General features: G+C 42.9%; 162 protein-coding genes and 4 pseudogenes (1 of these 166 cut by a window edge). 55 read left to right on the forward strand and 111 right to left on the reverse strand.

Going from position 1 to position 230,686, the window contains the following annotated elements:
• Positions 1-357: 357 nt before the first annotated feature.
• The 7 genes from hxsC to M1P97_RS11740 form a co-directional block, all read right to left on the reverse strand.
• Complete coding sequence (gene hxsC / locus M1P97_RS11710; protein ID WP_249389177.1) at positions 358-1,215, reverse strand: His-Xaa-Ser system radical SAM maturase HxsC; 858 nt, start codon at positions 1,213-1,215, stop codon at positions 358-360.
• Positions 1,205-1,720 (reverse strand): hypothetical protein, encoded by a 516-nt coding sequence (locus tag M1P97_RS11715; protein ID WP_249389178.1) that lies wholly within the window; start codon positions 1,718-1,720, stop codon positions 1,205-1,207. The genes hxsC and M1P97_RS11715 overlap by 11 nt, the downstream gene beginning before the upstream one ends.
• Positions 1,659-2,627 (reverse strand): radical SAM protein, encoded by a 969-nt coding sequence (locus tag M1P97_RS11720; protein ID WP_249389179.1) that lies wholly within the window; start codon positions 2,625-2,627, stop codon positions 1,659-1,661. The genes M1P97_RS11715 and M1P97_RS11720 overlap by 62 nt, the downstream gene beginning before the upstream one ends.
• Complete coding sequence (gene hxsD, locus M1P97_RS11725; protein WP_249389180.1) at positions 2,627-2,974, reverse strand: His-Xaa-Ser system protein HxsD; 348 nt, start codon at positions 2,972-2,974, stop codon at positions 2,627-2,629. The genes M1P97_RS11720 and hxsD overlap by 1 nt, the downstream gene beginning before the upstream one ends.
• 9 nt (positions 2,975-2,983) lie before the next feature.
• On the reverse strand, positions 2,984-3,844 hold the full coding sequence (locus tag M1P97_RS11730; RefSeq protein WP_249389181.1) for a peptidoglycan-binding domain-containing protein: 861 nt from the start codon (positions 3,842-3,844) through the stop codon (positions 2,984-2,986).
• 256 nt (positions 3,845-4,100) lie between these two features.
• Entirely contained in the window at positions 4,101-5,648 is a 1,548-nt protein-coding gene (locus M1P97_RS11735) for an ATP-binding protein (protein ID WP_249389182.1), read from the reverse strand.
• A 147-nt stretch (positions 5,649-5,795) separates the two neighbouring features.
• Positions 5,796-7,748 carry an alpha-L-arabinofuranosidase C-terminal domain-containing protein gene (locus tag M1P97_RS11740; RefSeq protein ID WP_249389183.1) on the reverse strand — a complete coding sequence of 651 codons (1,953 nt, stop codon included), beginning with the start codon at positions 7,746-7,748 and terminating at the stop codon, positions 5,796-5,798.
• Between the two features lie 190 nt (positions 7,749-7,938).
• On the opposite strand from M1P97_RS11740, the gene M1P97_RS11745 reads away from it, so the two are divergent.
• The 10 genes from M1P97_RS11745 to M1P97_RS11790 all read left to right on the forward strand — a co-directional run bounded on the left by M1P97_RS11745 (position 7,939) and on the right by M1P97_RS11790 (position 20,753).
• The gene (locus M1P97_RS11745; protein WP_249389184.1) at positions 7,939-9,015 is read left to right on the forward strand and encodes an aldose epimerase family protein; all 1,077 of its coding nucleotides are present in this window, start codon (positions 7,939-7,941) and stop codon (positions 9,013-9,015) included.
• A gap of 38 nt (positions 9,016-9,053) precedes the next feature.
• Positions 9,054-10,337 (forward strand): MFS transporter, encoded by a 1,284-nt coding sequence (locus M1P97_RS11750; protein ID WP_249389185.1) that lies wholly within the window; start codon positions 9,054-9,056, stop codon positions 10,335-10,337.
• A 99-nt stretch (positions 10,338-10,436) separates the two neighbouring features.
• Positions 10,437-11,582: a galactokinase gene (gene galK, locus M1P97_RS11755; protein ID WP_249389186.1), complete on the forward strand. Its 1,146-nt coding sequence runs from the start codon at positions 10,437-10,439 to the stop codon at positions 11,580-11,582.
• 26 nt (positions 11,583-11,608) lie between these two features.
• A complete protein-coding gene (locus M1P97_RS11760) occupies positions 11,609-12,301 on the forward strand; it encodes an NUDIX hydrolase (RefSeq protein ID WP_195372573.1) in 693 nt (230 codons plus the stop codon).
• 208 nt (positions 12,302-12,509) lie between these two features.
• Positions 12,510-13,196, forward strand: coding sequence for an L-ribulose-5-phosphate 4-epimerase (gene araD, locus M1P97_RS11765; protein WP_249389187.1), 687 nt, complete (start codon positions 12,510-12,512; stop codon positions 13,194-13,196).
• Positions 13,197-13,231: 35 nt separating this feature from the next.
• The gene (gene araA, locus M1P97_RS11770) at positions 13,232-14,740 is read left to right on the forward strand and encodes an L-arabinose isomerase (RefSeq protein WP_249389188.1); all 1,509 of its coding nucleotides are present in this window, start codon (positions 13,232-13,234) and stop codon (positions 14,738-14,740) included.
• A 3-nt stretch (positions 14,741-14,743) separates the two neighbouring features.
• Complete coding sequence (locus M1P97_RS11775) at positions 14,744-16,420, forward strand: ribulokinase (RefSeq protein WP_249389189.1); 1,677 nt, start codon at positions 14,744-14,746, stop codon at positions 16,418-16,420.
• Positions 16,421-16,481: 61 nt separating this feature from the next.
• Complete coding sequence (locus M1P97_RS11780) at positions 16,482-18,509, forward strand: transketolase family protein (protein WP_195372577.1); 2,028 nt, start codon at positions 16,482-16,484, stop codon at positions 18,507-18,509.
• A 101-nt stretch (positions 18,510-18,610) separates the two neighbouring features.
• Positions 18,611-19,042 carry a ribose 5-phosphate isomerase B gene (rpiB, locus tag M1P97_RS11785; protein WP_249389190.1) on the forward strand — a complete coding sequence of 144 codons (432 nt, stop codon included), beginning with the start codon at positions 18,611-18,613 and terminating at the stop codon, positions 19,040-19,042.
• Between the two features lie 31 nt (positions 19,043-19,073).
• Positions 19,074-20,753 carry a sodium:solute symporter gene (locus tag M1P97_RS11790; protein WP_249389191.1) on the forward strand — a complete coding sequence of 560 codons (1,680 nt, stop codon included), beginning with the start codon at positions 19,074-19,076 and terminating at the stop codon, positions 20,751-20,753.
• Positions 20,754-20,850: 97 nt separating this feature from the next.
• Here the strand turns inward: M1P97_RS11790 and M1P97_RS11795 are convergent, their stop codons facing one another.
• The 11 genes from M1P97_RS11795 to M1P97_RS11845 form a co-directional block, all read right to left on the reverse strand.
• On the reverse strand, positions 20,851-22,437 hold the full coding sequence (locus M1P97_RS11795; RefSeq protein ID WP_249389192.1) for a carboxylase: 1,587 nt from the start codon (positions 22,435-22,437) through the stop codon (positions 20,851-20,853).
• Between the two features lie 163 nt (positions 22,438-22,600).
• The gene (locus tag M1P97_RS11800; protein ID WP_195372581.1) at positions 22,601-24,520 is read right to left on the reverse strand and encodes a SusD/RagB family nutrient-binding outer membrane lipoprotein; all 1,920 of its coding nucleotides are present in this window, start codon (positions 24,518-24,520) and stop codon (positions 22,601-22,603) included.
• A gap of 152 nt (positions 24,521-24,672) precedes the next feature.
• Positions 24,673-27,840 (reverse strand): SusC/RagA family TonB-linked outer membrane protein, encoded by a 3,168-nt coding sequence (locus tag M1P97_RS11805; RefSeq protein ID WP_249389193.1) that lies wholly within the window; start codon positions 27,838-27,840, stop codon positions 24,673-24,675.
• A gap of 407 nt (positions 27,841-28,247) precedes the next feature.
• Positions 28,248-28,634, reverse strand: a complete 387-nt coding sequence (locus M1P97_RS11810) for a hypothetical protein (protein ID WP_249389194.1) — start codon at positions 28,632-28,634, stop codon at positions 28,248-28,250.
• A gap of 560 nt (positions 28,635-29,194) precedes the next feature.
• Complete coding sequence (locus tag M1P97_RS11815; protein ID WP_249389195.1) at positions 29,195-29,512, reverse strand: DUF3874 domain-containing protein; 318 nt, start codon at positions 29,510-29,512, stop codon at positions 29,195-29,197.
• Between the two features lie 12 nt (positions 29,513-29,524).
• Complete coding sequence (locus M1P97_RS11820) at positions 29,525-29,740, reverse strand: hypothetical protein (protein ID WP_249389196.1); 216 nt, start codon at positions 29,738-29,740, stop codon at positions 29,525-29,527.
• A gap of 199 nt (positions 29,741-29,939) precedes the next feature.
• Positions 29,940-30,146 carry a hypothetical protein gene (locus M1P97_RS11825; protein ID WP_249389197.1) on the reverse strand — a complete coding sequence of 69 codons (207 nt, stop codon included), beginning with the start codon at positions 30,144-30,146 and terminating at the stop codon, positions 29,940-29,942.
• A 117-nt stretch (positions 30,147-30,263) separates the two neighbouring features.
• On the reverse strand, positions 30,264-30,572 hold the full coding sequence (locus tag M1P97_RS11830) for a BT4734/BF3469 family protein (protein WP_249389198.1): 309 nt from the start codon (positions 30,570-30,572) through the stop codon (positions 30,264-30,266).
• A gap of 139 nt (positions 30,573-30,711) precedes the next feature.
• Positions 30,712-31,353 (reverse strand): hypothetical protein, encoded by a 642-nt coding sequence (locus M1P97_RS11835; protein WP_249389199.1) that lies wholly within the window; start codon positions 31,351-31,353, stop codon positions 30,712-30,714.
• Between the two features lie 67 nt (positions 31,354-31,420).
• Positions 31,421-33,322 (reverse strand): SusD/RagB family nutrient-binding outer membrane lipoprotein, encoded by a 1,902-nt coding sequence (locus M1P97_RS11840; protein WP_249389200.1) that lies wholly within the window; start codon positions 33,320-33,322, stop codon positions 31,421-31,423.
• 32 nt (positions 33,323-33,354) lie between these two features.
• Positions 33,355-36,780 (reverse strand): SusC/RagA family TonB-linked outer membrane protein, encoded by a 3,426-nt coding sequence (locus M1P97_RS11845; RefSeq protein ID WP_249389201.1) that lies wholly within the window; start codon positions 36,778-36,780, stop codon positions 33,355-33,357.
• 695 nt (positions 36,781-37,475) lie between these two features.
• Between M1P97_RS11845 and M1P97_RS11850 the strand changes: the two genes are divergently transcribed.
• The 3 genes from M1P97_RS11850 to M1P97_RS11860 all read left to right on the forward strand — a co-directional run bounded on the left by M1P97_RS11850 (position 37,476) and on the right by M1P97_RS11860 (position 43,277).
• Positions 37,476-40,838, forward strand: coding sequence for a SusC/RagA family TonB-linked outer membrane protein (locus M1P97_RS11850; protein ID WP_195372591.1), 3,363 nt, complete (start codon positions 37,476-37,478; stop codon positions 40,836-40,838).
• A gap of 15 nt (positions 40,839-40,853) precedes the next feature.
• Complete coding sequence (locus M1P97_RS11855) at positions 40,854-42,626, forward strand: SusD/RagB family nutrient-binding outer membrane lipoprotein (protein WP_195372592.1); 1,773 nt, start codon at positions 40,854-40,856, stop codon at positions 42,624-42,626.
• A 108-nt stretch (positions 42,627-42,734) separates the two neighbouring features.
• On the forward strand, positions 42,735-43,277 hold the full coding sequence (locus M1P97_RS11860; RefSeq protein WP_195372593.1) for an FKBP-type peptidyl-prolyl cis-trans isomerase: 543 nt from the start codon (positions 42,735-42,737) through the stop codon (positions 43,275-43,277).
• 63 nt (positions 43,278-43,340) lie between these two features.
• Here M1P97_RS11860 and M1P97_RS11865 read toward each other — a convergent pair whose 3' ends face one another.
• From M1P97_RS11865 to M1P97_RS11880, 4 genes are all read right to left on the reverse strand, one after another.
• Entirely contained in the window at positions 43,341-44,339 is a 999-nt protein-coding gene (locus tag M1P97_RS11865) for a M28 family metallopeptidase (protein ID WP_249389202.1), read from the reverse strand.
• Between the two features lie 215 nt (positions 44,340-44,554).
• The gene (locus M1P97_RS11870; protein WP_165359927.1) at positions 44,555-44,713 is read right to left on the reverse strand and encodes a hypothetical protein; all 159 of its coding nucleotides are present in this window, start codon (positions 44,711-44,713) and stop codon (positions 44,555-44,557) included.
• Positions 44,714-44,902: 189 nt separating this feature from the next.
• A complete protein-coding gene (locus M1P97_RS11875; protein WP_129734378.1) occupies positions 44,903-45,445 on the reverse strand; it encodes a beta-class carbonic anhydrase in 543 nt (180 codons plus the stop codon).
• 33 nt (positions 45,446-45,478) lie between these two features.
• Positions 45,479-46,255, reverse strand: coding sequence for a Cof-type HAD-IIB family hydrolase (locus M1P97_RS11880; protein WP_195372595.1), 777 nt, complete (start codon positions 46,253-46,255; stop codon positions 45,479-45,481).
• A gap of 107 nt (positions 46,256-46,362) precedes the next feature.
• On the opposite strand from M1P97_RS11880, the gene M1P97_RS11885 reads away from it, so the two are divergent.
• Complete coding sequence (locus M1P97_RS11885) at positions 46,363-47,397, forward strand: aldo/keto reductase (protein WP_249389203.1); 1,035 nt, start codon at positions 46,363-46,365, stop codon at positions 47,395-47,397.
• A gap of 88 nt (positions 47,398-47,485) precedes the next feature.
• On the opposite strand, the gene nifJ is transcribed toward M1P97_RS11885, so the two are convergent.
• From nifJ to M1P97_RS11900, 3 genes are all read right to left on the reverse strand, one after another.
• Positions 47,486-51,043, reverse strand: a complete 3,558-nt coding sequence (gene nifJ / locus M1P97_RS11890; RefSeq protein WP_195372597.1) for a pyruvate:ferredoxin (flavodoxin) oxidoreductase — start codon at positions 51,041-51,043, stop codon at positions 47,486-47,488.
• A gap of 33 nt (positions 51,044-51,076) precedes the next feature.
• The gene (locus tag M1P97_RS11895) at positions 51,077-52,255 is read right to left on the reverse strand and encodes an ATP-binding protein (protein ID WP_195372598.1); all 1,179 of its coding nucleotides are present in this window, start codon (positions 52,253-52,255) and stop codon (positions 51,077-51,079) included.
• A gap of 185 nt (positions 52,256-52,440) precedes the next feature.
• Positions 52,441-53,460, reverse strand: a complete 1,020-nt coding sequence (locus M1P97_RS11900; RefSeq protein WP_075557001.1) for a branched-chain amino acid aminotransferase — start codon at positions 53,458-53,460, stop codon at positions 52,441-52,443.
• Between the two features lie 83 nt (positions 53,461-53,543).
• On the opposite strand from M1P97_RS11900, the gene metF reads away from it, so the two are divergent.
• Complete coding sequence (gene metF, locus M1P97_RS11905; RefSeq protein WP_195372599.1) at positions 53,544-54,494, forward strand: methylenetetrahydrofolate reductase [NAD(P)H]; 951 nt, start codon at positions 53,544-53,546, stop codon at positions 54,492-54,494.
• A gap of 299 nt (positions 54,495-54,793) precedes the next feature.
• Here the strand turns inward: metF and M1P97_RS11910 are convergent, their stop codons facing one another.
• The 5 genes from M1P97_RS11910 to M1P97_RS11930 form a co-directional block, all read right to left on the reverse strand.
• Positions 54,794-56,809: a RagB/SusD family nutrient uptake outer membrane protein gene (locus M1P97_RS11910; RefSeq protein ID WP_249389204.1), complete on the reverse strand. Its 2,016-nt coding sequence runs from the start codon at positions 56,807-56,809 to the stop codon at positions 54,794-54,796.
• A gap of 14 nt (positions 56,810-56,823) precedes the next feature.
• Entirely contained in the window at positions 56,824-60,051 is a 3,228-nt protein-coding gene (locus M1P97_RS11915) for a SusC/RagA family TonB-linked outer membrane protein (protein WP_249389205.1), read from the reverse strand.
• Between the two features lie 100 nt (positions 60,052-60,151).
• On the reverse strand, positions 60,152-60,838 hold the full coding sequence (locus tag M1P97_RS11920; protein WP_249389206.1) for a carboxypeptidase-like regulatory domain-containing protein: 687 nt from the start codon (positions 60,836-60,838) through the stop codon (positions 60,152-60,154).
• Positions 60,839-61,208: 370 nt separating this feature from the next.
• A complete protein-coding gene (locus M1P97_RS11925) occupies positions 61,209-61,475 on the reverse strand; it encodes a hypothetical protein (RefSeq protein WP_249389207.1) in 267 nt (88 codons plus the stop codon).
• A gap of 1,091 nt (positions 61,476-62,566) precedes the next feature.
• Entirely contained in the window at positions 62,567-63,319 is a 753-nt protein-coding gene (locus tag M1P97_RS11930) for a glycosylhydrolase-like jelly roll fold domain-containing protein (protein WP_249389208.1), read from the reverse strand.
• Positions 63,320-63,387: 68 nt separating this feature from the next.
• On the opposite strand from M1P97_RS11930, the pseudogene M1P97_RS11935 reads away from it, so the two are divergent.
• Positions 63,388-63,483: pseudogene (locus tag M1P97_RS11935) on the forward strand (RNA polymerase sigma-70 factor); the annotation flags it as partial.
• Positions 63,484-63,559: 76 nt separating this feature from the next.
• Complete coding sequence (locus M1P97_RS11940; RefSeq protein WP_195372604.1) at positions 63,560-64,684, forward strand: DNA polymerase III subunit; 1,125 nt, start codon at positions 63,560-63,562, stop codon at positions 64,682-64,684.
• A gap of 11 nt (positions 64,685-64,695) precedes the next feature.
• Here M1P97_RS11940 and M1P97_RS11945 read toward each other — a convergent pair whose 3' ends face one another.
• The gene (locus M1P97_RS11945; protein WP_249389209.1) at positions 64,696-66,018 is read right to left on the reverse strand and encodes an MATE family efflux transporter; all 1,323 of its coding nucleotides are present in this window, start codon (positions 66,016-66,018) and stop codon (positions 64,696-64,698) included.
• A 209-nt stretch (positions 66,019-66,227) separates the two neighbouring features.
• Here M1P97_RS11945 and gldB point away from each other — a divergent pair, with 209 nt between their 5' ends.
• Entirely contained in the window at positions 66,228-67,223 is a 996-nt protein-coding gene (gene gldB / locus M1P97_RS11950; protein WP_249389210.1) for a gliding motility lipoprotein GldB, read from the forward strand.
• A gap of 77 nt (positions 67,224-67,300) precedes the next feature.
• On the opposite strand, the gene M1P97_RS11955 is transcribed toward gldB, so the two are convergent.
• Positions 67,301-68,917, reverse strand: coding sequence for an ABC-F family ATP-binding cassette domain-containing protein (locus tag M1P97_RS11955; RefSeq protein WP_249389211.1), 1,617 nt, complete (start codon positions 68,915-68,917; stop codon positions 67,301-67,303).
• A 285-nt stretch (positions 68,918-69,202) separates the two neighbouring features.
• Here M1P97_RS11955 and M1P97_RS11960 point away from each other — a divergent pair, with 285 nt between their 5' ends.
• Positions 69,203-70,966 carry a glycoside hydrolase family 13 protein gene (locus M1P97_RS11960; RefSeq protein ID WP_249389212.1) on the forward strand — a complete coding sequence of 588 codons (1,764 nt, stop codon included), beginning with the start codon at positions 69,203-69,205 and terminating at the stop codon, positions 70,964-70,966.
• Positions 70,967-70,986: 20 nt separating this feature from the next.
• Here the strand turns inward: M1P97_RS11960 and M1P97_RS11965 are convergent.
• From M1P97_RS11965 to M1P97_RS12025, 13 genes and pseudogenes are all read right to left on the reverse strand, one after another.
• A pseudogene (locus M1P97_RS11965) lies at positions 70,987-72,328 on the reverse strand (glycoside hydrolase family 15 protein).
• The gene (locus M1P97_RS11970; protein ID WP_249389213.1) at positions 72,325-74,589 is read right to left on the reverse strand and encodes a bifunctional alpha,alpha-trehalose-phosphate synthase (UDP-forming)/trehalose-phosphatase; all 2,265 of its coding nucleotides are present in this window, start codon (positions 74,587-74,589) and stop codon (positions 72,325-72,327) included. The pseudogene M1P97_RS11965 and the gene M1P97_RS11970 overlap by 4 nt, the downstream one beginning before the upstream one ends.
• Positions 74,590-75,015: 426 nt before the next feature.
• Complete coding sequence (locus M1P97_RS11975; protein WP_249389214.1) at positions 75,016-75,597, reverse strand: LutC/YkgG family protein; 582 nt, start codon at positions 75,595-75,597, stop codon at positions 75,016-75,018.
• 1 nt (position 75,598) lies between these two features.
• The gene (locus tag M1P97_RS11980) at positions 75,599-76,966 is read right to left on the reverse strand and encodes a lactate utilization protein B (RefSeq protein WP_195372612.1); all 1,368 of its coding nucleotides are present in this window, start codon (positions 76,964-76,966) and stop codon (positions 75,599-75,601) included.
• Complete coding sequence (locus M1P97_RS11985) at positions 76,963-77,703, reverse strand: (Fe-S)-binding protein (protein WP_195372613.1); 741 nt, start codon at positions 77,701-77,703, stop codon at positions 76,963-76,965. The genes M1P97_RS11980 and M1P97_RS11985 overlap by 4 nt, the downstream gene beginning before the upstream one ends.
• 115 nt (positions 77,704-77,818) lie before the next feature.
• Positions 77,819-79,354: a SusD/RagB family nutrient-binding outer membrane lipoprotein gene (locus M1P97_RS11990; RefSeq protein WP_195372614.1), complete on the reverse strand. Its 1,536-nt coding sequence runs from the start codon at positions 79,352-79,354 to the stop codon at positions 77,819-77,821.
• A gap of 20 nt (positions 79,355-79,374) precedes the next feature.
• Entirely contained in the window at positions 79,375-82,572 is a 3,198-nt protein-coding gene (locus M1P97_RS11995) for a SusC/RagA family TonB-linked outer membrane protein (protein ID WP_249389215.1), read from the reverse strand.
• Positions 82,573-82,764: 192 nt separating this feature from the next.
• On the reverse strand, positions 82,765-85,989 hold the full coding sequence (gene carB / locus M1P97_RS12000; RefSeq protein ID WP_249389216.1) for a carbamoyl-phosphate synthase (glutamine-hydrolyzing) large subunit: 3,225 nt from the start codon (positions 85,987-85,989) through the stop codon (positions 82,765-82,767).
• A 198-nt stretch (positions 85,990-86,187) separates the two neighbouring features.
• Positions 86,188-87,273, reverse strand: a complete 1,086-nt coding sequence (gene carA, locus M1P97_RS12005) for a glutamine-hydrolyzing carbamoyl-phosphate synthase small subunit (RefSeq protein ID WP_195372617.1) — start codon at positions 87,271-87,273, stop codon at positions 86,188-86,190.
• Positions 87,246-89,177: an amidophosphoribosyltransferase gene (locus M1P97_RS12010; protein WP_249389217.1), complete on the reverse strand. Its 1,932-nt coding sequence runs from the start codon at positions 89,175-89,177 to the stop codon at positions 87,246-87,248. Before M1P97_RS12010 ends, carA begins: the two co-directional genes overlap by 28 nt.
• Before the next feature lie 249 nt (positions 89,178-89,426).
• Positions 89,427-92,375 (reverse strand): DEAD/DEAH box helicase, encoded by a 2,949-nt coding sequence (locus M1P97_RS12015; RefSeq protein WP_249389218.1) that lies wholly within the window; start codon positions 92,373-92,375, stop codon positions 89,427-89,429.
• Positions 92,376-92,442: 67 nt separating this feature from the next.
• Positions 92,443-92,574: pseudogene (locus M1P97_RS12020) on the reverse strand (helix-turn-helix domain-containing protein); the annotation flags it as partial.
• Positions 92,575-92,803: 229 nt separating this feature from the next.
• The gene (locus tag M1P97_RS12025; protein WP_122362598.1) at positions 92,804-93,511 is read right to left on the reverse strand and encodes a DUF169 domain-containing protein; all 708 of its coding nucleotides are present in this window, start codon (positions 93,509-93,511) and stop codon (positions 92,804-92,806) included.
• A 196-nt stretch (positions 93,512-93,707) separates the two neighbouring features.
• Here M1P97_RS12025 and M1P97_RS26285 point away from each other — a divergent pair, with 196 nt between their 5' ends.
• From M1P97_RS26285 to asnB, 5 genes are all read left to right on the forward strand, one after another.
• Positions 93,708-93,830: a hypothetical protein gene (locus M1P97_RS26285; protein ID WP_262893291.1), complete on the forward strand. Its 123-nt coding sequence runs from the start codon at positions 93,708-93,710 to the stop codon at positions 93,828-93,830.
• Between the two features lie 236 nt (positions 93,831-94,066).
• Entirely contained in the window at positions 94,067-95,611 is a 1,545-nt protein-coding gene (locus M1P97_RS12030) for a sensor histidine kinase (protein ID WP_195372622.1), read from the forward strand.
• 306 nt (positions 95,612-95,917) lie between these two features.
• Positions 95,918-100,516: a glutamate synthase large subunit gene (gene gltB, locus M1P97_RS12035; RefSeq protein ID WP_249389219.1), complete on the forward strand. Its 4,599-nt coding sequence runs from the start codon at positions 95,918-95,920 to the stop codon at positions 100,514-100,516.
• 32 nt (positions 100,517-100,548) lie between these two features.
• Positions 100,549-101,970 carry a glutamate synthase subunit beta gene (locus M1P97_RS12040; protein ID WP_249389220.1) on the forward strand — a complete coding sequence of 474 codons (1,422 nt, stop codon included), beginning with the start codon at positions 100,549-100,551 and terminating at the stop codon, positions 101,968-101,970.
• 13 nt (positions 101,971-101,983) lie between these two features.
• Positions 101,984-103,648, forward strand: a complete 1,665-nt coding sequence (gene asnB, locus M1P97_RS12045; protein WP_195372625.1) for an asparagine synthase B — start codon at positions 101,984-101,986, stop codon at positions 103,646-103,648.
• 116 nt (positions 103,649-103,764) lie between these two features.
• Here asnB and M1P97_RS12050 read toward each other — a convergent pair whose 3' ends face one another.
• A complete protein-coding gene (locus tag M1P97_RS12050; protein WP_195372626.1) occupies positions 103,765-104,103 on the reverse strand; it encodes a cupin domain-containing protein in 339 nt (112 codons plus the stop codon).
• Positions 104,104-104,283: 180 nt separating this feature from the next.
• Between M1P97_RS12050 and M1P97_RS12055 the strand changes: the two genes are divergently transcribed.
• The 13 genes and pseudogenes from M1P97_RS12055 (at position 104,284) to M1P97_RS12115 (ending at position 122,932) form a co-directional block, all read left to right on the forward strand.
• Positions 104,284-106,503 carry an alpha-N-acetylglucosaminidase gene (locus tag M1P97_RS12055; RefSeq protein WP_249389221.1) on the forward strand — a complete coding sequence of 740 codons (2,220 nt, stop codon included), beginning with the start codon at positions 104,284-104,286 and terminating at the stop codon, positions 106,501-106,503.
• Between the two features lie 316 nt (positions 106,504-106,819).
• On the forward strand, positions 106,820-107,398 hold the full coding sequence (locus M1P97_RS12060) for an RNA polymerase sigma-70 factor (RefSeq protein WP_195372628.1): 579 nt from the start codon (positions 106,820-106,822) through the stop codon (positions 107,396-107,398).
• Positions 107,399-107,460: 62 nt separating this feature from the next.
• On the forward strand, positions 107,461-108,483 hold the full coding sequence (locus tag M1P97_RS12065; RefSeq protein ID WP_195372629.1) for a FecR domain-containing protein: 1,023 nt from the start codon (positions 107,461-107,463) through the stop codon (positions 108,481-108,483).
• A 425-nt stretch (positions 108,484-108,908) separates the two neighbouring features.
• Positions 108,909-112,178, forward strand: a complete 3,270-nt coding sequence (locus tag M1P97_RS12070; protein ID WP_249389222.1) for a TonB-dependent receptor — start codon at positions 108,909-108,911, stop codon at positions 112,176-112,178.
• 18 nt (positions 112,179-112,196) lie between these two features.
• Positions 112,197-113,867, forward strand: coding sequence for a RagB/SusD family nutrient uptake outer membrane protein (locus M1P97_RS12075; protein WP_195372631.1), 1,671 nt, complete (start codon positions 112,197-112,199; stop codon positions 113,865-113,867).
• Between the two features lie 407 nt (positions 113,868-114,274).
• The gene (gene dapF / locus M1P97_RS12080; protein ID WP_195372632.1) at positions 114,275-115,084 is read left to right on the forward strand and encodes a diaminopimelate epimerase; all 810 of its coding nucleotides are present in this window, start codon (positions 114,275-114,277) and stop codon (positions 115,082-115,084) included.
• Between the two features lie 66 nt (positions 115,085-115,150).
• Entirely contained in the window at positions 115,151-116,377 is a 1,227-nt protein-coding gene (locus tag M1P97_RS12085; protein ID WP_195372633.1) for an LL-diaminopimelate aminotransferase, read from the forward strand.
• A gap of 337 nt (positions 116,378-116,714) precedes the next feature.
• Positions 116,715-116,960: pseudogene (locus M1P97_RS12090) on the forward strand (ammonium transporter); the annotation flags it as partial.
• Positions 116,961-117,035: 75 nt separating this feature from the next.
• The gene (asnA, locus tag M1P97_RS12095) at positions 117,036-118,070 is read left to right on the forward strand and encodes an aspartate--ammonia ligase (protein WP_249389223.1); all 1,035 of its coding nucleotides are present in this window, start codon (positions 117,036-117,038) and stop codon (positions 118,068-118,070) included.
• A gap of 37 nt (positions 118,071-118,107) precedes the next feature.
• Positions 118,108-120,294: a glutamine synthetase III family protein gene (locus M1P97_RS12100; RefSeq protein ID WP_195372635.1), complete on the forward strand. Its 2,187-nt coding sequence runs from the start codon at positions 118,108-118,110 to the stop codon at positions 120,292-120,294.
• Between the two features lie 123 nt (positions 120,295-120,417).
• Complete coding sequence (locus M1P97_RS12105) at positions 120,418-120,687, forward strand: hypothetical protein (protein ID WP_195372636.1); 270 nt, start codon at positions 120,418-120,420, stop codon at positions 120,685-120,687.
• Positions 120,666-120,989: a type II toxin-antitoxin system RelE/ParE family toxin gene (locus M1P97_RS12110; RefSeq protein ID WP_195372637.1), complete on the forward strand. Its 324-nt coding sequence runs from the start codon at positions 120,666-120,668 to the stop codon at positions 120,987-120,989. The genes M1P97_RS12105 and M1P97_RS12110 overlap by 22 nt, the downstream gene beginning before the upstream one ends.
• Before the next feature lie 11 nt (positions 120,990-121,000).
• Positions 121,001-122,932: an NAD(+) synthase gene (locus M1P97_RS12115; protein ID WP_249389224.1), complete on the forward strand. Its 1,932-nt coding sequence runs from the start codon at positions 121,001-121,003 to the stop codon at positions 122,930-122,932.
• Positions 122,933-123,058: 126 nt separating this feature from the next.
• Here the strand turns inward: M1P97_RS12115 and M1P97_RS12120 are convergent, their stop codons facing one another.
• The 7 genes from M1P97_RS12120 to M1P97_RS12150 all read right to left on the reverse strand — a co-directional run bounded on the left by M1P97_RS12120 (position 123,059) and on the right by M1P97_RS12150 (position 134,298).
• The gene (locus M1P97_RS12120) at positions 123,059-124,462 is read right to left on the reverse strand and encodes a Gfo/Idh/MocA family protein (protein WP_249389225.1); all 1,404 of its coding nucleotides are present in this window, start codon (positions 124,460-124,462) and stop codon (positions 123,059-123,061) included.
• 98 nt (positions 124,463-124,560) lie between these two features.
• On the reverse strand, positions 124,561-126,081 hold the full coding sequence (locus M1P97_RS12125) for a sulfatase-like hydrolase/transferase (protein ID WP_249389226.1): 1,521 nt from the start codon (positions 126,079-126,081) through the stop codon (positions 124,561-124,563).
• A gap of 93 nt (positions 126,082-126,174) precedes the next feature.
• Positions 126,175-127,866, reverse strand: coding sequence for a RagB/SusD family nutrient uptake outer membrane protein (locus M1P97_RS12130; RefSeq protein WP_249389227.1), 1,692 nt, complete (start codon positions 127,864-127,866; stop codon positions 126,175-126,177).
• Between the two features lie 15 nt (positions 127,867-127,881).
• Positions 127,882-131,172, reverse strand: coding sequence for a SusC/RagA family TonB-linked outer membrane protein (locus tag M1P97_RS12135; RefSeq protein ID WP_249389228.1), 3,291 nt, complete (start codon positions 131,170-131,172; stop codon positions 127,882-127,884).
• A 73-nt stretch (positions 131,173-131,245) separates the two neighbouring features.
• Positions 131,246-132,274: a FecR family protein gene (locus M1P97_RS12140; protein WP_249389229.1), complete on the reverse strand. Its 1,029-nt coding sequence runs from the start codon at positions 132,272-132,274 to the stop codon at positions 131,246-131,248.
• 79 nt (positions 132,275-132,353) lie between these two features.
• Positions 132,354-132,947, reverse strand: coding sequence for an RNA polymerase sigma-70 factor (locus tag M1P97_RS12145; RefSeq protein ID WP_195372644.1), 594 nt, complete (start codon positions 132,945-132,947; stop codon positions 132,354-132,356).
• A 70-nt stretch (positions 132,948-133,017) separates the two neighbouring features.
• Entirely contained in the window at positions 133,018-134,298 is a 1,281-nt protein-coding gene (locus M1P97_RS12150; protein ID WP_195372645.1) for a DEAD/DEAH box helicase, read from the reverse strand.
• Positions 134,299-134,671: 373 nt separating this feature from the next.
• On the opposite strand from M1P97_RS12150, the gene recQ reads away from it, so the two are divergent.
• Entirely contained in the window at positions 134,672-136,504 is a 1,833-nt protein-coding gene (recQ, locus tag M1P97_RS12155) for a DNA helicase RecQ (RefSeq protein ID WP_195372689.1), read from the forward strand.
• A gap of 181 nt (positions 136,505-136,685) precedes the next feature.
• Entirely contained in the window at positions 136,686-136,892 is a 207-nt protein-coding gene (locus tag M1P97_RS12160; protein ID WP_229058473.1) for a winged helix-turn-helix domain-containing protein, read from the forward strand.
• On the opposite strand, the gene M1P97_RS12165 is transcribed toward M1P97_RS12160, so the two are convergent.
• Genes M1P97_RS12165 through M1P97_RS12180 form a run of 4 tightly spaced genes read right to left on the reverse strand, consistent with a single transcriptional unit; the run spans position 136,885 to position 140,357 of the window.
• Positions 136,885-137,472 carry an aminotransferase class IV family protein gene (locus tag M1P97_RS12165; RefSeq protein WP_249389230.1) on the reverse strand — a complete coding sequence of 196 codons (588 nt, stop codon included), beginning with the start codon at positions 137,470-137,472 and terminating at the stop codon, positions 136,885-136,887. The genes M1P97_RS12160 and M1P97_RS12165 overlap by 8 nt on opposite strands.
• Positions 137,456-138,442, reverse strand: a complete 987-nt coding sequence (locus M1P97_RS12170; RefSeq protein ID WP_249389231.1) for an aminodeoxychorismate synthase component I — start codon at positions 138,440-138,442, stop codon at positions 137,456-137,458. The genes M1P97_RS12165 and M1P97_RS12170 overlap by 17 nt, the downstream gene beginning before the upstream one ends.
• On the reverse strand, positions 138,439-139,314 hold the full coding sequence (locus M1P97_RS12175; protein WP_195372648.1) for a carbon-nitrogen hydrolase: 876 nt from the start codon (positions 139,312-139,314) through the stop codon (positions 138,439-138,441). Before M1P97_RS12175 ends, M1P97_RS12170 begins: the two co-directional genes overlap by 4 nt.
• Before the next feature lie 14 nt (positions 139,315-139,328).
• The gene (locus M1P97_RS12180; protein WP_249389232.1) at positions 139,329-140,357 is read right to left on the reverse strand and encodes an agmatine deiminase family protein; all 1,029 of its coding nucleotides are present in this window, start codon (positions 140,355-140,357) and stop codon (positions 139,329-139,331) included.
• A gap of 243 nt (positions 140,358-140,600) precedes the next feature.
• Between M1P97_RS12180 and M1P97_RS12185 the strand changes: the two genes are divergently transcribed.
• The 3 genes from M1P97_RS12185 (at position 140,601) to creD (ending at position 142,940) form a co-directional block, all read left to right on the forward strand.
• Entirely contained in the window at positions 140,601-141,224 is a 624-nt protein-coding gene (locus M1P97_RS12185) for a hypothetical protein (RefSeq protein WP_229058474.1), read from the forward strand.
• Positions 141,221-141,511 (forward strand): winged helix-turn-helix domain-containing protein, encoded by a 291-nt coding sequence (locus M1P97_RS12190; RefSeq protein ID WP_075556930.1) that lies wholly within the window; start codon positions 141,221-141,223, stop codon positions 141,509-141,511. Before M1P97_RS12185 ends, M1P97_RS12190 begins: the two co-directional genes overlap by 4 nt.
• A gap of 64 nt (positions 141,512-141,575) precedes the next feature.
• Positions 141,576-142,940 carry a cell envelope integrity protein CreD gene (creD, locus tag M1P97_RS12195; protein ID WP_249389233.1) on the forward strand — a complete coding sequence of 455 codons (1,365 nt, stop codon included), beginning with the start codon at positions 141,576-141,578 and terminating at the stop codon, positions 142,938-142,940.
• A 104-nt stretch (positions 142,941-143,044) separates the two neighbouring features.
• On the opposite strand, the gene M1P97_RS12200 is transcribed toward creD, so the two are convergent.
• From M1P97_RS12200 to M1P97_RS12370, 35 genes are all read right to left on the reverse strand, one after another.
• Complete coding sequence (locus M1P97_RS12200) at positions 143,045-144,301, reverse strand: carboxypeptidase-like regulatory domain-containing protein (protein WP_249389234.1); 1,257 nt, start codon at positions 144,299-144,301, stop codon at positions 143,045-143,047.
• A gap of 62 nt (positions 144,302-144,363) precedes the next feature.
• Entirely contained in the window at positions 144,364-145,353 is a 990-nt protein-coding gene (locus M1P97_RS12205) for a glycosyltransferase family 2 protein (protein ID WP_229058475.1), read from the reverse strand.
• Complete coding sequence (locus M1P97_RS12210) at positions 145,350-146,525, reverse strand: YjbH domain-containing protein (protein WP_195372652.1); 1,176 nt, start codon at positions 146,523-146,525, stop codon at positions 145,350-145,352. The genes M1P97_RS12205 and M1P97_RS12210 overlap by 4 nt, the downstream gene beginning before the upstream one ends.
• Before the next feature lie 58 nt (positions 146,526-146,583).
• Positions 146,584-147,603 (reverse strand): glycosyltransferase family 2 protein, encoded by a 1,020-nt coding sequence (locus tag M1P97_RS12215; protein WP_229058477.1) that lies wholly within the window; start codon positions 147,601-147,603, stop codon positions 146,584-146,586.
• Between the two features lie 12 nt (positions 147,604-147,615).
• On the reverse strand, positions 147,616-148,521 hold the full coding sequence (locus M1P97_RS12220) for a glycosyltransferase family 2 protein (RefSeq protein WP_195372653.1): 906 nt from the start codon (positions 148,519-148,521) through the stop codon (positions 147,616-147,618).
• 4 nt (positions 148,522-148,525) lie between these two features.
• Positions 148,526-149,095 carry a DapH/DapD/GlmU-related protein gene (locus tag M1P97_RS26375; protein WP_195372654.1) on the reverse strand — a complete coding sequence of 190 codons (570 nt, stop codon included), beginning with the start codon at positions 149,093-149,095 and terminating at the stop codon, positions 148,526-148,528.
• The gene (locus M1P97_RS12230) at positions 149,076-150,215 is read right to left on the reverse strand and encodes a glycosyltransferase family 4 protein (protein ID WP_195372655.1); all 1,140 of its coding nucleotides are present in this window, start codon (positions 150,213-150,215) and stop codon (positions 149,076-149,078) included. The genes M1P97_RS26375 and M1P97_RS12230 overlap by 20 nt, the downstream gene beginning before the upstream one ends.
• 52 nt (positions 150,216-150,267) lie before the next feature.
• Entirely contained in the window at positions 150,268-151,221 is a 954-nt protein-coding gene (locus tag M1P97_RS12235; RefSeq protein ID WP_195372656.1) for a hypothetical protein, read from the reverse strand.
• Entirely contained in the window at positions 151,218-152,390 is a 1,173-nt protein-coding gene (locus M1P97_RS12240) for a glycosyltransferase family protein (protein ID WP_249389235.1), read from the reverse strand. Before M1P97_RS12240 ends, M1P97_RS12235 begins: the two co-directional genes overlap by 4 nt.
• Complete coding sequence (locus M1P97_RS12245) at positions 152,369-153,418, reverse strand: NAD-dependent epimerase/dehydratase family protein (RefSeq protein ID WP_249389236.1); 1,050 nt, start codon at positions 153,416-153,418, stop codon at positions 152,369-152,371. Before M1P97_RS12245 ends, M1P97_RS12240 begins: the two co-directional genes overlap by 22 nt.
• Positions 153,419-153,435: 17 nt before the next feature.
• Positions 153,436-154,173, reverse strand: coding sequence for a YjbH domain-containing protein (locus M1P97_RS12250; protein WP_249389237.1), 738 nt, complete (start codon positions 154,171-154,173; stop codon positions 153,436-153,438).
• A complete protein-coding gene (locus M1P97_RS12255) occupies positions 154,170-154,961 on the reverse strand; it encodes a glycosyltransferase family 25 protein (protein WP_249389238.1) in 792 nt (263 codons plus the stop codon). Before M1P97_RS12255 ends, M1P97_RS12250 begins: the two co-directional genes overlap by 4 nt.
• 23 nt (positions 154,962-154,984) lie before the next feature.
• A complete protein-coding gene (locus M1P97_RS12260) occupies positions 154,985-155,656 on the reverse strand; it encodes a hypothetical protein (RefSeq protein ID WP_195372660.1) in 672 nt (223 codons plus the stop codon).
• Complete coding sequence (locus M1P97_RS12265; protein ID WP_249389239.1) at positions 155,634-157,970, reverse strand: GumC family protein; 2,337 nt, start codon at positions 157,968-157,970, stop codon at positions 155,634-155,636. Before M1P97_RS12265 ends, M1P97_RS12260 begins: the two co-directional genes overlap by 23 nt.
• A 7-nt stretch (positions 157,971-157,977) precedes the next feature.
• Positions 157,978-158,760, reverse strand: a complete 783-nt coding sequence (locus M1P97_RS12270) for a polysaccharide biosynthesis/export family protein (protein WP_195372662.1) — start codon at positions 158,758-158,760, stop codon at positions 157,978-157,980.
• Between the two features lie 28 nt (positions 158,761-158,788).
• Entirely contained in the window at positions 158,789-159,619 is an 831-nt protein-coding gene (locus tag M1P97_RS12275; protein WP_229058479.1) for a sulfotransferase domain-containing protein, read from the reverse strand.
• Between the two features lie 50 nt (positions 159,620-159,669).
• The gene (locus M1P97_RS12280) at positions 159,670-159,963 is read right to left on the reverse strand and encodes an HU family DNA-binding protein (protein ID WP_195372664.1); all 294 of its coding nucleotides are present in this window, start codon (positions 159,961-159,963) and stop codon (positions 159,670-159,672) included.
• 13 nt (positions 159,964-159,976) lie between these two features.
• Entirely contained in the window at positions 159,977-161,002 is a 1,026-nt protein-coding gene (locus tag M1P97_RS12285; RefSeq protein ID WP_195372665.1) for a glycosyltransferase family 2 protein, read from the reverse strand.
• A gap of 5 nt (positions 161,003-161,007) precedes the next feature.
• On the reverse strand, positions 161,008-162,141 hold the full coding sequence (locus tag M1P97_RS12290) for a glycosyltransferase (protein ID WP_249389240.1): 1,134 nt from the start codon (positions 162,139-162,141) through the stop codon (positions 161,008-161,010).
• A gap of 9 nt (positions 162,142-162,150) precedes the next feature.
• Entirely contained in the window at positions 162,151-162,870 is a 720-nt protein-coding gene (locus tag M1P97_RS12295) for a hypothetical protein (protein ID WP_249389241.1), read from the reverse strand.
• Positions 162,871-162,910: 40 nt separating this feature from the next.
• Entirely contained in the window at positions 162,911-164,131 is a 1,221-nt protein-coding gene (locus M1P97_RS12300; RefSeq protein WP_249389242.1) for a DNA primase, read from the reverse strand.
• The gene (locus M1P97_RS12305; protein ID WP_195372669.1) at positions 164,128-165,066 is read right to left on the reverse strand and encodes a glycosyltransferase family 32 protein; all 939 of its coding nucleotides are present in this window, start codon (positions 165,064-165,066) and stop codon (positions 164,128-164,130) included. Before M1P97_RS12305 ends, M1P97_RS12300 begins: the two co-directional genes overlap by 4 nt.
• Positions 165,067-165,139: 73 nt before the next feature.
• The gene (locus M1P97_RS12310; protein ID WP_249389243.1) at positions 165,140-166,027 is read right to left on the reverse strand and encodes an alpha-1,2-fucosyltransferase; all 888 of its coding nucleotides are present in this window, start codon (positions 166,025-166,027) and stop codon (positions 165,140-165,142) included.
• Between the two features lie 3 nt (positions 166,028-166,030).
• Positions 166,031-166,804 carry a sulfotransferase family 2 domain-containing protein gene (locus M1P97_RS12315; protein ID WP_195372671.1) on the reverse strand — a complete coding sequence of 258 codons (774 nt, stop codon included), beginning with the start codon at positions 166,802-166,804 and terminating at the stop codon, positions 166,031-166,033.
• Between the two features lie 22 nt (positions 166,805-166,826).
• On the reverse strand, positions 166,827-168,200 hold the full coding sequence (locus tag M1P97_RS12320; protein ID WP_195372672.1) for a replicative DNA helicase: 1,374 nt from the start codon (positions 168,198-168,200) through the stop codon (positions 166,827-166,829).
• A complete protein-coding gene (locus M1P97_RS12325; RefSeq protein WP_195372673.1) occupies positions 168,188-168,682 on the reverse strand; it encodes a hypothetical protein in 495 nt (164 codons plus the stop codon). The genes M1P97_RS12320 and M1P97_RS12325 overlap by 13 nt, the downstream gene beginning before the upstream one ends.
• Before the next feature lie 62 nt (positions 168,683-168,744).
• Entirely contained in the window at positions 168,745-168,987 is a 243-nt protein-coding gene (locus M1P97_RS12330) for a hypothetical protein (RefSeq protein ID WP_195372674.1), read from the reverse strand.
• Positions 168,988-169,000: 13 nt separating this feature from the next.
• A complete protein-coding gene (locus M1P97_RS12335; protein ID WP_249389244.1) occupies positions 169,001-169,396 on the reverse strand; it encodes a hypothetical protein in 396 nt (131 codons plus the stop codon).
• A 202-nt stretch (positions 169,397-169,598) separates the two neighbouring features.
• Complete coding sequence (locus M1P97_RS12340; protein ID WP_249389245.1) at positions 169,599-170,585, reverse strand: glycosyltransferase family 10 domain-containing protein; 987 nt, start codon at positions 170,583-170,585, stop codon at positions 169,599-169,601.
• Positions 170,586-170,588: 3 nt separating this feature from the next.
• Complete coding sequence (locus M1P97_RS12345) at positions 170,589-171,749, reverse strand: tetratricopeptide repeat protein (protein ID WP_249389246.1); 1,161 nt, start codon at positions 171,747-171,749, stop codon at positions 170,589-170,591.
• 41 nt (positions 171,750-171,790) lie between these two features.
• A complete protein-coding gene (locus M1P97_RS12350) occupies positions 171,791-172,021 on the reverse strand; it encodes a hypothetical protein (RefSeq protein WP_249389247.1) in 231 nt (76 codons plus the stop codon).
• Between the two features lie 82 nt (positions 172,022-172,103).
• Positions 172,104-172,952 (reverse strand): family 6 glucosyltransferase, encoded by an 849-nt coding sequence (locus M1P97_RS12355; protein ID WP_249389248.1) that lies wholly within the window; start codon positions 172,950-172,952, stop codon positions 172,104-172,106.
• Positions 172,940-174,055 carry a hypothetical protein gene (locus M1P97_RS12360; protein ID WP_195372679.1) on the reverse strand — a complete coding sequence of 372 codons (1,116 nt, stop codon included), beginning with the start codon at positions 174,053-174,055 and terminating at the stop codon, positions 172,940-172,942. The genes M1P97_RS12355 and M1P97_RS12360 overlap by 13 nt, the downstream gene beginning before the upstream one ends.
• Positions 174,056-174,533: 478 nt before the next feature.
• Positions 174,534-176,276, reverse strand: a complete 1,743-nt coding sequence (locus M1P97_RS12365) for an ATP-binding protein (RefSeq protein ID WP_249389249.1) — start codon at positions 176,274-176,276, stop codon at positions 174,534-174,536.
• Positions 176,277-176,383: 107 nt separating this feature from the next.
• A complete protein-coding gene (locus tag M1P97_RS12370; protein WP_249389250.1) occupies positions 176,384-176,626 on the reverse strand; it encodes a DUF4248 domain-containing protein in 243 nt (80 codons plus the stop codon).
• Between the two features lie 214 nt (positions 176,627-176,840).
• Here M1P97_RS12370 and M1P97_RS12375 point away from each other — a divergent pair, with 214 nt between their 5' ends.
• The 3 genes from M1P97_RS12375 to M1P97_RS12385 are packed head-to-tail and all read left to right on the forward strand — an operon-like array spanning position 176,841 to position 178,040.
• Positions 176,841-177,290, forward strand: coding sequence for an HU family DNA-binding protein (locus tag M1P97_RS12375; protein ID WP_195372682.1), 450 nt, complete (start codon positions 176,841-176,843; stop codon positions 177,288-177,290).
• 8 nt (positions 177,291-177,298) lie between these two features.
• Complete coding sequence (locus M1P97_RS12380) at positions 177,299-177,760, forward strand: glucosaminidase domain-containing protein (protein ID WP_195372683.1); 462 nt, start codon at positions 177,299-177,301, stop codon at positions 177,758-177,760.
• 52 nt (positions 177,761-177,812) lie between these two features.
• The gene (locus tag M1P97_RS12385) at positions 177,813-178,040 is read left to right on the forward strand and encodes a hypothetical protein (protein ID WP_249389251.1); all 228 of its coding nucleotides are present in this window, start codon (positions 177,813-177,815) and stop codon (positions 178,038-178,040) included.
• Here the strand turns inward: M1P97_RS12385 and M1P97_RS12390 are convergent.
• The 7 genes from M1P97_RS12390 to M1P97_RS12420 all read right to left on the reverse strand — a co-directional run bounded on the left by M1P97_RS12390 (position 178,006) and on the right by M1P97_RS12420 (position 186,462).
• Positions 178,006-179,790 (reverse strand): ATP-binding cassette domain-containing protein, encoded by a 1,785-nt coding sequence (locus M1P97_RS12390; protein ID WP_195372684.1) that lies wholly within the window; start codon positions 179,788-179,790, stop codon positions 178,006-178,008. The genes M1P97_RS12385 and M1P97_RS12390 overlap by 35 nt on opposite strands.
• The gene (locus tag M1P97_RS12395; protein ID WP_195372685.1) at positions 179,787-180,968 is read right to left on the reverse strand and encodes an O-antigen ligase family protein; all 1,182 of its coding nucleotides are present in this window, start codon (positions 180,966-180,968) and stop codon (positions 179,787-179,789) included. The genes M1P97_RS12390 and M1P97_RS12395 overlap by 4 nt, the downstream gene beginning before the upstream one ends.
• A 5-nt stretch (positions 180,969-180,973) precedes the next feature.
• Entirely contained in the window at positions 180,974-181,978 is a 1,005-nt protein-coding gene (locus M1P97_RS12400) for a glycosyltransferase family 4 protein (protein WP_229058482.1), read from the reverse strand.
• Between the two features lie 38 nt (positions 181,979-182,016).
• Entirely contained in the window at positions 182,017-183,084 is a 1,068-nt protein-coding gene (locus tag M1P97_RS12405) for a glycosyltransferase family 2 protein (protein WP_195372686.1), read from the reverse strand.
• Complete coding sequence (locus M1P97_RS12410) at positions 183,044-184,177, reverse strand: glycosyltransferase family 4 protein (RefSeq protein WP_249389252.1); 1,134 nt, start codon at positions 184,175-184,177, stop codon at positions 183,044-183,046. Before M1P97_RS12410 ends, M1P97_RS12405 begins: the two co-directional genes overlap by 41 nt.
• A 681-nt stretch (positions 184,178-184,858) precedes the next feature.
• On the reverse strand, positions 184,859-185,812 hold the full coding sequence (locus M1P97_RS12415; protein ID WP_195372688.1) for a tyrosine-type recombinase/integrase: 954 nt from the start codon (positions 185,810-185,812) through the stop codon (positions 184,859-184,861).
• A gap of 161 nt (positions 185,813-185,973) precedes the next feature.
• A complete protein-coding gene (locus tag M1P97_RS12420) occupies positions 185,974-186,462 on the reverse strand; it encodes a Dps family protein (RefSeq protein ID WP_048318171.1) in 489 nt (162 codons plus the stop codon).
• Between the two features lie 457 nt (positions 186,463-186,919).
• Here M1P97_RS12420 and M1P97_RS12425 point away from each other — a divergent pair, with 457 nt between their 5' ends.
• The 4 genes from M1P97_RS12425 (at position 186,920) to M1P97_RS12440 (ending at position 197,998) form a co-directional block, all read left to right on the forward strand.
• On the forward strand, positions 186,920-191,287 hold the full coding sequence (locus M1P97_RS12425; RefSeq protein ID WP_249389253.1) for a T9SS type A sorting domain-containing protein: 4,368 nt from the start codon (positions 186,920-186,922) through the stop codon (positions 191,285-191,287).
• Positions 191,288-191,299: 12 nt separating this feature from the next.
• Positions 191,300-192,388, forward strand: a complete 1,089-nt coding sequence (locus M1P97_RS12430; protein WP_249389254.1) for an outer membrane beta-barrel protein — start codon at positions 191,300-191,302, stop codon at positions 192,386-192,388.
• 153 nt (positions 192,389-192,541) lie between these two features.
• Positions 192,542-196,897 (forward strand): T9SS type A sorting domain-containing protein, encoded by a 4,356-nt coding sequence (locus M1P97_RS12435; RefSeq protein WP_249389255.1) that lies wholly within the window; start codon positions 192,542-192,544, stop codon positions 196,895-196,897.
• A gap of 12 nt (positions 196,898-196,909) precedes the next feature.
• Entirely contained in the window at positions 196,910-197,998 is a 1,089-nt protein-coding gene (locus M1P97_RS12440) for an outer membrane beta-barrel protein (protein WP_249389256.1), read from the forward strand.
• A gap of 89 nt (positions 197,999-198,087) precedes the next feature.
• Here M1P97_RS12440 and M1P97_RS12445 read toward each other — a convergent pair whose 3' ends face one another.
• The 8 genes from M1P97_RS12445 to M1P97_RS12480 form a co-directional block, all read right to left on the reverse strand.
• Positions 198,088-200,199, reverse strand: coding sequence for a S9 family peptidase (locus M1P97_RS12445; RefSeq protein ID WP_249389257.1), 2,112 nt, complete (start codon positions 200,197-200,199; stop codon positions 198,088-198,090).
• 26 nt (positions 200,200-200,225) lie between these two features.
• On the reverse strand, positions 200,226-202,622 hold the full coding sequence (locus tag M1P97_RS12450) for a glycoside hydrolase family 127 protein (RefSeq protein WP_249389258.1): 2,397 nt from the start codon (positions 202,620-202,622) through the stop codon (positions 200,226-200,228).
• A 13-nt stretch (positions 202,623-202,635) separates the two neighbouring features.
• Entirely contained in the window at positions 202,636-205,089 is a 2,454-nt protein-coding gene (locus tag M1P97_RS12455; RefSeq protein WP_394803910.1) for a glycoside hydrolase family 127 protein, read from the reverse strand.
• A 138-nt stretch (positions 205,090-205,227) separates the two neighbouring features.
• On the reverse strand, positions 205,228-207,225 hold the full coding sequence (locus tag M1P97_RS12460; protein WP_249389259.1) for a glycoside hydrolase family 97 protein: 1,998 nt from the start codon (positions 207,223-207,225) through the stop codon (positions 205,228-205,230).
• A gap of 12 nt (positions 207,226-207,237) precedes the next feature.
• Positions 207,238-208,620: a DUF6055 domain-containing protein gene (locus tag M1P97_RS12465; protein WP_249389260.1), complete on the reverse strand. Its 1,383-nt coding sequence runs from the start codon at positions 208,618-208,620 to the stop codon at positions 207,238-207,240.
• Positions 208,621-208,695: 75 nt separating this feature from the next.
• Positions 208,696-209,685, reverse strand: a complete 990-nt coding sequence (locus M1P97_RS12470) for a DUF4859 domain-containing protein (protein WP_195374581.1) — start codon at positions 209,683-209,685, stop codon at positions 208,696-208,698.
• Between the two features lie 40 nt (positions 209,686-209,725).
• Positions 209,726-211,393, reverse strand: coding sequence for a RagB/SusD family nutrient uptake outer membrane protein (locus tag M1P97_RS12475; protein WP_195374582.1), 1,668 nt, complete (start codon positions 211,391-211,393; stop codon positions 209,726-209,728).
• 21 nt (positions 211,394-211,414) lie between these two features.
• On the reverse strand, positions 211,415-214,309 hold the full coding sequence (locus tag M1P97_RS12480) for a SusC/RagA family TonB-linked outer membrane protein (RefSeq protein WP_249389288.1): 2,895 nt from the start codon (positions 214,307-214,309) through the stop codon (positions 211,415-211,417).
• Between the two features lie 1,167 nt (positions 214,310-215,476).
• On the opposite strand from M1P97_RS12480, the gene M1P97_RS12485 reads away from it, so the two are divergent.
• From M1P97_RS12485 to M1P97_RS12510, 6 genes are all read left to right on the forward strand, one after another.
• Positions 215,477-219,517, forward strand: coding sequence for a two-component regulator propeller domain-containing protein (locus M1P97_RS12485; RefSeq protein WP_249389261.1), 4,041 nt, complete (start codon positions 215,477-215,479; stop codon positions 219,515-219,517).
• Between the two features lie 6 nt (positions 219,518-219,523).
• Positions 219,524-220,450 (forward strand): hydrogen peroxide-inducible genes activator, encoded by a 927-nt coding sequence (locus tag M1P97_RS12490; protein WP_195374585.1) that lies wholly within the window; start codon positions 219,524-219,526, stop codon positions 220,448-220,450.
• 261 nt (positions 220,451-220,711) lie between these two features.
• Positions 220,712-221,557, forward strand: a complete 846-nt coding sequence (locus M1P97_RS12495; protein ID WP_195374586.1) for a prephenate dehydratase — start codon at positions 220,712-220,714, stop codon at positions 221,555-221,557.
• Positions 221,532-222,722: a pyridoxal phosphate-dependent aminotransferase gene (locus M1P97_RS12500; RefSeq protein WP_195374587.1), complete on the forward strand. Its 1,191-nt coding sequence runs from the start codon at positions 221,532-221,534 to the stop codon at positions 222,720-222,722. The genes M1P97_RS12495 and M1P97_RS12500 overlap by 26 nt, the downstream gene beginning before the upstream one ends.
• A gap of 12 nt (positions 222,723-222,734) precedes the next feature.
• Positions 222,735-223,802 (forward strand): bifunctional 3-deoxy-7-phosphoheptulonate synthase/chorismate mutase type II, encoded by a 1,068-nt coding sequence (locus M1P97_RS12505; protein WP_195374588.1) that lies wholly within the window; start codon positions 222,735-222,737, stop codon positions 223,800-223,802.
• Between the two features lie 130 nt (positions 223,803-223,932).
• The gene (locus M1P97_RS12510) at positions 223,933-224,706 is read left to right on the forward strand and encodes a prephenate dehydrogenase (protein WP_195374589.1); all 774 of its coding nucleotides are present in this window, start codon (positions 223,933-223,935) and stop codon (positions 224,704-224,706) included.
• A gap of 110 nt (positions 224,707-224,816) precedes the next feature.
• On the opposite strand, the gene M1P97_RS12515 is transcribed toward M1P97_RS12510, so the two are convergent.
• The 4 genes from M1P97_RS12515 to M1P97_RS12530 all read right to left on the reverse strand — a co-directional run.
• The gene (locus tag M1P97_RS12515) at positions 224,817-227,321 is read right to left on the reverse strand and encodes a carboxylesterase family protein (protein ID WP_249389262.1); all 2,505 of its coding nucleotides are present in this window, start codon (positions 227,319-227,321) and stop codon (positions 224,817-224,819) included.
• 24 nt (positions 227,322-227,345) lie between these two features.
• Positions 227,346-228,932, reverse strand: a complete 1,587-nt coding sequence (locus tag M1P97_RS12520; protein WP_195374590.1) for a sulfatase family protein — start codon at positions 228,930-228,932, stop codon at positions 227,346-227,348.
• A gap of 21 nt (positions 228,933-228,953) precedes the next feature.
• Positions 228,954-230,363, reverse strand: coding sequence for a sulfatase family protein (locus M1P97_RS12525; protein WP_195374591.1), 1,410 nt, complete (start codon positions 230,361-230,363; stop codon positions 228,954-228,956).
• Positions 230,364-230,469: 106 nt separating this feature from the next.
• Positions 230,470-230,686, reverse strand: the 3' end of a protein-coding gene (locus M1P97_RS12530; protein WP_394803911.1) for a metallophosphoesterase. Its footprint extends 842 nt past the window's final position; the window shows 217 of its 1,059 coding nt (coding positions 843-1,059); its start codon lies off the right edge, out of view — the gene reads right to left on this strand; it ends in the stop codon at positions 230,470-230,472.

Below are 230,686 nucleotides of genomic sequence, written 5' to 3' on the forward strand. Positions count from 1 at the left end.
ATCAACCCATATGGAACTGGGGACTGATTTTTAATCAGTTTTTGACTATATTTGAAAACCGAATCCGGGTTTAAACCCGGATTCGGTTCCTGTAGTTTTGAATTTACACAAAATTGTGGATAGTCCCAATAAAACTTAAACATAGCCTCTGTTTATCCATTATTTACTGAGACTAAGAATTTATATATTTTTCTTTCCATTCAGATATGATCTTTTATTAGTTTTGCAATATTACAAAATATACTCATTAACAGCTAATGAGTCTCCTGAAGAACTCTCATTTGCATTTCTTATCATACACATATTACTATTTTTTTAATCAGTTTGATTATAGAGATTAGGTAAGCTTACGATTTACTAAGTTATAGATTTGATATTGAGGCTTTGCATCTTTGATGTTGAAAATAAACCACAACATTCTTTTTTCTTAGAACAAGTTAAACATGCATCTATATAAGTTACTTTCCAATCAGAGATAGATTTCTTTGCGAATTTATATAGTGATGGCTTTAACAAACAGAGTGGTATGTTGAAAATAGAAACATCCAGTTTCCACTCTGCTAAATTCATGACTGCTTTTTCGATTTCTACTTGATAATCGACTGGATCAATCCAAATTTTATCATGATTTTTAATAGAGTATCCCGTATCTTCCAATCCCATAAATGATACAAATGCGACAAATGGCAAATTTTTCCAGATAAATTCAGATAGCTGTGGGAGTCTTCGATAATTCATTTTATTGACAACAACTCGTAGCTCTATATCTGCTCCAATACTTGCAAGATTGTACAAACCCTTCATTGTTTCTACATATGAACCTTCTACTTGAGTTATTGCATCATGTTCTGCCGGAAAATCAGAATGCAATGGAATGCCAAATAAAAGATTAGAAGACTCAACAAACTTTTTAGTGTATTGAATATCCGAAAATGCTCTTCCATTAGTCAATATATGTATTAAGCTATCTGGATAACGAAGTTCTATATATCGAATTAAATGTACTAACCGATCTTGCAGTAAAGTAGGCTCCCCACCTGTGATTCCAATATTTGTTAGACCATTAGGGGCATTATCTATAAGCTTGATATTCCTCTCAAAAAAGAAATCTATATCATCTCTATTCAATGGCGGCTGCGCACACATTAGACATCTGTTGTTACATTGAGAGGTAACAAATAGTGAATTGTCGTTGGAGTTTATATCAAAATCCATTTTCATTCTTATTAATCCATTGTTTGAATATCGGCATAACTCTATCATACTCATTCTGTATCAAGTAGAATAGATAGGTAATAATTGCTTTATGCTTTTTACAAAAAGAAGAAGTAGGACGAAAACCATACATATCATTTTGAGTAGAGTGATTTCGTACAGGATCAGCACCACAATAAGATTGAAAAGCGCAGTCAGCACATCCTGCAATAAACTCGGTTCCTCCTATTAAGGCTATTTGTTGAGCTTTCTTTCCATAAAATAGACTTTCATACTTATCTGTAACATGTCCTAGCCTAAATGTATAATCATGACACTCTGCTAACATTCTTGATTCGTCAGAAGCATATACATAACCATCATAATTATAAACAACAACATTATTTATTATCCCCGCAGGAGATTGTAAATCAACAAATCCAGTTGTAAAGGGAGTAAGTATCTTACGTAGTAGTATAGCCGTAAATTCTTCTACAAAAAAAATCTCCTCTGATATTGATATCAATAATATAGTTTAGTGCCGATTTATAGAAGATTATAAAATTGTCAAAATACAAATCCCAATCTGTATTATTAAGTGCTAATCCATAAGGGTTTAAAGGACGAATAAATATATTATTAAAACCATTCGCTAAATAACTATCAATAATTTCTTTAGGATAATTTAATGACAACTCCGAGGTAGTCATTAATGCAGATACTCTATCTATTCCTAAATAATTTCTAGCTTTACTTATACCTTCTATTACACGCTTATAGCTATCAATTTTTCCTCTATTGTAATTATGTATAAAAGCTGGCCCATCCAAAGATGTTGAAATAAGAATATTATACTCTTTACACAGGCATAATATTTCTTCCGTTAAATTTATAGAGTTTGTACATAGAACATAAGTTATCTGCTTTTTGTACTTTTCATTTAGTTCTGTTGCTCTTCCTACAGCCTTTTGTAGTAAAAGGAAGGGCAAAGAGGGTTCTCCTCCTTGAAATTCCATTGTAATAGAGTGTGATGGACTTTGGAACATTAAATCTATGGCTTTAAATAGACACTCTTCATTCATATCATATCTAGCCTCATTACTTTCTTTACTAGAGGCTTGACAATAAATACAATTTTGGTTACATCTTAAGGTTAAGACAAAAATATGTAATGATGTGAATGAATCGAGAAAAGCTTTTTTAGTCCTCAGCCTTGTCGCCATATTATCGATTAATTCAGGAATAGGGTGTTCTGAAATAAAAAAGTTAGCAATCAAGTCTTTATATATATCTTCTTGTTTATTAAGTTGACGATTGATTATTCTTTGGACAATACCTATTGGAGCAAATATAAAATCACCTAACTCATTAACAAGCAGTTCCTGTTTTCCAATTCTTTCAAATTGAAATGGTAATAAATAATAGCGATTCATTATTCTAATACGATATTAAAATCTTCAAAATCATCATTATTCGCGAAAGCTTTTACATATAATATATTACGAATATCTTTAGTTTCATGTATTATCAAATCTCTATTCTTGTAATCAATTAAGTCTTGATTGAATTTACTGGTTATCTGTTCAAATGTGTAAGGACTGTTTACTGATGGTTTGAGCTCTAAAGTTATTTCACATATACTATCACTTATCTTATTCCAATAAATAATAAAGGACTCGGTATACCAATACAATGCTTTTGTTATTATACATTCACCAAAGATATCTGTATCAATTGTAAAACAAAATCTATTTTCAGATTTCACTTCAGATTTAATCATGATCAATAATTACTTTTTCAAAAAATAAACAGTTTGAGTCTCTACAATACCATCTGCATCTATTCCTATTGCTTTTTGGAACCTAATTACAGCATTTTCAGTCTCTTCATCAAAAATAGAATCTCCTTTTATCAGATTTCCTGATAAATAACCTTTATCTATTAGAATATTTTTGAGTTGTGTCACATCGTATCCCCGCATCTGCTTTTTAAGTATCCGATCCCCCAAATTGTATTTATGAGAGTTAACATTTACAGTTTCATTATTTATTTGTTCTATATGTTTATTTATTGCTTCAATCGTTTTTTTACCAACAATACCGTCTACAATCTGATTATGTTCATTCTGAAATCTTTTAATTGCATTTTCCAAATTAGTAGAATATATGACATCTCCTGAATAATTCTTTTCTAGATCTGATTCTGTAATATATTTTATTTTAAGTAATTTATTCGCTAGCTCAGTAACATCTTTACCCGAAACACCACTAACAAGAGTTCTTTCTCCCAGTGAGTAAGTTGTTTTTGAATAAGTAGTTGTATTAGTTTTATATGTTGTAGTGCTAGAGCTTGAAGAAGAAGAACCTCTATAACTTCCATAACTACTTGATCTATGCGAAGAATGAGATCTATGTGAAGAATGCGAACGGTGACTTCTATGACCTGCAATTAGATATGAATTATCATTATGGATTCTAAGTACATATTTTTGAGAAAGATCATTCTTCTTTTCCTGCTCAATATTATCATTATTGTCATTACTTATTTTAGAAAGGTCATAAGGTATAGCATTAGTATCATTAGATGAAACCAAAGATGCGATAGATGTCAAAAAAATACCTTTCAAAAGCTTCTCAAATTTCGTTTTCATAGGAGTTATAGCAATTAAGACTTATCACGACAAATATACTATATAATAATTATAAATTAAAAATCATGAATGATATATTTTTAAATTTGTAAATTTTGTGATTGCATTTAGAGAAATAGCAACATTCGCTTCGATTTGTACCTACTCGTCTTACTCAAAAAAACAACTTTCTTTTCTAGAATATTGAGAAGCGTCAACCATTCTTACATACAAAAAGTAAAACAGTATCTACTAGAATCTAATTTCAACTATATTATTACTCTATTTTCCATTCTTCTATATTGCGCGTCTTTGCACTGAAATTCACTCCTATCTTAAATAATTGACGGGGATCGGCTGCAAAAGGAAGTGCATAGCCTTTTTCATTGATTTGGCGCAGAGCATCGTCAGCTGTTCCGTTCAGTTTAAATTCCATCAAGTAAATGAAACGATCCGTTTGTAATACCAAGTCAATACGGCCTTCCGAAGTATGGTATTCTGCTTTTACATAGAAGCCAATCAACTTGAACACAATAAACAGGACATTTTGGTAATGTAACTCCAAATCACGAACCAACTCGTAAGGAGTATCAGCAAAAAGACTTTGCAAACGACGGAAGAAGGAATCATAATCGCCGGAACGTATCTCACGAACAAACTTCTGAATCTGGAAAGAAGAATCGACTTTATCCGTATTGGCATAGAAAGAAAGCAGATATTTCATAAAGCCCTCCTCTACTTCACGATTAGGAAATCCCAGACGATAAATACCAAATTCACGATCATATCCTTTGATGGTAAGATATCCACTCTGATAAATCACAGGTATTGGATTAACAGATGTGGAGTCAATGCTATTCAAAACATCGGCATCCGTTTCCGTATGCGCCATGTTATACAGGTTATAATGAGAGTGCTTTAACAATTTCACCAAATAGGTTGGCGTACCTGTTTCAAACCAATAGCTACCGAATTTCATTCTGGAAAATGTATTCAACAGGCTAAAAGGATTATAAATTCCTTCCGAATTTTCCGTAAAATGATATCCGTCATAAGATTCTCTCAATGTTACACAAACCTGATCATAATCCATATGTTGTACACGAGCCAGTTCATGTAGTTCATCTTCAAAATAAGTATGTATCTCCGGTTCCGTTATACCACAAATGTTGGCATTACGGTCGTCCATCGATATATCCATCAGATTATTCAGATCACTGAACACACTTACTTTCCCGAACTTGGTTACACCAGTCAAAAAAGCAAACTTGATATCCCCGTCCATACTCTTCATCACACCATAAAAAGCCTTCAATGTATCACGGAATTTTTCTTGTAGTTCATCATTATCCAATGCCTGCAACATCGGCTTGTCGTATTCGTCAATCAGGATTACAACGCGTTGACCAGTCTGCTTGGCTGCTCTGCGAATTACTCCTTTAAAACGCAGTGAAAGTGTCGTTTCATCCGGTCCATGACCATAAAGTTCTTCCCACTGAGTCAACTGATTACTTAACAAAGCATCCAGACGCTCGGGACTGTCGAATTTTTCGGCGTTCAAATCCAAATGAAGTACAGGATATTCCAACCAATCCTTTTCCAACTTTTCGATAGCCAAGTCTTTAAACAACTCCTTTTTTCCCAGAAAATAAGCTTCCAGGGTAGAAATAAGCAAACTTTTACCAAAACGGCGTGGGCGACTCAGAAAATAATAGCGTCCAGTTTTCACTAATTGATAAATCAGCTCTGTTTTGTCAACATAGATATATCCGTCCTCACGAAGACTCTCAAAATTCTGTATACCGATAGGATAAAGCTTTGCCATAATTTATCTGATTGAAATAATACCTTTTAGGCAAAGTACGCAATAAAGATTGGCATTTACAAAAAAAGGACAGGTTAATTGGAGGTTTTTCAAATCAAATATGGTACAGGAATCCGAAGAGACCTGCACCATTTATAAATAGGAATATCAAAATGCAATGCGATAAACAGAGAAACTTAATGGGCGAAGCACTACTTCTGCTACCGGGGCTTCCAGTTCGATTTCTGAAACAACAGGCACTACCAGATCCGGTTTGCAGATCGTATTTTTAGCTTCCAGATCAGAGGCGTGAAGCACGGTTACTGTACCTTTATGTTTCCCACCGGAAAGGCCGTTTAAATCCAGTTTCACTTTTCTATTTTGAATGCCGATATTGGCGATCTTAATAATCAACTCATTTGTCTTCTTATCGACTGCAGCCGTTGCATACAGATCATTTTGTCCGGTAACCGGTTCATTCTGCATAGTCAAAGGCACGACATTCGTACCGACATTATGACCGTAAAGTTGCTGCACATAGTAATTCGATGTCTTCACCAAAGAAAGATTATCGAACCAGATCAAATCCGGACGCCACTGCCAGGCATCCACATGGGCAAACAGAGGCGCATAAGTACAGATATGTACAACATCCGCATTACGCTCAAAACCAGTCATAAAAGCAGCCTCAGCCAATGCTGTCAGAAAACTATTCTCACGATTGTTCGGATGGCAGGCATATTCACCGGCAAAAACTTTAGGACCGTTACGATCGTATGAGTCATAGCGTTTGGCACCATTCAGAAACCATTCGGGAGAACGGTAAAAATGTTCATCTACCAAATCGACTTTCATCCGCTTCATTTCAGGCCACAAGAATTCAAAATCTTCCCCTTCCGCCTGTGGACCGGAACTACCAATAACTTTGATATCCGGATATTTGGTACGAATAGCCTTTACAAAAGGTTCCAGGCGTTCAGTAAACAAAGTACCCCACTGCTCGTTACCAATAGCAATAAACTTCAGGTTGAAAGGGGCCGGATGTCCCATATCGGCACGCAGCTTTCCCCATTTAGAGGTCACAGGACCATTAGCAAACTCGATCAGGTCAAGTGCATCGTCAATATAAGGTTGCAATTTATCGACCGGACAGTTTTCTTTCGGATCATCATTTTCATACTGACAGGAAAGACCGCAGTTCAATACAGGAAGCGGCTCGGCACAGATATCCTCACTCAACTGGAAATATTCGAAGAAACCTAAACCGTAAGACTGATAATAATCGGAGAACTTCTTATGAGGAAATGTGTAATTCCAACGATTGATATTGATCGGACGGTTTTCAACCGGACCTACCGTATTTTTCCACTGATAACGGGTGGCCAGGTTCGTTCCTTCCACGATACAACCTCCGGGGAAGCGGAATACACCCGGTTTAAGATCTTTCAATGCCTGTGCAAGATCGGCACGCATACCGTTCGGACGGTTATTGAATGTTTTCTGAGGGAATAAAGATATATGTTCGAGATCCGCCGTTCCCTGTGTAAGCATCGTGATACGTAAACGGGAATGGGCTTCTGTTGCCGCAGGAGTTAGGACTACGGAATACTTTTTCCAATCTTTACCGTTTATCTCAACTTCCTTTGTTTCATAAATATCATGCCCACTATTTACCAGATTTATACGAAACTTAATCGGACCGTTAGTTACCGTACGGGCATAGAAAGAAAAGTCATACTTCTCCCCTGCCTTAATACCAATACCTTTAAAACCTTCGTTATCCAGTCCGGTACCGGTTAATTCTTTATTATAAGAAAGCCGTACATAATGCGGATTCTTGTCAAAACAGGGGGATTTGGTCTGTACCGTTACATTTCCAAAAGGAACCCAGCCCCCGAAAGGATTTTCAAACTCAAAAGAACGGTTTTTAATCAGTTCTGCATACAACCCACCATCTGCTCCGAAGTTGATGTCTTCAAAAAAGATACCGTACATGGTAGACTGGATAGGTGCACCTGTTTTCTGCACATCTATTTTAAATTCATTGGTCTGTGCCATCAGGCTGTTTACCCCCATACTTAAGAGGAACAGGGAGATAGCGTTTTTCATGCTTCTTCTCATATCAAGTGTTTTTCTGTGAAATAAAAGATTTATTTAGTCGCAAATATACACTAATTACCCATACATAAGGTGGACAAATACACCTATTTGGTGGATAAAAAGCCATTTTATGCTCTATAACATCTTTTCATGCGTCTACATTACGAAGAAGTAGGCTAATTTTACACGCAATTTTGATAACATTACATACATGAAGAACAAGAGTACGCTGTCTGGCTTGACTGTAGCAAACTTCAGCAAGCTTATAGACGGAAAGGAGACGATGCTATGTATCCTGACCAATAAAAAAGGTGCAGAACTTACCATTACCAACTACGGTGCAAAAATTGTATCGCTTATGGTACCGGATCGGTCCGGCAAGTTAACCGATGTAGTCACCGGACACAATTCCCTCGATGAATATCTGGTCTCTGAAGAACCCTATTTCGGAGCTATCTGTGGACGTTACGGAAATCGTATTGCCAAAGGAACATTCACTCTGGATGGCGTTGTGTACGATAAACTGGCGATAAATAATGGCCCGAACAGCCTTCATGGTGGAATTAAAGGATTCAATTCTGTTGTTTGGAACCTGAACCAGACCGATGATCAAACCGTTGAACTGAAATACACTTCGATCGACGGAGAAGAAGGTTTCCCCGGAACACTTCAGACCACTGTTACTTATCACCTGACAGATGACAATGAAGTCGTTATCATGTATCAGGCAGTAACAGACAAACCTACCGTTCTGAATCTGACCAACCACTCCTATTTTAACCTTTCGGGAGCAGGTGATCCTTCAGTGGCAGATCATACCCTGACAATCAACGCCGACTATTATCTCCCGACAGATGATACTGCAATTCCTTTCGGTGCCCCGGAAAAAGTGGAAGGTACACCGATGGATTTCCGTACCCCCTATCTGGTTGGTGCGCGTATCGACGAGCCGGTCGACCAGTTAACTTGGGCAAGAGGTTACGACCATACCTTTATATTAAATAAAGAACAGGGAGAACTAGGATTCTGTGCCCGCTGTTCATCTCCCAAAACCGGTATCATTATGGAAACCTATACTACTGAACCGGGTGTACAATTATATACAGGAAACTGGATGACGGGCAATTTTGAAGGTAAGAACGGACAACGCTATCCGGCAAGAGCTGCTCTCTGCCTGGAAACACAACATTATCCCGACAGTCCTAATCATTCGGAATACCCGTCGACTGTTCTCCGTCCGGGAGATGTATTCGAAAGCAAAACGATCTACAAGTTCTCTGCTGAATAACAAACTCGATTCATTAATAATCTAAATAATCAAAAGAAATGGAATCTACAAAAAAGAAGAATTATGCACTACCCATTGCGATGATGTTCGCATTATTCGCAATGATCTCTTTCGTTACCGGTCTGCCAGCACCTTTCGGTGCAATTGTGCAGAGCGAATTCGGAGCAACTAACTTGCAGGCTACGCTGGGTTTTGCTGCTAACTTTATCGCTTACGCCTTTATGGGTATCCCTTCCGGTCTGTTATTGCAGAAGATCGGTTATAAGAAAACAGCATTGATCGCGATCGTTGTTGGTTTCGTAGGTGTAGGTATTCAGGCTCTCTCCTCTACAATGGGATTTGCCGTTTATGTAACCGGTGCATTCGTTTCAGGTTTCTCTATGTGTATGTTGAATACAGTAGTTAACCCGATGTTGAACACATTAGGTGGTGGTGGTAAGAAAGGTAATCAGTTGATTCAGATGGGTGGTTCACTGAACTCTTTGTCAGCTACTATCGTCCCTGTATTGGTTGGTTACCTGATGGGTACAGTTGTAGAAGAACGTACGATTACAAAGGCATTACCGGCATTGTATATCGCTATGGCTATCTTCGCTATTGCATTCCTGGTATTGTTCATCATGAACATTCCGGAACCGAACTTGTCTGTTGCTAAAAAAGATGTAAAAGATACTCACAGTCCTTTATCGTTCCGTCACTTCAAACTGGGAGCTTTAGCTATTTTCGTATATGTTGGTATTGAAGTTGGTATCCCTCACTTCGCAGGGCTGTTTATGATGACTCCGGAAACTAGCGGTGGTCTGGCTATTGACTCTACTATCGCAGGATCTGTTGTAGGTACTTACTGGTTCCTTATGTTGATCGGCCGTTTAGTAGGTGCATCACTAGGTGCTAAGTTCTCAAGTAAACAAATGCTTACTTTTGCTTCTACCTTAGGACTAATTTTTATCGCTTTAGCATTCGTTTGCCCGATTACAACACACGTAAGTATGCCGGTATTTATGAGCGATATCTCATTCGGTATGGCACAGGTTCCTATCAGCATCATGTTCTTTGCGCTTTGCGGACTTTGTACTTCTATCATGTGGGGTGGTATTTTCAACCTGGCAGTTGAAGGTCTGGGTAAATATACAGAAGCTGCTTCCGGTCTTTTTATGGTATTGGTTTGCGGTGGTGGTTTGTTACCATTACTTCAGGGTGCAGTATCCGACTCTGTTGGATTCATGGCAAGTTTCGTAGTAATTATCATTGCTTTGGCTTACCTGTTGTTCTACGCTTTGATCGGATGTAAGAATGTAAATACAGATATTCCTGTTAAATAAAAAATAAGTGTAAAATTTATGATTGAAGAAATTATCTAACTATATTTGTGGTCGGATAATTTCTTCATCTTTTATATAACCTTTAAAAGTAATAATATCATGCAGAAAAAAATCAGAGATAAATTTCAAGAGTTATTTAATACAGAAGGTAGTGTATATGCTTCTCCTGGTCGTATTAACCTGATCGGTGAACACACAGACTATAATGGCGGTTTCGTATTTCCAGGTGCTATTGATAAAGGTATGATCGCAGAGATCAAACCGAATGGCACAGGTAAAGTTCGCGCATTCTCTATCGACCTGAACGACTATGCCGAATTCGGATTGAATGAAGAAGATGCACCAAAAGCAAGCTGGGCTAGATACATTTTCGGTGTATGCCGTGAGATTATCAAACGTGGCGGTCAGATCCAGGGATTCGATACTGTATTTGCCGGTGATGTACCTCTGGGTGCCGGAATGTCTTCATCTGCCGCTTTAGAAAGCACTTACGCATTCGCATTGAATGATCTTTTCTCTCTAGGCATTGACAAATTCGAATTAGCTAAGATCGGTCAGTCTACAGAACACAACTATTGCGGTGTTAACTGCGGTATCATGGACCAGTTCGCTTCCGTATTCGGTAAAGAAGGAAGCTTGATTCGTTTAGATTGCCGTTCTTTAGAATATAAATATTTTCCATTCAATCCAGTTGGTTATAAACTGGTTTTGCTGGACTCTGTTGTAAAACATGAACTGGCATCTTCTGCTTATAACAAACGTCGCCAGTCTTGTGAAAATGCAGCAGCAGCTATCCGTCGCAATCACCCGGAAGTAGAATTCCTGCGTGACGCAACAATGGACATACTGAACGAAGTAAAAGGCGATATCAGCGCAGAAGATTATATGCGTGCCGAATACGTGATCGAAGAAGTACAACGCGTACTCGACGTTTGCGAAGCTTTGGAAAAAGGTGACTACGAAACTGTAGGTCAGAAAATGTATGAAACTCACCATGGCATGAGCAAGCTATACGAAGTAAGCTGCGAAGAGCTGGACTTCCTGAACGATGTTGCCAAGAAATGTGGCGTAACAGGTTCACGTGTAATGGGTGGTGGCTTCGGAGGTTGTACTATCAACCTTGTAAAAGACGAATTGCATGATGCATTTATCAAAGAAGCTTTCGATTCTTATACAAAGAAATTCGGTCACGAACCTAAAGTATACGAAGTAGTAATCAGCGACGGTGCACGCAAACTCGCTTAATAAATTAATTCAATATCCATAAAATCATGACAGCCGCATTTTATCAGAACGAAGTCAAATTTTTTGTTTCAGTAGATTGTATCATCCTGGGGTTTAATAACAGTGAACTCAACGTTTTACTTTACAAACGGAATTTTGAGCCACTACAAGGACAGTGGTCTCTGATGGGCGGTTTTATCAAATCCGGCGAAAGTATCGGCGAAGCGGCTTCACGCGTACTTACCGAATGCTCTGGTATCGATAATCTTTTTATGGAACAGGTAGGTGCTTACGGAGATGTTACCCGCGACTTAGGAGAACGGGTTATCTCCGTAGCATACTATTCATTGGTCAATATGAATGACTTCAATCCGGAATTATTGAAAGAGCATAATGCCCAATGGACAAAACTCAGCGAAGTACCCAATCTGATCTTTGACCATAACCAAATGATCACCGACACGCTGGTTCGCCTGAAGAGAAAAGCAGCTACCCGTCCGGTCGGTTTTAATCTTCTTCCTGAGAAATTCACCCTACCCCAGCTTCAAAGTCTGTATGAAGCTATTTACCAGACTCCACTGGATAAACGTAATTTCCGCAAGAAACTCAACTCTATGGATATCCTTGAGAAACTTGACGAGAAAGACAAAAAAAGTTCCAAAAGAGGCGCTTTCTATTATATGTTCAACAAAGAAAAATATGACCGTTTACTTGATCAGGGATTCTATTTCTCCTTATAATAAAGGAGAATAGAAATATTTTTTCCTTTACTTGTTTATTATACTCTTAAAAAGTCACAAGCTATGTTTTAAAACATAGCTTTTTTTGTACCATTACGCGAACAAGGTGTTACTTTTACACCATCAATAATAAGTGTACATTTCTATACTTATTATCATATACAAACTATATATTAAGTAGATAATAAACCACAAAACAATAACGGTAATGGTTGAAGAATTAAAAGAAAAGGTTTTCAAAGCCAACTTAGATCTGGTAAAACATGGATTAGTCATTTTTACCTGGGGAAATGTAAGCGAAATTGACCGCGAAAAAGGTTTGGTTGTGATCAAGCCATCCGGGGTTTCTTATGAAACAATGAAAGCCAGTGATATGGTTGTTCTCGATTTACAGGGTAATATCCTGGAGGGAACTCTAAAACCGTCGTCTGACACTCCTACTCATTTAGTATTATATAATGCCTTTCCGGAAATCGGTGGCATCGTGCATACACATTCCACTTACGCAACATCCTGGGCACAGGCAGGACGGGACATTCCTAATATAGGTACAACACATGCAGACTATTTCAGTGATGCAATCCCTTGTACCCGCCAGATGACACAGCAAGAGATTGAAGGTGAATATGAAAAAGAAACCGGAAATGTGATCGTTGAACGCTTTAACGATTTAAATCCGATTCACATACCTGGGGTATTGGTTGAAAATCACGGACCATTTTCCTGGGGAAAGAATGCCGATGATGCCGTACATAATGCGGTTGTAATGGAACAGGTAGCCAAGATGGCTTATATCTCCTATGGCATCAATCCCGGACTTACAATGAACAAACATCTGATAACTAAGCATTTTTACCGTAAACACGGTCCTAATGCTTACTACGGACAAAAATAAACAATCAATCATTATAACTATTAAATCAACAAACCATGAATTTTAAAGATTTAGAAGTATGGTTCGTAACAGGGGCCCAGCTTCTGTACGGAGGTGACGCAGTCGTACAAGTGGATGCACATTCCAATGAAATGGTAAAGGGATTGAATGATTCCGGAAACCTTCCCATCAAAGTAGTCTACAAAGGCACTGTTAACTCAGCCAAAGAAGTTACTGCTGCTTTCAAAGCTGCCAACAATGATGATAAGTGTGTAGGTGTCATCACCTGGATGCACACCTTCTCTCCGGCTAAAATGTGGATACACGGATTGCAGGAGCTGAAAAAACCGTTGCTGCATTTCCACACACAGTTCAACAAAGAAATTCCTTGGGAAACCATGGATATGGATTTCATGAACCTGAACCAATCCGCCCACGGCGATCGTGAATTCGGCCATATGGTAAGCCGCATGCGTAAAAACCGCAAAGTGGTAGTCGGCCACTGGCAAGACGAAAAAGCACAGGCCCGTATCGCTGTATGGATGCGCGTTGCTGCTGCATGGGCAGATGCACAGGATATGCTGATCATCCGTTTTGGAGACCAGATGAACAATGTAGCCGTGACAGATGGTGACAAGGTTGAAGCCGAACTAAAGTTAGGCTATCACGTCGACTATTGCCCGATAAATGACGTTATGGAGTACTACAATGCAGTAGACGACAAAGACACACATGCACTCGTTCAGCAATATTTTGCAGAGTACGATCATGCTCCCGAATTGGAAGATGAAAAAACAGAAGCCTATACAAAAGTATGGAATTCAGCTAAAGCGGAAATCGCTATCCGTCGTATCCTGAAAGATAAAGGAGCCAAAGCATTTACCACCAATTTCGACGACTTGGGTAATTTTGATCAGATTCCCGGACTGGCCTCACAGCGTCTGATGGCAGAAGGATATGGTTTCGGTGCAGAAGGTGACTGGAAAACTGCAGCTTTGTTCCGTACCATGTGGTTCATGAGCCAGGGTATGCCGAAAGGTTGTTCTTTCCTTGAAGACTATACCCTGAATTTCAACGGCGAACAGAGTGCAATCCTGCAAGCTCACATGTTAGAAATCTGTCCGCTTATCGCTGAACAAAAGCCGAAGCTGGAAGTACACCGCCTGAGTATCGGTATCGATAGCGAAACAGCACGCCTTGTATTCACCAGCAAACCAGGTGAAGGAGTCGCGGCAACCATCGTAGACATGGGTAACCGTTTCCGCCTCATCGTAAATAAAGTTGATTGCATCAAGAGCAAGCCGCTTCCCAAACTTCCGGTAGCCAGTGCTTTGTGGATTCCACAGCCCAACCTCGAAATTGGAGCTGCTGCCTGGATTCTGGCCGGTGGAACACACCACACCAGTTTCTCATACGACCTGACTGTAGAATACTTGGAAGATTATGCCGACATAGCCGGTATCGAAATGGTAGTTATCGACAAGGATACAACTATTTCCTCTTTCAAAAAAGAATTGCAGTACAACGACCTGTATTATATGTTGAACCGCGCTTTACAGTCTTAAATCATGGCTAACGAAAGATATGTAATAGGTTTGGATTACGGTAGCGACTCTTGTCGCGCCGTAGTCGTAAACGCAGCCACAGGTGAAGAATTAGCTTTCGCCGTTAAATATTATCCGCGCTGGATGGAAGGCAAATACTGCGATCCACTCAAAAATCGTTACCGCCAGCATCCGTTGGACTATATTGAAGGACTGGAAACTACCATAAAAGAGTCATTGGCTAAATGCCCGGCAGGTACTGCTGAAAAAGTAGTGGGTATTGCCTTCGATACAACGGGTAGTACCCCTGCCCTGACAGACAAAGAAGGTACTCCCCTCGCCCTTCTGCCTGAGTTTGCAGAAAATCCGAATGCCATGTTCGTACTTTGGAAAGACCATACAGCGATTAAAGAAGCTGCAGAAATCAACGAATTGGCAAAGCGCTGGGGCATTGATTATACTGCCTATGAAGGAGGTATTTATTCCTCCGAATGGGTATGGGCCAAAATGGCACATGTACTTCGTGAAGATGAAAGCATCCGCAAAGCGGCTTATGCCTGGATCGAACATTGCGACTGGCTACCGGCCCTGATCACAGGAAAAAACAAACCGGAAGAAGTGTATCGCAGCCGTTGTGCAGCCGGACACAAAGCCATGTGGTTGGAAAAATGGGACGGTCTTCCTTCCGAAGAGTTCCTGACAACACTCGAACCGCTACTGGCCGGTTTCCGCAGTCATCTGTTTGAAAAGACATATACCAGTGACACTTCCATAGGTCACCTGACAGAAGAATGGGCTAAACGCCTGGGGCTTACGACCAATGTAGCCGTAGCCGTAGGAGCATTCGACTGCCATATGGGTGCAGTAGGCGCTGAAATTACTCCACGCACATTTGTCCGCGTGATCGGTACTTCTACCTGCGATATCATGGTATCCTCTTATGAAGAGATGGGCGATAAACTGGTTCCCGGTATCTGCGGACAGGTAGACGGTTCCGTTATCCCCGGTATGATCGGACTGGAAGCCGGACAATCCGGATTCGGCGATATCTATGCTTGGTTCAAAAATGTACTGGCATGGCCACTCGAAAACATTTTGTCTAAAAGCAGCCTGATCGACGAAGAGACAAAAGCCAAACTGATTGAAGAAACAGCCGGTAAGATTATCCCCGTTCTTTCCGAGGAAGCTGCCAAAGTTCCGGTAAGCGAAAGTACCATTCTGGCTGTAGACTGGATGAACGGACGCCGCACACCGGATGCCAGCCAACTGGTAAAAGGAACGATAACAGGCCTGAATCTGGCAAGCTCTGCTCCGCTTATCTTCCGTGCGCTGGTTGAAGCAACCGCATTCGGATCGAAAGCCATTGTAGACCGCTTCCTGGAAAACGGTATCAAGATCGAAAGTGTGATCGGTATCGGTGGTATCTCCCTGAAATCACCGTTCGTCATGCAAACGTTAGCAGACGTACTGAATATGCCGATCAAAGTAGCAAAAGCGGAACAAGCCTGTGCCTTCGGTGCCTCCATGTTCGCTGCTGTAGCTGCCGGTGTATACGCTAAAATAGAGGACGCCCAGCGAGCTATGGGACAAGGATTCGCGAAAGAATACTATCCGAATCACGAGAGTCACCAGGCCTATCTGGCTCTATATGAGAAATATCGCAAATTAGGAAACTTTACAGAAAATGAATTGTTTGTATGATATGGCGGTCTATATGAAGAGATTCCCTATCTTTGTACAAAAATTAAACTAATTCATCAAAATGAACGATATTAAAGTAATGAACAGAGCAGCGGACAATATCCGCGTCCTGGCAGCGTCAATGGTAGAAAAGGCTAATTCCGGTCATCCGGGTGGTGCAATGGGTGGTGCAGATTTTATCAATGTACTATTCTCAGAGTATTTGGTCTATGATCCTAAAAACCCGGAATGGGAAGGCAGGGATCGCTACTTCCAAGACCCGGGACACATGTCGCCCATGCTTTATTCAGTCCTCGCTCTTACCGGTAAATTCACCATGGAAGAACTGTCACAATTCCGCCAATGGGGAAGCCCTACTCCGGGTCATCCTGAAGTAGACATCAAGCGGGGTATCGAAAATACCTCAGGTCCGCTGGGACAAGGCCATACATACGCAGTGGGTGCTGCTATTGCCGCCAAGTTTCTGAAAGCCCGCCTGGGAGATGTAATGAACCAGACTATTTATGCATATATATCCGATGGTGGTATCCAGGAAGAGATTTCGCAAGGTGCCGGACGTGTTGCCGGAACACTCGGACTCGACAACCTGATCATGTTCTACGACTCCAACAACATCCAGCTTTCTACTACCGTAGAAGAAGTAACAGCAGAAAATGTTGCCATGAAGTATGAAGCATGGGGATGGAAAGTAATCAGCATCAACGGAAATGACGTAAATGAAATCCGTAAGGCGTTGGATGAAGCAAAAGCAGAAGCCAGCCGTCCTACTTTGATCATCGGTAATACCATTATGGGTAAAGGTGCCCGCGGAGCCGACGACAGCAGTTACGAAAATAAAGTATCCACTCATGGTCAACCTCTGTCTGCAGCCGGTGCATCTATCGAAGAGACAATCAAAAACCTGGGAGGTGATCCAAAGAATCCGTTCGCCATATTCACGGATGTTGCCGAACTATATGCAAAACGTGCAAAAGAACTGGAAGCTATCGTAGCCGAACGTTATGCCGCTAAAGAAGTATGGGCTAAAGCAAATCCTGAACTGGCAGAAAAGATGGCATTCTGGTTCTCCGGTAAAGCTCCGAAACTGGACTGGGCAGCTATCGAACAGAAAGCAAACCAGGCAACTCGTGCCGCTTCCGCCACTGTATTAGGCGTATTGGCAACAAAGGTTGAAAACATGGTATGTTCTTCTGCCGACCTTTCCAACTCGGACAAGACCGACGGTTTCCTGAAGAAAACACATTCATTCAGAAAAGGTGACTTCAGTGGTGCCTTTTTCCAGGCCGGTGTTTCGGAACTGACCATGGCTTGTGTATGTATCGGTATGTCACTACACGGTGGCGTGATCGTAGCTTGCGGTACCTTCTTCGTATTCTCCGATTATATGAAGCCTGCAATCCGTATGGCAGCATTGATGGAGCAACCGGTTAAGTTCATCTGGTCGCACGACGCTTTCCGCGTTGGTGAAGACGGACCTACTCACGAACCGGTTGAACAGGAAGCACAGATCCGCCTGATGGAAAAACTGAAGAACCATAAGGGACACAACTCTATGCTGGTTCTCCGTCCGGCCGATGTCATCGAAACGACCGTTGCATGGAAGATGGCTATGGAAAACACAGCCACTCCTACCGCTTTAATTCTTTCCCGTCAGAACATTACTGACCTGCCCGCCAAAGAAAATCGTTACGACGAAGCTTTGCAGGCTGAAAAGGGTGCCTATATTGTAGAAAGCGACGCAAACCCGGATGTTATTCTGGTAGCTTCCGGTTCGGAAGTCTCTACGTTGGAAGAGGGAGCAGCATTGCTTCGTGCCGATGGCGTAAAGGTTCGTGTCGTATCCGTTCCTTCCGAAGGGTTGTTCCGCAACCAGAGCAAGGAATACCAGGAATCTGTTATTCCTACAGGAAGTAAAGTATTTGGTCTGACAGCCGGTCTGCCTGTCAATCTGGAAGGATTGGTTGGAGCAAACGGTAAGGTATGGGGGCTCGAGTCATTCGGCTTCTCCGCTCCTTATAAGGTTCTGGACGAAAAACTGGGCTTCACCGGAAAGAATGTATACAATCAGGTAAAAGAATTATTAGCATAAGAAACATAAGACAAAGCAGGCCCTGTTGTGACGATGACCGTCGACGAAGGGTGACGGTCATCGTCACAACAGGGCTGTTTGTCTGCCTCTAACAGATAAAGATGAAAACACTAGGTTTATGTTGTGACCACGCAGGTTACGAATTAAAAGAGTTTCTAAAACAATTACTGGATTCTAAAGGGATAACCTATAAAGATTTCGGAACCTGTTCAACAGAAAGTTGTGATTATCCGGATTTCGCCCATCCATTGGCATATGCATTAGAAGCCGGGGAAGTATATCCCGGAATAGCCATTTGCGGATCAGGAAACGGTATTGCAATGACTTTAAACAAACACCAGGGAATACGGGCCGCACTATGCTGGCAGGAAGAGATCGCGAAACTAGCCCGCGAGCATAACGATGCCAATATACTTGTCATGCCCGGTAGATTTATCAGTCAAGAGGAAGCCACTCGCACTGTCGAAGCCTTTCTGAACACCCCGTTCGAAGGCGGTCGGCACATACGACGAATTGACAAAATCCCGTTGTAAAAACAACGGGTATATCATGTAAGACACTATTATGACAACATTAGATTATATTGTAATAGGGCTATTCGCTTTAGCTCTAATTGGGATTATTGTATGGGTATTTAAACAAAAACAAGACAGTTCCGGCGACTACTTCCTTGCAGGTCGTGATGCCACCTGGTTAGCGATCGGAGCTTCTATTTTCGCATCAAACATCGGTTCAGAACACCTTATCGGCCTTGCCGGAGCAGGAGCTTCCAGCGGTATGGCGATGGCGCACTGGGAAATCCAGGGGTGGATGATCCTTATCCTCGGTTGGGTATTCGTACCTTTCTACGAACGAAGCATGGTACTGACCATGCCCGAATTCCTTGAGAAACGTTATAACAAAGAATCACGCACCATCCTCTCGCTTATTTCACTGGTCAGCTATGTATTGACCAAAGTAGCCGTTACGGTGTATGCCGGAGGTCTGGTATTTAAGGAAGTGTTCGGCATCCAGGAACTCTGGGGCATCGACTTCTTCTGGATCGCTGCCATCGGACTGGTGGTACTGACTGCCCTTTATACGGTTGTAGGCGGTATGAAATCGGTTCTTTACACCTCTGTATTGCAAACACCTATCCTGCTTCTGGGTTCAATCGTTATCCTTGTATTGGGATTGAAAGCCGTTGGCGGATGGGATCAGGTCCTGGCAGCTTGTAGCCTGACCCCGGCTAACGAATATGGAGATACGATGGTGAACCTGATCCGCGACAACCGCGACCCGGATTTCCCCTGGCTGGGAGCTTTGATCGGCTCTTCCGTTATCGGTTTCTGGTACTGGTGTACCGACCAGTTCATCGTTCAGCGCGTATTATCAGGTAAAAATGAGCAACAAGCTCGTCGTGGTACTATCTTCGGTGCTTACCTGAAACTGACTCCGGTATTCCTATTTCTTATCCCGGGTATGATCGCTTTTGCCATGCAGAAAAACGGGGTAACGATCAATGGCATTCCTTTCACAATGAGTACAGCCGACGCTGCTTTCCCATCATTGGTTGCTCAATTGTTACCTGCCGGATTTAAAGGATTAGTAGTGTGTGGTATTCTGGCTGCTTTAATGAGTTCGTTAGCTTCTCTGTTCAACTCATCAGCTATGTTGTTCACGATCGACTTCTATAAGAAATACAAACCGGAAGCCAGTGAAAAAACATTGCTTTATGTAGGACGTATAGCAACAGTTGTTGTCGTTGTCCTGGGGATTCTCTGGATACCGGTGATGAAGAGTGTAGGATCGGTATTGTATAACTATTTGCAGGACGTACAGTCTGTACTGGCACCGGGCATCGCAGCGGCATTCCTATTAGGTATCCTGTCTAAACGGACTACTCCGCTGGGAGGTATGTGGGGATTAATTATCGGCTTTATTATCGGTATTACCCGCCTGGGTGCAAAGGTCTATTATACAACGGCTGGCGTCGATGCCGGCGACAGTTGGTTCAAAGCCTTGTTCTTCGATACGAACTGGTTGTTCTTCTGCGGTGGTATGCTGGTATTCTGTCTGGCTGCAATTGCTATCATCAGTAAGTTCACCCCGGCTGCACCGGAAGCTCAGATACAAGGGCTCACTTTCGGTTCTTCTACTCCGGAACAACGAGCAGCTACCCGTGCCAGCTGGAATAAATGGGATGTGATACATTCTTGCATTATTCTATTGATTACAGTGGCATTCTATATCTATTTTTGGTAATCGAGACCTATCATAGAATACTCTGTATTCTGTTAAGATAGCCGATACTGTTGTAAAAACAGACAGTATCGGCTATTTTATTGTTACTTATCTGTCATCAAGTTAAAGGCATATTATCCCGGAACTTGTCTTTCTTCCGTTTTGTCAGGAAGTTGCGGGCTACCATGGGGAAGAGCTCGAGTAATAAGACTTCTTTCTCATTTTCGGCTACCAATATACCCAGTTCTTCGATGAAGGGGTTTTCTTCCATTTCGTAATCGGAGGCGTCGTAGAAATGCTCTTCTCTGTCACCTGTTATCTGAAGACGAAATTCAGGATCGATAGGAAGCGGAGTTTTTCCATACTCACCGCGTACCAGGGAGACGAAAGGATAAACAAGTTTGCTGTATATTGGTTGTCCGTTCATTTCGCATAATGCGCTCGATACAGCCTGGGAAGCTATTACTCTGTTTACAGGAGTAACCAATGGAGGAAGACCGGCGTCCATCCGTATCCGCGGGATCAGCATCATAGTTTTCTCCAAGAGTTCGGGATGACCTTGCTGTTTTAACTGGGCAACGATCTGATTGAACATGCTGGCCGGTATCTGCGATTTCTGTACAATCTCATCGGGAGAAGGGAAGTTGAAATATTCCTCGATGGCATGGCAGAATATCAACAGGTCTTCTTCTTTATCTTTACGGGCGGCATCGATGGCATCGTTGAAGAAACGGTCGATCTCAGTGGGCAATTTATCTGTCAGCGGATCGAAGGGGTTGGGTAATTCTTTTGAGGTATCGTAGCCTTTTAACTCTTTACGTATCTTTAATAATTCGGAGTTGATGCAAGCGATAGCTTCCATATCGATATCCAGTTCTATCCCCATCTTCTTACAGAACACGTAGATCAATTCGATGGCGGGGGCGGAATAACCTCCGGCAAAATACCAGATATTGGTATCTACAATATCTACGCCGTTAACGATAGCAGAGAGCATTGAAGCCAAGCCGTAACCGGCTGTACAACGGGTATGGAAATCGATCGGGGCTTTCAGTTCCTTCTTAAAGAGGCGGACGAGTTCAGCAGTCTTTCGCGGAGTAATCAGTCCGTTAGCATCTTCAAGAGTAATGATATCGGCTGTGATATGCTCCATCTGTTGTGCTTTTGACAAGAAATAATCGTTGGTAAAGACCGGTTTGTGCAATGGATGACCGTGCAAGGCGGCTTCAATACGCTCTAATGCTGAATGATGGGGATCTATTGAATAGCAAACTGCACAATCCACCATTCCTCCATACCGGTCAGTATATTTAATTGCTGATTTCATATTGTCTATATCGTTCATGGCATCGAAAATGCGCATAATGTCAATACCCGACTCAATCGTATTACGGCAAAGACTTTTTACAACAACATCCGGATAGGGATTGTAGCCAAACAAATCACGTCCCCGGCAAAGGGCGGTAAGTTTGGTGGATTTACCCACGACTGCCTTGATCTTTTCCAACCGTTCCCATGGATTCTCGTTCAGATAACGCATAATGGTGTCCGGTACAGCTCCTCCCCACACTTCCATAGCATAGAAACCTACATTTTTATAGAAAGAGAGTACACGGTCGATTTGCTGTTGTGACATGCGTGTTGCAAAAGAGGATTGCTGACCGTCACGAAGCGTTACGTCACGGATAAATAGTTTATGTGCCATAATTCTTTTTGTTTAAGATGGTTGTCATACTTTATATATAAAACATTGGCGTTTAAGGTTTGGTTCCTGTTTTAAAGAATATGCTAAGGGAGGGAAATGTTAAATGATAGTCCCCGTAGGGAGTGGGGTTGAACACTCTCCCCCCCTACGAGGTAATATCTTTCTATTTTAGATTCCACCACAAAGGTGTTGTCGTCAGATCGGGTCCTCCCAACAACTCTAATGCTTTCTGGTAACCTTCCTGATTGTTGGTCTGGATATTGGCCGGATAACGGTAGCGTTTCGGGTAGAAATCCAGGCGACATTCTTTAGCGGTTGCCATCGTCAAAGGAACCTGATTCAACGGGTTATAATCCTTCTCAACTGCCTGATTCTCAAAGAAAGGCAAACCAAGACGACGATGATCGCTCCATGCTTCTTCGGGTAACCAGGGTACCTGTGCGATATATTTCTGGGTGATGATTTTTGTCAATGCATCGTTATTATAAGAACCGCCACGATAGATCGAATTCTTCGGATAAGTATAAGTCATCGTCTTATTTTCCTTTGTATACGGATCTACATAATTGACGGTGTAAGGCTGTGCTTCGGTTGTATGATCGAAACTGACGGAAGTACCTACACGGTTATAATCGGTAGAAGCCAGATATTTACCAACTTCGCTTATTATGCCATGGTACTGGAAGCTGGCGGTGATACCGTTTTCATAATTCGACTTCGCTGTTCCCGGAACAGTCCACCCCTTGACTGCAGCTTCTGCCATCAGGAAATAACTTTCCCATGGACCGAAGAATACACGTTTCATCGTACTCATACGGTACTGTTTTGCCATAGAAGGATAATTGTAATTCTTTCCCGTCAGTTCACTGACCAGACCGGCCAGGTCATTCCATTCTCCGGCAACCCAGGTTCCCCAGGTATATTTCGGATCGATGGTAAGCATTGGCTTGGAGTTATCACTTGGGTCCATCAGATTCACTGGTACTACGCTATTGGCGGCACCGATATAGTCGGAATAGACTACGCCATCATTCCATCCCACCACACTGAACAGCTTCGGGGCACGTGGATCGACATACTGAGGTATACCGTCAAAGTAAAATCCGGCACACGGATCGTTTGTGTTCAGCGGGAAATGTTTATTCAGGTATAATCCCATGTAGGTATGAGGATCTTTCAGATGACTTTTCAAAGAGTCGGGTACCGGAAACTCTGTATTACCCAGACCGACGACCAGGTTCTTGAATGTTACCGACATCGGTTGTGCATTCCATGTACGCGACATAACTCCGGTCAGATCGCTCCATCCGTCTTTTTCCTGCACAGCAGCCATATCATCGAGTGTAGAGATAAAAGTCTTACTTGCCGCATCTTCAAACTCAGTCTTCGCCAGAGCTGGTGAAATACCGGAGATACGCATAGCGAAACGCATACGCAAGGAGTTCGCATACTTCTTCCATTCATTGATATTCCCGGCATAGAAAGCATCTTCGTTTGCCATGTCCGACATATCGATAGATGGATCGAGAGCAGCCTCTGCCTCTCTCAATTCTTTCAGGATAAATCCATAGATCGTTTCTACGCTATCATACTCAGCCGGAACGCCTGTGAAGGCAGATAAGGCAGGGATCGGCCCGAAGCCGTCGGATACTTCCGAGTTCAGATAGGCACGCCAAATACGGGCCATCTGGATGACATTCTTATAATAAGGATACTGTTCGGCTTCACCTTCAGCCACTTTCTTTTCACCCAACTCAATCGCTTTAGTGGCTTTGTTCAGCCAACTTACAGCATAAGAGTTGCTCAAATAGAGCGTGATGTAGTCGTTATTATCAGTACCGATAGTGAAACCACTTCCGCGATTGAAGCGTGAAGCACGGTTCCATTCGGCAATAAAGATACGTTCGGCAATTTCCGGGTTCATCTGTGCACCGATAATGGAAGCATTGAGAAACCATTCGGGCTTCACCTTACTTTCTCCCACCTGGTTTGGGTCTTCGTTAATCTCCTCGAAATCGGAGCAGGAAGACAGCAAGGCAGCTATTGAGAATAGACCGGCTAATAATATATTTTTTGTATTCATCTTACTTTATTTCTTTATTGTTATTTCTACTTATCAGCTTTAGATTTGTTTACGATGTCACAACAGCAGTGTTTATGATCTCCAAACAGGAGTGTTTGCGATGTCCAAACAGAAGCGTTTAGGGTGTCTAAACAAATTCAAAAGGAAATGTATTAAAACCCTACCGTCACATTTAACGTAAACGACCGGCTGGTTGGAGCAGCTCCGTTTTCAAACCCGGTAGCATTTGTATTCGTTGCCGATACTGATTCAGGGTCGATACCCGGCAGGTTGTAATGGATCATCCATACATTATTACATGTTGCCGACAGACGCAAACGCTGGAATGGTGTACTCTTTAATATTGCCCGATTAAAATCGTATCCGAGCGTAATATTACGCAGACGGATATTTGTTGCATCATAGGTGTACATTTCCGGTAAGCCATAGTTACCGGTCGAACCGATACGTTCCCAGTAATTCTGTGGAGTCACGGCAACATTATTTTCTTTATATCCATCAGGAGTCTGAACGACTGAGTTCGGTACGACAAAGTTTTCACGACCACCGTTCACAACTGTTCCGGCTGCATTACCACGAACATACAGGTTGGAAGCTGTTGCCGAATAAAGATCGCCACCAATGCGGAAATCAATCAGGAAACTCAGGTTAAAACCTTTGTAGGCGAAATTGTTAGTAAGACCGAGCATCCAGTCGGGACTTTGGTTACCCACTTTCGACTTACCGGTCGTGATCAGTGGAAGTCCGTCCTCCCCTACAATCTGCCTGCCATAGTAAGGACTATTCTTATCTTCTACGCGCTGGAAAGTCTGACCGTAAATATCACCGTAGTAACTACCCTGTACGGCTACGATCTGGATCGCATCCAGTGTTTTGATATCATAGAGGGTGACACCCGGATAAAGGTCGATGATTTTATTACGGTTCAGGGAGAATTGTGCTGTTGCATTCCAGCTCAGTCCTTTCGGATTGTCTAGTATCGAACCATTCAGAGAAACTTCAACCCCTTCGTTCTGAATATTACCGGCATTCACTTTACGGGAACTATAACCGGAGAACGGGTCCATCGGCAGGTTCAATAACTGACGGGTGGCATTTGTCTTATACCAGGCTGCATCCAAACCTAAACGATTATTGAAGAAACGTACATCGAAACCGGCTTCCCAAGACTTGATCAACTCACTACGAACACTCGAGTCGAACAACACATTTCCCGGAGCGGCTGTCGTATTACCGTTTTCATCTTTTCCAACCGTAAAGTTATTATATAGCTGGTACGGATCAAGATCGTTACCAACCTCTGCATAAGAAGCTCTTACCTTGGCAAAGGTAAACCATTCGGGCATCGAGCTTCCTATTTTAGGAAGCATATCGGAGATCACTGCCGACAAACTTACCGAAGGATAGAAATAAGAGCGGTTGGCTTTCGACATGGTAGACGACCAGTCGTTACGGGCCGTTACATCCAGAAACAGATAACCGTCCCAGTTCAACTGCAATGACCCGTAAAGAGAATTCATCTTACGGCGGATCAGCTCGGAAGTAACGGTCGGTTTATTTATACCATTGTTCAGAGAGAAAAGGTTCGGAACAAGCAATTCGCCTGCCGAAGCATTCATCTTCGTACGTTTCTGCATCATCAGGTTACCACCGAAAGTAACGAAACCACCCAGACGATCCAGGAGGTTATCCTTACGAGCTGTAGCCAGGAAGCTGTAATTGTTTTCGTAGAACGTTTCAGAACCTTCGTTATACAAACCACGGGGAGAGGTGTTACCTCCAGCATACACTTTTTCGTTCTTGGTAGTAGTATAATAGTCGGTACCACCGCGGAGTTCGATATCGAACCAATTGGTCGGTGCATATTTCAAGGCAATGTTACCCAATAAACGATTACGGGTATCGTTGTTTTGTCTGTATTTAGTCACCCAGTACGGGTTTTCCTGTGGATTCTTGGAGGCATCCCACCAGATCATATTGCCTTCTTCGTCGACGCTGTTCTTAAACTCTTCCACATTCAATGAACGTGGCAGGTTATAGATCGTGTTAAAAGCATTCGAAGGATTGACCCCCTGGATCGGACGGTTGTGGGCATTCATATTAATGTAGTTCACCTTGGCATCGATCTTCCACTTTTCGGCTTCATCCAGGAAAGTGGTTGCACGCATAGTGATATTGGTCTTGTTCAGCTTCGACTCAGGAGTGATACCGGCATCATCCGAACGGTTGATAGAGGTAAAAACGGAAGTTCCCTTTATATTCTGCTGGAAGCTAACGCCTTCGTTGAAAGAAGTACCGGTACGGAAGAAAGCATCGATATTATCATAAGTCTGCAAAGGAACCTGGCGGCCCAACCAGTCCGAAACCATCTGTCCTTCTGCTTTCGGTCCCCAGCTCAAACGCGACTGGTTATCGTATGCTCCGACCGAACCTTGACCGAAGTCGTTCTGCAAATGAGGTTTCAGGAAAATCGACTCGGTAGTGATACCGGCATTTACCGTAATACCCAAGCCTTCATTCTTCTTTCCGGACTTGGTAGTGATCAGGATCACACCGTTACCGGCACGCGATCCATACAGAGCGGCAGCCGAAGCTCCCTTCAATACCGTCATCGACTCAATATCTTCGGGGTTGATATCCGAGAGTCCGTTACCCATATCGGCACCGGAGTTACCCCATACATCATCTACCCCACCGGTAAAGTTATCCATCGGTGTACCGTCTACTACGATAAGTGGTTGGTTACTACCCGTCAGGGAGCTGTTACCACGAAGCACGATCTTGGATGATCCTCCTACCCCGTTACTGGAACGGACAATCTGCAAACCGGAAACTTTACCTGATAATGAATTGGCAAGATTGGGTTCGCGGGAAGATAACAGTTCGTCACCTTTCAACTCCTGCATAGCATAACCTAATGCTTTCTTGTCGCGCTTCATACCTAATGCCGTAACAACGACCTCATCCAGTTTCTGCGCATCTTCCTGCATTTTTACATTCAGAGTGGTCTGCCCGGTGTAAGGAATATCTTGTGTGGCAAAACCAATAAAAGAGATTTGGATAATGTCTCCCTTCTTTACGCCTTCGAGAGTGAAATGACCGTCCATATCGGTCATCGTACCGTTAGTGGTTCCTTTTATTACAACAGAAGCCCCTGCTACGGGTCCGAACTCATCTTCAACTACTCCCGTAACTTTCGTATCCTGTTGGGAAATGTCAATAGCAGGATTCCCGGCCTCCGGATTTGCATAGGCGTTTCCGGTGAAACCCAACGCCCCCGCGAGCAGAATCATGCTGACAGATTTGAATCTTTTCAACATACTGATGTTTTTTTTGTTTAGTTTATTAGTTAAATGCGTTTGGCATAAACCAATGTCATTTGCTAATTGAAACAGAAAAAAACAGGCGTTGTTGCAAGATTAACATTAGATAAATAAGGAATAAATGAATACAAAATAACCATCGAAAATACGGCACTCCAAGTAAATCATTAACAGGAGATAATAATAAATCAAGACTCTCCACTACCAGACAATAACTTTTTTTTCTTTTTAGTTACATAAAATAAAAATGTATAAGTGGTTATTCCAATCTTTATTTAACATGTAGTATTTTTACCGACTTCACACTGAGCTAAGTAATTGCATAAACAACCTTGCCTTGTTCACCGATCCCCTATACCTGGATCTTGTATTCTCCAGCCAAGTCGGAAGTTGTAAAATAAAGACTAACGGATGACTCCTGTCTGTTTTTCACCTCCGGAACCCATGTGACGGAAATCCGGCAGGTAAGGTTCCCCGGGAAACTTTTGTCGCTTCCATTTCGATGTTCGATCGAAGCTGTTGCTCGGTAATGTTCCGCTTGCATACTTATAAGACAAAGAGGTGTAGAAGGATGTTTTTTCGCTGCTACCGCTAACGGAAACGTTGGTATTACTGTTGAAACCTAAATTATACGCATCTTTAAAGATATTCTTTACCGGGCTGTAGGCAATCGTTGAATAATCATAGTTTTCGATGTCACGTCCGTTGAATGCCAGTCCCCAATGACGACCTGTTCCGGTGATAAGGATCGGCTTGCCTGCAGAGTTCAGATAGGTACAATTACCGTTCATGTCGGTAATTGTACCATTAGTGGTTCCTTTCACTATGATAGAGGCGCCGGCAACGGGGCCGAAATCACCCTCTACTACCCCGGTGAGTCCCCCGTTTTGTTGGGAAATACCGGAACTTGGCTTACTGGGCGATAGTTTTTAGATTACCGAAGTGTTATTTTGGCAAATAAGCACTTCTTTGTTTAAAATGATATATAATGCATAAGTCTTGTATTTTAACGTCTGTGTAAAAATATGTTTTGTTGCTCCCATAGTTCTAAAAGAACCATAGTTATTCAAAAGACTACACTTATTGAATATCAAAACCTATAAATTCAACGGTTACAAATATTAACTATTGCAATAAGGAAAGGATGCTTACTTTATTGCAGTTTCTCTGATCCATTTGTGTGTAAATATTAATTAATAACTTTCTAGCTTCCGTAAAGACGGGCAATTTCATGTCTATTATATAAATTTAATTAAATCTGGTATCACCATTCTTGATTGTATTATTAACTGATTGTAAGCTAAAGGTATATCGGGTGATGCTGTGGTATCAAAATGGCGCGTCCCTTGTTTTACAAAAGTTGGATCACATGATAGTAGTTTCCAGTCTTGGCATGTTTCTTTGTTACATTATTCTTAAGCACTAACCGACCGAACAGAGACATGTTGCGGATTCCGGATTTTATTTTACTTCGTTGTTCGATATGCCTCAATATTTCCGCGGCAGGAAGCAATTCACCTTTCTCTCCGGCTTCGAGCAAACGGAAATACTGGAAGAAAAGTTGTTCCTCCACAGGTGTTTGCTGGAACTGGTTTCTCCATTCGCTGTTGTTGCATGGCAATGTATCGGCCAGTTGCCGGATATGATCTTTACCATTCCAGGCTGGCAAGTCGCTCAGAATTTAACAGATCGGTGAGTGTTCCGATACCCGGTCGGAATAGATATAACGTTTAACATCCCTGTCCCACAATAGGATTTCTTCCCCCTGCGCATGTAGACTGATGCTATTAAGAGCCTGCTCGCAAACCGTGAAAAAGTTGAAATAATAAGATTTCCTATCCCTGAATTCCACCTCTTCTTTCAACAGGTTATATCTGAATTCATACCTTCGTTTCATAAACTCGTCTACCTGTAAGGCTAACGATTGTTCCGGTCGTATGCAAGATTTTCACCAAATCCGTACCAGAGCCGGTAAACATTCCGTACCATAGTCCGTATTTCCGTCTCGAAAGGTAGAAATTGCGTATGTACGGGAAGCGATTTCATCACATCTTCTTCCGGTATGCCACTGCGGAAAGTATTTTCCGCCAAAAGTGTTAAAAACGGTTTCTTATCTTCTTCTCGGTAGGTGAACCTACTGTGTCTAAAGTCTTTTGCAAGGCATTTTCGAATAACAGGGAAATGATATGGCTGCGTTCGTGACCCGGGGCCAGCCGTTTTAACGGATCGGTTTCTGTCTTTTTGGCGGTAGAAACCGGTAGCTTTCCCGGGATCGACCAGGGCTGTCCCATAGGAATCGGCAAGGCATCGGGATTATAATATATATCAGGGTCGAACGAAAGCCGGCAGGCGGATTCCGGGTTTTAGTTCTTGTTAATGATGTCTCTTTGCAGTTGCTCCTGATAATAGGCGGTTGCCCGCTATTGTGCATGTGCATGGAAAAAACGGACCAGCGATTCATTTTGTGGAACCGTATTGTCCCGCAGCAGGAAAGGTACGACGATCTTTACGTTTTTTCCTCCTGAACCGATAAAAGCAAACAGGGTTTGGAGTGATTCGGTAGCCTTCCGGCATACCTGTATTGCTTCAGAGCAGTTAGCTAGGTTACCCACATTGAGTAACACCAATCCGTTGTATCGGCCGGCTACAAACTGATCGTCCTGTTTCTTAAAGGTAGATCCGAAACAAACGACCGGTAACTGAACAGCTCGTTTAACAGTAAATGACACGAATATCGATGAGTGACGCTGCTTGCATACTACAGCGTCACCATTTTTTCATCTGTTTATTAGCGGGTTATTACTTATCCGGTACATGGATGACACCGGATAAGCAAACAAATGTTGTTGGAATACTTAAGTCTATATTTTATAATCCAAGACAGAAGTTAACTAATGTGATTACATCTTTGGGAGCACTCATGTCTGTCTTTTGTTTCTTCATGAAATTTTCTATTTGTGTTTCTTTATTGGGGAAAAGTTTCAGAAGAGTTTTCTTATTTTTGAATTTGAAAGGTTGGCCCTTGCGAAATATACAGTATTCGTTCTGGTTTCCTAATTTAAAGACTTCCGTATATTGATCTTCATAAGCACCATATTGCCACTCTGCTGTGTTTATTGTCTCCACTTTAGCTTGCTGTGTTCCGTAAGCTCCTTTATAGCCTTGCGATTTGTTTTTTAACAACCAGTTTATACCAATAACTCCGTTGGGAATTTGAATTATTTCATAAAAACTTTCTTTGCTTCCAACAGGAATAAACTCTGAATCAGCAATGTAAACAGTATCTATCTGTGATATATTAGTCAGAATCATTTCTTCTTTACCGTTTTTAAACATCATCTTTTGGTTTCCAGCGTCGTAATTAAGTTCTGCCGGAGTCTTGGAACTGTTCTTCATCAACACAATACCTTTTGCATAATTTTCAAATAGCATCTGACGCTTTTTTTGTGCATTGACACTTACTAGAGTAACAAAGCAACAAAGAATGGTAATTAACGAATATGTTCTCATTGTAGTAGAATGTAAAAAAGAGTAGTTGCCATAGACAACTACTCTTTAAGGTTATTAATTATCTAAATCATTTCTTCGGTCCTTCACCCCATTGCGGAGCATTCTTATCCTGCCATGTACGTTCCGAGTTCAAAATGGTTTTATTGTTACTTCCTGCAGCACTGACAGTATAGCCTTGTGCTGCATAGGCATCCAATTCGATCTGATACAACTGACTTGTTTCGTTAGGAACACCGGTATGGAAACGGCGTGGTATATCAGTTACTGGTATTGAACTATAATTTTCACGATTGATAAACTTGGAGCCGAATTTAGGAATACCTGAGCGACGGGCTGTTACAAACTGATCGTAAGGATACATCGTAAAATGTAATAATTGCTGTAAATATACCTTTTCCAATTGTTCATCGATAGAACCGGTAAGTTTATAATCCTCAGCAGCAAGCATTGCTTCGATTTCCCCATCTTTCAACTCGATGGAAACTTCATTCGGATCATAATCATACGTAGTTCCATAATAAGCAATTTGGTTTAATCCGGCAGCTTTGTCATATTCCAAAACGGATTGTTTTAATCCTTGTGTATAATAATCTTCTGCAGTATTTGGTAAATTGGCACCTAACAATTTGAATTCAGCGAGGTATAAGTTGACTTCCCCACCACCCAAATACATACCGTACCAGGGACGGTTGTCGTTTTTCGTGATAACCGGACCTCCGGGAATTGTCGGCATGGTAAAGTTATAATAACGTCCGATAACCATCTGCCGTTGATACATAGAGTATGGGCGATACGATTTTGCACTTTGACCGTTTTCGTCAGTAATCTTATAGCGGTTGTCATAATCAAACCATTCCCCATAAACCGCACTATTGTTGTTTGCATTATATTCAACTGGCAATCCATAGTATCTAACCCAGGGTTCGCCCATTCCTTTCCATTTTACGAATGTTTTCTTTCCGTTGGTATTTATCGTATATTCGATATTTTCTTCAATATAAGACGGAATAGCCTTACCCTGATCGTAAAACTCCTGTACTATTTTAGAGTTCCAGTCATTCTTGTCGTAACAGAAACGTACACGCGGGTCTTTGTTCTCAATCATGAAGTTAATTACGCGTTGGTTAGCTGCTGTTCCTTCCATAAATCCGTTACTCCAATGATAGACAAAGTCATTGCTGCTTGAATTTATAGTACATTTATTGAACAGTATGGCATCTTCAATAGAGCTGATGTAACCACAAGGTGCACTTGCAACTTCCGAAGCAATAGCCAAAGCTTTTGCCTTATCTTGTGAAAGCAGACGAACTGCTATTTTCAGTTTAAGGGAATTTGCAGCTTTGGCCCATTTAGTAAGATCACCATGGAAAATAGGATCTTGCTTTGTGGGGAATATCTGTTCTGTGGCAGTCGTGAATGTAGTGATGGCAGCATTCAACTGTTCCAACCATAAATCATATAGATCTTCAATTCTGTCATAGGCAGGTGTCAATGTTCCGCCATGCAAAGCGTTGCCAGCTTCTGTAAACTGAATGTCACCATTAATGTCACTACTTGAAATTGCGAGAAATGTTGTAAGAAAGTCTACACAAGCAGCTGTAGCGGCGTGTTTGGCAGATTCTTCATCACTCATATTAGAGCGTAAAAATGTAATTTCATGTGCCAGTTTCAATACATTTACATAACCTACACCACCAACAGCAGTTGTCAGGAAGGAGCTTTCTTTAAAACTACCGGTAGGCACAGCCATCTGACTCCAGGATGTCAACATTGGAGAATCGTAGAACCAATAAGTGTAACTATAAGGTTCAAAATCCATAACAGCCTGTGCGAATATATAAGACGGTTCAGCTTTTGTTACTTGGGAGGGGCTGGAATTGATATCCGCGAAATCATCACGACATCCAGTTGTGCACACTATCGTCGCACTTAATCCTAGTCCCAATAATATATTACGATAATTGTTCATGATTAATCAATTTAATGTTTCTGATTTTAGTTTTAGAATCCGACATTAACTGTAAATGTATAGTTTGCTGTCAAACCGCTGAAAGAACGAACGCGGAATTCGGAAGCAACCGTACCACGGACAGATTCCGGGTTTACACCGTCGGGCATTGAATTTAGCAAATAACCTAAATTACGTCCGGATACAGATAAATTCAAATGTTGTGCACCAATTTTATTTGCGAACTTCTGAGGCATTCTGTATGATAATGTAATTTCTCGTACGGCAATGTAATTCAACTTTTTCAGCCAAGCATCGTTAACTGTACCTGTTCCCCATGCATTGTTCCAGTAATGCCATGAGGAAGCATGTTGTGGGTCTACAATTCCTTTGCCATGCAGAGACTCATAAGTTTCGCCTCCTTCAGCTACCGTATAAGAAGTGCCGTTTGGAAGAGGTATAGATGTTCCACCTTCGATCAGACCGACTGGAATAATACCGTCATGATAAGTCTCTCCATCCCAGATAGAGGTATAAGTCATACCGCCATTTTCCGAATCACGCCATTTTAAAGAAGTTTCCGTAAACCCGTAAGCTGTTCCGTAACGGTTTGCATAAGAGGCTACATATCCTCCGAAGCGCATATCGAATAATGCGCGCAGGCTCCAGTTCTTATAAGTAAGCGAAGTACTTACAGAACCTAAGAAATCCGGTACCAATGAGCCAATGATTTCAGCTTCACCACTACGCTGGTAGTACATAGCATGCATTCCTCTGTCGCCTCCGTAATAATCAACGGCGTTCAGGACAGGTAGGCCAGTTTTTTCATCAATCTTAGCTTTGGAGTCACTCATCAGGACACCATATGATTCACCGACTTTTGCAACCGAACCGACACGGTAGTTACCATAACTGACTTCTCCGGACAATGTAATATAATTTGCCACATTAGGATGCAATTCTATAATCTTGTTCTCATTTTTCGTATAGGTGAAATCCAAGTCCCATTGCCAGTCTTTTGTTTTAACAGGGGTCGTATTCAGTGCAATTTCAAGACCTTTATTCTGGATATTTCCGGCGTTGATATATTGACTACTGATACCGGAAATACTAGGGACACTGATCGACATGATCTGATCTTTGGTGTTTTCTTTATAATAAGTAAAATCGAGACCGATCCTGTTAGACAAGAAGCGCCAGTCCAAACCTATTTCCCATGCATTTTTACGTTCAGGTTTCAGATCGGTTGAATAGGCTGTAGACGGAATACTTAATGCATAAATATTATCACCGTTTTGCAATTGCCCCGTCATTAGTGAATAAGCGGAGTTGATGGTATATGCTTCTGTGTCATTACCAACCTGTGCCCATGAAGCACGAACTTTCGCAAAAGAGATCCATTCTGGAAGCTGGTCGCGAAGTGTTTCGTGTATCAGCCATGATCCGGATATAGATGGATAGAAGTATGAATAATTTCCATGATTATCGGAATAAACCAAAGAAGAAGACCAGTCGTTACGTCCGGTTACATCCAGAAAAAGTTGATCTTTCCAGCTTACACTGGCCTGGAATGACAAAGACAGCATCCGTTTTTCTCCTTCAATCTTGCCACTATACGATGGTGTGTTAATGGAGTTGGCAATAAAATACTGGTTCGGTACAACTAAACCACCTTCTGTATTTTCTGCCATTGTCTGTTGCATGTTGTTATAATATTCTCCACGGATAAAACCACCTAATGTAAAATCGCCTACACTTTTATTAAATGTAAATGATGCATTGAGGTTAGTTTGTTCCTTTGAATACAATCCCATTCCATAATATCCACTGTTAGTATTTGCATAACCATCACCTGGTTTTTTGCTTTCATAGCGAGTATAATAATAATTATAGTTTCCTTCAGCACGGAATTTCATCCAGTCGGTTAAATCGGCCGTTAAAATTAATGACGGACGGACAGATGTTTCCTTTTGTGAATAATCATTCTCATAGATGTTCCACCAAGTACTTCGGCCTGGGTTATTACCATATTCGTCTCCGTAATCGGCACTCGCTAATCCTCCATGAGAACCTTTATAACGTTTGCGGAAATACTGTGTATCATAAGTACGTCCCCATGTACCGTCTACAAATAACTCTCCTATATTCGGCTGAGCGTTTTTAGGATTTGAATTTGCAAAAGAGATAGACGCTTCAATCTCAACTTTATCAGTTAGTTTGTGTGATGCTTTGGCTAGGAAAGATATGCGGTCGAAACTATTGTTTGGTAATGTTCCGTTTGCATATTTATAAGACAGGGAGGTGTAGAATGAAGTCTTTTCAGAACTACCGCTGACAGAAACGTTTGTATTACTATTGAATCCCAGATTGTAAGCATCTTTAAAGTTATTTTCTACAGGACTATATGCAATTGTGCTATAATCGAAATTCTCAATATTTCTTCCGTCAAAAGCAGGTCCCCAGTGACGGCTTGTCCCTCCAACCAGAGTCGGATTACCTGCGGAGTTCAAATGAAACTGGCCAAGGTTGTCGTATAAATAGTAATTCCCATTTGCATCAGTCTCTCCATAGCCAACATTACCTGTATAGTTACCACGACCATATTTATTTTGCAGTCCCGGTTGCTTGAACATATGGTCAACTCCAAAGGTTTGCGTCACATTTACTCCAATACCTTTTTGGCCTTTACCGGATTTTGTTGTAATAACGACTGCCCCATTCAAGCCTCGTGAACCATATAATGCAGTTGCTGCCGCTCCTTTCAAGACGGAAACCGTTTCAAAGTCATCCGGATTCAAGTTCTTCAACTCGTTACCGTAGTCATAGTTATTAGAGTCCCAGTCTGCATCTCCGTTCCTGATGGAATTGTCTAAGATAATACCGTCCACTACATAAATAGGTTGGTTGTTTTTGCCCAATGTTGAAGCACCACGAATCTGAATTTTTGTGGAACCGAACATACCACCATCTGAACCTGCAATTTCAACACCTGCTACTTTTCCTTGCAAAGCGGAAACCGGATTAATGGAGTTATTAAGTAATTCTTCTCCTTTTAACTCCGTTACTGCATAACCTAATGCTTTGGTTTCTCGTTTCATACCTAGAGCAGTAACAACTACTTCATCCAATTTTTGTGCATCTTCAATCAATTTGACTTGTAAAGTAGGTTGTCCAACATATTTGATTTCCTGAGTGGCATACCCGATAAAAGAAATCTGAATAACGTCACCGCTCTTTACTCCTTCCAATGTAAAATTACCGTCCATATCAGTAATTGATCCATTGGTTGTTCCTTTCACTACTACAGAAGCTCCGGCTACAGGTCCGAAATCATCTTCAATTGTACCTGTGACTTTCCCATTCTGTTGGGGTACACTTGTACTTTGTTTAGCTGGTACTAGTTCTGCATACATGTCTTTTGGAAAACATAATGCACCAACAAGTAAAATTAAGCTAACTGGTTTAAAGTTTTTCAACATAATTGATGGTTTTTAAATTGAAGAAGTGTTATTTTGGCGTGATAAACACTTCTGAAATTATTTTAATACTCAATTCCAGAGTCCTTTAAGAGTAAAGCTTATGTGAGTTGGCGTTTTTAATTGCTTTTAGTCCTAAAAGAACTCACGCCGATTCTCTTAAGCAATAATTATGTATACAAACATTAAATACAAGTTGCTTTTTATTGGTATATCCCTATTTATTAGTAGTTTGTATCTATTTTTATTAGGTAATGATAAACTGTCGACATATATAACAGCCTAATCAGAGATAAAGGCCTTTTTATCCGATTTTTGAGCTAAACAATGCCAGTTTTAGATATGTTAATAAAAAAATATAAGGAAAATAAACCATGCAAAAGATGTAAGGCTATTTAACATATGCGATAGAAATCAAACCTTGATTTAACTTAATAACGATTGAATATTGTTAGACAATGTGTTAAAAACAGAATTACTTGATATTTTTTTGACGTAAAATAACACTGAGTAATAATTATTTCATATATTTGTCGCGGATATAAAATGTACAGAGTTCTTTTAGAACTAAGGCAAAACGCCAACTAAAAAAACGCCAAGTTCTGAATTAATTGCTGTAAAGTATATCCAGAGTGAGTAAAACAGACTCTTGTTTCGCCAAAGCAGTGTCTATTTATGTTCAAATAAAACCATCAATTATGTTGAAAAACTTTAAGCCTGTAGGTTTATTGCTGTTGGCCGGAACACTAAGTGTTCCGGGATTTGTGTCCGCGGATACGGTTACAGCAATGCCCAAAACTAGCATTTCCCAACAAAATGGAAAAGTGACGGGAACAGTAGAAGATGAATTCGGTCCCGTAGCCGGAGCATCTGTCGTAGTGAAAGGAACAACTAATGGATCAATTACCGACATGGACGGTAATTTTACATTGGAAGGAGTAAAGAGCGGTGACGTTATTCAGATTTCTTTTATCGGGTATTCTACTCAGGAAATCAAATATACCGGTCAACCGAATTTAAAAGTAAAAATGGCTGAAGACGCTCAAAAATTGGATGAGGTCGTTGTTACAGCTTTGGGTATTAAACGCGACAAGAAAGCGTTAGGTTACTCTGTAAGTAGTGTAAAAGGAGAAGAGTTAACAGAAGCTGGTACGCCAATGAATGCAATGCAGGCTCTGTATGGTAAAACATCCGGCTTACAGTTGCAATCTACAGCTTCAGGTCCTTCTGGTGGTATGAACATTAAGGTTCGTAATGCCATTTCTTTAACTGAAGATTCTTCTACCCGTCCGCTGATTGTTGTGGATGGTATTCCTATTCATGATGAAAATACCGGACAGTCAGGTAATAGCCGTACCGGTAGTGATCATGGTACAGGTTTGAATGACATCAACCCGGAAGATATTGCTTCCATCGAAATTCTGAAAGGTGCGAAAGCCGCCGTATTATATGGTTCAGAAGGTGCCAATGGTGTTATGTTGATTACAACTAAAACCGGCGGAAAAAAAGGCTTAGGTATTGATTTCGGTATCAACCATTCTTGGAATGTTGCTGCTTACCTTCCTGAATTGCAAAATGAATTCGGTACAGGTTCGAGTGCCGGTACTGCCGCTTTGAAAGAAATTTCTAAAGACGGCTTTTATACAATGACAGATCCGGTGACCGGACAAAATGTAGAATCCTTGTGGAGAGGTTCTAGTTATAACTTCGGTCCGCGTTTGGATGGTCGCCAGTTATTATGGTGGGATGGACAGTATCGTTCTTATTCTGCTCAGAAAAATAATCAAAGAGATTTGTACCGTACAGGTGGTCAAACCAATGTAAACTTCGCATTGAGTAATGGAGGTGATTTAGGTTCATTCCGTTTATCTTATAACTACCGCGATTACAATGCAATCTCTTATGGTGCCGATAACAAAGCTCACTCATTCAGTTTTGCAGCGGATCTGAAAGCAAACGACTGGATCAAGGTAAAGATGAACACTAACTACTCAAACACGAAAGATCATAATGCTCCGTATGCTATGCAAAATTTTGCAACGTATGGTTTCCCGCGTGAACAGGATGTCAACTTGATCAAAGATACGTATCTGACAGATGAAGGTTACAATTATTTCAGCATGAATCAGTCTGTTACGCAGTTTGCACCTTATACAAGCTATATCGCAGGTTATTATTGGTCACAGTTACGCAATTCAAACGACTATGACCGTAACCACTTGATTCAATCGTTGAACATTGACGTCAAATTCAATGATAAGTTCTCTTGGAATACATTAGGTGGTATTGACTGGACTGTAGCTGATCAGGAAATTAAACAACATGTCAGCAAACCGTTGTCTTACGAAAATAAGCAAGGCTGGTATCAGGTTGCAAGCAAACGTAACATGATTATGTATGGCCAATCTTCTTTCAACTATAATCAGACATTCAATGACGTCTGGGATTTATCAGCCATGGTTGGTGGTGCTGTAAAGTATAATAAAGAAGATTATCAGGAACAATACGTAGCGGAAACATTCGCTATTGAAAACTGGTTCTCTTTGAGCAATACCCGTGAGGATTTCGGACCTCGTTCCAGCCGTTCTCGTGGTAATGATTTATTATTGAGCGTGTTTGCTTCTGCTCAAATAGCTTATGCCAATCAGGTTTACTTGGAAATCCAGGCTCGTAACGACTGGTCTTCCATCCTTCCTCCGGAAAATAACCATTATTTCTATCCGGGTGCCAGTTTGTCATGGATTTTTACAGAAGCATTTGAGATTCCAAGTTTGAATTTTGGTAAGGTGCGTGCTTCTTGGGCCGATGTAGGTCGTCCCGGCCCCCGCTATTATGGAAACGTAGACTTTTCATTAGGAGCTTATGGAGGACAGCCTACCATGTCTTTACCGGATTATTTGCCACCGGCTGACTTTGCCTCTGCCAATGGAGGATTCCCGGTTCCTAACTTGAAACCCGAACGTAAACGTGAATATGAAGTCGGTTTGGAGGGTGCATTTTTACAGGGTAATCGTATCGGTGTAGATTTCTCTTTCTTCCATAATAATACCTACGACCAGATCACGAAGTTGACTGTACCTTCTTCTTCCGGTTTGACAGAGGTTCGTATGAACGCAGGTGATATCGCCCAGAATGGTATTGAATTTTCTTTGAATACAAAGCCTATCATGACTAAAGATTGGACTTGGGAAGTGGGATTCAATTTAGCTAATTATTCAACCAAAGTAAAGAAGTTGGGTAAAGGTATTAACCAGTTGGATATGTGGGGTGCTACAGGTGCTTCTATCCGGAGTATTCCTAATGGTGAATACGGTGAAATCTATATTTATCCATATCAGCGTGACGAAAATGGTAACCGCATTGTTAATCAAGGAACTGGTGTTTGGGACTTTGATAAAACACAGATGATCAAAGTTGGTAAGATTACGCCGGATGTTGTCGGTGGTCTTACAACTAGTCTTTCTTATAAAGACTTTTCTTTGAACGCTGTATTCGACTTCCAGTTCGGTGCAACCATGATTTCTCAGACAAATATGTATTTGTTAGGAAATGGCTCCGGTGTAGAATCATTGAAGTATCGTGATGAAGCTCGTGGCGGTCTGCCTTATTATGTTAACACGACCGGAGAGCGTATCTTGCTGGATAGCCATTCGGCTGCCGTTCCTGCTGATTCTTTCTACCCATTCATTTTGCATGATGGTGTGATTACTCCGGGTGTTACGAGTGATGGAAAGCAAAATGAGAAACTGATCACTGCAGAACAATACTATAGTCAGTTATACTGGCAGGGAGGTATGGATTTATGCGAAGACCAGATTTACAAAAGCGACTATATAGCTTTGCGTTCATTGTCGTTTAACTACAATTTACCGAAAAGCTTCCTGTCAAAGTTCAAAATCCAAAGTGCACGCATCAATGCCTTTGCAAATAACTTGTGCTACATCTATAAGGCAATTCCGAATGTAACACCGGAATCTACACAAGGTACTAACTCCTATACAGAGGCTACCAGCATCCCGGGTGTTCGCAGCTTTGGTTTGGGTCTTAATGTTTCATTCTAAATTAGATAACAGAATATGAATACAATTAAAAAATATATAACCAGCTTGGCTTTAGGTGTTGCCGTAACCGGAGCAATGGTGTCGTGCGACACACTGGATGAAAAATTTTATAATCCGGATAAACTAACAGAAGCAGACTTCAGTTTACTATTTGCTTCTGCCCAGACAAAAGGGCATCTGTTCCGGTATGACTATGGCGCTACTTACCACTATATGAGAGGTTTTGGTAAGATGCTGGGATTAGGTGTCAGTCCATTATATTTGGACAGAACCCAAAACAATACGATTGTTCGTCCGTGGGATGGTTGGTCAGGTACTCCGTTTAATGAATTTATATTCACACAAACTTGTACAAATTACAGCAAGGAACTCAGTGGTATGAAATTGTTGTATGCCGACATGACAGAAGAGGAACAAGAGCAAAACAAAGTATATATGCTTTGTAGTGATATCATCCGCTCTTATGCATTCCAACGTGCAACAGACTTGTACGACGATATGCCTTATTCGGAAGCTGGCGGTGCTTTTCAGGAAATGTTTTATCCCAAATATGATACACAGGAAGAAATTTACACGAGTATCATGGAAACTCTGAAAAATGCTGCAAAAGATCTGGAAGCATATCAATTCCAGACAGATGCAGAAAAGTCGAAGTTCGCATCAGTAGATATTTTATGTAACGGTGATTTGGACAAATGGATTCGTATGGCTAATTCTTTGCGCTTACGTATGGCAATGCGTTTATGTCATGTAAATCAGAGTGTAGCCATCTCCAACATTAAAGAACTGGTTGCAGAAAACCGTATGTTGACAGAATATTCACATGATATTGGCTTTGAAGAACAGGATAAGACGCACGCATTCGAATTGACTTTCTTCCGTGGTGTTGATGAACGCGGATACGAATCGGGTGCACCGGCCACGATCATTAAAAACATCATGAATTATGAATATCAACCAGGAGATGAAAATGGTATCACTCGTCACGATTTTGACCCACGTCTGTATGCCATGTTCCAGCCAGATATCCACAATCGTTATATAGGCTTGCCATTAACACAGGAGGAAGCCGAAGCTGAACTTCCTAAATATTATACAGAACAGGAGTTAACTGACATGTATAATTTTAATGATGTAGTTACTAATCCATGGAACCCGGAACGTATTCCTACAATGTATAACCGCCGTACTTATTTCAATTTTGATATGAAGTTCCCGGTTATGGGCTCGACTGAAACCAACTTAACATTGGCAGAAGCTGCTGTACGTTGGCCTGGTGAATTTGGCAATATTGATGTTAAACAATGTATTAAGAAGGCGATTGATGCTTCTACCCGTTTTTATTACAATGTTAATAAAACAATGAGCTATAACGAATCTTCTCTGCCGAGTATTCTATATGTTCAGGCAAAAGCTAAAGCACCAGAGTTGAACGAAGATCATTTGGCTGACTACGAAGAACTGGCTGCTAACAAATTTGTCAGTCTGGCATCAACAAAAGATAAATTAAAATTCATCTTCGATCAGAAGTTCTGTCATATGAACATCATGAATCCGTATGAGATTTATAATGAAGCTCGTCGTTTGGTGAAAGATTTTGATGGTGAACTGCCGTTCGTAGCTACTCCGAATGTGGTATTCCAGGAACGTATGTTCTATCCATCTAGTGAGTTGACAAACAATGCTGAAAACTTTGCAAAAATAGCTTATAAGAATACATATGATACCCCAGTATGGTGGACAACTCGTACCACTGCTGCTGAGAACCATAATGGTAATGCATTGTAATAAACATTAGCTTAATGCAATTATAACCATAAAGGCTGTCGAAAATTTTTTTCGACAGCCTTTATTCACTATATAAATGTAATATACAATTTAACAGAATGAGTAAATATGAAATCAATTAATGTAGTCCTGTATTGGGTAATGGTGATGACAGTCTGTTTACCGGCTTGTAGTGATGACGATGAAAAGACAATACCGGCTCATACGGAAGAAGAGAAAATATGGATTGCCGATAATCAGAAATATTTTCAGGAAAAAAAAGAATACATAGAAGATGATGGTCAATTGCTGTATCAGCAATTGGTTGTGGATGAAGATACGCTTTTGTATCGTGTACTGGAAACGAGCCAAATCGATTCTTTCCCTAAGATAGATTCCGATGTAAAAGTATCTATGCTGGGAGTACTTCCGGTTTCTAAAACGATTATTGTAGGTAATAAAGATGGTAATCCGATAGATCAAACTTTAGATTTGGATAGCCCGGATCTGATTAAAGGGCTGGCTGCTCTCTTACCAGAAATCCGTAAAGGAGAAAGGGTGGAAGCTATAATCCCTTATCAGTTAGGATATGGGGATCGTAATTACTCAAATCCTTATATTCCGTTATGCTCAACGTTACAGTTTACTTTGACTGTGAAAAGTTTTGATTAAACCTTTTACTAGTCCTAAATAACCTATAACAGTTATTTAGGACTAGTCATTTAGTATTAAACACTAATACTTTTTCTCATTCGCCAGATTCCACATATTCAGGAAAGAGGCTTTTGTTATATCCACGATCTTATCCCAATTGATCTTATCTACATGGTCGCTCGGCATGTGATAATCCGGATGACCATTAGTGTGATACCAGATAATAGGAATATCGCGTTTGGCAAACGTTCCGTTATCGCTCCCTCCTACCGGCTTATCCCAGGCATGATAAATTGGCTTCAAATTCAGATCATATTTCTTGATATCATTTTTCAGCCAGTCGCCGAAAACCTTGTTTGCTTCTGTATAAAAATAATCAACTTGTTCGGGAACCGCCTCATTCGAGTTGCGTCCTATCATATCGTAATTCAGATAGCCCTTTACGTCTTTAAGGAAAGAACAGTTCTGTACAAAATACTCAGAACCTAACAATCCTTTCTCCTCCCCATCCCAAAAAGCAAAGATCACAGTACGTTCCGGTTGTTGTCCGGAGGCCAGAAATGCTTTTGCCACCTGGAGTACGGCAGATACACCGGATGCATTATCATCCGCTCCATTATAAATCTGATCGCCTTCCAGCATCGGATCGAAGCCCAGGTGATCATAATGTGCACCGATAATTACAAATTCATTGGGATTCTTTCCTTCTATCTTTCCCAGGATATTACGCATCGATAGTTTCTGATGTACCCCTTGTTTCAACTGAGCGATCGAATCCGGATGAACCTGAAAGCGTCCTCTTTTCTGTCTTTCCTTATTATAGGCTTCAAAAGGTTGATAATAAGATTCATTCAAAGGAGCAATGCCCATTGTCTTCAGATTCGAAACAATATATTCTGCAGCAATACGCCCTCCCTGAAACCCGGCCTCACGCCCTTCCAGTTCATCACTGGCTAAAAAGCCAATATAAGCTTCTGCATTTTCTTTATTGATTACACCTAGTCCTTTTTCAACCGGTGACTGTGCCCAAAGGGTAGTAGATAGCATAAAGGATGCTACAAATAAGCCTGTTCTTCTCATCGTATGATTGTGTTTTACAAATTATCGGAATAATTAGTTTCAGCTTCCGGTTACAAAGATAAAAGATTAATCTAAGAATAGTAAGGGGTAGAAAATAAAAAAAGGCTAATCTTCGCTGTTCAGTCAGCGTCGAATGCCCATCCATTATCTCTCACCAGTCTTTATTAAAGACCCTGGTGAAGAGAATACATCAAAATAATATACTTTCTTTTTACTTAATTTTTTGCGTTAGCCCCCATTTCTTCCAACAGGCGGCGGATTTCAGCATTTACTCGCTGACTCATTGTACCATTTCTCATAGACTGATAACGATCAGCCTGATAACGCAACATCGCTAAAGCACGAAGATTTTCTTCATTTCTACTTGTCATCATAATTTTTACATTTTATGTCTTCCACGCTTGGAAGACTCATTAATAATTTAACCTAAACTCTTGTCTTTTCTTTTTGTTTACAATGCAAAGATAAGCATTTTCTTTAAAACCATGCTATAAAACATATAAAATATTTCTATCTTTACATTTATTTAATCTATGGAAATAGTTTTTCAGAAGCTAAACGCCCTACTCCACCTCCGTTAACTTACCTGTAACTGAATCAATTACAAAGCCACGAACCGTTATATCCGACGGAATTAACGGATGATGAATAACCTGATTCACTGTATTTCTTACAGAGCCTTCAGAAGAATCGAAACCATGTAACCAGTCTTTAAAATCGACTCCGCAATAACGTATCATATCAATACGGTCTGCCGGAATCCCCCGTTTCTTCATTGCTTCGATCATTGTTTCACTGTCCATATGTTGTGCACCACAATCCGAATGACCGATAATCATTATTTCAGTAACTCCCAAATCATAAATGGCAACCAACAGACTGCGTATCACACTACCAAAAGGATGTGATATGACTGCACCCGCATTTTTTATGACTTTCACATCACCGTTCTTGAGCCCCAGTGAAGCCGGAAGTAATTCTGTCAGACGAGTATCCATACAGGATACGATCGCAATTTTCTTATCGGGGTACTTATTCGTTATAAACTTCTCGTATCCTTTGTTCTTTACGAACTCTTTATTAAATACTAGTAATTCGTCAATCATATCGTTAGTTCTTATTATAAGAACAAATCAGAATCAAAGAATGTTCAAGTGTTTCAATGCTTTGAATATTCCATCCTCATCGACGGAGTCCGTTACATAATCGGCATACTGTTTCACTTCATCTTCCGCATTCCCCATAGCTACACCTATACCGGCATGTTTAAGCATAGCAACATCATTACCTCCATCACCGAAAGCCATACATTCGTTTAATGGTATCCTGAAGTATTCCAGCATTTTATCGATCCCTACCCGCTTACTGCTACCTGCTGGTACCACATCTGTAAATAAAGGATTCCAACGGGTAGACTCACAATTTGACAGGATAGACATGATCTTCTTCTCCTGCTCGGCTGTAAAGAAAGAAACCAGTTGATAAGCAGTCTTTCCACGTATCTCATCCAAAGGACGGATAGGTGGTTCCGGGAAATTAAGCATGTTAAATATCTCTTCCACCGTTTCATCTTTATAATTCATAAAGATTTCCTTTTCCTGCACGAAAGCGCATGGGAAAGACTCTTCGGTTTCCATATAATGGATCAAAGCCTCGATATCCCTGTCTGGAATACTATGTTTATAAATGACTTTATCCTCTCCGGCAAAACAGTATCCACCGTTCAAAGTAACATATCCGTCAAACTTCAAATCTCCCAGATTATTAATAGATGTGTAGTGGCGCCCTGTTGCTATAAAGACTTTAATACCTTTCTCCCGTAAGAGATCCAATGCTTCGATGGTAGACTGAGGAACTTCATGTGTTTTAAAACTAACCAGTGTTCCGTCGATATCAAAAAAAACTGCCTTAATCATACTTTTCTACTAACCTAAATTTGTTACAAAGATAAGAATAAATAAACACATCCGATTTTTATATACATTTGTAGATGCTATCTTAATAACAATTTAATAGGTAAGTTATGGAATACAGACAATTAGGAGGTTCGGGCTTATATGTACCCGTACTTTGTTTAGGCACAGCTACTTTTGGAGGAACCAACGGTTTCGAAGGTTGGGGACATACCCAGGTAGAAGAAGCCAGACGCATGATAAACAGGTGCCTGGATGCCGGTGTAAACTTCTTTGATACAGCAGACGTTTATTCCGGTGGCCTATCGGAAGAAATACTGGGCAAAGCAATGGAAGGCTTGCGGAATAAATTACTAATCTCCACAAAGGCGACATTCAATCTAAATCCGGAAAGCCGTAATGCGATGGGATCTTCCCGTTTCCACTTGATCAATGCTTGTGAAGCCAGCCTGAAACGGTTGAATACCGATCATATCGATATATATCACATGCATGGATTTGATGCAAACACGCCTGTAGAAGAGACACTCCGTGCTTTGGACGACTTAATCACAGCGGGTAAAGTACGATATATCGCCTGTTCTAACTTCTCCGGCTGGCATCTGATGAAAGCATTGTCCGTTTCCGAAAGGTATGGCTGGAGTCGTTATGTGGCACACCAAGTTCATTATTCTTTGCTTAACAGGGAATATGAATGGGAATTGATGCCGCTCGGTATCGACCAGAAAGTAGGTTCTATCATCTGGAGTCCGTTATCAGCAGGCCGTTTGGGAGGTAAATACAGACGCAACAATCCTATTCCTGCGGATGGACGTGTAGCACGTGGCGGAAGCCCGATCCCGGATGAAGCAACTTCATACGAACGTCTGTATAATATAATGGATGTATTGGATGAAATAGCGGAAGAAACAGGACATAGTGTTGCACAATGTGCTCTGAACTGGCTACTGCAACGTCCTACCGTCTCCAGCCTTATCATTGGAGCAAGTACGGAAAAGCAACTGGAACAAAATCTGGAAGCTGTCGGATGGAATCTGACACCCGAACAGGTAAAACGACTGGATACAGCCAGCCAGGTTACTCCCGTCTATCCCTATTGGCATCAGGCACAATTCCCATTCCTGAATGCACAGCTTCAGTTTTAAGAAAAGATCCTTTCGACTCCAACAACAAAAAAACGGAACCTTCTTTCGAAGATTCCGTTTTTACTATTTTAGATGATCAAATAATCAATTATTCCTCAACACCCCACTGTTGTTTAGCCAAACGCTTGTAGTTGTTAAGTCTCCACTTAGCGTTGTTTTCTGCAGCCTGGAACAATTCGCCTGCTTCAGCCGGGAACTGTTTTGTCAGAGATGCGAAACGTACTTCACCCTTCAGGAAGTCCTGGAACTTACTCCAATCCGGTTCTTTGCTATCCAAAGTGAACGGATTCTTGCCTTCTTCTTCCAATGCTGGGTTGTAACGCCACAAGTGCCAGTAACCACATGCTACTGCATCTGCTTCTTCCTGCTGGCTCTTACCCATACCCTTCTTCAAACCGTGGTTGATACAAGGAGAGTAAGCGATGATCAATGAAGGACCATCATAAGCTTCAGCTTCGCGAATAGCTTTCAATGTCTGTGCCTGATCAGCACCCATTGCGATCTGAGCAACATATACATAACCGTAAGTTGTAGCCATCAGACCCAGGTCTTTCTTACGTACTCTCTTACCTGCAGCTGCAAACTTAGCGATTGCACCGACCGGAGTAGCTTTAGAAGACTGACCGCCTGTGTTAGAGTAAACTTCAGTATCCAGAACCAGAATGTTAACGTTCTTGCCGGAAGCAATTACATGGTCGAGACCACCGTAACCGATATCGTAAGAAGCACCGTCACCACCGATGATCCACTGTGAACGTTTTACCAGGAAGTGAGAAAGTTCCTTGATCTGTGCGCTAAGCGGACAGCCGTGAGTGATACCTTCTTCTGCAATAGCGATTATCTGAGGAGCCAATTCTTTTGTCTTATCGGCATCATTCTGATTTTCAACCCATGTTTTAAGTACTTCTTTTACTTCGGCAGGAGCATTTTCACCAGCGATAATTGCGTTCATTGCATTCGTCAAACGAGCACGCATCTTTTCATTAGCCAGTTCCATACCCAGACCGAATTCACAGAAGTCTTCGAACAATGAGTTAGCCCAAGCCGGACCCTGTCCTTTTTCGTTTGTTGTATATGGAGTTGAAGGAACAGAACCTGAATAGATAGATGAACAACCCGTTGCGTTAGCTACCATTTCACGGTCACCGAACAATTGAGTTATCAACTTCACATACGGAGTTTCACCACAACCGGAGCAAGCACCTGAGAACTCAAACAACGGAGTTGCAAACTGAGAGTTCTTCACGTTAGCTTTGATGTCAACCAGATGTTGTTTGCTTGTAACCTTTTCTGCACAGAAATCCCAGTTCGGAGCTTCAGCCAACTGAGTTTCCAAAGCAGCCATCTTAAGCGCTTTACCACCCTTCTTCGGATTACCCGGACAAACATCGGCACAGTTACCACAACCCAGACAGTCAAGAACGTCAACCTGGATACGGAACTGCATTCCTTCAAATTGCTTACCTGTAGCTTTCAAAGAGTTAGAGAACGGAGCAGCAGCCTGTTCAGCAGCATCCAACACAAACGGACGGATAGAAGCGTGAGGACAAACATAAGCACACTTGTTACACTGGATACAGTTGTCAGCTTCCCAAACAGGAACAAAAGCAGCTACACCGCGTTTTTCATATTTAGCTGTTCCCTGATGCCATGTACCGTCTTCAATACCTTCGAATGCAGAAACCTTCAACAGGTCACCATCCTGAGCATTGATAGGACGAACTACTTCGTTGATGAAAGCAGGATCGTTGTTTGCTACAACTTCATCGTCCGGCAGGTTAGCCCATGACGGATCCACCGTCAGTTGAGTATATTCACCACCACGATCGACAGCAGCATAGTTCTTATTAACTACATCTTCACCTTTTTTACCGTAAGACTTCACGATGAATTTCTTCATCTGTTCGATAGCCAGGTCAACAGGAATTACACCTGTGATACGGAAGAATGCAGACTGAAGGATTGTATTGGTACGGTTACCCAAACCGATTTCCAATGCGATCTGAGTTGCATTGATATAGTAAACAGTAATGTTTTTCTGAGCGAAATAACGTTTTACCTTATTCGGCAGGTGTTTAGCCAACTCTTCGCCATTCCATACAGTGTTCAGCAGGAATGTACCGTTTTCACGCAAACCACGAGTTACATCGTACATACGCAGGTAAGCCTGAACGTGGCAAGCAACGAAGTTCGGAGTATTTACCAAATAAGTGGAACGGATCGGATGGTCACCGAAACGCAGGTGAGAACAAGTGAAACCACCAGACTTCTTAGAATCATAAGAGAAATATGCCTGGCAATATTTATCTGTATTGTCACCGATGATCTTTACAGAGTTCTTGTTAGCACCAACAGTACCGTCAGCACCCAAACCGTAGAACTTAGCTTCGAACATACCTTCGCCACCCAAAGCGATTTCTTCTTTCTGAGGAAGAGAAGTGAATGTAACGTCGTCTACGATACCCAGTGTAAACTGGTTCTTAGGCATCGGTAATGCCAGGTTTTCGTAAACGGCAAGGATCTGAGCTGGAGTAGTATCTTTAGAACCCAAACCATAACGGCCACCAACGATAACAGGAGCATTTTCTGTTCCGTAGTAACAGTCTTTTACATCCAAATACAAAGGTTCGCCTGTTGCACCCGGTTCTTTTGTTCTGTCAAGAACTGCGATACGTTTTGCAGTCTTAGGAACAGCAGCTAAGAAATGCTTAGCAGAGAACGGACGATACAAGTGAACCGAAACCAAACCAACTTTTTCACCCTGAGCTGTCAGGTGGTCGATAGCTTCACGGGCAGCCTCCGTTACAGAACCCATCGCAATAATCACGCGTTCTGCATCTTCTGCTCCGTAATAATCGAACAAACCGTATTTACGGCCTGTCAGCTTGGAGATTTCGTTCATATATTCTTCTACGATAGCAGGAACTGCTTCATAGTATTTATTTGATGATTCTCTGTGCTGGAAGAAGTGGTCCGGGTTTTCAGCCATACCACGAGCTTCCGGTTTTTCCGGATTCAATGCACGTGCACGGAATTCAGCCAACGCCTTCTGGTCAATCAACGGAGCCAGGTCATCATTCTCCAACGCTTCGATCTTCTGGATTTCGTGTGATGTACGGAAACCGTCGAAGAAGTTCACAAAAGGTACACGGGATTTGATAGTTGCCAGGTGAGCTACACCAGACAAGTCCATAACTTCCTGTACAGAACCTTCTGCCAACATTGCGAAACCAGTCTGACGAGCAGACATAACATCCTGATGGTCACCAAAGATACACAAAGCGTGTGAGGCCAGTGTACGGGCAGACACATGGAATACGCAAGGAAGCAACTCACCAGCGATCTTGTACATATTAGGGATCATCAGCAACAACCCCTGAGAAGCTGTATAAGTTGAAGTCAGGGCACCAGCCTGCAAAGAACCGTGAACTGCACCTGCAGCACCACCTTCTGATTGCATTTCCTGTACCAAAACCGTTTCGCCGAAAATGTTCTTACGTCCGGCGGCAGCCCATTCGTCTACATATTCTGCCATTGTAGACGACGGAGTGATGGGGTAAATAGCGGCTACTTCGCTGAACATATATGAAATATGAGCAGCAGCCTGGTTACCATCACAGGTCAAAAATTTCTTCTGTTTTGTCATAGACTCTTACTATTAGTATTTAAAAGAATTTTATTAGTATAAAAAGCCAAAAAGCCAAAGCGGGATCATATTACCATCTCCTACTTCAACCTTGTCTATTGCATAGTATAAATCGGGATTGTTTTTCACCTTCATACTCTCCTCTATCCTGAAATTATACTTCTCATTTACCAGAAAGTGTGCATTCTTTCCTCCCTCATTCAGCCTGTTGTCTTTCAAAAGCTGGTTATAGAAAAAAGATTCGCGCACAGCCTGTACGTTTACCTCCATCGGCCGGATGGGGTACATCAGATTCGAATTATACATATATACGGTAGATGGCTTTTTCGGAAACGATTCGCCTACCGGATACAACATATTCATCAAACGGGCATCGGTCAGATATTTAATGTAATTCATAACTGTCGCCCTTGACGTTTCAATATCTTTACTTAACTGACTTACATTCGGCGTACATGGCGCACTGATAGCCAGCAAATATAATAATTTTCGGAGCTTCGGCAGATAACTTTGCTCGATTTGTTTAATATAAAGGACATCTACCTCCAGCATCATGTTCATCGTCTTCAGCAGATTCTCCGAGAAATTACGTTTCTCAAGGAAAAAAGGATAAAAACCATGATGCAAATAGTCCTGAAAATAAGCCATTGGTTTTGCCACCGAGCAAATGTTACGGGCAATCTCCTGGTGGCTTCCGATCACTTCTTCAAATGTATAAGCCGGAAAATTGTTCCCCGACATCAGATTCAGAAACTCACGGAAAGAAAAACCACGTAAATTATAAGAAACAACTTTACCTGAGAGATCCGGATTTTCCTCTTTCAGCCGCATAACGGACGAACCGGAAAAGATGATCTTCAGATCTTCAAAATTATCATAACAGTAACGTAACTCTTTCGACCATCCGGAATATTTAAAAACCTGGTCGATCAACAGCACCTTTCCTCCTTTCGCCCTGAACTCAGAAGCAAAATCGACTAAAGTACGTTCCGTAAAATAAAAATGATTCAGATTTATGTACAGGCACTCTTTATTATCAGCACCAAAATGTTCGCGGGCATAATCCAGTAAAAAAGTAGTCTTTCCTACCCCACGAGAGCCTTTGATACCGATCAACCGGTCATTCCAGTTAATCTCATCCATCAGCCCCCGGCGTACCGGTGCATGCAAATGTTCTACAAGGTATTTATGTGTTTTAAAGAATGCTTCCACCTTACTGTCTTACTATATAGGCCACAAAGATAGAAAATATCCGCTACTTTGCAATACCGAGATAGCAATTTTATTTTCAGTTGGCAATCCAAAGTTAACAATGCGTATTGACGTTTGAGAATTCAGAGTTGGCAGTTAATGGTATTTTTTAGAAATAACCACTAACTGTCAAACCTTTATCTTATTTATTCAATTATCGTTACCCATCCGTATGTATCAGGTTCATCACCATACTGGATGCCACGCAGTTTATGATATAATTTTTCACAAACAGGTCCCGGCTTACCATCTTTAGCAATTACATAAGACTTGTCGATATCCAGATCGTCAATTTGTGAGATCGGAGCGATAACGGCTGCTGTTCCGCATTCTGCCGCTTCATCAAATGTTGCGAGCTCTTCCACCGGAACCGGACGACGTTCAACGGTCAGTCCCATATCTGCGGCCAATTGCTGCAAACTCTTGTTGGTGATTGAAGGCAGGATAGAATGAGACTGCGGAGTGATATAGCTATTGCCACGGATACCGAAGAAGTTTGCCGGACCACACTCGTCCAGGTATTTCTTTTCTTTCGGATCCAGATAAAGAACAGCTGCATATCCTTTTTCCTTTGCTTTTTCACCGGCAACAAGGCTGGCGGCATAGTTACCACCGACTTTTATCGTACCTGTTCCCTGAGGAGCTGCACGGTCATATTCACGCATGATACAAACCTTTGAAGGTTGGAAACCACCTTTGAAATACGGACCTACCGGAGTTACAAAAATCATAAACATATATTCAGGAGCCGGTTTTACACCAACCTGTGCACCCAAGCCGATCATCAACGGACGGATATATAATGCTGCTCCACTCTCGTAAGGAGGAACAAAACGTTCGTTCAATTTCACTACTTTGCGAACAGCTTCTTCAAACATTTCTACAGGAAGTTCAGCCATCTTGATACCCCGGCTGGAAGCCTGCATACGTTTGCCGTTTTCATCCATACGGAACACACGGATCTTACCGTCTTTACCTCTGAAAGCTTTCAGACCTTCAAACGATTCTTGTCCGTAATGCAGACAAGTCGCTGCCATATGAATATTGATGATCTCAGAAGAACTAACTTCTAATTCCCCCCATTTACCATCACGATAATAACACCGTACATTGTAGTCTGTCTTCATATAACCAAATGCAAGATCAGACCAATTAATATTTTCCATATAATGTCGTAATTAGATTATGATCGCAAAAGTAAGCTATTTCAGATGATAATTGTTACTTTTGCAGCAAAAATAATTAAAATATGAAAGTCATTGATTTGATCAACGGCAGTAAAACGACTGCTTTCTCATTCGAAATACTTCCTCCTATAAAAGGAAACAGCATACAAAAAGTGTACAATGTGATTGATAAACTAAAAGAATTCGATCCTAAGTACATTAATATAACATCCCATCACAGCGAATACATTTATAAAACACTCCCCGACGGAAGTTTTCAGAAAGTGAATATCCGCAAGCGACCGGGATCGGTGGCTATTGCTTCCGCCATCCAGAATAAATATGGCATTCCGGCCGTCCCGCATATCATCTGTAAAGGTTTTACGAAAGACGAAACCGAATATGCGCTGATCGACCTAAACTTTTTAGGTGTTTACGACCTGCTTCTACTCCGCGGGGATGTAAAAACGTTAGAGGCCGGACAGAACACCGACCAGTATCATGAACATGCAACCGATTTACAGGAACAGGTAAACAACTTCAACAAAGGTATCGCAGTAGACGGTTCTACATTTGAAGCCAATGAAACCCCATTTTCCTACGGTATGGCCTGTTATCCGGAAAAGCATGAAGAGGCTCCCAATATGGATTCCGATATTTTCTACCTGAAAGAGAAAGTAAAAAACGGAGCCGATTACCTGGTAACTCAAATGTTCTTCGACAACGAAAAATATTATTCATTTGTGGATCGTTGCCGTGCGGAAGGGATCACTGTTCCGATCATTCCGGGAATCAAGCCCGTCGTATTCAAGAATCAATTAACGGTATTACCTAAAATATTCCGTTCCGATATACCGGAACCGTTTGCCACCGAACTTCGTAAATGTAATAACGACGACGAAGTAAAAGCCGTTGGTGTAGAATGGTGTATTCAACAATGTAAAGACCTGATCGCTCACGGAGTTCCCAGCCTGCATTTTTATACAATGATGGCAACGGATAGTGTTTATAAGGTGGCTAAAGAAGTATATTAAAAAAGAGATTATCTTCCAAGACGGAGTATTTTTATACGGGAAAGAAACAATTGTTGATAAACACGGAAACGGTCTATCAGTTTTTCTTCATATGTCATTCTTATCAAGGGTATTTGCTCGACTAGATTGTAAAAGTCCTCTTTTAGTAAAAGATCAATCTGCTATATTGTTTGGCAAACAACAGAGAGTTTAGGTGTATACCCACTAAAATATTCGTAATCATTTAGTAAGAAGAGCCCATCTAATAGCAAATAGATGGGCTCTTGAATATTAATAATTAGACCTGAATATGTTGTACATTACTTGATAGCTGGCATGTTGGCTTCTGTTGGCCAATAAGGATTTTGGTAGATTGGTGAATCTTCTATACTACCAGTATTGGATGTAATATCAAAATGCTGGATATTATATGGAGTCAGGTAATGCGCCATTGACCATGTATAGCCATCTTTTGCGATGGAGTTATTCACCTTTTCATATGGACGCAGGTATTTGCTGCGTGATGGTTCGGATACATTGGATGTGGCATTGTCCATACCATAGATCAATTGTGATGTTCCATCAGCATTTTTATACCAGTTTTGCATTTCACCCCAGATTTTGAAACCTTCAATGTGATAAGGAGTCTTTATCATCTGATCCATCGCTCTCCATCGACGCAGGTCCATATAACGCAATGCTTCTGCCATTAATTCGCTACGACGTTCCCGGCGGATATTATAAAGAGTAGGATTTATCAGCTGACCGGCTGAATAAGCACCCCAGTCGTTTAACCCTTCTTTACTCATATCAGTTGCAGCAATGGTTTTGTTATAATCAAGATCGATATGAGAACGTTGGCGGATTTGTCTCCAATAGTCTTGAGCCGTTCCATCCAAAACTCCATCTCTTTCGTAACAAGCTTCCATATAGTTTAGTAAAGCCTCTGTTCCTCGAAATACCATAGCCCCTGTATAGTTTACAGTATTTCCGCATTGCTTCTGATCATAGCTGCCGCCTTTACGAATAGCATAACCGGTTGAGTATCCTTTCTCCGGATTACTGTTCAGGATAACGGGATATGGTTCGACAGGAACTGCCATATCGCCTTCAGCTGCTTCAAACAGGATATTTTTTTGTCCCGGTTCTTTCAAGAAGATTGATAAGCGAGAATCACGGTCTTTGCGGATATCGGCAATTGTTTCATCACCATGATAACCGCTGCCGGCAGTATAAATCGGTAAGCCGTTGGCCATTAAGAAGCTTTCTACCATACCACGTGTGAGGCCGATTCCGTAATTACCGTGTTGTCCGGCAGTTACAACATTGTGTGTCACACCCAGTGCTTTACTATACGGACGCCATAGTAATACTTCGCTGTAGCCCGACATATCTTCTGCCGAAAACATATCCATATAAGGGTTAGGAGCTTCTGAGATCGATTGTTGTACCAGACCTGTATTTTCAACCAAGGTTATTCCGTCTCCCAGTTCTTTAGCGGCTTCCATCGACTCGGTCAGGAAATAATTGATTTCTTTGTCGATATCTTCGGCCGGGAATTGATAATTCGCATTGTATTCTTTGCTCTTACCCGGCCATTCCGGTCCGTTGGGCACGAATGCCGTGTTTTTGAAGTATTTCAGCCAGGTTCCTTCAAACAAAGCTACCCGCGATTTGAGTAACAGGGCTGTTTCTTTATTCAGGCGTGTTTTGTCGGTCCCCATGCCTGACCCCATCAACATAATAGCCGAATCAAGATCGGAAATGATAAAACGAGCTACCTCGTTGCGCGGCGAGCGTTTGCTGGCCTCTACCAGTGACTCCATTTGATCGGGCACTGTGTTACGCACAATCGGAAAATCACCGAACATCTGATAGCGTTTGAAGTATTCGTGTGCACGTAAAAAATAGATTTCGCCGATATATTGACGGATCTTAGTGTCATCACCTGAAAGTGTTTTTTCATTATAGCGTGGCAGTACATTTTCCAGAAAGTAGTTACAACTGTAAATGAACTTGAAGCGATAAGGATCATCATCCATTTTCTGTGACTGTTTCGTTTTCCATTGTCCGGTAATATATCGATCATTAAAACTGAAACTAGCTTGATTGTCGGTGTCTTTATCCTCACCAAAAAGACCGTAGCCGTAAGCATGATTAGGAAGTACATCTTTATACAACCCATTTGCATAAGAAGCCAGTTGTGCTTCTTCTACCAGATATTTTTCCGGTGAAATTGTTGACTTGGGCTCCTGATCCAGATAATCGTTACATGAGCTGAAAATTCCAAGTAATGCGGCTCCTGCTACATATTTGAATATATTGATTTGTGTCATGATTTTTTTCTTTATTAGAGAGTTATACTTATACCGAAAGATATTGTTTTTGACAAGGGATAGGCATTACCGTTTTTGTCGTCATCATCGCCTCCTCCAATGGTTTCAGGATCAAACATATTGGCAAGTGAAGTTCCAGTCCACAGGTTTTCACCGGAAATGAATACGCGCAGTTTTGATACATAGAATTTATGTGTCATAGCCGTCGGTAACGTATAACCCAGTTGAATGTTTTTCAAACGGATATAAGCCGCATTCTGAATGTAAGAAGTTTGCTTCTGCTTATTTTTGTCGGAATCAAATACCGGACGAGGATAGTAGGCATCTAAATTTGCTGCCAGGTCGTTTGATTGTGCCGCACGGAAGTAATCGGTATGTTCTACAAAACCGGTAGAGTGCCAGAGACTGGAAGCGCCCCAGAAATAAGGACTACCTTGCCAGTAATCACGTTTCATTACTCCCTGGAAGAAAGCCCGGAAGTCGAATCCTTTGTAATCGGCACTCAGATCTACTCCGAATAAATAGCGGGGGGTATTGTTTCCTATTTTCTTCATGTCACCCATATCGTTATATTTATTTCCGCCATTATCGATTTTGCCGTCTCCGTTCAAATCTTTATACATGATATCACCTGCATCCCAGTTCGTTCCCAGTGCATTTTGTCCACCGTTCGGAAGAGTTGCAAGATGTTGATCCATTTCTTCTTTTGATTTAGCAATTCCAATCGTTTCATATCCGTAGATATTGCCCATCACTTCTCCTGATTTATACTTATCTAACGTATTGGTAGGGTTTGGATAACGGGTGATTTTTGTACGCGAGTCCGAAAGGATGAACTTGGCACCATAGCCCAAACCGTTTCTCAAGCGGTCATTCCAACTGATGTCCAGGTCGAAGCCGTAAGTTTTCAAGTCTGTATTATTCGTTTTGGGGACTTCCAATCCGAGGATATAGGGTAATTCGGGAGCAGGTCCTACCATATCGAGCGTCATACGGTTATAGTAATCGAAAGATCCTGTCAGGCGGTTGTTGAATGCCCCAAAGTCGAAACCGAGATTCCAGTTACGTACACGTTCCCAGCCTAAGGTTGAACTTATCAGCCCCGGCACTTCTGCCGTGTTAGGCTTCATTCCGTTTTGCAGCCATTCACCGTTGCTGGCTTTTACGATCAGTGTCTGATAGGTAGGGTACCATTCTTTTGTATTCTGGTTTCCTAATTCACCATATGATCCGCGAATTTTAAATGTGCCAACATAATCGACAACCGGTTCCCAGAATTCTTCGCGTGCAATGTTCCATCCCAAAGAGAATGAAGGAAACCAGTTCCAGCGTTGTTCTCTGCGGAAACGGGAAGTTCCATCGTAGCGCAGGTTGACCTCTGCCAGATATCTTCCTTTATAATCGTAATTGATACGTCCGAAGAAGCCAGCGGTAGACCAAGCCTTGCGTGCACCGTTGACGGCTGGGGTTATCACATTACCGTAATAATCCAATCCGGTAGTGATATCGACTTCCGGCAGTCCCGCTATGATAATGCCATCGCGTTGCAAGCCGAACTCCGTATATCTCAGTTGCTCGGTCTGGAAACCAACCATTCCTTTGAAATTATGTCCCGATTCCAAACTATGCGAATACTCCGTATAGGCATTAATATTCATATAATTTTCTTTCTTCTGATCTTCATGAACGTTTGAGTTCGAATCGTATACATACGGGTTACCGTTTATATCATGGTTATAAAGATACTGTTTGTCCCAGTGGCGGTTAGCCGAGAGAATGCGATAATTGACGTCTATATGTGTTATCCAGTTTTTTACCGGCTCCAGGATCAGTGAAGCTTGTTGATAGATATTATCTGTTTGTGTTTTGTCCCGTCCGCCGTCTCTCAATCCTAATGCAGGAGAGGGAGAAGAGAACATAAAACCATTATCATCGTACAAAGGCAGTGTGGGCCATCCCTGGCGAGCCAGGTCGCGGAATAATTCACTTTTTAAAGCTGAAGGACGTCCGAAATCTTCACGGGTCAAACGGGAACTGTAATTGATTTTTGCCCAGTCGGTCAGTATCACGTTGATCTTGGCTGTTGCCGTGTAGCGGTTGTAAGTATCCTGATTGAATTCCATCAGGCCATTTTGATCCAGATAATTCATCGACAAGTAATAGTTTACCTTCTCCGATCCTCCATTCAAACTTAGGTTATGTTCCTGCGAGAAAGTCTGATCGCGGTAGAGAACATCATACCAGTCGGTATTGGCATTTCCCTGTGCATAACCGTCGTACCAATAGTTTCCGTTGGCAAGATTGACTGTTGATATTTTGCCTGTTTGATAGTCTTTAATACGCTGTAAATGATCCGGTTGAAAATAAGGTCCATCTCCTTTATTAATACAGGCGTCGTTATAGAAAGTTGCGAATGTGTAAGAGTCCATTTGTTTCGGCATTTTTACTGGACTTCCCCAGCGGAAATTGTTGTTGTAATTAACTGTGGTTTTACCGCTTTTACCACTTTTAGTTGTTACCAAAATCACTCCGAACGGTGCACGTGAACCGTAGATAGATGAGGCAGCAGCATCTTTCAGTACTGAAATGTTTTCGATATCCTGAGGATTGATAGAATTGATATCGCCTTCCATTCCATCGATTAATACGAGCGGGCCGCTTTCTGATCCTTCGCCGATAGTTCCTGTACCACGAATATTCATATCCATCTTTTTGTCCAGTGTACCACTGGTTGTCGAGATTTGAAGACCCGGCACCATTCCTTGCATGGCCTGTACGGCATTTTGTACCGGTCTTGATTCTAATGCTTCTGCATTAACCGTACCAACCGAACCTGTCAAATTTACTTTCTTTTGAGTACCGAAACCGACCACAACGACTTCATCCAGCTTTTGTGTATCTTCTTGAAGTGTTATAGAGATGGAAACTTGTCCGGTGTACTTAATTTCCTGAGTGGCATAACCAATAAAAGATATCTGAATAATATCTCCATTTTTCACTCCTTCCAATATGAATTGCCCATTCATATCGGTGATATTTCCGCTTGTTGTGCCTTTCACAACAACAGTAGCTCCGGCTACAGGGCCGAAGCTATCTGATACTATACCAGAAATTTTTCCTGTTTGCTGGAAAGCGCCTGTAATCGGTAAGACAGGTGTGACGTCTGAAGCGTAGCCAAACTCTCCGGAGCTTAGTGCGGTTGCCAATAAAATCAGACTGATAGGTTTGAATTTTTTCAACATAAATTATTACTATTTTATATGATAAAAAAGAGAATAGAAAACTTATTTATAAAAATGGATTATATTATGATTATTCTTGCATGCTGATAAGAAGAACAGCTCATACTGATATTGGAAGGATTTTCAAATGTAGCATTTCTTCTGGGGTTCTGAATGAGTAGACACCATTACCCAGTAACTGATACAAATTATTGACTGCTGTAGCATATTTGTAGGCATCCATGCGCTCTGACGGATAAGACAATGTATTGAAAGCGAAATTAGCCTGAAAATTCACACTTAGCTTTCTGGTTTTTCCTTGTTTTGTTGTGACTACAACGACACCGTTACCGGCATTCATATAAACAGTCGTAGAGGTTGCATCCGTAGAACCGTAACCGAAAACAATCACCTCATCCAGCTTTTGAGTATCTTCCCTAAGGGTGATCCGTAAAGAATATTTGCTCCCAGCTGGTCTAGATTGAGTCAAATAACCGATATAAGAGATTTTCAAAACGGCATCCTCAGGAAACTCTGAAGAGAATCTCCCGTTTATATCTGTTATACCTTCATTTATAGTACCTTTTTGTACTACATTGGCTCCAATAGCAGGAAGACCTGTTTCATCAATAATGGTTCTGGATATTTTTTTCTGATTTAGACCATTGTTCAACTCGGTAGTCGCCGAGTTGAACTGATCATGATCAGTTCCGGCATTTACATGACTGGAAAAAGGACCGGTGCTTAACAAAGTCGCTATAAACAAGTATCCTCCTCGTTTCCAAACACACCTTTTTGTATTTTCCATAAAAACTAAGTTTAGTAAAAATTGTTTTACGCAATGTTTTCATTTGTAAAATTTCACAACAACAAAGTAAACTATGATCTCATTATCAGCAGGTATAATGTTTGCGTCAATAGTTTTTAAATTCGGAACGGATTCTCCAAATGCACCTCAAATTCGGAACCAAGAAGAAAACCATCTGCTATTTTGACAATAAATAACAATGCGAATATCAATGCTGAATAATAAAAACCCCGAAAGAGTATCTAAACTTTCGGGGGTCTGTTCTTAATATTTCCACTTAGGCTCATATCAAGACTTTGCTCTGACTACACCTTTCACTTTTGTCAAACCCGAATAAATAACTCCGGATTCTTAAAGCCTGTTTAATAAATTATTTTTTAATGGCATACATCTCATTACCACGGTGAAAAGAAATATAAAAAAGATATATGACTCCAAATGACAGAATTATACTCAGGATAAAAGCCTTTGTCCAGTCAAAGTTTCCTTTATCATAAGGTGCTCCATCCAGATTATGATTTGCATCCAGGACAATGAATTTCAGACAATTAAAGGTAAACGAATAATATGTTTTCTTATCGGCATCACCATGATTGGACGTATGCTGCAAAAAGTCCTCTTTGGAAATACTATCCATGTCATGGATGCTGCTGACGGTCACATGATATTAAAGAAGGAGAAGCAGCCAACAACAACACTCCCCCACATGCCTTTTGCAAAAATAAACGTCTGTTCATCATATTATTAGTTTCATAGACTTACAAAGTTAATAAAAAGTCAATACCCTAAATTATAAAAAAACAACCAACCTGGATTTTATGTTAGTTGCAGATAATACTACACCGTAATGTTTTAACCAGTTTGTCACTTTGACATTTATCCCCTCTGACAATTTCATATTTCGGGCAAAGATACATTACGGTCAAATACACAGCATTCTCACGGACTTTTACACTATCAGGAACATACTAAAAGACGGATCAAACATGACTATTTAAAAGCATTCACTCCCTTTTTACATCTTACCGCACATCACATCATAATAATCCAATCATATAGATAGTTAAAACCTTTGAGTATTAATAACCGATCCACAATCAAATCATGCTCGATAACATACTAATTTCCACCAAAAATCATATTTTCTCTTCGAAAAGAAGCCTTATTTACAAATGTTAAGTCAGTACTTTTGAAGATAAAAGACCGGACTTTCAAAAATTTTCCTCCGGAACTATTAAAAAAAACGTCCGAATGAAAAAATTCAAGGACTCCAAAACGACTAAATAGTTAATTATTACACTGAAACAAATACAGATGCAGCTTTTTTGTATCTTTGCGCGTCATAAAAAAAGACAATACAAACAACTTTTATTACAAACGAGCTAGTTTAATAAACAATCTGTCATTATCTATAAGAGAATTTTCCTGAGTATTCCGAGAGATATCTTATAGCTTTTCACACAAAAACAAAAAATATCTGTTATATGGATAGGGGTTTTTGAAAGATCTCTGTCTTAAAGATAAATTTTAAAAGAAGATTGAAATGAAATACATACTATTCATCGCTATGGATTTGGCAGTATATCCTTTTTTATTGTTATTCTATATCGCAAAATGCATCTTTGAGAAAATACAGCCGATAACATTAACACATTATAAAGATGGAAGAAAACAAGCCCTAAACAACCGCTAGAAGTTATTTAGGACTTGTCATAAGTTGTTCTTAAACTATTTAAATTTTACGGACTTAAGCTTTACCGGTCCGATCAACCCCGTTTTCTGCAAGGGAGAATCAGGCAGGTAATCATTTATTCCAGCCCATGTTTCACGTTGTTCCTTCGGCAAATTTTTATCGCCGATCATACGATTCACCCAGGTATTGACTACATCGATACGAAGCACATTCTTTCCTTGCTTCAATGCGGAAGAGATATCCACATGATACGGCATCGTCCATGCTCCACCTACATATTCTTCATTAACCCACACTTTGGCCAGTTTATTTACTTCACCAAGATCCAGATAAATCTGTTCGCCATCGGATAATGAACGATCGAAATCAAATGTCGTTGTATAAATCATATTCCCTGAGAAATATTTGATACTATCATTTGATGACTGCGACAAATCCTGAAGTTCTTCCAGACGGATTGAAGCGGGGTTGGATAGTTTACCATTAAACTTCACATTCCATGCCTCTTTCAGTTCCGAGACTTTAATCGGCTGCGGGAAATTCTTTGCACCGGCTGTCGGTTCTCCCTTTTTCCTGAATACTATAAACCCACTTTCATAACCATGTAATGTCACTGGAACTGTTGTTCCCTTATCATCTGAGGTAAATTCTGTCAGCTCCCGTGTTCTACCTGTTATAGGATCGAATAATACCTCTTCCAGGCCGACACCGTTAAACAACATACCTTTACCCACTTGACCAGAAGTGACATTTGTACCATCGATCTTTCCCCATAATTCGGAAGCCATACTCTTCACCTGTTCGTCAGCTGCAGGCTGATTCTGCAGACTGGGAGAATGTGTTGGAGGAACAAATAAAAACAATAGACTATCGGATCCAACAAGCTTTAAATATATTACGCAAAGAATTAAAGGATTATCTTCCTCTCCTGTACTTTATTCACCTGGTCTGAAGGTATATCGCACTGATATCTTCTTATTTTTCCCGATTATTCGTACCTTTGTTCTAACAATACAAAAAGAACATTCATGTATTTCAAAGATATAATCGGTCAGGAAGAAATAAAAAAACGACTTATCCACTCAGCACAAACGGGTGTTGTACCTCATGCCCAGTTATTTACAGAACAGGGAGGAGCGGGAGCTTTTCCTTTGGCATTAGCTTATGCCCGTTACCTGAATTGCACACACCGGACAGAGACGGATGCCTGCGGAACATGTCCTTCCTGTTTGAAATACAATGAACTGGCACATCCGGATTTACATTTCGTATTTCCTATCGTTGCCAAGAAAGAAAAGAAAAAGGAAGTCTGCGATGACTATTTGACCGAATGGCGCAGTTTCCTGAAAGAACGTCCTTACTTCAATATAGATGGATGGCTCGATTACATCGACGCCGGTAATTCCCAGGCTATCATCTATTCAAAGGAAAGCGATGAGATTATACGTAAGCTGAATCTGAAAATATACGAAGCGACCTATCGTATCTTATTAGTCTGGCTACCGGAAAAAATGCATCCAACCTGTGCCAACAAACTATTGAAGGTTATTGAAGAACCTCCTTTAAACACCGTTATCCTGATGGTTTCGGAAATACCCGATCAGGTATTAGGAACAATCTTGTCACGTGCACAACGGATCAATGTACGATCTATCCATCCGGAAGCGATTACATCTGCTATGGTCACACAATTTGGACTGGCAGCAGACGACGCCAAGCATGTCGCCCATTTGGCAAACGGTAATTACCTGAAAGCAGTGGAAGCAATCAGCCTGAGTGAAGAGAATAGCTTCTACCTGGAACAATTTAAAACGATGATGCGTAACTCCTGGGCACGCAACGTAAAAGGGATGAAAGCAATGGGAGATATTCTGGCTGGCATCGGACGCGAACGACAAAAAAACTTCCTGCAATACTGCCAGCACCTGATCCGTGAAAACTTTATGTACCGTTTCCAATCTCCGGAATTGAATTATATGAATATGGATGAAGCTGGATTTGCCGTCAAGTTCGCTCCTTTCGTCAACGAAAGGAACGTATTCGATATCATGGAAGAACTGGCCAAAGCAGAACGGCACATTACACAGAACGTAAATGCCAAGATGGTATTCTTCGATCTTTCACTACGACTGACGGTTCTTATAAAACGATGAAAAAAATATTTTCAGATTCTTTTATTCCGCCAATTTCCTTTCCAAAGATAGAAGAACGAGATCAATAACATCCCGTTATAAGCATACTCCGTTGTCCAGCAAACAGCGACATCCGCTATTAACCAGGCACCTACCCAATAGGTATAAGCTATATATACAAATATACTGGCCATATCGATCAGTAACGCAGACTGTGTATTTCCAGTTCCCGACACACTGAAGAAATAAATAAAAGCGGGAACTGCCAGGATATAAGAGGAAAGCATTACCCATAACGAAGGGATAGAACTCTGTATCAAGTCCGGGTTATCCGTATATATCCTCAAAACCAAGTCCGGGAATAAAGCAATTAACGCACCTATCGGCAACACGAAGAAATAGCAGAGACGAATCATACGCCCGCACAATCCCATCACCTGATCCGATTTCCCTGAACCGATCAAATTACTTACCAGCGAACTCGAGGTGGAAGCAAAAGCATTGACGAACATAAACAGGAAAGAGGAGATACTACGTACTACATTGGTGATAGCCAACGGTCGTTCCCCCTGATGCTCCATCACGACAAAAAAGATAAACCAACCTAAAAATGCAATACCATGTTGCACCATGATCCAGATGGAAACACTTAATATCTGCCTGAGCATCCGGAAATCGATCCCGGAGAAGCTGAACATAGCATATTTCTTATAATCGATTTTCTTCCAGGTGTAAAAAATAAAAAACAATACCGACACGGCTTCCGAGATAGAAGACGCAATAGCTGCTCCGGCAATCCCCAATGCCGGAAATCCGAATTTACCGAATATCAGGACATAATTCAGCATTACATTAGTCAACACCATCACAACCGAGTTGGCTGTTAGTATCTTCGTCTTGGTGATACCGACATAAAAAGCCCTGAACATCACCGCTATAAACGAGAAGAAAAAACCGTAAACACGCCAGTCGATATAACTCATGGTCGCCTGATACACATCATCCGAACCGATCAGCTTCCGTAGTATGACAGGAGAATAGAAATGAGAGATAGTAAATAAGGCTCCGGCCAGTAATAACAGGAAAAGCGTACCCTGCATAAATACCGGACCGATCCGGGTATAATCATGCGAGCCATTCCTCCGAGCCATCAATACCTGCGCTCCGACACTAAAGCCGAACCCCAACATATAGATCACCAAATAGTAAACTCCTGCCAATGCCGATGCACCAAGTTCCACCTCTCCTACCCGTCCCAGGTAAGCCGTATCTGTTAAGCCGATCATGTGCTCCATCAGCAAGCTGATCAGTACAGGATAGGTTATCTGCCAAATTTGTTTATTCGTAAATTGCATATTGGATATTCAAAAAGGGTTGCAAAGGTAATAATAAGATGCATTCCATACAATATAACCGATAAATATCCGTTTATCAATTTGTCACTGCCATGCCATGTAAATCGGATTACTATACCGGGTATTTGGAATCACTATACCAGGTAATATTTTTTAACGTATTAAAATGACAGGGAAGAAAGTAAATAGATAACATAAAGATATAAACGATGATCTTCAAAATATTCCTGACATTCCTTATGACCGTCAGTTTTTGCAGTTGTAACGGACAAAACAGTCATGCAAACAGTATTACTACTGCCACCCCGATGCCTATCAACCGTTTCGATAAAGAAGTGTTTCAACTGATCAATTCGGACGACAGTACACTCAACCAACAGTTACTGGCCAAGTATCCCCAAATGACAGAAATTCTAGGTAAAGGTATTTTGAACATGCAATCGCCGGATATGCTGGGCTTCTTTACGAAGCTTGAGAACTTTTATTCGGAACCGACATTGAAAAGCCTTTATAGCGATGCCATTCAGAAATATGACTCCGTAACAGAACTGGAACAGTCGCTCGGGAATGCTTTTGCCTGGATACATGAAAACTTCCCGGCCATGCAGATCCCGGCTTTATATATGCATGTCTCCGGTTTCAATCAGAATGTATTGGTAGGAGACAGTTTATTATCGCTCTCTATCGATAAGTATATGGGAGAAGATTACCCTCTGTATCAGGATTTCTTTTATGACTACCAACGCCGTAAAATGCAGCCGTCACACGTAGTTCCCGATTATGTAGCAGGTTGGCTGATGTCCGAATATCCGTTCACAGGAAAAGAGAATGTACTGCTCGACCGTATGATCTATGAAGGTAAGATTAAATATCTGGTTCTATCGGCTCTACCGGAAATGACACCGGCCAGTCTGTTCGGTTATACGGATGAAGCATGGGAATGGTGTAAAAACAACGAAGCAAAATTATGGAAAGCGATTGTGGAGCGTAAACATTTATATACTCCCGACCAAATGACGACCATGAAATACTTCGAAGATATGCCTGCACAGTTCCTGACAAGCGATGCACCGGGGAATATCGGAAGTTGGGTCGGCCTGCAAATCGTAACCCAATATATGAAGGAAACGAATGCGACCCTTGAAGCATTGATGAAAAACGAAAATGCACAGGAAATACTGACTTTATCCAAATACAAACCATAGGGCACAAAAAAACCGCCCTATTCTCACGAACAAGACGGATAACCTAATCTAACTTAATTCTAATACCATGAAAAACACTATATCTTAATAACAGGCCTTGAAGAAAAAAGTTCAACGAACCTGTTTATTTTAATTTCTTTCACAAAATAAAGATCGTGTGAGACCAACAGCACCGTACCTTGATAGTCCTTTATTGCTGCGGTTATTATATTAACACTCTGTATATCCAAATTGTTCGTCGGTTCATCTAAAATAAAAATATCCGGCGTATTATTGCTGACCATCAAGCAACAGATAGCCAACCTCATTTTCTCTCCACCGCTTAACTTTAAACAGGTTTTATCCCATGTACCGACCGGAAAAAGAAAACGACTCAGGATCATTTTTAACTCATGTTCCGGTTTAGCAAACAAATTGAATTGCTCCAACTGTTCAAAGACTGTCAGGCAGGGTTTCACGATCGAATATTCCTGGTCGATATATACATATTTGAAATCGGCACGGTCAATAGAACCGTCGGTCGGCTCCAGTTCACCCAAAATCAATTTCAGCAATGTAGTTTTCCCTGTGCCATTGTTACCGCTGAACTGGATACGGTCACCACTTTTAATTTGAAGATTCAACGGTTCAGACCATAAACGATCCGGGCCATATCCAAAGTTCATACCTTTAACGGTTACCAGTATTTTGCCGATATGAAGATTAGGGGAGTTAAAATCAGTTTTCATCTGTCGCATATCAGGTAAAGCAGTCTGGATATCCGTAATGGTAGAACTGATCGAACTCATTTTCTCATCATGTACATCCTTTAGTTTAACGGTGCTTTGTTCAGCATGCTGTTTCATAGCTCCCATCATTATCCGGGGGATACCTTTCTTTACAGCTGCTTTCTCTCCTCTTACACTCGATTTATTCTTTCTCTCCAATGCTTCCCTGGCTGTTTTCTTTGCCAGGCGCAACTCTTTTTCTTTTTCATTCAACTGATTTTGTAAGGCTACTAATACCTGTTCCTTTTGTTCTTTATAAAATTCATAATTACCCCCATACAGAGTTACCTTACTTCTGTCCAGTTCACAGGTATAAGGTAACAGATTCAACAAAGTCCGGTCGTGGCTCACGATAAGCATCGTGGCACGACTCGACTCTATAAAACTGTATAACTTATTTCTGCTTCCGGTATCCAGATGATTAGTCGGCTCATCCATCAGAATAATTTCCGGCGAATGGATCTGCAGGCCTGACAGGAATACTTTTGTCTTCTCCCCGCCACTGAGTAGACGCATGGGCTGATCCGGCTGTATATGTTCCAATCCCCAGAAGGAAAGGGCTGCCAGACTGCGCTCCTCAATATTCCAGTCGTCATCCAATATCGTAAAATTCTCATCAGAGGCATCGCCTGCAATAATGGCATGTAACGCTTTGATCTTAGGTTCCACCTGTAAGGCCTGCATAACCGTAAGTTGATCGTATTGCCCGAAATGTTGGGGCACATAATAGGGGTTGGAAGAACAAACGACCTCGCCGGAAACAGGTTTCAATCCGCCTTCAATAATACGAAGCAAAGTGGATTTACCGGAACCGTTATTTCCGACTAATGATAATTGCTCTCCTTTATTTACCGTCAAATTAATATTCTGAAATAGTGGTTCTTTATCCGCATGGATATAGCTAAGCTGCTGTACTGATATGCACATAGACTAATTTCTTTAAAAATGTTAGACACTGAAATGGATTAAAAAGATATGCCGGAGAATGGCATCTGGATAGCCGGGAGGGAACAAATAAGGCTTTCAGTTCAAGGACCGAAAGTATACTACTATTATGCGAAAACCGGCTTTACTTAAGATATTTTCATCGGAGTATTTATAAAATTATGTGACAAAGATAAGAATACTTTTTCCATATTTCCAAATAGTATGCAAAATCTGTATTAAACCATGTCCCCTTTCCCGTTGTTATAAGGAAAAATGAAACGAGAAATGTCAAAACATACAAGCAAAAACACGCTCGAACGGATCGAAACAACCGAAAGAGCCTGGTGGAAAGAGGCTGTTATATATCAAATCTATCCCCGTAGTTTTAAAGACAGTGATGGCGACGGGATCGGCGACCTGACCGGTATCCTTACTAAACTGGACTATATACAAAGCCTGGGGGTAGACGTAATCTGGCTAAATCCTATCTTTCTCTCTCCCAACGATGATAACGGATATGATATCAGCGATTATTACGAAATCATGAAAGAATTCGGTAATATGGAAGACTTCGACAGGCTGCTCCACGAAATCCATAAACGGGGCCTTCGTCTCGTACTCGACCTGGTAGTCAACCACACCAGTGACGAACATCCCTGGTTTGAAGAAGCACGTAAATCGCGCACCAATCCCTATTATACTTATTATCATTGGTGGCCGGCCGAACAAGGAGAACCACCTTTACGTCCCAGTTATTTCGATGAAGACGGTACTGCCTGGGCTTATAATAAGCAGACAGACTCTTATTATCTTCATTATTTCTCTCGAAAACAGCCGGATCTCAACTGGGAGAACCCTGATGTAAGACGTGAGATTTTCGATATGATGAAATTTTGGTTCGACAAAGGTATCGACGGCTTCCGTATGGATTCTATTTCATTGATTGCAAAAGATGTTTCATTCCCCGAAATAGACTTAAAACAATTTCCCGGCTTATTCGAGTTTTATGCAAAAGGCCAACATCTGCATGATTATTTGCATGAAATGAACCGTGCTGTTTTAAGCCATTATGATTGTATGAGTGTGGGCGAAGGTTCTGCCGTACCGGTTGAAGATGTTGCCAAATTCGTCGATCCGGATCGTGAGGAGCTAAATATGCTTTATCATTTTGACGCAGCCCGTATCCGGAACACATCACTTCCTGATTTTCCGGACACAGGTATCGATTACAGCCTGATCAGTCTAAAAAAGATGTTCGCCGAATGGGATAAAGCGGTGGATAGAGGCTGGCCCTCCATCTATCTGGGTAACCATGACCAACCGCGTATGATTTCACGTTTCGGTAGCGACGATCCCCGGTTTCGTTCCATATCCGCCAAAATGCTGACCACTTTCCTGCTGACCATGCGAGGCACACCTTACTGGTTTGCGGGCGATGAGATAGGGATGTGTAATATATGTTTCGAAAACATAGACGATTACAATGACATCGATACAAAAAACAGATATAAGAAAACTGAAAAGGAAGGTGGAGATACACAGGCCTTCCTAGAAGAACAGAAACAAATCGGCCGTGATAACGCCCGTACCCCGTTCCAGTGGGATAAATCAGAAAATGCCGGATTCACCACTGGAAAACCCTGGATAAAAGTAAATCCGGATTACCAGACTTTCAACGTTACTTCTGAAGAGAAAGAAAAAGATTCCATCTTGAATTATTTCAAAAAAGTCATCGCTTTCCGTAAAGAAAACCCCAACCTGGTATATGGTACATTTACCTTGCTGGATACAAATAACCCCAAAGCATTCCTCTACCTGCGGGAAAGTGAAGGCGACCGTTTTCTGGTGGCCCTCAACTTTACTCCTTTGGTTGCGATTGCCTTACCGGGATTTCTGCTGGAAGAGGTCGAGGTTGTTCTCTGCAATTATAAAAAGCCCATCGATATAGATGTGAAAGATGAGATCACATTACGACCTTTTGAAGCGATCGTACTGAAACTTCGTCCGAAAACAGAATCTTATATCGACTCATTGGATCTTCTCGAATAATATCAGGTATACGAAAAAAATCAGGGACGGACAAACGATAAACGTTTGTCCTCTTCTGCAAACAATATGGCTGTTTTCACTATTGCCAGGTGGGAATAAGCCTGTGGAAAATTTCCTAATTGTTCTTTCGTATCGAAATCAATATCTTCACTAAATAAGCCCAAATGATTTGAATATTTCAATATTTCATCAAACAATTGCCTTGCCTCCTCTTTCCGTCCGGTAGCAAATAAGGCTTGTACCAGCCAGAATGTACAGATCGTGAAAGCAGAGGCAGGCATACCAAAATCATCCTCACTGTTATAGCGATACATCAATCCCTTATGAAAAAGGTTCTTTTTTACTGCATCTACAGTCTTTATATAGCGAATATCATCAGCACGGATAAAGCCGTAAGGTTCCATCAGTAACAAAGAAGAGTCGAGTGTAAGGTTATCATAGGTTTGAGAGAAACTCTGTATTTCCTCTTTCCAACCGTTTTCAAACACATCCTTCCGTATCTCGTCCGCCTCTTGTTGCCACCGTTCAATATAAACAGGTTTATCCAACATGGAGGCTATCCGTACCCCACGATCCAGGGCCACCCAGCACATCACTTTTGAGGAAACAAAATGACGGCTCTCACCTCTTATCTCCCAAATACCCTTATCCGGTTTCCTCCAATCGACTATAACCATGGAAAGGATACTTTTCACCATTTCCCACATATCTTCTATTTCATCCAGTGTACCGGGCATTAAACGATAATATTGGTAGATCAGGTCCATCAGATAACCAAAAGAGTCATTCTGCCGTTGATGATAGGCATCATTTCCGATCCGCACCGGCGTTGAATGTTTATAACCGGATAAATGAGATAAAATCGTTTCCGTTAATATTGTTTCCCCTCTTATTCCATACATGATCTGATACGATTCATGACGGGCTACAATACGTTTCAAGGTATTGCGAAGTCATATTATAGATGACCTCTCCCCGGGCATAATCGGGAGCCGGATCGTAGTTGACCTTAAAACGGGGTTTCCCTTTCACAAGATGGATATAACGATAAAGTTCAGCCGGAAGATAATGCTCATTCTCCCTGGAACGATAACAAGGCATGAAGTCTAACACCACAAACTCTTCCGTCTGTGAAAAAAAACGGGTAGAGAGGATATTGGTCTGAGGAACGTATGTTTGTGTAATCTGATAACTTTCATCCACTTCGAAACCAAAATTTCCACCTTTCTCCCTGTCGAGTAAACAGGCGAAGATGGACGGCGAGTCAAAATCAGGAAAACACAGCCATTCGATGTTACCTGTTTCCGAGATGAGTGCCGCCGTACGACAATTACCAATGACTCCATAATTCAGATTATTCATATCATTTGTTTTATTTTATTTCCTAGTAATCCTTTGATAAATCCTAACGCTTCTTTCAGGCGTTCTTTAGCATTCTCTTTTTTATCCGTTACATAAGGAACGGTAATATTACGAAGAAACGGCAAGACATCCGACTGCAGCGGTAAATTGAAGTTTGCGACTTCCGATACATCCCCGACCTTAATTGTTATCGTCTTTTTGGATAAGACACAAAACATATCCTCATCCGTTGTATCGTCTCCGATCGCCAGAATAAAATCATAACGTTTTTTCAGCAGCAGCCGATTCACTTCTGAACCTTTATTATATTCGGGGGATTTGATCTCAACCACTTTATTTCCTTGTATAATCTGCAAGTTCAGACGCATACAAATTGGATACAATGTATTGATCATCTGCTGAACCCTGAGAGAACCCAGCCAGACATCACACTCCCGGTAATGCCAGGCTAATGCCGTTTCTTTCATTTCCAGACGTGAATGAGGTGTTTTTTCCACAAACTTATGCAGAATGAACAATAACCTGGTATCCCACTCTTCTTTCTTCTGATTCTTATGCCAAACCCCATCCTCTTTGTAAAAAGCGCCGTGTTCGGCAGCAAAAGAAATCGGTAAACCACCCAACCATTTTTCCAATGTCAAATGATCACGTCCACTGTTAATGACAACATGATTGGCCGGATCATCCGACAATTGTTTCAGAAAGTCAAGCAATTCGTGAGTAGGTACGGCATCTTCCGGACGCGCTTCAAGAGCAGCCAGGGTACCGTCATAATCCAATAGAATCAAACGTTGGCTGGCATTCCGGTAAGCTTGCCGGATTATTGCCGTCGTTTCTTTGGAGATCCGTTTGCTTCGAAGCATTTCATTTCTACGGAATGTTTCGTCCAGGCTGTTCACAAAATCAGAAGCCCATTTCTCAACCGTCTGTACGGAAATGACAGCCTGCATACGTTGTAAACGTTCTTTCTGCTCTTCCACCGGCATTTCCAGGGCCCGACAGATAGTCTGTTCTATCTGTTCAGTATCATTCGGATTGATCAGTAAAGCATCCGTCATTTCGACGGCGGCTCCTGCCATTTCGCTTAATATCAAAACACCGGTCGTATCCGATTTGGCCGCCACATATTCCTTGGCAACCAGATTCATTCCGTCACGCAATGGGGTTACCAGAGCAACATCGGCAACGTAATACATAGCTGTCAGTTCCTCTAATGAAAAGCCGTGGTAAAAATAGCAAACCGGTGTCCAGTCCATTGTCGAGTAACGACCGTTAATTGATCCGATCTCCTCGTCAATCCTAGTTTTCAGTTCCGCATAACTTCCTACGTGGTCACGGGAAGGGACAATCACCATAGCCAACGTTACCTTTCCATGATATTCGGGATGTTTTTCCAGGAAAGAGGAGAATCCCCATAGACGGTGCAAGATACCTTTACTGTAATCCAGGCGATCGACCGACAGTATCAGTTTGTTACTTCCGAACAATTTACGGGTCCGGTCGATAGCCGAGCGGACTTCGGGTTTTCTAGGTGCTTCGTGATAGAGTTCATAATTAATTCCCATCGGTAAAGCGTCCACCCGGACAATACGATCTCCCAACTGTATCTCATCCATCTTGAAATCGGTATGGAGTACTCGTTCCACAGCACTGATAAAATGCCGCATATAATCATGTGTATGGAAGGCTATAAAATCCGCCCCTAGCAGTCCTTTCAGAATTTCCGCCCGTTCCGGCAAAATACGGAACAGTTCATAAGACGGAAAAGGTATATGATGGAAATAGCCGATACTTAGTTCCGGACATGCTTTCCGTAACATAGCCGGAAGCAGCATCAACTGATAATCCTGTATCCATACTTGATCACCGGGCTTTACCCTACGGCATATTTCGTCACAAAAAAGTTGATTAACCACCTGATAAGATTGCCAGAAGCTATTCTTATAGAGAGTATATACAAAGAAATAGTGGCATAAAGGCCAGATCGTACTGTTGCTATATCCTTCGTAATATTTTTCGATATGCGATCCGGATAAAAAGACCGGATGAAAGTTCATTACTTCTAGCCTGGAACCGATCTCTATTTTCTCTTCCTCTTTGTCTACACATATACCCGGCCATCCTATCCAATGCCTTTCATAAGAAGTCCGTAGAGAATCCAAACCGGTAGTCAGTCCCCCCTCACTCCGGGAAAACACAAAGGCTCCGTTCTGTTTAGCGACTTTGACCGGTAATCTGTTTGATATTATATAGAGTTTCATATTGATTACGGGGCAAAGACTGTGCCAAAACAGCCCATAAAACAACTTTTAGCTGACAATCAATAAGTTATAGAAGATGAATATAAATGGGAAAATCCGACTCCCTTTTAAAATGGAAGTGTCTTTTTCATTTTGGAAGGGTTCTTAAGAACAATACAACCTATGAACCAGTAGATAAAATGAATGAGAACAAGCTGCTTGCCCGTGGCATAATGGTAGTCGGCCAGGATGGCAAAATTGTTTATGTGCAATATGTGAAAGACATCAATCAGTAGCCAGACTACAAAACGACAATTGCAGCTGTAGAGTTGACAGATGACAGTTGAGCTTCGCGCTCGGTAAATAAATCGGTTGAAAGCCGAAATAACTGTCAACTGTCACTTGTCAACTTCAGAAATATTTCATTTCTGATAAGTGGTAAACCTACTACCCTTTCAAAACCACTAACACCTTCATTGGCCCATGAGCTCCCAGTACTAAAGCCTGTTCAATGTCGGCTGTTTTGGATGGGCCGGAGACAAAGAAACCGTATTTATAGTCGGAACCTTCTATCTGCCGGTAGGCTTCATGCATATTATTAACCAAAGCATCTTTATCAATAATAATTACCAGGGCGGTCGTGATAAAATAAAGTGCCTTGAACTTCACCTGCTGTGTAATCCACACGGCACCATTCTCCGCTACCCCGAAACAGCCTTCTACAATAGCTAGATCGGTATTATTCAACTCCCGGGGATCAGAAACGAAATCCGGGTTGAAGGTGGCACAAGTTATCTCCGGTAAGTTAGAGCCGATACGTTTTACCTCCGGAAAATGCCGGCAGATCAATTCATTAATATCACTCCCCGGCTGCCATACGACAGTCTGACCACCGGCTGCTTCCAGCGAATCGGAGAACTGTTTGAGCTTATCTTCGTAAGTGATTGCATCCAATGTGATTTCCGGTCGTTCGTAACGTGTTCCGGTATGCTTGCGGATACGGAATAATATATCATCTTTTGTACTCATCTTATTTTACTTTGTTTTTCTTCCACATATCATTAAAAGACTCTTTGGCAAAAGCCGGCAGTTCACGTCCTTTTCCCCAGGCATTCAAACCATTGTATACCATAAAACGGGGCAGCTTATTAACCAACGGAGCAAACTTTAATGCCGTATTGAACAACCCCGGACGTTCCATCAGGAACTTCATTCCACCGGACATCACCTTCTTCTCCGGACTGGCTTTGCCAAACTTATCCAACTCCTGACGCCAACGATAAATCTGTTCGCCCAGATCGATCTTGACAGGACAGACATTCGAACAAGATAAACATAAGGAACAAGCCGACACATTATCCGAATACTCCACAGGATTCTTCAGCATACCCAAATTAATTCCGATCGGACCGGGAATAAAATAGGTATAGGAATAACCTCCGCTACGTCGATAAACAGGACAGGTATTCATACATTCCCCGCAACGGATACAGTTGAGCGTACGGATATGATCCGGCCTGGCCAGAATATCGCTTCGTCCGTTATCCACTATAATAATATGGAACTCACCTCCATCAGCCGGCTTGCGGTAATGGGAAGTATATGAAGTGATAGGTTGCCCGGTACCGGAACGAGCCAGTAAACGGGTAAAGACTCCCAGAGCCTCCAGATCAGGTACAATCTTTTCCATACCCATCACAGCAATATGTACTTTTGGAAAAGAGGTTCCCATATCAGCATTCCCTTCATTTGTACAAACAACGATCTCACCGGTGGATGCTACTGCAAAGTTCACTCCTGTCATGGCTACATCTGCATGCAAGAATTTTTCGCGCATATTCTTACGGACTTCATGTGTCAAGTAGGTAGGATCAAAGTTTCCTTTCTCCGTTCCCATCTCATGCTCCATCATTTCTCCAACCTGTTCACGTTTGATATGGATGGCTGGAAGTACGATATGGCTGGGGGTCAGGTGCATTAACTGAAGGATACGTTCACCCAAGTCACTTTCTATAATATCAAATCCTTTTTCCTGAAGATACTCATTCATACGGCATTCTTCGGTCAGCATCGATTTGCTCTTTATCAGATTACGAGCACCATGCTGCTGAAGGATATTGCGAACGATCTCATTATGTTCGGCTGCATCTTTCGCCCAATGTACGATCGCTCCGTTTGCCCTGGCGTTTTCTTCAAACTGTTCCAGCAATGTATCGAGGTGACTGTTTGAATACAGCTTAATATCACAAGCCAGTTCACGCAGACGTTCCCATTCTGGAAGCGAACGGCTCATTTTATCTCTCTTGACACGAACCATCCAAAGTGTTTCGTCGTGCCAGGCTTCCTGTTTCCTGTTTTCAATGAAACGGGCAGCGGCTATTGAATGTTTTGTGCTCATAATCCGGCGGCTAATATTTGAGTAATATGGATCGTTTGAATAGGCAGATGTTCACGTTTGATAACACCTTCCATATGCATCAGGCAGGAACTGTCGGCACCGGTGATATATTCGGCACCGGTCTCCAGATGATCTTTTACCTTATCGTGCCCCATGCAGACAGACACTTCGGGTTCTTCCACGGCAAACATTCCACCAAAGCCACAACATTCGTCTATGCGTTTCGGCTCTAGAATTTCGATACCGTTCACCAGTGCCAGCAAATCGCGCAATTTAGAGAAATAAGGGATATTCAACTCACTGGGTGACGACAAATGTAATTCGCGTACGCCGTGGCAACTGTTATGGATACTTACTTTATGAGGGAAAACAGCCGGTAATTTATCCGGCTTTACGACGTCGTGAAGGAACTCACAGATATCATATATCTTACCACTGTTCAGGCAGGCATGCCCTCCGGTTTTCAATATACCCGGATGATTTTCTTTCACGAAAGCGACACAGCTGGCCGAGGGACCCACCACATAATCGTATTGCCGGAATAGTTCTTCCATACGAAGAGCCAACTTCAGCGACTCATTCTCGAAACCGGCATTTGCCATCGGCTGACCACAACAAGTCTGGTCCAAAGGGTAATCGACATCCAGGCCCATGTGTTTTAAGAGTTTGTAGGAGGCTACGCCTACCTCCGGATACACCGCATTGATATAACACGGGATAAATAGTCCTATCTTCATATTGGTTGATAAATTATAACATAAATATAACCACCCTTGTTCCGGTTATGTTCTTCAAAATCGTTATTTATCTGCGAGACCCGGATGGAAATCTAATTGAGATTTCGACTTACAATTACTTATTCCACCAAACCGACGTTGTCAACAAATCGCTTCCCTGACGTGCTACCGCTTGCTGGTATTGTTCCTTATTCAGCTGAATTTCGCTGTTAGGATAAAGCAGACGCGACGGAATGGTATTGATGCCTATTGGGTCAAAATATTTGGTAATATCCTGACCGTCGACTGTTCCAGTCCATACAACATCCCCTTTTTTAATCAAAAAAGAAGGATAGCCGGTACGACGATATTCCGACCAAGCCTCATTTCCCTGCAACAACAGGGCGACCCACTTTTGTGTAAGAACCGTTTCGGCAGTGGCAGATGTAACATTGGACAGGTAAGTTTCGATAGCAGTTTCCTGCACCCCCCATTTCTGCATCGAGGCACGGATACCACTCCTATAGTACTGTTCATCCCAGTTCTTATATTCGGAAAGGATAAATTGCAGTTCCGAATATTCCATCAGAACTTCCCGATAATCACTTTTGTAGATTTCAGTACCGGGTCTGCTCACCTTGTCGGGGTTAACCAAGCTGGCGGTATACATATCCAGTCCATACGACTGCCCTATATATTCACCATCGATATTCGGCTGTGCAAATACGGCCAGGCGAGGATCTTCGATCGTAAAAGGTCCCCGTTTCCCTTTCAGGAAATCTACCAGGACATTACTTACTGCATAATCGTTACGATTCGCCAGAATAGTGGCCGCATAGAACGGGGCCTGGTTTGGGGCAGACGTTTCATAAGCCAGGGAAGCATTATCCTCGTTACTTTCAAAAATCGGATATGTGGAAGGGTTACTGATAATCTCCTTCATCCGTACATCTGCTTCCTGCAATTTGTGACGAACACGATTGGCGATACGCAAGCTCAGGCTGTTAGACAGTTTCTGCCATTTCGAAGCGTCACCGTTATAGATGGCATCGCCCTGTCTAAAGGCGGGTTGGTCGACATCTATTTGCAGAGAGGCTTCTTTCAACTCGTTCAGCATATCTTTATAGATATCCTCCTGGATGGCATATTGGGGATAAATGATGTCCTCTTCCGCTTTACCGGAGTCGAACGCCGGATTCTTTCCTGCATACGAATTATAAGGAATGTCCCCCCAGGCATCTGTCATGATCTGGTAAGTCCAGACTTTTAAGATACGGGAAGCGGCAATCTGGTTTTCATTCGGGCCGTTGGCCGCAGCCTGCAGACGAGTCTCTTCACGGGTATTCAACCGGATGATCTCGTCAAGGTTATTCTGTGCCAGATAAAGATCGCTCCAAACCGTATTACCGGTCGTACTCAGCCAGTAGTAGCGGTCGGCATCCGTATAGGTATTGTTAGCCAGCCACTGTACATACAAGTCTGTTCCGCCTATCGACAAGGTAGTGGAACGGACAGCATTCATGATCTTTTTCTCTACATTCGATATAAGCGACTGGGTCGGGACTTCCTGCGGGCTGTTCGGGTCTTTGTTTATATCTCCGAAATCACTACATGCCGCAAACAGCATGGCAAAGCCTGTAAGGAGTATATGATGATATTTGATTCGTTTCATAATTCTTTGTTGTTTGATTGTTAAAACTTAATACCGACAGTGAAACCATAGGTAACAGGTGAAGGGATATTCCCTCCATCGAGTCCCTGTACATTCCCGGAGCTCTGTGTAAAATCGGGATCGAAATACTTATTGGCCTTCCAGATTGTCCACACATTGTTGGCAAAGGCAGATACACGCAAGTCTCTCACCACCGAACGGTTTGCCAATGGAATGGTATAACCGGCACTGATCTCTCGCAGTTTCACATACGAGGCGCTGAATACATTCTGTGCCTGCACTCCGCTGCTATGCGAACGTCCCCAGTCGAAAGCCGACACCTGCACATCGTTCGGACGAACGTTACTTACCTGGTAGGAACCGTCCGGATTGAAAGTAACATCCCCCTGTACACCTTCCAGCACCAAGCCGTTTTCCCGTATTCCCCCGGCTGCCGTAGAAGCAAGCGTACCGGAATACATACCATACTCATGTGTAACAGAGTAAAAATGTCCCCCACTCCGTACATCGATCAGGAAACCGAAATCAAAGTTCTTATAACGGAAGCTGTTACGCATACCGCCCAGCCAGTCCGGAAGGATACTTCCCAGCGACTCGGTCTGTGCTGTCTTCACATAAACACCCTGGCTATTGACGACACGGTTACCCTGTGCATCGTACACATAGTTGAAACCGGTCAACTCTCCGTAAGGACTTCCTACTGTTGCATGCAGATCGACAAAGGAAGAAGCTATCTGTAAGGTTTGCAGGTCACCATTCAATTTTTCTACACGGTTGATATTTTTCGACCAGTTAAATATCGCTTCCCACTGGAAGTCGGGAGTCCGGACAGGAACAATAGTCGCCACTAACTCCACACCTTTATTACTTATCTCACCGGCATTCATCCACTGACTGGTATAACCGCTTGAAGCAGCCAGGGGAACCCGCATAATCTGATTTTTCGTCCGGTTATTATAGTAGGTCAAATCCAGTCCGGCACGATTATTCCAGAACTTCAGTTCCAGTCCGGCTTCTACCGAATGAGTCAGCTCCGGTTTCAGACGTGCATTGTTCAATGTTACATCCAGTGCATAACCGGGGACGCCAGCGAAAGAGCTGCCCGTATATTCATAAGCACGTGACAGGCTGTAAGGATCGGTATCGTTTCCCACCTGCGCCCAACCCAACCGTAGCTTTCCGAAGGTCAGCCAGGGATATTCCTTTATGGCATTCAACTCGGAAAAGATGAAACTACCGGAAAAAGAAGGATAGAAATAAGAATTATCATCAGCCGGCAGCGTAGACGACCAGTCATTACGGAATGTAGCATCGAGGAAAAGCATATTCTTCCAGCCCACATTGATACTGCCAAACAGGGAGCGTATCTCTTTCCGGTAAGTCTTCTCTATATTCGATACGCTTCCGGCATTGCTCAGGTTATAATATTCGGGGATGATTAGTCCGCCCTGCGTTTCCGCATTATTGAGATTCCTCCGTTGCGACATCAGGTTCACTCCGGCAAAAGCGGTAAATCTAAAATCCTTTACATCTTTATTATAATGCAATATGCCTTCATAATTGAACTCCTGGAAACGCTGGATATTTTCTGAATACTTCGAAGTGGTACGGGAGTAAACGGCAATCCGATCCTCCAGGGCATAAGTATAAATGTCACCGTGTACTTTTGCCGTTGCTTTCAATCCATCTATGATATTCCATTCCATCCCGGCATTACCGTAAACACGATTTCGCTTTTCGTCCGAGTAACTCATATTGGCAGCCCAATAAGGATTATCGATATATTTGGGAGCCAGGTTATTCCAGGCCGTTACATTCCATAATCGTTGTGAACCATCCGGACGACGGTAGTCGGAAAGTTCTTTATAGTCTACCTGGTTCTGTCCCCATGAATATGCTTGCGTCATCACATTCCGGTTGGATGTTCCGGTCCAGGGACGACCTTTCACTCCCGTATTCATATAGTTGACCGAAGCAGTGAAAAGAAAATTACCTTGCTTCACACTACCGCCTGCACTCAGGTTATTACGTTGCAAATGAGAATTAGGAGTGGTACCGGTAGAGGTACGGTTGGAATAAGATACACGGAAAGTCGTGATATCGTTACCGCCGCGCACTGAAATATTATTATCGAACGAGACACCGGTCTTAAAAAAATACATCAGATCGTGATCCGGGTATTTCCACTCTTTCGTCTTCAGATAAAGCGATGGATTTTCAGGATAGAGATTCTCCCAGGAAAGAACCTGCTGACCGTTATATCTCGGTCCCCAACTCTCATCGATCGCATAAGCAGGTACGTTATAGGTCTGCCCGTCGATCGTCACTTGATTGAAGGTCTGTTGGTTACTGGCTCCTCCACCATATAGCTTCTGCATTTCGGGGAAGTTCCGGCGTGCTTGGGTATCAAAACTCACTCCGGTACTGACGGATATTTCCGTCCGGTTCTTATTGGAACCTTTTTTGGTCGTGATCAGGATCACACCGTTGTTAGCTCTGGAACCATACAGCGCCGTAGCCGAGGCACCTTTCAATACGGACATACTTTCTATATCATCCGGATTAATATCGGCAGCAGTATTTCCATAATCTTTATCACCATAACCGACAGCAGTCGTAGAACTACTCAGTTCGGCATTGTCGATAGGTGTACCATCGATCACATACAGAGGTTGGTTGTTTCCAAGCAAGGAGCTGACACCACGTACCAATACGCGGCTCGATCCACCCAGTGCCCCACCGGAGGTAGTCACCTGCAAACCTGCAACTTTACCGGAAAGCAAACCGATCGCATTAGTCTGCCGCGACCGGGTCAGTTCCTCTCCTTTCAGGTCTTGTACCGAATAGGATAATGCTTTCTTCTCTCGCGAAATGCCAAGGGCCGTTACAACTACTTCATCCAGTTGCTGCAAATCAGGAGTAAGAATAATACGCAGAGGAACTCCGCTTCCGGCTTTTACTTCCTGATTTTTATATCCAAGAGAGGATACCACCAACAGGGTGGCAGGTGAAGGAACAGTCAGTTCGAAGTTACCGTCTGCATCAGTCGCCACTCCGTTTGTAGTACCTTTCTCTACTACGGTGGCGAAAGGCATAGTGGTATTATCTTCCCCATTTATCACTTGTCCTTTCACTATGATTTGTGCATTCAAACCCACTGTAAATAACAACAGGAGGATTATTAGCGGAGGCTTTATCAGGTAAACTTTACTTTTCATTTTTATTCATTTAAATTATTAACCTTCTGTCTCTGCAAAAATAGATGAACGGATCACGGTGGGAAATACCATATTCAGGGTATATTCATTCTTATAATCTGACTCGTTCCAGTCATTGTACTATAAATAAAAAGGTGTGTCCGTTGTATTACTCATACCGGACACACCTCGTTATTTAATTAATTCAAATGCTTATTTATACTCCTGCCAACTCTTGATCTGAATATCGTCGATACTTAAAGTACAGAATGCTTCGATAAAGGCACTTGCCAAACGGGCATTAGTGATCAGTGGAACATTCAGGTCGGTAGCGGCACGGCGGATTTTGTAGCCGTTATCCAGCTCACCGGCTGAAAGGTCACGCGGGATGTTGACTACCATGTCGATCTTCTTTTCATGCAACATGGTGAGTGCCTGCGGCTGTTTACCTTCTTCACTCGGCCAGTAAACCTGCGTGCTCGGGATATTATTTTCTTCCAGAAAACGGTGTGTACCGCCGGTTGCAAATAAGCTATAACCTTTATTGGCAAGCTTCCTGGCTGCATCCAGCATCGCGACTTTCTGTTTCGGTGTTCCGGTAGATAATAGGATATTCTTTGCCGGGATACGCTGTCCGACTGCTAACATACTGGTAAGAACTGCTTCCGAAAGATCATCACCGATACAACCGACCTCACCGGTAGATGCCATATCCACACCCAGAACCGGATCGGCTTTCTGCAAGCGGTTGAACGAGAACTGGGATGCCTTGATACCTACATAATCCAGGTCGAACGCATTCTTATGCGGTTTTTCGACAGGCAAGCCCAACATGATACGGGTAGCCAACTCGATAAAGTTTATCTTCAGGACCTTACTTACGAACGGGAAGCTACGCGAGGCACGGAGGTTACATTCGATCACCTTGATATCGTTATCTTTCGCCAGATACTGGATATTGAACGGGCCGGAGATATTCAGTTCCTTCGCAATCTGCTTGCTGATACGTTTGATACGGCGAACCGTCTCCACATACAACTTCTGCGCAGGGAACTGGATCGTAGCATCACCGGAATGGACTCCTGCAAACTCGATATGCTCGCTGATCGCATACATCACGATCTCGCCATGATCGGCTACGGCATCCATCTCTACCTCCTTGGCATGTTCGATGAACTGGCTTACTACCACCGGATGCTTCTTGCTGACGTTAGCCGCCAGTTGCAGGAAGCGTTCCAACTCTTCCTGATTGGAGCAGACATTCATAGCTGCACCACTCAGTACGTAACTCGGACGAACCAAGACAGGGAAACCGACTTCCTCTACAAACTGATTTATATCGTCCATGCTACTCAACTCTTTCCAGCGCGGCTGATCCACACCGATACGGTCGAGCATGGCGGAGAACTTCTCACGGTCTTCCGCATTGTCGATACTCTTCGCCGATGTTCCGAGGATGTTGACGTGCTGTTCGTCCAGGCGCATCGCCAGGTTGTTCGGAATCTGGCCTCCGGTAGAGACGATCACACCGTGCGGATTCTCCAGTTCGAGGATATCCATTACACGTTCGAATGTCAGCTCATCGAAGTAGAGGCGGTCGCACATATCGTAGTCGGTCGAAACCGTTTCAGGGTTGTAATTTATCATGACGGAGCGCCAACCTTCCTTGCGGATCGTGTTGAGTGCCTGCACACCACACCAGTCGAACTCTACCGAACTACCGATACGGTAAGCACCCGACCCCAGTACCACGATGGAACGTCTGTCGCCAACATATTGCACATCATTTTCCGTACCACTGTAAGTCAGGTACAGATAGTTGGTCTGTGCCGGGTATTCAGCAGCCAGCGTATCGATTTGCTTTACTACCGGAAGGATACCACGGTATTTACGATCCTGGCGCACCTGGAGGATTGCTTTTTCACCGTCTTCCATCTGTTCTTTGAAGATGGCACGGGCAATCTGGAAATCAGAGAAACCTTGCTTCTTCGCCAGACGGAACAGGTTGTCGGGAATATCGATTATCCTGCTGAAACTTTCCAAAGCCCCCGCTGTCTGGATAATATTATATAGTTTTTGGAGGAACCATTTGTCGATCTTTGTCAGATCATGGATCTGGTCGATCGTATAGCCGGCACGGAAAGCCTTGCTGATTACGAAGATACGACGGTCTGTCGGTTCGTTCAACGCTTTGTCGATATCGGGGATCACCAGTTCCTTGTTTTCCACGAAGCCGTGCATTCCCTGCCCGATCATACGCAGACCTTTCTGGATAGCTTCTTCAAACGTACGGCCGATAGCCATCACCTCTCCTACCGACTTCATGCTGGAACCCAATTCACGGGCAACGCCGTGAAACTTACCCAAGTCCCAGCGAGGGATCTTACAAACCACATAGTCGAGTGCCGGTTCGAAGAAGGCGCTTGTTGTCTTTGTCACCGAGTTCTTCAGGTCGAACAGGCCGTAGCCCAAACCTAACTTGGCAGCAACGAAAGCCAGCGGATAGCCAGTTGCCTTCGAGGCCAGTGCAGAAGAACGGCTCAGACGGGCGTTCACCTCGATCACACGGTAGTCTTCCGACTCCGGATCGTAGGCGTACTGAACGTTACACTCACCCACGATACCGATATGGCGGATGATGCGGATAGCCAGTTCACGCAGCTTATGATAGTCCGTATTGGTCAGTGTCTGTGAAGGGGCGATTACGATAGACTCGCCGGTATGGATTCCCAGCGGGTCGAAATTTTCCATATTACAAACCGTGATGCAGTTGTCAAAACGGTCGCGCACCACTTCATATTCCACCTCTTTCCAACCTTTCAGGCTCTTCTCAACCAATACCTGAGGAGAGAAAGAGAAAGCTTTTTCAACCAGTACATCCAATTCCTCTTCATTATCGCAGAAGCCCGAACCCAGACCACCCAGCGCATAAGCGGCACGAACGATCACCGGATATCCCAGGCTGGCGGCAGCACGACGGGCATCGGCTACATTCTCCACCGCTTCGCTCTTGATCGTCTTTACATCGATCTCGTCAAGCTTGCGGACAAAAAGTTCACGGTCTTCCGTATCCATGATAGCCTGTACCGGGGTACCCAATACACGAACGTTATATTTTTCAAGTACGCCACTCTGGTAAAGCGCTACCCCGCAGTTCAGCGCAGTCTGGCCGCCGAACGCCAGTAGAATACCTTCAGGACGTTCTTTTTCGATCACTTTTTCCACAAAGAAAGGAGTAACGGGCAGGAAATAAACTGTGTCCGCAACTCCTTCCGAAGTCTGTACCGTTGCAATGTTAGGATTGATAAGCACCGTTTGAATGCCTTCTTCCTTGATGGCTTTCAACGCCTGACTGCCTGAATAATCAAACTCGCCCGCCTCACCGATCTTGAGGGCACCGGAACCTAGTATCAGGACTTTCTTTATATCTTCTTTCATATTGACCTTATTTTTCTTGTTAACACTTTTTAGGCGCACTGACTCACCAACGTTGGCGAGCCTGGCTCGCTGACTCCGGAGAGGGATTGTCGCTGCCCCCACTTAGGAGGTGTCTCTACCGTTAGCGAAGAAGCTTCGCTTGTTCACGCAAAGGAGTGTTGCCTGATCGCGCAAAGATGCATCACCTGCATTCCTCTTTTACAGTAACTCGACAAATTTATCGAACATAAACTCCGTATCCGTCGGCCCGCTACATGCTTCGGGATGGAACTGGGAGGAGAAGAAAGGCTTCGTTTTGTGTTTGATACCTTCGTTCGTACCGTCATTCATATTGATAAAGAGTGGTTCCCAATCAGTACCCAGCGTTGTGTTATCCACCGCGTACCCATGATTCTGTGAGGTGATAAAACACTTTTCCGTTCCTACCATACGCACCGGCTGATTATGGCTGCGGTGTCCGTATTTCAGTTTATAGATAGAGGCTCCACCGGCCTTGGCCAACAGCTGGTTACCCATGCAGATACCGCAGATCGGCTTATCGCCACTCAAAGCTTTACGGATATTTTGAACAGCAGCATCGCAGGTATCCGGGTCACCGGGGCCATTGCTGATAAACAGGCCGTCATATTCCAGTGTATTGAAATCATAGTTCCAGGGAACCCGGATCACAGTCACATTCCGTTTCAGCAGGCTGCGGATGATGTTATGCTTCACCCCGCAATCCACCAGGACGACCCGTTTCTTTCCTTCGCCTTCCCCGTAAGTGATCACCTCCTTACAAGAGACTTTGTCGACGTAATTCACATTTCCGTATTGTCCGAAGTCGGTAAGATCAGTCTTTGCGTCACCGATGACGATCTTTCCCATCATCACCCCATGTTCACGCAATTTCTTGGTCAGGGCACGTGTATCGATTCCGTAAATTCCCGGTATTCCTTCTTCCTTCAACCAGCTTCCCAGACTTTCTTCAGCATTCCAATGACTGTATTCATGGCTGTAATCGCTTACAATAATGGCATCTGCATGAATCTTTTCACTCTCCATGAAAGTAGCTATCCCATCCGCACCGAACGTGCGGGCCGGCACACCATAATTACCCACCAACGGATATGTTAACACCATCAACTGACCGGCATAAGAAGGGTCGGTCAAGCTTTCCGGATAACCCGTCATCGCAGTGTTGAACACTACTTCGCCGGTCACCTCCTTTTCGTAGCCGAAAGAAAAGCCACGAAAAACAGTTCCGTCGTCTAAGATCAAAGTTGCTGTTTTTTCTCTTTGCATAAATAAAAACTTACGTTTGAGTTGATTAAATATTCTTCTTCCATATAATTAATGAAGGCGTTGTTTACCAGCCGTGCCCCTCCGGGAGTCGGATAATCGCCGGAGAAATACCAGTCGCCCGGATGATCGGGACAAGAGGCATGCAGACCTTCAAGCGTCTGATAGACGATCTCGACCTTTGCCCGTGTACCAGCCGGGGTAAGCAACTCTACCATCTTGGCAGAGATTTCCTCATCGGTAAACGGTACATATATCTCCTTCACATAGTTGACGATCGGACCATCCTTCTGCGCCTGTTGCTTTTTCGCCTTCTGATAGGCTTCTGTCAGAACAGACTCCATACCACGGTCTTTCAGCAAAGCCACTGCCGCCCGGAATGCGATAAACTCATTCATACGCGACATATCGATTCCGTAATAGTCCGGATAGCGGACCTGAGGCGATGAAGAGACGATCACGATCTTCTTCGGATGCAAGCGGTCTAAGATGCCGATAATACTCTGTTTTAGTGTTGTTCCCCTTACGATGCTATCATCTATAACAACCAGATTATCGACAAAAGGTTCGATGCTTCCATAGGTTATATCATATACATGGGCTGCCAGATCGTTACGGCTGTTTCCTTCGGCGATAAAGGTACGTAATTTTATATCCTTAATCGCTACTTTTTCAGCACGAACACGCATGGAAAGTATCTGGTCGAGCTCTTCTTCCTGCAAAAGGTGACTGCGGTCAGCAATCCATTCCTTTTTTAGTTTGTTCAGGTGGTTGTTCAATCCTTCCTGCATACCGAAATAGGCCACTTCAGCCGTGTTGGGGATAAAGGAGAAGACAGTGTGCCTGATATCATGATCGACTGCTTTCAATATCGGTTGCACCAGGTTCTCCCCCAACCGCTTACGTTCGCGGTAGATATCCACATCACTACCACGGGAAAAATAAATACGTTCGAACGAACAGGCTTTATTCTCCTTCGGTTGCACGATCTGTGAGGTTCCGAACCGACCTTCCTTGCTGATAAAGACTGCTTCTCCGGGATTCAGTTCTTTTATATCTTCAGCCTGTACATTCAGGGCCGTCTGGATAACCGGACGTTCGGAAGCCAGTACCATGATTTCATCGTCTACATAATAAAAAGCCGGGCGTATCCCCCACGGGTCGCGCACACTGAAGGACTCACCGCTACCTGTCAAGCCACAGATCACGAATCCTCCGTCCCAGGTCGGCACACATCGTTTCAGTACATTCGATAGGTCGACATGTGCTTCAATAGCGTTTGTGATCTCCATTCCTTTCAGTCCCTCACCTTCATATTTCTGATACAGGCGCTCTACCTCACGATCCAGGCGGTGTCCCATCTGTTCGAGCATGATATAGGTATCGGAATACTTACGCGGATGTTGTCCGATAGCCGTAATCTCTTCAAAAATATCGTTTACGTTAGTGAGGTTGAAATTACCGCAAAGAGCGAGGTTCTTGGCTCTCCAGTTGTTGCGGCGTAAAAAAGGATGGACGTAGGAAATACCGGACTTACCGGTGGTGCTGTAACGGAGATGACCCATATAAAGTTCTCCGGCGAAAGGAAGATTTGCTTTAGCAAAAAGCGGATCGTTTAATTTACCGGGCGGTAAATCTTTGTAATGTTCGTGAACGGCTGCGAATATCTCGGTTATAGCTCCTGTTCCTAATGCTCGTTCCCGAAACATATATTCTTCACCGGGGTTTGCTTCTAACTTTACACAGGCTAAACCGGCCCCTTCCTGCCCCCGGTTATGCTGCTTCTCCATCAGTAAATAGAGTTTATTCAACCCATACATCCAGGTACCATACTTTTGATGATAATATTCTAAAGGCTTCAGTAACCGGACCATGGCGACTCCACACTCATGTTTAAGTTGTTCCATCTGGTTCTATCTTGTTTATTTCGACCACAAAGATACGTACTTTATCAAACACAATGTTCATATTAATGCAAAATAATTGACACATTAATAGAAATAATCATTTTATCCAGCATTTAGTTAAAATATTATATATTTCCGTATTGTTTCGACAAAGTAACAAACAAAAAGGAGAAGGAAGCCACGGGATGTAAATTGTAAGAATGGGCAAAGATATACTAATAGTATATTAGCAACTTTAACAAAAAAGACTCACAATAACTCTTCCCACTCACGGTCTGTCAACAACTTTAACGGATCATTTTCGGAGATAAAGGTTTCTGCCAATTCACTTTTGGATTCCTGCAGGTTACGTATCTTTTCTTCAATCGTATCAGCTGTGATGAAACGATATACGAATACCTGCTTTTCTTGTCCGATACGATGTGCACGACCTTCGGCTTGTAGTTCAGCCGCCGGATTCCACCAGGGATCGATGATAAACACATAATCGGCATCCGTCAGGTTCAAACCAACTCCCCCCGCTTTCAAGGATATGAAAAAAGCGGAGACATCGCTTTGGGTAGAGAAGCGAGTAATCTCTTTTTCCCTGTCGACTGTACTGCCTGTAAGCATTGCATATTTCCATTTTCGTTCAATAAAAGCTCTAGCCAACAGATTAAGATGGGTGACGAAAGAAGAAAAGATCAATACTTTATGCCCTTCGCTGACCAATGTCTCGAAAGCATCCAATATCTGCTCCATCTTTCCCGAACCGCCCGTATACACAGGCATAACCATTTGTGGGTGGTTTGCTAACTGACGCAAACGGGTAATACCGTTTAGAGCTACAAAAGAGTTTTTGTTTCGTTCCTGCAAGATCGTATTACGCAGAACGTTTTTCTCTTTCAGGTAAATCTCACGTTGCTCCGGTGTCATCTCACAATAAACCACTTCTTCCGTCAACGGGGGAAGTTCCGGTGCTACTTGCAACTTCGTACGTCGCAGGAAAAAAGGACGTATAATTTGTTGCAATCTTTTTCCGACCTTCTCATTTCCTTCTTTGGTGATCGGAAGAATAAAATATTTCCGAAAACCGTCAGAAGAACCGAGCAGACCGGGATTGATAAAGTTAAATTGCGCCCAAAGATCCTTTAGAGAATTCTCGATCGGCGTCCCGGTCAATACCAGACGATGATCGCTTTTCAAACGGACTACTGCATGATAAGTTACCGATGCCGGATTCTTTACATTCTGGCTTTCGTCCAGTATCACATAAGTAAAACGATAGTTTTCTAACAAGTCGATATCCCTTCTAAGTAATCCGTAGGTGATCAGAACGATATTATAACGGCTGAAACTCTTACAAGGGTCTTTCTGCCTCTGCCCGGTAGTAGCAGTATAAGAATAGACGCTTAACGAACTAAACTTCCGTATTTCCCTTTTCCAGTTCGGAAGTAAAGAAGTGGGAACAACGATCAAAGTCGCCGGTAGGTTTTGTTGAGTCTCTACCCTGAAATTAATCGCATCGTACTCTGTCTCATCAGGTAGTTCTTCGCTAAAAAAAGAGAATTGTCCGTCCTGATCTGCCGTCACTTTTCCCGATGATACCGGAGTATATTCTATACTGACCGGCTCGTTCGGGTCATATACATGTTGCAATAAAGAAATAGTCTGCAAAGTTTTACCCAGCCCCATATCATCCGCCAGGCAACCGCCGAAACCGTTTGCCGCCAAATGAACCAACCAGGAGAAACCCTCCTGCTGGTAAGGACGCAAAGTCGCTTTTATCTTCGGAGGTACTGTCACCGATTCCTTCCGTACATATTCTTTTTGTATAGAATCCTCCCCTCCCTCCAATGCGGCAACAAGTCCCAGGTGCATTTTACGAACCCGAATCTCATCCTGCTTTCCATCGCCTAAAGCAAAGAGGTCACTGTATTTCTCAAACCAGTCTTCCGGTAACAAAGCGATCTGACCGTCAGGTAGGACAAATTCGCGTTTTCCTTCCAGAATATTTTTCTTAAAACGGATAAAAGGAAACTGATAATCACCAATCCTGACAGTTATTCGGATATCGAACCAATCAGGGGAAGAGGCAATCTCCTGTGTCAACGACACTTCGCCAAAATAGAAAGAAAGAGAGGTTTCCTTTTTTACAAAAGAAAAACAGGATTGTAGTTCCTGCCGATGCTGCTGTAACCAATCAATGAAAGTATGATCTCCTCCCAGGTCATTCCTGGCAAACTGGGTATCGGATACCTGCCGGAACCCCCATTGCTTTAACAGGTCGACATAGGTTTGCTCCAGTCTGATATCACGTACATAGTAATATACAACCGGCTTCCCCTCCTCTTCCTTCAAAGACGGATAAGCGTAACGGGGCTCCTGGCCCGGAGAAAAGGAATGGTCGCCATAACGAAAGTGGAGTTGTAAGACCGGGTCATCATGGATCGATCTCTCGACCGACAATTCCGGAACACAAGCACGTGACTCACGAATGATATCAAACCCCACAGAAATGGCAGGATAATCGCTTATCAGTGGAAGCACCACCTTCTCCATATATTTATTTAATTCAGCAACCGGAACTTCCACATACCGCTTAAACCGGAAAGGAACTAGCCGCGCCGCTTCTATCCGCTTAAAAACAAGCAGATGGCTGTCAAGAAACAATACCGCCGGTTTAGAAGAAAAGACCATAAAACGCCGTTTTTGCTGTAAGGAGATCTCTTCACCATTCATTTTACAAATTGCAGTATAACGAAAGGTCTGCTCCGTAATCTCAAAACGAAAAGAAACTTCTGCAACATGTTCAGAAAACAACACCCGGTCATGCTCATAAAGCAACTTCACGCCTGCCTCCTTATTATACACCGGTATTTTATGAATTTGCATCAGCCGGATCATTTGCCTGATCTTCTTATCAATAAAAGGACGCAGTAGCTTTTGCCGCATATCTGTCGTCACCGACTTCAGAAAACCGGCAAGCGTTCGCTCCTTCGAATAGATCTTCATAAGATTCTTCTCCGAGTAACTTTCGGCAATAGCAATAATCTGCCTTTCTAATTCGGACAGATCATTTTCTTTTCCGGCATGGGAAACCTGTTCCTCCACACTGATCATTCCCGGCGATACCTCCCTAGCAAAATAAGGAATAAGCAAAGGTCCCAGATTGGAATGGTTACTTAATGCGATTATCAAAAGATGATTTTCCGGCATTCAGTTGTTCTTTTTTAATTAAAAGAACAAAGTTACAAGAAAAACGCTTCTTAACAGCATTCTTTGTTTACAATTCCCTGTATTCACTTGCCGACATCCCCGTATGCCTTTTAAAATAGCGTCCCAAATAAGACTGATCCGGAAAATGGAGCAACTGGGATATCTCCTGTATCGTGTAGTCGGTAGATTGGAGTAACACTAATTTATGGCATCAATAGACACCATATAGTTACCTCTTCCGGGCTTGTCAGGAAATATCTTCCAGACGCAAGTTTTCATACCCATATTCCTCCAGAGCTTATTATAAAATTATGAATGTGCTTACTTGTTTCACTTTCAACGTGCAACTAAAGCATGCTTGTTCATGAAATACATAAAAAATCATTTTAAATACAATGCATAGAGGTTTATACAATATCAGAATTTCTTTATTCCATCCTAGCTTTTACCTTTCCCCAGGCATGCGTATCAAACAAACAGCTACTTCGCATCGTATCGTACATTTCCCTGAAACGTGACATCGGTATCATAAAACTTAAAATATCCGGTTCAAAATAAGGACGCACGGAAGGGTCGAAGAATCCGATAAAAGTACGCTTTCCCCCTCTCGCATTCTCAATAACAGCTTGTGTGACTACAGAGCAACAACCGGAGCCAAATAAAGAAGTAACGGCATCCTGTGAATTATTATCGAAAAATGCCCAGGTAGCTAAGCCAGAAAGCATATCGGGTGTTGCGAGAAACAGAATTCCTTCCAGATTATCGAAGTTCTCAACTTTATCCATTCGGGCAAAATTCAGATAATCCATCTTTGCTCTCGGAACTTGCAGTTCTTCCAAAAACTCAGAAACACCTTCAGGGGTTTGTTTATATTTTTCTTTTAAAGACACAAATCCTGGAATCCGTTCGGGCATCTCTGTAAAACCGGTATAGAATTTTCCACCGCCACAACCGATATTTTCCACACTCAAAGTAACCGTTTGCCCGTCCCTGACATCCTTCATACATTTGAATAAACATCCTCCGATTTTATCAACAGAGTTTACCGGTTGCTCTGAATACCAAAAGACAATTGGAAGATCCACTTTTTCACCAAATGCTTCACGATAATTATTGAGAAATACCTTTATGTCCATGATCTGATTATTTATTGGTTTTGTCAAATATACGAATAAATCAATTCTATATATAGAGTATATTGGTATTTCCTTAAGAATAAAATTTAAAATTTCCGCAGATAATCACATTATATAGAATATATAGTATATTTGAGCAATCATTACAATATAAATCAAAAGCCATGTATGAACTTTGAACATTAAATACAACATCATGAAAATTATATCTGTAAAAGAAAATCCGGCCTACAAAGACATAGCGATCAACTATCTGCAAAGTAAATGGCCTTCTGTATATCCAGTCATGTATGGAGAAAGCCAAAGAAGATACGGTTAAAGCTGGTTTCAACAAACTATACCTTAGCACTGAACATATAGGCTTTTATGAAAAGTTGGGATTCAGATATATAGGACAAGGATACCATCCCTGGGAGGACGAATCACGGATATACGAAATAGAAATAAAAGCATAATTCCAACAAATAAAAGATACATTGATTAAATTTTTCAGTAGAACTTCATGTATTGATTTTGAATAAATACATATATTTGCTTAAAATTAAATTTGAAGTTATGAGAATCATGTATTTTATCATCACTCTTGTTCTCTGTTTCTGCACAACCCTCAAGGCAGAAAACAGAGCCAATGATCTAATGAAGCAGGCGCAAAGTAGCCTGGAACAGAAAGACTACACTAAAGCCCGTTACCTTTTCCTTCAAGCCTACAAAGCCTTTTCCAGTGAAGGGGATTACACACAAGCCATTGATTGTGGGACTAAAGCAACATATCTTTATTATCGTGAGAACTATTATCAGGAAGCATTCGACCTTTGCCGCCAAATGACTCAATATCTGTTAACCGAAGAAGATAAAGCACAGAAAACATTCTACGACCAGCGTTTCCAACTGACAAAAGAGCGGCTACAAATGTACATCAAGCTCAAAAATGCAGCGCAGGCCCAACTTCAGTTGAATACTCTGGATAACCTGGTCAGTCAGGCAGGTAGCGACAAGCTTGCCGAAGATTTATTATATACCCAGGCAAACTATTATTATACCTTCGGACAAAACGACCAGGGAGACGCCAGTTTTAACAAACTGATCAACCAGTTCAAAGACAAAAAAGAGTACGACAAAGTGAGTGAATGTTACAGACATCTGATCACTATTGCCCGTACGGCAAATAATGCTCCGTTAATGGAACGTACCTATGAAAAGTATATCGTCTGGACCGATTCAGTAAAGGCACTCAATGCACAGGATGAACTGGGAGCATTGCAACTGAAATATGATGAAAGCCAGAAAACCATACAGGAAAAAGATGACAAACTATCAGGCAAACAATACATGATAGTAGGTCTCTGCACATTGGTGGTTATTCTTATCGCGGCTTTGGCTTTACTTGCCTTCCTGTTGTTACGTTTCATCGTACTCAACAAAAAGCTGAAAAACATTATCCAGACAACCAACGAGCATAGTGAACAGCAAACCAAATTTATTCAAAGTATTTCCGAACAAATGGAGCCTACGCTCAATATGCTTAATATGTCGGCTGGAGAATTACGTAATACAGCTCCCCTACAAGCGGCTTCTATCCAGAAACGTGTAGATGCTTTGAAACAATTCAGCTTGAACATCCAGGAACTTTCTTCTCTTGAAAGCTCTTTAATGGAGACTTACGAGACACAATCCTTCAACATGGGAAGTTTCTGCAAAAAAGCGATGGATAAAGTAAAGGATAAGATACATCCTGATGTAGAAGTGATCGTAGATGCTCCTCAATTGGAAGTAAAATCAAATCCGGAACAGCTGGAACGTGTCTTACTGCATTTGCTGAATAATGCTGCTTCATACACGACATCCGGTAAAATATGGCTGGAATTCAAAAGAAAAGGAGCTCATCTTTGCCATCTTATCGTAACAGATAACGGTACAGGAATTCCTGATGAACAAAAAGAGAACCTGTTCAAGCCATTCAACGAAGTCAAAGACCTGGCAGATGGCGACGGACTCGGATTGCCAATCTGTGCCCTGATCGCCAATAAACTGAATGGAAACTTGTCGATCGATAAAGATTACAAAAAAGGATGCAGGTTTATTCTGGTATTACAGATCTAAGAGAAAACATTAATCACTTTATTTTCTAATAAAAGCCTTTCAGGAAAACTGGAAGGCTTTTTTGTTGTTTATTCGACTATTTCAAGAAAGAACGTCTTTCAGATTAAAAGTAAAAAGCACCATATATACTTCATATTGATATCAAAACAACAATTATCATATCAAATAGAAACCATCCATTCTGATAAAGAAAAAAAACGTCACTCTTTAACACCATAACATATATCACAATGAAAGAAACATCCTATATTTGCAAAGCAATTTGACAACAAAATAGGTATTACGCAAACATAAGGTCAACAAACAATGAAAGAACAGATCTATTTGAACAGAAAGCAGGGGTTATATGATCCTGCGAATGAACATGACGCGTGCGGTGTAGGAATGTTGGTAAACATTCACGGAGGAAAATCGCACGACATTGTAGAGTCAGCCCTTAAAGTATTGGAAAATATGCGTCACCGTGGTGCAGAAGGTGCAGATAACAAGACGGGGGACGGTGCTGGTATTCTATTGCAGATTCCTCACGAATTTATTCTGTTGCAGGGGATTCCCGTACCGGAAAAAGGGAAATACGGTACAGGTCTGGTCTTTCTTCCTAAAGACGAAACACAGCGATCCGCCATCCTCAGTATTATGATCGAAGAGATTGAAAAGGAAGGGCTTACCCTGATGCATCTGCGGAAAGTTCCGGTCAACAGTGATATATTGGGGAAGGATGCCCTAGCTACCGAACCGGATATCAAACAACTCTTCGTGACCGGATGCGATAACCAACAGGAGCTGGAATTGAAGTTGTATGTTATCCGTAAACGTATTGAGAATAAAGTGGCAGCCTCTGACCTGGCTGGCAAAAAGGACTTCTATGTGACCTCGTTATCCACTAAGAATATTGTATATAAAGGAATGTTGGAGTCGATGCAACTTCGTCATTATTTTCCCGACCTGACAAATAATTACTTCACAAGCGGATTAGCATTGGTTCACTCCCGTTTCAGCACGAATACGTTTCCGACATGGAGCCTGGCACAACCGTTCCGCCTGCTGGCACATAATGGGGAGATCAATACGATCCGTGGAAACAGAGGATGGATGGAAGCACGTGAAAGCGTACTCACCTCACCTACTATCGGGAATATAGGAAGTATCCGCCCGATCATTCAACCGGGGATGAGCGATAGCGCCTCACTGGACAATGTGCTGGAGTTTCTGGTTGCTTCCGGATTGAGTCTGCCTCATGCCATGGCGATGCTGGTACCGGAAAGTACGAATGAGAAGAATCCGATATCGGAGGATTTGAAAGCCTTTTATGAATATCATTCCATTCTGATGGAACCGTGGGACGGACCGGCTGCCCTGTTATTCAGCGACGGACGGTTTGCGGGAGGAATGCTGGATCGTAATGGTTTGCGTCCGGCACGCTACTTAATCACGAAAAACGACATGATGCTGGTAGCTTCCGAAGTAGGCGTAATGGATTTTGAAGCAAACGAGATCAAAGAGAAAGGCCGTCTGCAACCGGGAAAAATATTGATGGTCGATACGGAGAAAGGCGAAATATATTATGACGGCGAACTGAAAAAACAACTCGCCGAAGCCAAACCTTATAAGACATGGCTGTCAAACAACCGCGTGGAACTGGACGAACTGAAATCGGGACGTAAAATACCCCATACAGTCGAAAACTACAGTAAAATGTTACGCACCTTCGGGTACAGCCGCGAAGATGTGGAAAAGATCATCATGCCGATGTGTACCGGAGGTGCCGAACCGGTCGGTTCTATGGGGAATGATACGCCATTGGCCGTTCTATCCGATCGTCCGCAGTTATTGTTCAATTATTTCCGTCAGCAATTTGCCCAGGTGACCAATCCGCCGATCGACCCGATCCGCGAAGAACTGGTCATGAGCCTGGAAGAATATATAGGAGCAGTAGGTAATAATATCCTTGTGCCGAGTGAAAGCCATTGTAAAATGGTACGGCTGAATCATCCGATCTTGACCAACACACAATTGGATTTGCTCTGCAACATCCGCTATAAAGGATTCAACGCAGTCAAACTGCCTATGTTGTTTGAAGTGGGAAAAGGACGGGAAGGCTTGAAAGCAGCCCTCGACGAGTTGTGCAAACAAGCGGAACAATCCGTTACCGACGGCGTGAACTACATCATACTGAGCGATAAGAACGTAGATGAAAAGAGGGCACCCATCCCGTCTCTGCTTGCCGTCAGTGCCGTACATCATCACCTGATCTCCGTACAAAAACGCGTGCAGACAGCCCTGGTCGTTGAAACCGGCGAGATGCGCGAGGTTATGCATGCCGCCCTCCTGTTGGGGTACGGGGCAAGTGCCATCAATCCGTATATGGTTTTTGCCATCCTGAAAGAACTGGAAGGGAAACATGAAATACAGCTGAACTACGAGACGGCACGCAAAAATTATATAAAATCCATTTGCAAAGGGCTTTTCAAAGTGATGAGCAAAATGGGAATCAGTACCATCCGCAGTTATCGCGGAGCCAAACTGTTCGAAGCCGTCGGTTTGGATGCCGGACTGGCGCGCACCTATTTCGGCGGTACGACCAGCAACGTCGGCGGTATACGCCTGGATGAGATCGCCCGCGATGCGATCGTTCTGCATCAACAGGCTTTCGACCTTCCGGTAGATGAGATGCTGGAACATAAAGGGATATACAGCTTCCGGAAAGACGGGGAGAAACATGCCTGGAACCCGGAAACCATTTCCACGCTGCAACTGGCTACACGCCTGGGCAGTTACAAGAAGTTCAAAGAATATACCCATATGGTGGACGATAAAGAATCGCCCATCTTCCTGCGTGACTTCCTTACTTTCAAGAAACAAAAATCCATTCCGGTCGAACAGGTGGAACCTGCGTCCGAAATTATGAAACGTTTCGTCACAGGCGCCATGAGCTTCGGCTCCATCAGCAAAGAAGCGCATGAGACGATGGCCATGGCGATGAACAAGATACACGGCCGGAGCAATACCGGTGAGGGAGGTGAAGACCCGGCACGTTTCACGCCACGTAAAGATGGCTCGTCACTCCGCTCCGCGATCAAACAGGTGGCATCGGGACGTTTCGGCGTCACTACGGAATATCTGGTCAACGCGGATGAGATACAGATCAAGGTCGCCCAGGGAGCCAAACCGGGAGAAGGCGGCCAGTTACCGGGATATAAGGTCAATGATATCATTGCCAGGACCCGTCATTCCATACCGGGTATTTCGTTGATCTCCCCTCCTCCCCACCATGATATTTATTCGATCGAAGATCTGGCACAACTGATCTTCGACCTGAAGAATGTCAATCCGAAAGCAGAGATCAGTGTCAAACTGGTATCGGAAAGTGGTGTCGGAACGATCGCCGCCGGTGTTGCCAAGGCGAAGGCCGACCGTATTGTCATCTCCGGGGCAGAGGGAGGAACAGGTGCGTCACCGATCAGTTCGATCCGTTATGCGGGATTACCCCCCGAACTGGGTTTGTCGGAGACGCAGCAGACATTGGTTATGAACAATCTGCGCGGACAAGTCCGCCTGCAAACCGACGGGCAACTGAAGACCGGACGCGATATCGTCCTGATGGCAATGCTGGGAGCCGAAGAATTTGGTTTTGCAACCTCTGCCCTGATCGTCCTGGGTTGTGTCATGATGCGCAAATGTCATATGAATACCTGCCCTGTCGGCGTTGCGACACAAGATGAAGAGCTGCGAAAACGTTTCCACGGAAGGCACGAGTATCTGGTGAACTTCTTTACTTTCCTGGCGGAAGAAGTTCGCGAATACTTGGCTGAGATAGGTTACAGCAAGCTGGATGATATCATCGGACGGACGGATCTCATTGTGGATAAACGAACTCATGGCACACAGATGACGCAGATCGAACAGATGACCACAGATCAAAATCTAAAAAATCTGCGTAAATTCCCCAAACCTGTGTCATCTGCGTACCGTAAATCTGATTTACTGGACTTCTCCCACCTGTTGCATCTTCCGGAACAAGCAGCTCACACAGCTATCCATCATGTGACCAATCAGGTACATCAAATAGAGAATGTGAAAGATACGGACATCATCCGCCATGCACAGGCAGCCATCGAACAGCAGCAGGAAGTATCGCTAGATTATGCTATCGCCAACACAGACCGCAGCGTCGGCGCCATGCTTTCCGGCGAAATAGCCAAACGTTACGGAAACGCCGGACTGCCGGAACATACGCTCAATATAAAATTCAAAGGTTCAGCCGGACAGAGCTTCGGAGCCTTCCTTGCCCACGGCGTCCATTTCCGTCTGGAAGGAGAAGCGAACGATTATCTCGGAAAAGGTCTTAGCGGCGGACGGATCAGCCTGATGCCTCCGATACGTTCCACCTTCGTTGCCGAGGACAATACGATTGCCGGTAATACCTTATTATATGGGGCAACCGGCGGAGAAGTCTACATCAACGGCCGTGTCGGCGAACGTTTCTGCGTGCGCAACAGCGGAGCCATAGCCGTGGTGGAAGGTGTCGGCGACCATTGCTGCGAATATATGACCGGAGGCCGTGTTGTCGTCCTCGGACGCACAGGCCGCAACTTTGCTGCCGGAATGAGCGGCGGCGTGGCCTACGTATGGAACAAGGAGGGCGATTTCGATTATTACTGCAATATGGAAATGGTCGAACTCTCCCTGGTCGAAGACAGTGCCACCCGCAAGGAACTACATGAACTGATCCGTAAGCACTACCACTACACAGGCAGCCATCTGGCCGGAAAGATATTGGAGAACTGGGATAAACAGGTAGATGAATTCATCCGAATCGTCCCGATCGAATACAAGAAAGTCCTGCAGGAAGAACAGATGAAAAAGTTGCAGCAGAAGATTGCGGAGATGCAACGAGATTATTAAACTGATTTTTTGATATTAGACATTTTAACATCATGGGAAATCCAAGAGCATTCCTCACCATACATAGACAAGAAGCAGGCTATCGTCCTGTAGAAGATCGTATCGACGATTTCAGCGAAGTAGAACAAACACTCAACAGCAGCGATCGCCGCCGTCAGGCTTCCCGTTGCATGGACTGTGGCGTTCCTTTCTGCCATTGGGCTTGCCCGCTCGGAAACAAACAACCGGAATGGCAAGACTTCCTTTACAAAGGACAATGGCGTGAAGCCTATCACGTACTGGAACAGACCTGCGACTTTCCGGAGTTTACCGGCCGCATCTGCCCTGCCCTCTGCGAAAAAAGCTGCGTGCTGAAACTGAGTTGCGACGAACCCGTTACCATCCGTGAAAATGAAGTCGCCATCATCGAGGCCGCCTTCCGCGAAGGTTTTGTACAGCCGGTCACCCCCATACGTAACGGTAAACGCGTTGCCGTCATAGGTAGCGGACCGGCAGGACTGACTGTTGCCAACCGGCTCAACCGCAAAGGATACGAAATCACAGTCTTTGAAAAAGATGAACTACCGGGTGGCCTGCTCCGTTTCGGCATCCCGAACTTCAAACTGAGCAAAAACATCATCGACCGGCGTATCCGCCTGATGGAAAAGGAAGGTATCCGGTTCCGGGTCAACACCATGGTAGGAAAAGAAATCCTTGCCAAGGATATAGTAAAGGAATACGATGCCGTCTGTGTCGCCATCGGAGCAGAAACTCCCCGTGACTTGCCGATCGAAGGCCGTAACCTGAAAGGCGTTCATTTCGCCCTCGAACTGCTGGGACAACAAAACCGTCTTTTGGAAGGTATCGTCATCCCTCCCAAAAACATCATCAACTGTAAAGGCAAGAAAGTTCTCGTCATCGGCGGCGGCGATACCGGAAGCGACTGTGTAGGAACAGCCAACCGCCACGGTGCAGCAAGCGTGACACAGATCGAAATCATGCCGCAACCTCCCGTCGGTCATAACCCTGAAACTCCCTGGCCCATGTACCCACAGGTACTAAAGACCAGCAGTAGCCATGAAGAAGGTTGTCTTCGCCGGTGGAATCTCGCTTCCAGCCGTTTCGTCGGAGATAAAAATACGTTGAAAGGCGTAGAAGTGGAAGAGGTAGAATGGCACTCATCTGCAAACGGAGGCCGTCCCGAAATGAAACTGACGGGAAAGAAAGAGATCATCGAAGCCGACCTCGTATTCCTGGCCATGGGCTTTGTCCATCCCGAACAGGAAGGTCTTGTCAAAGAGCTTTCACTGGCAGTAGATACCCGGAAAAACATTGTCGTCGACCATCAGCACCAAATAGCCGACAGCAAACTATTCGCCTGCGGCGATGCCGTCAGCGGTGCCAGCCTGGTCGTCCGCGCCATGGCTTCGGGCAGGGAAACGGCAAAAGCAATAGACAACTATCTAACAAAATAAAACAATAACGATTATGTGTGGCATTACAGCAATATTCAACATTCGTGAAGGTGCATCCGCCCTTCGTGTCCAAGCTTTGGAAATGAGTAAACGAATCCGTCACCGCGGACCGGACTGGAGCGGCATCTATCAGGGACGCACTGCCATCCTTGCCCACGAACGCCTCTCCATCGTCGACCCTGCCTCCGGTGGTCAGCCTCTGAAAAGCAAAGACGGTAAACTGATCCTGACCGTGAACGGTGAAATCTACAACCACCGCGAAATCCGTCAGGAATTAAAAGACGAATACGAATTCATGACCGGTTCCGACTGCGAAGTCATCCTCGCCCTCTACCGCAAGTATGGTACCGGCTGCGTCGAACGGTTAAGTGGTATCTTTGCCTTCGCACTCTACGACGAAGAAAACGACACTTACCTGATCGCCCGCGATCCTATCGGCGTTATCCCTCTGTATATGGGTTACGACGATCACGGACACTTACTCGTCTCTTCTGAACTAAAAGGTCTGGAAGGTTTCGCTACCATCTACAATCAATTCAAGCCGGGCCATTACTTTTACAGTAAAGATACCGACCTGACGAAATGGTACCTGCGCGATTGGATGGATTATGAGAACGTAAAAGACAATCAGGCCAGCGCAACAGCGTTGCACGATGCCCTTGAAGCCGCCGTCCAGCGCCAACTGATGAGTGACGTTCCCTACGGCGTCCTGCTTTCCGGTGGTCTGGACTCATCCATTATCTCTGCCATCGCAAAGAAATACGCCGCCAAACGTATCGAGACAGGCAGTAAAGCAGATGCCTGGTGGCCCCGGCTCCACTCCTTCGCCATCGGCCTGAAAGGAGCTCCCGACCTGATCGCCGCCCAAAAGGTAGCCGACTATATCGGCACCGTCCACCACGAAATCAACTATACCGTGCAGGAAGGCCTCGATGCCATCCGCGACGTGATCTACTATATCGAAACCTACGATGTGACGACCGTCCGTGCATCCACCCCGATGTACCTCCTGTCCCGCGTAATCAAAAGTATGGGTATCAAGATGGTGTTAAGCGGCGAAGGAGCCGACGAAATCTTCGGTGGTTATCTCTATTTCCACAAGGCTCCCGATGCCAAAGCATTCCACGAAGAGACCTTGCGTAAGATAAGTAAATTGTACCTGTATGATTGCCTGCGTGCCAACAAGAGCCTTTGTGCGTGGGGAGTGGAAGGCCGTGTCCCCTTCCTCGACAAGGAGTTCCTGGATGTGGCGATGCGTCTGAACCCCACGGCTAAAATGTGTCCGGGCAAGACCATCGAAAAGAAAATCCTCCGCGAAGCCTTTGCCGATATGCTTCCTGACGAAATCGCCTGGCGTCAGAAAGAACAGTTCTCCGACGGCGTGGGCTATAGCTGGATCGATACGTTGAAGAAGCTTACTTCCGAACTGGTTTCCGACCAACAAATGGCAAACGCCGCCAACCGTTTCCCGATCAATCCTCCACAAAACAAAGAGGAATACTACTATCGCACGATCTTTGAAGAACATTTCCCCAGTGAAAGTGCCGCGAGAAGTGTTCCCTCCGTCCCGAGCGTCGCCTGCTCTACTGCTGAAGCATTGGCGTGGGATGCTACTTTCAGTAATATGAACGAACCGAGCGGACGCGCCATCAAAGGAGTACATGAAGCGGCTTACTGACCGTGACAATAAAAGTGTTTCACTATGATGAAACAGTTGTTTCTCCTAAGTGAAACACTTGTTTCTTCCTAATGAAACACTTTCAAGGTTATAGTCTTCCGGGTAACTTCCGGCAGTTATAAAAAATCTTCCCTAACCGGACTAAACGTATCGATCAACACACCGGCTTCCACACATTCGCATCCATGCAAAACACCCGGTTTCATATAAACACCATCTCCTGTCCTAACGATCTTTGCTTCCCCGTCCGTCGTAAACTTAAACACGCCACTGGCCACATAAGTAGTCTGTGTATGCGGATGTGTATGAGGTGCCCCGACTGCTCCGGTCTCAAACTTCACCTTTACCATCATCAAATCATCATTATATCCCATGATCTGACGCTGCACGCCTCCTCCGAGGTCTTGCCATTCTATCTTTTCTTCAAATTGAAAATTAGCACTTTCCTGATTCATAATTTCCTTTTCATTAATTCGTTGTTCAATGCGTAAAGATAACTGATAATGTAGTTTTTTCAAATATCCATAGGGTATTCACTATCTTTACACGTCAATTATCTGATATATTAGAAATACTGCTAATTCTTTTATACATGAAAAACATTACATATTGAATACTAAATAAGTTTTTATCAAATGAAATTGCGACTGATTTTATGTTGCCTTTTACTATCCATCGGAAGTATATGGGCAAAAGATGATGTAAGAAAAGCCTCGGAGGCTCTGATCAAACGGGTAATCCCAGAAAAGGCTACTTCGTTTAAAGTAGAAACGATTCAAGCAGAAGACGGTAAAGACCGTTTTGAAATCGAATCCAAAGGCAATAAAATTATATTACGGGGAAACAACGGAGTATCTGTAGCCTCCGCACTTTATCATTACTTGAAATATTATTGTAATGCGCATATGTCATGGAACGGGGATAATCTGAATCTCCCGTCACGTCTCCCTAAAGTTCCGGAAAAGGTCGTGTGTCCGACAGCTTTCGATCATCGTGTCTATCTGAATTATTGTACCGTCAGCTACACAATGGCCTGGTGGGACTGGGAACGTTGGCAACGCGAAATTGACTGGATGGCTATGCACGGTATCAATATGCCCCTGGCTGTAATCGGCCAGGAAGCTGTTTGGCAAAATACTTTACGCCGGTTTAAAATGAATGACGATGAGATCCGTACATTCCTGGTCGGTCCGGCTTTCCAGGCATGGCAATGGATGACGAATATCGAAACATACGGAGGTCCGCTGCCACAATCGTGGATTGATTCCCACAAAGAACTCGGACAGCAAATCCTGGAACGCCAGCGCGAACTGGGAATGACTCCTATCCTACAAAGTTTCACAGGTTTCGTGCCGGTCAAACTGAAAGAGAAATATCCCGAAGCCCGCATCAAAGATAAGAATCGTTGGTGTAATGCGTTTACCGCCACCGTACAGCTGGACCCGCTGGATCCTTTATTCAAAGAAATGGGGCAAGCTTTTTTGGAAGAACAACAAAAGCTATACGGAACAAACCATATTTATGCCGCCGATCCTTTTCACGAAGGGGCTGCTCCCAGCAATGAGAAGTCATATCTTGAAGCAGTAGGAAAAGTGATATGGGAAGTTGCCTCCGGTTTCGACCCCGAAGCCATCATAGCGATGCAAACCTGGTCGTTACGTGAGGCCATTGCCCGCACATTCCCACAAGATCGTCTGCTCTTATTGGATTTAGGAGGCTGGAACGTAGAGAAGTTCAACAGCTTCTGGAACTATCCGTATGTAGCGGGTGTATTGCATAATTACGGCGGACGTGTTTATATGGGAGGAAATCTGCCATTATATGCCAGAAATGCACATGAATTGAAGAAAAGCCCTAAAGGAGGGAATATACAGGGAATCGGTCTTTTTCCGGAAGCAATCGAACATAATCCGGTCGTTTACGAACTGTCTACAGAAATAACCTGGATGCAGAATGCTCCGGTATTGGAACAGTGGGTCATGGATTATGCACGTGCCCGTTACGGAAAACTACCCCAAGGAGCCGAACAAGGCTGGAGAGTATTACTGGAAACGGTATATAGCGATAAAGCTGGCAGATTACCTAGTACAGAAAGTGTTATGTGTGCCCGCCCGGCTTTAAATATCCAGAAAGTGGCAGCCAATGGTGACTTGAGCCGCCCCTATTCTACTTCCCGTTTATGGGATGCCGTCAATTATTTCCTCCAGGCATCCGATGACCTGAAAGCAAGCGACACCTACCGATATGACCTGGTCGATGTCATGCGCCAATGTCTTTCCGATCTTTCTCTGCCTTTACAAAAACAAATAACAGAGGCTTATCAGTCTGGAGATAATGAGAAATTACAACAGGCAGGAGATCAATTCCTCACATTAATCGATGACTTCGACCGGTTACTGGGAACCCGTTCCACCTTCTTACTTGGCAAATGGATAAAAGAAGCGCGTCAATGGGGAACAACCGACGAAGAAAAAGATTTATACGAATGGAATGCGCGTACCTTAGTAACGGTATGGGGGCCGAAACATCCATCTGCCCACCTGTTTGAATACTCGAACCGCCAATGGGCAGGTTTAATGAAAAGTTATTATAAGCCTCGTTGGGAAAAATTCATCAGTTATCTGAAAGTCCAACCTAAAGGTGAATGGCGTTATGATGAACAGTATATCCGTAAATCATTGGCTGAACGCCCGGCTTTGGATGCAAGCGATTTCTATACCCGGCTGACCAATTGGGAATATGAATGGGCCTTCAATAAAGAAACCTATTCGGATACACCGCAAGGGGACGAAATCGAAATAGTAAAGGAGTTATATGCCAAATGGCTTCCGGTAATGAAACAAGTAAGTAAATAAGAAACTGCTTTGCTAGTACAAAAGATGCAATAGGGTCATTCAATTATATAATAAAAATTGCATCTTTTGTTTCAGTTCTTGAAGAACTATTGCATCCACGTGGTGCAAATATAGGACATTTTCACAATAAATCGTTAAAAATCCGTGGCTAATCAAATGTGTCTTTGTTTTAAGCATTTTTTATCCGTGATATCTTTTTACATCTAATTTTTCCTTTACAAATTGACAACCAGCTGATTATCATTTGTGATTTTTACCAGAGTTCTTCAAGAACTACATACTATTTAAAAATCATAGCTACCCCGCCATAAACAAAATGAAGGAAAAGGAAACAAATTTTATTGACAGTTTATTTTGGAAAATTGCGATAAAAGATGATGAAATAGCATTTCGTACTCTTTTTTTTCAATTCTTCTCTCCTTTATGTGTCTTTGCTCATAGATATATCGACTGTTGGGAAACATGTGAGGACATCGTACAGGAGACCTTTTTCAAAATATGGAAAAACAGAAAAAACATAGAAATCAATACATCCAGTCGTAACTTTCTTATTACCAGCGTCAAAAACACATGTATAGATTTTCTTCGTAAACAGGAAACAGAACAAAACTGGCAGCAAAAAGAAATCGAGAATAACACGTTGCAATATACGTCTGGAGACATTTACTCGACCATAGAGTTAGAACAGATGCTCTCCACAGCACTTACCAAACTTCCAGACAATATCCGGATCGTCTTTGAGAAAAACAGGTTCGAAGGTATGACCTATACTGAAATTGCAGCAGAACACAATATCTCGGTCAAGACAGTTGAAGCTTATATGACAAAAGCTTTAAAACATCTCCGGATCGAGTTAAAGGATTATTTGCCGCTAATGATTTTGTTGCTTTGGTAATAAAAACACTCTTTAACATAGGGTTTCCCATATGTTATACGTCTAATTTATAAAAAGTAAAAGTGGACATTCATACAGAACATATAATAGCATATCTTGAAGGACGTCTTTCCAAAGAAGAAAAGGCTGCTTTCGACCTACAACTGCAATCATCTCCCGACTTCAAAAAAGAAGTAGATGACATTCGTTTCATCTGGGAAACCACGGCCGAACTCAAATTACATAAACAGATAAACACTCAGCAAAACTGGAAAAAAATCTCAAAACAGATTGCTGCAGATAAATATAAAAAGAAAATTCTGAGTTTTATTCGGACAGCAACTGCGGTATTATTAATTCCAGTTTTATTTGCAACGTATACCTTATTCAACACTGTAAGGGAATGGAACAATATACCAGTCGAACAAGTAGAACAGAATACGGCTTATGGCTTAATATCCAAAATCACACTTCCCGATGGTTCTGAAGTATGGTTGAACTCCGGCTCTTCTATCTCCTATCCTAAACGCTTTACCAAGAATAAAAGAAGTGTGCAACTGACTGGCGAAGCTTATTTCAAAGTAACATCCGATAAATCAAATCGCTTTGATGTAACAACAGCCAACGGACTGCAAGTCAGCGCCTATGGCACTGAATTCAATGTAAAAGCCTACGAAGATGAAGATAAAATAGAAGCCACTTTAGCAAAGGGACATGTAGAAGTATCAGAAATTGGACAACCGGTTTCTAGGACACTACGCCCGGGAGAACAAGTGATATATTATAAGAATATCAGCAGAATGGAAGTCGACAAAGTCAATCTGGCTGTAGAAACTTCATGGAAAGACGGAAAGATGATATTCAGACGTGCCAACATGAATGAAGTTGTACAACGTCTTGCCCGCCATTTTAATGTTGACATCAAACTGGAAGGAGAAGAATTATATGATTATAAGTATTCTGCCACATTTACGACGGAGACACTAAATGAGATTTTACTTTTGTTAGAAAAAACAGCTCCTATAAAATGTACAGTTATAGAACCGAAACAAACGTCTGATTTTACGTATTCACGACGCGTAGTTATCATAAAAACAGTAAAGTAAAAATCACCCAAAAAGAAAAAAGTTCATTTTCTCATAGGGTGTTTGCCCACACGTTACGTCTAATATCAAAATAAAGATAAATGTTATAATTGTTAACTTAAAAAAGTATTGTATGAGAATGGAAACCTAAAAGAAAAGCAGAAAAATGCCGGTCACATTTTCCTGCTTCAATCAAACAAATTACCAATCCGAAAATCTCACCTGACGAATGGTAATCCCCAACCAAGTTATTTTTCAAACCTAATTAAATTTGATAATGTGAATTTATGAAGAATTTATCAAACCCAGAAGGTTTTAAGTCAAATTTTGACTTATTACCAAAAATTCCAATGCGTATGAAACTTGCAGCATTATGTTTGACTTGCTTTTTAAGCACGGCAAGTGCAAGCTCATTGTACTCACAGTCTACTAGAATTTCTTTGGACATGAGGAATGCATCTGTAGAGCAAGTCTTACAGGAAATCGAAGAAAGTTCCGACTTTTATTTTATGTATAACAGTCAACTTATTAATGTTGACCGTAAAGTAAACATTAAAGTAAAGGAGAAATCGATCGAAACTATTTTGAATGAAATTTGTAAAGCCGCAAACATTGAATATAGCGTCAATGACAAACAAATCATTCTACGTCCGAAAAATATGGTAGCAGAAGCTACACAACAAAAGACAAAAACAATCAAAGGAGTAGTCAACGATCAATTCGGTCCTATCACCGGCGCCAACGTGTCTGTCGACGGTACTACCATTGGCACAATCACCGACATGGATGGTCGCTTCACTTTGGAGGTTCCGGAAAATGCAACATTACAAGTTTCTTTTATCGGTTACCTGACTCAGGCCATAAAAGTGGCAGGACAAACCGATTTCACAATTTCCTTGAAAGAGGATACACAAAAATTGGATGAAGTGGTTGTTATCGGTTATGGTACACAAAAGAAAATGAACTTGACAGGATCTGTAGCTACAATCTCTGCTGAAAACATTGCAACTATTCCGGTTTCCAATATTTCAAATGCGATGGCCGGACGTATGCCTGGTATCTTCTCTTACAATAAATCCGGTATGCCCGGTGCTTCTTCCCCGATCACCATCCGTGGAACCAATACACCCAACAATACAAACCCAACTTACGTAATCGACGGTGTTGTTCGTGAAAAAGCCGACTTCGATGCATTGGATCCGAATACAATCGAAAACATCTCTGTACTGAAAGATGCAGCCTCGGCAGCCGTTTATGGTTCGCGTGCAGCAAACGGTGTGATTGTTGTTTCAACTAAACGCGGTAAGAATCAAAAACCACAATTCAGCTATTCAGGATTATTCGGTACCGAACGATCGACACGCAAGCCAGAAGTGTTGAGCGCATACGATAGAACGGTGTATCTAAATAACAAATTCATGTACAACGGTATTCCTGAAACCGATACCCGTTACTACACCGCCGACGAACAAGAATATTTCAAGACGCATAGTACGGACTGGGTGGATTTAGCTTGGAGAAACCCATTCACAATGCAGCATAACCTAAGTGTCAATGGCGGTAGCGACCGTATTAATTATTACATGTCAATCGGCTATTTCGATCAAAGCGGGACATTCGATAATTTGGATTTCCAACGCTATAGTTTCCGTTCAAATGTGGATGCCAAAGTTGCTGACAATTTTACGATCGGTTTGGACGTTGACGGAAACATAGGCGATCAGAGGACTCCTTATTGGCCTTACGATTCCGACCAGGAATTGATGAATGATATGTATCGTGCTTTATTAAACTTTCCATCTACAGAACCTGCTTATATCAATGGACAACCCAATGCAACCATTTACAACTGGAACGTATTGGAAGCCATTAAGAACGGACATCGATCTAAAAAGAAGAACACCCTGAATACCAAATTAAGTGCTAATTGGGATATTCCTTGGGTAGAAGGATTGACCGCCAATGCGATGTTCAACTACCGTCGATATTATGAAAACTACAAAACCGTCGGTAAAGCCTATACGTTGTATATGCACGAAACATCCGGTGAACACAACCACATCATCCGCGATGATGCACCCGTTACCGGAACACGTACAAGAACTGAAAACGGAAACTTTGTTCGGAAAGATTTCAACGAAACCAGTTCGTACACATTAAACCTGCAATTGAACTATAACCATACATTTGGAAAACATGACATTGGAGCCATGTTCTTATATGAACAATTCGAACAATGGGAAGATAATTTTTGGGCTCAACGCAAAGAATTGCTTTCACCATCTTTGGAACAACTGTTTGCAGGTAGTGCCGATAGCCAATGGAAAGATGCTAGCGGTAACGAATCTGAAATCGGGCGTATCGGTTATGTAGGACGTGTCAATTACGGCTTTGACAACAGATATTTGTTAGAAGCCAACTTTCGTTACGACTCTTCCGTAAAATGGATCCCGGGAAAACGTTGGGGATTCTTCCCGTCAGTATCTGCCGGATGGCGTGTAACAGAAGAAAATTTCTTCAAATCAAATGAAAAACTAAGCTTCATCAACAATTTGAAACTTCGTGCATCTTATGGAACCTTAGGTAATGATGGAGGAAGCGATGTTGCTTATTACCAATATTTGAGCAAATTCAACACTGGTAGTAACGTTGTATTTGGAAGTGGAGCAACTGGCATTCTACCCGGGGTTTATCCTAGTAGAGGTATTACTTGGGAAACAACTACAACGACCGATGTCGGTTTCGACCTCGGATTATGGAACGGATTATTGAGCTTGGAATTTGATTATTTCTATAAAAAGACAAAAGATATCCTGATGGCTCGTACACGTACAATACCAGAAACGTTTGGTGCCAGCCTTCCGAAAGAAAACTATGCCGAAATGGTCAACCAAGGATGTGAGTTCTTAGTACGTCACGACAATAAAATTGGTAATGTGACCTACTACGTGTCAACCAACTTTTCCTTCGCCCGCAACCATTACACGAAAATTGATGAATCAGCTAATGCTTACGAATGGGAATTGAAAACAGGTCGTCCCATTAACTTTATCACTGGCTATATTGCCAATGGCATAGCCCGTACAGACGAAGACCTTGTCGGTTTGCCTAAATATAATGGAGGTTTCAATTGGTCAAAAGGAGACGTCATCTTGCAAGATATACATGGTGCTGGTGGTGTTGGTGGTCCCGATGGAATAGTCGATGGCAATGACAAAGCAGTCCTTTCATTATATAGTAAAGATCCTGAAATAATCTATGGTATCAGTTTAGGTGGTGAATGGAAAGGGCTTGACTTCACAGCATTCTTCCAAGGAGTCGGCCATCGTTCAATCATGTTCCCTAACCGCGGTGATACGTGGACCGAGCAAACGGTTTTGAATATCTGGTCGGATGCTTATTCTCCCGATAATATCAATGGCGAATATCCGCGTGTAGGAGGTACTGGGTCTGTAGGAGCCAATAGCCAAGCTTCTACATTCTGGCTGATGAATGGTAACTATTTCCGTTGTAAAAATATCGAAATCGGTTATACATTGCCTAAGCAATGGATGAGTTCAATCGGTGTAGACCGTTGCCGTTTTTATGTATCAGGGACTAACTTGTTCGTGTTAGACCACATCGGCATTTACGATCCAGAAAATAGTGGCGATCGCGGTGCTTACCAATATCCGTTGACAAAGAGTTTTAACCTCGGTGTTAATGTTAGTTTCTAATCATTTGAATAATTCGATATGAAAAAAATATTTATTACATGTGTAGCCATTTTGGCTTTATCATCTTCATGTTCCAGCATATTGGATAAAGAAGACCTAAGTTCTATCTCTGAAGAGCAAGTTTGGGTTGATAAAACATTAACAACCTCTTTTCTAAATGCATTATATGCCTCTATTCCGGCATGGGATACCTCCGTAGCTGATGCCTCAGACGAGGCTACTGGTGGTGGATCTTGGACAAACGGAACCATAACCCCGGATAGTCCTATCTGGTACTGGCCGTATGCAAACATCCGCAATTGTAACATTTTTATACAAAATGCTTCAAACCCGGAGGTATGTACCATTGACCGTGAACTGGCTGACCGTTTGATCCATGAAGCTCGTTTCATCCGGGCTTACCTCTATTTTGATATGGTAAAACGTTATGGCGGCGTGCCTTTGATAACAGTACCTCAAGAAATAACAGACGATCTCTTTGTCAAACGTAATTCAACCAATGAGTGCTTCGAATTCATTATTAATGAATTAAATGCTTGTGCTGAAAAATTACCCGATACATACGATGCCAGTGAATTGGGACGTATTACCAAAGGAGGAGCTAAAGCTTTCTTAGGACGAGTATTGCTGTTTCGTGCCAGTCCGCAATTCAATCCTAACAACAAGATCGAGCATTGGCAAACAGCATATGATTACAACAAAGCAACACTTGAATATCTGATCAGCCAAGGGCATGCTTTATACGAAGACTATGGTGAATTATTCTTGGAAGAAATGAACAAAGAAGTGATCTTTGCTATCCGCTATGAAAACCCGACCCGTACGCATAACCGTGACGCGGCAGTTCGTCCGATCAAATTCTCACAAAATGCTTCTGGCGGATGCCATCCGACACAAGAGGTTATCGACCGCTTCCCGACCATCGATGGTGGAATCTACACCTATGCCGATTGGGAAAAAGAAGGTAGTGGAGATATCTTTAAATTGTGGGAAAATCGTGACAATCGTTTCTATGCAACAATAGTTTACCAAGGTAGTACTTATTTCAACGAAAAAATGGAATTGAATGAAGATGCTCAAAATGACTATGCATATGGGAAAAATATGGGTACTCGAACTGGATATTATTCCAAAAAAGGTATCAACCAAAGTTTGTCGATTGAAGAATGTCAGAAATCAGGAACCGACTACATTGACATCCGCTTAGGCGAAGTCATGTTGAACTATGCAGAAGCAGCAGTAGAGGTAGGTAAACAAGATGAAGCATTCGGTATATTAAAACAAATCCGTAAACGTGCCGGTATCAAAGAAACCAGTCCTAATCCGGACATGAAAGGATTGCTTTACGGTTTGAATCCAAACATGAGTCAAGAAGAAATACGTGAAGCCGTGCGTGAAGAACGTTTCATCGAGTTGTTGTTTGAACAAAAACGCATATGGGATATGCGTCGTTGGATGATTTACGACAAATTAATGACAGGTCAAGAAAAACGTCATGCATTAGTGATGACCCAAAAAGCAGATGGTAGTTATTCCACCCATCTGTTCGACCGTGACAATACCCCTATGATCACAAACGAACAAATGTATTTCCTACCAATGAAACGAGGTGAAATGAGCAATAACCCCAACCTGGAACAAACAAAAGGCTGGGAAAACGGAACATTCGACCCACAAGCCGGCTTATAAAAACAGCCTTTTCAACTAGCTAAAGAAGACGGGAGCTAAGAGTAATCTTTTAGTTCCCGTTCTTTTTACAAATAGACGTCATTTTGAACGATTCACTTACTTTTCGTTCAGAATGGCGCCTATTTTATCTCCTTTCATTGACAAATAGTCATACTTACTTGGTATAACAAGTGTTCTTTTAACGATCTTTCAGCAAGTTTTCACTTACACCAACTTACAATATACTCCTATTTGCCACTATATAGTTATAATTCATAACAAACAAAGGGGATTATTGAAACAATTTATCACCACACTTGGTTTTACAGAACATTTAGACGTATTTATTATACATAAAATACCAAAACGTCGTATATTTGCATCATAACAAAACAAAAAGAAATTTTTAAAGGAGTAAAACAATCGAAATGACAAATCCAATTAGATTCACAAAGATGCACGGGGCCGGTAACGACTACATATACGTAAACTCGATGGCTTATCCGCTGGATAAGCCGGAAGAGCTGGCCGTTAAGTTGAGTGCGCCACATACAGGTATCGGATCGGATGGATTGGTTTTAATCGGTTCATCGGATAAAGCCGATTTCAGCATGCGGATATTCAATGCCGACGGCTCCGAAGCCATGATGTGCGGGAACGCTTCCCGTTGTATAGGTAAATATGTTTACGAAGCAGGACTGACCGATAAAGAAACAGTCACACTGGAAACATTATCAGGCATCAAGATTCTACGGCTAACAATTTCCAATGGCGCAGTAACTGAAGTAACGGTCGATATGGGAATCCCGGAAATAATTGAACCATCCATTGAACTGGAAGCCGACGGACAAACGTATACCGGCACTATCCTGTCAATGGGGAACCCTCACCTGGTTATTTTTGTTACTAACATAAACGATATCGACTTGCCGGCTATCGGACCTAAGCTGGAATGTCATCCCCTCTTCCCCGACCGGACGAATGTTGAGTTTGTACAGGTTTTGAAAGACGATGAAGTCCGGATGAGGGTATGGGAACGCGGATCAGGGATTACCCAGGCTTGCGGGACAGGTGCTTGTGCTACCGCCGTCGCAGGAGTCGTATGTGGTAAGACCCAACGTAAAACCAAAGTAATCATGGACGGTGGACCGCTCACCATCCACTGGAATAAAGACAATGGAAAAGTCTATATGACCGGAGGAGCTGTTACCGTATTTGAAGGGACAATAGAAGTATAACAAAAGGATAAAAAGACAGGAATCCCCTGTCTCTACAAGACAACAACATAAAACAACAGAACGAATATGGCACTGATTAACGAACACTTCCTGAAACTACAGAACAGTTACTTATTTTCCGACATTGCGAAAAAAGTAAACAGTTTCAAGATAACGCACCCTAAAGACAAAATAATCCGCATGGGAATCGGTGATGTGACGCAACCGCTGGCACCAGCCGTTATCGAAGCAATGCACAAAGCCGTCGACGACCTGGCAACTCAAGAGAATTTCCACGGCTACGGTCCCGAACAGGGTTATCCTTTCCTGATCGACGCTATCATCAAGAATGATTATGCCAGCCGCGGGATATTTCTGGAGCCGGGCGAAGTCTTCGTCAGTGACGGTGCCAAAAGCGATTGCGGAAATATAGGCGATATTCTCCGTCACGATAACAGTATCGGGGTACTCGATCCGGTTTACCCCGTCTATATAGATTCCAACGTCATGAGCGGACGTACCGGAGTGTTGGAAAACGGAAAATGGAGCGATGTCGTTTATATTCCCTGCACGGAAGAAAACAATTTCATTCCCGAACTTCCGAGCCGCCGGGTAGATATCCTCTATCTCTGTTACCCCAACAATCCGACAGGCACAAGCCTGACAAAAGACGAATTGAAAAAATGGGTAAACTACGCGCTGGCAAACGATGTCCTGATCATGTACGATTCGGCTTACGAGGCTTACATACAGGACCCGAACATCCCCCACTCGATCTATGAAATCAAAGGGGCGAAAAAGGTCGCCATCGAATTCCGTAGCTTCTCGAAGACCGCCGGTTTCACCGGAGTACGTTGCGGATATACGGTTGTACCGAAAGAACTGAACGGCTTCACGCTGGGAGGTGAAAAGGTACAATTAAACAAGCTTTGGAATCGCCGTCAGACAACCAAATTCAACGGAACCAGCTACATAACCCAGCGGGGTGCCGAAGCTGTTTACTCTCCGGAAGGGAAAGAACAAGTAAAGGCAACGATCAATTATTATATGACTAACGCACGTATTATGAAAGAAGGTCTCCAGGGTTGTGGTCTGAAAGTATGGGGGGGTGAAAATGCTCCTTATCTCTGGGTAAAAGCTCCGAAAGGGTTCTCTTCCTGGAAATTCTTTGATAAGTTGCTTTACGAAGTCAATATCGTTGGGACACCGGGCGTAGGATTCGGCCCGAGTGGCGAAGGTTATCTGAGACTCACCGCCTTTGGCGACCGGGACGACACTTTGGAAGCAATGGCCAGGCTGAAGAAGTGGTTGTAATTAATTGAAAATTAAGGAGCAGCGGGGTTTCTCTGAATAAAGGGTATAGGGCGGAAAAGCGCATTCTGCTTATATAGCTTGCCGAAGGTACTTCATTTAAGGTTACAACAAAAATATCTGCGCCTGTCCGAGTCTTCTGCGTTCCATGAAGGCACCAGACAAAGACAGATACGCAAGGAAATTATATTTAGGTTATCTAATGAAAAAGGAGTGTATAGAAAAGCCGGCCGCAATACTCGATTTTATAGAATGTTATACCATTTGACCTGACTATGGCAGGCAGTTCTATACCCCTTTTTATTCAAGTATTAATCGGGTGAGACAATCGCCCTAATTCTTTAAGGTTATGAAAAAGATTGAAGCTATTATAGGAACACCCCATCTGTTCAATATCAGCTTTTACCAAACGGAATTACCGGTAGAAGGCTTCCTGATCTTCCAGACCGTATTCTGCGCCACCGCAGCGACAATCGTATCCGGAGGAATGGCCGAAAGGAGCAAATTCGCCATGTACCTGGCTTATACGGTACTTATCAGCGTATTGATCTATCCCGTCAGCGGTCACCGGACCTGGGGAGACGGCCTACAACAATTAGTGGAGTGTCCATTCCCTCCCTCGTGTCAACATAGACTGTCAACATTTTAAACTATATACACTATGTCACTTATCATTCCTACAGATTACAAACAGACGCTCACGCCGGAAACGACAGAGCAGGCGATCCAGATGTTAAAGTTCAGCTTTCAGGAAAAACTTTCAAAAGCGTTAAACCTCCGCCGGATAACCGCCCCTCTTTTCGTTCTTGCAGGGACAGGGATAAACGACGATCTGAACGGTGTGGAACGCGCCGTCTCCTTCCCTATCCATTGCATGGGCGACCGTCGGGCAGAAGTCGTACATTCGCTCGCCAAATGGAAACGAATGAAACTGGCAGCTTACCGTATTCCTGCCGGTTACGGCCTTTACACGGATATGAATGCCATCCGCGGTGACGAAGATCTCGACAACCTTCATTCCCTTTACGTCGACCAGTGGGACTGGGAAAAAACAATCCGCGCGGAAGATCGTAATCTGGACTGTCTGAAACGTACCGTACGTCACATCTATATCTTGTTAAAAGAAATCGAGGAAATGGTTTATCACCAATACCCTCATATCACTCCTTCTTTGCCGGATAATATCACCTTCATCCATTCCGAAGAATTACAGAAGATGTATCCGGGAACTCCTCCCCGCGAACGCGAAAACAAAGCCGCCCGGAAATTCGGAGCCATCTTCGTGATCGGTATCGGAGGCGAACTGACCAACGGCGAGAAGCATGATGGCCGCGCTCCGGATTACGATGACTGGAGTACGGTCAATTCCGACGGCTTCAATGGTCTGAACGGTGATATCATTCTTTGGAATGATGTTCTGGAATGTGCTTTCGAGTTATCATCCATGGGCATCCGTGTAGACCGTGAAGCTCTTCAACGCCAGTTGAATATAAGTAACTGCCCTGAGCGTGCCGAACTGGAATTTCATAAGTTATTGCTGGATGGGAAACTACCGCAATCGATCGGTGGGGGCATCGGACAGAGCCGCCTCTGCATGTTCTTCCTCCGCAAAGCGCATATCGGCGAAGTGCAGGCTTCCATCTGGCCGGAAGAACAGATAGAGATCTGTAAACAGAATAACATCATATTATTGTAGTAGCAAAGAATAACAAATACTATAAAATTCAGGTATTATGTCAAAGTTAAGATTCAGAGTTGTAGAATCGGCCTTCAAGAAAAGAGCCGCCGAAGTAGCCACCCCGGCAGAACGTCCGTCGGAATATTTCGGAAAAAACGTATTCAACCGCGAGAAGATGTTCAAATATCTTCCGGAAAAAGCTTATGCCAAACTAGTCGATTCTATCGACAACGGCACTCCGCTCGACCGGGAAACGGCCGATGCCGTGGCCGCCGGTATGAAAAAATGGGCGATCGAAATGGGAGCGACCCATTATACCCACTGGTTCCATCCCCTGACCGAAGGCACTGCCGAAAAACATGACGCTTTCGTAGAGCACGACGGCAAAGGCGGAATGGTTGAAGAGTTTTCAGGGAAACTCCTGATCCAGCAGGAACCGGATGCCTCCAGTTTCCCGAACGGCGGTATCCGAAATACGTTCGAAGCACGCGGTTATTCGGCCTGGGATCCCTCATCCCCTGCTTTCATTGTTGGCGATACCTTATGTATACCGACCATCTTCATCGCTTATACCGGCGAATCGCTGGACTATAAGGCTCCCTTGCTGAAAGCATTGGAAGCCGTCAATAAAGCCGCCGTCGACGTATGCCACTATTTCAATCCGGATGTAAAGAAAGTATACGCTTATCTGGGATGGGAACAGGAATATTTCCTGGTAGACGAAGGTCTGTATGCCGCCCGTCCTGACCTGTTGCTTAGCGGTCGTACGCTGATGGGTCACGAAAGCAGCAAGAACCAGCAGCTGGAAGATCACTATTTCGGCGCCATTCCTACCCGTGTCATGGAGTTTATGAAAGAGTTGGAAATCGAATCCCTCAAATTAGGCATTCCATTGAAGACCCGCCATAACGAAGTGGCTCCCAACCAGTTCGAACTGGCTCCTATCTTTGAAGAATGCAACCTGGCAAACGATCACAACCTGCTCGTCATGGCATTGATGCGTAAGATCAGCCGCAAGCATGGTTTCCGTGTCCTGTTGCATGAAAAACCATTCAAAGGAGTGAACGGATCGGGTAAGCACAACAACTGGTCGCTGGGTACCGATACAGGCATCGGCCTGATGGGTCCGGGTAAAACTCCGGAGGACAACCTGCGCTTCATCACTTTCGTAGTAAATGTTTTGATGGCTGTTTACCGTCACAACGGATTACTGAAAGCAAGTATCTCCAGCGCAACCAACGCCCACCGCCTGGGGGCCAACGAAGCACCTCCCGCAATTATCTCCAGCTTTCTGGGAACCCAGTTATCACAGGTTTTAGACCATTTGGAAAAGAGTGAACCGGAGGATCTCATGCTGGCCGGTAAACAAGGGATGAAACTGGATATCGCCCGTATCCCCGAATTACTGATCGATAACACCGACCGTAACCGTACCTCTCCTTTCGCTTTCACCGGAAACCGTTTCGAATTCCGTGCCGTAGGTTCCGAAGCCAATTGTGCCTCGGCTATGCTGGCTCTGAATGCCGCCGTTGCCGAGCAATTGAAGCTGTTCAAAGCAGAGGTAGACGGAAAGATCGCAACCGGCAAAGATAAGTTTGCAGCTATTCTGGAAGTACTCCGCAAAGACATCAAAGAATGTAAGGCCATCCATTTCGACGGCAACGGTTATAGCGATGAATGGAAAGAAGAGGCTAAACGCCGCGGCCTGGATTGTGAAACCAGTGTTCCGCTCATCTTCGACAATTACCTGAAAGAAAGCAGCATCAAGATGTTCGAGTCGACAGGCGTCATGACCCGCAAAGAGCTGGAAGCCCGCAACGAAGTGAAATGGGAAACATATACAAAGAAGATACAGATCGAAGCCCGCGTATTGGGTGATTTGACAATGAACCATATCATTCCTATCGCCACCCGCTACCAGACTTCGCTGGTCGATAACGTTTATAAAATGAAAGATCTTTTCCCGGCAGACAAGGCATCCGTCCTTTCCGCCCGCAACCTGGAGATCATCGAAGACATTGCTTGCCGCACCAACTTCATAAAGGAAAAGGTCGACGAGATGGTCGAAGCCCGTAAGGTTGCCAACAAGATCGAGAGCGAACGCGAAAAGGCCATTGCCTACCACGACACCATCGTCCCGATGTTGGAAGAGATCCGTTACCACATCGACAAACTGGAACTGGTTGTAGACGACCAGATGTGGACATTGCCGAAATATCGCGAATTATTATTCATCAGATAGTTTTTTGTTGATTGTTTTGTGTTTGCAAGGGAAGCATGCTGCGAAGTATAGCTTCCCTTCTTTTATATTCCCGGAGAAATATATACCTTTGGAGCATCATTATATAAGAAAGGAGTTTACGTTATGACGGCAATGGAATTACAACAATGGAGAGAAAACTTCATCAAGGAATATCTCAACAAGATGGATAGCCTCGAAACAATGGCTAAACTGGAAAAGTATGCGAAGCGGATAATGACGAAAAAGACTATTACTTTGTCTCCTATCGCATATAGCCTTGAAGAAGCCAACCAAGAAATCGACCAAGCAGAAAAAGAGCTTCACGAAGGAAAAGGAATTAATGAAACAGGAATGCATCAATTCTTTGAGGAATGGAGAAAGAAGTTACAATAATCTGGGCACCCAACGCCCAAAGACAAGCAGATTTAGCCATGACCTATTGTCTGAAACAATTTGGTAAGAAAACAGCTCTTCGATTTGCAAATCAATTGGAGAAAGATTGTATACGTATTAAGAATAATCCATTCATTGGAGCCCCGGAATATCTGCTAGCTAACAGACCTAAACAATATCGTTCTTTAATTGAGGGATATTATAAACTCATTTATACCATAGAAAACGAATATATAATACATATCGTTTTACTATGGGATTGTCGACAAGACCCCGATAAACTCAAACAAACAATACGATAAACAAATAGAATATGAACTACGGATTTATAAAAGTAGCAGCAGCCGTTCCTCACGTACAGGTGGCAGACTGTTCTTATAATATAGGGCAGATAGAAAGCCTGATGCGTCAGGCATCGGAAAAGGGAGTCCAACTGATCGCTTTTCCCGAATTGTCGGTGACGGCCTATACCTGCCTGGACTTGTTTGCCCAGCAAACTTTACTGAAGAATGCAGAACAGGCCCTATTAAAACTCGTCAACGACACCACCGACCTGAACCTGCTCACCATCGTCGGTGCCCCGCTCGTAACGGACAACCGATTGATCAATGCCGCCATCGCTTTCCAAAGCGGAAAGATAATAGGCGTAGTTCCCAAAACATATTTGCCGAATTACAAGGAATTCCAGGAACAGCGCTGGTTTACTTCCGCTACCGAGTTATGGGATAAAACCATCTCGATCGGAAACAACACATACCCGATGAATAGTCACCTGTTATTCACCTCCGGACAGGTAAAAGTCGGTATCGAGATATGTGAAGACTTATGGGTTCCCGTTCCCCCCAGTTCCCTACTGGCGATGGAAGGAGCCAATATCCTGGTGAATATATCTGCCAGTAACGAACTGATCGGCAAACACCATTACCTCCGTTCGCTGATCTGTCAGCAATCTGCCCGTTGTATGGCAGGATATGTCTATACCTCCGCCGGTTTCGGAGAATCCAGTACAGACCTTGTTTTTGCAGGCAACGGCATCATTGCCGAAAACGGAAACCTCCTGGAAGAATCGCCGCGCTTCACCATGCAGGAACAACTGATCATCAGTGAGATCGACGTTGAAAACCTGCAAAACGACCGCCGCGTGAACACCAGCTTCATGCACGGAGCCTCCACTTTATTACCGGAGGAAACGATCGTAGTCCCGTTCGCCCTGTCCGAAACTTCCGGAGATCCGGTACTGACGCGCCCGATCGACCCGCATCCTTTTACTCCTTCCGGTGATGCTCTGAAAGAGCGTTGCGAAGAAATCTTCCAGATTCAGGTGGCCGGACTAGCCAAACGCATGGTCCATACCCACTCTAAAACGGCGGTTGTCGGTATTTCGGGTGGACTGGATTCCACATTAGCCCTGTTGGTAACCGTGATGACCTTCGATGCGCTCGGCATCCCCCGCAACCAGATACTCGGTATCACCATGCCCGGCTTCGGAACCACCGACCGCACCTATACCAATGCTTGTGACCTGATCCGTTCATTAGGTGTCACCCTGAAAGAAATTTCGATCAAGGATGCCTGTCTCCAACACTTCAAAGACATCGACCACGATCCGTCTGTCCATGATGTTACTTACGAGAACAGCCAGGCACGCGAACGTACCCAAATCCTGATGGACGTTGCCAACCAGGAATACGGTATGGTGATCGGAACCGGTGACCTGTCGGAACTGGCCTTGGGCTGGGCGACCTACAACGGCGATCATATGTCGATGTACGGTGTCAACGGAAGTATCCCCAAAACATTAGTCAAATATCTGGTAGAATGGGTTGCCCTCAACCGGGTGGATGAAGCCTCCCGCGCTACCTTGCTGGATATCGTCGATACCCCTATCAGCCCCGAACTGATCCCGGCAGATGAAAACGGAAATATCAAACAGAAAACGGAAGACCTGGTAGGCCCCTACGAACTACACGATTTCTTCCTGTATCATTTCCTCCGCTACGGCTCCTCCCCTGCCAAGATTTATTTCCTGGCACAGCAGGCTTTCAAGGATAATTACGACAAAGAGACAATCAAAAAATGGCTCTATACGTTCTTCCGCCGTTTCTTCCAGCAACAATTCAAACGAAGTTGTCTGCCCGACGGCCCGAAAGTCGGTTCCGTCAGCCTTTCCCCACGCGGCGACTGGCGCATGCCGAGCGATGCGATGGCAACGTTATGGCTGAAAGAGATAGAAGGGTTGAAGTAAACAAATAATCCCTTAAAGGGAAACCGTGGGATTACGAACCCGGCATTATTAGCACAGTAGTGCTAATAAATAAAAAAGGCTACCGGAATCCCGATAGCCTTTTCATTTATATTACGCTTGCGATTATTATAAACCGAATTCCGGTTTACGATGAATCCATTGTCCGCGAGTGAAGTCGGGGAAGTCAACCAATGCACCGCCACGCGCGATAGACATTTCTGACAAAGCGGAGATAGCACTCCATGCGGCAGCATCATAACAATCCATTGGAGCCGGACGTTTGTTCTTGATGCGATCGATCAGGTCATACATCATGATAAAGTCCATACCACCGTGACCGGCTTCTTTTGCCAGAGCATCCAACTGAGCCCATAGTTTGTGGTCGTATTTCTTGAACCATTCGTCAGAATTGTCCCAACGGTGAGGTTTAGACTGACCTTCCACATATACATGATCGCCATCGTTCATCCACAAACCATCTGTACCCTGAATGCGGAATCCCAAAGAATAAGGACGAGGAGAGTTTGTATCGTGAGTAACGATAATAGTCTGACCGTTTGCACATTTGATCATAGATGTCACGATGTCACCCAGGTTAAAACGAACCTTAGCCAACGGATGGTTTTCGCCTCCATTATCTACGATAAACTTATGCAATCCGCGAGACTGAGTTGCCATAGCAGACATAGCGACGAAACGGTTACCACGGTTGATATCCATACAATTGGCAACCGGTCCGATACCGTGAGTCGGATACACATCCCCATTACGATGTACAGAATGATTCGTACGCCACTGAGCTTCGGCAAACGCCTCCGGTCCCATACGCAACTCACCACCCTTCTGGTAAGTATAGTTCTTACCGTCATTGAATTTTACATCACGCAAGTCATGTTCATAACCGCAACCACCGTGCAGCAATTCGCCGAACAAACCTTCGCGAACCATATTCAATGCAGCCATACAATCACGACGATAGCAAACATTTTCCATGATGTTCAGATGGCTTCCCGTAGCTTCCGATACATTGACCAGATCCCAGCATTCTTCCAACGTATTGGCGGCAGAAACCTCCACGCCTACGTAAGGAACACCGGCTTTCATAGCAGCTACCGACATCGGTACGTGCCATTCCCATGGGCTGGCGATAATCACGCAATCGAATTCTTCGTTATTCAACATCTTTTCGAATTCGCGTTCGCCACCTTTGTACACTTTCGGAGCGTCAACGTTAAATTTAGCAATGTGTTTCAGCGTACGATCAATAGGTCCCTGCTGGATATCGCAGATGGCAACAATCTTATTGCCGGGAATAGCCAACACGTTATTGATGTGTTCATGACAACGAGAACCGGTTCCGATAAATCCAAAACGAAGTTTACCGTCATCTTTTCCGGCTGTTTTTTTCTTCTGAGGTTCGGGAGAACCTGTTACTGTTGTGGCAGAGGCATTACCAGCCATAGCCAAACCGGCTGCGCCAACTCCGGCAGCAGTCATTTTCTTAAGAAAGGAACGACGAGTGTTTTCCATGTTCTTTATTAGTATTTCTTTGTTAAGTGGGCAAATTTATAACAATTAATCAACTTCTCAAATATGTTTAGACAAAAAGAATCAATCAAATTTATCAATCAATAATTTGTAATCTTTCCAGTCTCTCTTTTCAGCTTCTCGAAGGTCATCATCATCTGACGCAAACGCTTCGGTTCCTTCTCTGCCAGATTATAATTCTGTCCGATATCTTCTTTTATATTGTATAACTGATAACAGTTACCCAGTCCGGAGAAACCGACTCCGTCAGGATCATCATAGTAGGCAGGATAAGGCGGAATCATCACCCAATCTCCCTGATGGAATGCATAATTGAAATAACCTTCCGTCACCAGCTCCTTACGTCCCTCTTTACTTTTTCCTAAAAAGACAGGCAAAGTATTCTGACTATCCGTCTTATCCGAATACGTCTGCCCAGTCAAAGCTGCCAAAGAAGCCAATAGATCCATCTGGCAAATCAATGCATCGGATACACCGGGCTTAACGACGGCCGGCCAACGCAACAGGAACGGGATACAAGTACCTCCGGCATACAAACTAGTCTTTCCTCCACGGTAGGGGCCTGCCATCTTATGATCGCCTACCATTTCAACCGCCTGATCCTGATAACCGTCGTCCAGGACAGGGCCGTTATCACTGGTAAGAATAATCAGCGTATTCTCCGTCAATCCCTGCTTATCCAGTTCTTTCAGAAACTCGGTTACACACCAGTCAGCTTCCAGAATAACATCGCCACGAGGGCCCATACCCGACTTACCGACAAACTTCTGGTTCGGCACGCGAGGTACATGCGGCTGATGCAATCCGTAATAAAGGAAAAAAGGGTTGTCCTTATTATCTTTCACGAACCCTTTTGCTTTTTCAAGAAACAGTTCGGCCATATCTTCATCCTTCCATTGGGCAGCCTTCCCCCCTTTCTGGAAACCGATACGAGGCACACCGTTCACGATCGATCCGGCATGTCCCACACTCGGATGCATACGAAGCAATTCCGGGTTATCTTTTCCTGTGGGTTCTCCCGGGAAATTATGTTTATAACTTACATACAACGGATCGTCGGGTTCCAGTCCGACCCCTTTCCCGTTTTCAATAAAAATACAGGGAACACGATCGTTGGTTGCCGCCTGGATAAACGAATAATCATATCCTACTTCTTTCGCTCCGGGATAGACCGTCTCATTCCAGTCTACAGCCCCATCCCCCAATCCTAAATGCCACTTACCTACCGAACCGGTTACATAACCCGCCTGCTTCATCACCTTTGGCAAAGTAACTTGTTGTGTATCGATAATCAGTGCTGCATTACCGGGAAGGATTTTAGCATCCTTGTTAGTCCAGGGATATAAACCTGTCAGAAGAGAATAACGGCTGGGGGTAGAAGTTGCCGCCGTACAATATCCTTGCGTGAAACGCAATCCCTCATTAGCAATCCGGTCCATTCCCGGAGTCTGAATACGGGTAGCACCATAACAACTCAGATCGCCATATCCCAAATCGTCGGCTACAATAATGACAACATTAGGCTGCTGCCCAGTCTGAGCAAAAGCATTTAATCCGGACAAGGCTCCTATTCCGGTTGCCACACATAGTAGATTTTTCATATTCATGTTTTTCATATATAAAAATACAGGCGTTGATTATAACAATCAACGCCTGCAAATATAATAAATCATACGGATCTCATACTATCCGGTTTATGGATTTTGTGTCAGTGTACCCGGATAAGCGTTGATTTCCGACTGAGGTATATACTGAATTGCGAACGGACTTGTGGCCGGATATTCAGGAATACCATCGTGGAAACCGGGATAACGGCGTACCATTGTCTCTCCCACCCGGTACACGTCAAAACCACGGTCAGCTTCATAAGCCAGCTCCAGTTGTCTTTCCTTCATGATACGTTCGTGTGCATTGGTTGCATCCAGGGAAGTGTAGGCTGCATCCGGTAGTGAACGTTCGCGAACCGCATTCAAATCAGATAATGCTTTCGGATAATTGCCTAATTTGGCACTAGCTTCCGCACGTATCAGATATATTTCACCCAAGCGAGAAATGATCGGTGAATACAAATGAGGATACCCTTCCTGTTTAGAACATTTATAGCTGAAAAATTTCGGATTACCCTGGCTTTCCAGCATATAGTAATCATAATCGCCTACATACGTCTTGCCCTCATAAACAATCGAATAACGTTTATTTGCCGCATCTACCGGAGTCAGTTCATATTCCTTTGATTCGATCGTAGCGACCAACTTACCGCCCACTTCTTTCGTTTCTCCCTGGCGATATACATAGCTGGAAAGTTTTCCATCCACATATAACTCAGCGACAAAACGGAATGCAGGGATTTGCCGGTCATTATCATCCGTCTTATACTGCGGATGAATAAAGGCTTCACGAGCATCGGTTTCTTTACCGGTTTCATGCAACAAATCCATATACTTGGCACTTGCATATACTTCACCCCAGCCCTGGCCGTCGATTTCCGCATACATACTTCCTATCGGATCACCCCAGTCGGCCACATCAGATGCGATATACTTCACGGCAAAAATCGTTTCCGTCTGAGAAGGATCGTCAGGAGCCAGTTCATTATATCTCATAAATGAACTGCGATTTAACAAAGAGAACTGTCCGCTCTCAATAACGGTGTTTGCATAATTATATGACAATTGAGCAAACTCCTTATCAGGGTTCTCGAACGTACCGCTCATATACATATATACTTTCGCCAACAAAGCCTGAGCCGCATACTTGGACACATAAGTACCCGACTTAAAACCGGTCATCAGTTGCTCCGCTTTCTTCAGGTCGGCCAGTACTTGTTCATAAGTATCCTTCACGGTTGAACGATCCGGAAGATTCAGGTTCGACAGGTCCTCCGGCATACCGTTCACGATGGGCACCCCCAGGTTCTTGTCCGGTTCCTGGTAGTAAGGACGGCCAAACACACGGCAAAGGTAGAAGTACATCATCCCCCGCATATAATAAGCCTGCCCCAATTTGTTATCGAGCTCTACCGACTCACCCTCCTGGATCATGTTCATCAACGAACTTGTTTGGGAAATAATATTGTATGCACTATTCCAAACGGTGGAAAGGCCGGAGTTATTTACAGTATGCTGATACGTAAAATAAGTACCGAACGGATTGGTAGTCGGTTTATCCTTACAAACGTTATCGCTCGGGAACTCACCGCAATAATGAAGATGCTCGGAAGCGGTCTTCATTTTAGAATAACATCCGTTCAATAAAACATCTACGGCTGCTTCCTTATCGGCCATGATCTTATCATCCGTATAATAACCATACGGGGCACGGTCGATATCACAACTTGTAATCATTGTGGCAGCAGCAGCCAACGCTGCTATAGCTATTTTTTTCATTTCGTTTTCCTTTAATTAAAATGTAACATTCAGACCAAACATAAATTTACGCACCTGCGGATATGGAGCGATAGCGACACCGTTCTGTCCCGTCTTGCTCACTTCGTTCACCGGAAGTTCGGGGTCGATACCCGAGAAGCCGGATATAACGAACAGATTCTCACCAGAGAAGAACAAGCGCAGATGATCTATATAAGGAATCTTGGCAGCCGGCACGTTATAGCCTAATGTCAGGCTACGCAGGCGCAGATAGCTTGCATCTTCCAGGTAACGGGAAGACCCACGGCTCGACTGGCTCTTGTTTCCATATTCAGCTTTCGGGTGGGTTGCGATATCACCTGGTTTTTCCCAGCGATTCCAACCTTTCTTCAGGTTCATCTGATTGTAGTTCACATACGCACCGTCACTATCGTACATCGAACGGTCGTAGTTGAAGATCTTGCCACCTACCGAGTAACCGAATACGGCCGACAGGTCAAAGTTTTTCCAGGACACGTCTGTGGAGAAACCTCCATAAAAATCCGGAGTCTGCTTTCCTAATACAACCTGGTTTTTAGAAGCTTCCCCGTAGTTGGACGTTGTTACACGCTCGCCCTGTTCGTTTGTAGTGAACCACAACGGAGAACCCGTTTCCGGATCGACACCGGCCCATTCCGTACCATACCATGTATCTACATCATGTCCGGGCATTACGACCTTATCCATATAAATATAGGTATTCGTACCTGCATTACCTGTAATGATCTGACTCTTACCGCCATACAGCTCGGTTACCTTATTACGGTTCAGACCGATATTTGCCGATACATTCCAGTTCCAGTCTTTTCCTTTCAGGATATCCATGCTCAAAGAGGCCTCGAAGCCGTTATTCTTTACAGAACCGACGTTACGGTATACACCTGTTACACCCGTTACGCCCGGTAGCGGTACGTAATACAGCAAATCGGTTGTTTTCTTGTTATAATAATCCAGATTGATTGTCAAACGGTCAAACAGGATCGCGTCGATACCCACACCGGCGGTATATGTTTTTTCCCAGGTAAGATCATCATTTTTCACCTGATAGATGTAAGCACCCGGATCACCGTTATATCCAGATCCCAGGCTATACAATGTATATTGGGGATACAATTGTGTCGGACGGTTACCTACCGAACCGTAGCTGGCACGCAACTTCAGTTGCTGTACCCAGTCGGAAGCCTTAAAGAACTCTTCCTGATGGATATTCCAACCACCACTGACAGAGAAGAAATTACCATACTTAGCGTTCTGTCCGAAGTTAGAAGCTCCGTCGCGACGGAAAGAGAATGACAATAAGTAACGGCTATCGTAAGCATAGTTGGCATTGAACAAATAAGATTGTACAGCCCATTCGCTCTGGCTACCCTTCGTCTTTTTGGGAGTTACCGCTACATCCGCCACGGAGAAGCCGGGAGCGAAACTGGCCGCGGTCTGATCCTTAATTTCCTGTGTATAGGTATTCCATTCGTAAGCCAGGATAGCATTCACCGAATGTTTGTCGAATACTTTATTGAAACGAAGCAACTGGTTACTATAAACACGATAATAAGAAGTTGTCTTATCCTGCAACAAACCCTTATCGGCCTTACCACCTTGTGAACGCGGGTCTTTATAATTCTTTAATGCCGTACTTCCATATTTATAGTTGTTGACGGAAGCAAAAGTCAACCAATCCGTAAACTTGATATCGAAGTCGAAGTTACCCATGAATTCATAGGAAGTTTTCTTTTCGTAATTCCACTGGTTATCATACAAATAGTTTGTTGCATCACTATTTACCCAGTTCGTCGGTTTATACTGTTGTATCAGTTCACCGTTCTCATCATAGGGTGAGTCCCAGGGGAAATCGACATACATGATAGAACTGATATCGTGTTGCTGGTCCATGATGTCGCTACGGGTAGCCCATACCTTCGGTTTGATAGTCAACCAGTCTGTAGCCTTGTAATCGACATTGAAACGCAGATTATAACGAGTATAGTCATATCCCTTTACGGCACCATCCTCATCATAAACACCGATCGAAGCATAGGTCTTGATATTTTCAGAACCACCGGATACCGACAGGTTATAATCCTGTGCCAGTCCCAGATGCGTACCTTCTTTCCACCAGTCGAAATTACGGTCGCGCAAATCCGGAGTAAAGTAAGAAGGAATAGCTCCCTTATTGGCAAATGAATTATAATAATCATATAATTCAGCACCATCCATCATATCCAGATTACCGCGGTGCAACTGGTTGACACCCAGTTTTACGGAAGCGTTGATCGTAGCCTTACCTGTCTTACCTTTCTTGGTAGTTACAACGATTACACCATTCGCACCTTGCGAACCGTAAATAGCAGTCGAAGCCGCATCTTTCAAAATAGACATCGACTCTATATCGGCAGGGTTCAAACTTCCGGCACTACTACCAACGATTACTCCATCTACAATCCACAACGGGTCTGTACTACCGTTTACCGTAGATTTACCACGGATCACAACTTTACCCGCAGCCCCCGGTTGTCCTCCACCGGTAGTTACATATACACCAGGAGCCTTGCCCGACAACAGGTTTTCTACCGTAGGGGAAGTCGAGTCCATCAGTTTTTCATTGCTGATTACCTGCATGGCACCTGTCAGACTCTCTTTCTTCTGGACCGTATAACCCACCACTACCACTTCATCAAGGTTCTGGGTATCTTCCTTGATCTTGATCTTCATCTCGCTTGCCGCCTTTACCTCTATCGGCAAATAACCGATATAAGAGACTACCAATGTGGCGCCTGCCGGAGCTTCCATTGTGAAATTACCGTCGAAATCCGTACTAGTACCGTTCGTAGTACCTTTTACGATAACATTAGCACCGATAACCGGGTCGCCTGTAACCGCATCATAAACAGTACCAGTTATTTTTATCTCTTGCTGAGTAACCTGTTTTTCAAAAGATTTAATCGATTCAGGTTTAGAATTAACCTTGTAAACGACAATTCGGTTGTCGTTTACAATAAAATCAGCATGCTGATTTTTCAATGCAATCCTAAGGATTTCTTCGACCGACCGATTCCTCATATCAAGAGAAACCCGCTCGTTAAGGTCGATATCGTTGTTACGGATGAGGAAAGTGTAATCGAACTTCTGCTCTATCAGTTCGAACAGTTCTTTTAAACTTGCACTTTCCATCTGGACAGACATGATATGAGTCTGTAATTCTGACGCAGAAGCGGCTCCGGATACTAAAGGTAAACCAGCGATCATACATGCTGTAGCCATTAGCTTCCCGGTCTTTTTTAGATAGTTCATTTCTAAAATGTTAGATTTAAATTATGATTAGTTGTTCTCTGTAAGTAATTATATTCTAAGTTAGATTAAGATATCATTTGTCTTCTATTATAAATTCGTTACCGACCTGTTTCCTGGTATATTTCTTCTCCACATCGACTTCCCGGAGTATATAATCCAGCGTCTGGTCGGCGGAGAAACTACCCGAAAATATTTCCTTATGCAAAGACTTACTATTGATACGGATCTGTACGTTGAATTTTCTTTCCAGATCCCTCGCTATCCGGTCGAAAGGCTGTTCGTCGAACTCGATCCGGCCATTGGTCCAGGCATAAATAGAAGCGCCATCCACTTTCGACATTTTAACCTGGCTCGTCTCTTTATTATAGCTGATCATCCGGTTCGGAACCAGAACGATATCTTTATCTTTCTCTTCCTTATCATCATCGGCCAGATGAACATTTACCTTTCCGCAAACCAGCGCTACATCTATCGTTTCCTCATTATCATAGGCCTTGACGTTAAAGCTAGTTCCCAGCACCCTGATATCCAGCTTCCCTAACTTCACAACAAAAGGACGCAAAGAATCTTTTGCCACCTCAAAATAAGCCTCACCGGTTAGCAATACTTCCCTGTTCTGCTTCGTAAAGTCCATATTATATTTTAAGGAAGATCCGGCATTCACCCACACAACCGAATGATCCGGTAAGACGACTTTCGATTGAGAGCCCGCAGGAGTAACCGTTTCAAACCAGGCTATCTGTTCCTTTTCCGGTTTCCGGTCACTTTTTCCTGCATAATAAGATGTCGTGCTTATTGCCACAACCAACAATACAGAAGCAGCCACCTTTCCCCAGATACGCCAGTTAAAGAATCTGTTTTCTTTTATCGGAAGAGTTTTTCCGGTCAGATTCCCGAAGTGATCCCTGAAATCGGCTTTCATGTTCGACTTGAACAGAGGTACACGTGCAATAGCCCACCAGTCGGCCATCTCAGAAAACTTTCCCTTATTTGCTTCATCGGCTTCGAGCCAAAGCAACAATTCCTTTTCTTCGGTTTCAGACAGTTCACCGGCGAAATAGTCCAGTAGTAGATTTTCAATATGTTTTTCTTCTGTATTCATATATAATTACAACCGTGTTAATCCACCCGGTTTCCATTATATACACACATTTTGGAGATTGTGTTTAAAAGAAAAGCATTTATTTTTGAGAAAAATTAAAAATAAGCAAGAATAAAGGGTAATAGTCACCCAGAAGTGTCTTTAACTTTGATAATCCGATCTTAATCTGTACCCTGACCGTGCTAGGACTGATATGATTGCATTCGGCAATTTCATCATACGATTTATTATGATAGAGATATTGCACAAAAATATCACGGCATTTATCCGGTAGCAGATTTACCGCTGAATAAATCCGTTCTTCAAACTCCTTGTTCTCCAGATAAGCTAAAGGATGGGACTCTTCACCGATCTGTTGTTCCTGAATAGTCAACAAATGCTCCTGCACGTCCGACATGGAAACCACTTGAAGACGTTGCTGGCGAAGATGGTTAAGGCATCGGTTCTGTACGGCACGTATCAAGTAAGCCCGTACCGGATATGTTAGTGTGGAACGATTGTTCCACACATTTATAAATACATCATTCACAACTTCGCGGGATGCTTCGGCATTAAATATATATTTGGTAGCCACTGCACAAAGATAGACATAGCAAGTCGAATACAGCTCTTCAAAGGCTTTGATATCTCCTTCGTTTATACGCGCAACTATATCTTCTTTTATTTCTGGCATTTACATCAGTTCTAATTCATAACACCGCACAAAAATAATTAAAATCCGCGAAGAATCAGGCTCTTTACGGTTACTTTTTAGCCGGCTTCTGATTTCCGGCTTCTACCCGCTTCTTATTCCGCCAGTAACTGCCGTCGCGTTTGCTACCGAACATATTCCGGCGCTTGGATTCCTGCTTGATGGCTTCTTTTTTATCGGCTACGGCCGCTTTTACTTCCGCCGTTTCAAATTCGTTTCCCCCGGCAACAGGTATTTGCTTACCGATCAGTTTCTGTATATCCTTCAGGTATGGAACTTCTTCGGCATCACAGAAAGAATAAGCGACTCCGCTACGTCCGGCACGACCTGTACGGCCAATACGGTGTACATACGTTTCCGGCACATTGGGCAGTTCGTAATTGATCACATGCGAAAGATGATCCACGTCGATACCGCGGGCAGCAATATCCGTTGCGATCAGTACACGGGTCGTATGATCCTTAAAGTTGGTCAACGCACGCTGGCGGGCCGTCTGGCTCTTGTTTCCATGAATGGCTTCCGCTCCGATATTCGCTTTCGCCAGGACACGGGCTACTTTATCCGCCCCATGCTTCGTCCGGGTAAATACCAGTACCGATTCCAACGAAGAATCTTTCAACAAATGAGTAAGCAGACTTACTTTCTCCCCCTTTTCTACAAAATAAACGGATTGGTCGATCTTATCCACCGTCGATGAAGCCGGTGTGACCTCTACCTTCCGGGGCTCTACCAGGATTGTTCCGGCAAGACGTTCTATTTCGGGAGGCATAGTAGCCGAGAAAAACAACGACTGGCGTTTCTTCGGCAATAAGGGCAGGATACGCTTGATATCATGAATAAATCCCATATCGAGCATACGGTCGGCTTCATCCAACACGAAATAATCGAGAGACTTCAGGCTGATAAAGCCCTGGTTGATCAGATCGAGCAAACGTCCGGGTGTTGCAATCAGCACATCCACTCCTTGTTTAAGAGCATCTGTCTGCGGCTTCTGTCCTACTCCTCCGAATATGACCGTGTGTTTCACTCCTGCATATTTTCCGTATGCGGTGAAGCTTTCACCGATCTGGATAGCCAGTTCGCGGGTTGGTGTAAGTATCAATGCTTTAACGCCACGAACCTTACCGTTCATACGTTCATTATACAAATTCTGGATAATAGGTATAGAGAATGCGGCAGTTTTACCTGTTCCGGTCTGCGCACAACCTAATAAGTCATATCCGTCTAAAACGTAGGGAATTGCTTCTGCTTGTATAGGGGTTGGAGTTGTATAACCTTCTTTCATAAGAGCTTTTTGTATCGGCTCTATCAATTCTAATTGTTCAAATGTCATTTAATAATAATGTTGAGCCGTCACGGCTCGTTAAATAAATAATGGGACAAAGATAGTCAAATATTGCCACAAAGCCTCATTCGTGGGAAATTTATTACGGATGTGTGGCAATTGAACGGAGGCTAAAGCCGTGCAAAGACAGATACGACACCATTACAATTATTATAAGTAATGGCAGGAGGCCGGAAATATGCAAAACATAGTTTTGTCATGAAGAAAACTATGTTTTCCAAGGGAGAAAACCCTATTTTACAGTTTTTCACATCTTACTTCCCCTCCTTTTTGTGCGGCTGGTGCGAGGAGACGTATCTTTGCGGTTGTCTTAAGTGGTTATTTAGAAATTATACTATCTTTGTGAATTGATTTTTGGATGATGAAAGAGTTACAGTTGCTGTTAAAGAAGTTTTTTGGGTATACTTCTTTCCGCCCGTTACAGGCGGAGATCATACAACGTATTTTGAGGAAAGAGGATTCGCTGGTGCTGATGCCTACCGGTGGAGGAAAATCAATTTGTTTTCAGTTACCAGCCATTTATATGCCGGGAACAGCTGTCGTTATCTCCCCTTTGATCGCCTTGATGAAAGATCAGGTGGGCGGATTGGTAGCCAACGGGATTCCGGCGGCGGCCCTCAACAGCATGATGCCCGAAGAAGAACGCCATCAGATCAAACAACTCTGCATCCAGGGGAAAATCAAACTACTTTACCTGTCGCCCGAAGCATTGGTAAGCGAACTGCATTGGTTGCTTCCACGCATGGATATCTCCTTGATTGCGATCGACGAAGCGCATTGTATCTCACATTGGGGACACGATTTCCGGCCGGAGTATACACAACTGGCCGTGTTGAAAGAGCACTTTCCCAAAATACCGATCGTAGCCCTGACCGCAACAGCCGACAAGGTCACGCGAACGGATATTGTCAACCAGTTGAACCTCCGCAACCCGGAAGTATTCGTCTCTTCTTTCGACCGCCCCAACCTCTCCCTGACCATCCGCCGGGGATTGAATAAAAAAGAAAAAACAGCCGCCATCGTCCATTTTATCCATGCACACCGGAACCAAAGCGGGATCGTTTATTGCATGAGCCGCAACAGCACCGAAAACATGGCAGAAGAGTTATCTTCTTATGGAATCAAAGCCGTAGCCTATCATGCCGGACTTCAACCTGCCCAACGTGAAAAGGCACAGGATGATTTCATCAACGACCGCGTAAATGTGGTCTGTGCCACCGTAGCTTTCGGTATGGGGATTGACAAAAGTAACGTGCGCTGGGTCGTACATTATAACATGCCCGGAAGCATAGAGAACTATTACCAGGAGATAGGACGCGCCGGACGGGACGGAATGAAAAGCGACACGTTGTTGTTTTATTCGGTTGGCGATCTGCTCGTACTCCGTCGTTTTGCCGAGGAAAGCGGCCAAAAGGATGTCAACCTACAAAAACTGAACCGGATGAGACGGTATTGCGAAGCCGATATTTGCCGCCGACGCATCCTGTTGAGTTATTTCGGTGAAGAGACAGATCATGATTGCGGAAATTGCGATGTTTGTAAGAACCCTCCTCAACGCTTCGACGGTAGTGTATTGGTTCAGAAAGCACTTAGCGCCATCTTCAGGACAGGTCAGTTTGTCGGCATGAATACCTTGATCAATATTCTCCGCGGATCGGAAAAGGCGGATATCACCGAAAAAGGATATGATAAGCTAAAAACCTATGGTGCCGGAAAAGACCTGACATATAAGGAATGGAAAGAATATCTCTATCAGATGCTCCAATTAGGGTACATCGAAATCGATTATGTGAACGCCGGGATTCTGAAAGTAACTCCGTTAGGACGAAAAGTGTTGTTCGGCGAACAGAAGGCGATGATGTCTATTTACAAGGAACCGGAAGAAAAGACCTATTTCAGAAGAAGAGACTCCAAATTCAAATATCGCCCGATCAAACCGCTCAAATCGGCATCGGTCGAAGAGACGTTGCTCGATTCACTCCAGCAACTCCGTAAGCAGATTGCCGAAAGAGAACAAACACCGGCTTATATCATATTCTCCGATGATTCACTGGAAGACATGGTACAAAAGAAACCGGTTACCCTGGACGAGTTCAGTGATATCCGGGGCGTCGGGGAAATCAAACTGGAGAAATACGGAAAGGTATTCGTGGCATTGATCCGGTTTGTATTGCGACTACCGAAAGAAGGATAAATTTCCCTCATTTTATTTCAGTTTCCGAATATTACGTTTGAGGTGCCCAAATTACCGTTACGGTAAAAAATGGGCAGGCTCTTACAAAACTTTCCTGTACTTTAGCTTCCGAAACAAAGAAACGGGGACAGTACACCCTGCTACCCGATCAACATAGTATTAACTTATAAATAAACAGCTTATGAATACACTAAGTTTAAAGTTGTCTCAAAGCATATCCCAATTGTATGAGACTTTGTGCCAGGTTGGAAGAAGTACATTTGCTGAATTACAAAGAGCGACAAATTTTCAGGACACCGAACTTTGTCTGGCTCTATGCTCTCTTATGCATGATAATAAAATATATCAGGCTCGTATCAGTAATACCATTTATTACATCCTCAAATAACCGAACTCACAGGGAACTCAATCTCACCGAAGCCGATCATCGCATTAAACAAACGGATCAGTGAATAACGGGATAAGTCCTGTGGACGGATAGTGGCCGGAACAATAATTTCCTTCCCCAATAGAGATGCCCGCATCGTTCCTTCCAACAGAGGAGCCTCGGGTGTCTCCCATTGCTCTCCATTCCATAATGCAATATTAGCGATCGAGGTATCAGTCAGGAAACCGTCACGCACGATCAGAATATCATCAGCATCACCTTTCTGTTTAAATAATTCATCCAGTTTTTGACGGTTACTGCTTTTATAGGTGTAATCCAATCCATCGGATGTTACAAGTTTCAGACTTGTCACGGGGCGAATCGTGTAAGGCATGTATTCGACTTTTTCCACCTCTTCCCGATATTCAATCCGGCATTTGGTGCGTTCGGTATACTCTCCCGGCTGAATATAATCAGCCAGATTGATGGGTAAATTACATTCAAATATATCTCTCCGCGTCCGGTTGAAGCGGTAATTATGGAAGCCCAGATTAACAGCCTTTCCATTCTCTATACGGATTGTTTCAATAAATTGGCACATATACTTTTTGTTTCATTTCATTATACTCACTTTGTAAATCACTTTGGGAAGTAATACCTCCACCGCTTTTGAAAAGCAGTCGGTTCCCTTCCTGTTCCAGAAAACGGATCATCACGGCACTATCCAGACGGTTTCCGTCGAAATACCCCATTACACCAGTATAAAATCCCCGTTCATACGTTTCAGCTTCCTCAATAATCTCCATCGTCTTTTTCTTGGGTGCACCGGTAATAGATCCGGCTGGTAGCAGGCAGAACAGAATATCTCCTAAAGTTCCTTTCCAGTCATCCGGCAACTTTCCTCTGATCTCCGAGCTGACCTGTAATAATCGGCCTTTATTCGTCTGTAGCTCGTCGATATACCGGTATCGCGACACCGTAACTTCTGAAGCAAGCTGGCTCAGGTCATTACGGATCAGATCGACAATCGTTGCATGTTCGGCTTCTTCCTTTTTATCTGCGAGGATTCGTTCACGTGCATTCGGCAGAGACGCATCGATCGTACCTTTCATCGGATACGAATAAATAAAGCCATCCTCTATACGCACGAATATCTCAGGGGAGAAAACGACAAAACGATCTTTCACCCATAGTTTATAAGTGGATCGGGAAAAATAAAATATTTCCTCCAATGTCAGGTTCGTCCGTACCCGAGTTGCACAAGTCAGATTGACAAGATAAGAATTGCCCGCATGAATATGACCGGATACGGTTTGAAAAGACCGGGAATAGGTCTCGTAAGAAACCGGTAGGGTTTCCCATTCGAACGGCTTCTCCGGGAACTTTATTCCACCGGTAATTACGTTGGAAAAACCATTCAGGTCATACAATAACTCATCCGGATCGATCGATTCCGGTTCCGCAACCCAAACATGTTCCTGCTTATAATCGACGATAAACATAAAAGACCGTCCGGATACTCCCAATTGATTCATATACCGGACGGCTTCTTCTTTATTGTAAAATATCATATCAAAAATCGCTCAGTCAATCCGCCGAAAGCATCGATACGACGGTCACGGAAGAACGGCCACCAACGACGCACATTCTCACTCCGTGCTTTGTCGATCTCCACAACACGTACTTCCTCATGGTCGTTCGGGAACTCAGCCAGGAGCTCTCCCTGCGGACCGGCCACAAAACTGTTTCCCCAGAACTGGATACCGTTTGTCTGTCCCGAAGGGTCTGTCTCATGCCCCGTACGGTTCACGGTGATCACCGGAAGACCATTTGCCACCGCATGCCCGCGTTGTATCGTAACCCAGGCATCCAGCTGACGTTTCTTTTCTTCCGCCGTATCACTGCTTTCCCAACCGATAGCGGTCGGATAAATCAACAATTCGGCTCCTTTCATCGCCATCAGGCGGGCTGCTTCCGGATACCACTGGTCCCAGCAAACCAGCACTCCGAGCTTTCCGACGGAAGTCTCTATCGGTTCGAATCCCAGGTCACCGGGAGTGAAATAAAATTTCTCGTAATATGCCGGATCATCCGGTATATGCATTTTCCGGTATTTTCCGGCAATCGTTCCGTCTTTCTCTAATACGACAGCTGTATTATGATACAATCCCGGAGCACGTTTTTCAAAGAGGGAAAGCACCAACACGATCCCCAGTTCTTTAGCCAACGCACCGAACTCTTCCGTGGATGGTCCCGGAATTGTTTCAGCCTGGTCGAATACCTGTGTGTCCTCCGTCTGGCAGAAATACAGGCCGTTATGCAATTCCTGCAACACAACCAACTCCGCTCCTTCTTCGGCACAAAGACGGATATTACTTTTCAGTTTCTTTATATTATCTAACCGGTCACAGGTGTTCGCCTGTTGGATTAATCCTATCTTCATCTAATTCTCTATTTTCAATTAACAAACTCTTTCGGATACTGCATCGTCACGCAATGCAATGAACCATGTTGCTTAATTAACGGTAAACAATTAATACCTACAATCTCTCTGTCCGGAAACGCCGTCTGCAAAGCAGCTTTCGCAACCTCATCTTTCGGTGAATTATAAAAAGGAACAAGTACCGCCCCGTTTATAATAAGGAAATTTGCATAGGTAGCCGGCAAACGTTCGCCCTCCCATTCCACTTTATCGGCCATAGGCAAAGCGATCAGCCGGTAGGGTTCGCCATTCTCCTGCGTAAACTCTTTCAGCTCTTCCTCCATCTCCTGCAATTCGGCATAATGCTCATCTTCTTCATCCGTACACTGTACATAAGCGATCGTATCTTCACTACAGAAACGAGCCAATGTATCGACATGGCTATCGGTATCGTCACCGGCCAGATAACCGCTCTCTATCCACAAAATACGGTTCAGGCCGAATACCTGTTTCAGATAATTTTCCAGCTCTTCCTGCTGAAGATATTCATTCCTGTTCACGGAAGAAAGACATTCGACCGTAGTCAGCAAAGTTCCCTTGCCATCCGATTCGATACTACCGCCTTCCAACACGAACGGTTGCATATTGACAGGGATCACCTCCTCTGCAAAAGTTTTGCCATGGAACAACTTCCGCGTGATCAGATTATCAAAGTTGGCGGCAAACTTCATACCCCAACCGTTGAATACAAAATCGTATACAACCGGAGTTCCTTCCTCGAAGACGGAAATACCTCCGTGGTCGCGTGCCCAGGTATCGTTTGTCTCCATTTCGCGGAAAAGAATACGGCTGTAATCCACTTCTCCCAACTGAGAGCGTACCACCGATTCATCCGGACAAACAATCAATAGCTTCTCCCGCTTGACCACCTCTTTGGCAATCTCCACAAAACAAGGTACCACCTCGTCGAGTATCGGCGCCCAATCCGTCCCTTCATGCGGCCAGGTTAGCTGAACCGCACTCTGCGGATACCATTCAGCCGGTAATATCGTTTTATTTTCCATGTTTGCTTGTTTTATTTTCAAACCATTAACAAAAATATCATTCCCCTTCTATAATAACTTTAAGCCTTTCCGGATCTGATTGATATTTATTTTCTTTCAAATATTTCAATGCATTCTTTATTGTATGACTTTTATTATACTGTAGATGCAAAGGTAATAATATTTAGAAAATCTTCTCCATTTATTTGGAATCTTCAGAATCCTCATTAACTTTGCCCCACAAAGTACTTTTTACCGTAGCATATGAACAAACAAGTAGAAGACATAAAAGCTATTCGCGAGATGATGGAAAGATCATCCAAGTTCCTTTCGTTAAGCGGTTTGTCCGGTATATCGGCCGGAGTTATAGCGATTATCGGGGCAGCACTCGCCTACTTCCATATTCTGAGAGAACCGGCAAATGCCGACTTCAATACGACACACGAAGCGATGTTCCGCGAGATCACTTTGTTGATCACGGATGCTGCGGCCGTCTTGCTCTTTTCTATTTGTTTCGGAATCTACTTCTCCTGGAGAAAATCTGTAAAGAATAACCTGATGCCCTCCAAAAGCCTGATAAAAAGAACACTTTACAGCCTTGGTATCCCCCTTGTTACCGGAGGGATCTTTGCTCTTATTTTCTTGTTGCGTGGCGACCTGGCAATGGCTATCACCATGACACTGACTTTTTATGGTTTGGCATTAATCAATGTTTCCAAATATACCCTTGATGAAGTCCACTATCTGGGTCTGACAGAAATCGTATTGGGTATCATCGCCGCTTTGTTTCCCGACTGGAGCCTCCTGCTCTGGACTATTGGATTCGGAGCCTGCCATATCATTTACGGAACAGCTATGTACGTCAAATATGACTTGAAGAAAGCATGAAAAACATACTGTCCAAATTAAACAAAGCTTTCGAAAGCCGGATTCGACTGGGTATCATGTCTATCCTGTCGGTAAACGAATCAGCCGACTTCAACACCATGAAGCAACTGATGGAGTTGACCGACGGAAACCTGGCCAGCCACTTGAAAGCCTTGGAGAACATCGGATACATCCAGTCCTCCAAGCAATTCATCGGCAGGAAACCTAACACACAATATATGATTACCGAAGAAGGCAGAAAATGCTTCCGGGAACACCTGGACGCATTGGAAGAACTCATCAAATAATTTTTTTTACCCATTTACTTTGAAATACAAAGTACTTTTAAACTACAATAAACAGGTTAAGATTATGGAAACAACAATCAAAAAAGCAGCAAAAATCAATCAGTCCATTACATTTAAAGCACTGATTATCGGCTTTCTGACCCTTATCCTACTAATCCCGGGAATAATGATCCAGGATCTGATACGGGAACGGCAAGACAGAAGTGTCGAAACGATCGAAAAGATCAATGCCAAATGGAGTAATGCCCAAACCATCTGCGGTCCTATACTCTCTATCCCCTACACGACCACGCATGAAGGTTCTAACAATAAAACAATGCTTCAGGAGCACATCCTCAATATAACTCCTGAAAATTTGAATATCAATACCCAATTATACCCGGAAGAAAGATATTACGGAATCTATAAAACGATCCTTTACAAAAGTGAATTAGACATATCCGGAAATTTTGAAAAGATCAATTTCCAAAAGATCGATAATAATACCATACATTGGGATCAGGCCTTCCTTACAATCGGCGTTTCCGACTTAAGAGGTATCACGGATAATATCGACTTTACTTTCGACAACAAACAATATCCGGTCGAAGCAGCCGGTAACAATGACAGATTAATGGGAAAAGTATTGGTCATCAACTTAAATAATCCCGACTCTCTGTTGACTGGTCATGCATTAAATTTCAATTGCAAACTGAAGCTAAACGGAAGTAGCAATATCAATTTCATCCCCATAGGTAAAACGTCCAAAGTTCATGTAGCAGGTACCTGGAAATCACCAGGCTTTATCGGAAACTTCAGTCCCGAACATACTATTACCGAAAATGGTTTCGACGCAAACTGGAGCATCCTTCGCTTCAACCGCAGCATACCTGAAACATGGATCGATAATCAGGCCGAAACATTCGAAGACAGCTCTTTCGGCGTCAACCTGATCGACCCGGTAAACCATTACCAGCAAAACATGCGTTCGGCAAAATACGCATTCATGTTCATCGCACTGACATTCGTCGTCTTTTTCTTTGTCGAAATACTGACAAAAAAACGCATCCATCCCATCCAGTATTTGCTGGTCGGCATCGCCTTGATCCTGTTCTACAGTCTGCTTTTATCGATCTCCGAACAAATCAATTTCGGCATTGCCTACCTGATTGCCAGTATGACCACCATTGGACTGATAACGGTTTACGCCCATAGCATCTTTAAAAACAAGATGCAAACCGGAGCACTGACCGCTATGTTATGTACACTCTACATTTTCCTTTATGTCGTTCTGCAACTGGAAGATGTAGCACTATTGATAGGTAGTATCGGATTATTTATTATCCTAGCCATAATTATGTTCTTCTCCCGCAAGATCAACTGGTATAAGCAGGAAGAAACGGAAGAAAACCTTATAAACGATATCCATATGATAACCCCAGATAAATAACTTAACAAATTATAAACAGTAAAAATCCCAGGTTCCGATTTCAACATCAATCAACCCGGGATTTTTTATTCAATCAATCTTTGATTATTTTTTATTTAAGCTTGCTACTTCCCGCTCCCTCCCGAATGCTGGTAGCAGGAATTATTCGTATAATTCTCCTTCATTCCGGTATACTTCACCACCTCTACCGCCAGGTTCTTCGGCTGATCCAGATAAAACACATCCAATACATAAGTCATGCGTGTCATCTTGGCCAGGTTCTCATAATGAAGAACAGAGTTACCACTCACACTGATTTGCGACAAATTAACCTGTATATCATAAACACCCGGTGCACTGCCCTGCATCGATGTAAGCTGTTCTGTCAATACAACCGCCAAGGCTGCTTTATCGTTTTCAGAAACTCCCGGAAGCGACGAGCTTATTAACTGATCCAAATCCGTAGTAATCTCCCAACCACAACGTTGGCTGATAGTCAGATCCACCCCTTTTATCGCCTCCGGATTACCACAGTTGTCGAGTGTCAACTCACCGTTTACATGATCAGACACCTCTTCTACACCATTTTTAATTTTATAAGGAATACGCATCGAATAGGTCGAAAATGTAGAAATATCTGTTACATACGCATTACGGGATTCATCATAAACAATCTCATTCTCCAGCTTTTCCCAATTATTTCCTAAGCTTTTCTTATACAATACCATATCTTTCAAGCGGATCGAATTGGAAGTTAGCTTATTTACACGCAGTTTACCGGTATGAAGCAATGGAGTCTCTGCAGGACTAAGCATAACAGAGGCATAGGCACTCCCGTCAATTACTTCTTCTGCCGAAGAAGTAGAACGGAATATAGAAGGTACATCCTTTATCACCGTCAGGGAAACATTCGTTTTCTCTGCCAGAGAACGCATAATATGCAGGACTGCACGCCCGGTAGGATCGGAAATCTCGATCTCCTCATCCGGATTAACCGTAACCGGTTCACTCATCCGCGTCATGTCGACCGAAACGGTCAGACTGCTACGGTTAGGCGAATCCTGAGGAAAAGAGACAACTGTTACCACATCCACAAACCCATCCCTCTTGAAACGAAGCGGATAATTACCTTTCTTATTTAGCTTTAACTGATAACAGCCATCCGAACCTGTACGTACTTTCATACCATTATCCCCCAAAGAGACTTCTACGCCATCCAGCGAAACCAACTGGTGGGTAACCTTACCTACGACGAAATAAGCCTCTTCACCAAACGGATCATCTACTATTTCCACTTCCGGTTCATTCGATACACACGACACCCATATCATACTACTCAAACCAGTAAGCAGTATAATCACTAATAAGATTAATTTTTTCATACCAATTCTATTTTATCATTTCCTTAATAAATTGTTTTCGATATTTCACAAATGAGTCTTAATCAGATCTTATCTAATTTATATTTCCTCACGATTGATATCAGATTCAATCTGTCAAACACCTTCAATGCTGCACATGTAAAATCCGGCAGATGAATATATGCTGCCAACAAAAAATAATACAATTTTCCATAGTGGAATATAACAGACCTCGCTTCCCTTTTACTCCAGATATGATTCATGATAATCGGCCTTATCTCTTGTCTCCTGTTTTTTATGAAATAAAGCAAGTTACTGCGAAAAATATAATATACCGTGAATTTCATTTTCCTGTCATAATCCAGTTCATTAACCAATCCTAATACAGAATCCATCATCTGTAAATTAAGAAATTCACTCCTGTTCTTGTCTGTTGAACAGGTGACAGATTTAGCATGTCTGACATAATAATATACGCAATATTGAATCCCCTTCGCTCTCTTTACATTGGGTACAATCTGCATATTCTGATACAAATCTTCTCCCATAGCAATCGGTTTTACAATAAAATCATTACACAACGACCTTCTTATCAATCTCCCGCATACATTCCACCCACATTGAAGTAAAGAATAGAAAAATTCATCATCAGACAACAAAGATTCCGTATTTTCTAATTTCTGATACTTCATTCGACCTCCTTCTACAACACAGAGTCCGCCGATAACATAATCAAGCCTGTCATTTTGGGCAATATTATAAAGTTTCTCCAATGCATCTTCCGGCAGATAATCATCCCCGTCCAAATAAAAAATATATTCACCTTGTGCTGTATTCCATCCTTTCAGGCGGGATAAAAATACCCCTTCATTCTCTTTCGATATAATGACTATCCGCTCATCCGATCCGGCATATTTTTCAATAATTAAACCGGAACTATCCGTAGAGCCATCATTTACGATAATAATTTCAATATCCCGAAACGTTTGGTTGATACAAGACTCAATACATTTCTCTAAAAACTCACTTACATTATACACAGGTATAATAACTGATATCTTAGATTTCATCATTCTATTTTGTTATTAATCAAATTACATTTTATATAAAGCGGATTATACCAATCCCTGTTTCCTTCCGGATGAACCTGATACGTACGTCCCAATTTACGATTCTTATAAACCGGTCCCGACTGCGCTTCATACTCCCAGTTAAAATATTCCGGTAACATCACACGTATCGGAAAACACTTACTACGTCTTCTTTTACATCCCGGCAAGGGGACAGAGAAATTAAAACCACCATTCACTTCCTTACCAGAATACATGGCATAAAAACCAACTGCAACTTCTCCAAAATAACGCATACAATCCAAACGTCCTCCTCGATCTCCGTACACATACTGCCCTGCACTTACATCAAACCTGACATTCCATACCGGTACATAGGCATATCCTTTCAATGCAAAATTCACACGCTTCCAATCCGATACATCCCATCTGCCGTTATAAAAGGTAGACGACCCTGTCAATCCGGCGTCTACCCCTATCCCCCAATATCCTTCATTTGAACGATATCCCAATTCGACAGCTGTACCCATACGGTTATCTGAAAAATTTCCTACATGCAAGCGCCCAAACACATTATCACGTATACGAAACGACTGCGATAAAGCCAGAATACCCGGACGGATATAATCCACCTCCCCTTTCAAATTATTATAAACAGGAAATATCACCTGTCCTGTAAATCCAGCTCCCGTCCAGAGTTGCATTTCCAATGCAGGAGCCACACTGATATCTACTACATATAATTTATCCGACCGGTAATTGGCCAAACCGATCTGGGGATAAAACACGAGATCTATTTTTCCCGCAGACGAATTAACCGTCTTTTTCAATGGTACTTTATTGAGATAATCATCCGTGTCATAGTCAATATCCAATTTCTTCATTACATCGGCTCCGGATATTTCTTTTAACCTATATTGCATCAATAATTTATGCGACAAATGAGTTTTCAATAGCGGTATCTTGTCCTTCAAAAGGATCAGATCAACATCTTTGCTAGCTTCCGAAGTATCGAGTAAGACCTCTACCGCTTCATCAATCCCTTTATAAGCACTCCGGTGAACCCGGTCTTCAATAGCGATCCAATAACCAGTCTCCGTATTTCCTGCACGTATATTTTCATATCCGAGCTGCCGGAGTTTATCTACTGCTAAATCCTGAGCACTAAGCTCCACAAACACAAAGCATAAAAAAAGAACTATAACCCTATACATTAATAAAAAATTTACAACACTATTTTCTTCCGGGAAGTAGCGAATGAATAAAATAGACACAATACAAAAAAGAATCGACCCAACAATCTTTTTTCAGATTCAGCCCGAAATCCAGCATACGGCTTCCGGTATAGCCATATCCGAAACGATTGGTAAGTATCTTCAAATAACGTAAACGAGTCTTTCTATTCAATGATTTTCCCAATAAATACATAGCCAGAATACCTTCCTGCTGAGACTTTACCGCATACTGTTTCCTAAGTGGATCAAACAGACTCATATCAGACATATTACCCAACAACTTAACTTTCCGGCATTTATCCAGAGCCATCCGGTAACAGAAATCAAAATCTACCCTTTTATGGGAGAGAGAAGATTCATTCATCCGATAATAATATGTCTGATTAGGAGATAATTTAACAGATTGTATATAACAACAATAATCCAACGTAAACAACCGGTCTTCCCCCAATGAATAATTCGGATCAAAAGCCATATTATATCGCTTAATTAAATCTTTCTTAAACGATTTATTACATGTAAAACCAAATCCGTTATAGTCCAACAGTAAATATGTCAGAACACCCGGTAATTCGTTTTCCTTTTCAACGGCAACCTTTTTCAAACAGAGAATAGTCGACTCCCCATTCTCCTGTACTGTCGCCATCTCTACATAAACCAGATCATAATCAAAATGAACTCTTGCTTCTGCATATACACTCAAATAATCGGGTGTTACCCAATCGTCCGAATCCACAAAGCTTATATATTTACCTCCGGCCACAGATAAACCTTTATTTCTGGCAGAAGATACTCCCCCGTTCTTTTCATGAAAAACACGGATACGGGCATCTTTTCGGGCATATTCATCACATATCGTTCCACTTTTATCCGTAGCTCCGTCATCTATCAATATGAGTTCAAAATCCTGATAATTCTGATCAAGAATACTATCCAGACATTTCTCTAAATACGGTTCACAATTATATACCGGTACAATAATTGAGAAAGTCACATTATCCATCAACTCTTCTTTCATAAAGCAGTATGACTATATATCAAGTCCGTACACTTCGCTTAAATACTTTTTGATCTTTGATTTATCGGTTCCACAAACCTGCTTGATCTCAAATACTTTAGCATCAGCCAATGTTTTGAACCACCATCCCTGAAGAAAATTCCACAAGAACCCCTCTTTCCCATCCAGAAATCCACCTTTGAGGAAATATCTATACACAAAATAGAAGAAAGAACGCCAGAAAAGCGGCAAACAGGCATAACGTGATTTGATCTTACGTTTACGCATAGCTTGTTTTCCTATTTTTTTCCCTTCCACATCATTTTCCAACAAGTTTAGTTCCATATTCAGTAAATCTACCGCATCGCGAACAGCATAATCTACATGTTTATGGCAAAACCACGATAAGTTATTTAAATTATGATCCACAAAATCATACTCAAAATCCTGGCTTTCTCCTTCCAACAATTGAATATGTTCATCCATCAACCGCAATTCACAGATTGCTTTTCCATAACGAAACAACCGCAATAAACGAACTGGATAAACACCACGCTTCATCCATTTATTCAAAAAATAATGCCTCCGTTTGAAAACAATACCTGATACATTCTCCGGCAAAACCGGAATCTTCTGTACCAACTCTCCGATCAGTTCCGGTAATAAGTATTCATCCGCATCCAACCGGAGAACCCACTTTGTCCGTATCGGAGCATGTTCCAATCCCCAGTTAAACTGTTTGGCATGTTGATTTTCCCACTTATTCTGCAAAACAGTTACTTTTTCGTATTCGCCGGCAATCCGTAGTGTTTCGTCCGTCGAAAAACTATCGACAATGAAAATATCTTTCACAAAAGGATATACATTTTCTATGCAACGCCGGATATGTATCTCCTCATTATAAGTAAGGATGATAACAGAGATATCTAATTCTTTCATTGTATTATTTGTCGATTAAAATAATTCTATCTTTTATGTACCGGGCCGGATTTCCTCCGACAATAGTCCATGCTTGAACGTCTTTTGTAACCACACTTCCGGCTCCTACTACAGCTCCTTCACCAATATTCACACCAGGCAGTATCAAAGCTTTAGCTCCGATAAAAACATGATCTCCGATATTTATTTCCCCTATCATCAGGGGAAGTCTTAATGTTGACAAATCGTGTGTGCCATTGCAGACATACGAGTATTGAGACAAAACCGAACGCTTTCCAAAACAGACGGGCCCCAGATTATACACTTCCGAGTAAGGACTTAAACAGGCACCTTCTTTCATTTCTAACAGCCAGGGGGCATAAATTCGTGCTGTTGAAAAAACAAAGACCTTTTCAAGCCTGGCACCGAACAGACGTAGTAGAAAAAGCCTCCAGACATTCAGTTTCTTCGGCGTCCAATAGAAAAACAAAAAATAAACAATATGCCATAGGCGAATACCCAAAGCTTCCTTAAATGACCAGGAAGATGTATCGGCATCTTTTTGATAAGCCACTTTAAGCCAAACTTTCCCCATTTTCCAATAATGACTGAAATAAATCGATATACTGCCCGGCTATGCCAGAGGAAGAAAAACGACTTGCCGTTTTTGATGCGTTGACTCCTATCTGTCGTCGCAGAACCTCATCAAATACGAGGAGTTCAATCGCCCGTTCCAAATGCCGGACCGGATTATGAGAAACAGTAAACCGGATAGCATTTTCTTTATCTACGATATAATCATCAAAACAAGGCAAATCCGATACGATAACCGGCAGCCCCAAAGCCATTGCTTCCAACGGTGCACAAGGCATAGCATCACCTGTCGTAGGCAAAGGAGGATAGCAATAAATATGAGCAGTCCGCATATAGTCAGCCATTAATTCCGGATTTGAAAACTCTCCGGCAAAAACCAGATCAATTCCTTTTGCATGACTTCTCAGTTCATCACAATAAACCTGCCCCCCTCCGCCTTTTTCCATATCGGCAGTTCCTACTAAAGACAACTTCACCGGTATTTTATTCGAGAATAGCGATAAGGCTTTTACCAGATTTAATAATCCTTTTTCAAAATGGATACGACCGGTATATACTACATGAACATATTTTTCTATCGGCAAAAACACAGTATTGAAAAACAGACTAAGGTTTACCGGATTATTTATCGTACAGACATTAGATAATTCGGGATTCTGTTTCATAACTTCTTTTTGAATCATTGAGCCACATGCTACCAATTTATCAATATGCGATAAATAACCATACTGCCCTTTTGGTAAACGTGCAATATTATATATCGAAACATTATATTTACGTTTAAACAGGTAGGATAGAAAAGGACTCCAGAATGTATTTAGCACCAAAACATCCGTTTTAGAGATTCGTCTCAATGATTTTACCGAATATAAAAAGTCAAATATCAAATCAGTGTATATAGAAGATGTTCGTTTGTAACCTTTTACATAGGTTCTGAATACTCCATTGTTATCCCAAAAGTTCGTTTCCGAAATTCTTTTTTCCGGCAGTTTCGATACTATAGTTACCTGATGTCCTTTTTTTAAAAATTCAATCGATAAATCATACCAGATTTTTTCAACAGCCCCTATCCCATCAGGAGGAATATAACCGAACGGACTGGTTATTATTGTTATTTTCATACGTTCTTTTTAATTAAAAGTCTACATGTCAATAATTTTATTTTAGTCTTTCTCACTTTATTGATTGATTTCCGTTTACTGTTTTTGTCAAACATTCACATAAATGCAAGGCTAATACAGCTTGTCCTTTCTCATTTAAATGAATTGCATCCCGGTAATCATCGACCGACATGTAATTCATTCCCTCTATCAGTGGTACCGAATCTTTTTTACAAAAAGTGATGATCTCCTTACCCTCATTATTATATTCACCTGTTTTAAGTTCTGTTTGTTCCGGATGCAACCAGATAAAGAAAGGAATTCCAGCCTGACGAAACCGATTAGTCAAAGCTTTAAAACCGGGATTGAACACTTTACCGTCTTTCGATATTTCGGAAAAACCATGATTGCCTGTACCAGCCTTTAATGCGGCAAAACAAGGATTCACATAGCGGGGTATCAGATAACGGTCAAACAACTCGATCCAGGCAGACATATATTGCCGGCCGGGAAAACCGGGATCGATATCTAACACCGGTTGATGGTTGATATTGTCATGTGCATCATGCGAACTGCAGATCAGGAATGCCGCCTGTCCATTGAACAAACCAAACCGCTTCAGATACGCTTCGCAATTATCAGGTCCCCAACTTCCGGCAGAGATATTCAGCACCTGCACCTTGTAACCTTTCAGCGCAGAAAGGCTTTCACATAAGCGGGAAGTCGCCGTGCTATCCTGATCGGTTTGTACGCCACCGTTCAATACCGAATCACCCAACCCCAGAATGACGAAAGCCGATGAGTCTACAGGATTGCTCCGCTGCGAATATTCGTTATATATAACATGCTTCTTAAAGCGGTAACGGTTTTGATCCGGTTGTGCGATATATTCAAAATCAGGATCAGACTGCATCAATACCGAATCGCAGAATCCCCATGCCAGACGGAGATACATTTCGCTTCCCACCGACAGAACCAATAACATTCCAACCAGTATACTTAAGTGTTTTTTTGTTCTTTTTTTCATTCCATTATTTTTATCGACAGGTTATTATTTTCCATTTCTATAAGTCCCCGGGCATATTGCCGTGCTGCCTCCCTTTTCTGCCGGATCATATCCGAAGTCAGCCCATTCAGGAAACAGACTATCGTGTCCGCTATCATATCAGAATCAGGAACCAGCCAAACCGCATCCGGAAACATACAAGCCCCTTCCGACTCTTCATCGGCGTTATACAATACCGGAGTACCTGCACAGATGGCACTGACCACTTTGGATGGTACACAGACATGGTTCCAGGCAGGCAATAACGAAGCCACATTAATATCCACATACTGCAACTCACCCCGCGAAACAAAATCCACCCGTTCCACGACTGTCTCATTATCTATTCTGTCCCATACCCACGAAGCCTTTGCGCCATACAAGCAGAGAACGATCACATGTTTATCCGGATCGAGATGGTTTATCAAATCCACCAAAAAACCGGCATTATGCGCTTCCCCTAGATTCCCGGCATAACAGAACACGATCTTTCCGGCATGTTTCCTGCGCCATGCCGGAACTTTGGCCGGACAGTTCTCATAAATACCACAAGGCAGGATAGCGTGAGGAATATGTTCTTTTTTATATTGCCGGCACAAATACCGGTATTGCTGTTCGCCTAATGCAATCAGAAAATCCGGTACATTACCATATACAAAAGCAGACAAGGCCCGATAGATCAGATTATTTTTTGAAACCAACCCGGCAGCGGCAAAAGCGTCCGGATACAGATCCATTGTCCAGAAGGCCAGTTTACTCCGGAAAAACGGACGGAACAGAACCGCCCATGCATTGATCAGTGAAGGATCGGTCATCACGATCTTCACATCGTGGCGGGGAAGGAACATCGATCGCACGATCAATCTCAGTCCGTCCGTCAGGTTTCCCGCCAGGCGAAATAGTCTGTTGTTCCCATTATACAGGGAAGGCAACTCTATCGTGTGGTACGGCAATTCCTCCTCCCGGTTCCCGACCTGCCCTTTATAAGATGCATAGATCGAAACAACGACTACATCCATCCCTTTCCCTGATATATAATCAGCCATATCACGGGAAGATCTACCGGTTATCGAAGGGTGGCGCGCGCCGAACTTGTTCAGGATCACCACCCTTTTCTTTTTCTCAGCTTTTAAGCCTCCCTGTCCTGCCATCCTTCGTACACTTCATGGAATATCTGTTCCAATGAACGGGTGATATTCCAGGCCGGATAATGAGCTCTCATCTTGCTCAGGTCGCTGTAGTAACAGATATGGTCGCCTATGCGGTTTTCATCCGTATAATCGTATATCATTTTCTTGCCGGACAGTTTTTCTATCATATCAAAAGCCTCCCGGATCGAACAGGTATTATTTTTACCCCCACCGATATTATACACTTCCCCCACACGCGGAGCCTTAATGAACTCTTCCATAAAGCGGGCTACGTCATACGAATGGATATTGTCGCGTACCTGCTTTCCTTTATAACCGAATACATGATACTGTTTTCCCTCCAGATTGCACTTGATCAGATAACTCAGGAATCCATGAAGCTCTACTCCCGTATGATTAGGTCCTGTCAGGCAACCACCGCGCAGTACGCAGCCAGGCATATCGAAGTATCGGCCATACTCCTGTACCATCACGTCACCCGCCACTTTGGAAGCCCCGAAAATAGAGTGTTTACTTTGGTCGATACGAAATGTTTCAGGGATACCGTTCAGATAGGTTTCATCCGCATACTCCCAACGGGTTGCCAACTCTTTCATCGGGATCTCATTAGGCGCATCACCATACACTTTGTTGGTCGACATGTGGACAAACGGAATATCCAACCGGTAACGCCGAGTTGCCTCCAGCATATTCAACGTACCTACCGCATTCGTGTCGAAATCGTCAAACGGGATAGCTGCAGCCCGGTCGTGGCTGGGCTGGGCGGCCGTGTGTACGATCGCATCCGGACAGATATCCGATACCAGACGAATGATCCCTTCCCGGTTGCGAATATCCATTTCATGATGGACAAAGCCGGGGATCAAACGTTGTAAACGTTTTTGATTCCAACGTGTATCACCCTGGGGACCAAAGAAAACGGCACGTTGGTCGTTATCCACTCCGTGTATTTCCCACCCCAGTTTGGAGAAATGCATACACACTTCCGAACCGATAAGCCCGGAAGAACCTGTAACTAAAAGTCTCATGATAAATTAAGTTTTTGTTATGATTGTCGCTTTTTGCGAATCAGGATAAATTCATAACGGATACCGGCCGAGACATCCGTAAAGCCATACGTCATGACATACATGTGTAGATGGCGGAAAAGAAACAAGGAAGCCCCGGCGCTCATCTTCTTTCCATTGTAGTCGGCCATCACACACATCAAAGGGAAAAAAACCGGCGTATAACGGATGCCTCCGAAAAAGCCTTCATTCGGACTTTCGTCATAAACCGGAAGATAATAACCGCCTGTAATTTCCAGGACATGGTTTCCCACCGGTATGTTTTTTGTGATAACTCCATAAATAGAACCGAACATACGGTTTGCTTTCCTATTACTGAAAGGGTTCAGAGCATTGGTTGTAAATGCGTCATTGGATCCCAATACAACAGATGGTACATACTTCTTTTCTTTCAGCACACGCAACCGTAAAGAGACGGCACGGTCTTGCTGCCAGGTATTTTTCAAATCCAATCCTCTATCTTTCGCCAACGTACAACGGTAGCCCACTTCTATAAATGGTAAAAAAGTTATATTCAGAAAATAATTACCGGAATTATTCCGGAAACCATCCGCCAACATACTTTTCGGCAGGTAGTTTCCCCCCATCATAAAAGTGCCGTCAGCCTGCATGTCGGCAGAAGGAACAGTCAATAAACCGGAAACACCTAAAGACGACTGTCCCTTTACATATAAACAGGTTAAAAACAAGAAGATAAAACAGGATAATTTTTTCATGAATTCCCTGTATCAATGATCTTCATATAATCTTTTCGCAGTTTCAGAAAACTTAGACGAAACAGGAAGCCCCTGATTTTTCCTAAAAGATGATCCCGCATCCTATAAAAAAGCGGGGGCTTCATATCGGGATCCATATCCTTTTCATCCTGCACCGAGCTGAGTATCTCCCCCATCTCCGACTTTCCGATAGCCAGCATAGGATAAATACCATGCACCCGGATCCCTAATCTTGCCATTTCGCGATAATCATCCGCTACATAATATGCTTTACCGATCCCCTGCATCACCTCCGCCCCTTTTCTGTTTATCAGATAAGCACAAGTTCCCCAGGCATGATATACCCGGCAAAACGAATATTGTCCTACCTGATATTCGCTTTTCGGATAATAGATCATATGTCTGCTCAATGTCATTATATAAGGTCTGTTCGGAATTTTTCCGATGGCCTCTTTCAAAAGACTCTCCACAGTTTCTTCCTTTGCCAGAAAACGAACGTCATCTTCCAGAATCAAAGCGAACTCTTCCTTCGAATTCAATAATCTCCTGTAACATTCCCGATGGCTTAGCGTACAACCGATTTCACCGGGTAAAGGGTAACGCTTCTCTATATACCAAAAACGTTTTATATCGAAACACTTTTGTTTCTCACTTTCCGACATTTCCCGTCCGTCCACGGCATCTACAATCTCTATATCCGGGAATTTAAACTTTCCGACTTCTGCCAGAACATATTCTCTCCGCTCTGTCGATTCTTTCAGATTAATGATATATGTCTTTATTTTCATTCTTTCTTTTCTCTTTTTTATGTTCAGGGAAAACGATAAGTCAGTCCGGCTGTTACTCCGGCATATCCTTCAAATTTACGTCCTCCCGTATATCCGTTAAAATTATCTTTCACAATGGTGCCTTCTATCCCCAGCGAAAAGCTCCAGTAATCCGTCATACGGATATTCAGATCGACACCTCCGATAGCAGCCGGAGAAAATTCCTGTTTTTTTTGGTCACGTGCCGGAGTCCATGCTCCTCCACCTCCCAGAAACAGATAAACACCAACCGGACGGTTAGAACGTTTACAGGTTCCCCAATTCATCAGATTCGTAATAAGCGTCAGATAGCTATCGACAAAATAAAATTTCCCGTTCGTATCCGGTTCTTTCATCATTACATGGCTGTTCTTTTGTGTTCCGCCACCTGCTTCCCAGCGTATTCCCCAGACAGAGGAGAACCAGCGAGCAACAGTCAGCTTACCATAAGGGCTAAGCTGATCTATTTTACTGGTTCCCCCATCACTTTCTCCCTGATACAGCGAAACCCCTCCGGACAGGGAAACCGCCCAATAGCCTTTGTTATCGCCTGTCTGGCGGTTTTTTTCCCGCAACGACAAATAGTGGTCGAATTGAGCATCCGACTGCCCCCAGGCGGATAAACCTGCCAGGAATAAAAGAACGAGAGACAACTTATTTCTTCTTTTTAGTTTCATAACCATAATAAGATTTTCCATAACCATATCCATAATACCCGTAGCCATAGCCGTAGCCTGCATGTTTATTGTGTACCCCATTCAATAATACGGCCATATTCGCCAACTTACGTTCCGTATGCAAATGTTCTACATCCGGTAATTGCCGGCGATCCATCCGTCCTTCACGGATCACATAGATATTCAAATCCGATACCCGGCTGATCTCCCGTGCATCCACCACCATCCCATAGGGAACCGTATCGATCAGGATATATTCGTAGGTTTCCTTCAAGGAAAAGACCAGTTCTTCCAGGCGCGGACTAAGCAATAGTTCTGCCGGATTGGGTGGAATAGGACCTGAACTGATCACATCCAGTTCTTCATTATATCTGCAAGGACGGATCAGGCCGGATACATCGGAAATCTTACCGGACAAATAATGCGTTATACCGGGTAGTACTTTCCCTTCCTCATCTTTCTCCGACCCTTTCCGGATATCCATTTCCAGCAAAATTACCCGTTTACCCACCCAGGCCAAAGAAGCAGCCAGATTCATGGAAACAAACGATTTGCCGGCTCCCGGATTGGCCGAAGTAAACATGATCACTTTCGACTGTGTCTTCACATTCAATACAAAATCCAGGTTCGACCGGATAATACGAAAAGCCTCCGACACCCCATCGCGTCCATTTTTAGTTATCCCCTCTTTGCCTTTCCCGTGAAAAGGTATCTCACCCAGGAAGGGTATGGTCAGATTCTCTTCTATATCCCTGCGTCCTCTGACAGTGACATCCAGCATCGGTTGAAGATAGAATATCAGCCCGGGAATAGCCAGTCCGGCCAACAAGGCACCCAGCCAGATCACGATCCGGTTGGCTCCTGTCGTTCCGCTCCCGTAAGCCGGGTCGATCACCCGCAGGTTGCTCTCGGCCGTGGCCATGCTCAGCGCATTCTCTTCCCGTTTATTAAGCAGGTACAGATATAATTCTTCTTTGATTTTCTGCTGCCTCTCGATAGTCAGCATATACTTTTCCTGTGTGGGCACTTTGCTTATACGGAAACCGGTAATTTCCTGTTGTCTTCGGGCATCGGCCAATTTCAGGTTCAAGGCCTTCTGCAAATTGCCCAGTACCTGAATGATCGTATTCCGTAAAGCCTGCAGGTTAACACCGATATCTCCTACTACCGGACTATGGTCACTGGATCCCCTTTTCAACTTATTGTATATAAGCAAATTCCGGTTGTATTCATCGATCATTCCCTCCACTCCGGTATCCATGATCCCGCTGTTGGTAGGCAACAATTGTCCTCCCTTTATCGGGTCACGCATATAATCCTGTATCATCCTGACCAGTTCGATTTGGTTGGCCAGTTCGATCTCTTCCTGCTCATACCGGCTATTATTGCTTAAATAGAGTCCGGCTTCAGAGGTTATATTGGTCAGCCGGTTTTTTTTCTTGAAGGATTCGATATCGCTGTCTACCTCTCCCAGTTCGGCATTGATCAATGCCAATCGGTCGTCAATAAAAAGTGCGGTATGCTGTATCACCTGATTTTTGTCGCGCATTGCCTCGTCGTTATAAACCGAAATCAGGGTATTCAGAATCGCATCGGCCCTGTCAGGATTCAGGTCCTGATATTTCAATGCCAGCAAACTAGCCTCCTTTTCCGCTCTCTCCACTTCCAGATTTCCCAGACAGGAGGTTATAGCCCCCTGACGGGAAACACAATCAACCAATATAGGAACATGTAACCAACGAGCGGAAAAAACCGCTGTTTTGTTAACAATGACCGATCCTACCGGTGTTGCTACTGCCTTCCCGAATTGTACCATAGTCTCCTCTTCCGGATCAGCCGACAGGCCGGTCAGCCGGCAGATATCCTCTCCTACCGGAGTAATGGAAAAGCTCAGTGATTTATCTTTCAACGAATCGGCCAGTTCCACCCAGACAGGCGAATTTGTATATAAGGCATTTCTTTTCAACCCCTGCTCCACACTATACCGGATATTCAGCGACAGCCGCCTGACAACCTCCTCCATCAACGTGCGCGATTTAAAGATCAAGATCTCGTTATTCACATTACTACCCCGGTTGAACAATTGTTTTTCAACAAAAGCGTCCTCTGTCTTTGCCTCCTCTTTCAGCAACACGATCGCTTCCCGTTTATACATGGTCTGTACGGTCTGTAGATAAACATAAGCCAATCCCAGGCAAACCAGTACCGACAAGATAAACCAATACCACCTGGCTAGCAGTACATCCAATATAGTTCGTATATTAAACTCACTGTTGCCAAGTAGTTTTTCCGTATAAGGCGTTTCTTCGATCATCCTGTTTTTATTTAAAGATCAATACACTCATAGAAGAAAGGAAAGAAATAATGGACATCCAGGTTCCTACATTCGTAAACTGGTTCTGTGCACTGGCTTCCGCTCTCACCCGGTTGGGCTCCACATAAATCATATCATTCTGCTTCAGATAATAAGCGGGCGACTGAAGGACATCCATCGAACGCAGATCATGATACAGGATGGTGCGAACACCTTCTATCTCGCGCATCACTGCCACCCGGTCGCGCCGGCCATGAATGGTCAGATCGCCTGCCATGCTTAAAGCTTCGAACAGGGTGATACGTTCGGACGAGATATTGTAAGTTCCCGGACGGTTCACCTCCCCAAGTATCGAAATACGAAAATTCTGGAAACGAACCGTTACGATCGGATCTTTCAGGAATCCGCCTTTTTCCAGCTTAGCCTGTATCATATCGACCAGTTGACGCCGTGTCAGCCCGGCAACAGACAACCTTCCCAATAACGGATAATTGATCGTACCATCTGTTTCTACCAGATATCCCCGGTTATTATAATTATAATTTCCCCTATCATTACCCCCGCCAGACTGTTGCTGGAAAGGCCTCAGCAACTCCGGATCGATACTGCTGACCACGATATCCAATAGATCGTCTTTCTGTATCTTCAGATTGAAGGTATCGGCTATTGCCGCCTTTTTCAGTAGCCCCTCCCCCTGCAAATACGTAATATCCTTTACCGAACCACAGGAAACCATTACCAACCATAGGAAAACGATCGGTAATCCCTTTTTTATTTTTTCTTTATTCATATTCTCTATACAGTTTCTTTATACAGTATTATTTAGGCCATTCGAACCGATGCCCTATTTTCTCAAAAAATTTCTCATTCCACGGTGCAAAAAAATGAGTTAAATACTCCTTACAATCGTCTGGTACCAGACGATTGTAAACTCCAACATTGGAGTTTACAACTTCTCTCTCTCTCCAATCAATATGAGGAATATTCAAAAATCGCTCTATATTAAATAAAGTTTCCAACCTTTTATTTTTAAGCTGTTTATCCTCAATAATCAATATTTGTTCTGGTTTGAAATAAGTATAGTAACGCTCTAACTGTTCGCTATACAGACCGCGACGGATAAAATCAGGATAATTGAATGCAGACGGCAGGTAGGAATCGTGTAACGCTATCTTCCTGAATTCTTCTTCCACAAACCATGTAAAAGGATACTTGTCAGGGTCTTTTAAACAAGCAAAATATTCCCGTTCCGGATCTTCTCTGACACAGAACCCCTTTTCCTGTGCGCACATGCAAGCCATATTATATTCTGAGATAGCCCGGCTAACGGGTTCACGAACAAGAAAAATCAAACGGGCATCCGGATTATGCAGATAAATACGTTGGGGCACTTCTTCCAGATACACATTCGCCGGAGTTGCTTCAAACCACAACGTTTTTCCCGGATAAGTTTGATGAGCAGCGATCTCTTTCATTACATTTTTCCCTGAAAAAAAATAATGACCTATTTTATTCCCTTTTACCTGATAATGATGAGAGAAAAAAAGACTCTCTTTTCCGATAGCACCCACACAAAAAGGATGCATATTCAAATAATCAAATAAAGCAGTTGTTCCTGATTTCTGAGCACCTATAATAACAAAGTCCATCTTTTTTTTACTAAAAACGACTTTAAAAACAAAAGAAGAGATTGATTTTATTATTTTTCTGTACATATCCGCTTATTGATTTTTTTCAAAAGCCCTTTCCCCGGTTTGAATTTAACACTAACACGTTTCGGTATTGTGCAGGATAATCCTGTACGGGGATTTCTTCCTTCCCGTTCGGATTGTTCCCAGGGAGAAAAATGTCCGAAATTTTGTAATAATACAGATTCCTTACGTGATACAGTGTCACCAACGACTTCTATCATCGTATCCATAAAATGAAGTACCGTTGTTACCGGCACCGACATGCGGCCGGCAATTTCTTCTGCTAACTCTTTCTTGTTCATCTTGATTTTAAGTTTATCGATTAATTATATATTTATTTTTCAATAAGCGAAATTCACAAAACAGCCAGACTAAAACGCTCATCCGGTAATAAACCGGGAAATATTTCAGTTGGCTTCTGTTCTTTGGAATACTAAACATCTTTATCACCCGCCCATCTATATTGTTCATCATATACTTAATAAAGGCCAATCGGTCTTTACCGGATACCGAATGTCCTATATTAGCATAGTAATAGTTAACCGGCTGCTGGACCAAACGAAAAAGATAATCCAGCATCAGGTTATTAATCTCTTTATTGCGTATCCCTTTCTTCTCCAGAAAAGTATAGACACTATTCCATAATTTCATGTTATTTTCTATCAATAACGGATTTTTATAAAAAGATGACGATAAAGATATTTCTTGTTCCATTACATGATAAAAAACCGGTACACACTTTATACTTTCAATATATTCAAAATATGAGCAATTGAATATCAAGTCTTCACCCCAATTAACCCCTGGTTGAAAACGCAAATGATATTTCTCTATGATCATCCGGTTATACAGGCGGCTACAGGAGCTGCCCATTAAACCATTTATAAGATGCTCCAATAATAAACCGGTAGCACTATTATCCAACCTGCATGTTTTATCCTGTAATTCATGAATTGTATGAATCTCCCCATTTTTATCATGAATGGCCATCTTACAAAGCGGCATTATTTTCTCTCCGGCAGATTGATACAATCCGGAGAGATAATTCGCTTCAATCCAATCGTCACTGTCGATGAATGCAATATATTCTCCTTTCGCTAAATCCATTCCTCTATTTCGAGCCTGAGATACACCTTTGTTTTCAGGTTGCAAAACAACCTGAAAACGAAAATCTTTCGTTGCATATTCCTGACAGACCTGCAGACTGTTGTCTGTTGAACCGTCATCGACCAAAATACACTCCCAATCCGTAAATGTCTGTTCCAATACGGAATCCAAGCAACGGGACAAACAATATCCCCTGTTATATATCGGAATCACAATAGATATTCGATTATCCATACATTTCATTTTAGAAATACAAAATCCGGTTTCTCTCCCTTTCCGACCACCCAGTCATAAAGCACTTTCATTTGCCGGGATACGACATCCACCGAGTATTTATCCAATATCAACCGGCGTCCCCGCTGTCCCATTTCACAAAGAGTCGCTTCATCCAGAGATAACGCTTTTCTCACCGTATCGGTCAATGTCCCGATATCATTCTTCACCCACCAGCCACACCGGTAAGTGTCCAATTCCTGCCACGGCGATCCGGTCGATGCGATCACCGGGATTTCCTGCAATAAGGCTTCCGGAGTAATAATACCACAGTTTTCAAAATCGCTGGGAACAATCAGGCAGGTCAGGGAAGCCAGTAGCCGGCTTTTCTTCACGCCCGTCACAAAGCCTGTAAAACAAACTCGTTTCAATTTCAGGCGATCTACTTCTTTTTTAAGAAACTGCATATAGGCCGGATCTCCGTCCCCCATGATCAAAAGTTCCCCCGGCTCATTCAAACGATGCCAGATCTCGATCAGCCGTTCCACCCTCTTCCGAGGATGGACACGTCCCAGATAACCGATCCGCTTCACGCCATCCGAATACATAGAGGGCATTTTTTCAGGACATTCCATGGGACAGGGCAATACGGCCACCGGATTAGTTAATCCCAACGAACGGTAATACTCCATTTCCTCCATACAAGTAGCGTGAATACAGGCTGCCTGTTGCAACTGTCTGCGCTGAAACAAAAACAGGGCGATTTTTTTCACGAAGGGAGAGTGGGACAATGCCTCCGGATATAAAGCACCGTGGAGGGTGACCAGATAAGGACGCCCCTTCTCACGGGCGAACTTTGCCGCTATATAGCTGGAGTATAGCCAAAGTCCCTGAATATGATAAACATCTGCAACCGGAGTATCTGACAGCGCTTTTAGAAAAACAGAAGAATACCCCCACCATCTTTTTTTCAGACGGGAAGAGGGTAAAAAACGAATAAAAGGTTCACTGGAAACCCGTTCTTCTCCCGGAAATGTTTCGTTTGTCAGCACCTCTGTATCCATTCCCGCCAGGTTTGCTCCTCTTACTGTCAACAAAGTAGTACGGGCAGGACCTCCGCATGCCGTACTCATCGAATCAATTACATGAATTATTTTCATTATCGTTAACTATATTTTATATAGATCAAATAACAGGCTGTCCTCCGGATATAATCTCCGTATCATTTCACGTTCCGATTCGGGAATATCATAATCTTTTGCGATTTTCAACTGACCGCTATATTCCGATAAGTCAAAAGCGTCCAACAATATTTCCCAATCGGGGAAATATTCATATTGTAAAACTTCTACTTTTTTCCCCATAAAATCACTTTGGGGATTTAACCAGGGAAGTCGTTTATTGCGTAAAAAATAATCTCGCCCGACAGGTTTAAAACGAAAAATCCGTTTGCAAAATTCATCAGTGGAAACTCGCACAAGTTTCCACTGATGAAACGTATATGTCCAGGGACATATACGTCGTAAAAAGTATATGAATTTTTTCGATAAGTTCCACTCCTTATATTCGCCATCAAAAACATATTGAGGTTTCTTTCTATTTGAAACAGTTCCAAACTGCCTTCTCAATTCTTTTACTGCCGAATAAAAACGATTATACGGATTACGTACCATCACAATCACCCGGTAGTTTTCCCACTCCGGAACAAAACGAGGTAAATCATGATACGAAATATGTCCCAGATCGGTGCCATGCGCTATCAAAAACGGTTTCCACCATTTTATGGCATCTGTTCGTCCATACTTTTTAATGTAAATTTCCCGCAGGAACGTTCCGCCGGATTTTGGATTATGCAGGTATATAACCTTACGTTCTTTGTCTACAATCATATTCTATATTATTATCTTATATTCTATATCCAAATACTATTTATTCCAATAACCAATCCGCCTTCATCACCGGCGAATGTGCCAACAGTTGCGTGACTTTTCCCAGCCGTTTATACAGTGGGAGCATTTGTGAAAACAGCTTCGAACGCTCTTCTGCCGTCAATGCCAGGCTTAGTTCGGACAATAGATATTTTATTTGTTTCAGCAAGTCGGTTTCATATACCTCCAGCCGGCTGAAACGGGTAACTTCTTTTATATATCCGACAAACGCTTCTTTTCCCATCACACGCAACAGGGAGTCCGGATCATGTTCGGGGTTAAGGACGATGCGTCCTACGGAAAAGTCCTTGCCGGCCAGTAAACGTGCAGCCTTGAACCCGTTTGTTTGTCCGGCTTCGTCGCTGTCGAGCATGACGATTACATGACGGGTGTATCGGCCAAGCAGCTCAATATGCTGCAAGGTTAGAGCAGTGCCGCATAAGGCTATCGTGTTAGGGAACCCAGCGGCATACATGGCCAGTACATCCTTATAGCCTTCGGTGATGTATACGAATTTATGTTGCCGGATTGCTTCCTGCGCCAGATAAAGACCATATAAGATCCTGCTTTTATGATAGACCGCACTGGTCGATGAATTCATATATTTACGGATATCCTTCCCTTTCGTCTCTCCCCGGTAACGGCCGGCAAAGGCTACCAGCCTCCCCTGTTCATCGCGGATCGGGAAAACGATGCGATTACATAAGTAGTCATAAGCATACGGTAAAAAAGCAGATGCCTGCCCTACCTCAAACATCCTGTAGGCTTCGTGCAACACTTCATTTTCCGGCACGTATGGTTCCAGCATATCCAGGATCATTCCGTGGCTGTGCAACAGGGCATCTATATGTATCCGGCTGACCAGGTCCGGCTCATTTTCCTTTGCCGGTAAAGAAAAAGTCTTTACCGGAAGATACTTCACCGGCCGGTACTCGTCCGTATCCGACAGGCCATACCATCCGGCCAGCTTTTTTAAGACCGTACGGAAATCACATCCCTCCATTTTCTGAACAAATTTGAACAAATCTCCCCCTTCGCCACAGGCAAAACATTTATAGTATTGCTGTTCTGTATTCACATAGAATGAAGGATGACGGTCGGTGTGGAACGGACAAAGTCCGACCTGGGTCTTTACCGAGTTCCCGACCCTTTTTAAAGACAGATAGCGCCCGACCACATCCTCCAGACGAACTACTTGTTTTATTTGATTTTTCAGGTTCATGTATTATCAGAATGAAACCACCTTCTCCCCATGCTTAACAGCAACGTTCTATAGATCGGAATCTTGTTAAAACAAACAAGTACAAGATCTACGCAATCGACAATACGATAAACGATTTTCAAGAGACCCGGTTTTTTCCGTAAATTATAACACCGGTTATATGGACGATTTGGAAACAATAATGCAGAAACAGGTCTTTGTTTTTCATGGAAACGCCACGTCCCTGTCCACCAATGACAGGCATAAGTTTCTGAAGAAAAAGAAAGGACATTCGGATTAGCAAATGTTGGGTATTTGTAAAGACAAATACCTTCACTCAAAACTTGAGTGATGTTCTTATATCGAAAACCAAAATCTATAGCAACCTGGCACATTACTACCGGACATTCTATTTGAAAACAATCGCCTTCCGGAGTTATAAAAGAAACTGAATTATAATAATCAACACACGCTTTCATAAAAGGATGCCCTTTTTCAGAACCTATTATACCAGCTTCAATAGCAACACCAAAAGAAGTTTTCCCCAAAAACGGACTCAAAAGCAGACCTTCGTCGTTTATTAAATCTTTACCTCCACAATTCATAAGATATTCTCCATAATCAATGCCTGAAAACATCCTGTTATTTAATAAATCATCAAAAGGACGGAAAACTTCTACATCCAAATCCATATAAATACCGCCTTCTTTCCATAAAATGTAAAACCTCATATAGTCAGTAAGGAATGCCCATTTCTTACGCTCATAAGTTTCACGAACAAAAGGTATTTGCATATTCAAAGTCGAAGCATCCCAACATTTAATTTTATAATCAGGCATTACTTTACGCCAACTATTCAAACAATGTTCCATTAAAGGCAACTTCTCTCCTCCTCCAAACCAACAATAATGAATTACTTTAGGAATGGTACTTTCTTCGTTTATACTTACCGCCATTATTTCTATATTTTATTCCTTATTAAATTGTTCCATTTCCAAAGACAGCACTTCCCGGGAAGTGTTTCACATTCTAATATTTATAGGGTCTACCGGCAAACCAGAGTAACTTATTTACAACTTTTCTATAAAAAACGGTTGATTTCCATGCAAACAATGGATAATTGTCCCTGAAAAACAGTTCGAACGAACCACATAGAGGAACTTTAACCCAGTTTTCCGGACAAAGATCTTTCACATTTTTCTTCCTAAGTGTAACTCCAAACCAGGGAGACGGATAGACCACGATCTTTTCCCGGTTCTCATTAAGCCAGGCTCCCCACCAGCCAAAAGTAGAATTGCTGATGATATTATGCCGGCATAAAGATTGAATATACAAATCGACAAGAGGAGGTTCGTCATCTATAAAAAAGAAACGAGACCCTATAAAATGTTTCTTACACCAAGCAATATCGTCACTGATTATCAGAAAATCAGTATCCGGAGGAAATACAGACATCGCCTTTTTGTAATAACTCATCCGGCATACCGGATGCCTAAACTCCTGTATCAGATAATCACCACGACGAACCAATACGGATACGGGATTCCGACTCAATATATTCTCATATTTCTCACATATATAATTTTCCGTATGCGAATCTATCCGGAACAAATCTCTTATCAGTTGCTCATCGAAATATTTTTCAGACTGGAAATAGCCATGTAGCACAAGATCCTTTTCGGACGGAAGCGGATGGTAATCAAATCCTGTTTCCTGATAAACAGGATGATTTACAGGATATGTATCCTGTAAATCTATACCAAATTGCTTCAAATATACTGCGTCCGAAAAATCCATATAAATATCTTTGCACATCAACGCCTTGAAGGGAACATTCATTCTTTTAGCCAAAGATACACCCGCCGCTATTTCAAACAGATTGTTCCCCAATCTTCCATTCAAACATGAATAAATCATTTTTTATAACCGTTTCTTATTTTTCAAATACTCTTTTAGCTTCTTGTATTCATCTTCATAGCCGAAAGTGACAAAGTCTTTCTTATATTTCCGATATACGAGCCAGGCCGTAAACGGGGTATAATAATCCATCCAGTTTCTGCCGGTCAACGAGGCGGCCCGGTTCGTATGAGGTAAGGGCAGAAATCCGAAGCGCTCGAGTATCGGTTCATAATCATCTCTTATATCTTCCACTTTTCCGACAAAATCAACCAGGCATTTATCATCCTTATCATAGATCAACCGGTATTGTCCGGAAAAATGTGGTTCGGCCATACTGTCCGGAATCAGACAAACCCGATGGACAAACCGATTAAAATCACGTATACGAAGTAAGCTCTTAAAGACATAATAATTCCAACAGATATCATCCGGATGCTGAATACATTTATCTTCAAAGCAGGAAACCAAACGCTTATAAGGATTTCGTACAAATGTAAATTTGTAATACCGTTCCATCTCCGTATTCAATTCATTCGTAATATTACCGGGTAACGAATGTATATTCGGTCGTTCACCAAACATGGACCTTTTTATGGAAGAACAGGCCACTTTCGGATTACTCAGATAGACAACTTCTTTCTCTGTATCAAACACGAATGTCCTGGGATATCTTCCCCTTTTTTTATTACATCGATAAACATAACGAACCTGTCCATACCACTGTTTAATAGCTTTCAGCCATAATAATTTATGATTTAAGAAGCCCCCCAGTTTACATTCATTGATATTCTTCATGATTTAAATTTTTAATTTTGTTTCATATCACTCTCGGATCATAATCCGTCAAACAAGTCATTGCCGGATTATAGCGGAAGCGGGCTGTCCCTGTTGCTCCGTTGCGGTTCTTGGTCAGCAGCAGCAGGCCGACGCCTCTCAGGTCTTCCTTCGTCGTCGGGTCGTGCGTTATACCGTATTTCTCGGCACGGTAAACGAAGATCACCACATCGGCCACCTGCTCGATCGCACCCGAATTACGCAAATCGCTCAATACCGGGAAATTAGGAGCCGGACGACGTTCACTCTCCCGGTTCATCTGCGCCAACAGTACCACCGGTATATCCATCTCTTCGGCCATCAATTTGATTTTTCGTACTATATTTCCCAAAGCCAGGTCCGTAGTCTCCAGCAACTGGCTTTTCGACAATACGATATTGATCAGGTTCAGATAGTCGATAAACAGAACCTCCAGCTTCCCTTGTTTATGCAAGGTCTGTGCCTTGGCCCGTATGTCTTCTACCGTATCCGAACCGCAATACTCCAACGTAATGGGCAAACGCTCGAGTTCCTCTTGCGCCTTTTCCAGACGAAGACGGTCGGAGGCCGAAGTCCCTTTAAAACGCAGCCGGTCGGCATCTATTCCGCTGATCATCGACAACAAACGGGTCACGATCTGCTCCTTGCTCATCTCCACACTAAAGAAAGCGACTGCTTTTCCCTGGCGTGCCGCATTCAGCGCCATCCATAAAGCAACGGCCGATTTCCCCATCGAAGGACGTCCTGCCAAAACCGTCAATTCGCCTTTGTACAGGCCACCCGACAAACGGTCGAGCTCCGATACCCCCGTATAGACCTGGCTATGAATACCGGCCTCTCTTTCGGCCTGCCTCTCGTAAGAAACGTCCAAGGCCTTGCGAGCCACCTGTCCGGCGGCTTCGAGAGTAGATGCCGGGATCATTTCGTTCTGCAGCGAACAGACCAGCGCATCCAGTTCATTCAGCAACTCCGTTATATCGGTTTCCGGTCGCAATGCCTTTGTTTGCTTCTCCTGCAACGACGTGACCAGGCTGCGGAGAATATAGCAGCGCACCAGCTGGTCGGCATGGGCGCGGATATGATGGTCCGTACGCACATCGAGCAACATGCCTGAAAGAAACGAAAGCCCGTTGAGCCGCATATAAGCCGGATAGTCGAGCCGCTGCATAGCCGTCTCGACCGTCAACATATCGACCGGCTGTCCGGAGGAAGCCAGTGAAAGGATCGCTTCGTAAACAAAACGCAGATCCGGATGGCTGAACATCTCGCTACGCAAACGGACGTTCACGTCGTATACTGCATCCGGGCTGGTAAGCAGCCCGGCAATTACAGCCTGTTCCATCGGGAGATTTACCCGGTTCAGATTCAGTTTGTCCATTTTTGTTCCCCTCCTGCAGATTGATAAATCCGGTTGGCCTGCTCCATCAGACTCATCCCGGTATCCGGCAACCGACAATTGCTCGTTGCATCCGGTAAAGGATTATTTGTATTTTGAATCATCTCCGGCTCCCAGGTAGCCAAAACAATGCGTTTGTAATTTCCCAGATCGTGGATATGCAGAAAACCGCGTTTTTCCAGATTCAGAAGATGTTTTTTAACCAAACGACGATCCAATCCGGTCAGACCGGCTATCTCGGTATACGAAGTAATCCACTCGCCTGCCCGGCAAAAAACCGACTGGTTGTTCAGACAGACATTCCCATCGCTGAAATAGGCAAAAGTTTGCACACACAATAACACAGCAGCCAATCCACGCTGCTCCTGATGTTGGGAAAACAAAGCCCGCAGCGTAGTCCTGCCGACTTTCAGGTAGCCGCTTTTGCGAAAGTCCGAAGACAATTCTTCCTTACGTTTTGTCATTTTTCCTATACTTTTAATTAATAAATGAAACATGACAGGCGTAGACGCGCAAAAACGACGCTTTATGATCGATCAGATTCAAGGTGTTGAGACAACTTAGGGTACATCGTTCCGACAATCGCTTGCACCACTCTCTTTAATATAGAATAAATATTATTTATAACTAATACAAAGAGGGGGAAGCCCGATTTTTTTGACACTCCTGCCATCTTGCCTGACAGGAATAAAGATAATATGCCTCCCGCAGAAAGAGGAGTAATAAAAACGCTAGAAAAAGAAAGCGAAAACCATTCATTCTCAGCCATTTAAAAATTATTATTATAAATCGTTTTTTTTGAACTTCGCTATATAATCGAATAACCGGCCGTATTCGGATAGAATCTCGGACAATTGCTTCTGAATGGTCGAGACTTCCAGCCCCAGGCTGAACCCGGCATAAAGCACTTCGCTCAACGCTTTCTGGCTATCGTCTATTTTTCCGGTTTTACATAAGGCAGCCATCACGGCAAGAAACAGGTATTTATCATTCACCTTTACGAGCGGTCGCCCGGCTTCCTGCGACTGGTAGCCGTAGTAAACCAGGATCTGCACTCTATAGTAGGCAAAGAATTGTTTCGCAAAAATACGCCATGATCTCTTTTCAAGGATTTCCTTTTTTCTCAGGAAATTAGCACATTCAATTATCAGTTGCTCCTTACCGGGAGCCTTATCCATATTTTCCGCAAAACGGGGAAACGACAAGTAAGTTCCTCCGCTGAACCGGTAAAAAATTTTTGTTCATAATTGTTCTTCCTATCGGCCGGAAAGAACAGTTTCGCTTTGTACATTTATTCTGAAAAAAGGTATATACTTTTGATGTCGGAATAAGGTACTTTTGAGTGCAAAATACTAGTATTTCATCCTCAAAAGTACCTGCCTATTTCCAGATCATTTTCTTTACGATACCTTTCAAGGATTTGAGATTTTTCTCCTTCAAATGTTGTTCAGGAGGGAAAAAAGCGTTCCGCATTTTCGAATAATAAACCGGCATCCTTCCATATCGGGTTCTTCTACGGGCTTTTTCCAAAGGTTGTTCGAATATATTCCGGAAGAATGCCAACATCCGTTCGATCAAAACATCATGATATTCTTCATAACTATCCCCGTGCAGCCAGAAAGGGGCCGTTACCTTTTCCAGGTAAGCGGCATCGTCATTGTCCAGGCGGATCACTTCTTCGACAGCTTCTTCCAGAGAAGAAAAATCCATGATATTGACAAATGAGTCCGGATTGTATACCGAACTGATATCGGGGTCACCCCAATAAACCGGCAGCGACTGCGCCAGAAACGGATGACGGATCTTTTCGGTCGAATATCCGGGAATACCGGAGTTTTCTATCGCTATCGTAAATTTATACTCTTTCAGGAAAGCATGTTTATCTCCCACTCTTTTACCCATATTATTCAGAAAGCTGCCGCCCGCATCTATCCGTTTGTATTGGGATAAAAGAGTATAAAATCGTTCACGTACCGGATCAGCACAAATATTGTTGCTATAAACAAAATTACAGAATTTACGGTTTAGCAATTGTTCCGAACACAGATCGGGGGTATATCGATGCTGAATTTCGTATGGATACATGATTTCATTTTGATACATAATACGATCCCCGCTCTTAATATCGGATAGACACACAGCATAATCGCATACATTCAGATCCGGAATTATATTCTCGGCAGACCAGAATATTTTTATACAACCCTCATAATTCAGATGTTTCATTCCGAAGCAACTGTAAAACAGATAGTCCGGATTCTTATCGTCTATTACGAATTCATATTCCGACAATAAAAAAGGCAAATGGATTTTATAATCGAAACCGACCCAGAAATCAGTAAAATAACAACGAATCTTTTTTTTCATAGCCTATTCACGTAATATTCCCAGATTCTCGCGTGCCAGTCTCGGATTCTGCGGAAGCGACTTACGAAACCAGGAAGCGGCAGTTTCTTTATCGCCATCCATCAGTGACAAAACACCCAGATTGTTGTAAGCACGGGGATCGTTGTCTACCTGCTGAAAGAAATAGCGGGCAGACTCCTTATCTCCCTGGGCCAGCGAAGCGGCAGCAGCATTCAACTGGACGACTGCACAGGCGGGATAGATATAGGCAGCTATCTCATATACTTCACGGTATTGTTCGGTTCCCGGACGGTAAAAAGAAGCCACGCGGATAAAATCAGACAAAGAGACTTTATCCGGTTGGGTATATACCTGTTCGATCAATTGAGGATCGGTAACTGTGAGCAACGGCGATTCCGTCTCGACTGCCAGTTCCATTCGGCGCAAACGACCGAAGAAACTTTTTTCTATGTCTTTATAAACTGCACCGTTATCCATTGCTTTGATCTGCTTGCGACGGCTGTCGGGATCATCGGTCAGTTGGAAGATGGCCAATACACGACTATTATATTTTTTATCCGATTTTGAGATCAACTCTTTCAACCCGTCCCAATCCTCACCTACCCAATCGACTGAAACCAGGCCGTTATCCGGCAGATTGAATTGCTTCTGCAAATAGGTCTTGAATTGAATGGAGCGGTTTCCGGCCAGACGTTCGTTTTCCTTTGTATTCCCATCGGGAGAGGCATAACCGGTGATACGGATTTTCGTTACGCCACCGCCGGCCGATTGCAAAAGGGGCTTCAGACGTTCTTCCAGTTTTGCCAGTCCGGCCCGATTATTACCATATTTGGGATTGACCGATATGCCTCCCGCCGGATAATCTACATAGACGGAGAAATGTTGGGAAACGACCTTCGGAACCGAATCTTCATCCGGCGTAATATAATTGATCATCCGGTTGTAAACCGACTGGGCGTCGATCTGTAACAGAGGTATTGTAATGTTTCGCGTTGACTGTCCGGAAGGAACGTGTTCCGGCTGTTGCTCCTTGCCGGAGCCGGTTTGCACCGCATGTGCGACAGTATATACTTCTTCTGTAGCTGATTGTTTCCGGGCGCTACAGGCCGGTAGAACCGCCAGCAATCCAAGGCAGGCGATCCCTTCTAAAATTCTTTTTTGCATGATTTTATGTTTTATTTATTATAAACCGGGGTGAAATTCCATTATATATTTCCCTTCTTTTCATCTCTTCTGCCAAAGCCGGAGTGACATCGTATCCACTTATTATCTTTCCCGGCAATGATTTCGGGTATAGGTAAAATACCTGTCAGATAAATGGTCCGCACATTATCAGCCAAGCCAAACCCGGGACATCCATCTCCCCAAACAAGCCTCGACATCCAATTCTTACGCTTGACTCCTCCGCGAGCCGGAATTAATACGACATATTTCATAAACAAAAATGTTTACTATTTTTTTGTTCAATAGGTTATTTGTGAACTTTCCTGTTTTCAGAGTGGTTTGGCATATATTCGGTCATATTAAACCAAAGATCCTTTTTAATTTTCTATTAATACGCAATAACAGAATCAACTTATTAACAATAACCGATTCCCAGTACGACTGCTTAATCAACGAATGGATTTCATCATAATCAGGACGTTTCATTTCGGTAAAAGAAAAATACAGTGTCTTTTCTTTACAAACTATTTTCTTTTCTATCGGCAAGCCTCTCTCTTCGCAATAATTATACCTGCAATCTAGTAATTTAGGCGGATTATCAATGAAATATCTGTTTATCATCGACTCATCATGCCATATCGGAATAATATCATTCATTCTATCCGTGTCTATCCTGCGAGCACAAATTTCACACATTCGAAGAAAAGTATCTGCTGTCCCCCCGATCAATGAATCCTGACAATACTGCTTTCCTTTCCAATAAGGAATATAAGCCATAGACTTTCTTCTGCGCTCGTAAGGGAATTCCCACGGCGGTACATCGCAATACCATGGGTGTAATGCACCAACCAAACCATTATCTTTTTCATCAGGTAAAAGATCGATACCTACCGGAGCGACAAACTCCATATTGGCATTAAAAAAGAACAGATAGTCGAAATCTTTCAATTGTTCCCTGATCGTTAAAAACAGATGAAAACGTTTCATAGTATTATCAGGCCATCCCATATCGTATTGATAGATCCGATGAATATGTCGATTCTCCTCTTTATATAAAGAGGAGGCATCCGTAAACACGAAGTATTCACGGATGCAGGGGGATCCCTGCATCAAATAACGTTCCGAACTCTCATAAAAACTCTTCCAAAAGAAATCATAACGTCCTACACAGATATACAAAATACCAAGTTTCAAATTTTCCATTGAATTTCATTTTTTTTTACAGACTGGCTATTAAGAATATTGCCGATACTGAATTTGTCTGGTGGGGGGAAATTATTTCGATATGCCCAAAAGAATAACCAATATACCTTCATATGTGCATGCCAGTAAGCAAAGCTGTTCACTGGTTTCAGCTTAGAGGCTGAAACCACCCAATCTTTAGGAGATTGGGCCATACTACTTCTCATCCCCTGTAAATGGTACCAGAACCACCCGCTCATTAAAAGAGTTTTCTCATACGGCATACGTTCAATCGGTATTTCCTTGTATAGAAAAGTGATATAAAAAGTATCTTCCGTTATTTCGAATAGTAAATGATCCGTCACTCCGTTAAAGGGTAATTTATTTAAAACATAAATGCCCCATTTACCCTGCTCATAACCTATATTGATGCCGGACATCGACAAGGCATATTTATGATTTATGATCTCTTTTAGCTGATAATTCGTATATTTCTGAATGATCATGTGACGAGTTAAAGGTATACGGGATAATATATCCAAATAATAAATATAGACACATCTCCTTATTATATAGCGATAGCCCTTCGCATAATATTTGATCAGGTAATCACTCAAAGACATTTTAACCGGCTCTTGCTTGCGGTAAGCATCGCAATATAGCTTCAGCTTATGGGAAAAATAAATCTGATCGCTGTCTATTTTCAAGGCATACCGGTAAGTCGCCTTCGACAGGGTATAATTATAATAATTGCAGAGTTTATGAACAGAATCATCGGGAAGAGATAAAACGTATGCTCTCTCTTCATCCGTCAGATCATGGCAATAAACAGGAGGTGCATAAAAATAAACCCTGATCTTATCCGGATATTGTTGCTGCTTTTCACGGATGATTGCCGGTGCATTATCCGTACATTCCTGATAGCAGATAATCAGTTCATCTAAAGCATCGATACAGGAATCGATACAATCCGATAAAAAATCAGCATCATTTTTTACACGCAACAATCCGGAAACACCGACAGGACGTTCTTTTTTAAGGAAAGACATATCGACATAATAATCCGCACTGTTGTATGTACCCTCCCTGCAAAGAGGACAAGAGCATTCAATACTTTCTTGCATTTTCTTATATATGATGATTAATTAGCACGATTAAGGATTGGTATTAGTCGGGGGTAAAGGTTTCGCTTTTTATCAGTTTTGAATGTTTCATTATTTGACAGATATGAGCTATCATTGAAGCTATCCCCTTATCAAAGAGACTCCGCCATTACAGGTTCATTTGCCGTCTGCTTTAGCTGACGGATTACAAGTTGTTTCTCCTTCTTTGGCTTTAGCCACATTTCTCTGTAAATAAAGAGACTGTTTAAAATGGGACTAAAGTCCAGAGAAATAGATCATTTACTGATCCGTCAGTTAAAACTGACGGCAAATAAACCTGTAACTAAGCCTGCCTTATTAAGGACAGTTAGCCGGTGGGCACATAAGCTCATATCTTGCTATAATAACTCAGTTATTTCTAACATCCGAGCGCGAAGCCCAATTATTCATTATTAATAGAAAAAGGCTTCACCTTTTTCTATTTCCTAAGATTCTTGAACTATTCAAATTCACGCATCGCTACCGGTTGCCAGCCTTTATAGACGGCTGCCAGCAGGCGTAAACGGGTATTTCCGGAACTGGCTAGAACCTTTTCATCGGAGGCATATTTACGTAATTGCGTTTCTGCCTCTTCTATCAACGAATCAACCTTCGTTGTCGTATCATCCCGTTTCAGGAACTTCAACTCGATCAGGTACGAATACTTCATATCCGGATAGTTCGCCAGGTTGGGCATTAAATAAAGATCGGAGAAACCGCGACCCGCCTCAAACTCCGGCCAGATAATAAAATAATCCGTCAACCCCATATAAGCTACCATCAATGTCTTAATGGTCGTTTCCTGATAGATCGCATCGCGAAGGACAGCTTTCTTATCTACCTGTTCGGCAAAAAAGGCCAATGCAGCCTCCCATTCTCCGAAATAGGCCATACGGCGCATACGATCGGAGAACTCCATAAACGGGAAAACAACCGATTCGCGTTCTTTCATCGCTTCCACAAGGTAACCGTAAATCTGTTCGCGAACGGCCAGGTTGGGGACTTTCATAATTGTTTCTCCATATTCTACCCGGTCATAAGTCAACAAACCGAAATAGTAAAGCAGGGAGATAAAGTTGCCTGGGTCAGCCAGATTCTCTGCGGGAAAACTACTTTTTATAGCATTCCCATTCACTTCTCCAGTATCGATCAACCGGGTTATTACTGAACACCCTTCTTCCTGCATCTTATCGATACGGATAAAATGACGCAATTTACTGTAATCCGTACGGATGTTACGATCCAGCATATCGGAAGGAACATGCCCATCTAATAAGTAGTTATTAAGAAAATAGAGCACCATATCGGAGTTATACATAGTTTGCCCTATACATTCTTTTGCAAAACAATAATTATCATACCAGGGTTTCATCATACGGGTTACCTCATCTATGGGATCAGGCAACATTCCTTCCGCATTATAGTAAGATAACATTTCATATAATTCGGATTCACTAAAGCCAACCATTCCATTGAATTTACGATTGGTAGTGATATTCGTCCCAATATTGAACCCACTTGTCACATCATCCAACGTGACGGGAGAGACACCGGTAATGAACATTCGTTTAACAGGAGCTTCCGGACCGGTGGTTATCGATTTGACAATATTAAAAAATCCGCGATAAAAGCCAGAATCATGTGTCAAGGCACGGTACACATTATTACCCTCACTCGATAAAATAGTGTTGGTGAAATTATCATATTCGTCGATCAACAAATAAATAGACAGACCTGACATAGCAGCACGCTTCCCGATAAAGTTCAGCTGACTGGCAGCCGTTTCCAACTCACGGATCTCTTTTGGAAAACCAGGTTCAAAATAAGAAGCATACTGGTCGGCAAAACCTTCCATCTGAATTTTAGCATAGCTATTGAAGTTTTTCTCTAGATCTTCTCCCAAACCGCGAACGGCACTGAAATTGAAATAAAGAACCAAATACTTCCCTTGTTCGCCCGTCGGATGCTTCCCTATATATTGATTGCCGAATAATTCATCAAAACGATCGGCATATTTTACATCATAATAACAGTGAAGCATATTCAGAAATAACGATTTTCCGAAACGGCGCGGACGGATCAGGAACAGGTAACGAGCCGTCTGCTCCAACAGAGAAATATACTGCGTCTTATCCACATAGTAATAATTATCAGTCATTAACAATACATAATCTGTCAATCCGTAAGGTATTTTCTTTGCCATATCTTTCTTCATTCTATAATTTTACCTACTCTTTCGGGTAGCAATAACACAAAGATAAATAATTAAACCGTATGTACTGTCTAATTTTAAATTCTTAATTTCAATTTTCAGGGTTCCCCCAGAAAGCGCCGCATCTGCTCTGTTTGCAACGGGGTGAACTTGCGTTGTCCTTTTATCCAACCGGCTTCTTCCAGAGCGGCAGATAGCTTGGGATTGTAATTGATCCATCTTCTCAGGGCATTGGCGGCTGATGTCGGTTGCAATGTCGGATTATATAACAGGGCTAGCTCTGTAAAGCCATATGTTCTGATCTCAAATTTCTTTTCTTCGGGATAATTGTCAGTGTTCATATCAAATATTATTTTGTTGGTTTTATGTTTTAAATTTACAAAACAAACGCCATATAAACAAGATCTTAACCCATTAAATTCAACGATATTTCATTATATTTTCCCATATTCCATCCTATCCTGTCACATCCCATTCAGCCCCTACCCGCCTGTCGTACCTTTGTATTGTTATCGATAACCAATTATTAATTATTCATCATTAATTATCAAAGCTATGTCATTAAATTTTCATGTAGTAGAACGTCCCGATATGAGCAAAGATGCCGAAAAGGGAGATAAATTGTATTACGGACAGATCCGCTCGTTGAAAAAAGTAAGCTTCCAGAAGCTTTGCGATATGATCGCCATGCGAAGCACAGCTTTCATCGGTGATGTCATGCTGGTAGTCGAAGGCCTTCTGTCGGTGATGCAGGAGCGCCTGGAAGAAGGCGATATCATCCAGATGGGCCGCCTGGGTAATTTCCGTATGGTAGCCGGCAGCAAAGGAGCTGCCACTGTCGATGATTTCGACACCTCTCTTTTCAAGAATGCACGTATCGTGTATGTTCCGGGAACCATGTTGAACGACATTCGCAGGAATGCTACGTATGAAGAAATTAAACCGTTATCATCCGAAAAGTCATCACCCTCCACTCCGGAAGATGACAGACCGGTGATCGAATAGTCCATATTATGTATAAACAAGAATTTATCCAACAATTTCTTCCGGCTGCACAAGCAGCCGGAGAACATTACAAACTGAATCCGGTCGTTATCCTTGCCCAGGCGGCTATCGAAAGCGGCTGGGGAGAAAGCGATCTCTGCAAAATGTATCACAACTACTTCGGTATTACCGGCTACGGCAAATCCAATATCTATTGGAATGGCAATAAAACAGAACCGGGAGAAAAGTCGCATCTTCAGTTTCGTATTTACCCGATGCCGCAGCAGAGTTTCTTCGATTTTGCCCGGCTGATCACTACGGCTTATCCGTTTGCAGCTGCTATGAGTTTTCATCCCGAAGCGTATGCCAAAGAGATTTCATATAGCCACTACATCAGTGAAATGAACGGAGACAACCGGTCTGACTATCAGAAGATGCTGGTTAGCATCAGTTCCTACATCACCGGTATAATGCCTGGTATTACACATTAAACGATTCTTTATTATGAACACTTTAAAAGTTATCTTCGACTTCTTGTTATCCGTGACGCGCCTGATTTTTCGGGGCAAAGGGAGGCATCAATGCCATCAGCCTGAGCCTGGCGGCGGTAGCCACACTGGCACTCATTCTCCGCAACACGGAAGTGGCACTGGCGGCCATCGGAACGATACTATCGCTTTACCGGAAAACTCCCCCTCCCCCGAAAATTTGATGGGATGGGCACTGATCGTTTGCGCTACGGGAGGTTACCTGGTGAAACTGCTGGGATAAACTCTTCAGAAGCAGAATACCGAACTTTTCTCCCGAGTTCTTCGATATTTATCACTTTCCGGCAAACAGCCAACGATTCCGAACGATGGGAAATAACCAACAGCGTTAGGCCCGGACAAGCATCCGACAACCGGACAATGGCATCGTTGATGGCATGTTCGGTTGTTTCGTCCAAAGAAGAGGTTGCTTCATCGAACATTAATATATCTGCTTTTTTATATAAAGCCCGGGCAATGCCCAACCGTTGCCGCTGTCCTCCAGATAGCAGACATCCTCCCTCACCTACCGGGGTATCCACACCATCAGGCAATGTACCGATAAATTTATCCAGGGAAGCCAGTCGAATCACTTCCGACACCCGTTTTCTGTCGGGAATAACCTTACCCGAACTCATTACTATATTATCCAGCAAAGTTCCTTCTATCATAAACAGTTGTTGCGATACATATCCGATCTTACTTCGCCACGACACCAACTTGTCAGGAGACAACAGCAGATCATCAACGTAAATGCCCCCCGAATCAGGTTGGAGGAATCCCAACAGCAAATGAAATAAGGTCGATTTACCAGAACCCGACTCACCACGGAATCCGATAAAATCACCTTTATGGATTTCCAGTGATATATTTTCCAGTACTTTCACTTTCTTGTCATACGAAAAACTAAGGTTGCGAATAGCGATCGTACGCTCGTATCCGAGCGGCATCTGTACAAGTGTTCGTTCCTCTTTCTGCTCCTCCTCCAGATCTTCCAGTAATTCCACCGCGAACGAATTGCCTTTCATATTGAAATAGTATCCCGTACTACGGATCAATCCCGGCAATACACGATATACAGCGATGGCAAAAAGGCCTATTATCATACCCAAAGAGGGCAGTTCCAGCAATTGGCTCGCCAAGATCAATACCACCAGCGAACAGACGATCGCAACTTCCAGGGCTTTCTGCAAAGACCCGCCGAGCAAGAGGTTACGAAGAGCAATTCCATTCTGTTTTTCAAGCAACTGCCGAAACTTTGCCAGACTGTCCGGAAATGTATTACTCATTTCCATATCCGTATATCCGACAAATGTTTGTTGCAACAGCTTCCCCCGCTGGGGAGCCAGCAAATACAAAATTTTTCCATACGCTTTTATCCTCGAACGGGAAAAACGGTAATAGATAAGCGTTATAGGAACAAAAGTGAGCAATACCAGCAGAAAGACATATACATTGAATAGTATCAAGCCGGCAACAATCGACAACATCACGAAACACTCGCAGATCAGCTGTGTGTAAGGGATCAGGTATCCCTGCACCAAACCGGAAGAAATACCGTTCACCTTATTGATCAGAGAATGGCTGTTGTTCTGCTTGATATACAAAAAACCTTTCGAGTAATAGTAGTCATACAAACGTAACGACAGATAACTCGAAATGGAAAACAGCCGTTTGTTTTGTTTATACTGTATCCAGGTACAAATCAATATCCGGCCGACAGAAAATATCAGAATCGCCGCACAGACAAAAAAGACAAATGAACGGTAATTATCAAAACCACCCCATTGATATGCCGCCGCCAAATACTTATTCTGAAATATCGTGTTTTCATTCAAAACCAACAATAAGACCGGCAATAAGACACCAACCCCTATCAGGTCGAATACAGACATAATAAAGACAGAAGCGACAACAGCCCAGATCCGTAACTGAAGCTGTCGGGGCAATAATTTATACAACCGGGTTATCACAGAAGATATCAATGGATTCATACAGACAATCGTTTGTTATTATTTTGTATTATTTGTTCGCTTTCTGCCAGTAAAAGCCATAAGAAAAAACAAAGATAGGCACCTGAGGAAACAATATATCCTTCAAAAAACATATGGGCGGACAACAAAACCAACAGGGAACAGATCAGTGAGCCGTTCACCCCCAAACTGTCATTTTTATATATAATAAAAAACAGATAACCCACCGGAACGGAAAAAGACAGCAACCCTATCAACCCCATAGAAGACAAAAGGAAAAGCCAGCCGCTCCCCGGCTCGACAGTCCCTGTTTTCATGTTAATAGCATACGTCGTATCGGATACATAATCCAGATTATAACTGGCAAAACCGACTCCGAAAAAAGGATAAGCATAGAATTCGTTTATACGGTCCTGCCACAACCCTTCCCGGGAGGATGTCAGATTTCCTGTATTTTCACTTAACTCCATCTTGCTTCGCAAACGTTCCGTATAAGGCCACCAAAGACTGAAAGTAGCGACCAGCGAAAGAAGGAAAGCCACGCCGATTTTTATAAGGCGCGCCGTATAGTGCCTATACTTACGGACATAAAATACGATAACACCCAATATCATTCCTCCAAGAGCAGCACGTGAACCTGCCAGCAATATGACCAGAAAAGATATTACAACATGCCCTATTTCCTTACAGCGCATAGTTGTTGTTTCAGCCAGATAGAAACGATACAAACCATAAAGTAAAGAGATACCGCCCAACGGCCCTATCAGCATCGAATGATTTGCCAAACCCTGAAATCCTTTTGTCCCCAAAACGAAAGAAGGCATAATCAGCCAAACGACAAAAGAACCGACAATAATCCACCGGATAAAAATAAGACTGCGGATCAACAATAACCGACGATATTTTATCAATCGCTGATTTATTACAAAAGGTCCTACCATCAGGACAATAGCCAGAAAGGCCATTATCCGGAAATAAGTTCGAAAAAAAGCAGGAATATCGTTAACCCATACCGAAAAAAATATAGCCAGTAGAAACGGTAAATATTTCCCGGAAATATGTAAACCGCCTCTTATTACCAGCCAAATAAAACTCCCCAAAAAGACTCCATAATAAACAAGATCGGGAAAAGCAGGCAATAGAGGTACTACCTTTGTCAGGGAAAGATACAAAAGAATCCAAATCAATATTTTATCCATACTGCCTACAAAACCTGCAATAAGGTATTTGCCACTTTTAAAGGGGTTATCATTGTCGATCGTATTTTGCTTTTTCTTCCCATATCCAACAAATCCGAAACAGGTAAAGCAATCAATGTTTCAATCGATTTCCGAATAGAAGTAATATTTCGCGGAGTAAACAAAAATCCATTTTCTTTATCTTCCACAAAACAGGTGATCGCCCCACAGCAATTCGATGCCAGAATCGGCAAACCGGCACAAGCGGCTTCATGGAGAACCAATGCCCAAGGTTCAGACACCGAAGGAAGAATAAAAGCACCGGAATTTCCCATCATTTTTGCCAGATCTTCCTGCTTCATAAAATCAAATATCTCGACATCAGGATATCCAACTAATTTTTCTTTTTCCGGACCATTTCCGATCAGGGTTAACGTCCAACCTTTCCGATCAGGAATAGATTTCCAGGCTTTAAGCAAGAAAGTCAATCCCTTGACCGATGCAAAACGCCCCACATATAATAGTCTTTTCGGATAGTTGTTTTCCCGGCCGTCCGCATCTACCCGGCTGAAAAGATCGACATCGGCAGACAGATTATGCATCAGTATTTGTTCAGACCGGAATCCCAACTTACGGGCATATATCTCCTGCCACTCTCCGGATACAAATATATGGCTAAACCACCTGTGTTGGCGGAAGCGGGCTGCAAATACATTAAACCACTGTTTGCCTCCCCGCCATTGCGTATCGCTACTGGCAACTACCGGAATATGTATTTTTTCACGGATCATACCTGCTACCTCATTGTATAAAGGGTCGATCCATCCTGCCGTCCAAACCAGATCCGGACCCAGTTTTTTTACCAGCCGGAATAAATGATCCGGATTCCAAAAAGCGGAACGATTATAATAAGTGACTCCTTCCAGTTGGGGAGGAAGGTAAGGTGTCTCTGTATTCAAATCCCATAACACCACATGCACACGACATCCTTTTCTGACCAATTCCTTTATAACAATGATGTTATAGGGCATCAGTTCCGTATATAAAATTAATATTGTAGAATTATACATCATCTTGTCTGTTTAGTTTTACGATAATACCGATATAGCCCCTCCAAATGATAACGTAAGTAAAATAAAGTAGAATACATCAGATCTATCTGCCGGGGTGAACCATATTGCGATAAGGTACGAAAGACTTTTTCCATCCTGTCATGAGGTCGTATTACAGAAACCAGATCCTGAAATGAACGATCTTGATATATATGCCGTTCAATCAATTCCATTCTTTTTTTACGGCTTAGCCGGGCATTCTTCTTATACAGGCTTTGAACATATCCGCAATAGGTATCCCACCAGCCTTCCTGTAAAGACTCTTTTATCCACTCGGGAGACATTTGAAGATGAGTAAAAAAACGATGATAGATTTTACATTTATCCGCATAGGCGTTCAACAGGTCTGCTTTATAAGAGGCCACTATGGAACCGTTATCATAACGCATATAATGGTAAGGTGTATCAGACAAAACACCTATAGAAGAGGCCTTCATAAAAACTTCCATATTAAACGATTCATCCTCATAAGGCGGTTCAACAATGAAAGACAAATTATTTGCCTGAAGAAAAGAAACACGATATAATTTGTTCCAGACATAGTTAAACAAACATAACTCTTTCAATCTGAAATAAAGAGTTTTTATATCCTTACGGGTGTTAGCTTCCAGATAAATATCTGTCCGTTGATAGTAAAATCTGTTCTCGCCGGGATACTCGACACGGACTCCGGTAATAACCAGATCCAACGAATTCGAAACCATTGTCGCGCACATGGCCTTCAGCATTTCTTTGTCGATCCAATCGTCTGCATCGATAAATGATACAAAATCTCCTTTTACCACAGACAATCCAGCATTACGGGCAACACTCAAATGCCCGTTTCTCTGATGAATAACCTGTATACGCATGTCTTTTGCAGCATATTCGTCAGCTATACGTCCGCTTCCATCCGTCGAACCATCGTCGACTACAATGATCTCCAACTCCTGCAACGTCTGGTTACAAATGCTATCCAAACAGGCAGACAGATATTTCTCACCGTTATAAACCGGTACTACTACTGAAATCAAAGGTTTTTGCATCTTTTCTCCGTTTTATTTTTGAACTCAACAATGTATTTAGGCATATAGCCAGCAACACATTGATGATTAACAAGATATTCATATCAAAAATATGGGATAAACCCAGATTGGCAAACAACATTACTATGGTATAGCCAACCAGCATGATTGTTGCCTGTAAATGGCTGAAACCTGCATCCAGGCATTTATGGTGAATATGATTACGATCGGCCAGGAACAGAGAGTGTTTCTGATAAGCACGGACCACCATCACGCGCAAAGCATCGAAAAGCGGGATAAACAATAAGGAAAAAGGAATAACCAGACAATGAATATCCGGTGCTTGCCCGGGAACATACATGGCATATTTTATAGCAAAAAAAGATAATAAATATCCCAACGATAATGAACCGGAATCACCCATAAACATTTTTGTGCCATGTTCTGCCAAACCGAATATATTATAATACATGAATGGCAGTAAACACCCCACCATAGCAAAAGCAAGCATCGAATACAGCCATTCGCTTTTCAGGATATACAATACTCCGAATGTCGTAAACGATACCAAAGCACCACTTGCTGCCAATCCGTCAATTCCATCTATCAGGTTGACTGCGTTTGTGATGAATACGATCATGACAATTGTAAAAGGAATACCTATCAAAACGGGTATTTCATATAATCCGAATAACCCGTAAAAGTTATTAATATAGAGACCACCCATCGGCAACAAGGAAGCAACCAGAAACTGAGCGGCAAACTTTTTGCGGTAGCGTACCCCGACCAGATCGTCCTTCACACCTACCAGAAATAAGAAAAAACTGCCGGTTAATAGAAACAGAAATTCCAACAATGTAAATCCTGTCAGTGAAGAATTTAACGGGAAATCGATCAGGTAACGAAAAGCTGTCGAGAATGATAATGATATAAACATGGAAGGAATGAATACCAACCCTCCCAAACGGGAGATTGCTTCCGAATGACTTTTTCGGGCATTCGGATCATCATATAAGCGTTTTCGTTTGGAGATAACTATTATACGAGGGAGCGAAAATAAAGAAACCAGAAAAGACAATAAAAAACAAAGCGAGATGATAAATTCCGCTTTCATTGTTTCTCCTTTTAAAAAAGTCAAAACAACTGGTAATGAATTAATTGCCATCTTATTAGAATTAAGTTTTTATATAACAAAGTTGGTCAGTCCCATTCTCTTGGACGACATACTAGTGTTTTATATTTTTTGACCCTTATTTATGGAATAAGGGTCATTGCCAATAAATAGCTATATATCAACAACATGCGTCCTTTGTTTTAAATAAAAAAGTTGGATAAGATCAATTATACCCATATACAACACAGTATGGGAAAAAAGAAGAATCTGTTATTGAGAAAAAGAAGAGACAGGATCTCTTATAAAAAGATAGTAGCGTTTATTTAGTAAAATAGTATTACAAAGGCCCTTGTTCTTTAAACAAACGTCAACAGATTGACTTTTGAATATTAATTAATTCTGCTAAGTTCGGTTAATGAATTTATAGCGGCTAGCTTTGATTTCTATAAACAATTCATTATGAATGATTTTAGGCTAATTTTCACATTAACTCCATTAGTATTATCTTAATTTTATGATTTTTTAAGACGCAAAAAGTTTCTTGACTAAAGCTTTATCAATATTAAATTTTTACTTTTGCACTATCATAGATTTTCAAGCTGTCCAGTAGTATAGGGAAAGTATTTTATGATTTAAGCTCTACTTAATTATTGGCAATGACCCTTATTCCATAAATAAGTGTCAAATTTTAACTGCACTCTTGCATATCCACTTTTCTACAAACCCTGTGATTTTCATATTTACCCGATCAATTACCGATTGATCCAGATTACTCAGATAAAATTGAGTTGCTTTTTCAGACGTATGTCCTAATGCCTGTCCGATTACCGTTACTGATATGGAATGCTCTTTTGCACACATTGCCCAGGAATGACGGGCAACATACGAGGTCAGTTTGACAGGACAATGTATCTTTTCACCTATCTTTTCCAAACGACGGTTGTAGGTTCGTAAAGCAACCTTATATGTTTCATAAGAAACATCTTTCGCCTGTAATACAGGAAATAATAAATCGGAGTTCTTATCGGCATACTTTTCAAGTAGACGGCGCATGCCGGAAGTGATCGTAACACGAATCTCAGTCTTTGTTTTTACACGGTGATAAATGATCACATTTCCATGTACGTTACTGCGGGTCAGGTGAGCCAGATCAACAAAAGGCATACCGCAAGCCATAAAACTGAACAGGAACAGATCGCGGGCAAAATCAAGACGTTTATTATCCCTCAGATTCAATCGTGCCATATCCTTTATTACATCCATTCCCACCGAACGTTTAAAGGTAGAAATAGGACGAAGATGTAGCTTCTGAAAAGGATTTATTTTGGGGGTAAGCAGGTTTTCAGATACGGCACTATTATAAACCGACCGGAAGATACTTATGTAATTAGTCACTGAATTACGGCTCAGATTCAATGACTCGAGATAAGAAACAAAATCATTAACCAATTGTACATCTATCCGTTTCATATTCAACTTGCCTTTACCGAGAAATAATTTCAACTGATTATGGGTCGCTTTATATAGGCCTGCCGTTCCGTTTTTACCAGATACTTGTTTGTTTTTCTCCAAAAGATCCATATAGCTCAACATACATTTATGAGCATCCTTCATTTTACTTTGTTCCACTAGCATATCTCTTCATTTTTAATTTGCAAATATGAAACAAATATAAGAGTTATTTGTTTCCTTCTTACTTGAAAGCTATTGATATACAAAAACAAAAAGAGGATACCTCACGGCATCCTCTTTCCTAACGCAACGAATGAATTATTAATACTTATACTTACTTCTCATTACTTCTTGCAATCGCAAGTGGAATAAGCTACTAACATCCAAACTAATTTTTCCTGTTCTTTCAGATAATCGCTCATCAGAGCTACCGTAGCTTCATCACCGGCTTCTGATGCTAGTGAAAGCAATTTACGTTCTTCAGCAATAAACTGTCCATAAGTGTTCAGGATATTCTCCAAAGCTTCATCGCCACAGGAAACGCCTGATACCTCTTTTACTCTTGCCACTTTCAGATATTCACTGAATTTATTTACCGGTACACCACCCAACATCAGGATACGTTCTGCCAGTTCGTCTACCTTTTCGGCTGCATCGTCATACATTTCTTCAAATTTGCTGTGGAGAACAAAGAAACCATGTCCTTTAATGTTCCAATGAAATCCGCGAAGGTTTGTATAGAATACCTGATAGTCGGCTAATAACTGCTGTAATGCTTCTACTACTTTGTTTGCTGCTGATGCATCTAAATGCAAATAATCTAATGTTTTCATAACTCTTAATTTTTATATGTTATACGTTTTTGTTTTCTTGTACTGCAAAGATACAGCATATGTAACTACCTGTCAAACAGATAATTCTTATATACTAATAGATTCTATCTATCAAACTTCCAACAAGGTAATAAAACCTCTACTCAAACACTGAATAGTTCAAAAGTTCAATCAAGAATAAGAGTAACACCCATCCTTTAAATAAAGTTAAACAATGCAAGAATTTCGAAAGCTTTTCATTCTTAGGTAGTGAAGTTGCACCGTTTTACACATCCTTTGAAGTTTCACACCTGAAGTATTTATATACATATCAATCATTTATATTTACATTACAACCGGACCGGATTTACCAAACAATAAAACTCATAATCTGCGCCAATCTTCCATTTAACATTTGTGCACAAAAAAACTTTCATATACATTTGATATAAATTATTATACCACTAATTATTTTAACATGATACGAAAGAACTTTATTTTATTACTGCTACTTCATTTAGCAGGGGTACTTTTTGCACAATTATCGATTTCACCCACCACCTCACCTTCAATACCGGAGGGGAGCAACGTTAATTTGGGAAGCTATTTCAGTGCCGCCGGAGGAACTCCCACCAAATGGACTTTAGATGGCAAGGAAATTACTTTAAACAGTGTTACTCTATCTTACAAAGATGATGGGAAATTATTACAATGTTTCGATGGAACAGGATCCAGTAACCTGGTACCGATCAAAGTGATCGGAAAACCGACTGTTACAAGTTTAACAGGCATGCCTGGCAATTCCCTGAATGAAGGGGATCAAATCACACTGACCTTAGAATTCAAGGCGAATGGTTCTACAGGACATACCTTCAAATGGTATATCGGCAGCGAAGAGATAGCCGGTCAAACAAGTGCAACATTGAATTATACATTTAAAAAAGAAGATAACGGAAAGACGATCAAAGTAGCCATCAAAGCAGCCGAGATTGCAGAAGCTACGGAAGCGTCCGTAGGTGTGACCTTCGACGGTACAATGGTGACGGATAAAAACCCGGCACTACCGGCTGGAGCGAAACTGGATAATACGACATTTCCGGTAACGGTAGGACAGACATTCGACAATCCGACAATCGAATATGATGCGACAAAAAAAGGAGGAACTAACTATTTTGTAACTCAAAACATCCTTTATAAGAATGAAACTTTACATACTGTTTCTTTTAACGGACAAACATATTCCAGTACAGTAAAATATGTAGAAGCTGCCGACTATACAATCGATAAGATACCTAGTTGCTCTATTACCTCAGCAGCCCGGATACCAGCTGAAGTTTTTGGAGTAAACAATACGGTATTTATTGACGAAGGGATCTATGTACCGGCAGATAATGGCCTTTGGGAAAGTCACTTCTTTCATGACGGACTAAAAATAATAGGATTAGGCAATAAAGAAAATCCAACTGTCATCGGACCGAATTACAGATTTTCAGCCACATGGAGTTCCTACTACGGACATATCAAATATCGCATTAAAGAAAATCAGGTACTTGAAAATATTGTATTTGACGGAGGAGGTATAAGATTCTACGGAAATAATACCGGCTCAGGTACCGGTTCCAATCAAAAAGGTAATAATTACTTTATAACGATCGGATCCACAGACAACATGGTATTTAAGGATCTTACATTCAGAAATATAGGAGACGGTTCATCGCACTCACACTCCGTTCTGAATGTTGTTGAAGGATTTACAGCAGCTGCCAGTGATAACAGAAATCCCAACTACAAAAGGTATTTCATCAATATTACTATGGAAAGCGGAAAGTTGTACCGATCATACGCCCCAATCAATCTTAATATGGCTGACGGGCTTTATTTTAAAGACATCACGATAAATGATCTAAGTGATTTTGCTTACTACGTTTCAATAACAGGCCTAAGCACACATGCCAATAAAAATCCGGGGAGTAGAAACATTGTTTTTGCCGGTAAGCTTGATTTACCTGCTGAAAAAAAGATACGTATCTGGAAATATTCCAGCACTGGAATATCTTTCCCGGATAATTATAAATATCTGGAACTCCGTGGTAAGCCTAATGCCAATAGCAGTTCATATTATGATGTTATTGTATCAAGAGAACTAGCAAATCCTCCTGTCGCTTCTCCTTCTGCTTATAATAATGATCCTATATATATGGATGCATCAGCAGGAGCATATCTTGTATTTAATTCAATAAGCGATCCGTTTAAAAATCTGAATACCTTATTTACCGGAGCTGCTAAAGATAGTTGTACGTTACCGGAACCTAAGCTTATTAAATTAATAAGTGAGGATAATCAGGTAGGCGGTTTCACTATTCCGAATTATTTCAGCCAAAAACAGACAAATATTGTCGCTGTAAACTCCGTAGAAGATCCGATCATCCAACGGGCCGAAGGCAGTTTGATTAAATACAACGGAAGTAAGATTAATCTGCCGGCAACCAATCCTGAATATATCAGATTACATAATATCGATTTCTCTGACGAATATTCCATCTATGATGCTATTGAAGATGATGGAAATAATGTTACTAACTCCAATTACGGAAGTTTCTACAATTGTAAATTCAAAGCACCCAAGCCGGGCGATCCGCTGGTTGTTGAAGGAGATTTGGAAAAACTGCAATGGTCGGTATCTAAAACAACCAATGAGTTGTATGAATTTAACGATGTAGAAACCAACAGCACTACAACGGTAATGGAAGGAACCCCTGTATATGTACAGATTCGTCCGGTAAATATCAATAGCATTGATTATGATACCTGGGCAATTGAATATATAGCCACTCCGATTGACTATCAAAACCCAATGAATGAATCCATAGCCCAAACGGTACGCTATGACTTTAACAAAGGAGAAGCTCACACATTGCCTGGTACCTATTATTATAATGTAACGAAACTGATTCTCTATAAGAATAATACAGAAGTTGCCACTTATAATTACCGCAACGCTTCTTGCACACATACAGTTGTTATCCAAGCAAAACCGGTAACGAAAGAACCGGCACTGCAATGGTCTGTTTCCACCGTTACCCACGAATTACCTTATTTCAGAGATGTGAACGACCGGACAACGACTTCCGTGAATTACGGTACTCCTGTCTTCGTACAGATACGCCCAATAGGACATGACGATATCAACTTCGAGCGTTGGGATATTGAATACTCGGTAACTCCGGCAGAGCATTATTACGGTATGAACCCGATTGTCAAGACAGAACGTCACAGCTTCAACAACAAAGAGGCTCATACGGAAAAAGGAACTTATATTTATACAGTAACCAAACTGACATTGTATGATCTGTATGGTAACCAGATAATTGAAACCTACGACTATAACGACTCGCCGTACAAACACACGATAGTGATCGGTGACGGTGAAGGCCCTGGGCCGGGAACCGGCGGATCATTACAATGGTCGGTATCTACTGCTTCCAATAAGTTAGAGGACTTCCGGGATGTGGACAACCTGACGACGACAGCAGTTATCAAAGGCACACCGGTATACGTTCAGATACGTCCCGTAGGTTTCAACAATGTGACTTACGACAGTTGGGAAATTGAATACACTGCTACTCCTACCGGTTATCACTATCCGCTGGAAGAAGCGGTTGCAAAAACTGTTCGTTATACTTTCAACAAGGGTGAAGCGCATACACTTGTCGGAACTTATGTTTATACAGTGAACAAACTGACACTGTACAACGGTGAAAGTATCGCAACAGAACAATATTATACCGAACCTGCATATATCCACACGATCATCATCCGCGACGGAGGACTGATCGGCCTGGGTAAAATCGCTCCCTATTGTAGCGTAGAAGGTGAATTCAGAATACCTGTTCAATTGCTCGATCCGGACAATATCCTCGAATACTCTGTCCGTTTCTCCGATGAAGCCCTCAATGCCGGCTTCAAGGATACGGAATATAGAGACGTAACTCCGAATTACCTTACAGTTCCTGTTAATAGCATCATTGCAAAAGGTATCTATACAGGAAATGTGTATGTACGTAAGAAGAGTGATCCGGGTCTGGTAGAACTTCATCCGTTTGAGATCGAAGTAATGCAGACAACTATGATCACCCGCCAGCCTCAATCGATAAATGTCTGCGATGGCGACGCCTTCACATTGTCGGTCGAAGCTATCGGTATTAACCTGAGCTACCAGTGGTTCTTCAACGAAGAGGCTATCCCGGGTGCGACTTCCGACAGCTACACGGCAGCACTGACTCCGGACAAGGAGGGTATCTACTACGTGGATGTATACGGCGACTGCGGAATGGAGAGCAGCCGCACGGTAACGGTAGGCAAAAACGGCCTGCGTATCCTGGTGAAATGGAACGAATTCCTCTACATCACCAACCAGGATAACGAGTTTGTACGCTTCCAGTGGTACAAAGACGGTCAGAAGATCGACAAAAACGGTACTTCCATCTACTACTCTGTGCCGGAGGGATTACTGGGTACCTACTTCATACAGGCATATCGCGCCGATGATACTTACGTGGTAAGCTGTCCGATCACATTCGAGACACTGACGCAGTTCCAGAGTACCCGCGTTTACCCGACGATGGTCAATAAGAATACGCCGATCACGATCCAGACTGGAGCACCGGATGAAACTCCTGAATCGGCTGTCGTAGAGGTATACAACCTGAACGGACAGATCGTGAACAGACTGGAGATGAAGACATGGGAAACTACCCTGTCTACTGATATGGCTTCAGGAAGTTATATCGTCAAGGTTACGACGGAATCCGGAAGAACAACAACTCACAAAATTATTATCAAATAAAAGAACCAGAATATGATCAAGATGATTTCCAACATAAGAAAAACTGTTTTATTACTTGCCACCGGCTGCCTGGTCAGCACCGTTTCCGCTCAGCAGGGAACGGGGGGCAGAGAACGTAGCCAATATAACAACAACCAGCAGCAACAGCGTCAGCAGCAGCGTGAATATCGTGAAGAACAACGCGATACGACAAAGACTAAAACGTCTTACCTCACCGTCTCCGGCGGTGTGGGTTCCTCTTCCTTACGCTATGATCTGGACTATAAGATCGAGGGCTTTCAGGAAAAAGGAAACCGCGACAATAAACTCGGTTATGAAGTCGATATCCGTTACAGTTACTTTTTCAATCCGCACTGGGGGGTTGCTACCGGCGTAGGTATCTCCCGTTATGCCACGGTAGGCAGGCTAAAAGGCGATATGTCGGACGACAAATATATGAAGCTGGGCAATATGATCGATGACGACGACTTCTCCGGCCACCCGCGTGAGTTCGAACTGCGTGCCCGACTGAAAGGCCTGGAAGAAAAGCAGACCGCTTTTCTTCTGGATATACCTTTGATGGCAATGTATCAAACACGTTTCGGCGAAGAAGAGAACTGGGGAATGTATGCCGGCTTGGGTGTGAAGCTGCAAATCCCTGTCCAGACAAAATACAAAGTGCAGGGTAACACGACCAGTGAACTGAATGTATCGGGATATTACCCACATATCCCGTCCGATGTAGGTTCACCCTCCGAATCACCCGTGCCTCACCATGGGTTCGGCACGATCAATGATCCGGGTAGTGAGCTCGACTGGAGCGGCAAGAACAAACTGAAGCTGGGTGTAGCCGGGACAGCCGAACTGGGTTTCCTGATATCATTGAACGAAGACAAAGATATCGACTTGTTGTTGGGTGGCTATATCGATTACGGTTTTACCAACATGAAGAAGAAAAAAAACCAGGGTTTACTCTCCTCTCCTGCCTCTTATCATCCCGAAGGGAATAAGATCGTCGGACAAGGTATCCCGTACAACGGCATGTTGAACTCGGATGTGACCGACAAAGTGAAGGTTATGTCGTTCGGTGTGAAACTAGGGCTTAGGTTCAAGCTGAATTGATAAAGCCAGTTTACGTGGAATAAACGTGTTATACCCATCCCCACAAAGGAAAAGGTAGTCATATAAAACTTTATTTTATTAGAATTAATTTAAGTGAGGGGGATCCCCCTCACTTATCTGCTTATAAGCAGATAAGTAAAAGAGATAGAAAATATGAACAAAATTTTATTTATACTATTTCAGATAGTATTATGGGCTACTGTGCCTGCCATAGCACAGACCAACACGAATGTGAATTCAGTTGCAGAGTTACAGTCTCTGGTCAGTACTGCATCCACAGATAGTAAATTCACATTGACAGACGCTTTCGTGGCTGATTTTAACAACCAGGCTTCTGCCATAAGTTTAGTAATAAATTCATCTGCAAAGATCACGGTAGACGGAGCAAATCTAACTCTGAAAGCGGCTGTTGGTAAAGATCATTTCAAAATCGGCGGATCAGGAGAGGGTACATTGACCATCCAAAATATAATCCTCACCGGATTAATAGAAGATACCGACCTGGTTAATGGGGAGTTTCCGAAAGACTGGAATCCGAATGCTTCTAAAATTGGTGGTGGAATAACCGGTAGTTTCTCCGGATATTTGACGATAGAGAACTGTCTCCTATCCAAAATGAGACCCGCATCTTGCGGCTTAAATGTGACAGCTAAAAAAGTGACAGTAAAAAAATCATCATTCATATCTTTAGGAATAACAGAGGTAACTGGCGGGGCCTCCGTTATTTATACCAGGGGGTCCACTTCCTATGAGGTAGAAAACTGTACGTTCGCTTATAATTTCGCCAGAGGCGCCTGGGCAAATCCGTCCGGTATTATTTATATAACTGTGAACGTGGCAGAAATTTTCTCTTTTAAAAACAGCCGGTTCTACAAGAATACAAACTGTACGGCTGTTAAAGATGGTGCAGCAGGAGGCGGTGCTATTTCTGTAAAGGATGCTTATCCTGAAAAATTCATTGTCGAAAATTGTGAATTTGTTGAAAATGAAATTGATTCGTTTGGTGAACTTGGAAATACTGCAGACGGAGGTGCAATCTATTTTTACCATCATAACGCCGGAGGCGGTTATCCGAACAGACCTAAAATCAATATCTCAAACAGTACATTCACGGGAAACAGTGCTTTTGACGAAGGAGGCGCAATCGCATTCGTCGGACAATATCTGGTCAATGCCGAGGTCAGAAATAATACATTTTATGATAATGTAGCAAGAGGAGCACAAAAAAGTGACGGTGGAGATGGCGGAGGAGCCATGGAGGTAGATACAAAAGCCACAGTTATTTTCGAAAATAATACAATTATTAAAAATACTGCACTAAGAGGAAATGGTATAATTGGTAATGCCGGTGGAGGAATAGCCATGACTGGTGCAGGAAAAGCTTCTTTAAAGAATAACATTATAAGTGGAAACAAAGATGATTATTATAATACAAATACCACAGATATATACCCAGTTATTACATCCACTTCATGGACATCCAAAACAGGAACAAATATCATCGGAGAACCCCTGGTTAATATTTTCGGATTAGATGATCCGAAGCCAATCGCCTATGGTAGCAAAAAGGCTGGAGACCCACGATGGGACGGAACAAATGAGAATCTTTACAGCGTTATTAGAACAATCCCGATCCTACCGAATGATAAAAGTCTGGTCGATATACTACCTAGTGGTCTCGCAGACGATACTGTCGATAACTCTACTTTAAGCGATCTGTTAAATAAAGACCAAAATGACAACACACGTATTACTGCTAATGACGGTTTTTCCGATTCCGGTTCTATCGAAATTCTTTGGGTTCGCTTCAATGCCAATGGTGGAAACTGGAAAGATTTAGGAGAGAACGATTACGTTGGAACCGATTACTATAATCTGGAAGACGGTAAAACGACCTATTATTATAAAGTGACCAATCACGGAGGTAAAATAAGCAGTCCTACCACTGCAGCAGACAAGCTTGTTCATCCCGACGGAAAACAGTTCCATAAGTGGGTAACAGACGATGCAGAAGAGAAGGACTGGGTAAGTTCGGCTTCCATAACAGAAAATAAAAAATATAAAGCGCTATGGAAAGAGGATGCTTTAGAGGTTACCTATCATTCTAATTTCGATCCGGATAAAACGTATAAACAAACTTATGACGAAGGTAAAGTTGTTGTAGCCACCTATCCGGCCACGAGCCTGCCCAACCGTCTGAACTACATCTTCCTGAAATGGACGACCAAGGCCGACGGAACCGGTACGGCTTACCTGCCCGGAGCGACCTTCACCATCACCGAGAATACCGACCTTTACGCCCGGTGGGAGCCCAATTCCGTGTTGAAGCTGCAATGGTCTGTCTCCAAGACAACCGCCGCCCCGTATGAATTCAGCGATGTGGAGAACAATTCCACGACGACCGTCATGGTCGGAACGCCTGTTTACGTGCAGATCCGCCCGGTCGGCCTGGAGCATGTCGACTTCGACACCTGGGCGATCGAGTACATCGCCACCCCGGCCGACTACCACTATCCGATGGGAGAGGCTATCGGGAAAACCCTGCGCTATGACTTCAATAAAGGGGAAGCCCACACGCTCGAAGGTACTTACTATTATAATGTGACCAAGCTGCTCCTGTATAAAGGCGGCGTGGAAGTGGCCGCCTATATCTACCGGAACGCTTCCTGTACGCATAAGGTGGTTATCCAGGACGAACAGGTCGTGAAAGATCCGGCCCTGCAATGGTCCGTTTCCACAGTGACGAGCGAACAGCCTTACTTCAAGGATGTGGACGACCAGTCAACCACTTCGGTGAATTACGGCACTCCTGTCTTCGTCCAGATCCGTCCCGTCGGACATGAGGGCATCAACTTCGAACGCTGGGCGGTCGAATACACCGTGACCCCGGCCGAACACTACTACGGCATGAACGCGACGCTGAAGACCGAACGTCACAACTTCAACAACCGGGAGGCCCATACCGAAAAGGGAACCTACATATACACCGTCACCAAACTGACCCTGTATGACATGTACGGCAACCAGACCATCGAAACTTACGACTATGCCGACTCGCCCTACCGCCACACAATCGTGATCGGTGACGGCGAAGGCCCCGGTCCTGGTCCTGGCGGCGCGCTGCAATGGTCTGTCTCCACTGCCTCCAACAAGCTCGAGGACTTCCGGGATGTGGACAACCTGACCACTACCACCGTCACCAAAGGGACGCCGGTGTACGTGCAGATCCGCCCTGTCGGTTTCAACAACGTCACCTACGACCGTTGGGAAATAGAGTACACCGCCACTCCGGCCGGCTATCATTATCCGCTGGACGAAGCCGTCTTGAAAACCGAACGTTACACCTTCAACAAAGGGGAGGCCCATACGCTTGTCGGTACCTATATATATAATGTACACAAGCTGACGCTCTACAACGGCGAAAGCATCGCATCGGAGCAGTATTACAACCAGCCCGCTTACCGGCACACGATCGTCATCACCGACGAAGGCATGATCCATGTGGGCGAGACGGCGCCGTATTGTAGCGTGGACGGCGAATTCAGAATCCCTGTCAGCGTCCTGAATCCGGACTATCCGATCGAGTATGCCGTCCGTTTTACGGATGAAGCGATTGCCGCCGGCTTCAGCGATACGGAATACAAGGACCTGACTCCGGGATACATCACCGTTCCGGTTTCCAGCCGCATCCCGAGAGGTATCTACCACGCCAACATCTATGTGCGCCTGAAGAGCGACCCGGATCGCGAGGAGGCTTACCCGTTCAACATCGAAGTGTTGGAAACAACGACCATCACCCGCCAGCCGCAGTCGGTGAACGTTTGCGATGGCGACGCCTTCACCCTGTCGGTCGAAGCGACGGGCGTCAACCTGAGTTACCAGTGGTTCTTCAATGAAGTGGCCATTCCGGGTGCGACTTCCGACAGCTACACGGCAGCACTGACTCCGGACAAGGAGGGTATCTATTATGTAGACGTATACGGTGACTGCGGAATGGAGAGCAGCCGCACGGTAACGGTAGGCAAAAACGGCCTGCGTATCCTGGTGAAATGGAACGAGTTCCTCTACATTACGAATCAGGACAACGAGTTTGTACGCTTCCAGTGGTATAAGGATGGGCAGAAGATCGACAAAAACGGAACTTCTATCTATTATTCCGTACCGGAAGGATTACTGGGTACCTACTTCATACAGGCATATCGCGCCGATGATACTTACGTGGTAAGCTGTCCGATCACATTCGAGACACTGACGCAGTTCCAGAGTACCCGCGTTTATCCGACGATGGTCAATAAGAATACACCGATCACGATCCAGACAGGAGCACCGGATGAAACTCCTGAATCGGCTGTCGTAGAAGTATACAACCTGAACGGACAGATCGTGAACAGACTGGAGATGAAGACATGGGAAACTACCCTGTCTACTGATATGGCTTCAGGAAGTTATATCGTCAAGGTTACGACGGAATCCGGAAGAACAACAACTCACAAAATTATTATCAAATAAAAGAACCTGAATATGATCAAGATGATTTCCAACATAAGAAAAACTGTTTTATTACTTGCCACCGGCTGCCTGGTCAGCACCGTTTCCGCTCAGCAGGGAACGGGAGGCAGAGAACGTAGCCAGTATAACAACAACCAGCAGCAACAGCGTCAGCAGCAGCGTGAATATCGTGAAGAACAACGCGATACGACAAAGACTAAAACATCTTACCTCACCGTCTCCGGCGGTGTGGGTTCCTCTTCCTTACGCTATGATCTGGACTATAAGATCGAGGGCTTTCAGGAAAAAGGAAACCGCAACAATAAACTCGGTTATGAAGTAGATATCCGTTACAGTTACTTTTTCAATCCGCACTGGGGGGTTGCTACCGGCGTAGGTATCTCCCGTTATGCCACGGTAGGCAGGCTAAAAGGCGATATGTCGGACGACAAATATATGAAGCTGGGCAATATGATCGATGACGACGACTTCTCCGGCCACCCGCGTGAGTTCGAACTGCGTGCCCGACTGAAAGGCCTGGAAGAAAAGCAGACCGCTTTTCTTCTGGATATACCTTTGATGGCAATATATCAAACACGTTTCGGCGAAGAAGAGAACTGGGGAATGTATGCCGGGCTGGGTGTTAAACTACAAATCCCTGTCCAGACAAAATACAAAGTACAGGGTAACACGACCAGTGAACTGAATGTATCGGGATATTACCCACATATCCCGTCCGATGTAGGTTCACCCTCCGAATCACCCGTGCCTCACCATGGGTTCGGCACGATCAATGATCCGGGTAGTGAGCTCGACTGGAGCGGCAAGAACAAACTGAAGCTGGGTGTAGCCGGGACAGCCGAACTGGGTTTCCTGATATCATTGAACGAAGACAAAGATATCGACTTGCTGTTGGGTGGCTATATCGATTACGGTTTTACCAACATGAAGAAGAAAAAAAACCAGGGTTTGCTCTCCTCTCCTGCCTCTTATCATCCCGAAGGGAATAAGATCGTCGGACAAGGTATCCCGTACAACGGCATGTTGAACTCGGATGTGACCGACAAAGTGAAGGTTATGTCGTTCGGTGTGAAACTAGGGCTTCGGTTCAAACTGAATTGATAAAGTTCAGAGAATCGATATTTAATATATTAAGCGATCAAAAAAGGCCGGAAGTTATTTTCCGGCCTTTTTACTTATCAGGCAATTACTTATTTTTCATTCTTTACAGGGGACCAGTTGTTCCAGTCGGGAGGAGTTACTCCTAGTAAATGTTTTACAAAGAAATCCAGGCGTTTCCGGTCGCCATATTCACCTCCCAGCGTATGGTTACTTCCCGGTACGACTACCAGTTCAAATTCTTTCTTTGCTTTTATAAGGGCATTGACAACCTGCATCGTTGTAGCCGGATCTACATTATCATCCATCTCACCGACCATCAGCATCAGCGGTCGTGTCAATAAATGGGCATTTTCCACATTACTGCAAGCCACATAACTACTATCGACCGGATATCCCATCCACTGCTCATTCCACCAGATCTTATCCATTCGGTTGTCATGACAACCACATCCGGCATAAGCAGCCTTATAGAACTCTGGATGGAAAAGCACAGCAGCCATTGCTTCCTGACCTCCGGCCGAACCACCGAACACACCTACCTTATCGATATCCATATAAGGATATTTTTGTGCAGCCGCTTTCATCCAGGCAATACGATCCGGGAAACCTGCATCTTTCAGATTCTTATAGATAATACTCTCAAAGGCTTTACTACGGAAAGATGTTCCCATCCCGTCGCACTGGACAACGATAAAGCCTAATTCGGCGATTTGCTGATGGAACCAGTAAAACGACCGGAATTCCTTCGGTGTATAGGCACTTCCGGGGCCGGCATAAATATATTCGAGTACCGGATATTTCCTAGACGGATCGAAATTGGTCGGACGGAAAATGACACCCCATATATCCGTTTCGTTATCGCGTCCTTTAGCAACGAAAGGTTCAGGGGCAATCCATCCGCGTTTCTTTAATTCCGTCAGATCGGATTCTTCAAGCGGCATGACCACCTTTCCATCTTTGGCACTGCGCAAAACAGATTTAGGAGCTTTGTCGACCTTCGACCAGGTATCGACCAGGAATTTATTATCAGCCGAAAACCAGGCTGTATGAGTGCCTTCTTCCGGAGTCAGACAAGTAAGGCCGGTACCGTCCATATTGATACGGTAGTAGCGTATCAGGTAAGGGTCTTCATCTTTCACCATTCCACTGGCGGCAAAATAGATAACACGGTTTGTTTCATCCACCTCAACCACATTACGCACATACCATTCGCCTTTGGTGATCTGTTGTTTTACCTGTCCCGTTTGGCGGTCTATCAGATAAAGATGGTTCCAGTTATCGCGCTCGCTCATCCAGATCAGTTCATTCCCGTTAGCCAGGTCTTTGCGGAAATAACGGGTGTAATTGACAAAGGTGTTGCTTGTCTCTTCTACGATAGGGCGCACTTTGCCCGTTTCGGCAGAAAGTTCCAATACCCGGTAAACCTGATGCCCTCGCTGATTATATTCGAAAAGAAGTGACCGGCTATCGTTATCCCAATCCAACCCGTGTACATCGAACTGGGAGGCAAAGAGTTCAGTCGACGGTGCTTTCACCTCTCCTGTCTCCACATTAAAAATATGGGGAACACGGAAAGGAAGGGCATCACCGGGTTTGGCATATTCCCGTTTATGCAGTTTGGGTTGTAACTGGTCTTTCGGTGATGACTCTACGAAATAAATATATCTCTTTTCTGCCGGACGGATCTTCATAGAAGCCACTTTCCGGGAGTCGGGCGACCAACTGACATAGGCAGAGTAATACTCACCGGGAGCACCATCCAGGCTCAGGGCTTTTTCCTGTCCGGTGGCTACATCCTTTACATAGACATTGCTATTTTTAATGAAAGCAATCCTTTTTCCATCCGGAGAAGGGATGGAATCGCCTGTACGTTCCTCATCCGTTTCCGCCCAGTAGCGGTCAGGCCAACGGCGGGTATTTTCTGTGAGCAGGCGTTGCTTCATGGTGTCGGGCATGGCAATACGCGTTTTTTTATCGGCATCGACAATCACGTACTTTTCACCTTCCGGGGTGTTGCGTACATACCAGAAACGATTGGAGTCGCCTATCCAACGAGGATTCATGTTCGAATAAGGAACAGCATCTTTAAACTTCTCAGGTAAAGAAAAGGCACGGGCATAGTCGTCTGCCGTGCCTTGAGCCCTGAGGGTACCGGCAAATAATCCGGTACCCAGAGCTACTAGCAATACTAATCTTTTCATTATCTACTACATATAAAAAATCCAGACTATTCTATAGCCCATTCAAAAAGGCCTGCAGAGTTTTTCTCCGGTTGTACCACTTCCAGTTTAACTGCTGAAGTTTTTACCGGTGTAAAACGGACTGTATTAGGATCTCCCTTGGCTACTCCATATTGAGTGGAGTTTTCTACGGGTTGCCAGCCACCGGAAGCATCTTTATAATAAATTTTCCAGCTTTGTGGGATGCGGCAACCTCCCCAGGGGGCATCATCATACCAATAAACAGTAGTGGAAGATACTTCCTGCGGTTGTTCAAACTCGTATGCAATCCATTCGGTAGTACCTTCCTCCGGCCACCAATGATAATAAGGGGCAGTACGGTCGTTTTCATCCTTCGGAGTCAGACCGTCATTAATAGCAGAAATCGATTTTACCATATGAGAGGCTGTGATTTTTGCTTTTGAAGCGATCGTCGGAGGCATTACCGGACGGGTTGCACTTACATCCTGCGGCAACCAAACGGACATTTCACCGGTACCGCGATGTGCCCAGGCATAATAAGGGATCATGGTCAGGGTGACATCTTTGGTAACCAGGCGACCGGTTTCGTCGTACCCCAACGTTTGTATTTGTGTTTTCAGGCAGTCGATGCCATACAGAAGCTCCGGTTTACGTTCTACGGTGAATTCCGGTTTACGATTCATAAATACGCTCAATACACTGAAGTCGTTATCAGGCCATTCGGCACAATAAACGAGCGGACCACGTTCAACAGATATCTTTCCCCGGTCGGCTTCTACTTTCGAGTTGGCTTTTACGGTACGCGGTTCCATATCGAAATGAACTTCCACGACATCCCCTTTTTTCCACAGGCGGTTTATAGCGAAATAACCCTTATCGAGATTACTTCTGAATGTTTCTCCATTCACTTTTACAGAATAATTCAATTGTTTATTATCGGTAAATGAATATAGATTGCTCGGAACGACTTCACCCTGTACCCACCCCGGTATACGAATCTTTAAGGTGAAGTTTTGTTTTCCTTTCGGAGAAACGGATACGCGGATATCACCGTTCCAGGGATATTCGGTAGTCTGGGCCAAGGTCACTTTCTTTCCTTCTACATTCAGTTCAGATGTGTTACTCATAAACAGATTGACATATACATCCTTATTGTGTACGGCATAAACATATCCGGGTAAAGAAGGAATAAAACGGCAGATATTAGACGGACAGCAGGCACATCCAAACCATGGTTGCCGCTGATGCTGACCGATAGATTCCAGCGGGTTCGGATAGAAGAAACCGCCGCCATCCAAAGATACACCGGAGATCAATCCGTTATACAAGGAACGTTCCAATACATCGTAATATTTAGATTCGCCGTGAAGGAGGAAAAGACGATAGTTCCAATACACGTTACCGATTGCTGCACAAGTCTCGCAATAGGCCGACATATTAGGCAACTCATAATTTTCACCGAATGCTTCACCGTGGCTGGTAGCACCGATACCTCCGGTAACATACAATTTCTTGGTTACTACATTATCCCATATCTTGTCAATGGCATGTACATATCCGGTATCACCTGTCAACGCGGCAACATCTGCCATCCCTGAATACATATAAGCAGCACGAACGGCATGGCCGACAGCCTCATCCTGTTCTAAAACAGGCTTATGAGCCTGACTATAAGCATCGGTACGGGTAGTATATCCACGTTTGTCGAGGAAGAATTTAGCCAGATCGAGATATTTCCGTTCTCCCGTCACCAGATATAACTTAGCCAGTGCCATCTCTGCTATCTGATGCCCGGGAACGCGAACGAGCTGTCCGGGTTTATCCCCTATTTCCCGTTCCACGCAATCGGCATACTTGATGGCGATATTAAGGAAGTTCTTTTTTCCGGTGGCCTGATAATGGGCGATAGCACCCTCGATCATGTGTCCCAGATTATAAAATTCATGGCTCAGGTCTTCCACTTTTTCCCAGCGTTTACTTCCGGCCCATTCATGCGGATGCTCGGGGTTCATGGTACGAGAGGTATATAAATATCCGTCGGGTTCCTGAGCGGCTGCAACTACCGTCAATACACTATCGATATATTTGGCCAACTTTTTGTCCGGATAAGTTTGCATGGAGTAGCTGGCACCTTCAATGGTTTTATAAACATCCGTATCGTCAAAAGCCAGGCCACCGACCTTATACTCGCTACTGGGATGAGCCGCTTTATAGAAATTATCATAACGGCCGGTTTCTTCACATTTGCTGAATGCTAAAGGTATTGTCACTTCACGACTGGCTTTCAGACGTTGTCCCCAAAAGCTATCGGTTACTTTCACGGAAGTGAACGGAACAGGAGTGATCGGATATCCCCCGTCATGCGTTTGTGCACTTCCCGCCAGACATAAGCCGGCTAGTGTTATTACCAGAATATTTTTCATGTTCTATAATATTTTAGTTAACTTTCCATTCGATCACACCACCTGATTCGCCTTTCTGCAAGTTGATTACAAGTTTCAGACCGGAAGTTGTGACGGGTTCGAAGTCGACCGAATTGTAACAATCTTTCTTACAACCGTATTCACCTTTAGCCTTCACGTCTTTCCAGGTGTTTCCTTCCTTATATTGCACTTTCCAGTTAGCCGGAACGCGATAGTTGCCGTCGTAATGATCGAATTCAAGCCAGTAGACTTCTACATTCTTTACTGTTTCAGGCTGATTGAATACATATTCGATAGCTTCTTCCGAACCTGTCTTCAACCAGAAATAATGATAGGGTTTCGACATATCGTCCGAGCTCTTCGGATCCCACTGATCGTTTACACCATAACAATACTCACGACGTTCGATAGGCAGGCCATCCTTCTGGATCGGTGCACTGACAATCGTAAATGACCGGGCACGGGAAGCGATACTTGGTTCCGGAGTCGGTTTTGCATAATCGGCAGACGCCGAGATCCAGACAGCCATCTCCGCATTACCTCGATTGTTCCAGGTTGAATAAGGGATCAGTTTCACCGGTACGTCTTTTTCTGCGATTGTGCCGTCGTCATTACGCTCCAACTCTTTCGCTGTACCTTTCAATTCTACGATCCCGTTCAGTTTGTCTTTTTCAAAGGTATAAGACAGAGAGGCATTTTCCGGAAGATACTTATTGAATACATGGTGGTCTGGCTGATCCACTCCTTCGAGACAATAAACGACCGGACCACGTTCGATAGCCAACAAACCTTCGTCTGCTTTCACTTTCTCATGTGCCTTGACACGGCGAACATCCATCGGTAGAGATATTTCTACTACATCACCGGCATTCCACTGGCGTTCGAGAGAAATATAGCCGTCATACGCTTTACTTTTAACAGCCTTACCATTCACTTTAACCTGGTATTTATCCGATTCTTTGGATGTAAAAGTATACAAGTCGCTTCCGCTAACGGGTTCATTGTCAGCCCAACCCGGTATACGCAGTTTTAATGCGAAATTAGTAGCTGTTTGCGGTGTAACTGTTAATTTAACAGCTCCATCCCATGGATATTCAGTTTCCTGATCCAATTCAACTTCATTTTCACCCAGTTTCACTTTACTGTTGCTACCAATGTACAGATTCACAAAAATGCTATTTTCCTGAATGGCATACATATACATCGGAACAGAGGCCATAAAACGGGTTACATTACCCGGACAGCAGGCACATCCGAACCAGGGAGCACGTTCATGCTGTCCCATCGATTCCAGCGGATTGTCATAGAAGAATTTATCTCCACTCAAAGAGACACCGGAGATCACACCGTTATATAGAGCACGTTCCAGCACATCCACATATTTAGCATCACCGGTTGCCAGGAACATACGTTGATTCCAGTATACATTAGCGATAGACGCACATGTTTCGCAATAAGCACTGTGATTATGTAATTCATATTCTGGTCCGAAACCTTCACCTTGCGCTCTCGAACCGATTCCACCGGTAATATAAAGTTTCTTGGTTGCCATATTATTCCAGATACGGCAAATAGCGTTAAAATAGGCTGAGTCTTTTGTCAAAGCGGCAACGTCGGCCACTCCGGAATAAAGATAACCGGCACGTACGGCATGACCGACAATCTCTTCCTGCTCCAGGATAGGCATGTGATCCTGGCTATATGCATTTAACCGATGCCCGTCTGTACCGCGTCCCGCTTCTTCCACAAAGTAACGGGCCATATCCAGATATTTCTGTTCACCTGTCACCTTATACATTTTAGCCAACCCCATTTCAACAATAGGATGCCCTGACGGAACATGCTTCTGCCCTTCATTAGGACCGAACACCTGACAAACCAGATCCGCATTTTTTATAGCGACATCCAATAAAGAACGTTTTCCGGTAGCACGATAATGAGCTACGGCTGCTTCATACAGGTGACCGCAGTTATAGAGTTCATGACTGTTCAGTTTTTCCCAACGTTCTTTCCCCCACCAACGTGATAACCGTTCGCATTTGTTCGTTACGCAGGTAGTCAGATAACCATCCGGTTCCTGGGCGACACCAATCAGAGTGATAACACTATCCAGATAGGCATCCAACTGAGGATCATATTTAACAGCCAGAGAATAAGAGGCTCCTTCAATGATCTTGTACGGATCAGTATCATCGAACGGGAAATCGCCTTTGTGTTCGCCTTTGATAAGTCCGCCGGCAAGGGCAAAGTTATCGAAACGTCCGTTCAACTCACATTGTTTGAATGCAGACGGGATAGATACAGTCCGGTTTACTTCGATACGGGGAGCCCAAAAATTATCTGTCAGATGTACTTCGGTAAACGGGACCTCTACGATCGGTTCTGTGGATGTATATTTATCAGGAATAGACTGACAGGCAAAGAAACCGATAACAGGGATCGATGTAAATAATAAATCTTTCAGCATAACGCAAATATTTTGTTTTTGACTAATCGATAAAATCTTGAATGCAAAGAAAAATAATAAGAAACTCTTTCAATAAAAATATTGTCCATTAGAATAGCAAATTAGACTATTTTACCATTCTAATAGACTGATCCTACATTATTGTTGTTGTTTTAATGAGATAGCGAAACCTCCTCCTGGCGCCATCAACAGTTTTAGTTGAGTTTGTGAAGTAACTGTTTTTACTTCTTTTTTATAATCAGTAGCCTGCTTGGCCGCGTTCACTCCATCTTTAAATATGGTAGCTGTATAGTTACCGTTACCCAGAAAAGAGAGATCCAAAGTAACTTCACGCGAGTCCCAGTTTGTCATTCCACCAATGTACCAATCTGCTTCCACACGACGGGCCGATACGATATATTCTCCCATCGTGCCCTGGAGAATACGAGTTTCTTCCACTCCGGTATTAGGAATACTGACTATAAAATCGGTACACTCTTTTTCTTTCCGATATATGGTCGGGTTATCAGCCAGCATCGTCAATGGAGAGTCGTGTACGACATAGGCAGCCAACTGATGACAACGTGTCCCCTGGCTCATCGGGTTATAGTAAATATCTTTGAAATCTTTTTTAGAGGCATTTCTCATCGCTCCGGGAGTATAATCGACCGGGCCTGCCATCATACGGATATAAGGCATTATCACATCATATTGCATCATATCTTTTTCAACCGTACTCCATTTCATTTCTTCCATACCGAACACACTTTCAAAATTGATAATGTTCGGATAAGTACGGTTAAGACCTGTCGGTTTATAGATTCCATGCAAATCGAGCGACAACTTATATTTAGCGGTTGTTTCAGCTATCCTGTAAACCATTTCCACTGCTGTCTGGTCATCCCGATCGAGAAAGTCGACCTTGAAACCACTGATTCCCATTTCCGAATATTTCTTGCACGCGGCTTCCAGCTGTTCATCGAGAACATTAAATACAGTCCACAAAATAATATCGACCTGTTTACTTTTAGCATAACGAACAAGTTCCGGCAAATCAAGATCTGGAATAACTGTCAACATATTTCCTACTTTCGGGTCATACCATCCTTCGTCGAGAACAATAAATTCTATATTATTTTCAGAAGCAAAATCGATATAATACTTATACGTATCCATATTTATACCGGCTTTGAAGTCGACACCGGAAATCCCCCAGTCATTCCACCAATCCCAGGCTACTTTACCACCTTTCACCCACGAGCAATCACCGATACGATTGGGAGATGCCAAAGCATAAACCATATTGTTAACCGGCATGTGAGTATCTTTTTCCGAAATGGCCAGAATACGCCAAGGGAAACTTCGTGTTCCGGTTGATTTTGCAATGTACTCACTACGTTCGGCAACATAACTCATGTGTCGCCACGGATGATAATCCATGCGGGAAGGATACGGAGCAAACTCGCCTTTCAATGACGTTGTCCGGCCGTCCCCTTTTATAAACATACCCGGATAGGCTTCCAGGTCTGATTCTGTTATTGTCAGTTTCACTCCATTACCGTAAACTACCGTTACCGGAAGAAATGCTACATTTTCCGTATCGAAGGAGGTTAATGGCGCCTTCACATACAAGTTCTGAAAAGCCATGGCATAAGGATCTTTCCCTTTAGCTGCAGTGGAATAGGCCATATAAGTCGTATAATCTTTATCAAAATTAAACTCAGCCAATTCCCCCTGAATGATCATCGGTTTCTTCCCCACTGAATAAAAACGATAGGCTACACCTTCATTGTAAGCACGAAATAGAATTCCATAATCCCCTTTCATCTTTAAATCCAATTCATTACAGACAGATTGAAAAGAAGGTAACCGGTAGTGCGGGGATACAATTTTTTCTGAAATATTTTTACGTTTCTGCGAACGGATATGTGTATCAGTCCCCCACTGGGTTCCCTCTTCCAATCGCATACCCAATCTACTGTCTTTCAGCAAACACTGGTCTGCCCGGTAAACAGAATAGGTCAATAGTCCGTTTTCTGTTCGTATCTCCACCTTCAATATTCCATCCGGAGATAATAAAACTAACGGTTTTTCTGCTGCATTTACACAGAAGATACCCAACAGACAAATACATACAGTCAAAAAAATGTTTTTCATATTCGTATACTATTATTCGATATTAGTACCCGAAACCTTTATTTTATAAGGCCATTGGGCATCACTCTCCGTCGAGGAATTCATCCAGTGTTCTGTGGGTGCCCCCATTACAACGAGCCACAAATAGGATAGTTTTGTATCCATAGGAGTTGTAAAAGAAACCTGTCCTTCCGCATCGCGTCCAACAGTTCCCAAAACAGATTTTCCATCCGCCGTAACACCGACAAAACCATAACGCCATCCGGCTTTATCCGCATGAACCAGATTATATCCGGTTGCATCAGGCAAGCCTTTGAAATCGACTGTAACCGTTCGGTTCGTTTCCGGAACTTCCAGTTTAATGGCATTGAATCCATAATTTTCAGGACATACTTCCTTCACTACCCGCAACCAGCCGTTACCGTCATCTTTCAAGTTTGCTTTAAACGGAGCAAACGAGTTGGCCCATTGCCGGGTGATATCATAAACACGGTCGTAGTCAAGATTTACCAGATGTAAATAGGCATCCATCATTTCGTCATTGAACTGTTCCTGGGTCATTTCATGCATCCTTTTATAGGTAATGACGGGGTCTTCCCCTTTCAAACCTTGCCGAAACATTTCTGCGATAACCGGCAATCCACGCTTTACCCCCCAATATTCCAGTACATAAGGGGAATGATAGATATTATCGACATGAAGAAAAGCTTTGTGTGTCAATTCTTTGAAAGCTACCCAATGATAGTTTTCATCTTTCATCCAGTCAGGATTCACCTGCCAGAGCATCCATTGGGAGGCCATTTCATAAATACCGTTTCCTCCCCAAGCCTCGCCTTGTCCGTCAGCAATGATCTGTAGTTGGAAGCTATGGCCAAGTTCATGAGCCACGGCATTAAGTTTTTGATCCTGCAAACGATTCGGTGCCGCCCAGAATGCTCCGATTTTGTTATCATAAGTTCCTCCATAGGCTGTTCCTTCCAGTGAATACATGATCATAACCATCATCCGGTATTTTTCACTTAAGGAACCTGGCTTCACGAATTGCAGTTCATCACGAAAATAGGTATAGAATGTTTCCAGCTTCTCTTTCAAATTTTCCAGATCCACCTTCATTGACTTTCCTTCCAATTCCGGTGGGTTGGCCAGACCTTCACCAAAACCTTTCTGCCAATAGATAACTAAATTATCGGTATAAGCCATCCGGTTATAAGAATAGTCGTTATCATTTGTCCACCAGTCTTGTCCGGAAAAATCTTCGGGACGATAGAGTTCTTTCCCCTCAGGAAGCTTTCCGATTTTCCCGATATCAGTATCATCACCATCCTTACTGCACGAGGAACAGGCAGCTAGCAAAATGAAACAGCATGTTATAAACAAGACAAGCAGTGATTTAAGAAAACTAAAGAATATCTTCATGTTATTACTATTTCAAGATTACCTAAAAGGAGAGTGTTTCAAAATATCTTACTTTTGAAACACCCTTACTTAACATTATTCCATTATACCAGTCACAATAAACTCTACAAATTTGCTTTTATCAGCCTTTAGAGCATAAACGAAACTTACTTTTACAACAGTTCCGGAAGTAATACCGGAATAACGTCCGATATTTACACAACCATCTCCTGTTTCTGCGAAAAATACAGCGGTATCTCCCCAATCACAAACCTTTGCATCAGCCGTCAACCAGTACCCTAAACCATTTGCCGTATAATTGCATGTTTCATCCCAGCTATCATCTGCTCCAACAAGATACATAGCCATCGAACCGGTTGTGCGATCTTCAGAAACGGCTGCAGAGAATTCTTTAACTGTCATACCCATACATGTTTTAATAACATCCTCATAGTCAGAAAAATTAACAGCAAATGCAGAATAATCTCCGGCAGGAATTGTTTCGCTAATAACAATACGTCCCGGATCTGTAACAGTTATATTGAAAGAGAAGCGTACATAATCATCGAAATCCATACCATTATTAATAGCAAAACCAACATTTAATGTCAAAGCTGTACCAATAGGAGCTGATTCTTCCACATTGACTGACAGAGCCTTATTGGCTGCATCAAGTTCTACACTGACAATACCGGAAGAGGCATCGCATACACCACCGGCCGTATTAAAATACCAACCGTTCGAACCTTTTGTTGGAGCCGTTTTATTCCATATATTTCTTGATATATTGATAGGATAGAAAACAACACTGCCTGATGACATGGCAAACAAGGCTTCATCTACCGTCATTCCCAGATAAGCTTGGAACTTTTCCGCATAATCATTTAAAATGATAGACTTTGTTTCCAGCCGGGTGATAGGAAATTCCATACTGGTAGAAACTGTTGCATCTAAATTTGTCTTCAAATAGGGGTTTTCGTTTTCCCCATACATGTGCTTACTGGTGGCATCCTCCGGATCTGTGCTGCATGCAGCCAATGACAAGGTAAAACAACCAATCAAAGCATATATAAAATTCTTCTTCATTGTAGTATTCTTTTTAATTAATAAACTTTTCGGTATTGGATTAATATCCCGGATTCTGTATCAACTTGATATTACCGTCTAATGCAGACTTAGGCAATGGGAAGATATCACAATGTCTGTCTGTCATATCGGCCTTTGCATCTTTGCAAAACCATGACTTGCCATTATAAACATTCTGATTTGTACCCTTAATGCGGAAACGGATCAAATCCTGACGACGGTGGTGTTCTGCCACAAATTCCCAAGCAAGTTCGTCCAACAATCCGCCCAATTCAATATCGTCGCCACCTTCTTCTGTGATAATCCATTTATCCGATTCGCCCATGATACCCTGATTCTCACGATGTCCATAATTATAGCGACTGCCACCTTTCAGTTGGGCTACCGTAACTGTAGCCTTGTCGGGATCCGATTTGAAAGCACGCTGACGAACCTGAGTAACCAAATCAGCAGCCGTTTGTTCGCTTTCGCCGTTATATCCTCCCAAGCGGAGTAAGCATTCAGCCTTTATCATATACGCATCAGCCAAACGGAAGAAAGGCACATCATCGTAAGAAGTTCCATAATCGCCCGAAAGGATTTCATATTTTACCAGACGCTCACTCTCAAAAGGATAGCAACCCGGATTATCAATACTGTGTAACTCTCTGGTATAAACCAAAGGTTCGCTATCCACATAGATAGGAGCACCAGCATAATCATATTGTTGTCCGGAAATCCAGCAATCTTCATAACGGCTGTCATTTTTATCATAGGTCTCCAGGAATTGGGGCAGAACGGCTGCACCACCAGTTGCCCATCCGTTAAACTGCCAGGTTGCACGTCCGGCCACATGCATCCACATATTTGCCATATAGTTACCTCCGGCATAATTAAACTCAAACGGAATACCAAAGATAATTTCGGGTGAGCCGGAAATATCTTCCTTGAAGTTATCCGAATAATTAGCAGACAATGAGAACTTACTACTGTTAATTACCTCATTTACTTCATCGATAGCCTTTCCATAATAGGAATTATCTGAATAATCTTTGAACCAGGCATTATGATTCAGATATATTTTAGCTAGAAGCATATTGATGGCGTAATTATTGAGTTTACCCATTTCAACTTTATCCCCGCATTTTCCTTTTACATCGATCAGTTCACTAGTCAGGAAATCCCACATCTGGTGAGGAGTAGCCTGATCTGGCAACCAACCGTCTTCATGATTAAACTGGGTGTCTAGCGGAATGTTACGGTACAAGTCAAATAAAATGTAATAATATAAAGCACGGTAGGCTCTTAGTTGAGCAGAAGTAGTTTCATCTGCAGCAATGATTTCATCTGCCAACAGTTTGTTACAAGCATTGATACCGGCATAATTACGGTTCCACGTATCGTTAAAGTGAGCAATTTGTGAATGAAACTGATGTTTGTGCATAGACACATACAAGTCACCCCAACCAATGCTGATTCGATAAGGGATACACCATGAATCGGATGACTGGTCCATCATATCCGCATAACTGTACCACCCCCAATACACATCACGCAGGCTGCTATATACCGGAGCAAACATAGCTTCCCTGTCTTTATCAGTAAACTCATATTTTTCAGAAGCAATCGTATCGTAAATCGTTTCACTCAAGTCGGTACAGCTACCTAAAGATAGAACAGAAGCTCCTATTGCTGAAACTAAAAGTGTTTTATTGAATATTGTTTTCATATTAATTTTTCCATTTAATAGTTAGAAAGAGACATTCATACCAAATGTAAATGAGCGGGTAGATGGATATTTATCGCGCCAGTCAATGCCTATAGACCATATGTCCCCATTCGACATTTCAGGATCCAGGCCGTCATATCCGGTGATACAGAATAAATTGTCAGCTGAGACATAAGCGCGGATAGCCTTTACATATTTGTTGCTCTTCAATGGGATATTGTATCCCAAAGTGAGGTTGGTCATCTTCAGAAAATCTCCGTTTTCCAGATAATAACTTACAAATGTTTGCTTCTGGGCTGTCGACAGTGTATATTGTCCGTCATAAGGAGCATTCTGTACTGATTTAAGACGATTATAAGCAATAGAATTATTTTCGTAATAAGCACGTGGTTCATTCAAAATCTTAAAGCCGAACTGACCGGTCAACTGGAATGACAAATCAAAATCTTTGTAACTGAAAGAGTTGGTCCAGCCCAAATAGACTTTAGGAAGAGCATTTCCCAAATACTGGCGATAGTCGTCGTTAGACAACATTTTGTCGGCAAATTCTTCAATTTCACCAGTTTTCACATTTTCAACCAACCAAAGACCGTTTTCAGAAACACCCACCGACTTCATACCAAAGAACTGTCCGACAGGTTTGCCTACCTCCATGCGCTGAGTAGAAATAGAGATAGGTTCACCTAATACGGCATGGTCAATCTGGTTGGAAGTTTCATATAAGTCATTGGAAAGGTTTAACAATTTGTTTGCATTGTGAGAAGCCGTGACAGTAGTCTTCCATTCGAAATCTTTCGCTTGAACAGGAATGGCATTGATAGCAATTTCAATACCCTGGTTACGCATTTCACCCACATTAGCTAATGTCAAATTATATAAGTTTGGGGGGGTTGGTACCGTATAGTCCCATAACATATCTGAAGTTTTCTTCTGATATACATCGATAGATCCACTCAAACGGTCATTCAATACTCCCCAGTCTAAACCGAAATTGAACTCTTTGGAAGTTTCCCATTTCAAATTAGGGTTAGGATTGGAAGCTACATTTAAGCCCTGTTTCCAGACGCCATTGTCATAAAAATAAGGGGAGCCATAAGTATACTTGGTCAATGAGTTATATGAATCCCCTGTAATAACACCAGTCACACCATAACCGGCACGTAGTTTTAAGTTGCTCAACCAGTTAACATCATCCATAAACCCCTCATTACTGATAGTCCATCCTAAAGAGACAGAAGGGAAAATAGCCCATTTGTTATTCTCGCCAAACCGGGAAGAACCCTCACGACGAACACTGATTAATGCATTATATTTATTACCATACCCATAGCTGACGCGTCCAAAGAAACCGATCAGAGTATTTTCATTCTTATAACTGCTCATTCCTGCTTTTCCATCTTTCAAAGCAGTTCCAAGTCCCAGATTATTATACTGGTAAAAATCTGTCGGGAAATCATAGTTGTTAGCACTGAAACCTTCATTCACATTATATTGGTAACTATATCCCAACAAAGCGTCAAAACGATGTTTGCCCCAAATATGATTATATTTGGAAGTAACCTCCAAATTGTCTGTGGTATATTCATTTTCAGACTGATAAGCGTACCCTGTATGATTTTCACTCTTTTGTGAATAATATTCTGAATTATAATATCCGCGGTTATGGTCATTCGTCGTTCTGCGCCCTACCATCAGATTGGTTTGCCATCCTTTGAACGGTTCAAAAGTTACATTACCTGTCATACGAGTGTTTTCACTGGTATATTTACCATCTTGTTCACGAATGATACCCACTGGATTATAATAATAGTTTACTGCAAAGTTTTCGTTGAAAGTACCATCTTCATTCCAAATAGATTCTGTCGGATTACGCATGATAGCCTGACGGTAAATACCGGCAGTCGCTGCATCAATAGGGCCGTTTTTGTGAAGTGTCTTTACCATATTCAAATTAACCTTCAACATATCGTTGAGCATCCAATGCGAAACATCAAAGCTCATTTTCATCTCTTCGTTGTAAGTTTCAAGTATGACACCTTCTTCCTTGCGGTAAGTAAAGTCTGCAGAATAGGTCGTGCTCTTTGAGCCGCCGCCAATATTGAAATTGTGGTTATGAGTAAATGCTTTACGGGTAACAGCGTCCAGCCAGTCTGTATCATATCCCTTATCCGTAAAGTTTGTCAACCCTTGGCGAATCTCATCCCCCCCATAAAAATCCAGTGTCTTCCCGAATTGGGATAAAGACATATAACCTGAATAGTTAGCAGAAGCACGCGATTCGCGTTGGCCATTCTTTGTCGTAATCAATATAACACCATTAGCACCTCGTGTACCATATATGGCCGCTGCAGATGCATCCTTCAGGACATCGATAGAAGCGATATTCTCTGGCGCAACAGTACCTAAACCTCCTTCTATACCATCAACCAACACTAACGGAGTAGAACCGCCCTTCAATGAAATTACACCACGAAGGCGGATAGTAGATTCCGCATTCGGATCACCGGATCCTTTAGCGATTGTCAAACCGGCCACTTTTCCTTTAATCAGTTCGGCTGCATCTCCTATCTTACCTATTGTGAAGTCTTCCGCTTTAACGGACGCAACTGCACTGGTGACATCTCCTTTACGTTGAGTTCCGTAACCAATAACCACCACTTCGTCTATCAACTTGGAGTCATCTTTTAAAGAAACGTTGATTGTTAAATTGTTACCCACCTTAATTTCTTGGGTCTGGTAACCAATATAAGAAATGACCAATATAGAGTTGGGATTTTCTACATTCAGTGTATATTTACCGTCAAGATCGGTAACTACGCCATTTGTTGTTCCTTTCTCAACTACATTTGCTCCGATAATCGGTTCTCCATTAGCATCTGTTACCATACCGCTAATAGTTCCTTTCTGTTGTGGCATTCCCACCTCCACTCCAACATCGCCTTTTAAAAATGTTGTCGAAGAATAAACTTGTGGTGTATTACTTATCAACATACATAATGCGACGACAGGTAATTTCTTTTTAGAATTAAAGTTCATTTTCTTTAAGTATTAATTTAGTAAATAGATTTTTTCATCGCTGTTCACTGATGCAAATAAAGTGTAATACATCCATTTTATATAGAAAAATAGTCCAATTGAATAGCAAATAAGTGCATCTTTTACATTTACAGACAACACACACTCCACACCATATAAATAAAGGTTTAAAGCAACGTGGTCTGGACTAATTTACTATTCCGTTAGACTAATGATATTGTTTATATATATCAAAAAACAATATCCGCGAATCGAAAACATATAAAGAATATCCGTTAACAGAATCAATCTGTTTATTTTCTATCTACAAAAGATGGAATGTCCAATGTGTCAAAATGTTATTTCATGCCATTCCTGGATCGGTTATACAGGGAAGAGATGGAACAGATAGATTTCACGAAACTCTCCAGGGGTATAAAATTATCAAACAGGCGATTTATGACTGAATAACACAGCGGCTAGATGGATTTTCTCGGCTTATCACATCTGTTTATTTTATAAAATCGACATCCGCTTTATTTATGTCATTTCATTTCTATCCTTTTTTACAGATGTTCCAGAAACGAGAACTGCTAAAAAACATACAATTCAGATTAAATAGAGCGTTGGTTTATCCACTATACAACTTCTTTTAACACTTTTCCGGTCTTAAACAAACCACCATTTCGTTTAAAACAAAAAAAACTTCGTTTTAAACGAAGTGATAATTTCTTTAAAACGAGTTTCTAAAAATGATTTACAGGGATATTTGTTAATTATTGTAACAATAAATACTCCAAAAGCATTATTCTGAAATATTCAAGCGTTATCCATTCATCAAAAAGCCAAGCATACTAACACAAAAACAAGCAATCAGCAAACATTTTGTCTCAATTTATTCCAGCAAATAGAATAACCTATGACTATCCATAATTGACGCTACATGAAACCTTCATTTCAGGCAAAGCACTTAATCCCCATTTAGAAATAGTGTATTTTTTACCTGCACTGCTAAGATATTCTATATATTTTCTACCTTTGTATTCAATACTGTATCTTCAAAATAACATGAGAGCACTATCTATTGTCCGGTACATTAAGATTATTATAGTATTCCTATTATCCTGCCAATGGATTTATGCGGAACAATTCAGATTCATCCACTATGAAGTTGAAAACGGATTATCTTCCAATACAGTTCGCAGTATCATTCAGGATAGTCGTGGATTTATGTGGTTTGGCACAGAAAACGGATTAAACAGATTTGACGGCTATCATGTGAAAGTTTTTAAAAATATAATAGGTGACTCTACTTCTATCGGCAATAACTATATATATTCATTATTAGAAGATTCTGAAAAAATATTTTGGATAGGAACAGATGAAGGCGTCTATATCTACAATCCAGAACTGGAACAATTCAGATACTTTGCCGCTCAGACAGACAATGGGAAAAAAATCAAGAGTAACATAACAGCTATTGCTGAAGCGCCCAATGGAAATATCTGGTTTGCAACGTTAAGTCAAGGTGTTTTCTGCTTCAACAAACAAGCACAACAACTAAAACATTATGAATCCATATCGGATAACAGCAATTCACTGATTTCAAACACAATATTCTATTTACACATCGATAATCAAGGTTCGATATGGGTTGCTTCCCAACAAAACAAAGGAACCATAAATCGCTATGACCCGGAAAACGATCAGTTCATCACATATCAGATAACGAAGATGAACGGAGAGCCTTGCAACTTACGGATCTATGCCATTGAAGATGGAGACGAAGATAATCTATGGATAGGAACTTGGAATCATGGCATTTGTCAGCTAAACAAAAAGACATTAAAAATAGAATCGTTCCTGGTACCGGGAACACAGAACGGAATCTCTCACGTTCACTATATCACCGAATACCAACCGGGTATTTTATTAATTGGCTCCGACGACGGACTTGCTTATTTTGATACAAAAACGAAGAAAGCAGAAGTAATGACAGCCACCGAATTAAAAAACAGTAGCCTTTCCAATAAATTTATCTATCCCATCTATAAAGACCGGGAAGGTGGTGTTTGGGTCGGTACTTATTATGGTGGTGTCAACTATGCCGCTCCGATGAAAGGAATGATCAACGGATATACCCATTCGGATTACAGTAATTCTGTCGGTGGAAATATTATCAGCTGTTTTTGTGAAGATCCATCCGGTAATATCTGGATCGGTTCAGACGATGGCGGACTGAGTTATTTTAATACGCAAAACAAAAAATTCACGAATTATCAGCCGGATCCGAACCGTAACAGTCTTTCCTACCATAATATCCACGCCTTGTTCCTGGATAACGAGAATTTATGGATCGGAACCTATTCTGGTAATCTGAATATATTAAATACCCGAACCGGTAAATTCTCCCAATATTTCGCCGACTCAACCGAAAAGACTCCTTCGGATATGAGCAGTGTGTATTCTATCTATAAAGACAAACAAAACAATATCTGGTTGGGAACCATGCAGAGCATCCTGCGTTATGACCGCCCAAACGATAGTTTCAGTAAAATCAAAGAAACAGGAACAACTACCAGTTGTATATTGCAGGATTCAGACGACAATATATGGTTTGCCACACTGGGTAAAGGACTCTTTTGTTTTAACCCGAAAACAGAGAAATGGGAACAATATACATTAAACCCTGATGATAAAAACACCTTATCGACCAACCAGATAAATAGTCTCTGCCTGGATGACAAACAACAATTATGGGTAGGAACCGATAACGGAATATGCCGGTTTGATAAAACAATCGGAAACTTCGTACGTGTACCGTTGAACATATCACAAGCAGCCGTCACCGGTGTCGTTTTTAATCTGGGCTATTTATGGATCAGTACGATTAACGGGCTTATATCCTACTGCCTAGAGACCGGAAAACAACGGATCTTCTTTAAGAGCGATGGACTACAAAGCGATCAATATGGAGTCAATGCCGTCTTACTGGCATCCTCAGGACTTTTATATCTGGGAACCACCAACGGCTTCTGCGAACTCGATACTCGTACCATCACCCTTAATACTTATATACCGCCGGTAGTAATTACAAACCTGCAAGTATTCAACAAAGATGTAAAAATCGAAAAGCAAGGTATTTTGCCTCAGTCGACAACCAGCATTAAAGAAATAGAACTCTCATACAAATATAATGTATTCAGCATCGAATATGTGAGCCTCAGTTATAGTGTACCGGCCAAAAACCAATATAAGTATAAACTGGAAGGTTTCGACAAAGACTGGAACTTTGTAGGTAACCAGCGAAAAGCGACCTATACAAATTTACCGGCTGGAAAATACAAGTTCCATGTAATGGGTTCAAATAACGATGGCGTATGGAATGAAGAGCCTACAACCGTAGATATTATCATTCATCCTCCCTTCTGGCGTTCACATTTTGCCTATTTCATTTATATCATATCAGTCATAGGATTGGTATGCTACATTATATATGCCATGAAGCTACGAACAGAAAAACGTCATAAAGCCCGTATGCTTCAACTGAGTGTGGAAAAAGAGAAGGAACTGCACGATGCCAAGATCAATTTCTTTACATTGATCGCCCATGAAATACGAACACCGGTCTCTTTAATCATCGGGCCGCTTGAAAAAATAATGGAAACCTCATCAACTCTTCCTACAACGATCCAGAGCGCATTAAATATAATCGACCGCAACAGTCAGCGGCTCTTGTCATTAGTCAATCAGTTGCTGGATTTCCGGAAAGCGGAACAGGGAGCATTCGTGATCAATTTCTCCGAACAAAATATCCATGAATTACTTCAGAACCTGTATGATCGTTTCAAACCGATGATCGAACAGAAAGGTTTCATCTTTTCTTTTGATATGTCAGATAAAGGAATTATGGCCATTGTCGATCCCGAAGCGATAACCAAAGTCATCAGCAACCTGCTGACCAATGCCACTAAATACGCTGCCGGTAAAATTACAATGACCTGCGGGATTCATAACAAGGTTATTGTCATCAAAGTATCGGATGATGGCCGGGGAATATCCGAACAGGAACAGCACAATATATTCCTTCCTTTCTATCAGACAGCCCAAAGCCATAAACCGGGTACAGGACTCGGACTTTCGCTGGCAAAATTACTGGTAGATGCCCATCACGGCATGATTGAAGTAGAAAGTAAAGCAGAGCAAGGTACAACGTTTACCGTTACAATACCGTTGGAACAACCCAATGTCGTTCCGGCCGAATCAAAAAAGGATATAGTAACAGACTATACGGTTTCCGAAGAGGAACCGTACACCGAAGATGCCACCAGTCAACTAGTCGTATCTTCCAGCCGTCCCACATTATTAATAGTAGAAGACAATACCGACATGAGGAACTTCCTCCATGACAGTTTCAAAGAGACATACAATATTTTATTGGCAGAAAACGGTCAGGAAGGATTAGAACAGCTGAAAAAACAACCAGCCGATCTTATCATAAGCGACGTGATGATGCCGGTTATGGATGGTTTCGCTTTTGCCAAAGAGGTAAAAGAAAATGTTTCTTACAGTCATATTCCATTGGTATTGCTGACTGCGAAAACCGATAATATATCGAAAGTAACCGGTATAAAGTCCGGAGCAGATGCCTACATCGAAAAACCTTTCTCAACACAAGTTTTACGTGCCCAGATCGAGAATTTGCTCGAGTCGCGGAAAAAACTGCGAAAGAAGTTTTCAGAAATGCCGTTCGTTCCTCTGGATAGCGTAGCTGTCAATAAGGCTGACGAACAGTTCTTGTCGAAGATGAATGAGATCATTGAAAAAAATATATCGAATGTCGACTTCTCCATCGATATATTGGCAGAACAATTATGCATCAGTCGGTCAGGTTTGTTTGCCAAAATAAAAACGCTGGTAGAAATGACCCCGAATGAACTGATACAGCTTGTCCGTTTAAAGAAAGCCGCAGAGTTGTTAGCAACACAGAAATATCGTATCAACGAAATATGTTACCAGGTTGGATTCAACAACCCTTCTTATTTCTCCAAATGTTTTCAGAAACAATTCGGAGTTTTGCCGAAAGATTTTATGAACAAAAAAAACTAAAGCAGTATGAATATACAGCAACTCGAGTACATCCTGGCGGTAGACACATTCCGCCACTTTGCAAAAGCTGCAGAACATTGCAGAGTAACACAACCCACTCTCAGTATGATGATCCAAAAGTTGGAAGACGAACTGGGTATTAAATTATTCGACAGAAATATGCAACCAGTCTGTCCTACCCCGGCCGGACGAAAGGTGATCGACCAGGCCCGTACCGTATTATACCAGGCATCCCTGATAAAAGATATTGTGAATGAAGAAGAGCAGTCGCTGAAAGGAACTTTCCGCCTGGCTGTTTTACCGACAATTGCCCCTTATCTGCTTCCCCGTTTCTTCCAGCAGCTATCGGAAAAACATCCCGACCTGGATATCCGTATCCTGGAAATGAAAACAGCCCCGACAATGTCTGCCATATTAAACGGAGAAATCGATGCAGCCATCATTGCCAACCAACCGACCGAGACACAGCTGCAAGGCGATACATTATATTACGAACAGTTCTTCGGTTATGTAGCCGAAAACGATCCGGTATTCAAAAAAGACCTGATCCGTACAGCCGATATCAGCGACGAACACCTCTGGTTGCTGGATGAAGGACATTGCTTCCGCGATCAGTTAATGCGTTTCTGCCAGATGGAGAAAGTAAAACTCCGCCAGGCAGCCTATCGTTTGGGGAGCCTCGAAACATTCATGCGAATGGTTGAAAGCGGTAATGGTGTCACGTTCATTCCCGAACTGGCAACCCTGCAACTCAGCGAAGAACAAAAAAAGCTGGTACGTCCTTTCGCCATTCCTAAACCTGCACGCGAAATTGTCTGGATCACCCGTAAAGACTTTATCCGTCATACCATTGGAGGCATGTTGATCGAGAGTATCAAAAAGTCCGTACCGAAAGAAATGTTGACGCTTCAGGCCGGATTAAAAGTAGTCTGAACATTATTTTTTACTGCATGACAAAAAATATTATTACTTTTTGCTTGTAGTTTCCAAAAAAGCGTTACTTTTGCTGCATATTTAAAAACAAACAAGACAAATGAATCGATTTAGCTTTACATATTTCTTTTATTACTTTTACTTTAGCAGAGTGAAGGCAGGAATTTGTATGTAAAGCGTTGATGATAGAAATGTATCAATAAATAATATAAAGTCCTGCCGGTTTCGGTAGGACTTTTTTTGTGACAATAAATTAGAAAGATGAAAAAGAAAGTAGCAATTCAGGGAATAGCCGGTTCGTATCACGACATCGCTGCCCGTAGCTTCTATGAAGGTGAAGATATTGAAATTGTTGGATGCAATACATTCAGAGATGTTATTTCAGCCATAAAGAAAGACCCGTCTTTATTGGGACTGATGGCTATCGAGAATACCATTGCGGGAAGCTTGCTGCAGAACCATGAACTGATCCGCGAAAGCGGCCTGCGGGTGATCGGTGAATACAAACTGCGTATTTCGCATTCCTTGGTTGCACTGCCGGGAACGTCGATACACGATGTCACGGAAGTCAACTCCCATCCGATCGCATTGATGCAATGTACCGACTTCCTCGACACCTTGCCGAATGCCAAAGTGGTGGAAAAAGAAGATACCGCGATGAGTGCCCGATGGATTGCCGAGAATAAGCTGGAAGGACACGCTGCTATCTGCGGGAAACTGGCCGCCCAGATCTACAAGATGGAAATACTGGCCGAAGGGATAGAGACCAATAAACGAAACTTCACCCGCTTCCTTGCCATAGCAGACCGCTGGACAGCGGAAGATCTTCTTGAGAAGTCAGACATCAACAAATCTTCACTGGTATTCGCTCTCCCCCACACTTCCGGCAGTCTCTCCAAAGTTCTTTCTATCCTTTCTTTTTACGACATGAATCTTTCTAAAATACAATCGTTGCCGATCATCGGCCGCGAATGGGAATACTTGTTCTATATCGACCTGACATTCGTCGATTATACCAGATACAAACAAGCATTGGATGCGATCATCCCATTAACAAAGGACTTAAAAATATTAGGTGAATATGCAGAAGGAAAACAAAGTGTGTAACATCACACCTGCCGACCGTGTCGGTAGCGTACAGGAATACTACTTCTCAAAGAAACTGAAAGAGGTAGCCGAAATGAATGCCGCAGGCAAGAACGTAATCAGCCTGGGTGTAGGTAGTCCCGACCTGCCTCCTTCGGAACAAACGATCGAGACATTGTGCGAACATGCCCATAATGCCAATGAGCACGGTTATCAACCTTATGTGGGTATTCCGGAATTACGTAAAGGTTTCGCAGACTGGTATCAGACATGGTACGGAGTTGAACTGGACCCGAAAACGGAGATCCAGCCGCTGATCGGTTCCAAGGAAGGTATCCTGCATATCTCGCTGGCATTCCTGAATCCGGGAGACGGCGTATTGGTTCCCAACCCGGGTTACCCGACATATAGCTCTGTCAGCAAACTAGTACAGGCCAACCTGATCTCCTACGAACTGAAAGAAGAACTGAACTGGCAACCGGATTTCGAAGCATTGGAAAAGATGGATCTTTCCAACGTGAAACTAATGTGGGTAAATTATCCCAATATGCCAACCGGAGCCAATGCGAGTATGGAACTTTTTGAGAAGCTGGTTGCTTTCGGACGTAAACACGGTATTATTATATGTAATGACAATCCGTATAGTTTTATCCTGAACGAGCATCCGTTAAGCATCCTCAGTGTACCGGGTGCCAAAGATATCTGCATCGAAATGAACTCGATGAGCAAGGCACACAATATGCCGGGTTGGCGTATGGCTATGTTGGCTTCGAACGCACAATTCGTTCAATGGATACTGAAGGTGAAAAGCAATATCGACTCAGGCCAGTTCAAACCGATGCAACATGCAGCGGTGGAAGCCCTCAAAGCTCCGAAAGAATGGTACGATACCATGAACCGCACTTACCGTAGCCGCCGCGACCTGGCAGGACAAATCATGCACGCCATAGGATGTACGTATGATGAAAACCAGGTGGGAATGTTCCTTTGGGGAAAGATACCGGCAACAGCAGAAGGAAGTGAAGCACTGGCAAACAAAGTATTGTACGAAGCCAATGTATTTGTCACTCCCGGATTTATCTTCGGAAGTTGCGGCGAACGTTATATCCGCATTTCCCTTTGCTGCAAGAATGAAGCATTACAGGAAGCATTAGACAGAATCAAACAATTAAAAATAAACAAATAAAAGTATACAATCATGGAAATGGAATTAGAATCGATCTTATTACCCGGTGTAGACCCCCAGCGTCCTATCATCATCTCCGGCCCGTGTAGCGCCGAAACAGAAGAACAAGTTATGGAAGCCGCTCACCAGCTTTCATCCAAAGGAGTTAAAATATTCCGTGCCGGAATCTGGAAACCCCGTACTAAACCGGGAGGTTTCGAAGGTATTGGAGCAGAAGGTCTGCAATGGTTGAAACGCGTGAAGAAAGAAACCGGTATGTATGTCGCTACCGAAGTGGCAACTAAAGACCATGTATTCGAAGCCTTGAAAGCAGGCATCGACATTCTGTGGATCGGTGCTCGTACAACCGTAAACCCGTTCGCCGTACAGGAGATTGCCGATGCACTGAAAGGTGTAGACGTCCCTGTACTGATCAAGAACCCGGTAAACCCGGATTTGGAATTGTGGATCGGAGCATTCGAACGTCTGTACGGAGCCGGTATCCACAAACTGGGAGCCATCCACCGCGGATTCAGTTCATACGACAAAAAGATGTACCGTAACCTGCCGCTGTGGCATATTCCTATCGAACTGCGCCGCCGCATGCCGAATCTGCCGATCTTCTGCGATCCCAGCCATATCGGTGGTAAACGCGAACTGATCGCTCCGCTGTCTCAGCAGGCTATGGACCTGAGCTTCGACGGTTTGATGATCGAATCGCATCCATGTCCGGATTGCGCATGGAGCGATGCTTCACAGCAGATCACTCCGGATGTTCTGGATTATGTTGTCAACCTATTGGTTATCCGTAACGAGACACAAACAACAGAAAACCTGGCCGAACTGCGTCGCCAGATCGACGGTATCGACGAACAACTGCTCGAACTGCTGGCTAAACGTATGCGTATCTCACGCGAGATCGGGGTCTATAAAAAAGAGCACAACATGCCGATCCTGCAATCACCGCGTTACAGTGAGATCCTGGAAAAACGTTCGGATATGGGACAGACAATGGAACTGAACGTGGATTTTGTAAAAGAAATATTGAAAGAGATACATGAAGAGTCTGTTCGTCAGCAGATGATCATCATGAACGAGTAATAAGCCACCCTACCCCGTCTGTAACCTACGCAACACTGCCTAGATGACGGACGGGGTAGCACGTAGGTTGTAGACGTGGAAGCGCGTAGACAACGAACGGAAAAATAAAAAGACAAAAAGAATAAAGACAATGAAGATATTAATATTAGGTGCCGGAAAGATGGGTTCTTTCTTCACCGACTTGCTGAGTTTCGACCATGAAGTAGCTGTATTGGAAAGCGATCCGAAAAGGATGCGTTTCATTTACAATGCTCTTCGTCTTCAAAAACCGGAAGAGGTTGCAGAGTTTGCTCCCGAATTGGTTATCAACTGTGTGACATTGAACTATACGATCGAAGCGTTTAAAGCCGTCCTTCCTTACCTGCAACCGTATTGTATTATTTCGGACATTGCATCCGTAAAGACCCATCTGAAAGAGTTCTACGAAACCTGCGGTTTCCCGTATGTTTCCACTCACCCGATGTTCGGTCCTACTTTTGCCAATCTGGGACAGTTGGAAAAAGAGAATACAATCATTATCTCCGAAGGCGACCATCTGGGAAAGATTTTCTTCAAAGATATTTACGCCAGCCTACGCCTGCATATCTGCGAATACACATTCGAAGAGCATGATAAGGTGGTGGCTTATTCATTAGGTATTCCTTTTGCATCGACAATGGTATTTGCCGCAACGATGAAGCATCAGGATGCACCCGGTACGACATTCAAGCGTCACATGAAGATTGCACGCGGACTGTTGTCGGAAGATGATTACCTGTTGACTGAAATCCTTTTTAACCCGCGTACACCGAAACAGATCGCTCGTATCCAGGAAGAACTGAATATTCTTCAGGAGATCATCAAGGATAAAGACTCCGAGGCAATGAAAGGCTATCTGACAAAGATCCGTAAGAACATTGAATAACAATCGTCACTAACCGCGCAGGTAGTCGTAATTACCCGCGCGGCTGGTGACTACAGGCTGCGCGGGTAATTTTTATCTATATGACTATATTTATCAGTAAAATCGTGATTTTATTCAGCAATGAAATTACCTTGCCCTACACTCCAGTCGTTACCGAAGAAACCGGATACTTCAACTCCACGAATACCTTCTTTCAGGACATCCACGTTAAAGATCAATAAGTCGGGGAAACCGGTAATACCGGAGATATAATCGTTCGGATAGGTTGCTTTCATTCCTTCGATACCAGTTCCGGCCACTACACCGACGCTGGCTGTACGGCTATCGGGACGGGGATAGACGAAATAAGTTCCCAGGTTATTACCCTTCATTACTTTGTCTCCCATCCGTATCTCACCTTTCAGAACCTGTACCGGAGCATTCTTCAGAAGCTTATTCCAGGCTTTATTGTTCGCTGCATTTCCATAAAGGACAACATTCCGGTCGGCATAGGCAGACGGAGCAAAGTCTTTATCGGCAATCACTTCGATAGAACCGTTTCCTCTGTAAAGGAATGTTTCCGCATCGAACCGTGCTTTGTTCTGATACCATGCGTTTTCTTCTTTATTGCCTCCGGTGGCATATACAAATACCACATTATTGTCGAAAGCCTGCTTGAAACCACCATAACGTGAAGGATATTTCTCCGCTACCGATACCTCGTCGATCAATGTCCATTTACCGGAAACTTTCTTCAAGATAGCCGGTTTACTTCCATCTGCACGAAGCGTTTCATTGTCGATCGCTATTATTGCTTCCGCCGGAAGTTCCAGAGCAGGAAGATCAAATGTGAGGGAAGCAACATTCGAGGTTGTTCCTTCAAGCCCTTTGCCGGTTTGCTTGAAAGATACGGAAGAAAAAGCGTAGGCGGTATCCTGCTGATTTATGGTTACCCAATAATCTTTAGCGGAAATAGCAGGAGAGGCAGTATGGAACTCCAGTTGCTTCACTTCGCCGGCAGCCGGAACTTTATGCCAGCGGAAATAATCGAATATAGGTTTCCAGTCTACGCTCTCGTTGCTGTACCAATGCGAACCACCGGGATATTCATAATAACAGAAGTCCGGGTGGAAAGTACCCAACAATTCACGCATCTGGCGTACCTGCTGGATAGGAACCACATTATCGGAGTCGCCATGCAGGATATAGATACCCGATTGCAGGAAGTTTTTCTTCAGATCCAATACACGTCCGGCATTAGCAGCCCGGCAAATCATATCGAAATGCATCTCTCCCACATTGGCAGCATCGGCATTCGGTCGGGAGTAGCGGGCAATATCCGGATAACTGGCACAGGGAGCGATAGCAGCAAAACGATCGGGATAAGTAACACCGAGGAACCAGGTTCCGTGTCCACCCATCGAATGACCGGTCAGGTAGGTATGCGACGGATCGGTTTTTAATACTTTCTCTGCTTCAGCTAGAACTTCCATTGCGTCGATACGTCCCCACTCTTCCCAATTGAAACCGAACGGCCGGCGATTGGTCGGAGCGACGATATGTCCCCAGTCTTTCGGAGCATAGGCACGGGCCTGATTACGGGCTTCCACAGATGCTCCGTGAACAGAAAGGAACAATGCCTGATTATCGGCCTGAGTCGTGGATGGAGTCACACTATAATATTGCACGCTGCCATCTACATTACTGATAAAAGTCCGTTCATGAATGGAAGAAGCGTCTTTTTGCTGAAAAGCGATTTCAGTACGGTCGATCTCTTTTCCCGACTTATCCAATAGAGTAACAGTAGCCTTCGTTTCCCCTTTCTTTGTGGAAACGGCTGCCGGAACCTGGAATTTGACCTTACGTACCATCATAGGCATGATATCGTCCGTTGCAATAGTAGCAGTCTCACCGCTTTCCAGTTTACACTGTATTTTTAATCCGGACAGATGCTTATCCTGCGCATTGACAACACGGATGGCGGCCCATTTCTCTCCCGTTTCTCCATTAATGATGTCCGGCAGGGTCATATCTCTTTTTGTGAACATCACCGGTTTAGTCGGGATGATCAATTTGGCCTCTACCCGACCGAAACGTCCCGGAGTGAAGATAAATTCGTTATTTCCCTTTTGCAAACGGAAAGGGATCAACGTATAAGCAAAATCGTAATGATCGCCTTCGTGTGGCATACCATTGATAAAAGTACGGGTGTTTCCACTCGATTCGAGTAAGGCGATCTGTGGTTTATCCGCTTCATAAGCTGTATAAACATACGCACGACGTAAGGCACGATTGGCAAATTTTCCGGTAGAGTCGGCAGCGATCGGAGTCCATTGTACGGCTTCCCGGGTACGTCCGTAGTTCGTTGCAGTCAGGTCATTTTCCGAAGGAGTACAGAATTTGCCGGTTGCAATCTCCCATCCCAGACCGTCGGAGGTGGTGAACAAATAACCGGAAGGGGCTGTCACAGGGACAAAGTATCCCTGCTTAAAAGCATGGAGGATGACACCTTCGTCCACACGTTCTACCCTCTCTTTTCCGAAATACTCGACAATATTACCTGTCGTTTGTTGTGCTATCAGCGAAGCCATACTTATAAACAGCCCGGTAGCAATCAAAATGAACATTTTCTTCATGTGAAATAAATTAGTGGTTGTATCTTACATCCAGTAGTACTGATCCATTATTTCCTTCATCCGTGGCGTATCGGCATCGGTATCTCCTACTTCCTCACGAAGTTTCAATAGTTCCTGCTTCATTTCCTTGATGATATCTTTATACTGAGGATCATTATACATGTTCTTATCCTCCTTCGGATCTACCTGCAAATCATGGAATTCCCATGCCGGAGTGGTCGGCGTTTCTTCCGATCCCGTCGCATTCAGGCGGTCGCCATACAAGAACATCAGTTTATAACGCTCGTTTCGGATACCCATATGAGCCGGACGGATGGAATGATGTGTCCAGTAGCGATAATACATTTCTTTCCGCCAGTCGGCAGACGTCTCCCCTTTCAGATTTTCCCGGAAGCTTTTACCTTGCGACAAATCCGGAGCCTTTACTCCGGCATAATCGGCCAGTGTCGAAGCAAAGTCGACGTTCAGGATAATATCTTTATTACGTGTTCCGGCCGGAATTTCTTTCGGATAGCGGATCACGAAAGGCATGTGCAAAGGTTCTTCGTACATCATCCGCTTATCGAACATACCATGTTCACCCAGGAAATAACCCTGGTCGGAAACATAAACTACGATCGTATTCTTACTCAATCCCTCTTCATCGAGCATCTTCAACAGACGGCCTATATTATCGTCGATCGTAGCACCACAACGCAGGTAGTCCTTGATCATCTTCTGGTAGATCTTCTTACGGGCGGCAACCTTATCCATACCTTTTGTAGAGAAAGGCAATTCCGGATAACGGCACCACCAGGCATCCGGATCCTTCGAAGCGGTCTCCCAACGCCATCCCATATTCTCCAACTGCTGTCCGGTGAAAGCTCTGCCCGACTCTTCCGGGCCGAACTCCATCATGCTTTCGGGTTCAGGGAATACCACATCGTCATAAAGATGTTTCATCCGTTCGGGGAAATCCCAGGGTTCGTGGGTTGCTTTGAAATGGCAACACATCATAAAAGGTTTGTTCTTATCACGGTTGCGTATCCACTCCATGGTCTGATCGGTTACGATATCAGTCGAGAAGCCTTTTACCTCCACACCTTGTTTCCCTTTATCGTCGTCCACCCAGTTTTCGGCAGTCTTGAAAATCGGATTGACATATTCACCCTGGTCGTGGAACACATTGAAATGATCGAAACCGGCAGGTTGTCTCTTCAAATGCCACTTACCGATCAAGGCTGTCTGATAGCCACCGGCCTGCATTTGTTTTGCAATGTTATCGACGGCCGGCTCCAGTCCATCCTCCAGGGTATACACACCATTACGGTGGCTGTATGCTCCGGTCATGATAGCGGCACGGCTCGGTGCGGAGATCGAGTTGGTACAGAAACAATTATCCAACACACAACCTTCGTCAGCCAAACGGCGGATATTTTCATTCTTTACATAGTCAGCCAGGATACCTCCATAGATACCCCACGCCTGACCGGTATGGTCGTCAGACAAAATAAAAAGGATGTTCGGGCGTTCTTCCGCCTCTTTCTCCGTCTTTTTGTTCGAGTTGCAACCAATGATAGGCAAGCATGTTGCTAACATACCTGCCTTTAAAATTAGATCAGCGTTTTTCATTACCTAATATATAATAATATGTTATTTTAATTTTCCTGGTTCGCGACGTCCTGTTCCCTTCACACGTGTCAGATTATCTCCCAGATCCTTACGCATATCATCAGCGATCTTCATTAATTTGGCAGCCTCTTCCGGATACTGGGATATGACATCGTAACGTTCTCCCGGATCACGACGCAGATCATACATTTCAGTCTTCTTCAGTTCCAGGTTTGTCAAATTTCCCGGCTGGCCGTCGTTACCCGGCGCGTAAGCACCATAAGTGACATATTTATGTGGGAACACAAGTTTGAATTTACCGTCTGTCACAGCCTCCAAATCGTTTTTGTGATAATAATAAACGAATGACTCGCGTGGATTAGCATCCTTTTCTCCTTTGATAAGAGGAACGATACTTACACCGTCGATCTTACGTTGTGGAAGCGGGGCACCGCTGAGTTCCGCCAATGTCGGCAACAGATCTATATTGGATGCCAGTTTATTACAGGTTGTACCCGGCTGAACAGTTCCTTTCCAGTACATCACACACGGGATACGGTTACCACCATCAAAAGTAGTAGCTTTAGCTTCGCGAAGCCCTCCGGCCGAACCGGCATGGTTTCCGTAGTTAGCCCACGGACCATTATCGGAAGTAAGGACGATCAGGGTATTTTCTTCCAATCCCTGTTCACGTAATGCTTTCAATACTTCACCGACACTCCAGTCCAGTTCCATCATTACATCACCGTATAACCCCTGTTCACTCTTTCCTTTAAACTTATCGGAAACAGCCAGAGGCACATGCGGCATGGAATGTGCCAGATAAATAAAGAACGGTTTATTTTTGTTCTTCTTGATGAAGTTTACCGTACGGTTCGTATAATCGGTTGTAAATTGGGTCTGATCGGTGTTATAACCGACTATTTCGTTTCCATCGTAAGTCGGCAGATCCGGAAAATTGAAGACTTCCCCCTGTTGCGGGTGGAAAGGCCACATATCATTGGAATATGGCAGTCCGTAATATTCATCGAAACCGTTCTGCAAAGGAAGGAATTGTTTGGCGTCTCCCAAATGCCATTTACCAAAAACAGCCGTACTATATCCTTTTTGTTTCAGCAACTCTCCTATCGTCATTTCATCAGGACTGATGCCATAATCGGAACCCGGCCCCGGTGCTCCGGCAAAACCGATACGGTTCGGATAACATCCGGTCAGCAATCCGGCACGCGATGCACCGCTGATAGGTTGTCCGGCAAGGAAATGGGTGAAACGGACTCCCTCGGCGGCCATACGGTCGATGTTCGGCGTTTTGTATCCGTAGGCACCGTTATAGGAAAAGTCTCCGTAGCCTGCATCATCGAGGTTGATGATAATGAAATTAGTGTAGTTTGCGGCCACACCAGCCATTGAAAATGCGGACGTAGCAGCCAATAAGAATAGTTTACTGTTCATGATATTATGTTTCTTGTTAAACTTTGCGAACTTTAAGAGTAGACAAAGTTCGCAAAGTTTTCTAAAGAAACAAATAATATTATAGGAGTTTTCTTCCTACAAACACTTAGGGTTCAATCACAATATCGAATTCGTCACAGTCGCCGGTACGCCAGGCAAACGACTCCGTTGTCGGAGAAATACCAAACAAAGGAGAATAAGTTTTTACCTTGATCGTTTTCCTATCCGGCATAAATTCCAGGATACGCAACCAACCGTCTCCCCCGTTCCCATGCCAACCGCCTCCGGCTGTCTGAGCGTTGAACATCATTTGGAATACACTT

Origin of the sequence: Parabacteroides leei (assembly GCF_023369805.1) — a bacterium.
Classification (GTDB): domain Bacteria; phylum Bacteroidota; class Bacteroidia; order Bacteroidales; family Tannerellaceae; genus Parabacteroides; species Parabacteroides leei.

Bases quoted from the DNA above. Each gene is read 5' to 3' on its own strand.
- M1P97_RS12405 (WP_195372686.1), bottom strand. From the start codon at position 183,084: ATGCAAAAACCTTTGATTTCAGTAGTAGTACCGGTTTATAACGGTGAG.
- M1P97_RS11795 (WP_249389192.1), bottom strand. From the start codon at position 22,437: ATGGCACATAAACTATTTATCCGTGACGTAACGCTTCGTGACGGTCAG.
- M1P97_RS11910 (WP_249389204.1), bottom strand. From the start codon at position 56,809: ATGACACAAATCAATATATTCAAATATGTAGCAGGAGCCGCATTACTT.
- gldB (WP_249389210.1), top strand. From the start codon at position 66,228: ATGATCTTCAAAATATTCCTGACATTCCTTATGACCGTCAGTTTTTGC.
- M1P97_RS26285 (WP_262893291.1), top strand. From the start codon at position 93,708: ATGAAAATTATATCTGTAAAAGAAAATCCGGCCTACAAAGACATAGCG.
- M1P97_RS11720 (WP_249389179.1), bottom strand. From the start codon at position 2,627: ATGAATCGCTATTATTTATTACCATTTCAATTTGAAAGAATTGGAAAA.
- M1P97_RS12335 (WP_249389244.1), bottom strand. From the start codon at position 169,396: ATGGATAAGGCTCCCGGTAAGGAGCAACTGATAATTGAATGTGCTAAT.
- M1P97_RS12285 (WP_195372665.1), bottom strand. From the start codon at position 161,002: ATGGATAATCGAATATCTATTGTGATTCCGATATATAACAGGGGATAT.
- M1P97_RS12255 (WP_249389238.1), bottom strand. From the start codon at position 154,961: ATGAAAATAAAGACATATATCATTAATCTGAAAGAATCGACAGAGCGG.
- M1P97_RS12480 (WP_249389288.1), bottom strand. From the start codon at position 214,309: ATGCCACAACAGAAAGGAACTATTAGCGGTATGGTAACAGATGCTAAT.
- M1P97_RS12450 (WP_249389258.1), bottom strand. From the start codon at position 202,622: ATGAAAAATATTCTGGTAATAACACTAGCCGGCTTATGTCTGGCGGGA.
- M1P97_RS11735 (WP_249389182.1), bottom strand. From the start codon at position 5,648: ATGGCAAAGCTTTATCCTATCGGTATACAGAATTTTGAGAGTCTTCGT.
- M1P97_RS12190 (WP_075556930.1), top strand. From the start codon at position 141,221: ATGAAAAACATACTGTCCAAATTAAACAAAGCTTTCGAAAGCCGGATT.
- M1P97_RS12435 (WP_249389255.1), top strand. From the start codon at position 192,542: ATGAACAAAATTTTATTTATACTATTTCAGATAGTATTATGGGCTACT.
- M1P97_RS12315 (WP_195372671.1), bottom strand. From the start codon at position 166,804: ATGAAGAATATCAATGAATGTAAACTGGGGGGCTTCTTAAATCATAAA.
- M1P97_RS12485 (WP_249389261.1), top strand. From the start codon at position 215,477: ATGAGAGCACTATCTATTGTCCGGTACATTAAGATTATTATAGTATTC.
- M1P97_RS11875 (WP_129734378.1), bottom strand. From the start codon at position 45,445: ATGATTGACGAATTACTAGTATTTAATAAAGAGTTCGTAAAGAACAAA.
- M1P97_RS12100 (WP_195372635.1), top strand. From the start codon at position 118,108: ATGTCAAAGTTAAGATTCAGAGTTGTAGAATCGGCCTTCAAGAAAAGA.
- M1P97_RS12230 (WP_195372655.1), bottom strand. From the start codon at position 150,215: ATGAAAATAACAATAATAACCAGTCCGTTCGGTTATATTCCTCCTGAT.
- M1P97_RS12490 (WP_195374585.1), top strand. From the start codon at position 219,524: ATGAATATACAGCAACTCGAGTACATCCTGGCGGTAGACACATTCCGC.
- M1P97_RS12510 (WP_195374589.1), top strand. From the start codon at position 223,933: ATGAAGATATTAATATTAGGTGCCGGAAAGATGGGTTCTTTCTTCACC.
- carA (WP_195372617.1), bottom strand. From the start codon at position 87,273: ATGCAAAGAGAAAAAACAGCAACTTTGATCTTAGACGACGGAACTGTT.
- M1P97_RS11990 (WP_195372614.1), bottom strand. From the start codon at position 79,354: ATGAAACGAATCAAATATCATCATATACTCCTTACAGGCTTTGCCATG.
- M1P97_RS11775 (WP_249389189.1), top strand. From the start codon at position 14,744: ATGGCTAACGAAAGATATGTAATAGGTTTGGATTACGGTAGCGACTCT.
- araA (WP_249389188.1), top strand. From the start codon at position 13,232: ATGAATTTTAAAGATTTAGAAGTATGGTTCGTAACAGGGGCCCAGCTT.
- M1P97_RS12460 (WP_249389259.1), bottom strand. From the start codon at position 207,225: ATGAAAAACATTTTTTTGACTGTATGTATTTGTCTGTTGGGTATCTTC.
- M1P97_RS11870 (WP_165359927.1), bottom strand. From the start codon at position 44,713: ATGATGACAAGTAGAAATGAAGAAAATCTTCGTGCTTTAGCGATGTTG.
- M1P97_RS12085 (WP_195372633.1), top strand. From the start codon at position 115,151: ATGGCACTGATTAACGAACACTTCCTGAAACTACAGAACAGTTACTTA.
- recQ (WP_195372689.1), top strand. From the start codon at position 134,672: ATGAAAGAGTTACAGTTGCTGTTAAAGAAGTTTTTTGGGTATACTTCT.
- asnB (WP_195372625.1), top strand. From the start codon at position 101,984: ATGTGTGGCATTACAGCAATATTCAACATTCGTGAAGGTGCATCCGCC.
- M1P97_RS12215 (WP_229058477.1), bottom strand. From the start codon at position 147,603: ATGAAAGAAGAGTTGATGGATAATGTGACTTTCTCAATTATTGTACCG.
- M1P97_RS12295 (WP_249389241.1), bottom strand. From the start codon at position 162,870: ATGATTGTAGACAAAGAACGTAAGGTTATATACCTGCATAATCCAAAA.
- M1P97_RS12160 (WP_229058473.1), top strand. From the start codon at position 136,686: ATGAATACACTAAGTTTAAAGTTGTCTCAAAGCATATCCCAATTGTAT.
- M1P97_RS12470 (WP_195374581.1), bottom strand. From the start codon at position 209,685: ATGAAGAAGAATTTTATATATGCTTTGATTGGTTGTTTTACCTTGTCA.
- M1P97_RS12240 (WP_249389235.1), bottom strand. From the start codon at position 152,390: ATGGCAGGACAGGGAGGCTTAAAAGCTGAGAAAAAGAAAAGGGTGGTG.
- M1P97_RS12040 (WP_249389220.1), top strand. From the start codon at position 100,549: ATGGGAAATCCAAGAGCATTCCTCACCATACATAGACAAGAAGCAGGC.
- M1P97_RS11760 (WP_195372573.1), top strand. From the start codon at position 11,609: ATGACAGCCGCATTTTATCAGAACGAAGTCAAATTTTTTGTTTCAGTA.
- M1P97_RS12495 (WP_195374586.1), top strand. From the start codon at position 220,712: ATGAAAAAGAAAGTAGCAATTCAGGGAATAGCCGGTTCGTATCACGAC.
- M1P97_RS12165 (WP_249389230.1), bottom strand. From the start codon at position 137,472: ATGTGCCAATTTATTGAAACAATCCGTATAGAGAATGGAAAGGCTGTT.
- M1P97_RS11865 (WP_249389202.1), bottom strand. From the start codon at position 44,339: ATGAGAAGAACAGGCTTATTTGTAGCATCCTTTATGCTATCTACTACC.
- M1P97_RS11960 (WP_249389212.1), top strand. From the start codon at position 69,203: ATGTCAAAACATACAAGCAAAAACACGCTCGAACGGATCGAAACAACC.
- M1P97_RS12425 (WP_249389253.1), top strand. From the start codon at position 186,920: ATGATACGAAAGAACTTTATTTTATTACTGCTACTTCATTTAGCAGGG.
- M1P97_RS12350 (WP_249389247.1), bottom strand. From the start codon at position 172,021: ATGAAATATGTCGTATTAATTCCGGCTCGCGGAGGAGTCAAGCGTAAG.
- M1P97_RS12420 (WP_048318171.1), bottom strand. From the start codon at position 186,462: ATGAAAACATTAGATTATTTGCATTTAGATGCATCAGCAGCAAACAAA.
- M1P97_RS12130 (WP_249389227.1), bottom strand. From the start codon at position 127,866: ATGAAAAAAATAGCTATAGCAGCGTTGGCTGCTGCTGCCACAATGATT.
- M1P97_RS12180 (WP_249389232.1), bottom strand. From the start codon at position 140,357: ATGGAAAATAAAACGATATTACCGGCTGAATGGTATCCGCAGAGTGCG.
- M1P97_RS12120 (WP_249389225.1), bottom strand. From the start codon at position 124,462: ATGGAAAACACTCGTCGTTCCTTTCTTAAGAAAATGACTGCTGCCGGA.
- M1P97_RS12290 (WP_249389240.1), bottom strand. From the start codon at position 162,141: ATGAAAATAATTCATGTAATTGATTCGATGAGTACGGCATGCGGAGGT.
- M1P97_RS12415 (WP_195372688.1), bottom strand. From the start codon at position 185,812: ATGCTAGTGGAACAAAGTAAAATGAAGGATGCTCATAAATGTATGTTG.
- creD (WP_249389233.1), top strand. From the start codon at position 141,576: ATGGAAACAACAATCAAAAAAGCAGCAAAAATCAATCAGTCCATTACA.
- M1P97_RS12185 (WP_229058474.1), top strand. From the start codon at position 140,601: ATGAACAAACAAGTAGAAGACATAAAAGCTATTCGCGAGATGATGGAA.
- M1P97_RS11740 (WP_249389183.1), bottom strand. From the start codon at position 7,748: ATGAGAAGAAGCATGAAAAACGCTATCTCCCTGTTCCTCTTAAGTATG.
- M1P97_RS12505 (WP_195374588.1), top strand. From the start codon at position 222,735: ATGGAAATGGAATTAGAATCGATCTTATTACCCGGTGTAGACCCCCAG.
- M1P97_RS12340 (WP_249389245.1), bottom strand. From the start codon at position 170,585: ATGAAAAAAAAGATTCGTTGTTATTTTACTGATTTCTGGGTCGGTTTC.
- M1P97_RS12345 (WP_249389246.1), bottom strand. From the start codon at position 171,749: ATGCAAAAAAGAATTTTAGAAGGGATCGCCTGCCTTGGATTGCTGGCG.
- M1P97_RS12455 (WP_394803910.1), bottom strand. From the start codon at position 205,089: ATGCTGAAAGATTTATTATTTACATCGATCCCTGTTATCGGTTTCTTT.
- M1P97_RS12410 (WP_249389252.1), bottom strand. From the start codon at position 184,177: ATGAAAGCGGAATTTATCATCTCGCTTTGTTTTTTATTGTCTTTTCTG.
- M1P97_RS12430 (WP_249389254.1), top strand. From the start codon at position 191,300: ATGATCAAGATGATTTCCAACATAAGAAAAACTGTTTTATTACTTGCC.
- M1P97_RS11855 (WP_195372592.1), top strand. From the start codon at position 40,854: ATGAATACAATTAAAAAATATATAACCAGCTTGGCTTTAGGTGTTGCC.
- M1P97_RS12380 (WP_195372683.1), top strand. From the start codon at position 177,299: ATGTATAAACAAGAATTTATCCAACAATTTCTTCCGGCTGCACAAGCA.
- M1P97_RS11930 (WP_249389208.1), bottom strand. From the start codon at position 63,319: ATGGCTTCCGAATTATGGGGAAAGATCGATGGTACAAATGTCACTTCT.
- M1P97_RS12250 (WP_249389237.1), bottom strand. From the start codon at position 154,173: ATGAAAAAATTATCCTGTTTTATCTTCTTGTTTTTAACCTGTTTATAT.
- M1P97_RS12400 (WP_229058482.1), bottom strand. From the start codon at position 181,978: ATGCCCTATAACATCATTGTTATAAAGGAATTGGTCAGAAAAGGATGT.
- M1P97_RS12075 (WP_195372631.1), top strand. From the start codon at position 112,197: ATGAAAAAAATATTTATTACATGTGTAGCCATTTTGGCTTTATCATCT.
- M1P97_RS11805 (WP_249389193.1), bottom strand. From the start codon at position 27,840: ATGTTGAAAAGATTCAAATCTGTCAGCATGATTCTGCTCGCGGGGGCG.
- M1P97_RS12475 (WP_195374582.1), bottom strand. From the start codon at position 211,393: ATGAAAACAATATTCAATAAAACACTTTTAGTTTCAGCAATAGGAGCT.
- M1P97_RS12265 (WP_249389239.1), bottom strand. From the start codon at position 157,970: ATGATCGAAGAAACGCCTTATACGGAAAAACTACTTGGCAACAGTGAG.
- M1P97_RS11790 (WP_249389191.1), top strand. From the start codon at position 19,074: ATGACAACATTAGATTATATTGTAATAGGGCTATTCGCTTTAGCTCTA.
- M1P97_RS12360 (WP_195372679.1), bottom strand. From the start codon at position 174,055: ATGCAAGAAAGTATTGAATGCTCTTGTCCTCTTTGCAGGGAGGGTACA.
- M1P97_RS11810 (WP_249389194.1), bottom strand. From the start codon at position 28,634: ATGAACGGTAATTGTACCTATCTGAACTCTGCAGGCAAGCCGATCCTT.
- M1P97_RS11955 (WP_249389211.1), bottom strand. From the start codon at position 68,917: ATGTGCATATCAGTACAGCAGCTTAGCTATATCCATGCGGATAAAGAA.
- M1P97_RS12525 (WP_195374591.1), bottom strand. From the start codon at position 230,363: ATGAACAGTAAACTATTCTTATTGGCTGCTACGTCCGCATTTTCAATG.
- M1P97_RS11780 (WP_195372577.1), top strand. From the start codon at position 16,482: ATGAACGATATTAAAGTAATGAACAGAGCAGCGGACAATATCCGCGTC.
- M1P97_RS12050 (WP_195372626.1), bottom strand. From the start codon at position 104,103: ATGAATCAGGAAAGTGCTAATTTTCAATTTGAAGAAAAGATAGAATGG.
- M1P97_RS12200 (WP_249389234.1), bottom strand. From the start codon at position 144,301: ATGAAAAAATTAATCTTATTAGTGATTATACTGCTTACTGGTTTGAGT.
- M1P97_RS12370 (WP_249389250.1), bottom strand. From the start codon at position 176,626: ATGAACACTGACAATTATCCCGAAGAAAAGAAATTTGAGATCAGAACA.
- M1P97_RS12500 (WP_195374587.1), top strand. From the start codon at position 221,532: ATGCAGAAGGAAAACAAAGTGTGTAACATCACACCTGCCGACCGTGTC.
- galK (WP_249389186.1), top strand. From the start codon at position 10,437: ATGCAGAAAAAAATCAGAGATAAATTTCAAGAGTTATTTAATACAGAA.
- M1P97_RS11845 (WP_249389201.1), bottom strand. From the start codon at position 36,780: ATGTTGAAAAACTTTAAACCAGTTAGCTTAATTTTACTTGTTGGTGCA.
- M1P97_RS12170 (WP_249389231.1), bottom strand. From the start codon at position 138,442: ATGATATTTTACAATAAAGAAGAAGCCGTCCGGTATATGAATCAATTG.
- M1P97_RS11925 (WP_249389207.1), bottom strand. From the start codon at position 61,475: ATGGATAGTATTTCCAAAGAGGACTTTTTGCAGCATACGTCCAATCAT.
- M1P97_RS12300 (WP_249389242.1), bottom strand. From the start codon at position 164,131: ATGAACCTGAAAAATCAAATAAAACAAGTAGTTCGTCTGGAGGATGTG.
- M1P97_RS12440 (WP_249389256.1), top strand. From the start codon at position 196,910: ATGATCAAGATGATTTCCAACATAAGAAAAACTGTTTTATTACTTGCC.
- gltB (WP_249389219.1), top strand. From the start codon at position 95,918: ATGAAAGAACAGATCTATTTGAACAGAAAGCAGGGGTTATATGATCCT.
- M1P97_RS12055 (WP_249389221.1), top strand. From the start codon at position 104,284: ATGAAATTGCGACTGATTTTATGTTGCCTTTTACTATCCATCGGAAGT.
- M1P97_RS12520 (WP_195374590.1), bottom strand. From the start codon at position 228,932: ATGAAAAACGCTGATCTAATTTTAAAGGCAGGTATGTTAGCAACATGC.
- dapF (WP_195372632.1), top strand. From the start codon at position 114,275: ATGACAAATCCAATTAGATTCACAAAGATGCACGGGGCCGGTAACGAC.
- M1P97_RS11750 (WP_249389185.1), top strand. From the start codon at position 9,054: ATGGAATCTACAAAAAAGAAGAATTATGCACTACCCATTGCGATGATG.
- M1P97_RS12395 (WP_195372685.1), bottom strand. From the start codon at position 180,968: ATGGATAAAATATTGATTTGGATTCTTTTGTATCTTTCCCTGACAAAG.
- M1P97_RS12260 (WP_195372660.1), bottom strand. From the start codon at position 155,656: ATGAAACTAAAAAGAAGAAATAAGTTGTCTCTCGTTCTTTTATTCCTG.
- M1P97_RS12125 (WP_249389226.1), bottom strand. From the start codon at position 126,081: ATGAAAAATCTACTATGTGTGGCAACCGGAATAGGAGCCTTGTCCGGA.
- M1P97_RS12135 (WP_249389228.1), bottom strand. From the start codon at position 131,172: ATGAACTATCTAAAAAAGACCGGGAAGCTAATGGCTACAGCATGTATG.
- M1P97_RS11975 (WP_249389214.1), bottom strand. From the start codon at position 75,597: ATGAGTACAAAAGATGATATATTATTCCGTATCCGCAAGCATACCGGA.
- M1P97_RS11915 (WP_249389205.1), bottom strand. From the start codon at position 60,051: ATGTTGAAAAAATTCAAACCTATCAGTCTGATTTTATTGGCAACCGCA.
- M1P97_RS11920 (WP_249389206.1), bottom strand. From the start codon at position 60,838: ATGGAAAATACAAAAAGGTGTGTTTGGAAACGAGGAGGATACTTGTTT.
- M1P97_RS12235 (WP_195372656.1), bottom strand. From the start codon at position 151,221: ATGAAAAAAAGAACAAAAAAACACTTAAGTATACTGGTTGGAATGTTA.
- M1P97_RS12325 (WP_195372673.1), bottom strand. From the start codon at position 168,682: ATGACAAAACGTAAGGAAGAATTGTCTTCGGACTTTCGCAAAAGCGGC.
- M1P97_RS11730 (WP_249389181.1), bottom strand. From the start codon at position 3,844: ATGAAAACGAAATTTGAGAAGCTTTTGAAAGGTATTTTTTTGACATCT.
- M1P97_RS11800 (WP_195372581.1), bottom strand. From the start codon at position 24,520: ATGAATACAAAAAATATATTATTAGCCGGTCTATTCTCAATAGCTGCC.
- M1P97_RS12245 (WP_249389236.1), bottom strand. From the start codon at position 153,418: ATGAGACTTTTAGTTACAGGTTCTTCCGGGCTTATCGGTTCGGAAGTG.
- M1P97_RS12105 (WP_195372636.1), top strand. From the start codon at position 120,418: ATGACGGCAATGGAATTACAACAATGGAGAGAAAACTTCATCAAGGAA.
- M1P97_RS12390 (WP_195372684.1), bottom strand. From the start codon at position 179,790: ATGAATCCATTGATATCTTCTGTGATAACCCGGTTGTATAAATTATTG.
- M1P97_RS11900 (WP_075557001.1), bottom strand. From the start codon at position 53,460: ATGGAAAATATTAATTGGTCTGATCTTGCATTTGGTTATATGAAGACA.
- M1P97_RS12030 (WP_195372622.1), top strand. From the start codon at position 94,067: ATGAGAATCATGTATTTTATCATCACTCTTGTTCTCTGTTTCTGCACA.
- M1P97_RS12330 (WP_195372674.1), bottom strand. From the start codon at position 168,987: ATGGCTGAGAATGAATGGTTTTCGCTTTCTTTTTCTAGCGTTTTTATT.
- hxsD (WP_249389180.1), bottom strand. From the start codon at position 2,974: ATGATTAAATCTGAAGTGAAATCTGAAAATAGATTTTGTTTTACAATT.
- metF (WP_195372599.1), top strand. From the start codon at position 53,544: ATGAAAGTCATTGATTTGATCAACGGCAGTAAAACGACTGCTTTCTCA.
- M1P97_RS11995 (WP_249389215.1), bottom strand. From the start codon at position 82,572: ATGAAAAGTAAAGTTTACCTGATAAAGCCTCCGCTAATAATCCTCCTG.
- hxsC (WP_249389177.1), bottom strand. From the start codon at position 1,215: ATGGATTTTGATATAAACTCCAACGACAATTCACTATTTGTTACCTCT.
- rpiB (WP_249389190.1), top strand. From the start codon at position 18,611: ATGAAAACACTAGGTTTATGTTGTGACCACGCAGGTTACGAATTAAAA.
- M1P97_RS11940 (WP_195372604.1), top strand. From the start codon at position 63,560: ATGTATTTCAAAGATATAATCGGTCAGGAAGAAATAAAAAAACGACTT.
- M1P97_RS26375 (WP_195372654.1), bottom strand. From the start codon at position 149,095: ATGGGGAAAGTTTGGCTTAAAGTGGCTTATCAAAAAGATGCCGATACA.
- M1P97_RS12175 (WP_195372648.1), bottom strand. From the start codon at position 139,314: ATGAAGATAGGATTAATCCAACAGGCGAACACCTGTGACCGGTTAGAT.
- M1P97_RS11880 (WP_195372595.1), bottom strand. From the start codon at position 46,255: ATGATTAAGGCAGTTTTTTTTGATATCGACGGAACACTGGTTAGTTTT.
- M1P97_RS12305 (WP_195372669.1), bottom strand. From the start codon at position 165,066: ATGGCGGTAAGTATAAACGAAGAAAGTACCATTCCTAAAGTAATTCAT.
- M1P97_RS12025 (WP_122362598.1), bottom strand. From the start codon at position 93,511: ATGGACATAAAGGTATTTCTCAATAATTATCGTGAAGCATTTGGTGAA.
- M1P97_RS12515 (WP_249389262.1), bottom strand. From the start codon at position 227,321: ATGAAGAAAATGTTCATTTTGATTGCTACCGGGCTGTTTATAAGTATG.
- M1P97_RS12015 (WP_249389218.1), bottom strand. From the start codon at position 92,375: ATGCCGGAAAATCATCTTTTGATAATCGCATTAAGTAACCATTCCAAT.
- M1P97_RS12365 (WP_249389249.1), bottom strand. From the start codon at position 176,276: ATGGCAAAGAAAATACCTTACGGATTGACAGATTATGTATTGTTAATG.
- nifJ (WP_195372597.1), bottom strand. From the start codon at position 51,043: ATGACAAAACAGAAGAAATTTTTGACCTGTGATGGTAACCAGGCTGCT.
- M1P97_RS11985 (WP_195372613.1), bottom strand. From the start codon at position 77,703: ATGAAGATAGGACTATTTATCCCGTGTTATATCAATGCGGTGTATCCG.
- M1P97_RS12060 (WP_195372628.1), top strand. From the start codon at position 106,820: ATGAAGGAAAAGGAAACAAATTTTATTGACAGTTTATTTTGGAAAATT.
- M1P97_RS12355 (WP_249389248.1), bottom strand. From the start codon at position 172,952: ATGGAAAATTTGAAACTTGGTATTTTGTATATCTGTGTAGGACGTTAT.
- M1P97_RS12445 (WP_249389257.1), bottom strand. From the start codon at position 200,199: ATGAAAAGATTAGTATTGCTAGTAGCTCTGGGTACCGGATTATTTGCC.
- M1P97_RS12110 (WP_195372637.1), top strand. From the start codon at position 120,666: ATGGAGAAAGAAGTTACAATAATCTGGGCACCCAACGCCCAAAGACAA.
- M1P97_RS11840 (WP_249389200.1), bottom strand. From the start codon at position 33,322: ATGAACAATTATCGTAATATATTATTGGGACTAGGATTAAGTGCGACG.
- M1P97_RS12280 (WP_195372664.1), bottom strand. From the start codon at position 159,963: ATGAACAAGAAAGAGTTAGCAGAAGAAATTGCCGGCCGCATGTCGGTG.
- araD (WP_249389187.1), top strand. From the start codon at position 12,510: ATGGTTGAAGAATTAAAAGAAAAGGTTTTCAAAGCCAACTTAGATCTG.
- M1P97_RS12465 (WP_249389260.1), bottom strand. From the start codon at position 208,620: ATGAAGATATTCTTTAGTTTTCTTAAATCACTGCTTGTCTTGTTTATA.
- M1P97_RS12145 (WP_195372644.1), bottom strand. From the start codon at position 132,947: ATGCCAGAAATAAAAGAAGATATAGTTGCGCGTATAAACGAAGGAGAT.
- M1P97_RS12140 (WP_249389229.1), bottom strand. From the start codon at position 132,274: ATGAATACAGAAGAAAAACATATTGAAAATCTACTACTGGACTATTTC.
- M1P97_RS11945 (WP_249389209.1), bottom strand. From the start codon at position 66,018: ATGCAATTTACGAATAAACAAATTTGGCAGATAACCTATCCTGTACTG.
- M1P97_RS11980 (WP_195372612.1), bottom strand. From the start codon at position 76,966: ATGAGCACAAAACATTCAATAGCCGCTGCCCGTTTCATTGAAAACAGG.
- M1P97_RS12070 (WP_249389222.1), top strand. From the start codon at position 108,909: ATGAGGAATGCATCTGTAGAGCAAGTCTTACAGGAAATCGAAGAAAGT.
- M1P97_RS11885 (WP_249389203.1), top strand. From the start codon at position 46,363: ATGGAATACAGACAATTAGGAGGTTCGGGCTTATATGTACCCGTACTT.
- M1P97_RS11970 (WP_249389213.1), bottom strand. From the start codon at position 74,589: ATGAAACTCTATATAATATCAAACAGATTACCGGTCAAAGTCGCTAAA.
- M1P97_RS12115 (WP_249389224.1), top strand. From the start codon at position 121,001: ATGAACTACGGATTTATAAAAGTAGCAGCAGCCGTTCCTCACGTACAG.
- M1P97_RS12310 (WP_249389243.1), bottom strand. From the start codon at position 166,027: ATGATTTATTCATGTTTGAATGGAAGATTGGGGAACAATCTGTTTGAA.
- M1P97_RS12275 (WP_229058479.1), bottom strand. From the start codon at position 159,619: ATGGACTTTGTTATTATAGGTGCTCAGAAATCAGGAACAACTGCTTTA.
- M1P97_RS12320 (WP_195372672.1), bottom strand. From the start codon at position 168,200: ATGGACAAACTGAATCTGAACCGGGTAAATCTCCCGATGGAACAGGCT.
- M1P97_RS12270 (WP_195372662.1), bottom strand. From the start codon at position 158,760: ATGAATAAAGAAAAAATAAAAAAGGGATTACCGATCGTTTTCCTATGG.
- carB (WP_249389216.1), bottom strand. From the start codon at position 85,989: ATGAAAGAAGATATAAAGAAAGTCCTGATACTAGGTTCCGGTGCCCTC.
- M1P97_RS12375 (WP_195372682.1), top strand. From the start codon at position 176,841: ATGTCATTAAATTTTCATGTAGTAGAACGTCCCGATATGAGCAAAGAT.
- M1P97_RS11745 (WP_249389184.1), top strand. From the start codon at position 7,939: ATGAAGAACAAGAGTACGCTGTCTGGCTTGACTGTAGCAAACTTCAGC.
- M1P97_RS12150 (WP_195372645.1), bottom strand. From the start codon at position 134,298: ATGACATTTGAACAATTAGAATTGATAGAGCCGATACAAAAAGCTCTT.
- M1P97_RS11850 (WP_195372591.1), top strand. From the start codon at position 37,476: ATGTTGAAAAACTTTAAGCCTGTAGGTTTATTGCTGTTGGCCGGAACA.
- M1P97_RS12220 (WP_195372653.1), bottom strand. From the start codon at position 148,521: ATGAAAGAATTAGATATCTCTGTTATCATCCTTACTTATAATGAGGAG.
- M1P97_RS11835 (WP_249389199.1), bottom strand. From the start codon at position 31,353: ATGAGAACATATTCGTTAATTACCATTCTTTGTTGCTTTGTTACTCTA.
- asnA (WP_249389223.1), top strand. From the start codon at position 117,036: ATGTCACTTATCATTCCTACAGATTACAAACAGACGCTCACGCCGGAA.
- M1P97_RS12205 (WP_229058475.1), bottom strand. From the start codon at position 145,353: ATGATGAAATCTAAGATATCAGTTATTATACCTGTGTATAATGTAAGT.
- M1P97_RS11820 (WP_249389196.1), bottom strand. From the start codon at position 29,740: ATGAAACGAAGGTATGAATTCAGATATAACCTGTTGAAAGAAGAGGTG.
- M1P97_RS11860 (WP_195372593.1), top strand. From the start codon at position 42,735: ATGAAATCAATTAATGTAGTCCTGTATTGGGTAATGGTGATGACAGTC.
- M1P97_RS12010 (WP_249389217.1), bottom strand. From the start codon at position 89,177: ATGGAACAACTTAAACATGAGTGTGGAGTCGCCATGGTCCGGTTACTG.